The sequence below is a fragment of the Hymenobacter sp. YC55 genome, from assembly GCF_029433095.1.
Lineage (GTDB): Bacteria > Bacteroidota > Bacteroidia > Cytophagales > Hymenobacteraceae > Hymenobacter.
The window spans coordinates 2,131,630-2,362,315 of the sequence record NZ_JARNTX010000001.1 but is presented as its reverse complement, the minus strand read 5'-3'; the positions used below and the strand labels follow the sequence as shown (position 1 = coordinate 2,362,315).

General features: G+C 55.9%; 190 protein-coding genes and 1 tRNA gene (2 of these 191 running past the window's edge). 84 read left to right on the top strand and 107 right to left on the bottom strand.

The features are described 5' to 3' along the window. From P1X16_RS10050 to P1X16_RS10040, 3 genes are all read left to right on the top strand, one after another. Nucleotides 1-148, top strand: the final stretch of a protein-coding gene (locus P1X16_RS10050) for a RagB/SusD family nutrient uptake outer membrane protein (RefSeq protein WP_277228254.1). Its footprint begins 1,427 nt before the window's first position; the window shows 148 of its 1,575 coding nt (coding positions 1,428-1,575); its start codon lies off the left edge, out of view; the stop codon is at nt 146-148. 133 nt (nt 149-281) lie between these two features. After that, nucleotides 282-1,346, top strand: a complete 1,065-nt coding sequence (locus tag P1X16_RS10045; RefSeq protein ID WP_277228251.1) for a glycoside hydrolase family 43 protein — start codon at nt 282-284, stop codon at nt 1,344-1,346. Between the two features lie 119 nt (nt 1,347-1,465). Then, nucleotides 1,466-3,079 carry a family 43 glycosylhydrolase gene (locus tag P1X16_RS10040; RefSeq protein ID WP_277228248.1) on the top strand — a complete coding sequence of 538 codons (1,614 nt, stop codon included), beginning with the start codon at nt 1,466-1,468 and terminating at the stop codon, nt 3,077-3,079. A gap of 418 nt (nt 3,080-3,497) precedes the next feature. Here the strand turns inward: P1X16_RS10040 and P1X16_RS10035 are convergent, their stop codons facing one another. The 9 genes from P1X16_RS10035 to pxpB all read right to left on the bottom strand — a co-directional run bounded on the left by P1X16_RS10035 (nt 3,498) and on the right by pxpB (nt 14,199). Next, complete coding sequence (locus tag P1X16_RS10035) at nt 3,498-5,909, bottom strand: glycoside hydrolase family 2 TIM barrel-domain containing protein (RefSeq protein WP_277228247.1); 2,412 nt, start codon at nt 5,907-5,909, stop codon at nt 3,498-3,500. Nucleotides 5,910-6,149: 240 nt separating this feature from the next. Then, nucleotides 6,150-7,271: a VWA domain-containing protein gene (locus tag P1X16_RS10030; protein ID WP_277228244.1), complete on the bottom strand. Its 1,122-nt coding sequence runs from the start codon at nt 7,269-7,271 to the stop codon at nt 6,150-6,152. Between the two features lie 37 nt (nt 7,272-7,308). Beyond that, the gene (locus tag P1X16_RS10025) at nt 7,309-7,662 is read right to left on the bottom strand and encodes an Imm51 family immunity protein (RefSeq protein ID WP_277228241.1); all 354 of its coding nucleotides are present in this window, start codon (nt 7,660-7,662) and stop codon (nt 7,309-7,311) included. A gap of 245 nt (nt 7,663-7,907) precedes the next feature. After that, on the bottom strand, nt 7,908-8,447 hold the full coding sequence (locus P1X16_RS10020; protein WP_277228238.1) for a peptide deformylase: 540 nt from the start codon (nt 8,445-8,447) through the stop codon (nt 7,908-7,910). Between the two features lie 314 nt (nt 8,448-8,761). Beyond that, complete coding sequence (locus tag P1X16_RS10015; protein WP_277228236.1) at nt 8,762-10,198, bottom strand: amidohydrolase family protein; 1,437 nt, start codon at nt 10,196-10,198, stop codon at nt 8,762-8,764. A gap of 291 nt (nt 10,199-10,489) precedes the next feature. After that, nucleotides 10,490-11,632 carry an NRAMP family divalent metal transporter gene (locus tag P1X16_RS10010; protein WP_277228233.1) on the bottom strand — a complete coding sequence of 381 codons (1,143 nt, stop codon included), beginning with the start codon at nt 11,630-11,632 and terminating at the stop codon, nt 10,490-10,492. A gap of 44 nt (nt 11,633-11,676) precedes the next feature. Next, entirely contained in the window at nt 11,677-12,459 is a 783-nt protein-coding gene (locus tag P1X16_RS10005) for a 5-oxoprolinase subunit PxpA (RefSeq protein ID WP_277228231.1), read from the bottom strand. Then, nucleotides 12,456-13,466, bottom strand: coding sequence for a biotin-dependent carboxyltransferase family protein (locus P1X16_RS10000; RefSeq protein ID WP_277228228.1), 1,011 nt, complete (start codon nt 13,464-13,466; stop codon nt 12,456-12,458). The genes P1X16_RS10005 and P1X16_RS10000 overlap by 4 nt, the downstream gene beginning before the upstream one ends. Next, nucleotides 13,456-14,199 (bottom strand): 5-oxoprolinase subunit PxpB, encoded by a 744-nt coding sequence (gene pxpB, locus P1X16_RS09995; protein WP_277228226.1) that lies wholly within the window; start codon nt 14,197-14,199, stop codon nt 13,456-13,458. The genes P1X16_RS10000 and pxpB overlap by 11 nt, the downstream gene beginning before the upstream one ends. 440 nt (nt 14,200-14,639) lie before the next feature. On the opposite strand from pxpB, the gene P1X16_RS09990 reads away from it, so the two are divergent. Together P1X16_RS09990 and P1X16_RS09985 are read left to right on the top strand one after the other, a co-directional pair. Beyond that, a complete protein-coding gene (locus P1X16_RS09990; protein WP_277229523.1) occupies nt 14,640-17,129 on the top strand; it encodes a M1 family aminopeptidase in 2,490 nt (829 codons plus the stop codon). A gap of 266 nt (nt 17,130-17,395) precedes the next feature. Beyond that, nucleotides 17,396-20,059, top strand: a complete 2,664-nt coding sequence (locus P1X16_RS09985; protein WP_277228224.1) for a PAS domain S-box protein — start codon at nt 17,396-17,398, stop codon at nt 20,057-20,059. Nucleotides 20,060-20,199: 140 nt separating this feature from the next. Here the strand turns inward: P1X16_RS09985 and porV are convergent, their stop codons facing one another. The 9 genes from porV to P1X16_RS09940 all read right to left on the bottom strand — a co-directional run bounded on the left by porV (nt 20,200) and on the right by P1X16_RS09940 (nt 33,742). After that, on the bottom strand, nt 20,200-21,369 hold the full coding sequence (gene porV, locus P1X16_RS09980; RefSeq protein ID WP_277228221.1) for a type IX secretion system outer membrane channel protein PorV: 1,170 nt from the start codon (nt 21,367-21,369) through the stop codon (nt 20,200-20,202). Between the two features lie 218 nt (nt 21,370-21,587). Next, complete coding sequence (locus tag P1X16_RS09975) at nt 21,588-23,930, bottom strand: DUF5682 family protein (RefSeq protein WP_277228218.1); 2,343 nt, start codon at nt 23,928-23,930, stop codon at nt 21,588-21,590. 20 nt (nt 23,931-23,950) lie between these two features. After that, nucleotides 23,951-25,459: a caspase family protein gene (locus tag P1X16_RS09970; protein WP_277228216.1), complete on the bottom strand. Its 1,509-nt coding sequence runs from the start codon at nt 25,457-25,459 to the stop codon at nt 23,951-23,953. A 40-nt stretch (nt 25,460-25,499) separates the two neighbouring features. Beyond that, complete coding sequence (locus P1X16_RS09965; RefSeq protein ID WP_277228212.1) at nt 25,500-26,597, bottom strand: AAA family ATPase; 1,098 nt, start codon at nt 26,595-26,597, stop codon at nt 25,500-25,502. 348 nt (nt 26,598-26,945) lie between these two features. After that, on the bottom strand, nt 26,946-28,583 hold the full coding sequence (locus tag P1X16_RS09960; RefSeq protein WP_277228209.1) for a DUF5691 domain-containing protein: 1,638 nt from the start codon (nt 28,581-28,583) through the stop codon (nt 26,946-26,948). A gap of 27 nt (nt 28,584-28,610) precedes the next feature. Then, nucleotides 28,611-30,098, bottom strand: coding sequence for a hypothetical protein (locus P1X16_RS09955; RefSeq protein WP_277228207.1), 1,488 nt, complete (start codon nt 30,096-30,098; stop codon nt 28,611-28,613). After that, on the bottom strand, nt 30,065-30,415 hold the full coding sequence (locus tag P1X16_RS09950; protein ID WP_277228204.1) for a hypothetical protein: 351 nt from the start codon (nt 30,413-30,415) through the stop codon (nt 30,065-30,067). The genes P1X16_RS09955 and P1X16_RS09950 overlap by 34 nt, the downstream gene beginning before the upstream one ends. 323 nt (nt 30,416-30,738) lie before the next feature. Next, complete coding sequence (locus P1X16_RS09945; protein ID WP_277228201.1) at nt 30,739-31,314, bottom strand: hypothetical protein; 576 nt, start codon at nt 31,312-31,314, stop codon at nt 30,739-30,741. 127 nt (nt 31,315-31,441) lie between these two features. After that, on the bottom strand, nt 31,442-33,742 hold the full coding sequence (locus P1X16_RS09940) for an MMPL family transporter (RefSeq protein WP_277228198.1): 2,301 nt from the start codon (nt 33,740-33,742) through the stop codon (nt 31,442-31,444). A gap of 215 nt (nt 33,743-33,957) precedes the next feature. On the opposite strand from P1X16_RS09940, the gene P1X16_RS09935 reads away from it, so the two are divergent. The 3 genes from P1X16_RS09935 (at nt 33,958) to P1X16_RS09925 (ending at nt 37,530) form a co-directional block, all read left to right on the top strand. Beyond that, complete coding sequence (locus tag P1X16_RS09935) at nt 33,958-34,179, top strand: hypothetical protein (RefSeq protein WP_277228195.1); 222 nt, start codon at nt 33,958-33,960, stop codon at nt 34,177-34,179. Nucleotides 34,180-34,501: 322 nt separating this feature from the next. Next, nucleotides 34,502-36,001, top strand: coding sequence for a beta-lactamase family protein (locus P1X16_RS09930; protein WP_277228192.1), 1,500 nt, complete (start codon nt 34,502-34,504; stop codon nt 35,999-36,001). 734 nt (nt 36,002-36,735) lie between these two features. Then, nucleotides 36,736-37,530, top strand: a complete 795-nt coding sequence (locus tag P1X16_RS09925) for a thymidylate synthase (protein WP_277228188.1) — start codon at nt 36,736-36,738, stop codon at nt 37,528-37,530. Between the two features lie 422 nt (nt 37,531-37,952). Here P1X16_RS09925 and P1X16_RS09920 read toward each other — a convergent pair whose 3' ends face one another. The 5 genes from P1X16_RS09920 to P1X16_RS09900 all read right to left on the bottom strand — a co-directional run bounded on the left by P1X16_RS09920 (nt 37,953) and on the right by P1X16_RS09900 (nt 41,997). After that, a complete protein-coding gene (locus tag P1X16_RS09920) occupies nt 37,953-38,762 on the bottom strand; it encodes an aminotransferase class IV (RefSeq protein ID WP_277228184.1) in 810 nt (269 codons plus the stop codon). 112 nt (nt 38,763-38,874) lie between these two features. Beyond that, nucleotides 38,875-40,008, bottom strand: coding sequence for a DNA-processing protein DprA (dprA, locus tag P1X16_RS09915; RefSeq protein ID WP_277228180.1), 1,134 nt, complete (start codon nt 40,006-40,008; stop codon nt 38,875-38,877). Nucleotides 40,009-40,024: 16 nt separating this feature from the next. Next, nucleotides 40,025-40,339, bottom strand: a complete 315-nt coding sequence (locus P1X16_RS09910) for a hypothetical protein (protein WP_277228178.1) — start codon at nt 40,337-40,339, stop codon at nt 40,025-40,027. Nucleotides 40,340-40,434: 95 nt separating this feature from the next. Further along, nucleotides 40,435-40,794: a MerR family transcriptional regulator gene (locus P1X16_RS09905; protein WP_277228175.1), complete on the bottom strand. Its 360-nt coding sequence runs from the start codon at nt 40,792-40,794 to the stop codon at nt 40,435-40,437. A 99-nt stretch (nt 40,795-40,893) separates the two neighbouring features. Then, nucleotides 40,894-41,997 (bottom strand): glycosyl hydrolase 53 family protein, encoded by a 1,104-nt coding sequence (locus P1X16_RS09900; RefSeq protein WP_277228172.1) that lies wholly within the window; start codon nt 41,995-41,997, stop codon nt 40,894-40,896. A 174-nt stretch (nt 41,998-42,171) separates the two neighbouring features. Here P1X16_RS09900 and alaS point away from each other — a divergent pair, with 174 nt between their 5' ends. From alaS to P1X16_RS09875, 5 genes are all read left to right on the top strand, one after another. Next, nucleotides 42,172-44,853 carry an alanine--tRNA ligase gene (alaS, locus tag P1X16_RS09895; RefSeq protein ID WP_277228170.1) on the top strand — a complete coding sequence of 894 codons (2,682 nt, stop codon included), beginning with the start codon at nt 42,172-42,174 and terminating at the stop codon, nt 44,851-44,853. Nucleotides 44,854-45,593: 740 nt separating this feature from the next. Beyond that, nucleotides 45,594-46,337 (top strand): energy transducer TonB, encoded by a 744-nt coding sequence (locus tag P1X16_RS09890; protein ID WP_277228167.1) that lies wholly within the window; start codon nt 45,594-45,596, stop codon nt 46,335-46,337. Between the two features lie 22 nt (nt 46,338-46,359). After that, nucleotides 46,360-47,325 carry a hypothetical protein gene (locus tag P1X16_RS09885; RefSeq protein ID WP_277228164.1) on the top strand — a complete coding sequence of 322 codons (966 nt, stop codon included), beginning with the start codon at nt 46,360-46,362 and terminating at the stop codon, nt 47,323-47,325. A 194-nt stretch (nt 47,326-47,519) separates the two neighbouring features. Then, the gene (gene gatB / locus P1X16_RS09880) at nt 47,520-48,977 is read left to right on the top strand and encodes an Asp-tRNA(Asn)/Glu-tRNA(Gln) amidotransferase subunit GatB (protein WP_277228160.1); all 1,458 of its coding nucleotides are present in this window, start codon (nt 47,520-47,522) and stop codon (nt 48,975-48,977) included. Between the two features lie 323 nt (nt 48,978-49,300). Next, nucleotides 49,301-50,437 (top strand): TlpA disulfide reductase family protein, encoded by a 1,137-nt coding sequence (locus P1X16_RS09875; protein WP_277228157.1) that lies wholly within the window; start codon nt 49,301-49,303, stop codon nt 50,435-50,437. Nucleotides 50,438-50,559: 122 nt separating this feature from the next. Here P1X16_RS09875 and P1X16_RS09870 read toward each other — a convergent pair whose 3' ends face one another. Further along, a complete protein-coding gene (locus P1X16_RS09870) occupies nt 50,560-51,453 on the bottom strand; it encodes a hypothetical protein (RefSeq protein WP_277228154.1) in 894 nt (297 codons plus the stop codon). Nucleotides 51,454-51,634: 181 nt separating this feature from the next. On the opposite strand from P1X16_RS09870, the gene P1X16_RS09865 reads away from it, so the two are divergent. Beyond that, entirely contained in the window at nt 51,635-52,039 is a 405-nt protein-coding gene (locus tag P1X16_RS09865) for a hypothetical protein (protein WP_277228151.1), read from the top strand. A gap of 8 nt (nt 52,040-52,047) precedes the next feature. Here P1X16_RS09865 and P1X16_RS09860 read toward each other — a convergent pair whose 3' ends face one another. Both P1X16_RS09860 and P1X16_RS09855 read right to left on the bottom strand, forming a co-directional pair. Further along, a complete protein-coding gene (locus tag P1X16_RS09860) occupies nt 52,048-52,569 on the bottom strand; it encodes an acyl-CoA thioesterase (protein ID WP_277228147.1) in 522 nt (173 codons plus the stop codon). A 134-nt stretch (nt 52,570-52,703) separates the two neighbouring features. Beyond that, nucleotides 52,704-53,357, bottom strand: a complete 654-nt coding sequence (locus tag P1X16_RS09855; protein ID WP_277228144.1) for a protein-L-isoaspartate(D-aspartate) O-methyltransferase — start codon at nt 53,355-53,357, stop codon at nt 52,704-52,706. 203 nt (nt 53,358-53,560) lie between these two features. Here P1X16_RS09855 and P1X16_RS09850 point away from each other — a divergent pair, with 203 nt between their 5' ends. The 4 genes from P1X16_RS09850 (at nt 53,561) to P1X16_RS09835 (ending at nt 56,699) form a co-directional block, all read left to right on the top strand. Continuing rightward, nucleotides 53,561-54,979, top strand: a complete 1,419-nt coding sequence (locus tag P1X16_RS09850) for a sugar transferase (RefSeq protein ID WP_277228141.1) — start codon at nt 53,561-53,563, stop codon at nt 54,977-54,979. 117 nt (nt 54,980-55,096) lie between these two features. Continuing rightward, nucleotides 55,097-55,687 (top strand): riboflavin synthase, encoded by a 591-nt coding sequence (locus tag P1X16_RS09845; protein WP_277228138.1) that lies wholly within the window; start codon nt 55,097-55,099, stop codon nt 55,685-55,687. Nucleotides 55,688-55,697: 10 nt separating this feature from the next. Continuing rightward, nucleotides 55,698-56,423, top strand: a complete 726-nt coding sequence (locus P1X16_RS09840) for a phosphodiester glycosidase family protein (protein ID WP_277228136.1) — start codon at nt 55,698-55,700, stop codon at nt 56,421-56,423. Nucleotides 56,424-56,492: 69 nt separating this feature from the next. Then, nucleotides 56,493-56,699: a hypothetical protein gene (locus tag P1X16_RS09835; RefSeq protein WP_245118066.1), complete on the top strand. Its 207-nt coding sequence runs from the start codon at nt 56,493-56,495 to the stop codon at nt 56,697-56,699. A 70-nt stretch (nt 56,700-56,769) separates the two neighbouring features. Here P1X16_RS09835 and P1X16_RS09830 read toward each other — a convergent pair whose 3' ends face one another. Next, on the bottom strand, nt 56,770-57,372 hold the full coding sequence (locus P1X16_RS09830; RefSeq protein ID WP_277228132.1) for a phosphatase PAP2 family protein: 603 nt from the start codon (nt 57,370-57,372) through the stop codon (nt 56,770-56,772). Then, entirely contained in the window at nt 57,369-58,316 is a 948-nt protein-coding gene (hemF, locus tag P1X16_RS09825) for an oxygen-dependent coproporphyrinogen oxidase (protein ID WP_277228128.1), read from the bottom strand. The genes P1X16_RS09830 and hemF (P1X16_RS09825) overlap by 4 nt, the downstream gene beginning before the upstream one ends. 312 nt (nt 58,317-58,628) lie before the next feature. Between hemF (P1X16_RS09825) and P1X16_RS09820 the strand changes: the two genes are divergently transcribed. Beyond that, nucleotides 58,629-59,216 (top strand): CDP-alcohol phosphatidyltransferase family protein, encoded by a 588-nt coding sequence (locus tag P1X16_RS09820; RefSeq protein ID WP_277228125.1) that lies wholly within the window; start codon nt 58,629-58,631, stop codon nt 59,214-59,216. A gap of 8 nt (nt 59,217-59,224) precedes the next feature. Here the strand turns inward: P1X16_RS09820 and P1X16_RS09815 are convergent, their stop codons facing one another. Then, nucleotides 59,225-59,749, bottom strand: a complete 525-nt coding sequence (locus P1X16_RS09815) for a GNAT family N-acetyltransferase (RefSeq protein WP_277228122.1) — start codon at nt 59,747-59,749, stop codon at nt 59,225-59,227. Between the two features lie 162 nt (nt 59,750-59,911). On the opposite strand from P1X16_RS09815, the gene P1X16_RS09810 reads away from it, so the two are divergent. Beyond that, nucleotides 59,912-62,008: an alpha-ketoacid dehydrogenase subunit alpha/beta gene (locus P1X16_RS09810; RefSeq protein WP_277228119.1), complete on the top strand. Its 2,097-nt coding sequence runs from the start codon at nt 59,912-59,914 to the stop codon at nt 62,006-62,008. Between the two features lie 87 nt (nt 62,009-62,095). Here the strand turns inward: P1X16_RS09810 and P1X16_RS09805 are convergent, their stop codons facing one another. Next, nucleotides 62,096-64,609: a BamA/TamA family outer membrane protein gene (locus P1X16_RS09805; protein WP_277228117.1), complete on the bottom strand. Its 2,514-nt coding sequence runs from the start codon at nt 64,607-64,609 to the stop codon at nt 62,096-62,098. Nucleotides 64,610-64,644: 35 nt separating this feature from the next. Here P1X16_RS09805 and P1X16_RS09800 point away from each other — a divergent pair, with 35 nt between their 5' ends. Next, a complete protein-coding gene (locus tag P1X16_RS09800) occupies nt 64,645-65,394 on the top strand; it encodes an RNA methyltransferase (RefSeq protein WP_277228114.1) in 750 nt (249 codons plus the stop codon). A gap of 174 nt (nt 65,395-65,568) precedes the next feature. Here P1X16_RS09800 and P1X16_RS09795 read toward each other — a convergent pair whose 3' ends face one another. The 7 genes from P1X16_RS09795 to P1X16_RS09765 form a co-directional block, all read right to left on the bottom strand. Beyond that, nucleotides 65,569-66,714: an outer membrane beta-barrel protein gene (locus tag P1X16_RS09795; protein WP_277228111.1), complete on the bottom strand. Its 1,146-nt coding sequence runs from the start codon at nt 66,712-66,714 to the stop codon at nt 65,569-65,571. A 12-nt stretch (nt 66,715-66,726) separates the two neighbouring features. Continuing rightward, nucleotides 66,727-67,587: a hypothetical protein gene (locus P1X16_RS09790; protein ID WP_277228108.1), complete on the bottom strand. Its 861-nt coding sequence runs from the start codon at nt 67,585-67,587 to the stop codon at nt 66,727-66,729. Further along, on the bottom strand, nt 67,568-68,152 hold the full coding sequence (locus P1X16_RS09785; RefSeq protein ID WP_245118039.1) for a sigma-70 family RNA polymerase sigma factor: 585 nt from the start codon (nt 68,150-68,152) through the stop codon (nt 67,568-67,570). Before P1X16_RS09785 ends, P1X16_RS09790 begins: the two co-directional genes overlap by 20 nt. An 832-nt stretch (nt 68,153-68,984) precedes the next feature. Continuing rightward, on the bottom strand, nt 68,985-69,617 hold the full coding sequence (locus P1X16_RS09780) for an exopolysaccharide biosynthesis polyprenyl glycosylphosphotransferase (protein ID WP_277228101.1): 633 nt from the start codon (nt 69,615-69,617) through the stop codon (nt 68,985-68,987). A gap of 558 nt (nt 69,618-70,175) precedes the next feature. Then, on the bottom strand, nt 70,176-70,535 hold the full coding sequence (locus P1X16_RS09775) for a CoA-binding protein (protein WP_277228098.1): 360 nt from the start codon (nt 70,533-70,535) through the stop codon (nt 70,176-70,178). Nucleotides 70,536-70,648: 113 nt separating this feature from the next. Further along, nucleotides 70,649-72,220 (bottom strand): FAD-dependent oxidoreductase, encoded by a 1,572-nt coding sequence (locus P1X16_RS09770; protein WP_277228095.1) that lies wholly within the window; start codon nt 72,218-72,220, stop codon nt 70,649-70,651. Between the two features lie 144 nt (nt 72,221-72,364). Continuing rightward, entirely contained in the window at nt 72,365-72,682 is a 318-nt protein-coding gene (locus P1X16_RS09765; protein ID WP_277228092.1) for a hypothetical protein, read from the bottom strand. Between the two features lie 696 nt (nt 72,683-73,378). Between P1X16_RS09765 and P1X16_RS09760 the strand changes: the two genes are divergently transcribed. Next, a complete protein-coding gene (locus P1X16_RS09760; protein WP_277228089.1) occupies nt 73,379-73,903 on the top strand; it encodes a DUF2911 domain-containing protein in 525 nt (174 codons plus the stop codon). A 91-nt stretch (nt 73,904-73,994) separates the two neighbouring features. On the opposite strand, the gene P1X16_RS09755 is transcribed toward P1X16_RS09760, so the two are convergent. Next, a complete protein-coding gene (locus tag P1X16_RS09755; protein ID WP_277228088.1) occupies nt 73,995-75,194 on the bottom strand; it encodes an acyltransferase in 1,200 nt (399 codons plus the stop codon). A 20-nt stretch (nt 75,195-75,214) separates the two neighbouring features. Then, complete coding sequence (locus tag P1X16_RS09750) at nt 75,215-76,195, bottom strand: tryptophan 2,3-dioxygenase family protein (RefSeq protein ID WP_277228085.1); 981 nt, start codon at nt 76,193-76,195, stop codon at nt 75,215-75,217. A gap of 192 nt (nt 76,196-76,387) precedes the next feature. Between P1X16_RS09750 and sdaAB the strand changes: the two genes are divergently transcribed. From sdaAB to P1X16_RS09715, 7 genes are all read left to right on the top strand, one after another. Beyond that, on the top strand, nt 76,388-77,068 hold the full coding sequence (gene sdaAB / locus P1X16_RS09745) for an L-serine ammonia-lyase, iron-sulfur-dependent subunit beta (protein ID WP_277228081.1): 681 nt from the start codon (nt 76,388-76,390) through the stop codon (nt 77,066-77,068). Between the two features lie 21 nt (nt 77,069-77,089). After that, nucleotides 77,090-78,631 (top strand): TolC family protein, encoded by a 1,542-nt coding sequence (locus P1X16_RS09740; RefSeq protein ID WP_277228078.1) that lies wholly within the window; start codon nt 77,090-77,092, stop codon nt 78,629-78,631. Between the two features lie 101 nt (nt 78,632-78,732). Beyond that, entirely contained in the window at nt 78,733-80,130 is a 1,398-nt protein-coding gene (locus P1X16_RS09735) for an efflux RND transporter periplasmic adaptor subunit (RefSeq protein ID WP_277228074.1), read from the top strand. A 179-nt stretch (nt 80,131-80,309) separates the two neighbouring features. Next, nucleotides 80,310-81,299 carry an NAD(P)H-dependent glycerol-3-phosphate dehydrogenase gene (locus P1X16_RS09730; protein WP_277228071.1) on the top strand — a complete coding sequence of 330 codons (990 nt, stop codon included), beginning with the start codon at nt 80,310-80,312 and terminating at the stop codon, nt 81,297-81,299. Nucleotides 81,300-81,411: 112 nt separating this feature from the next. Then, nucleotides 81,412-81,759, top strand: a complete 348-nt coding sequence (locus tag P1X16_RS09725) for a hypothetical protein (RefSeq protein ID WP_277228069.1) — start codon at nt 81,412-81,414, stop codon at nt 81,757-81,759. Nucleotides 81,760-81,889: 130 nt separating this feature from the next. After that, a complete protein-coding gene (locus P1X16_RS09720; RefSeq protein ID WP_277228066.1) occupies nt 81,890-82,297 on the top strand; it encodes a DUF4259 domain-containing protein in 408 nt (135 codons plus the stop codon). Next, a complete protein-coding gene (locus P1X16_RS09715) occupies nt 82,294-82,728 on the top strand; it encodes an EamA family transporter (protein WP_277228063.1) in 435 nt (144 codons plus the stop codon). The genes P1X16_RS09720 and P1X16_RS09715 overlap by 4 nt, the downstream gene beginning before the upstream one ends. Nucleotides 82,729-82,785: 57 nt before the next feature. Here the strand turns inward: P1X16_RS09715 and P1X16_RS09710 are convergent, their stop codons facing one another. From P1X16_RS09710 to pdxH, 4 genes are all read right to left on the bottom strand, one after another. Continuing rightward, a complete protein-coding gene (locus P1X16_RS09710) occupies nt 82,786-84,219 on the bottom strand; it encodes a hypothetical protein (RefSeq protein ID WP_277228060.1) in 1,434 nt (477 codons plus the stop codon). Nucleotides 84,220-84,568: 349 nt separating this feature from the next. Then, on the bottom strand, nt 84,569-85,147 hold the full coding sequence (locus P1X16_RS09705) for a Maf-like protein (RefSeq protein WP_277228057.1): 579 nt from the start codon (nt 85,145-85,147) through the stop codon (nt 84,569-84,571). Between the two features lie 77 nt (nt 85,148-85,224). After that, complete coding sequence (locus P1X16_RS09700; protein WP_277228055.1) at nt 85,225-86,535, bottom strand: DUF1015 domain-containing protein; 1,311 nt, start codon at nt 86,533-86,535, stop codon at nt 85,225-85,227. A gap of 140 nt (nt 86,536-86,675) precedes the next feature. Then, nucleotides 86,676-87,326 (bottom strand): pyridoxamine 5'-phosphate oxidase, encoded by a 651-nt coding sequence (gene pdxH / locus P1X16_RS09695; RefSeq protein ID WP_277228052.1) that lies wholly within the window; start codon nt 87,324-87,326, stop codon nt 86,676-86,678. A gap of 246 nt (nt 87,327-87,572) precedes the next feature. Between pdxH and P1X16_RS09690 the strand changes: the two genes are divergently transcribed. From P1X16_RS09690 to P1X16_RS09675, 4 genes are all read left to right on the top strand, one after another. Then, the gene (locus P1X16_RS09690) at nt 87,573-88,139 is read left to right on the top strand and encodes a YqgE/AlgH family protein (protein ID WP_277228049.1); all 567 of its coding nucleotides are present in this window, start codon (nt 87,573-87,575) and stop codon (nt 88,137-88,139) included. Between the two features lie 65 nt (nt 88,140-88,204). After that, nucleotides 88,205-90,679 carry a DUF349 domain-containing protein gene (locus P1X16_RS09685; RefSeq protein ID WP_277228047.1) on the top strand — a complete coding sequence of 825 codons (2,475 nt, stop codon included), beginning with the start codon at nt 88,205-88,207 and terminating at the stop codon, nt 90,677-90,679. Between the two features lie 291 nt (nt 90,680-90,970). Then, the gene (locus P1X16_RS09680; RefSeq protein ID WP_277228043.1) at nt 90,971-91,372 is read left to right on the top strand and encodes a hypothetical protein; all 402 of its coding nucleotides are present in this window, start codon (nt 90,971-90,973) and stop codon (nt 91,370-91,372) included. 169 nt (nt 91,373-91,541) lie between these two features. Further along, a complete protein-coding gene (locus P1X16_RS09675) occupies nt 91,542-91,958 on the top strand; it encodes a hypothetical protein (RefSeq protein WP_277228040.1) in 417 nt (138 codons plus the stop codon). 48 nt (nt 91,959-92,006) lie between these two features. Here the strand turns inward: P1X16_RS09675 and P1X16_RS09670 are convergent, their stop codons facing one another. The 5 genes from P1X16_RS09670 to P1X16_RS09650 all read right to left on the bottom strand — a co-directional run bounded on the left by P1X16_RS09670 (nt 92,007) and on the right by P1X16_RS09650 (nt 100,240). Continuing rightward, nucleotides 92,007-94,742, bottom strand: a complete 2,736-nt coding sequence (locus tag P1X16_RS09670) for a DEAD/DEAH box helicase family protein (protein WP_277228037.1) — start codon at nt 94,740-94,742, stop codon at nt 92,007-92,009. Further along, a complete protein-coding gene (locus P1X16_RS09665) occupies nt 94,739-95,554 on the bottom strand; it encodes a hypothetical protein (RefSeq protein WP_277228034.1) in 816 nt (271 codons plus the stop codon). Before P1X16_RS09665 ends, P1X16_RS09670 begins: the two co-directional genes overlap by 4 nt. A gap of 18 nt (nt 95,555-95,572) precedes the next feature. Further along, nucleotides 95,573-97,495, bottom strand: coding sequence for a site-specific DNA-methyltransferase (locus P1X16_RS09660; protein ID WP_277228031.1), 1,923 nt, complete (start codon nt 97,493-97,495; stop codon nt 95,573-95,575). 176 nt (nt 97,496-97,671) lie between these two features. After that, nucleotides 97,672-98,841, bottom strand: a complete 1,170-nt coding sequence (locus P1X16_RS09655) for an LLM class flavin-dependent oxidoreductase (RefSeq protein WP_277228029.1) — start codon at nt 98,839-98,841, stop codon at nt 97,672-97,674. 91 nt (nt 98,842-98,932) lie between these two features. After that, a complete protein-coding gene (locus P1X16_RS09650) occupies nt 98,933-100,240 on the bottom strand; it encodes an amino acid permease (RefSeq protein WP_277228027.1) in 1,308 nt (435 codons plus the stop codon). A 599-nt stretch (nt 100,241-100,839) separates the two neighbouring features. Here P1X16_RS09650 and P1X16_RS09645 point away from each other — a divergent pair. From P1X16_RS09645 to P1X16_RS09635, 3 genes are all read left to right on the top strand, one after another. Further along, on the top strand, nt 100,840-101,724 hold the full coding sequence (locus P1X16_RS09645) for a DUF6565 domain-containing protein (protein WP_277228024.1): 885 nt from the start codon (nt 100,840-100,842) through the stop codon (nt 101,722-101,724). A gap of 323 nt (nt 101,725-102,047) precedes the next feature. Further along, complete coding sequence (locus P1X16_RS09640) at nt 102,048-103,487, top strand: PAS domain-containing sensor histidine kinase (protein WP_277228021.1); 1,440 nt, start codon at nt 102,048-102,050, stop codon at nt 103,485-103,487. Nucleotides 103,488-103,495: 8 nt separating this feature from the next. Beyond that, complete coding sequence (locus P1X16_RS09635; RefSeq protein ID WP_277228019.1) at nt 103,496-103,891, top strand: response regulator; 396 nt, start codon at nt 103,496-103,498, stop codon at nt 103,889-103,891. A 102-nt stretch (nt 103,892-103,993) separates the two neighbouring features. On the opposite strand, the gene P1X16_RS09630 is transcribed toward P1X16_RS09635, so the two are convergent. Next, nucleotides 103,994-104,173 carry a hypothetical protein gene (locus tag P1X16_RS09630; RefSeq protein ID WP_277228016.1) on the bottom strand — a complete coding sequence of 60 codons (180 nt, stop codon included), beginning with the start codon at nt 104,171-104,173 and terminating at the stop codon, nt 103,994-103,996. Nucleotides 104,174-104,621: 448 nt separating this feature from the next. After that, on the bottom strand, nt 104,622-105,998 hold the full coding sequence (locus tag P1X16_RS09625; RefSeq protein WP_277228014.1) for a sorbosone dehydrogenase family protein: 1,377 nt from the start codon (nt 105,996-105,998) through the stop codon (nt 104,622-104,624). A gap of 344 nt (nt 105,999-106,342) precedes the next feature. On the opposite strand from P1X16_RS09625, the gene P1X16_RS09620 reads away from it, so the two are divergent. Further along, nucleotides 106,343-108,079, top strand: a complete 1,737-nt coding sequence (locus P1X16_RS09620; RefSeq protein WP_277228011.1) for a thiamine pyrophosphate-dependent enzyme — start codon at nt 106,343-106,345, stop codon at nt 108,077-108,079. A gap of 122 nt (nt 108,080-108,201) precedes the next feature. On the opposite strand, the gene P1X16_RS09615 is transcribed toward P1X16_RS09620, so the two are convergent. Next, on the bottom strand, nt 108,202-108,357 hold the full coding sequence (locus tag P1X16_RS09615) for a hypothetical protein (RefSeq protein WP_277228008.1): 156 nt from the start codon (nt 108,355-108,357) through the stop codon (nt 108,202-108,204). 264 nt (nt 108,358-108,621) lie between these two features. Continuing rightward, entirely contained in the window at nt 108,622-109,248 is a 627-nt protein-coding gene (locus tag P1X16_RS09610) for a BLUF domain-containing protein (RefSeq protein ID WP_277228007.1), read from the bottom strand. A 394-nt stretch (nt 109,249-109,642) separates the two neighbouring features. Between P1X16_RS09610 and P1X16_RS09605 the strand changes: the two genes are divergently transcribed. The 3 genes from P1X16_RS09605 (at nt 109,643) to P1X16_RS09595 (ending at nt 112,813) form a co-directional block, all read left to right on the top strand. Further along, a complete protein-coding gene (locus P1X16_RS09605; RefSeq protein ID WP_277228004.1) occupies nt 109,643-109,936 on the top strand; it encodes a hypothetical protein in 294 nt (97 codons plus the stop codon). A 213-nt stretch (nt 109,937-110,149) separates the two neighbouring features. Continuing rightward, on the top strand, nt 110,150-111,253 hold the full coding sequence (locus P1X16_RS09600) for a serine hydrolase domain-containing protein (protein WP_277228001.1): 1,104 nt from the start codon (nt 110,150-110,152) through the stop codon (nt 111,251-111,253). A gap of 492 nt (nt 111,254-111,745) precedes the next feature. Continuing rightward, on the top strand, nt 111,746-112,813 hold the full coding sequence (locus P1X16_RS09595) for a glycoside hydrolase family 43 protein (RefSeq protein WP_277229521.1): 1,068 nt from the start codon (nt 111,746-111,748) through the stop codon (nt 112,811-112,813). 107 nt (nt 112,814-112,920) lie between these two features. Here P1X16_RS09595 and P1X16_RS09590 read toward each other — a convergent pair whose 3' ends face one another. Then, nucleotides 112,921-114,099 (bottom strand): substrate-binding domain-containing protein, encoded by a 1,179-nt coding sequence (locus tag P1X16_RS09590; protein ID WP_277227999.1) that lies wholly within the window; start codon nt 114,097-114,099, stop codon nt 112,921-112,923. Nucleotides 114,100-114,427: 328 nt separating this feature from the next. Here P1X16_RS09590 and uxuA point away from each other — a divergent pair, with 328 nt between their 5' ends. From uxuA to P1X16_RS09540, 10 genes are all read left to right on the top strand, one after another. Continuing rightward, complete coding sequence (gene uxuA / locus P1X16_RS09585; protein WP_277227996.1) at nt 114,428-115,690, top strand: mannonate dehydratase; 1,263 nt, start codon at nt 114,428-114,430, stop codon at nt 115,688-115,690. A 24-nt stretch (nt 115,691-115,714) separates the two neighbouring features. Further along, nucleotides 115,715-117,817, top strand: a complete 2,103-nt coding sequence (locus tag P1X16_RS09580; RefSeq protein WP_277227993.1) for an alpha-glucuronidase family glycosyl hydrolase — start codon at nt 115,715-115,717, stop codon at nt 117,815-117,817. 33 nt (nt 117,818-117,850) lie between these two features. Further along, entirely contained in the window at nt 117,851-118,663 is an 813-nt protein-coding gene (locus P1X16_RS09575) for an SDR family oxidoreductase (protein WP_277227991.1), read from the top strand. A gap of 32 nt (nt 118,664-118,695) precedes the next feature. After that, the gene (locus P1X16_RS09570) at nt 118,696-121,851 is read left to right on the top strand and encodes a TonB-dependent receptor (protein WP_277227988.1); all 3,156 of its coding nucleotides are present in this window, start codon (nt 118,696-118,698) and stop codon (nt 121,849-121,851) included. A 46-nt stretch (nt 121,852-121,897) separates the two neighbouring features. Beyond that, the gene (locus P1X16_RS09565; RefSeq protein WP_277227983.1) at nt 121,898-123,670 is read left to right on the top strand and encodes a RagB/SusD family nutrient uptake outer membrane protein; all 1,773 of its coding nucleotides are present in this window, start codon (nt 121,898-121,900) and stop codon (nt 123,668-123,670) included. Nucleotides 123,671-123,867: 197 nt separating this feature from the next. After that, nucleotides 123,868-125,823 carry a sialate O-acetylesterase gene (locus tag P1X16_RS09560; RefSeq protein ID WP_277227980.1) on the top strand — a complete coding sequence of 652 codons (1,956 nt, stop codon included), beginning with the start codon at nt 123,868-123,870 and terminating at the stop codon, nt 125,821-125,823. A gap of 195 nt (nt 125,824-126,018) precedes the next feature. Beyond that, entirely contained in the window at nt 126,019-127,350 is a 1,332-nt protein-coding gene (gene xylA, locus P1X16_RS09555) for a xylose isomerase (RefSeq protein WP_277227977.1), read from the top strand. Between the two features lie 181 nt (nt 127,351-127,531). After that, nucleotides 127,532-129,211 carry a sodium/solute symporter gene (locus P1X16_RS09550; protein WP_277227973.1) on the top strand — a complete coding sequence of 560 codons (1,680 nt, stop codon included), beginning with the start codon at nt 127,532-127,534 and terminating at the stop codon, nt 129,209-129,211. A gap of 274 nt (nt 129,212-129,485) precedes the next feature. After that, a complete protein-coding gene (locus tag P1X16_RS09545) occupies nt 129,486-130,577 on the top strand; it encodes an endo-1,4-beta-xylanase (protein ID WP_277227970.1) in 1,092 nt (363 codons plus the stop codon). Between the two features lie 386 nt (nt 130,578-130,963). After that, the gene (locus P1X16_RS09540) at nt 130,964-133,633 is read left to right on the top strand and encodes a glycosyl hydrolase 115 family protein (RefSeq protein ID WP_277227968.1); all 2,670 of its coding nucleotides are present in this window, start codon (nt 130,964-130,966) and stop codon (nt 133,631-133,633) included. A gap of 380 nt (nt 133,634-134,013) precedes the next feature. Here P1X16_RS09540 and P1X16_RS09535 read toward each other — a convergent pair whose 3' ends face one another. Then, nucleotides 134,014-135,894: an endo-1,4-beta-xylanase gene (locus P1X16_RS09535; RefSeq protein ID WP_277227965.1), complete on the bottom strand. Its 1,881-nt coding sequence runs from the start codon at nt 135,892-135,894 to the stop codon at nt 134,014-134,016. A gap of 346 nt (nt 135,895-136,240) precedes the next feature. Here P1X16_RS09535 and P1X16_RS09530 point away from each other — a divergent pair, with 346 nt between their 5' ends. Then, entirely contained in the window at nt 136,241-137,026 is a 786-nt protein-coding gene (locus P1X16_RS09530) for a PA2169 family four-helix-bundle protein (protein ID WP_277227962.1), read from the top strand. Between the two features lie 166 nt (nt 137,027-137,192). On the opposite strand, the gene P1X16_RS09525 is transcribed toward P1X16_RS09530, so the two are convergent. Continuing rightward, nucleotides 137,193-138,122 (bottom strand): DUF389 domain-containing protein, encoded by a 930-nt coding sequence (locus P1X16_RS09525; protein ID WP_277227958.1) that lies wholly within the window; start codon nt 138,120-138,122, stop codon nt 137,193-137,195. A 330-nt stretch (nt 138,123-138,452) separates the two neighbouring features. On the opposite strand from P1X16_RS09525, the gene P1X16_RS09520 reads away from it, so the two are divergent. The 4 genes from P1X16_RS09520 to P1X16_RS09505 are packed head-to-tail and all read left to right on the top strand — an operon-like array spanning nt 138,453 to nt 140,917. Next, nucleotides 138,453-138,803, top strand: a complete 351-nt coding sequence (locus P1X16_RS09520; RefSeq protein WP_277227955.1) for a metalloregulator ArsR/SmtB family transcription factor — start codon at nt 138,453-138,455, stop codon at nt 138,801-138,803. A gap of 30 nt (nt 138,804-138,833) precedes the next feature. Beyond that, the gene (locus P1X16_RS09515; protein ID WP_277227953.1) at nt 138,834-139,394 is read left to right on the top strand and encodes an ArsI/CadI family heavy metal resistance metalloenzyme; all 561 of its coding nucleotides are present in this window, start codon (nt 138,834-138,836) and stop codon (nt 139,392-139,394) included. Between the two features lie 23 nt (nt 139,395-139,417). Further along, entirely contained in the window at nt 139,418-139,852 is a 435-nt protein-coding gene (locus P1X16_RS09510) for an arsenate reductase ArsC (RefSeq protein ID WP_277227950.1), read from the top strand. Nucleotides 139,853-139,861: 9 nt separating this feature from the next. Next, nucleotides 139,862-140,917 carry an ArsO family NAD(P)H-dependent flavin-containing monooxygenase gene (locus P1X16_RS09505; protein WP_277227947.1) on the top strand — a complete coding sequence of 352 codons (1,056 nt, stop codon included), beginning with the start codon at nt 139,862-139,864 and terminating at the stop codon, nt 140,915-140,917. Nucleotides 140,918-141,096: 179 nt separating this feature from the next. Here the strand turns inward: P1X16_RS09505 and P1X16_RS09500 are convergent, their stop codons facing one another. Both P1X16_RS09500 and P1X16_RS09495 read right to left on the bottom strand, forming a co-directional pair. Then, nucleotides 141,097-141,321, bottom strand: coding sequence for a hypothetical protein (locus P1X16_RS09500; protein WP_277227944.1), 225 nt, complete (start codon nt 141,319-141,321; stop codon nt 141,097-141,099). 380 nt (nt 141,322-141,701) lie between these two features. Further along, complete coding sequence (locus P1X16_RS09495) at nt 141,702-142,427, bottom strand: GAF domain-containing protein (protein WP_277227941.1); 726 nt, start codon at nt 142,425-142,427, stop codon at nt 141,702-141,704. A gap of 249 nt (nt 142,428-142,676) precedes the next feature. On the opposite strand from P1X16_RS09495, the gene P1X16_RS09490 reads away from it, so the two are divergent. Further along, nucleotides 142,677-143,549, top strand: coding sequence for a DMT family transporter (locus P1X16_RS09490; protein WP_277227938.1), 873 nt, complete (start codon nt 142,677-142,679; stop codon nt 143,547-143,549). Nucleotides 143,550-143,750: 201 nt separating this feature from the next. Here the strand turns inward: P1X16_RS09490 and P1X16_RS09485 are convergent, their stop codons facing one another. Then, complete coding sequence (locus P1X16_RS09485; RefSeq protein WP_277227935.1) at nt 143,751-144,968, bottom strand: alpha/beta fold hydrolase; 1,218 nt, start codon at nt 144,966-144,968, stop codon at nt 143,751-143,753. 432 nt (nt 144,969-145,400) lie between these two features. Here P1X16_RS09485 and P1X16_RS09480 point away from each other — a divergent pair, with 432 nt between their 5' ends. Beyond that, complete coding sequence (locus tag P1X16_RS09480) at nt 145,401-147,164, top strand: thiamine pyrophosphate-requiring protein (RefSeq protein ID WP_277227932.1); 1,764 nt, start codon at nt 145,401-145,403, stop codon at nt 147,162-147,164. A 529-nt stretch (nt 147,165-147,693) separates the two neighbouring features. Beyond that, nucleotides 147,694-149,085 (top strand): serine hydrolase, encoded by a 1,392-nt coding sequence (locus P1X16_RS09475; RefSeq protein ID WP_277227929.1) that lies wholly within the window; start codon nt 147,694-147,696, stop codon nt 149,083-149,085. A 189-nt stretch (nt 149,086-149,274) separates the two neighbouring features. On the opposite strand, the gene P1X16_RS09470 is transcribed toward P1X16_RS09475, so the two are convergent. Both P1X16_RS09470 and P1X16_RS09465 read right to left on the bottom strand, forming a co-directional pair. Continuing rightward, nucleotides 149,275-149,706: an STAS/SEC14 domain-containing protein gene (locus tag P1X16_RS09470; protein WP_277227926.1), complete on the bottom strand. Its 432-nt coding sequence runs from the start codon at nt 149,704-149,706 to the stop codon at nt 149,275-149,277. A gap of 81 nt (nt 149,707-149,787) precedes the next feature. Next, nucleotides 149,788-150,063 (bottom strand): hypothetical protein, encoded by a 276-nt coding sequence (locus tag P1X16_RS09465; RefSeq protein WP_277227924.1) that lies wholly within the window; start codon nt 150,061-150,063, stop codon nt 149,788-149,790. A gap of 233 nt (nt 150,064-150,296) precedes the next feature. Here P1X16_RS09465 and P1X16_RS09460 point away from each other — a divergent pair, with 233 nt between their 5' ends. Together P1X16_RS09460 and P1X16_RS09455 are read left to right on the top strand one after the other, a co-directional pair. Continuing rightward, nucleotides 150,297-151,199, top strand: a complete 903-nt coding sequence (locus tag P1X16_RS09460) for a helix-turn-helix transcriptional regulator (RefSeq protein ID WP_277227921.1) — start codon at nt 150,297-150,299, stop codon at nt 151,197-151,199. 76 nt (nt 151,200-151,275) lie between these two features. Then, complete coding sequence (locus P1X16_RS09455) at nt 151,276-152,016, top strand: SDR family oxidoreductase (RefSeq protein WP_346771249.1); 741 nt, start codon at nt 151,276-151,278, stop codon at nt 152,014-152,016. Between the two features lie 115 nt (nt 152,017-152,131). Here P1X16_RS09455 and P1X16_RS09450 read toward each other — a convergent pair whose 3' ends face one another. The 8 genes from P1X16_RS09450 to P1X16_RS09415 form a co-directional block, all read right to left on the bottom strand. Further along, nucleotides 152,132-152,800, bottom strand: a complete 669-nt coding sequence (locus P1X16_RS09450; RefSeq protein ID WP_277227916.1) for a DUF3823 domain-containing protein — start codon at nt 152,798-152,800, stop codon at nt 152,132-152,134. A 9-nt stretch (nt 152,801-152,809) separates the two neighbouring features. Further along, nucleotides 152,810-154,684: a RagB/SusD family nutrient uptake outer membrane protein gene (locus P1X16_RS09445; protein ID WP_277227914.1), complete on the bottom strand. Its 1,875-nt coding sequence runs from the start codon at nt 154,682-154,684 to the stop codon at nt 152,810-152,812. Nucleotides 154,685-154,696: 12 nt separating this feature from the next. After that, a complete protein-coding gene (locus P1X16_RS09440; RefSeq protein ID WP_277227912.1) occupies nt 154,697-157,966 on the bottom strand; it encodes a TonB-dependent receptor in 3,270 nt (1,089 codons plus the stop codon). A gap of 674 nt (nt 157,967-158,640) precedes the next feature. After that, nucleotides 158,641-159,195: a GNAT family protein gene (locus P1X16_RS09435; protein ID WP_277227910.1), complete on the bottom strand. Its 555-nt coding sequence runs from the start codon at nt 159,193-159,195 to the stop codon at nt 158,641-158,643. A gap of 181 nt (nt 159,196-159,376) precedes the next feature. Then, nucleotides 159,377-159,862, bottom strand: a complete 486-nt coding sequence (locus P1X16_RS09430) for a RidA family protein (protein ID WP_277227907.1) — start codon at nt 159,860-159,862, stop codon at nt 159,377-159,379. Nucleotides 159,863-160,039: 177 nt separating this feature from the next. Next, the gene (locus P1X16_RS09425; protein WP_277227904.1) at nt 160,040-161,062 is read right to left on the bottom strand and encodes an EthD domain-containing protein; all 1,023 of its coding nucleotides are present in this window, start codon (nt 161,060-161,062) and stop codon (nt 160,040-160,042) included. Nucleotides 161,063-161,196: 134 nt separating this feature from the next. Continuing rightward, on the bottom strand, nt 161,197-162,264 hold the full coding sequence (locus P1X16_RS09420) for an SDR family oxidoreductase (protein WP_277227902.1): 1,068 nt from the start codon (nt 162,262-162,264) through the stop codon (nt 161,197-161,199). 128 nt (nt 162,265-162,392) lie between these two features. After that, nucleotides 162,393-163,289 (bottom strand): AraC family transcriptional regulator, encoded by an 897-nt coding sequence (locus P1X16_RS09415; protein WP_277227900.1) that lies wholly within the window; start codon nt 163,287-163,289, stop codon nt 162,393-162,395. 264 nt (nt 163,290-163,553) lie between these two features. Here P1X16_RS09415 and P1X16_RS09410 point away from each other — a divergent pair, with 264 nt between their 5' ends. Next, entirely contained in the window at nt 163,554-166,694 is a 3,141-nt protein-coding gene (locus P1X16_RS09410; RefSeq protein WP_277227897.1) for a T9SS type A sorting domain-containing protein, read from the top strand. A gap of 18 nt (nt 166,695-166,712) precedes the next feature. Here P1X16_RS09410 and P1X16_RS09405 read toward each other — a convergent pair whose 3' ends face one another. After that, nucleotides 166,713-168,266 (bottom strand): lipase maturation factor family protein, encoded by a 1,554-nt coding sequence (locus tag P1X16_RS09405; protein WP_277227894.1) that lies wholly within the window; start codon nt 168,264-168,266, stop codon nt 166,713-166,715. A 351-nt stretch (nt 168,267-168,617) separates the two neighbouring features. On the opposite strand from P1X16_RS09405, the gene P1X16_RS09400 reads away from it, so the two are divergent. Further along, nucleotides 168,618-169,484 carry a universal stress protein gene (locus P1X16_RS09400; RefSeq protein ID WP_277227891.1) on the top strand — a complete coding sequence of 289 codons (867 nt, stop codon included), beginning with the start codon at nt 168,618-168,620 and terminating at the stop codon, nt 169,482-169,484. Nucleotides 169,485-169,585: 101 nt separating this feature from the next. Here the strand turns inward: P1X16_RS09400 and hemF (P1X16_RS09395) are convergent, their stop codons facing one another. From hemF (P1X16_RS09395) to P1X16_RS09385, 3 genes are read right to left on the bottom strand one after another with little or no spacing between them, the layout of a single operon-like run. After that, nucleotides 169,586-170,524: an oxygen-dependent coproporphyrinogen oxidase gene (hemF, locus tag P1X16_RS09395; protein ID WP_277227888.1), complete on the bottom strand. Its 939-nt coding sequence runs from the start codon at nt 170,522-170,524 to the stop codon at nt 169,586-169,588. A gap of 29 nt (nt 170,525-170,553) precedes the next feature. Further along, nucleotides 170,554-171,471 (bottom strand): universal stress protein, encoded by a 918-nt coding sequence (locus P1X16_RS09390; RefSeq protein WP_277227885.1) that lies wholly within the window; start codon nt 171,469-171,471, stop codon nt 170,554-170,556. A gap of 31 nt (nt 171,472-171,502) precedes the next feature. Further along, complete coding sequence (locus tag P1X16_RS09385) at nt 171,503-172,231, bottom strand: sulfite exporter TauE/SafE family protein (RefSeq protein ID WP_277227882.1); 729 nt, start codon at nt 172,229-172,231, stop codon at nt 171,503-171,505. 262 nt (nt 172,232-172,493) lie between these two features. On the opposite strand from P1X16_RS09385, the gene P1X16_RS09380 reads away from it, so the two are divergent. After that, nucleotides 172,494-173,354: an NAD(P)-dependent oxidoreductase gene (locus P1X16_RS09380; protein WP_277227878.1), complete on the top strand. Its 861-nt coding sequence runs from the start codon at nt 172,494-172,496 to the stop codon at nt 173,352-173,354. Between the two features lie 225 nt (nt 173,355-173,579). Here the strand turns inward: P1X16_RS09380 and P1X16_RS09375 are convergent, their stop codons facing one another. From P1X16_RS09375 to P1X16_RS09340, 8 genes are all read right to left on the bottom strand, one after another. Continuing rightward, the gene (locus P1X16_RS09375; protein ID WP_277227875.1) at nt 173,580-174,314 is read right to left on the bottom strand and encodes a trypsin-like peptidase domain-containing protein; all 735 of its coding nucleotides are present in this window, start codon (nt 174,312-174,314) and stop codon (nt 173,580-173,582) included. Between the two features lie 204 nt (nt 174,315-174,518). Next, a complete protein-coding gene (locus tag P1X16_RS09370; protein ID WP_277227873.1) occupies nt 174,519-174,986 on the bottom strand; it encodes a FixH family protein in 468 nt (155 codons plus the stop codon). 103 nt (nt 174,987-175,089) lie between these two features. Further along, a complete protein-coding gene (gene ccoG, locus P1X16_RS09365; RefSeq protein ID WP_277227870.1) occupies nt 175,090-176,496 on the bottom strand; it encodes a cytochrome c oxidase accessory protein CcoG in 1,407 nt (468 codons plus the stop codon). Nucleotides 176,497-176,938: 442 nt separating this feature from the next. Continuing rightward, entirely contained in the window at nt 176,939-177,814 is an 876-nt protein-coding gene (locus P1X16_RS09360) for a cbb3-type cytochrome c oxidase N-terminal domain-containing protein (protein WP_277227867.1), read from the bottom strand. Next, nucleotides 177,811-178,119 carry a hypothetical protein gene (locus tag P1X16_RS09355; protein ID WP_277227864.1) on the bottom strand — a complete coding sequence of 103 codons (309 nt, stop codon included), beginning with the start codon at nt 178,117-178,119 and terminating at the stop codon, nt 177,811-177,813. Before P1X16_RS09355 ends, P1X16_RS09360 begins: the two co-directional genes overlap by 4 nt. Nucleotides 178,120-178,145: 26 nt before the next feature. After that, nucleotides 178,146-178,361: a hypothetical protein gene (locus tag P1X16_RS09350; protein ID WP_277227861.1), complete on the bottom strand. Its 216-nt coding sequence runs from the start codon at nt 178,359-178,361 to the stop codon at nt 178,146-178,148. Nucleotides 178,362-178,383: 22 nt separating this feature from the next. Further along, the gene (gene ccoN, locus P1X16_RS09345; RefSeq protein WP_277227858.1) at nt 178,384-180,594 is read right to left on the bottom strand and encodes a cytochrome-c oxidase, cbb3-type subunit I; all 2,211 of its coding nucleotides are present in this window, start codon (nt 180,592-180,594) and stop codon (nt 178,384-178,386) included. A 232-nt stretch (nt 180,595-180,826) separates the two neighbouring features. Beyond that, nucleotides 180,827-181,327, bottom strand: coding sequence for a DUF2199 domain-containing protein (locus P1X16_RS09340; RefSeq protein WP_277227856.1), 501 nt, complete (start codon nt 181,325-181,327; stop codon nt 180,827-180,829). Between the two features lie 146 nt (nt 181,328-181,473). Here P1X16_RS09340 and P1X16_RS09335 point away from each other — a divergent pair, with 146 nt between their 5' ends. After that, nucleotides 181,474-182,076 carry a TlpA disulfide reductase family protein gene (locus P1X16_RS09335; RefSeq protein WP_277227854.1) on the top strand — a complete coding sequence of 201 codons (603 nt, stop codon included), beginning with the start codon at nt 181,474-181,476 and terminating at the stop codon, nt 182,074-182,076. 39 nt (nt 182,077-182,115) lie between these two features. Here P1X16_RS09335 and ccoS read toward each other — a convergent pair whose 3' ends face one another. After that, nucleotides 182,116-182,271: a cbb3-type cytochrome oxidase assembly protein CcoS gene (ccoS, locus tag P1X16_RS09330; RefSeq protein ID WP_277227851.1), complete on the bottom strand. Its 156-nt coding sequence runs from the start codon at nt 182,269-182,271 to the stop codon at nt 182,116-182,118. A gap of 18 nt (nt 182,272-182,289) precedes the next feature. Continuing rightward, nucleotides 182,290-184,728 (bottom strand): heavy metal translocating P-type ATPase metal-binding domain-containing protein, encoded by a 2,439-nt coding sequence (locus P1X16_RS09325; protein ID WP_277227849.1) that lies wholly within the window; start codon nt 184,726-184,728, stop codon nt 182,290-182,292. Nucleotides 184,729-184,894: 166 nt separating this feature from the next. Here P1X16_RS09325 and P1X16_RS09320 point away from each other — a divergent pair, with 166 nt between their 5' ends. Next, nucleotides 184,895-185,389 carry a hypothetical protein gene (locus P1X16_RS09320; protein ID WP_277227847.1) on the top strand — a complete coding sequence of 165 codons (495 nt, stop codon included), beginning with the start codon at nt 184,895-184,897 and terminating at the stop codon, nt 185,387-185,389. A 28-nt stretch (nt 185,390-185,417) separates the two neighbouring features. Further along, the gene (locus P1X16_RS09315; protein WP_277227844.1) at nt 185,418-185,807 is read left to right on the top strand and encodes a group III truncated hemoglobin; all 390 of its coding nucleotides are present in this window, start codon (nt 185,418-185,420) and stop codon (nt 185,805-185,807) included. Between the two features lie 65 nt (nt 185,808-185,872). Here P1X16_RS09315 and P1X16_RS09310 read toward each other — a convergent pair whose 3' ends face one another. After that, nucleotides 185,873-186,925, bottom strand: a complete 1,053-nt coding sequence (locus tag P1X16_RS09310) for a response regulator (protein ID WP_277227842.1) — start codon at nt 186,923-186,925, stop codon at nt 185,873-185,875. Beyond that, on the bottom strand, nt 186,903-188,513 hold the full coding sequence (locus tag P1X16_RS09305; RefSeq protein WP_277227839.1) for a PAS domain-containing sensor histidine kinase: 1,611 nt from the start codon (nt 188,511-188,513) through the stop codon (nt 186,903-186,905). The genes P1X16_RS09310 and P1X16_RS09305 overlap by 23 nt, the downstream gene beginning before the upstream one ends. Before the next feature lie 146 nt (nt 188,514-188,659). On the opposite strand from P1X16_RS09305, the gene P1X16_RS09300 reads away from it, so the two are divergent. Continuing rightward, on the top strand, nt 188,660-188,992 hold the full coding sequence (locus P1X16_RS09300) for a thioredoxin (RefSeq protein WP_277227837.1): 333 nt from the start codon (nt 188,660-188,662) through the stop codon (nt 188,990-188,992). Between the two features lie 169 nt (nt 188,993-189,161). On the opposite strand, the gene P1X16_RS09295 is transcribed toward P1X16_RS09300, so the two are convergent. Continuing rightward, the gene (locus P1X16_RS09295) at nt 189,162-189,377 is read right to left on the bottom strand and encodes a hypothetical protein (protein ID WP_277227835.1); all 216 of its coding nucleotides are present in this window, start codon (nt 189,375-189,377) and stop codon (nt 189,162-189,164) included. 382 nt (nt 189,378-189,759) lie between these two features. Between P1X16_RS09295 and P1X16_RS09290 the strand changes: the two genes are divergently transcribed. Beyond that, on the top strand, nt 189,760-190,581 hold the full coding sequence (locus P1X16_RS09290; RefSeq protein WP_277227833.1) for a universal stress protein: 822 nt from the start codon (nt 189,760-189,762) through the stop codon (nt 190,579-190,581). A 135-nt stretch (nt 190,582-190,716) separates the two neighbouring features. Here the strand turns inward: P1X16_RS09290 and P1X16_RS09285 are convergent, their stop codons facing one another. The 4 genes from P1X16_RS09285 to P1X16_RS09270 all read right to left on the bottom strand — a co-directional run bounded on the left by P1X16_RS09285 (nt 190,717) and on the right by P1X16_RS09270 (nt 195,706). Beyond that, on the bottom strand, nt 190,717-191,499 hold the full coding sequence (locus P1X16_RS09285) for a cupin domain-containing protein (protein ID WP_277227830.1): 783 nt from the start codon (nt 191,497-191,499) through the stop codon (nt 190,717-190,719). A gap of 82 nt (nt 191,500-191,581) precedes the next feature. Next, nucleotides 191,582-192,967 (bottom strand): putative oxidoreductase C-terminal domain-containing protein, encoded by a 1,386-nt coding sequence (locus P1X16_RS09280; protein ID WP_277227828.1) that lies wholly within the window; start codon nt 192,965-192,967, stop codon nt 191,582-191,584. A gap of 62 nt (nt 192,968-193,029) precedes the next feature. After that, the gene (locus tag P1X16_RS09275; protein WP_277227825.1) at nt 193,030-194,424 is read right to left on the bottom strand and encodes a Gfo/Idh/MocA family oxidoreductase; all 1,395 of its coding nucleotides are present in this window, start codon (nt 194,422-194,424) and stop codon (nt 193,030-193,032) included. A gap of 34 nt (nt 194,425-194,458) precedes the next feature. Continuing rightward, entirely contained in the window at nt 194,459-195,706 is a 1,248-nt protein-coding gene (locus P1X16_RS09270) for a PmoA family protein (protein ID WP_277227824.1), read from the bottom strand. 400 nt (nt 195,707-196,106) lie between these two features. Here P1X16_RS09270 and P1X16_RS09265 point away from each other — a divergent pair, with 400 nt between their 5' ends. From P1X16_RS09265 to P1X16_RS09245, 5 genes are all read left to right on the top strand, one after another. Beyond that, nucleotides 196,107-196,556: a hypothetical protein gene (locus tag P1X16_RS09265; RefSeq protein WP_277227822.1), complete on the top strand. Its 450-nt coding sequence runs from the start codon at nt 196,107-196,109 to the stop codon at nt 196,554-196,556. Between the two features lie 929 nt (nt 196,557-197,485). Next, nucleotides 197,486-200,866, top strand: a complete 3,381-nt coding sequence (locus tag P1X16_RS09260) for a malectin domain-containing carbohydrate-binding protein (protein WP_277227820.1) — start codon at nt 197,486-197,488, stop codon at nt 200,864-200,866. Between the two features lie 170 nt (nt 200,867-201,036). Next, nucleotides 201,037-201,678 (top strand): TetR/AcrR family transcriptional regulator, encoded by a 642-nt coding sequence (locus P1X16_RS09255; RefSeq protein ID WP_277227817.1) that lies wholly within the window; start codon nt 201,037-201,039, stop codon nt 201,676-201,678. A 191-nt stretch (nt 201,679-201,869) separates the two neighbouring features. Then, nucleotides 201,870-202,301, top strand: coding sequence for a hypothetical protein (locus tag P1X16_RS09250; protein ID WP_277227814.1), 432 nt, complete (start codon nt 201,870-201,872; stop codon nt 202,299-202,301). A gap of 49 nt (nt 202,302-202,350) precedes the next feature. Then, nucleotides 202,351-202,896 (top strand): lipocalin family protein, encoded by a 546-nt coding sequence (locus tag P1X16_RS09245; RefSeq protein ID WP_277227811.1) that lies wholly within the window; start codon nt 202,351-202,353, stop codon nt 202,894-202,896. 142 nt (nt 202,897-203,038) lie between these two features. Here P1X16_RS09245 and P1X16_RS09240 read toward each other — a convergent pair whose 3' ends face one another. The 4 genes from P1X16_RS09240 to P1X16_RS09225 form a co-directional block, all read right to left on the bottom strand. Next, nucleotides 203,039-203,389 (bottom strand): hypothetical protein, encoded by a 351-nt coding sequence (locus P1X16_RS09240; RefSeq protein ID WP_277227808.1) that lies wholly within the window; start codon nt 203,387-203,389, stop codon nt 203,039-203,041. Nucleotides 203,390-204,090: 701 nt separating this feature from the next. Then, nucleotides 204,091-204,163: transfer RNA gene (locus P1X16_RS09235), tRNA-Thr, on the bottom strand. 188 nt (nt 204,164-204,351) lie between these two features. Then, a complete protein-coding gene (locus tag P1X16_RS09230) occupies nt 204,352-204,768 on the bottom strand; it encodes a hypothetical protein (protein ID WP_277227806.1) in 417 nt (138 codons plus the stop codon). A gap of 64 nt (nt 204,769-204,832) precedes the next feature. Then, nucleotides 204,833-205,357 (bottom strand): hypothetical protein, encoded by a 525-nt coding sequence (locus P1X16_RS09225; protein WP_277227803.1) that lies wholly within the window; start codon nt 205,355-205,357, stop codon nt 204,833-204,835. A 549-nt stretch (nt 205,358-205,906) separates the two neighbouring features. Here P1X16_RS09225 and P1X16_RS09220 point away from each other — a divergent pair. After that, entirely contained in the window at nt 205,907-206,179 is a 273-nt protein-coding gene (locus P1X16_RS09220; protein ID WP_277227800.1) for a hypothetical protein, read from the top strand. A 116-nt stretch (nt 206,180-206,295) separates the two neighbouring features. Here the strand turns inward: P1X16_RS09220 and P1X16_RS09215 are convergent, their stop codons facing one another. After that, nucleotides 206,296-206,811: a hypothetical protein gene (locus P1X16_RS09215; RefSeq protein ID WP_277227798.1), complete on the bottom strand. Its 516-nt coding sequence runs from the start codon at nt 206,809-206,811 to the stop codon at nt 206,296-206,298. 100 nt (nt 206,812-206,911) lie between these two features. On the opposite strand from P1X16_RS09215, the gene P1X16_RS09210 reads away from it, so the two are divergent. Next, nucleotides 206,912-207,475, top strand: coding sequence for an RNA 2'-phosphotransferase (locus P1X16_RS09210; protein WP_277227795.1), 564 nt, complete (start codon nt 206,912-206,914; stop codon nt 207,473-207,475). Nucleotides 207,476-207,559: 84 nt separating this feature from the next. Then, entirely contained in the window at nt 207,560-208,237 is a 678-nt protein-coding gene (locus tag P1X16_RS09205) for an HD domain-containing protein (RefSeq protein WP_277227791.1), read from the top strand. 60 nt (nt 208,238-208,297) lie between these two features. Here the strand turns inward: P1X16_RS09205 and P1X16_RS09200 are convergent, their stop codons facing one another. Next, nucleotides 208,298-209,893, bottom strand: coding sequence for an OmpA family protein (locus P1X16_RS09200; RefSeq protein ID WP_277227789.1), 1,596 nt, complete (start codon nt 209,891-209,893; stop codon nt 208,298-208,300). A 325-nt stretch (nt 209,894-210,218) separates the two neighbouring features. Between P1X16_RS09200 and P1X16_RS09195 the strand changes: the two genes are divergently transcribed. The 4 genes from P1X16_RS09195 to P1X16_RS09180 all read left to right on the top strand — a co-directional run bounded on the left by P1X16_RS09195 (nt 210,219) and on the right by P1X16_RS09180 (nt 216,572). Beyond that, a complete protein-coding gene (locus P1X16_RS09195) occupies nt 210,219-210,461 on the top strand; it encodes a hypothetical protein (RefSeq protein ID WP_277227786.1) in 243 nt (80 codons plus the stop codon). Between the two features lie 147 nt (nt 210,462-210,608). Continuing rightward, nucleotides 210,609-213,203 (top strand): DNA gyrase subunit A, encoded by a 2,595-nt coding sequence (gene gyrA / locus P1X16_RS09190; protein WP_277227783.1) that lies wholly within the window; start codon nt 210,609-210,611, stop codon nt 213,201-213,203. A 171-nt stretch (nt 213,204-213,374) separates the two neighbouring features. Then, nucleotides 213,375-214,517 carry a tetratricopeptide repeat protein gene (locus tag P1X16_RS09185; RefSeq protein ID WP_277227780.1) on the top strand — a complete coding sequence of 381 codons (1,143 nt, stop codon included), beginning with the start codon at nt 213,375-213,377 and terminating at the stop codon, nt 214,515-214,517. Nucleotides 214,518-215,828: 1,311 nt separating this feature from the next. After that, entirely contained in the window at nt 215,829-216,572 is a 744-nt protein-coding gene (locus P1X16_RS09180) for a hypothetical protein (RefSeq protein WP_277227777.1), read from the top strand. 71 nt (nt 216,573-216,643) lie between these two features. On the opposite strand, the gene hisIE is transcribed toward P1X16_RS09180, so the two are convergent. The 11 genes from hisIE to P1X16_RS09125 form a co-directional block, all read right to left on the bottom strand. Further along, nucleotides 216,644-217,342, bottom strand: a complete 699-nt coding sequence (gene hisIE / locus P1X16_RS09175) for a bifunctional phosphoribosyl-AMP cyclohydrolase/phosphoribosyl-ATP diphosphatase HisIE (RefSeq protein ID WP_277227775.1) — start codon at nt 217,340-217,342, stop codon at nt 216,644-216,646. A gap of 27 nt (nt 217,343-217,369) precedes the next feature. Further along, nucleotides 217,370-218,128, bottom strand: coding sequence for an imidazole glycerol phosphate synthase subunit HisF (gene hisF, locus P1X16_RS09170; protein WP_277227772.1), 759 nt, complete (start codon nt 218,126-218,128; stop codon nt 217,370-217,372). A 103-nt stretch (nt 218,129-218,231) separates the two neighbouring features. Continuing rightward, on the bottom strand, nt 218,232-218,948 hold the full coding sequence (gene hisA / locus P1X16_RS09165) for a 1-(5-phosphoribosyl)-5-[(5-phosphoribosylamino)methylideneamino]imidazole-4-carboxamide isomerase (protein ID WP_277227769.1): 717 nt from the start codon (nt 218,946-218,948) through the stop codon (nt 218,232-218,234). Nucleotides 218,949-219,036: 88 nt separating this feature from the next. After that, entirely contained in the window at nt 219,037-219,624 is a 588-nt protein-coding gene (gene hisH / locus P1X16_RS09160) for an imidazole glycerol phosphate synthase subunit HisH (protein WP_277227766.1), read from the bottom strand. Between the two features lie 153 nt (nt 219,625-219,777). Continuing rightward, complete coding sequence (hisB, locus tag P1X16_RS09155; protein WP_277227763.1) at nt 219,778-220,890, bottom strand: bifunctional histidinol-phosphatase/imidazoleglycerol-phosphate dehydratase HisB; 1,113 nt, start codon at nt 220,888-220,890, stop codon at nt 219,778-219,780. Between the two features lie 71 nt (nt 220,891-220,961). Beyond that, complete coding sequence (locus P1X16_RS09150) at nt 220,962-221,747, bottom strand: tRNA(His) guanylyltransferase Thg1 family protein (protein WP_277227760.1); 786 nt, start codon at nt 221,745-221,747, stop codon at nt 220,962-220,964. After that, nucleotides 221,713-222,165 (bottom strand): AAA family ATPase, encoded by a 453-nt coding sequence (locus P1X16_RS09145; protein ID WP_277227758.1) that lies wholly within the window; start codon nt 222,163-222,165, stop codon nt 221,713-221,715. Before P1X16_RS09145 ends, P1X16_RS09150 begins: the two co-directional genes overlap by 35 nt. 7 nt (nt 222,166-222,172) lie before the next feature. Next, nucleotides 222,173-223,231, bottom strand: a complete 1,059-nt coding sequence (gene hisC, locus P1X16_RS09140; RefSeq protein ID WP_277227755.1) for a histidinol-phosphate transaminase — start codon at nt 223,229-223,231, stop codon at nt 222,173-222,175. A gap of 91 nt (nt 223,232-223,322) precedes the next feature. After that, nucleotides 223,323-224,642, bottom strand: coding sequence for a histidinol dehydrogenase (hisD, locus tag P1X16_RS09135; protein WP_277227753.1), 1,320 nt, complete (start codon nt 224,640-224,642; stop codon nt 223,323-223,325). A gap of 137 nt (nt 224,643-224,779) precedes the next feature. Next, nucleotides 224,780-225,631, bottom strand: coding sequence for an ATP phosphoribosyltransferase (gene hisG, locus P1X16_RS09130; protein ID WP_277227750.1), 852 nt, complete (start codon nt 225,629-225,631; stop codon nt 224,780-224,782). 186 nt (nt 225,632-225,817) lie between these two features. Beyond that, nucleotides 225,818-225,961 carry a hypothetical protein gene (locus P1X16_RS09125; protein WP_277227746.1) on the bottom strand — a complete coding sequence of 48 codons (144 nt, stop codon included), beginning with the start codon at nt 225,959-225,961 and terminating at the stop codon, nt 225,818-225,820. Nucleotides 225,962-226,156: 195 nt separating this feature from the next. Here P1X16_RS09125 and P1X16_RS09120 point away from each other — a divergent pair, with 195 nt between their 5' ends. Together P1X16_RS09120 and P1X16_RS09115 are read left to right on the top strand one after the other, a co-directional pair. Continuing rightward, a complete protein-coding gene (locus tag P1X16_RS09120) occupies nt 226,157-227,122 on the top strand; it encodes a DUF2911 domain-containing protein (protein WP_277227743.1) in 966 nt (321 codons plus the stop codon). Nucleotides 227,123-227,413: 291 nt separating this feature from the next. Next, nucleotides 227,414-227,881 (top strand): MaoC family dehydratase, encoded by a 468-nt coding sequence (locus P1X16_RS09115; RefSeq protein ID WP_277227739.1) that lies wholly within the window; start codon nt 227,414-227,416, stop codon nt 227,879-227,881. A gap of 111 nt (nt 227,882-227,992) precedes the next feature. On the opposite strand, the gene P1X16_RS09110 is transcribed toward P1X16_RS09115, so the two are convergent. After that, nucleotides 227,993-228,700, bottom strand: a complete 708-nt coding sequence (locus tag P1X16_RS09110; RefSeq protein ID WP_277227737.1) for an arylesterase — start codon at nt 228,698-228,700, stop codon at nt 227,993-227,995. Nucleotides 228,701-228,872: 172 nt separating this feature from the next. Here P1X16_RS09110 and P1X16_RS09105 point away from each other — a divergent pair, with 172 nt between their 5' ends. Both P1X16_RS09105 and P1X16_RS09100 read left to right on the top strand, forming a co-directional pair. After that, entirely contained in the window at nt 228,873-229,580 is a 708-nt protein-coding gene (locus P1X16_RS09105) for an ABC transporter ATP-binding protein (RefSeq protein ID WP_277227734.1), read from the top strand. Then, on the top strand, nt 229,577-230,686 hold the beginning of the coding sequence (locus P1X16_RS09100; RefSeq protein WP_277227732.1) for an FtsX-like permease family protein. Its footprint extends 1,458 nt past the window's final position; 1,110 of the gene's 2,568 nt are visible here — the first part of the coding sequence; it begins with the start codon at nt 229,577-229,579; the stop codon falls past the right edge of the window. Before P1X16_RS09105 ends, P1X16_RS09100 begins: the two co-directional genes overlap by 4 nt.

Genomic DNA, 230,686 nt, shown 5'->3' with positions numbered 1-230,686 from the left:
GGGCTTGCTCGACAACCAAGCGACTGTGGACCAACTGAAAGCCCGCGACCCCGACTTCAATAATTTCCGGGTGGGCCGCTCGCGCTTGCTGCCGCTGCCACAGTCGGAAGTGGATTTGAACAAGCTCACGCAAAACGATAATTGGTAAGCTGCTTGCAGCTGACCGTTGGTAGCAGCCGCTCCGGCCCTGGTCGGGGCGGCTGTTTGTTTCGGTCGTAACCGGTTCGGCTCGTTGTTAAGCTTACTTTGTTGAAATTGCCTGCTCGCCTCTTCCTTCTGCCATGCTTCCCATCTCGCTTCACCGATTCCTGCCCGCGGCGCTGCTTGTTGCACTGCTGTCTTGCACCAAAGAATCCACCCCCTCCGCCACGACGCCAACCGGCCCCGTTACGGAAACAACCACGTACCGCAACCCAGTGCTTCCTTCCGGCCCCGACCCGTGGGTGATTGAAAAAGACGGTTTCTACTACTACATGCACACCACCGGCCGGAATCTGACGCTGTGGAAAACGGCAAAGATGTCGGAACTAGGTTCGGCGCCGAGCAAAGTCATCTGGACGCCGCAGGCGACGGGCGCGGCTTCGCGGGATATTTGGGCGCCGGAAATTCATTTCCTCGACGGTAAGTGGTACGTGTATTTCACGGCCGGGCCGGGCAACTGCTGCGGCGGCCAGCGCCTGTGGGTGCTGGAAAATTCGGCTGCCGACCCCACCACCGGTACTTGGGTGGAGAAGGGCCAGATTGCGGTGCCGGGTCAGGATTTGTGGGCCATTGATGCTACCATCCTAGAGCAGAACGGCAAACGGTATATGGTGTGGTCGGGGCAGGAGGCCGGTTCGGTGGAGCAGCGCCTCTATATCTGCCAGATGAGCAGCCCCTGGACCCTAACCGGGCCCCGCGCGCAGCTCAGCCGCCCCGAATTCAATTGGGAAACCCTCGGCGACCCGAAGGTGAACGAAGGACCCGAAGTGCTCAAGCACAACGACAAAACGTTTATTGTGTACTCGGCCAGCCACTGCAGCACCGACGATTACGCCCTCGGCTTGCTTTCCGCCTCCAGCACCGCCGACCCCATGAACCCCACGGCCTGGACCAAATCGAGCACGCCAGTCTTCACCAAGAGCACCACCGATAATGTGTACGGGCCGGGGCACAACACTTTTTTCAAGTCGAAGAACGGGCAGGAAGACTGGATACTGTACCACGCTAACGCCGCGCCCGGCAAAGGTTGCGGCGATGCCCGTAGCCCGCGCATGCAGAAGTTCACCTGGAACCCCGACGGTACGCCTAACTTTGGCACCCCCGTTCCCCTTGGGGTCGTCCTACCCGAGCCAGCCGGTGAGTAGCATGTAGCCGCTTAGGGTACAGCTAGAAATAGAAGTTGGTGATTCCCCTTCTTGAAAGAGGGAAACTGCCAGAATATACAAGAGTAGACTTACGTCACCCACAAAATCATAGCCTCTTCATGGCATTAAAAACGAAGATCAATCTAACGCTTGGCTTTGCCTGGTGCCTGCTGAGCGCCTGCCAGGAAACCAGAACCACCGCCGTTAGTACGCCCACTTCCAACACCGCCGAAGCCAAGGCAGAAGCCAATGTGCCGGCCATAAACATTGTCAATCCGGTCTTGGCCGGCGACTTTCCTGATCCCTCCATCACCAAAGTAGGCCACACCTACTGGGCCACGGCCACTTCCTCGAACTGGGGGCCGGTGTTTCCGCTGCTGAAGTCAACCAACCTCACCGATTGGGAACTGGCGGGCCACGTATTCCCCAATGAGCTGCCCACTTGGGCCGACTACTATTTCTGGGCACCCGAAATCAGCCAGGAAGGCGACAAAACCTACATCTACTACACCGCCCACAAAAAAGGCGGCAACCTAGCGGTAGGCGTGGCTGTGGCCGATAACCCTGCCGGTCCGTACCGCGACTTGGGCCCGCTGGTCGGGCAGGAGGTCGGCTCGATTGACGGCTTCCCGATGCGCGATGAGAAGGACGAGTTGTATCTGATTTGGAAGGAAGACGGCAACAGCCGCAACCTGCCCACACCCATCTGGGCGCAACGCCTCAACGAAGAGCATACCGCGCTGCTCGGCGAGAAAAAAGAGCTGTTTCGCAACACGGCACCCTGGGAAGGTAACCTTGTGGAAGGCGTATCCATGATCAAGCGCAACGACTATTTCTACGCTTTTTACGCTGCCAACGGCTGTTGCGGGCATACTTGCACCTATGGCACCGGTATTGCGCGGGCCAAAAGCCTACTTGGGCCCTGGGAGAAGTACGAGAAGAACCCGATTCTCACCAAAAACGACAAGTGGGCCTGCCCCGGTCATGGTACCGTGTTCAACCGTGGCGACCGGTGGTACATGCTGCACCACGCCTACGATACCCGCAGCTTCGAGTTTGTGGGCCGCCAAGGTGTACTCAGCGAATTCACCTGGACCGCCGACGGTTGGCCTGAGTTCCGTGGTGGCTCCGTACCCACCAACCCCGCTCCCGCAGCCGCTGCCCGCGACCTAAACGACGAATTCGATCAGCCCACGCTGTTGCCGTCGTGGCAGTGGCCGGTGGAAGAGCGGCCCACTGTAGCCGTGCGCGATGGTAAGCTGCAACTCACTGCCCGCCCACAACACAGCGGCGCGGTTCTGGGCCAGCATACTACTACCGCCGATTACACCGCTACTACTACGCTCCTAAACCCCGCCACCTTGCCCGCTGGCACTGTAGCCGGCATAGCCGCCCACGGCGACCCGGAAAACACGTTGGCCCTCACGGCCGGCGGCGGAAAGTTGCAACTTTGGCAACTAGAGAAAGGCAAGCAGAAAACCATTAGTGAAACCAAATTGCCCACCGGTTCGGCCCTAACCTTCCGCTTAAAAGCCGAAAACGGCAACCAGTTCCGCTTCGACTACAGCGCCGACAACGGCAAAACCTGGCAGGCTATGCCCGCCGCCGGGGCCGCGGCCATCAATGGCACTTACCTGCCGCCTTGGGACCGGGGTGTGCGCGTCGGCGTGCTAGCCCGTGGACCCGTCGCCGCCACTGCCACCTTCGAGCGTTTTCAGTTGGATAGTCAGTAGTAAGCCTCACATTCTCGTAATCCAGAGCTAAAAGCTAAAGCGCTAGTTCACTCAGCGGCTGCGCATCTAGCAAGGAGGAGCAAGGGGCAGTTAATTCCCAATTGAACGCCCCCGTCTGTCATGCTGAGCGCAGCCGGAGGCGAAGTCGAAGCATCTCGCTAGTGTGGTAAACTCATTTAGCACTGCAACATCAGCACGCGAGATGCTTCGGCTGCGCTCAGCATGACGGTCGAGGTAAACAACGATTATTCAACCATCCCTAGTCCCTCCTTGCTAAATGCGTAACCGCAGCTGAGGAAAACTAACTATCTAGCCTTCTCTAGCTGACACGTAGTATAAATTCTCTGATTCCTTCCAGAGCAAAAAGAGGAGCTTGGCACTTTTGCCAAGCTCCTCTTTTTGCTCTGGAAAAAGGTATTTACCGTGCCACAATTGTCACTTCTGCTGCTGGCAGGCCCTCCGCAGTAGCTCGGAGCGTCATCTTGCCGGCTTTCTCGCCGGACTTCACCACAACCAGCGCGCGGCCCTGCCAAGCATTGCGTTGGGGGCGTTGGTAGCTTTCGGTGCTGGTAGGATTGGCGTTGCCGACCCCAACGATGGTGCCGGGGCCGCTTAACTCGAACTTCAGAGCGCTTTCTGCTTTGGGGTGGCGGACGCCCTTGCTGTCAAGTAGTTCCACGGTGATATAGCTCAGGTCTTGGCTGTTGGCTTTAATGCTTGCACGGTCGGCGGTGAGGGCGAGGCGGGTGGGTTGGGCGGCGGTGCGCAGTTCGGCGGTGCCAACTTGCTTGTTGCCGTTGCGGCCAATGGCTTTTAACTCGCCGGGCTGGTAGGGCACGGTCCAGGTGGCGGTGTATTGGGTGGAGCGGTTGGTGGGCTTGGTGCCGAGGCTTTTGCCGTTTAGTTGTAGCTCCACTTGCTCGCACGACGAATACACTTCTACGGTCAGAGGCTTGTTTTCCTGACCCGGCCAATTCCAGTCGGCTAGCACGTCGCGCCATTCCCACTTGCTCCATTCTTCTTTGGTAAGGTTCAAGGGAAATGAGGGGGTGGGCGGCTTAACGAAAAGCGAAACTTGGTTTGGTTGCCAAAGCGCGTCGCGGTAGTAGGATTGGGGGCGTTTCCAGCCGCAAATGTCGATGTCGCCGCAGAAGGCTAGGTTCCAGGGGTAGAAGTTCTGGTACTGCCAGTAGCCAAGCCAGCCAATGCTAGCTTCGCCGATATAGTCGAAGGCCGTCCACACGAAGTCGCCGATTACGTACGGATGGTCCAGGGTTTTCATCCAGCTGTCAAACGCTTCGAGCGGGTAGGTTTCCGAGCCGTACATCACCCGATTGGGCAAGCGGGCGTGGTCTTGGGCGTAGATGTCTTTCTGGTGATGGTCGCCGCCGGCGGCGTAGTTGTAGCCAGCCACGTCGAGTTCGGCAAAGTAGGGGTCCTTGTCGGGGGCGAGGCCGTTAACGGCGGCGGTGATGGGCCGGCTCGTGTCGAGGGTGCGAATGAAGTCGGCCAGCTCGCGAGCGGTTTTGGCGCCTTCCGGCTTGCCTCGTTCCGGTATTTCATTGCCGAGGCTCCAGAGAATGATGCTCGGGTGGTTACGGTCGCGGAGTACCATGCTGGCCACGTCTTGCTGCCACCACCGATCGAAGTAGAGGTGGTAGTCGAAGGGGTTTTTGGCTTCCCGCCACTGGTCGAAGGCCTCGTCGATAACCAGCATGCCAAGTCGGTCGCAGGCGGCGAGCAGGGCTGGGGAAGGCGGATTGTGGGAGCAGCGGATGGCGTTGTAACCGCTAGCTTTCAGCAACTCGATTTTGCGCTCCTCGGCACGGTCGTAGGCTTTAGCGCCTAAGGGGCCGTTGTCGTGGTGGAAGCAGCCGCCTTTCAGCTTCATTGCCTGGCCATTCAGCCGGAAACCGTTCTGCGCGTCAAACGAAATGGTGCGGATGCCGAACGGTGTTTCCTGCTGATCGAGCAACTGCTGGCCCTGGTACACTTCCGTCAGGGCAGTATACAGCGCGGGCTTGTCGACCGACCACCGTTCCGGCGACTTCACCGCCAGCGTTTGCGCTACGGTGGCTGCAGCGCCAGCCGCTATGGTTTGCTTGGATTCGGTGCGCGCTACTTCCTTGCCTTTGGGGTTGCGGAGGCGGGTAACGAGCGTGAGCTGGGCGGGTTGCGCACTTTGGTTAAGCACCCGAGTTTCCGCTTTCACCTGCGCCGAAGTAGCGGTGATGTCCGGTGTGGTCAGGTAGGTGCCCCATTGCTCGATGTGCACGGGGCCCTGCACCGTGAGCCAGACGTGGCGGTAGATGCCCGAACCCGAGTACCAGCGGCTGTTGGCGCCTTCGTTTTTCACTTCCACGGCCACCACGTTGCTCTCCCCAAACTTCACTTTGTCGGTTACATCGTACCAGAAGCTGGTGTAGCCATACGGGTGCCGGCCCATGGATTGTCCGTTCAGCCACACTTCGGCGTTCATGTAGATGCCGTCGAACTGCAACTGCACGCGCTGGCCTTTTTGGGCGGCGGGCACCACAAAGGTTTTGCGGTACCAGCCGGTGCCGCCCGTGGTGAAGCCGCCGCTGGTTTGGCTGATGGCATCGGGGTGGAAAGGCGAGGAAGTACCCGGCAGGTCCTCAATGCTCCAGTCGTGGGGCAGATCAACGGGTTGCCACTTGGCATCATCGAACCCGGCTTTTTCCGCGCCCTGCGCTCCGCCGCGGTGGAAGCGCCAGCCAGCGTCGAAGAGAGTTGTTTTGCCAGGAGGGTTTTGCGCTTGCATGGCTAGGGAAAAGAGCAGCAAAAAGAGGAGCAGAGCAGTAGGTTTCATAAGAAGGTAGCAGCAGTGCGGCTGAATGGCGAATGTACAGCCTCCGGCCATACTGCCATGCGGCAGTACTTTATAGCGGCCTAAGATGGAGCACGAAACCTGCGCTTCGCGTGTCGTTGAACGATGTCGTTGCAACAGTGCAGTTCAGTCGCTCAATGGCTCATTAGGCGTGAGCTTGGCGTTAACTAGTTCAACCCTAGCAATGCGGCACGAAGCGCAGGCTTCGCGTTACAGGCTCTATTAAGCGGTAACTTTCAGCTCCCGGCCTTGGATAGCGGCGGCCATTAGCTCTGGAAACTGTGCCGGGGTGCAGGCAAAGCTCGGAATATCGAGAGTGGCTAGCTTTTCGGCTACGCGACGGTCGAAGCTGGGGGCGCCTTCGTCGGAAAGGGCAAGCAGGGCCACTACCGTGACACCCGCGGCTTTGAGGGCGGCGGCACGCTTGATCATTGCGGCTTCGTTGCCGCCTTCGTACAGGTCGCTGACGAGGACCAGAATGGTATCGGTGGGGCGGGTGATGAGCTGCTGGCAGTAGGTGAGGGCCAGGTTGATGTCGGTGCCGCCGCCCAGCTGCACGCCAAACAGCAAATCCACTGGGTCCTGGAGGTTTTCAGTGAGGTTGACCACTGCGGTGTCGAACACCACCATGTGCGTTTTCACCGCCTTGATGGACGCCAGCACCGCTCCAAACACGCCCGTATACACCACCGATGAGGCCATCGAGCCGCTTTGGTCTACGCACAGCACGATTTCCTTGAGGGCCTGCCCGCGCCGCCCAAAGCCCACCAACCGTTCGGGAATGATAGTGCGCTGCTCGGGCTGGTAATGCTTTAGGTTAACCCGAATAGTAGCGCCCCAATCTATTTCGCGGTAGCGGGGGCGCGGGTTGCGCACGGCCCGGCTCAGGGCGCCCTGCACCGCCTGCCGCAGCGGGTTCGAGAGTTTCTGTTCTAGCTCTTGCACCACTTTGCGCACCACTTCGCGGGCCGTGTGCTTCACTTTCTGCGGCATCACGCGGCTCAACGATAGAAGTGTGCCCACCAATTGTACGTCGGCCTGCACGGTGCGCAGGATTTCGGGTTCCATCAGGAGCTGCTGCAAGCCGAGGCGGTCCATGGCGTCGCGCTGCATGACGGCTACCACGTCGGAGGGGAAGTAGGTGCGGATGTCACCGAGCCAGCGGCTGACGCGCGGCGCTGAGCCGCCGAGGCCGGCTTTGCGCTCTTTGCCTTCCTGCTCGTCGTAGAGGGCGGTTAGCACCTGGTCCATGCCCTGGTAGTCGGGCGAGAGAGGCGTTTGGTTGTCGGCATCGGCGGCAGAGCCGAGCACCAGTTTCCAGCGGGCAGCAGCAGATTCAGGCATAACGTAGAAGAGAGTGGCGCAATCAACTGAAAGATTCTCACTCAAAAAAGTCGCCAGGGTCAGTTTGGCTGAGATACTTATTTAAACTGCCAAGGTCGCCAAAAATGGGGTGCACTAAGCGCAGGAATTGCTCGGCCGTGGCGCGGCTATCCGCATACGCGCGAAAGATTTCGCCTTCGCCGGCCAGTTCCACATGATCCAGCAGTTCAGGCGCGTGTTCTTCCAAGATGGTTTCGATGTGCTCGGCCCATGAGGCGCCGCTGCCGCTGTACCCATGCTTCTCAAACACGTTGTAGTAGTCGTCCATCTCCGACAAATCCACCACAATCCGGTACTTGCGCTCGGGGGTTGCGTTTTGCTGTAAATCGTAGACAACGAAGGGGGAATACATATTTGCCATTATCCGAAAGGTACTAGCCGGAGCCGGATTAGTCTTTTCTGGTACTAATAGATGCGCTTATAAATGAAGTCTGTCATCCTGAGGCAGTAGCCGAAGGACCTTCTCACGATTAAACGACAAACGTGCCCATGACTCGTTCAGCTGCCAGAAGGTCCTTCGGCTGCCGCCTCAGGATGACAGATGTATGACTGTGATGAATAGATGAGTGAGTAGTTCAGTGTAAAAAAGTGCCTCGCTTACGCCCTGCCATAGGGGCTGTCGGCGCGGTATTGGCGCTCGAATTCTTCGCGGGAGCAGAGGGTTTTGACGTCTACCATTCGGTCGAGGGAGAGGATGCCGTCGAGGTGGTCGATTTCGTGTTGGAGTAGTTCGGCGAGGTCGTCTTCGCGGCCGGCGTAAGTTTCGTGCCACTGGCCGGCTAGGTCCTGGTAGCGTACCGTAATCCACTCGTAGCGCTCCACTTGCATAAAGATGGACAGGAACGACAAGCAGGCATCCCACACCACCATCTTCTCGGGGCTATGGGCCACGATGCTCGGGTTGATGAACGGCCACACCGGCCGGCCCGGCAGACGCAGCAGAATCACGCGCTGCAACTCGCCAATCTGCGGAGCCGCAATAGCGCGGCCGTAGCCAGTAGTTTCGCGCCAGTGCGCCACGGTATCGGTCAGGTCCGTTACGAGGGCAGCCACGGCCGGTGTCGTAGGGTCCGGCACAGGTTGGGCTATTTGGCGCAGAGTAGGGTGGCCGAGTTGCAGGATGTCACGAACAGGCATAGGCGCTTCTTTCTTCTAAAAGTAGAGTTAATGACTAGAAGTTGGTTTCCTACTTGATTTGGCGTCCACTGGTAGAAGCATCTGGCGTGCTGACATTGCCAAAGTAACTGTCATGCTGAGCGGAGCCGAAGCATCTCGCTCGAATCGTTGAACTCATAAGAGGGTTTTACCACACTAGCGAGATGCTTCGACTCCGCTCAGCATGACGGGCTGGAGATGTCGTTCACTGCTAGGTCAACGACCCCTAGACCGCCCTTGCTAGATGTGCAACAGCAGCTGAGGGGAACTAGCCGTTTAGCTCTTATCTTTTTTGCCTAGTGTTTTACGGCTTGCAGCATCTGCCGGAGTTCGGTGGCGGTGTACACTTTGCCTTGCGTGATGACTGCGTTAACCTTGCGTAGGTTGGTGATGTTTGTTAAGGGATTTTGATCTAGTAGCACCAGGTCGGCGTCTTTGCCTTTCTGAATGGTGCCGGAGCGTTTGTCGGCTTTCATGAACCGGGCGCCGTTGATGGTGGCGGCTTGTAGCGCCTGCACCGGCGTGAGGCCAGCTTGTACCATCAATTCCAACTCGCCGAGCAAGGAGGTGCCGGGATACACATAGGAGTTGGACGCGCCGCTGTCGGAGCCAGCTAGCAGCGTTACGCCGGCTTTTTGCATGGCGGGCACTAGGGTTGTGAACTTAGCCCCGAGCTGCTTATTGAAGGCGCGGGTGGCGGCGGATTGCGCCCGGGCGCCAGCCAAGCGGCGGGCGTAGGTGGCCTGAATCTTGGGGTCGATGTAAGCGAGCAATGTGTCGCGGGCGTGGTCGGTTTCGGGGAGTTCGGCCAGCAGCTTCTGGATGTAGAGCGTGGGGACGACGGCCGTTTTGTTGGCTACCAAGGTGCGGTAGAGGCGGGTGGCCGTAACGGGGTCGTAGGTGCGGTAGATGGCGGGTAGCACGGCAAACAGGCCGAGTGGCTTGGGCGTGCTTAGGCTCGTTTGCACGGCCTTGGTGATGCTGTCTTCTTTGGCGGAACAGCCTTTAAATACGTAATAAAGGTGCTCCGAGGCGTCGAGGCCCCGTTCGGAAGCTTCGCGCAACGTAGCAGTGTAGGGCATGTGGCCGGTGGTGGTCAGGCCTCGTTTTTCGGCGGCGGTAATCGTGTTGAGGAAGGCCTCGCGGGAGATGGTGCTTTCGTAGAGCTTCACGTAATCTACCTTCAGGGCCTGCAAGGAATCCAGTGCCTTCTCGATTTGCGCGGGCGTCTCGACCTCCAGCGAACCGGCCCAAAATGCTTTGGGACCATCTATCTTGGGGCCGGAGGTGTAGATGGTAGGTCCGGCCAGTTGCCCGGCCCGGATTTGTTGACGCCAGGAGAAAACCGCCGGTGTCAGGTCGCCGCCAGCGTCGCGCACCGTGGTTATGCCGTGGGCCAGGTAAAGGGGCAGCAGGTTGCGGTTGGCCGTAATCAGCGAGTCGCCGCCCCGGAAGTGCACGTGCATGTCCCACAAACCCGGAATCAAGTACTTGCCGCGGGCATCCAGCGTTTTCTTGGCGACCAGCGGGGCGGCAGTCGACTTGCCTAGCTGTTGAATCAAACCACCGCTTACACCAAGCGTTTGGTCGGGCAGCACCCGGCCGGTTTCCACGTCCACCACATTGGCATGGGTGATGACGAGGTCGTACGGAGCTTGCGCGGGCTGTCGGCTGGCGTAACCTGCGGCAACGAGGGGTAATGTGGCGGCAAGCAGGCGGTAAACAAGTTTCATAGCAGAAGGGGAAAGGCAGAAAGAATTTGACTAAATGAGCCGATAAAGGCAGTCATGCTGAGCGCAGTCGAAGCATCTCACTAGTGTTTGGTACATCCTTTTGCCATTGCAATGAATCGAGCGAGATGCTTCGGCAAGCTCAGCATGACAATAGTATCACAATGTGAGCACGCGAGATGCTTCGACAAGCGCAGCATGACAGTTACTTTGACAACGAATTGAGAGCAAAGTTTCGACTAGCAGACAATGGCTTGAGCAGCGGAGCGTGAGATGACAAAGTGCGTCGTACTTCTACTTAAATAGCCCCGAGACCTGCTCCACCAGTACGGTGCCGCTCATGCCTGTCATCACCAAAACGACTGCCAGACCAAACACGGCCAGCCATAGCGGATGCCGGTAGGTGCCAATTACGTCGCGGCGGTAAGCGGCTACGAGCAGGGTGGCAAGGGTTATTGGCAGAATAAAGCCGTTTAGGGCTCCGGCCCACACTAGCAGGGCAACGGGCTTGCCGATGGTTACGAAAACTAGCGTCGATAAGACGATGAAGGCGATAATGAAGCGGTTTTCGTGGGTGGCCACGCTTGGCAGTAAGGACTTTAGGAAAGAAATCGAGGTGTAGGCCGAGCCGATGATGGACGTAATGGCCGCCGCAAACATCACCACGCCAAAGAGCTTGTAGCCCACCTGTCCGGCCGCCAGCTGAAACACCGACGCCGGCGGATTGCTGGCATCAATAGCCAGCCCGCGGCTCACTACCCCGAGCGTGGCCAGAAACAGGAATACCCGAATCAAGGAAGCCACCGACACACCCATGATGGCACTTTGCGTTACGTGCGGTAGGGCTGCCGGGCCTTTGATGCCCGCGTCGAGGAGGCGGTGGCCGCCGGAAAAGGTGATATAGCCGCCCACCGTGCCCCCAACCAAGGTGACGATAGAAGTAAGGTCGATGCGGGAAGGAGCCACCGTACGCAGGGCAGCTTCGGCCACCGGCGGGCTGGTGGTTACGGCTACGTAAATGATAATGAGAATCATCACCAGCCCCATGAGTTGGGCAAACCGGTCCATAACCGGCCCCGCCTCGCGCACCAGAAATACCGCCAAGGCCATAGCCGCCGCCAGCAGCGCGCAGGTCGTGACCGGAAGGCCCGTCAGTACCTGCAAGCCAAGGCCTGCGCCGCCCACGTTGCCGATGTTGAAGGCCAGACCGCCGAGCACAGTGAGGGCGGAAATAAAGCCGCCAAGGCCCGGCAGCACTCGATTGGCAATGTCCGGTGCCCGCATTTCTGATACCGCAATAACCCGCCAAATGGTGAGCTGCACACCGATATCGATGATAATAGAAGTCAGAATCACGAAGCCGAAGCTGGCGCCCAACGATTCGGTGAAGACCGTGGTTTGGGTAAGGAAGCCGGGGCCGACCGCCGAAGTAGCCATTAGGAAAGCGGCGCCTATCAGCACCCCCCACTTGCGCGGCGGCCTCATGCGGTGGCGTTCCGCAGGCCGGCCTGCACGCTAATGTTTTCTTCTTGCAGCCGGGCCCGAATCTGTTGGGCAAACTCTAGGGCGTGCGCTCCGTCGCCGTGGATGCACACCGTATCGGCCTGAATGGCTACGTCGTCGCCCGACAATGCCCGCACCCGGCCTTCTTTTACCATGCGCACCACTTGGTTGATGGCCGCGGTGGCATCGGTAATCAGGGCATCGGGCTGGCGGCGGGGGGTGAGGGTGCCGTTGGGCTGGTAGGTACGGTCGGCGAAAACCTCGTGGGCAGTGGTCAGGCCGAGCTTCTGGCCGGCGCTAATCAGGGCGCTGCCAGCCAGGCCGTAGAGGCAGGCGTCGGGCTGCACCCGGTACACGGCTTCGGCAATAGCTTCGGCCAGGGCGGGGTTCACGGCGGCCATGTTGTAGAGCGCGCCGTGCGGCTTTACGTGGTGCAGCGTGCCCCCCTCGGCCCGTACAAAGGCCTGTAAGGCACCAATCTGGTAGACCGTCATATTGTAGGCCTCTTCCGACGAAACGGCCATTTCGCGCCGCCCAAAGCCTACCAAGTCGGGGAGGCCGGGGTGGGCGCCGATGGCGACGTGGTGCTGCAAAGCCAAGCGGACGGTGCGTTTCATGATAGCGGGGTCAGCGGCGTGGAAGCCGCAGGCAATGTTGGCAGACGTGACGAAGGGGAGAATGGCTTCGTCGTGGCCCAGGGAATAGGCGCCGAAGCTTTCCCCCATGTCGCAGTTCAAATCGACGGAGTACGGTTGGGTCATTGGTGGCGGGCAGTGAGCTGGATAGCTCGGGCGAGTTGATGAAGGGTGCGTTCTTGGTGCAAGTAGGCGTGGTGCGCTTCAGCCAGCGTCACTTCCTGAAAGCGCAACTTGCCACCCATCGGCAGTTGGGCGAGCAGTGAAAAGTCAGTTGAAATTACCTGCACGATGCGTGGGTAGCCGCCGGTGGTTTGGTGGTCGGCCATCAAGATAATGGGAAGACCACCAGCTGGTACCTGCACCGTGCCGAAAGTAACGGCCGTGGACAGAATTTCCTGGTGGTTGTGGCGCCGCAACTCGGGTCCTTGGAGCCCGTAGCCCATCCGGTCGGAACTCGGCGTGACGGTGAATTCCTGCGTCCAAAAAGCCTGCTGGCTTGTTTGAGTGAACCGGTCGTACTCCGGCCCCCGAAGGGCACGTACGGTCGCCACGCTGGTAGGTGAGGCCTGCAACGATGGCGCAATACTCCAGCGTGTGGCCGCCCACGGCTGGTCGGGGTGGTGGCTTGTTAAACGCCGGTGCAAGTGGCTACCGAGTTCCGTAGGCCCGGCCACTGGTACTACGTCGCCAGCCTGTAAGGCACGGCCTTGGAAACCGCCGATGCCTGCCCGCAGATACGTGGCCCGGCTGCCAAGCACTTCCGGAACTGCTAATCCGCCTGCTATTGCCAGATAGGCCCGGCATCCGCTCCGGGCCGCGCCAAAAGCTAATTCGCAGCCGCGGGTCACGGCAACGGGCCGCCGCTGGAGCACCGGCTGGCCGTTCAGGGTAGGTGAAAGGTCGGCGCCAGTTAGCGCAATCAGGTGGTCGGCTTCAAACTGTATAGTGGGCCCACGGAGCGTAATTTCCAGACCTGCCGCCTCTTCCGGGTTGCCGACCAACACGTTGGCTTGCCACAGCGCTAGCCCATCCATGGGTCCGCTCACGATGACGCCGGCCTGCCGGTAGCCGAGGCGCCCCGCATCCTGAACGGTGGTCAGCATCCCCGGCCGAATGATGCTAAAGCTCATTTTCCTGCAATTGGTGGAACTCCTCTGCGCTGATGGGCACAAACCGCAGCCGCTGCCCCGCCCGCAACAAGCTCGGCGACGCGGCTTCGGGCGTGAATAGGCGCCGCGGTGTGCGGCCAATCAGCTGCCAGCCGCCCGGCGTAGGCAGCGAGTAGATACCGGTTTGCTTGCCGGCAATGCCCACTGAGCCAGCCGGCACCTCGGCGCGGGGCTGGTCTTTGCGCGGGGCGGCTAGTTGCTCGTTCATGCCCCCCAAATACGGAAATCCCGGTGCAAACCCTATCATGTACACCAGATACTCTGGCGCGGTATGCAAGGCAACCACCTGCTCCGGCGTCAGTCCCGTATGGCGGGCCACCACATCCAGATCGGGCCCGAAGCTCCCGCCGTAGCACACCGGAATTTCTACCACGGGCGAAGCAGTGGAATCAACTGGTACTTGCACCTGGCTCAGCAGCTCTTGTAGCTGGCGGGCTACCTCCGCGTATGGGTCGAGGCGCCCGGCCTGGCTGGCTAGCCAGGGATTATAATACACCGTGAGCGTCGTGAAGGCTGGCACGTGCTCCACGAAACCGGGAAACGGATGTTCCTCTAAGTATGCCGCCACAGCCTGAATAGCACGGTGAATTTCTTGGCTGATGGCGTCGCCGAACTGCAACACAATGGCCGAATCGCCTAGCGCGTAGAGCTGCACCGGATTTTCCGTAAGAGGGTGTCTAGGCGGAAGAGGCATCAAGTAGACTGGAGTTGGATTCGCTAAGAAAGGGTAAGAGCACGAATTCGTCTGTCATCCTGAGCTTGCGAAGGACCTTTTCCCGCGAGAACAAGTTGTTGTTTCGACAGTCGTTCGACAGGCATTAGGTCCTTCGCTCCGCTCAGGATGACAGGCGCGAGGAGTGATAGCTGATACGGTAGCACAGACGATTCTGCTGATAGTGGTTTTAGAACGACAAGTAAATAACGGCAAGGATGAAGGTACTTCTCTGTAGCTCTACAGAGTGGCGGACACGGAAACTGCTCTATCTTGGGTTTTCGACTTGATGGATTCCACTGATGAAGCTTCAGCATAGCACCACTATACACGGCGCGGCCTTTGCGCTGGCCTTTTGCATTACAAGCTGCGTGAAAAAACCAACTGTTTCCGACGTTAAGCCCGTGTCGGCTACGCCCGCTATGGCGGTGGTGCCGGGCGTAAGCCTGGAATTGGCGCAGGACCGCGCCCGCCGCATCTCCCGGCTCGGCTACAACCTGGCTCTTACTATTCCGGCCTCGAAAGACGAACCGATTGCCGCCTCGGAAACCGTTACGTTCCACCTCGCCGACGCTACTCAGCCGGTGCAGCTCGATTTCAAAGAGCAGAAAGAGAAGCTGCAATCAGTAGCCGTCAACGGCAAGCCCGTGGCTATCGACCACCACGACGAGCACCTGATTGTCCCGGCGGCCAGCCTCAAAACCGGTTTGAATGAGGTGCGTATAGAATTTGTTGCCGGCAACCAGAGCCTCAACCGCAACGAGGATTTCCTGTACACGCTGCTCGTGCCCGACCGCGCCCGCACGGTGTTTCCGGTTTTCGACCAGCCCAACCTCAAGGCCTCGTTCACGCTGGCCCTAACGGTGCCGAAAACCTGGCAGGCCATGGCCAACGGCCCGTTGCAGGATTCCACCGTAATGGCCGACAGCAAGACGTTCCGCTTCGCACCTTCCGACACCATCAGCACCTACCTGTTCTCTTTTGCGGCGGGCAAGTTCACACGTATTTCCCGCACCCTGGCGGGCCGCGAAATGCAGTTTCTGCACCGCGAAACCGATAAAGACAAGCTGAAGCTCAGCCTAGACCCCATTTTCCAGATTCACGCCGACGCGTTGAAGTTCTTGGAAGAATACACCGGCATTCCGTATCCGTTCCGCAAGTTCGATTTTGTGGCGCTGCCCGATTTCCAGTACGGTGGCATGGAGCATGTGGGCACCATTGACTACAAAGCCAGCACGCTGTTCCTGGACGAAGGCGCTACGCAAGACCAGAAAATCAGCCGCTCTAGTCTCATCAGCCACGAAACCGCCCACATGTGGTTCGGCGACCTGGTGACCATGCAGTGGTTCAACGACGTGTGGATGAAGGAGGTGTTTGCCAACTTCATGGCCGACAAAATCACCCAAATAGCTGTTGCCAACTCCAACTACGACCTTAAGTTCGTCATCGACCACTATCCGGCGGCCTACGGCGTAGACCGCACCACCGGCGCCAACCCCATCCGCCAGGACCTGGAAAATCTGAAGGACGCCGGCTCGCTCTACGGCAACATCATCTACCACAAAGCGCCCATTATGATGCGGCAGTTGGAGCGGCTGATGGGGGAGGAGCCGTTCCGCCAGGGCCTGCAAGAATACCTTAAGAAGTACGCCTTCAGCAACGCCACCTGGCCCGACCTTATCCAGATCCTCGACGCCCGCACCCCCGCCGACCTGCAAGCTTGGAACCAGGTGTGGGTGAACCTGCCCGGCCGTCCCATTTTCGATTACAACCTGCAAACTGCGAACGGCAAAATCACGGCGTTGCAGCTTACGCAGCAAGCTGAGGATAAGTCCGACCGGCTATGGCCGCAGCTGTTTGAGGTGCTGCTGGTATACCCCAACCGGGTGAAGGAACTGACCGTGAACATGAGCCAGCGCCAGGTGCTGTTGCCGGAGGCCGTAGGCGAGGCAGCGCCCACGTTCATCTTGTTCAACTCCACCGGCTTGGGCTACGGCGTCTTCCCCATCGACAAGCAACTCACCGCTAACCTAGCCAAGCTGCAAAACCCGGTGGGCCGCGCCACGGCCTACGTCAACTTCTACGAGAACATGCTCAACGGCCGCGCCATTGCGCCGCGGCAGCTGCTGGAAGTGTACCGCCAGGTGTTGCCGAAAGAGAAAGAAGAACTGAACATCAAACTGCTCACGGGCCAGGCCACCGACATCTTCTGGCGGCTGCTCAAGCCCGAGGAGCGCGTAACGCTGGCCCCGGTGCTGGAAAAAGAGCTGTGGCAAACCATGCAGCAAAACCCGGCCCCCAATTCCAAGAAGCTGCTTTTCAAAGCCTACCAGTCCGTAGCCTTAACCAAGGAGGCCCAAACCCGGCTCTACGACATCTGGAACAAGCAGCAGGCGCCCACCGGCATCAAACTCACCGAGGACGACTACACCGCCCTGGCCTTAGCCCTGGCCGTGCGCGACTACCCGGCCGCCACGCCCATTCTGCCCACGCAGCTCGCCCGCATCCAAAACCCCGACCGCCAAAAACGCATGCAGTTCCTGATGCCATCTCTGGCCCCCGAGGCGGCCACGCGCGACGCCTTCTTTGCTTCTCTGAAAGACGAAAAGAACCGCGAAAAGGAAGCGTGGGTGGTTTCGGCGCTTGGGTATCTGCACCACCCGTTGCGCGCTGCTACCTCCGAAAAGTACCTGCCCCAAAGCCTGGCGCTGCTCGAAGAAATTCAGCAGACCGGCGACATTTTCTTCCCGTATTCCTGGCTGCAAGCCACGCTCGGTTCCTACCAGACGCCCACCGCCGCCCGCACCGTCCGCGAGTTCTTGGCCGCGCACCCGCAGTACAACCCCAAGCTGCGCGCCAAGCTCCTGCAAGCCGCCGATGACGTATTCCGAGCCGAAAAGTTGGTGATGTGAACGAGGTAGCAAGCGGAGCGTGGAACAGGCTTCCCGTGGTTTCGCGCTACAGTGCGCAGCCGGTGTACGGCTGCTGTTCACTTAGCCGCGCTTTGAGAGAAAAACTATGAGGATAAGGCGCTTACCTCAACAATGACGCCCCCAGCCTGCAGCTGCTGGAACATGCTTAGTAGTAGAGCATTGCTCGTTGCTCAGCTAATCTCAACAGGAACTTTCCTCAACAGGACTAGTACTAAGAGCAACTAAAGGCATCTACGCTACCTTCTGTGCAAACCACTCTCTTCGTGGATTTTCAAGCAACTTTCGAGGCCTTGCCCGGCAACTTTCTGCTCTTACAGCCGAACGCGCCCGACTATACGGTGCTGGCTGTAAGTGAGGAGCTACTGCGCTCGGTGCATAAAGAAAGGCAGCAAGTGGTAGGCAGCAGTGTATTTGTCGCTTTTCCCGAAAATCCGGAAGCCCTTGCCGCCACCGGGGCCTCCGAGCTGCGAAAGTCCTTAAACCACGTCCGACAAGAGAAAGAGCTGTATGAACTGCCCGTTGTGCGCTACGATGTGCCCAATCCCGACGGCGTATTCGAAGAGCGGTATTGGTCGGCAAGTAGCAAGCCCGTGTTGAGCTCGGCTGGGGAGGTGCTCTACATCGTTCACACCACGACCGATATAACGGCGCAACAACAAGCCGAGAAAAGCACGCGGGCCTTGCGCCAGATCGAGAAAACGTACAGTCTGTTCATGCAGGCGCCGGTAGCAGTGTGCATAGTCACGGGGCCGGACAACATTGTGGAGCTGGCCAACGAGGAGCTTCACCAGTTTTTGGGTACCACCCCGGCTATCATCGGCCAGCCCTTGTTTGACGTGCTGCCCGAAGCCAAAACCCAAGGCTTTCCCGAACTGCTCGAGCAAGTGCGGACCACCGCTGAGCCGTATTGTGGCACCGAGTACCCAGTTACGCTCCACCTCAACGGCCAGAAGAAGCTTCGCTACTACAACTTTGTGTGCCACCCCTACTACGCCAACCCCACCGATACCCTTGCGGCCGGCGTATTCAGCGTGGCCCACAACGTAACGCAACAAGTGCTGGCCCGGCAACAGGCAGCGGAAAGTGAATCGCGCTTCCGCAGTTTGGTAGAGCAAATGCCGGTACCTATTGGCCTTACCCGCGGACAGGAAATGGTGTTCGACAGCATCAACGACCCCATGCTGCAGATGCTGGGCAAAAGCGGTAGCATGGTCTTGGGCAAACCTCTGCTGGAAGTACTGCCGGAACTTGGAAGCCAAGCCGTCATCGCCTTACTCGACCAAGTGCAGAAAACCGGAGAGCCTTTCCACGGCCACGAAGTACCGGTACTGCTGCAAATCAACAACGAGCCGAAACCAGGGTACTACAATCTTTCCTATACGCCGCTGCGGGAGCGGGGCCAGATTACGGGCGTCATTCATGTGGCTTTCGACGTGACCGAGCAGGTGCAGGCCCGCCAGAAGCTAGAAGAAAGCGAGCAGGAACTGAAGTGGTTCGAGTTCATGGCCGGCCAAGCCCTCGACCCATTCCTTCTCCTGCGCCAAGACGGCTCCTTTGCCTATCTAAATAAGCAAGCCCTGGAGGCCTGGGGCTACACCCAAGAAGAAGCCCGGCATCTGCGCATATTCGATATCGACCCGCTGTACCAGCAGGAAGCGTATGCCCAGATCTTCGCCCAGGCTCAGCAAGGCCCATACCCCCGGTTCGATACCCTGCACAAACGCAAGGACGGGCACGTGTACCCCGTAAATGTGAGCATGAGCGGGCTCGTGTTGGAAGGTCAGCCCTATCTGTTCGCCATCCCTCGCGACATAACCGAGCAAAAGCAATTCACCGACGCTCTGCGCGAAAGCGAGCAACGCTTCCGCACCATGGCCGATGCGGCCCCCAACATTGTGTGGGCCGTGAACCCAGACGTATCGGTGAAATATGTAAACAAGGCGTTCCTGGAGTTTCTTGGCGTTACGCTAGAGCACTTTATTGCCTCCAACTGGTTGCCCCATGTGCATCCCGAAGATTTGCAGCTCACGCGGCGCACGCTGATGGGGGCCGTCCAGGACCGTGCTATATTCTCGCTCGAGCACCGAATGCTCCGGCAGGATGGCGAGTATCGCTGGTTGTTGTCGCAGGGGGCGCCGAGCTATTATGCCAGCGGTGAGCTGTACGGCTACGTGGGTTCGGCCATCGACATCACCGAACTCAAAGAAGCCAACGAGCAGCTAACCCGCCTCAACATTGATCTGGACAACTTTATTTACACGGCTTCTCACGACTTAAAAGCGCCCATTTCCAACATCGAAGGGCTGCTCGATGCCCTGCTGCACACGCTGCCCCCCGAGACACTACAAATGGACCAAGTGCAGATTCTAATAGGCATGATGCAGGAATCGGCGGATCGTTTCTCGAAGACCATCGCCAACCTCACCGACGTAGTGAAGCTGCAGAAGGAGTACAACGGGGAAGCGGTTCTGGTGGACTTGGCCGGGATAGTGGAGGCGGTGCGCCTCGATCTGGAGTCGATGATCAAGGGTACGGGAGCCGTGGTAAAAGTGGACGTGGCGGCTTGCCCGGCTGTGCGGTTCTCGGAAAAGAACATGCGCTCCGTCGTTTACAACCTGTTCTCCAACGCCCTCAAGTATCGGGCTCCGGACCGAACGCCGCAGGTGCTGATCAGCTGCGAAAGCACGCCGCAATACCTCGTCCTGACCGTGCAAGACAATGGCTTAGGCATCGAGCCTCAGCGCCAAAAGCAACTCTTCACCATGTTCAAGCGCTTCCACGACCACGTAGAAGGCTCGGGTATTGGCCTCTATATGGTCAAGAAAATGGTGGAAAATGCCGGCGGCAAGATCGAGGTAGAGAGCCAGCCCGGCGTAGGGTCCACGTTCCGCATTTATTTCCGCCGCTAAGCCTGCCCACGAAGCTTTATCACCGTGGCGTTGCAACGTACGCTTCTTGTGTTCCTGGTTGCGCAGTGTCAGAAAGGGTAGGCTACACTCCCGATTGACACTGCCTGGCCTCGACAGACTTATATAGCTGAAGTGTTCTTCTAAGTACTTGAGGCTACGTCTCGCTTGCTAAGGGAAACGTGTAACGACACCCGCACGGTTTGCGCCAACGGATTATTCCTTGAATTGGGAACCAGGTAAGCTCCATCGAGCCCTAGGGCTCGGTACCGTCCTCCAACCCCGAAGCTCAAATAATTCCGGTCGCCTTTTACTGGACTTTCGTAAAAGTAGCCGGCGCGGGCAAAAACAGTGTTTTGGTAGGCGTATTCCAGTCCGGTAGACAAACGGATTTCGCGCAGCTCTTCCCGGAAGCCACCGGGAGCATCACTAAACGAGCTAAATGCGCCCGCAATAGTGCCTTTGGCGTGGCGTTTATCGTTTTCCTCTTTAGTGCGGGCGGCTCTGGCGGCTAGTGCAGCAGGAGTAGTATCGGTGCCCTCTTCGTAATAAGGGCTGGGTACCAAGAGCTTGTTGGCATCCACCACGAGCGTCAGCTTGTGAGAGGGGCCAAATGTCCGCGTGAGGGCCGTGCCAATCTTCAGGTTAGTGGGTAAAAAGTCAGCTTGCGAGGGATTAGAATAGGATATTTTGTTGCCAATGTTGGCAATAGAAGCGCCAAGTGCTAGGGTATAGGCATCGGCACCCGCCGGTATGTCTTTGGTGTAATAGACGCCCACATCCATAGCTGCCGCGTCAGCCGCTGCGCCGCCAGCTCCCAAAAAATAGGTGGAGAGGGTAGAACGGATGTAGCGCACCGAGGCGCCAACCCCAAAGTGCTCACCGAATGTATGGCCGTAGGAAACACTGTAAGCCGATTCGTTGCCGCGTACCGGAATAGCGCCGGTATATCCCAGACTGAAGTACATCACGCTAGCGCCCAAAGTGGAGCGCTGCCCTAGCCGGCCATAGCCCGACAGATACCACAGGCCTCCTTTATTCGTGGCAGAATTTAGCCACGGCGAATAGGAGGGCGAGATACTGAAGCGGTTTGGCGCGAACCCAAGCTTACCAGCGTTGAAGTAGGCGGCATTGGCATCGGGAGACGAAGCCACTCCAGCTTCGCCAAGCGCGGCCGAGCGCGCATCGGGGCTGAGGGTCAGAATTGGAACAGCCGTAGTGATAGTGTGAGGTGCTTGTTGAGCGACGGCCAACGAGGATGCGCCCAACATGCCAACCAACAGGGCCGAATTGGTCAGTTGCGAGTAAGTCATAGCTCTCAATAAATAGTATGCAGAATAGGAGGAAGCCGATAGTAGCCGGAGCGTGCCGGGTAGCAGGTATCTAACTATTCAAGTGCCTAAATATTGCGGCTCATATAGATTTTTTCGGGGAGGGCAACAAGCAAGAAGGAGTGAAAGAGCAGTAGAAAGTTGAGCCGGTCAAGTACACCTCGTAAGTGAAGTTATAGAGCATAAGCGTAGCCAGGGGTCTAAAACCCTAGCAACTCCCGCAGCATCGGCAACACCCGTTGCCCCCGTTCCAAGTCGAAATCTTCCGCTACAGCCAGCACCGCAGCCGGCTGGCCACCTTGCACGGCCAACTCCAGCAACTGGCGGCGCTCCGGGGTGCTGAAGTCGGTGAAGGCGCGGCGCAACAGGGGCACGATTTCGCGGAAGGTGTCTTCGTTCAGCTCCCCTAGCCACTGATCGAGCAGGGCGAAGAGGGGGCGGTGATGCAGCAAAAGTTGGCCGCTGCCACTCAGGAAGCCTTCAATCCAGGCAGTGGCGTAAGCGGTAGGCTGCGCGGGAGCCAAAGCCAGGCCAAGGGCGGTGCCGGCGTCTTCCGAAGAAAGCTGCTGTGCATCGAAAAGCAGGCGCCCGGCAGCCCCGGCCAGCAAGCCCGAACTGGCAGGATTGCGTAATACCACAGCCAGCGCTGCGTACCAATCCGCTTCCTGCGCAGTATTTTGAAGCAGCCGGATGGCTTGGTGCGTGCCTTCGATGCGGGGCAAGAGCTGGCGGGCGGCATCGTAGTCGAGGCCGGTGCAGGCTTGGGGCAGTCCAATGCAGAGGCGTGGCACCAGGTGGTGCACTACCTGGGCCACTTGCGCGGTTTCGGTGCGGCGCACGTTGCCGTAGCGCAGCACATTTACCAGGGGCGGCAGAGCGGCCAGCAGGTGCGTTACGTCGCGGGTGCCGGCCGAGAGGGTTTCCAGGCGGGCTACTAGGGTGCTTATGGCGGGGCCGAGGTCGGCTTGCAGGGCTTCTTCGAGTAGCTTGCTTACGGTTTCCAGGTCGGGAGCTTCGGTGGCGCGCTGGCGGGCGCGGCCCACGGCGGCATCGAGAATGGTATTGCCCCACCGGCCGGCGTCGAGCACGTGCAGGGCGTAATCGGGTTGCCATTGCAGGTCCCACAGCTCGTGGAAGGTGCCGGCTTTGCCCTGGGCGCGGCGCGGCTGGCCCCACGGCACGTCGAGCAGACGCAGGCGGTGCAGCAAGTGACTGCGGCTCAGATCCAGCTCTTTGCGCAAATCCAGGTCGAGGGTACGGGCGGCGGCTTCGGGCTTGAGGCGGGTGAGGCGCTGCTGCTGCGTGAGGTCCTGCTGCAAGGGTGTGGCGGGCAGCTCGGCGGGTACCTCGCCCATGCACACTCCAATCACCAGCTCCCGGTGCACTAAACTCAAGGCTTCCTCGTAGCCGCCGCCCAAAATAGCCACAGCCGCCTCTTGCAGTTCCTCGATGCCCGGCAACTCCCGGCCCCGCACAGCAGCTAGCGTTTCGGCCAGCCGCACCCCCTCAATGGCATGCGCCGATGAAGCATCCAGGTCCTGCCCGCGCAACAGCCGCGCCGCCCGCACCATCCAGTGCGTTACTACCTCGGTATGCGGCTCAGTGAACAGCAACTCGTACCAAGCCGGTGACAACACACCCGCCCCGTAACCCGAACTGTACGACAGCCGCTCATAGGTCCATGGAATCCAGGTGGCTTCGATGGGCACTTTCTTCAGGCCCTTGAGCAAAGCTTTGTCTTCCTTTTTAAGTAGGTCGGGGTGGAGCACCGGCGCGTGCCAGGCCCCGCACACCACCGCCACGCGCTGGTAGCCCTGCTTGAGGGTGTTGCGCAAGGTTTCGCGCATGAAGGCTTCGCGGAGCAAGGTTTCCCGGCTTTCCGGCAAGGCCAGCTCTTCCCGCAAGGCGGTCATCATGTTGAGCACCACGGCAAACGTATCGGCGTGGCCGGCGCTGTGCTCGAAGCGCAACTCCCACCACCGTTCCCCGTCGGAGTAGCCATCCAGCTCGGCGAGGTAGGAGATAGGGTCGCGGCGGACTATAGTTGCTTCCGTAGCCTCTGTGGCTGGCTCCTGTTCCATTGAAGCAGCAGATTCATCTTCTGGTCCTGCTGCTGCTAGTGGTGCTTGTTGCTGGTTTTCGGTGCCTGTTGGTTCTCGCTCTGCTGACGTAGCGTTTGGAGGTAAGGCTTCAGCGGGCACCTGCTCCACGGCATCGGGCAGGGCAAACCGCAACGCGGCCGGCAAGTCCATGCAGCGTAGGTGGGCGCCGTGTTCGTGGCAGTAGCGGAGCACCTGCGTTTCGGGCGAGAAGGCGGCAAAGGGCAGAAACGAGGCCTGCTGATACTGCTTGGGGTTATAGAGTAGCAGCGCCACCGGCATCCGCAGGTCGGGGCGCTGGATGATGGTTTGCACGGCCGCTTCGCCATCGGCGGGGCATTCCAGCAGCACAATGTCGGGCCGGAACTCGTCGAGGGCTTGGCGGAGGCTGGCGGCACTGCCGGGCCCGTGGTGGCGGATACCGAAAAGGCGGGGAATTGTCACTATTAAGTTAAGTAAATCAACTATTTATCAGAAGAAGTGTCGCTTGGCTTTTTTTGAGTTATCTTCTTTGGAGCTGACGCCTGAGTACTCTGAGTTGGTTCTAAGACCTGGTTTGTTTCAATTGATTGCTTGAATTTTTCTTGTAAGTCGTTTACAATCTTATTGTTGAATGTGTCGAAAATTATTTTAATATTTTTCTTAAATTTTTCGGTGTTTGGACCATTATGTTCTATTGTTCTTCCAACTACCTCTTTAAATGATAAGCTTCTGTTGTCCCATCCTTGTTCAGTATAATGATAGATAAAGAAAAATAATTTAATTGATTTTTTTGATAAAAGAAAACATATAGCTAGATTATAACTGGTTATATTGGGGTATTTTGCATTGGCATCAATAGATATTCCTTTCAATGGAGTGTCTACTGTGATTTCGTATCCATCTAATATGAATGTGAATTTACTGTCGTCTTCAATTTCAATTGTTCTTCTTATTGTTTGTGCAACAGTTAATGGTGTCGTTCTTACACGTCTGCGAGTTGATTTAGCAAAGAATAAATTAGGATTATTATCAAGCCATTTGCCGACTTCTATGCGGCATGGTATTTTATTATAGTCATCAATAATTCCTATGTTTAAATTATATAATTTTTCTGTACTTCGATCAAGTTTAAATTTCTTTGACTCTTCAACAAGTATTTCAATTAGCTGAATCGCTTCATCTCTAGATAAATAATCTTTTGCTTCATTTACTACTAAGTCATGTATGGATAATGTTTTGTCCTTAGCTGTTTCTTCACCACTTGCATGATTCATTCCCTCCAAATAGTTTTTTAAATCCTGAGTTTTTGTACAGAATTTTTCAGTGTAATCAGCCTGTATTACAAAAAAAGGAGTTTGGTTTCCAATGTTTTCGAATTCATCAGATATATAATCTATAATAGCCTTGTATCTAATGTCGTCTGTCTTTGAGTCTCTAAGTGACTCTGCAAAGCTTTTTGTAAAATAACTCATTTCCTCATTCTGGAATGAAGATTGAGTACTTAAAGAAGAATTTAAGAAATAACACTTATTGAATTTATTTTTAGCTTCTTCAAAATACTTTGTTACAACATCTCTCTCTTTTATGTATGCTGTTCCTGATTGACATGCATCTATTACCTTGATAACCAATTCGGGATTTAACGTTTTTAAGAGATTGTCAATTTCAATATTTTGTAAACTTGTTTGTTTTCTTTTTAATGGATTGTAGTCACTTAATAAATAGTGAAAGTCATTATTTATAAATTCGCCGTGTCCAGTATAATAGAAAAAAACTTCATTAATTTGATGATCTTTATGTTCGTCAATAAAATTTATTAAAACATTTTTAGCTTCGCTGCTAATTTCATTGTTATTAAGCAAAATTATATGATCGTACTTTTCTGATCTAGATATGATATTATATATTACATCAGTGTCTCTCTTACATCCAGGAAGATTGTTAGCTGCGTCTGCATATTCGCTAACACCAATGACGATTGCTAGATTCATGTTCTTCTTTTTTTAATTTATTTACTTAAATATATTCAGTCTACTCCACCACCTCTCGGCAGGCGCGGTACAGGTCTTTCCAGCCGTCGCGCTCTTTCACTACGGTTTCCAGGTATTCCAGCCAGACGGTGCGGTCCTGCACGGGGTCTTTCACCACGGCGCCGGTAAGGCCGGCGGCCAAGTCGTGGGCGCGGAGGCTGCCGTCGCCGAAGTAGGCGGCTAGGGCCAGGCCGCTGTTCATCACGGATATGGCTTCGCCGGTGCTCAAGGTGCCGCTCGGGCTTTTGAGCTTGGTTTTGCCGTTCTCGGTCACGCCGCTGCGCAGTTCCCGGAAGATGGTCACGAGGCGGTTGATTTGCTCGACGGCGGGCGCTTCTACGGGTAGTTGGAGTGCCTTGCCTTGTTTGGCTACCCGAGTCTGCACAATGCGTACTTCCTCGGTCAGGTCGGTGGGTAGGGGAAGTACCACGGTGTTGAAGCGGCGACGCAGGGCGCTGCTGAGCTCATTCACGCCCTTGTCCCGGTCGTTGGCGGTGGCAATGACGTTGAAGCCGCGCGCGGCCTGCACCTCGGTGGCGAGTTCGGGGATGGGCAGCACCTTTTCCGAGAGCATGGTAATGAGCGTGTCTTGCACGTCGGAGGGGATGCGGGTAAGTTCTTCGAGGCGCACGAGGCTGCCTTCCTGCATGCCCTTGAACAGCGGCGAAGGCACCAGCGCGCCCAATGAAGGCCCTTCGGCAATGAGGCGGGCGTAGTTCCAGGAGTAGCGGATGGCGTCTTCGGAGGTGCCCGCCGTGCCCTGCACCAACAGGTTGGAGTGCCCGCTGATGGCCGCCACCAGATGCTCGGAAACCCAACTTTTGGCTGTGCCCGGCACCCCAAGCAGCAGCAAGGCACGGTCGGTGGCGAGGGTGGCTACCGCAATTTCCATTAGCCGCCGCTGCCCGATGTACTTCGGCTCGATTTCAAACCCGTTGTCGAGCTTGCCGCCCAACAAGTACGTGACCACAGCCCACGGTGAGAGTTTCCAGTTGGTGGGTTTGGGCCGGTCATCAACAGCGGCCAGCGCGGCTAGTTCTTCGGCATATAGGACTTCGGCATGCGGACGGAGCAGGTTTTCAGTTGACGTGGCGGACATATAGGATAAGTTGAGGTAATGAAAGGAGAGAAGGTGAGAGGAGGATGGGAATCAAAGTCAAGAAAGCCAAAAGTTAATTTCCCTCAGAAGAGGAGCGGGATAAGGGTGGTTGATAGACCTTATTTATCTAGCACGTCATGCTGAGCGCAGCCAAAGCATCTCGCGTGCTGACGTTGCCATGCTAAATGATTTTACCACACTAGCGAGATGCTTCGACTTCGGCTGCGCCTCCGCTCAGCATGACAGTTACTTTGGCAATGTCAGCACGCGAGATGCTTTGGCTGCGCTCAGCATGACGGTTGCTTTTACAACATCAGCTACCACAACTCAACCGCCACTACATCCCGCTCATTTGAAATGTGTAGCTTCCTCTTCTAGCGAAGCGGCCAGTTCGGCGCGGAAGCGTAGGATTTCGAGCATGTTATGGACGCTGTTTTGGAAGGTGCTGTGCACTTCGGGCAGGGCGAGCAGGGTGGTTTCCACTAGGGGCGCGTCGGTGGGGTTGAGGGCCGGGGCGAGGTGCTGACTGATGAAGTAGCTGAGTTGGTAGAGGTCGGTGTGGAACCGTTCGAGGGTGGCCGAGTTTGCTAGTTTGGCACTCAGACTGTGCAGGACCTCGGTGGTTAGCTCACGGGGCCAGGGCGTGGGGAGTTGGAGCAGGTCGTCGGTCCAGTTGGGCTCCTGGCGCCGGACGCGCAGCAATATGGGCTTGAGTAGCAGTTCTTGCCGAGTGGCCACGGGTAGCAACTCGGTGAGGGCCGCCCAATCGATGTTGCGGTCGGCGTGGGCTTTTTGGAGCGTGGGCCGATGGTGCAGCCACAGTTTCAGGAAGGCGGCCGCAAAATCGAGGTCGTGGTGAGTGAGGGTGCTGATGGCCCAGCACGGCAACAGCGGCACCGCCCATTCCGAGGCCAAGGCAGCGGCCAACAACTCCTCGGCCGAAACGCCTAAATGAGCTGTCCAGCGGCTAGGGGGGAGCAGTGCCAGCATATTGCCCAGCCGGATGGCGCTCGGACCAAGCGGAGTGGCCCGGTTGCCGGTGCCCGAATAGTAGGCGTATTGATCGTTTTTCTCTTCGATGCCATCGGCCAGCCAGCTTTTGTCCCAGGTAGGCGGCAGCGTAACTTCCAGTGTGGTTTTGCCTAGGCCCAACAGGCCGCGCTTCACCGCAAGCAGCGGCGCGGACCGCGCCCACAGCCGCTCCACCAGCGCCGAGTTGGGCAGCCGCACCAGCAGCCCAGCGGCTTGGCGGCGCACTTCCTGGCCTCGGGCGCGGAGCAGGGTTTCCAGCACGGGTTCGGAGTCGGGGTGCAGGTAGTCGGCCAGGATTTCCAGAAACGCTTCCTGCGCTTTGGCAGGCTCAGTAGGCAGGGCAGCGAGCAATAAAGCGCGGGTCGTGTCGGCGTCTTGACGGAAGCGGGACCGCAGCCAGGCGCGCCGCTCCGATAAGGTACCGGTTTCCCAGCGCTGCAAGTCAGGGGCGTCGGCATCAGGCGGGGCCAGCAGGCTCTTCCACTCCGGATTGAGACTCGCCAACCAACGGCCCCGGGTGCCGGCCACTGGTTCCAGCACAGCCGCCGTTTCAACTGACTGCTTGGCGTGGCGCAACAGGTGCGCCAGAAACGAATCGGGTACCCGGCGCCCAACAGCCGCTACTTGACGTAGGTAGTCGGGCAGCAACTCCACAAACAGCTCATCCACCACTAGGCGTTGCAGGCAAGCCGTACCGAGTGGGCCAAGTGGTGGCAGCGGGTCGGGCGGGGCCGGTACGGGGGCGGCTACAGTTGCTGTGGGCAGCTGGTGGCCCGCGCGGCGCATCAGGGCCAATGCCCCGGCGGCCAGCAGCACCTGCTGTTCGCGGTCCTCGCTGGTGACGGTGTCGGCAGTGGCTAGCACGGCGGGCACTGGTTCACCACTCTGGCGAGTGCCTAGCAGCGCTACCCGGAGCAGTTGAGGCCACGAAGCCTGCGGGTGAGAAGTGGTCATAGAGCGGTGATTATTTCTGCTTCAAATTCAAGCTCCTAGCGGCTGGCCCGTCTCCTCGCTAACGAAATAAGTTAACAAGTGAAAGGTGCGGCCATTCCATTCGCCAAACACCTTCATAGGCTGGCCGCCGCTGTGCGCTAGCAGTTGCCAGCCGGTTTCTGCTTCCAGCCGCAGCGGGAGCGTTGTTGGTTCGGTGGCGTGGTGCAGCACCCACGCGTCGGCGGCGGGGAGGTAGGTGGGCAGCACTTCTTGTAAAGTGGTGGGCCACTGCCGCAGCCACGGATGCCGGGCCAACGCCGTGGCGTACTCGTCGAGGAGCTGCGTTAGGCTCTGGCCGGGCGGATCAACGTCGGGCGGGGCGGGGTTCACCACCGTAAGGGCAACGGGAATAGCGCGCAACGCAAGCAGCCCGGGGTAGAATACCAATTCGCCAGCATACACGACATTGGGGGCCAGAGAGGTAGCAAAACGCTGGCCGCCAAATGCGTATTCCAATACCAGGGCGTAGCGGCGCGTGTGGCGGCCCCACAGCCAGGCGCGCCGTACCGTTAGGCGTTCTTCCTCTTCGATGTGCAAACCCACTACCTGCCACTCGTCCGCCACGGCGGGTTGGCGAGTCAGCAGGTCTTCTTTCTTGGTGTTGACACCGACCTGCTGCAGAATTTCCTCGCGGGCGTCCGGCGTTTGGTGGTCGAGGCGCTGGAAAGCGCGCAGCAGCAAATACAGCTCGCCGAGGCGGGATAGCAGCCGCTCAGGCCAATCAGGGCCACTGTGGCAGAGGCCCGGCAACTCCCGCACGATGCTGGCCAACCCGGGCAGCTGATTGTCGACGAGGCGGGCCGCGGGAGCTTCCCAATAGCTGTGGGGCTGGCTTTTCGCAACGGCGGTGCCCGCCCGCACCAGGTCGAGCAGCCAGTCTTCTAGCTCGCTGGCACCTTGGGCCATGCGGGCTAGCCGCTTTTGCAGCGCCTGGTTGGTTTTAGCACTGGCGGGGCCTTCTGCTGCTTCGCTTTCTTCCGTAGCCAGCAGAGAGGGCATAGATTCTTCAGCGGCCTCAGTTGGCTTTGGGGCGGCTTTGGTGGTTTTCTTTTCTTGGGTTTGCTGGCGCTTTTCCAGCCATTCTTCCAGCCATGGAGGGGGAACCGTACTACCGAAAAGCTGTGGCTGGCGGGCTAGCAATAGCAGCAGGCCAGCGCCATGTTTGCACGGAAACACCCGGCTCGGGCAGGAGCACTTAAAGGCCGGTTCGGTCAGGTCGATGCTGGTTTGGTAGGGCTTGGAGCCACTGCCTTTGCATTCGCCCCAGGCGGCGGTAGCAGTTTGGCCTAGGTTGCTCCATTTGGCGGGGCCGGCTAGTTCGAGGCCCCGTTTCAGGGTGCCAGAGTCGGTTATCAGGGCGCGGGCCTGTTCTTCGGTCCAGGTCAAGGAGGCAGGAGTTATGCCCGCCGAAGCGGAGCGGTAGACCCCGGCAAAGTAGTGGTTCAGACCGGAAATTCCGCGCCGCAGTTCGGGCATTTGTGCAGGACGGTGCCCGCATAAAACAGCCGTTTCCACCACGCCGGATGCTCGCTGATGGGCGGATCAGGAGTGCCACACTTCGGGCAGCGCAAGGCCCGTAAGCTGAGGCGCTCAGCCTCAAATGCTTCCACCGTTTCCCGCGCCGCCTCGGCTTCCGTTTCCTCTATCCAAAGCTGGTAATACATGCCCTCACCATAAGGAAACGTAGGCGGCCCGGCTGATTTCACCAACGCTATGATGTCCACCTCCCGCAGGTCGTTGTAGAGCGCCACCGCCTCGGCGTAGGTTAGGTAGTCGGCAGCGGGGACGAGCATGGGTTGTGGTTTGCGTGGTGCTAGGTATACTTAACAAGCTTTTCGAAGCATCGCGCGTGCTGAGGTTGCCAAATTACTTCTCTGTCATCCTGAGCTTGCGAAGGACCTTCTCACGCGTGAACAAGTTGTTGTTTCGACAGTCGTTTTGTAGGCATAAGGTCCTTCGCAAGCTCAGGATGACAGGCGTGAGTTGTTGAACGAATGGTCAACCGTCCCTAACCTCTCCTCATCTGAGGGGAACTAGCTCCTTAGCTTTTCTAGACTTTTAGCTCTAGAGGTGTAGCACCTCTGGCCAGGTTACGTTGATCAGCAGAGGCGTTTGGCTACTTCCGGCGGCGTTTGGGAGCCAACTGTTGGCCGCGCAGCTTCACTACGTACCCTAGCAAGCCTAAGCTTACTACTGCTAAGCCGGCGGCTAGCAGGTCGCGGCTGGTGCGTTCTTCAATGGCTTCTTCGGCGGCGGCTTGTAGCTCTACTAGTTTCTTCTGGCGCTGTTTGTCGCGGAGCTGGAGGTTGGCAATCTGGTTTTCCAGTTCGTAGAAGCGTTGTCGGGTGCTGCTTTGGTCGCTGCGGGCTACGGTTACCTGCTGCTTCACCTGCTGGTTTTCGGCCAGGATGTTGGCGGTGCGGCGCAGAGTAGCGGCCTGCACGGCGCGCACTATTTCGGTGTCTTTGCGGATAATGCCTTTCAGGGCGGCTACCACTTCTTCAAGGTCTTTCTTGCTTGGCTTGTTGCCGAACAGGCTGTTGCGTTGGGCGTTGGCTTCTTCGTATTGCCGCACCATCTGCTCCCGCTCTTTAATTAGCGGCGTCAGCGGGTCAGTAGCCAGGGTGTCGGTGGGCGTTTGGGCGTGAGCGGCGAAAGAAATCAGGAAAAGGAAGGGGAGGAGACGTTTCATACCTGCAAATATGCGCGGACGTTATTTCCCGCCTAGCATGTGGCTTTTTTTGCAGGCTAACGCACAAAACCACTCTATGCGTGCGTCAGCACAATACGCTGTGCTCTGCCAGGAAGCCTCTAGTTACTCACCCGCCTAGTGCCGGGACGGGCTGCCGAATTTCTTTGGGCCGGTGCCGGTAGAAAGCCAGAATCAGAATTGGGAGCAACGTCAGCTCGGCTACTACCCCAAACAGCAGCGTGAGCCCAATCAGCAGACCCACGTAGAACGTGCCGTCAAACGACGAGAAGATTAGGGTGGAAAAGCCACCCACCAATATCAACGACGTGACAATGACGGCCTTGCCAGCCAGCAGGTACGTGTGTCGCACTGCCTTAAACAGGTTGGGTTCCTTGAGCAAGGTCAGCTTGAGCTTGCTGATGAAGTGAATAGTATCATCCACTGCAATGCCGAAGGCAATGGTGAAAATGATGCTGGTGCTCACCTTCATGCTGACGCCGGCCAAGCCCATAACGCCCGCCACAATGAGAATGGGCACCAGGTTCGGAATCAGCACCACCAGCGTCATGCGCAAGCTCCGGAACAAGGCCAGCACAATCAGCGTCACCATCACAATGTCGATGGTCATGCCAGTTATCATGTTCAGCGTCAGATTCTCGTTGTTTTTGTCGATGAGGTTAGCCGAACCCGTGAGGCGGGTTTGCAGGATGCTAGCATCAGTGTTCTGGCGCAGAAACGTGCGCAGATCGGCATTAAGCTTATCGGCCCGAATGCTGCCCACATCCGGCATACGGCCGGTCAGGCGGCCTTCGGTGCCATCGGGCAGCACCAGCGCCCGAAACTCGGGCTTCTTCCGAAACAGCTTGATCTTGCTGGTGATGCGCCGCAGCGCCGCTTCCGATTCGGGCAGGCGGTACTCGCTCAGTAAGCCGCCATTTAGCGCTTTGCGCACCGACTTTACCAGCGTAACCGGCGAGGCCACGAAGTTCAGCCCAAACTTTTCGGTCAGGTAGGTTTCTATTTCTTCGGTTTCGCGCAGCACTGCCAGGTCGTAGATGTTGCGGCCAGGTGCCGGCTTTAAATCCAGCTCGAAGGGCCGCACGCCCGCAAACTGCCGCTCGAAAAACTGGAAATCCAGCTTCACCGGGTCGTTCTTGGAAAGGTCGTCGAGCAGGGCCGAGTTGATGCGGATACGGGAGGCCGAGGCCACTGAGCCGATCAGCAGTAGTGCGCTAATGCCCACTACCCATTGCCGCCGCGCCAGCACCCGCCGAAACAGCTTGCCTAGCACGCCGTCCCAGCTGTGGCCTTCCGCGCGGGGTATGCGCAGTTGCGGCTTGCGCAAGAGCAGCAGCATGGCCGGTAGCAGCGTGAAGCTGAGCGCAAACGTGAGCAGCACGGCAATGCCCGTAAACAGCCCAAAGTTATAAATCGGCCGGATGGTGCTGGTCATCAGCGTGAAAAAGCCGATGCTGGTCGTCAGGGCCGAAAGCCCCGATCCAAACCCCGATTCCTTGAGCGCAATCCACAGCGAATCTTTCTTGGAGGCACCGTAGCCGAGCTCCGTGACGTAGCGCGTGATAATGTGAATGGTATCCGACATGCCCACCACGAACAGCATCACCGGCAGCAAGGCCGTCATCAAATCAATACTAACGCCGCAGGCACTCATCAGCCCCAAACCCCACAAGATGGCGCCTAGTACCACCACCAAGGGCAGCACCACGCCCCACCACGTCCGGAACGTGAGCCAGAGCAGACCCGTCACGAGCACCACCGAGAGGCTCATAAACACCATCAGCTCCATTTGCAGCCGGTCCACGAACACCGATTGGGCCACCATCTTGCCGGCCATGTGGTACTCGCTTTCCTGGAAGCCTTGGCGCTTCAGCTCGGTGCGCACCGCCGCCAAGAGCGAGTCGCCGGGCGGTTTGCTGAGGTTAGGCGAGGTTTGAAACAGGATTGTGACGGCCCGCGCATCACGCGAAATTAGGTTGCCCACTAGCCCCGGCGTGCGGTATACGAGCGTGGAGTCCTGCGCCCGGCGGCTCGGGTCGGTGGGGTTCAGGTACGGAATGTTGAACACGCCCAAGCCTTCCACTACCGGGTTGCTGGCCGTGGTAGGAGACGAAACCTGCGTCACGTGCCGCCGTTGCCCAATAAAGCGCGTCAGCGAATCAACCCGGGTAAGAAACTTGGGCTCGAATACGGTCTGGCCGGCCGGGGCTTCCAGACCGAGCAGTACGTAGTCATTGTCGTTGCCGAAGCGGGCCGAGTACTGCTGGTAGTAGTCCAGGTCCGGGTCGCCGGCGGGGTAGAAGTCGTTGAAGTTGTAGTTGAACCGCAGCTGCGCCACGAAAAACAACGCCAGCCCCGACACCAGCGCCAAGGCAAACAAAACACTATAACTGAGTTTACGAAGCGGCATAGAGAGTACCACCAAGCTCCAGCTCGGTGAATCAATGAACGGCGGAAAGCACGCCTTTGCAACAAACAACGTTCGGCGACGCGCGAAGCTGGAGCTAAACGCACCTTGGTAAGACCTTATTTGCTACCTTGGGTTCGGTGGCTGCCGAGTTTAAGGCACAGAGAAGCCAACCGTCATTTTCCTCGTTTTGTTTCCACTCTTATCGTAATATCCGTATGAAAAACGCCCTTCTCGCCCTTGCTCTGTTCGCCTTCGTTGGCACCGCCTCTGCCCACGGCGACAAAGACGCCAAGAAAGGCAAAAAAAGCGCCGCCAAAACCGAGTGCTCGGAAGCCCAGAAAACTGCCATGGGTGGTTCCTGCTGCATGAAGAAAGGCACCAAAACCGCCGCTGTTACGCCGGCTCCATCGGCAACTCCCGCTGCCAAGGCGCTGTAGCGAACTATTATTGCTTTAAACAGCAAAGCCGCTGTCCTTAATGGGATAGCGGCTTTGTCCTTTTAATGGTAGTCCACGTCAGTAGGCCCTGACGACGCAGTAGAGACGCGACACTTCGCGTCTCGGCGTTGCTGAGGTTGTTCAGCCTGATATGTTTGGGACGGGTCGTTCAACGCCGAGACGCGAAGTGTCGTGTCTCTACTGCGTTCGGGGTAGCCAAGCTATTAGAGTACAGCAATAGGCTATGCTGACAAGTAAATAGTAGTGCAGCATGTTGTAACCTTTTAGTAATCGAAAGGTGTCCCGCGAAAATTAAACCGCTATGACTGCAAACCGCTGCGCTATTCTCTCGTGTGTACTTGCCTTGACTTTTCACTTCGCCATTGGGCAATCCACGGTCCCGGCAGCAAATAGCTACTCCAAAAAGCAGCTAGACTTAGTTGTGCAGCGGGAGGGAGAGGCCTTTATCAAAGAACCAACCCGAGTAGGACTTTCGATAGGTATTATCAAAGACAAGCAAACCTATTTCTACAATTTTGGCACCACCGAAAAGGGAACGAGTAAGGCACCAACCCAAAACACCATCTACGAAATCGGCTCGGTTAGCAAAACGTTTGCTAGCCTGTTGCTGGCGCATGCGGTGACGGAAAAGCGGGTAAGCCTGGACGATGACGTGCGAAAGTATCTGAAAGAGGCTTATCCTAACCTGGCCTACGCCGGCAAGCCAATCAGGCTGGTGCATTTGGCCAACACCACTTCCGCCTTGCCCGACAACATACCCGACAGAACCACCATTCTGCAACAAGCCAACCCCGATTCAATACCGGCCCTTATTCTTAAAGCTTCTAGCACCTACACCAAGCAGGATTTCTACGCCGACTTACATGCCGTTAAACTCGATACTGTGCCCGGCCTGATTCCGCGGCATTCCAATGCGGGAGCGCAACTGCTGGCGTACATCCTCGAAAGCGTCTATCAGACGCCGTACGAGAAGCTGGTGGAAAACTACATTGAAAAGCCGCTGCAAATGCGGAGCACCACCAGTGTGAAAGCCGGCAACTTGCTGGCGGTTGGCCACAACGAAAAGGGCAGCCGCATGCCTTACCACTTCCTAGACAACTTGGAGCCCTCGGGTGGTTTGCGGTACAGCACGGCTGACATGGTGAAGTATCTGGCTTACCAGCTCGCAGAAACCGATAAAGCTGTAGCTCTGAGTCATCAGCCTACGTGGGGAAGCCTAGACGAAGAGGCCCTTGGCTTGAACTGGAGCATACGCAAGACCACAGACAACAAGCGTCAGCTTTTGCACACGGGCGGCACTTTTGGGTTTGCCAGCTACTGCAGCTTCTATCCGGAACTCGGCTTTGGCATTGTAGTACTGTCCAACGAATCGGACAGGGGCACACAAGGTCGGCTTTATGAAGTAGCCGACCAGATAGTAGCCGGTATCTACGGCGTGCCACCCGGCCTTCAAGCTTTCCAAAGCAGCTTGGCCACAAACGACTACACCCATGCCCTCGACGCATACAAAGCCGTTAAGAAAAAGCATCCGGAGCTGCACCTATCCGAAGAGTACGTAAATGAGTGGGGTTATAGGCTGGCCCGCGATGGCAAATCCAAACAGGCTATCGAGCTATTCAAATTGAATGTTAGCCTGCACCCCAACAGCTGGAATACCTATGACAGCTTAGCAGAAGCCTACGAAATGAATGGCAACAGCACGCTGGCTGTCACCAACTACAAGCAGTCGTTGGCCCTGAATCCAAAGAATGTTGGCGCGGTGGAGCACCTCAAGAAACTAGGTGCAATAGCTGGCAAGTAGATATTGCCGAGCGAGGGACGGTAGAAGACAAGTGTAAGTAAATAAAACGTCATGCTGAAATAGATAAATAGTACTATTCGAAAGGTGCTGCCTATAGACCCTAGTATAATCAACATTGGAGGTGCGGCCAGTTACTTTTAGAATACATGCAGTGAATCCAACGGATCTGAGGGAAGTTTTGCTAGCATTGCTTTCATCTATACATAGCAGTTTCTGAGAGTGCACTGAGTAAGCCTTTATAGTTAGTTTATGATAAATTTTAAGCGTAGTCTCGTGTATAAGCTGTTAGTTATTATTATAATACTGTCGTCGGGGTATTTCCTGATAAGTATTATAAATGTGATGGATAATGCAGCAGCACGGGCAGCATGTGAAGCAAAATCGGCTATAGTGATGCGAGCTATAGATTGGAAGGGACGAGTAGTTTTCAGTTCTGCGCTCAAAACTTATGTGGTTAGCTACTTTCACCCAGGTTCTATCGATGGTATAGATGAGGGTATTGTGTGTACCCTACCATCACATTTGCAACGACATGGCCAGTTGGTAACCTTTAGCGGCAACTATCGGACCTACACAGGTCTAGTCAAACCACTATTTGGTGGCCAAGGATATTATTATTTGGAACTGACCAACATTCAGGCTCGGTAGTAGGCAAAAAGACAACCAGTTGAATTATACTGTCGCTTAAACAGGTTTCTTTACTTTTGAGCCGTATCCCAATCAGCTCCCTGCTCATGCGCCAATATCTCGACCTCGTCCGCCACATCCTCGACCACGGCACCCCGAAAACCGACCGTACGGGTACGGGCACGCTCTCGGTATTTGGCCCGCAGATGCGGTTTGATCTGGCGCAGGGCTTCCCGTTGGTCACCACCAAAAAGGTGCACCTCAAGAGCATCATCCACGAGTTGCTGTGGTTTCTGCGCGGCGACACCAACAACAATTCGTTGGAGGAAGTAGGCGTGAAGATTTGGCGCGAATGGGCCGATGCCGATGGAAGCCTAGGTCCCATTTACGGCCAGCAGTGGCGCAGCTGGCAAGCCCCCGACGGCCGGAGCATCGACCAAATAGCCGAAATGGTGCGTCTGCTCCGTACGCAGCCTGATTCTCGGCGCATGGTGGTATCGGCCTGGAACGTGGCCGACCTCCCGCAAATGCGCCTCACGCCCTGCCATGCGCTGTTCCAGTTCTACGTGGCTGAGGGGCGGCTTTCGTGCCAGCTCTACCAGCGTTCCGCCGACGTGTTCCTGGGTGTGCCCTTCAATATTGCTTCCTACGCCTTGCTTACGCTGATGATGGCGCAGGTAACCGATCTGCAACCCGGCGAGTTTATCTGGACCGGCGGCGACACGCACCTTTACAGCAACCACCTCGAACAAGCCCGCCTTCAACTCACCCGGGAGCCGCATCCGTTACCCCAAATGCGCCTCAACCCCGAGGTGAGGGACATCTTCTCGTTTCAGTTTGAAGATTTTCAACTAGAAAACTACGAGTCGTGGCCAGCTATTAAAGCACCAGTAGCAGTTTAGTTGCATTAAAGCAAGATGGATATTTTCACTTGTTGGTGTGTTGCTTGTGGGTAGCAGCAGGCAGGGTATTGCTTTGACTTTTACTCACGCAGTAGACTGTTTTTATAAAATGCAGTCAATCAGTCAATTGTACAGCTAATAACTCGATTCTTGCCTTATTAGAAAAATTCAATCAAAGCGTAATAGTGCAAAATATGATTTGGGTCTGTACCTTACGGGTCATGAACTCAAAAGCTCTATCTTGCACAAACCCAAGTCCGCTTTCCCGTCGGCACCGGGCTTTGATTGCTCTTTATTCATTAGCTAGTAATGCGCAAGATCGACTTGAAATCTTGCGCCTTAATGAAGTAACCGAGGAAGATCTAAACGAATTCGAGGAGAGTTGGCGGGTGCTGTGTGGGCGTCCGCTGCACCCCAACTACCTATTGCCCCGCCTCCCAACCGCGGATAGAGACTAGGAGTGGGGACACCGTATCCCACTGAACCTCACCTATGCTGCTTAGCACCCGTATGCCGGCCACGTTAGCGGTAAACACAGTTTCCGCTCGCAATAGGGCCGCGGGCTGAAATAGTCCTTCGCGGTACTCCAATCCATGCTTTTCCGCTACTTGCAGCAAGTGTGCACGTCGTACTCCCGCTACGCATCCCGTAGTCAAGGTGGGAGTAAACAGGCAGTTGTCGGATATCCAGAAAATGGCTGCCGACACGGTTTCGGCCACGTGGCCGGCGGTATCCAGTAATATCAGTTCGTTGAGGCTGCGTTGGGTTCTTTCCCGAGCGGCTAGCACGTACGTCAAGCTTTCGGGGCCTTTGCAGAAAGAAACCAGCGAAAGCCGGGTTTGGACCGTTTCGGCAAAGCCAGCCGTAGCTAGCGGCGCATCGTTGGGCTGAAATGGCCGCACTGTGGCTAGCCAGCTACACTCAGTGGTTTCGGGAGCGTATAAGCCGCCGCCGCTGCGCCACATTTGCAACCGAAGACGGTGCACACTGCCGGTTGCCAATCTGCTTAAGGTGTGCGTCAGGCTTTCGGCCATGGCTAGCTCAGACGGTAATGTAAGGTCTAATGCAGCGGCGGCACGTTGCATCCGGGCCAGGTGGTACGGTAGGTACCGAATACCCCCGTCTGCCCACACGAGGGTTTCAAAGAACCCGTCATTAAAAAACAATCCCCGGTTTGGCAGGGTCAGCGCAAAATCTTCATCAAGTAGTAGCTGGCCGTTGTAGAGGAGCATTTCTTGGATCTATCAGGTATGAGTGCAGGTGCCCGTCAGCGGTTGCTCGTTGCTATTTTCCACTAGAAAGCGTGCTTAACCATTAATAGAGCCAACCAGCAACCGCAGCACCTTACAGCAAGGTGAATCGCTTACCAGGCAACGCCTTCACAACATTTTGAAATTCGAGGCCAAGGAGAAGAGAGGCTACTTGGTGCATAGGTAACTGCGTTTTCCATGCTAGGTTATCGATATGCTCCTCCTTTGTGGCTTGCAGCACCTCGATTACGCTAAACTCGGCTGGCGTGAAATCCGCTGAATTATGAATTGCCGGACCTTTGTGCTTGCCATGAAACTGCAAAGCCGAATCCCAATTAAGCTGCTGCTCTAGGTCCTGGGGCTCAGAGTAAAGAGCGGCTTTGTTTGCCTTGATGAGCTCGTGGCAGCCCTCCGAAGCCACCGAGCCGAGCGGGCCAGGCACGGCCAGCACGTCCCGGTTGTAGCCCATTGCCAAATCGGCGGTGATAAGCGCGCCTCCTTTCTTGGCCGCTTCCACTACCACCGTGCCATCCGACAGTCCGGCAATAATTCGATTTCTCGACGGAAAATTGTATTTGTCGGGCTGGGTGCCAAACGGAAATTCGGTAAGCAAACCGCCCTGGGTACGCATCTTTTCGGCAGTTTTGCGATGAGCCGGCGGGTAGATAATGTCCAATCCCGTAGCCATGACACCTACGGTCTCCAAGCCTTCCTGCAAGGCGGCACGGTGGGCCGCAATGTCGATGCCATAGGCCAGGCCACTTACCACCAGGGGGCGGTGCTGTACTAGGCCTTGCACCAGCCGCTCGGTTTGTTCGCGGCCATAGTCAGTAGCCTTGCGGGTGCCAACGAGGGCAATAATCTTTGGTTGGTTGAGGTCGGCAGTACCTTGGTAGTAGAGCAGCGCAGGAGCGTCAGGAATTTGCTTTAGCCGCCCTGGAAACTGCTTGGAGGTGTAAAAAAGCAACTGTGTGCCCTCTTTCTCCGCTTTGCGCAGAATGCTCTCAGCTTGATTCAGGGCCGCCGTGCGGTCGGCTCCCGTCAGGATCGCCACCGTAGCCGGCCCCACGCCCGGAATCTTGCGCAGCTTGCCGGGTGGCAGATGCAGCACATTCTTGGCCGAACCGCCGTAGCTCATTAGCTGCCGGGTCATCTGCGGCCCGATGTTAGGGAAAAGAGTAAGAGCGACTTCGTATAGTAGGGTATCGTCGGGAGTAGAAATAGGCATAAATTGAAATAGTGACTTATTCTAAATTATTGTACCAGCACCAATCCGGAGCTTCTTGCACTTTTTTCGCAAACTCATGCCCGGATACTAATGTGCCAAAATCATTGTCTATCAAATAGTCAGGAGAGTTAGCAATATGTACCAAAGCTTTCTTGATGAACTCAATTCCCCGATAGGTTAAGCTATACACATAGGGTGTTCGATGGAAGTACGCTTTGACGCGTTGCAGGTCCACCTCTTCCCAACCTATATCTTCTACAGCGCCAGCGTATTCAAAATATATTCGGTTCCCATTTGCCAATTCTGCACTAAAGTCTTCGGTGTCTGACATGAGCTGAAGTGCAGCATTAGGAAAATAATGACGTATTAGGCTCTGAAAGTGAGGTAGCAAAGCATCTGTGCCTGCAATCACCATTACTGATTCCATTACCCCTGCGCCTTTCCGATGGCATCCAGTTCTTTCTTCATTGTGATTAAGAACTTGCGCACTTTTTCCAGGCTCTGAATCACGTCGATTTTCTCTTTGAGCTGGGGGCCTTTCTGCTTGATCATGTCGCGGGCGCCGGGAATGGTGTAGCCGCGCTCCTTCACGAGGTGGTAGATGGTGCGGAAAATATCGATGTCCTGGGGCGTGTAGAGGCGGTTGCCCTTCTTGCTTTTGCGCGGGCGCAGTTCCTCGAATTCGGTTTCCCAGAAACGAATCAGCGACGGGGCCACATTGAATTGGGCTGCCACCTCACCGATGGTGAAATATTGTTTTTCGATGTCGCGCTCTTTGTATGGCATAAAAGGTAGGCGGAGCGCTAGGGTTAAGTAATGGCGCTGGAAAGACTGCCCGAAGATAAAGCGGAAGAAAATACCTCCTCCACTACGGCGCAAGCTAAATTACTTCAGCTTATACTTTTTACTTACTTCGTCATAAATCAGCAATAGGTCGTTGGCTTGGCCTTGCTTGTCGAAGATTTGCTCCCACGTGTTCAGCGGCTCCCAGATAAACGTGCCTTTGCCTTTGTTATTAGGCAGGTTAAAGGCGATTTCATTCACTTCGCGCTTGAGCTCCGAGTACTCCACTACTACCACGTCCTGCGGGTAGCGCCGAGTCAGGTCGGTCAGGTTTTGCTGCAACTCGGGAAGGGTGCGGTGCCACTTGGGGTAGTACGATTGGCCAATAACGTCGCAGGTCACGCCGCGGGCAAACATCTGATCCAGCCAGTACACCGATTGCTCGTTCTGGCCGCCCAGGGCAATGTGTAGCATGATAACACTCTTTGGCGCCACTTCGCGCACCGCTGAAACACCAGCCTTTAAAAGTCCGGCTAGGTTGTCGAGCTTCGCCACGCTGTCGGCGCTGTGCACGTCGCCATCGGGCCAGAGCAGGCCGTGGTTTATTTCGTTGCCTACCTGCACCATGTCGGGCGGGGTGCCTTGGGCGTTGAGGGCCAGCAGCACGTCGCGGGTGTAGTCGTGCATGGCTTGAGTGAGCTGGGCGCCGTGCAAGTTCTTCCAGGCTTCGGGCTTGAACTGCTTTTGCGGGTCGGCCCAGGTGTCGCTGTAGTGAAAGTCGAGCAGGAGCTTCAGCCCGGCCTTCTTGGTGCGGTAGGCCATTTCCAAGGTGTGGGCCAAGTCGCAGAAGCCTTTTTGGGGCGAGTAACCGCTATCGGCCGCTGGGTTGTTGAACAGGCGCAGCCGGATGTAATTGAAGCCGTGGTCTTTTAGAATCTGAATGGCGTCTTTCTGCTGGCCTTTGTCAGAGAACTTCACGCCCCTTGCTTCCAGCTGCGGCAAAAACGAAATATCAGCCCCGAGCATCTTGCCAATTTTCTTCCTGGGCCCACCCAGGCTGGTGGCTGATTTGGAAGGCGTCTGTGGCTTAATTGATTGTGCATCAGCTGTAAAAACAACATGTAGCAGCAAGAGCGCGCCCACTAGTTGCCGCAGGAAGGTAGCTGTTTGGTGAAAAGAGGGGAGAGGTAACGGGGAGATTTTCATAATCAAACGCAAAAAAGGAGCGTGAATACTCCGCAATACGCACTGCTTCGACTTCCGAGCGAAGTGGCTACATTTGCAGGAATTGCCTTTCAGCCCCATCATATGGGTTTCTGATGCGGCAAAGTAGCTAAAATTGCCGCTGCCGTAGTTGCGGCGCGCCCTACCTTCTTTCTCATGTCACTGCCCACCGCCAGTCACGTTCGCCAGCAATTCCTCGATTTCTTTGCTTCCAAAGGCCACCACATCGTGCCCTCGGCCCCTATTGTGGTGAAGGACGACCCGACGCTGCTCTTCATCAACTCGGGCATGGCCCCGTTCAAGGATTTCTTCCTCGGCAACAAGCCCGCGCCCTTCAAGCGCATTGCTGATACGCAAAAGTGCCTGCGCGTGTCGGGCAAGCACAACGACTTGGAAGAGGTCGGCTACGACACCTACCACCACACCATGTTCGAGATGCTCGGCAACTGGTCGTTCGGTGACTACTTTAAGAAGGACGCTATTGCCTGGGCCTGGGAATTGCTTACCGACGTGTTCAAGCTGCCCAAAGACCGCCTCTACGTCACCTATTTCGAGGGCGACAAAGGCGACGGCCTCGGCCCTGATACCGAAACCCAGGACCTGTGGCGCCAGTACGTGGCCGAGGAGCGCATCCTGCCCGGCAACAAAAAGGACAACTTCTGGGAGATGGGCGACACCGGCCCGTGCGGCCCCTGCACCGAAATCCACATCGACCTGCGCGACGAAGCCGAGGTAGCCGCCAAGTCGGGCCGGGAACTAGTAAACGCCGACCACCCCCAAGTGGTGGAAATCTGGAACAATGTGTTCATGGAGTTTGAGCGCCGTGCCGACAAGTCGCTGTTAAAGCTGCCGCAACAGAACGTGGATACCGGCATGGGCTTCGAGCGGTTGATGATGGCTGTGTCGGGCGTGAAGTCCAATTACGACACCGACGTTTTCCAGCCGCTCATTCAGTTCATTGCCAAAGAAGTCGGCCTGGAATATCACGGCACCTCGCCAGCCACGGTCAACGACCAGCCCGCTACCGAGAACGAAAAGACCGATATTGCTATCCGCGTCATTGCCGACCACATCCGGACGATCAGCTTCACGATTGCCGATGGGCAGCTGCCGAGCAACGTTAAGGCTGGCTATGTAATCCGCCGCATCCTGCGCCGGGCGGTGCGCTATGCCTTCTCGTCGCTGAACCAGAAGCAGCCCTTCCTATATAAGTTGGTGCCGGTGCTGGCCGACCAGATGGCTAACATCTTCCCCGAGCTGAAAGCACAGCAGCAATTCGTGCAGCGCGTAATCGAGGAAGAAGAAATTGCCTTCCTCAAAACGCTGGAAACTGGTTTGCGTCGCCTCGATGCCCTAGAGGAAACCGCCAAAGCCAACGGCAACCGCATCGACGGCAAAACGGCCTTCGAACTCTCTGATACCTTCGGTTTCCCGCTCGACCTCACTGCTCTTATAGCTCGTGAAAAAGGCTTGACAGTGGACGAGGAAGGCTTCAAGGTGGAGCTAGAAGCGCAGAAAAACCGCTCCCGCAATGCGCAGGAAGCCGAGCAGAGTGACTGGACCATTGTGACGCCATCGGACGAGCAGCCGGCTTTCGTCGGCTACGACCAGGACGAGGCTCCGGCCCGCATCCTGCGCTACCGCCGCACCGACCGCAAAGGCAAAACCGAATACCAGGTGGTGCTCGACCAAACGCCGTTTTACGCCGAGCAGGGCGGTCAGATTGGCGACACCGGCTACTTGGAGTCGGCGCTGAGCAAGGTGCGCGTGCTGGACACCAAAAAGGAAAACGACCTCATCGTGCACACGGTGTTGGATCTGCCGCAGGACCTGGACGCCGAGTTCACGGCCCGCTACGACCACGCCCGCCGCGCCCAGATCCAGCGCAACCACACTGCTACGCACCTGCTGCAAGCCGCCCTGCGCGACGTAGTAGGCACCCACGTAGCGCAGAAAGGCTCACTCGTGAACGAGAAGCTGCTCCGCTTCGACTTCTCGCACTTCACCAAAGTCACCGACGACCAGCTACGGCAGGTGGAAACCATCGTCAATGAGAAAATCCGCCAGCAAATCCCGCTCGATGAGCGCCGCAACGTGCCCATTGCCGATGCCAAAAACCTCGGCGCTACGGCGCTGTTCGGCGAGAAATACGGCGACTTCGTGCGCGTCATCACCTTCGACAAGGACTTCTCGGTGGAGCTTTGCGGCGGCACCCACGTGCGCACCACCGGCGACATCGGCTACTTCAAAATCACGGCGGAAAGCGCCGTGGGCGCTGGCGTGCGCCGCATCGAGGCCGTAACCGCGGAGGCTGCCGAAAGCTACGTGAACCAGCAACTCGACCTGCTGGCCCAGGTGCGCGAAGCCCTTGGTAACCCGCAGCAGCTGCTAACCAGCATCGAGAAGCTGAGCGAGGAAACGGCCAGCTTGCGTAAGCAAATCGAGCAGTTCGCTCAGCAAAGCATCAACCAGCAGAAAGAACAGCTAGTAGGTCAGGTGAAACCCCTCGGCGAAGTCAACTTCCTGGCGGCTCAGGTGCAGGTAACGTCGGCCGATGGCTTGAAAACGCTTGCCTTTAACCTGCGCCAAGCTGTTCCTAACCTGGTGGCCGTGCTCGGTGCCGAAATCGACGGCAAGCCCCAACTGGCTGTGATGCTGGATGATGAGCTAGCCAAAGGCGGGAAGCTGAATGCAGCAACGCTGGTGCGGGAACTGGCCAAGGAAATCCAGGGCGGCGGCGGCGGACAGCCGTTTTTCGCCACGGCCGGCGGCAAGAACGTGGCCGGTTTGGGCGCGGCCATCAGCAAAGCCGAGGAATTGGTTGCTAAGTCGTTGTAAGTGAATTTTAGATTGGTTTAAAGTATTGTCATGCTGAGCTTGCCGAAGCATCTGGCGTGCTGACGCAGGATTAGTAATCCAGCGTCAGCACGCCAGATGCTTCGGCAAGCTCAGCATGACGTTCTTGCTATATTGTGTATACTTTAGAGTAAAGCAAATAGAAAGGGCCCGGTTGTACTTTGGTGCGGCCGGGCCCTTTGTTGTTACCTCTTGAGTACCATAGGGTAGAGTTGGCCTAGCGCAGCTAAAACCGGTCTAGGGCTGTGCTTGCTAGTGTCAGGCGGTTGTTTTCTTGGTTTTGATGTAGTCGTTCAATATCTGTTCCAGCACGTCGAGTAGGAGCCGTTCTTCAACACGACATTGTGAAAATCAAGCAGGTCGAATTCTAATTCCAGGGTTTGCTTAGCCCGCACTTGCAACTCCAAAATTTTGAACAGCAGGCTTGGCTGGACATAACTATGTAGCGCTCCACTTCGGCCTCTACGTCTGATAAGGCCATGCCGGTAATGCGGCGCATGTAGTTGACGCCAAGAAGTATCTGTTACCTAAACTGTACCCATCACCTTCAGTATTAGATACTACCTCTAGTATAGGTATATAGAAGTGTTGCTTGGCAACCGAAGCGCTGCCTATCTTGCCAGGAAATATTGCCGGGCAATTCTATTATTATGATCGAAGAGATAGTAACCATAGCTAGACGCTAAACAGCTTGCTGTAGATTATCAGGTATTAGGTTTTACATGAATTACTATAGTCTTCTAATAGTGGGCTGTCTGCTGACAGTTAACACTAAAACTGCCGCTCAATCTATTAATGCGTATTTCAAGGCCCAGCCAGGCAGCCACAGTGATGTTGATTTTGGCAATGGGTTGAAGTCGCGCACTGATACGGTGCGCGGTACGAATGGGGCAGCGGCAATTATTCGGTATTACGCCAGTGGGCAGAAACAAGAGGAAATACCGTATCTGCTTTCGCGCAAAAACGAGCTGCACGGCACCCAAACCCGCTGGTTTGAAAATGGGCGAGTGCAGGCCACGGAACAGTATGCCAACAACCAGCGGCACGGCCAGTTGCTGACCTATTACCCTAACGGCACGCTACGGCGCCGGGAAGAGTACCAACAGGGCAAGCAAGTGAAAGCCGAGTGTTTTGCCGCCGATGGCAAACCCGTTCCCTATTTTGATTATCTACAATTCCCTGAATACCCCGGCGGACTGCTGAAACTGCTCGGAGCCATCCAGAGCAACACGAAGTATCCCGACGAGGCGCTACGCAATGAGGAGGAAGGAAAAGTGCTAGTTGATTTTGTGGTGAGCAGTAGGGGAGTGGTGCAGGATGCCCGCATCAGGAAAAGCGTCAGTCCCATACTCGACCAGGAGGCGTTGCGCGTGGTGAACAGCCTTAGAGGCTGGAAACCCGCTCGGCTTGATGGGGAGCTAACGAATGTATTATTCACGTTGCCAGTCACTTTTACAATCAACTAATTCCGTTTACTCACCTTTTTGTATGCGTTTTTTTACCCTTGCCACGGCCGTGTTGGCGGCCGGTTTATCTTTCACCGCTTCCGCCCAGGTGTTCACCGACCCCGGCGCTTACAACAATGCTATTATAGCCGAGCAGCGGGCCATGCTCAAGAAAAACCTGCGCTACATCAGCAAATCAGCCCACTCCGACAACGAGAAGAAGATTGATGCCAAGCGCCTCGACCTGATCAAGCAAACCGAGGCCTCGCTGAACAAAGTGGCCAAGATGCCCGCTTTCGAGGACGATAAAGGGTTCAAAGAGCAAGCCACCGAAGCCTTTTACCAACTGCTGAAAATTTACTCCGAGGACTATAAAGCCGTGGATATGCTGGCCGCTACCCGGACAGCAACCATCGAAAATATGGAGCAGTACTTCCGGCTTCAGGAAATTGCCGAAGCCAAGCTTCAGGTGGTCAACGACAGCGTGGATGCCGCCCAGCGCCGGTTTGCTAAGCGTCATAAAATGACCTTTTCTGAAGACCCGGAAGGCAAGCGCCTCGCCAACTATATGCGGCAGGTTTCGGAGGTGAATACTTATCAGCACAAAGTGTATTTGGCGCAGTTTCGGGTGGAAAAGGCCAATGCCCGCCTCACGGATGCCCTTAACTCGCAGAACGCGGAAGCCTTCGAGCAGGCGCGCTTGCAGTTGATAGAAGACACCAAAGCCGCAACGGCCGGACTGACAGCCATTACGCCTTTCCGCGGCAAAGACGCCCAATACCGCGACGCGGCCCGCAACTTGGTGAAATTCTACGCGGCCTTCGCGGCCAATCAAGCCGCCCAGATGAAAGTGCTAATGGAGCGCAAAGACAGCTTCACCAAAGCCGACGCCGACAAGTTCAACGGCTTCATCAGCCTCTATAACTCGCAAAATCAGAAGCTATCTACGGCTTACAACCAAGCCGGCAACAACTTCCAGGCTACCTACATTCCCGTGTTCAACGACTAGGTATCGGGCCATTGGTTGCTGATCGGGCTTAGCTGTTAAGCGTAGGAAAAGACTTTTTCAGGTTGGAACTAAGGGTGAAGCCACAGCCGGTTCCGATGTGAAAAGGTCTTTTTGCTGTTGTAATCGGGATACTTTTTCTCGGATAGATAGTTTTAACTTGCAGCCCGGCGGCCTACCCGCCCACATTACTACGTATGGACGAAAGCATCAAAGCGAAATACCAGCCCGTCATCGGCCTCGAAGTGCACGCGCAGCTGCTCACGCACAGCAAAATGTATTCTTCGGACGAGAATGAGTACGGCGCGCTGCCCAACAACAACTTGAGCGTTATTACCCTGGGCCACCCTGGCACGCTGCCCCGCGTGAACTACACGGCCGTGGAATACGCCATGAAAATGGGCTTGGCTACCAACTGCCACATCCGCCGCGACAATCTGTTTGCGCGCAAAAACTACTTCTACCCCGACCTTCCCAAGGGCTACCAAATCACCCAGGACAAAACGCCCATCTGCTATGAAGGGCACGTGGAAGTGCGCCTTTCCGACGGCTCCACCAAGCAAATTGGCGTGACGCGCATTCACATGGAGGAAGACGCTGGCAAGAGCATGCACTTGGCCGGCGAGGTGGAAACCCTTGTGGATTTGAACCGCGCGGGCGTGCCGCTGATTGAAATCGTGTCGGAGCCGGACATTCGGAATGCCGAGGAAGCGTATGCCTACCTCACCGAAATCAAAAAGCTGGTCGAATACCTCGAAATCTGCGACGGCAACATGGAAGAAGGCTCGCTGCGCTGCGACGCCAACATTTCCGTGATGCTTAAGGGGGCCGACAAGTTCGGGACCAAGGTGGAGGTGAAGAACATGAACTCGTTCCGCAACGTGCAGCGCGCCATCGACTACGAAATCGAGCGGCAAATCGAGATGCTGGAGCGGGGCGAGGTTATCGACAGCGAAACCCGCGGCTTCGATGCGGCCACCGGCACCACCGGCGGGCAGCGCAGCAAGGAAACCATGAACGACTACCGCTACTTCCCGGAGCCCGATTTGCCCCCGGTAGTCATTGATGATGAGTGGCTGCACCGCGTGCAGGCCGAACTGCCGGCCTTGCCGCAGCAGCTCTACACCCGTTTCACCGGTGAACTAGGCCTATCGGATTATGACGCCTCAGTACTGACAGTGGAGAAAGACGTGGCGTTGTTTTTTGACGAACTGACCCGCCTGACCCCAAACGCCAAAGCGGCGGCCAACTGGGTGCAAGGCCCCGTGAAGTCATTCCTGAACGAGCGGGCCCTCACCATGGCGGAGTTCCCGCTCACCACGCAGCACCTGGCTGACATCATCGAACTGATTGACGCCAACAAGGTCAGCCACTCGGTAGCCTCCAAGCAGCTTTTCCCCTACCTGCTCGACAATCCCACGCAAACTGCGGCCGCCGCGGCCGAAGCCCAGGGGCTATTACAGCAGTCAGACAGCGGGGCGCTGGAAGCTATGATTCAGCAGGTGCTGGACGCCAATCCGGCAAAAGTAGCCGAGTACCGCGCTGGTAAGAAGTCGTTGACCGGCATGTTCATGGGTGAACTGATGAAGCTGACCGGTGGCAAAGCCGATCCGAAGCTCGCTAACCAACTGCTACGCCAGAAGCTCGACGCTTAACTAGCAAGCCTGCCTCGATTGAAAAGCACAGATTACCAAGGTAGTCTGTGCTTTTATGCTTTATAAGTATGTGGGTAATCAAAATCCTGCCGATCAGAAAGGGAGGCAACCACAGCTTATTTGACACTGTCGCGGAGGCCGTTGCAGCTCACCTAGGAACTAAGGCGCAACTTTTCGGTTTTCAGTAGCAAGTACTAAGTAGGACGTGCGGCTAGTATTTTTGCATTCACGCTTAAATCGGCAACTTGCGGCCCCTACGCCTGATACTTGCTAACTAGTCCGCCGGCTTGGTACCGGCGCTTTCGTCTGAGATGAAACACAATATGAAAAGCATTCTGTTGATCGGGGCTGTGCTGGGCATGGCCAACGCCTGCAACAAAGCCACGCCGCCTACCACCGGCACGGCTGCCAATGGCACCGGCTACCAGATTACCGGCCAACTTACCAATGCTCCGGCCGGAGCCAAAGTATACCTCGCCGAACTCGGCGACACCCAGTTTATTTCGCGCGACACCGCTGCCGTCGACGACAAAGGGCAGTTTAAATTCACGGGTACAGTACCGGAAGCCGGTCTGTACCAAGTGAAAGTAAACGACCAAAACCAGGTGCTGGTAGCCCTGGCCAACGGCAGTAGCCTGTCTTTAAGTGGCGACGCCCAGAAGCTCAGCGACACGTACACTGTGCAAGGCTCAAAGGACTCAGAGGTGCTGCAGCAACTCAGCCGCACCATGTTGCAGTCGAAGACGCAAATGGGCCAGCTAGAGCAGCGCTACAACGTAAATGCTCAAGCCGGCCGCTCCGATTCGATGCAGCGCATAGAAAAGCAATTCTACGCCTTGCAAGCTCGCGGCACCGAAAGCATCAAAAAGTTGGTGCGCGAGAATCCTGCTTCGGTGGTTTCGGGCTTTGTGGTGGCCAACCTCATCAATCCCGACGAGCAGTTTGCTTTCGCGGATTCGATGACAACGGTATTTAAAACCTCTCAGCCGGAGTCGCGCTATACCAAGGCCCTGGTGGCCAAGTTGGAGCCGATGCGCTCTACCGCCGTGGGTGTGCAAGCTCCGGAAATCAATCTGGCGGCTCCCGATGGCAAGCCGGTAGCGCTAAGCAGCTTGCGTGGCAAATACGTGCTGATCGACTTCTGGGCCTCTTGGTGCGGACCCTGCCGCCGCGAAAACCCCAATGTGGTGAAGGCCTACAACAAGTACAAAGGCAAGGGCTTTGAAATCTACGGCGTGAGCTTCGATCAGGACCGGGAGAAGTGGCTGAAAGCAATTCAGGCGGATGGGCTCATCTGGAAGCACGTTTCCGACCTGAAAGGTTGGGAAAGTGCTGCCGGTCAAACGTATAGCATCAAATCAATTCCTGCCTCTATTCTGCTCGATCCGCAGGGCCGCATCATCGGCAAAAACTTGCGCGGTGAAGCACTGGAAGCAAAGCTGGCTTCGGTGCTGAAGTAGTGAAAGCTCCGTAGTTGAGTAGCTTAACTACACTGTAGATTAAGCTTTATAACGCAAAAGGCCCGTTTCCAAGGAAGCGGGCCTTTTGCGTTTGATAAGTGACAGGTTGAACACGCAACTATTTAAAGAAACATTCGCTGCATAGCGTGCCAGAGCTGCTTTTTGCGCCCCGCGTCGTATTCCAGCATTTTGATTTCACTGGCTCCGAGGAAGGCTGTGTCGCCGTAGAGCAATACCGGCTCGTAGGGTTGGGTGGTGTAGACGGCCACATCAAGCAAGTTTTTGCCGAAAGCCAGAAACTGCTTAGCCGCTAAGCTTTTGCGGAGCGAGCATAATGCCACCGGAAACTTTTCGTGCTCTACATTCACCAGCACCACGTCTTCCATCACGAGCCGGATGGCTTTCAGGATGTTGTTGAGGAATACGTTCCGGGGCAGCTTCCGGAACTCGTCGGGCGACACGCGCACCAAGATCAGCAGGCCGTTGGGGTTGCTGCCTAGCGTAGCAAACGGAATGTGCGCCACCGGCGACTGGGTGGGCGTCGGCTGAATCCGGCCTGGCTGCGAAGCTGGCGCAGTAGGGGCAGCCGGAAGCTCCGCCAGCGTTGGCACCGAGAACAATGGGCCAGGGTCTGGAGCGGCCGGTGCTGCGGGTGCAGGCGGCGGCACTGGCGCAGTTGGTGGCGGAGTCAGGGCAAGGCTGGCCAAAGAAGGCAGCTTGCCTGGCGTAGGACCAATAGGCGGTATGGCGGTCTTTGTGGGTGGTACGGCCGCTACCGTAGGCGCAGCCACGGGCTTCGGCTCCACGTGAGGCGCTACCACTGGAGCAGGCGAGGGAAGAACAGGTTGCGGAGGCGGGGCAGCAGCGGCCACGGGAGCCGCTATTGGGGCGACAACTGGTACCGCCGGAGCCGCCGTGGGCGAGGCCACTGGAGTAGCTGCCGGTTCGGCCACTACATACAGCGACACATCAGTGTAAAAGTTCTGAAAAAAGGCTAGTGAATCAGCGCTTGTCATGGAATCGGGTGGGAGCGGCTAAATGAACTAGAACAGGTGGGTGGTACAATTCATTCTGTTGTGGCATCAAAGTAAGTAGCCCACTACTTGTTCAGCTACTCAAGGAAATGAACTCAGCTAAAATACCAAGCCGAATCGATAGACGAAGAATGTAATTTGTCGTCTCAACCCGTGGCAACTTATGAAACGACTGCTCATTACAAGCTACCCTTGGCAGATAAAGATGGTCTTAATCATTTATACGGTGTGCTTTTTGGTGGGCACCTCTACCCATGCCGCGGGGTTGCTGCGCAAAGGCTTTCTGGCATTTCCGGTTCCCTTGCTGGTTGGGCTGTATTGGGACGCCCTCACGCTGATTGATCCGGTTACGGCTGCATTACTGTGGTGGCGACCGAAAGTGGGCCTCTGGTTAGCCGTGGGTGTTATGGCCTCCGACATTAGCATCAACACCTACGTGTATTTAAGTGGATACTTTGGCTCACCCGTTCCGAATATGGTTCCACTAAGCTTGTTTGACCAGGCCTTGTTTGGCCTATTCGTGTTTGTAACGGCCCCGTTGGTCTACCAGCATGTTAGGCGGCTGTAGTGCCGCAGTTATTCCAACTCAAATAAGGCCCGCAGTTCGGTGGCTTCGGCGGGCTTCATGCGGCCGCCAAGTACCAGGCGTAGCTGGCGCCGACGCAAGGCACCTTCGTACAGCTGAATTTCCTCTGGCGTTTCGGGCACGGCCTCCGGCACGTCAATCGGGCGGCCCGACTGGTCGACGGCTACGAAGGTGAAAAAGGCTTCGTTGGTTTTCATCTTGGTCCCGCTCGGAATATCCTCGGCCCACACATCAATGTGCACTTCCATGCTCGAGCTGAAAGCCCGCGTCACTTGGGCCTGCAACGTAACCACGCTGCCCAACCGGATAGCATCACGAAATGACACGTTATCAACGGATGCGGTGACTACAATGCGGTTGGAGTGTTTCTGAGCGGCAATAGCGGCAGCAATGTCCATGAGGTGCATCATGTGCCCACCCATCAAATTGTTGAGGGTATTGGTGTCGTTCGGTAGCACCAGCTCAGTCATTATAACGAACGAGTCCTTTACGGGCCTTTGTTTGCGCATCATGCAGTGTAATTCTCAGAGAAATGAATGTGCAAAGATAGGCTGTCGGGTTGTAGCACGAAGCTTCTGCTTCACGCATCGTCAAGACAATATAGTTTCAAAGCAGCGTTCGGCTAGAAACCAACTAGTAGCGGTAGTTATCCTTGCCAGCCCGCCTTTCCAAGCAAAGGCACAAAACGAAACTGCTCGAACTCTTCGCGCGTGAACTCTTCCTCGCTTACCCGCGTGACGCGCACCATGCGTTGCGTCTGCGCATCGCCGACCGGAATAACCAAACAGCCACCTACCCGCAACTGCCGGAGCAGGGGCCGGGGCAAGGTTGGCGACCCGGCCGTTACCAGAATCCGGTCGAAGGGCGCGTGGTCGGGCAAGCCCACCGAGCCGTCGCCGCAGAAGAGGTGGGCCGTTCGATGCAGATGAGCTAGTCGGCGGCGGGTGCGCTCGAAAAGCACTGGCTGGTATTCGATGCTAAAAACATGAGGTGTAAGCTCGAGCAGCACGCAGCACTGATAGCCCGAGCCAGTACCCACTTCCAGTACCCGATGATGCGGCTCGGGGTGCAAAAGTTCTGTTTGGTAGGCTACTGTATAAGGCTGCGAAATCGTTTGGCCTTCCCCAATCGGAAAGGCTTTGTCTTGGTAAGCGTGTGCCTGAAAAGCTGTTTCAAAAAACGCGTGGCGCGGCACGGCCAGTATGGCCGTCAGGACCCGTTCGTCGCGGATGCCTTTGCGGCGCAACTCGTCTACGAGGGTACGGCGTTGGCCGCGGTGTCGGTAGGTGTCGGCGTGCATGGAAGAGAAGCAGTCCTAAGAAGTGCGTGAGGACGAGCTATGGATTGGCACGGTTTTCCCGGTTTTCGGTTTATTGCCCTACCTTTGGCCCGCTCAAAACGGGCCTTCAGTGTCCGTTCAGGCATTTGTTTCGGTGCGAAGCTACCCATTCGCCCTCATAAAACCACCTGCCGGCTCTTGCCGCCGGCCCGACAGTACGGCCCTTGATTCGCACCTTGCAACGACTAAAGCTGATTGCCGCCGATTTTAGCGCGGCACTTCTGGCCTGGGTGTGCTTCTTTCTGCTGCGCAAGTATCTGCTAAGCGAAATCAACGAAGGCTACCGTTTCACCGAGGATGCGTTGTTCTACTTGTCTGGCTCCGCGTTCATGATTGCCTTCTTCTGGACGGCCCTCTACGCGCTGATTGGCGAGTACCGCGACATTTTCCGCAAGTCACGCCTTGGCGAAATCATCCGGCTAGGGCGCGTATCAGTGCTGGGCGCGCTTATCATCTTCTTTGCTTTTTTGCTTGATGACCAAGGCGTAAGCAAGTACCAGCTGTACTACAAAACCATTACGGCTTACTTCCTGCTGCACTTCACTATATCGGCTGTGTTCCGGACGATGGCCGTAAGCAGCGTGCAGCACCTGGTCCGCAATGGTACTATCTTCTTCAACACCTTGCTGGTAGGCTCCAACGCCCTGGCGCTCGACACCTATCACGAGTTGCGCCGCAACAGCCGCCACCTCGGGCTCAAGCTAGTTGGCTTTGCGCCCGTCGGCGAAACCGTGGACGCAGGCTTGGCTGCCGAATTGCCTGCTCGCGGGTCGTATCGGCGGCTGCCGGCCTTGGTGCGGGCGCTGAAAATCGAGCAGATTGTTATTGCTATCGAGCCTTCGGAGCACCGCTTGGTCGAGGAGATTCTGACGTTGCTCGAAGGCACACCTGCCCGCGTAAGTGTGCTGCCTGACCTCTACCAGATGTTGCTCGGCTCAGTGAAAGTGAGCCACATTTTTGGCACCCCACTCATCGAAATCAAGCAGGACTTGCTGCCGCTCTGGCAGCGGGTGCTGAAGCGGATGATTGACGTGGTAGCTTCCGCGTTGTTTCTGCTGCTGGCCTGGCCGGTGTATGCTTTCACGGCTGCCATGGTGAAGCTGTCGTCGCCGGGGCCAGTATTTTATTCGCAGGAGCGTATTGGTCGGCACGGGCACCCGTTCCGCATCTACAAGTTTCGCTCGATGTACACCAATGCCGAGCAACAGGGCCCGCTGCTTAGCTCCGACCACGACCCCCGCATTACGCCTTGGGGCCGCTTCATGCGCAAAGTACGCCTCGACGAATTGCCCCAATTCTGGAACGTCATCCGCGGCGATATGAGCATTGTCGGGCCACGCCCCGAGCGGCAGTACTTTATCGACCAGATTGTCAAGATTGCGCCTCACTACCGCCATTTGCACCGCGTTCGGCCGGGCCTGACTAGTTTAGGCCAAGTGAAATACGGCTATGCCGAAACCGTTTCTCAAATGGTTGAGCGCCTCAAATTCGATATTCTCTACATCGAAAACATGAGCCTCGCTATGGACTTCCGCGTTCTGCTCTACACCCTCAAGATCATTATTGAGGGACGCGGAAAATAAAGTCGCTTACCAAGTAGACTAGTTGACAGGCTGCGCCGGAATAAAGCGTACTGGTCGATTTATTGTTAATAGTATTTGTGATTGTTAACTGATTAGTGTCAACTGTTAATTGAAAGTATGTTCACTGGCATCATCGAAGCGCTTGGTACCATTCAAGATGTGCGCCGCGCAGGTACTAATATCCATTTCACCGTGCACTCGCCTTTCGCGGCCGAATTGCGCATCGACCAAAGCGTTGCCCACGACGGTGTCTGCTTAACGGTGGTGGCCGTAGACGGCGCTACTGGCACGCACGTAGTAACCGCTATTGACGAGACGTTGCAAAAAACCAACCTGGCGCACTGGCAGCCCGGTCGCCGGGTGAATCTGGAACGCTGCCTAGCCGCTAACGGCCGCTTCGACGGCCACATCGTGCAGGGCCACGTCGACCTCACAGCCGAATGCGAATCGGTGGAAGATCAGAACGGCTCTTGGGTTTATCGTTTCCGCCATGCGCCCGGCCCCGGCCGTGTAACCGTAGAAAAAGGCTCGATCTGCATTAATGGCACTAGCCTCACCTGCTTCAACTCCACTGATGACGGCTTCTCCGTGGCTATCATTCCATACACTTACGAGCACACCACTTTCCAAGACCTCCAGCCAGGTCACCAAGTAAATCTGGAGTTTGATATTGTGGGTAAATACGTGGCAAAACTGCTAGGAAAATAAATCTAGTAGTGTGGCCAAGCGACTGGTATTCTTGCTCCTCTTAGCTGGTGCCTTATTAGTGGGTTTCTTACCGTTTGTAAGGCACCAGTCTGCGGATTCGAAATACGTGAGCTACCGTGCCGACCTGAGGAAAGATGATTTGAAGCTATATTGGAAGGATGAGCATGGCCAATTGTTCAGGAGTTTAGGCAGCTTAGAAAGCTGGCTTAGTGCCAAAGGGAAGCAATTGAAGTTTGCTATGAATGGCGGCATGTATAAAGCCGGTAACATACCCGTAGGTCTGTTTATACAGGAGCAGCGAGTGCTGGCGCCTCTAAATACGGCTACTGGTACTGGCAATTTTTATCTAACGCCGAATGGCATTTTTTATGTTACCATCGATAACAAAGTGGCCATTTGTAGAACAGAGGCATTTCCTGGTACAGAAAAAATACGATTTGCCACGCAATCAGGGCCACTCTTGGTGATAGATGGGCGTATTCACCCTGCCTTCAACTCAGCTTCCCAAAACCTGAATATTCGCAATGGCATCGGTATTCTACCGGATGGCAGCTTGCTGCTGGTCATGTCGAGGGAGAAAGTAAACTTCTATGAGTTTGCAGCATACTTCCGAGCGCAGGGTTGCCGTAACGCGCTGTACTTAGATGGTTTTGTCTCTCGAGCTTATGCGCCGGAAAAAGAGTGGTTGCAGACCGATGGCGATTTTGGTGTTATCATCGGATTGACAGCCAGATAGGCAACTAGCTGAACTCACTTTTAATGGTTGCGTATCAAGTAGATCATCAACTTGTTATCAATCGTAGCCATGCCGAAGTCCAAGCGCGAACTAATCGAACCCACTCCCGGCGACAAGCGCTATGTGCGTCGCAACGCTAAAGGTCAATTCACTAGCGAAGTAGAATTGCATCGCTCTTTGTCGCAGGACGACCGGCATAATTCCAAAATCACGAGCAAGCCCGGCCAGGGCGACCGGGGTGATGGCCATACCGGCAACCGGAAACCAGCGAAATAACAACTTCCTCGAAACTAGAAAGCCCCTGCCAATTGATTAGCAGGGGCTTTCTAGTTTCGAGGAATTAAGCTTAGCGGTGATTGAACTGCTTGGTTTCGGAAATGGCAGCCAGCGACGTAGGAGTGGTCAGGCGCTTATAAATGGTGGCACTCAGCCAAGCCAACAAACTGCCTAATGTAGCCCCAGCCAGCACGTCGGAGGCGAAGTGAGCTGCCAGGTAAATGCGGCTGTAGCTTACCAGCACGGCCCATAGGAAAAGCAGCCATTTTGCTGCTCGGTATTGCCGCGGTAATACCAAGCTTACAAATACAGCAAAAGCAAAAGCATTGGCGGCGTGCGAAGACATAAAGCCAAATTGCCCTCCACAACCATGTATCAGGTTGAGCGTAGCCGAGAGCTTAGGGTCGTGGCAGGGGCGTAAGCGAGCGAAATAAGGTTTGAAGAAGCGGCTGGATATTAGGTCGGCTAAGCCAACGCTGGCGCCTAGCAGTGGCACCAGCAGAAACGCGCGGCGCTTGTAGATATAGATCAACAGCACTAACAGCACGAAATAAGCAGGAAACCATACCTCACGCTCCGTGAAGAATATCATCAGCGCGTCCAACTTGGGCGTACGGTGGCTGTTGGCGGCCACTACTAGCCAGCGGTCCAGGGCTTGTAACTGCTCGATCAAGCGGAAAGGGGAGTTTCAGTGAGCCAATCTACGCCTTTGCGCAGCCACTGCTGGGTAGCGGCTTCCGGCGAGTTTGGTTCAATGGCGAAATTATAGTGCCACTCGGCCTGGGGCGGCAAACTCATCAGGATGCTTTCAGTGCGGCCCCCGGTTTCCAGCCCGAAGCGCGTGCCCCGGTCGATGGCTAAGTTAAATTCGGCGTAGCGGCCCCGGCGTACTAGTTGCCACTGCTTCTGCTGCTCGGTATAAGGCCGGTCGGCATTCAAGCGCATCAACTCAGTGTAAGCACGACCAAAAACCTCGCCCACGGCCCGAATAAAAGCGAATAGCTTGTCTGCGTCACCGTCTTTACCGACGGTAAGGCGGTCGAAGAAGATACCGCCGATGCCGCGCGTTTCCTGGCGGTGGGGCAGATAGAAGTAGTCATCGGCCCACTGCTTGAAGCGGGGATAGTAGGTGGCATCGTGCTGCTGGCAGACCTGCTCGATCTGCTGGTGAAACCAACGAGCTTGGGCTTCATCTACGTAAATAGGCGTCAGGTCCAGGCCACCGCCAAACCAGGCTTCGCCGTTGCCGGCTTCGAAGTAGCGCACGTTCATGTGCGAGATGGGCACCAAGGGGCTGCGTGGGTGCTGCACCACCGAGACGCCCGTGGCGAAATATTCGGGATTAGGCATGAGTAGCACGCGTGCCGCTTGCTCGCTCATGGTACCCGAGACGGCCGAAAAATTCACGCCACCTTTCTCGATGATGCTCCCGCCAGTTAGGATGCGCGAGCGGCCCCCGCCACCGCTATGGTGTTGCCAGGCGTCTTCCTGAAAGCGGCCTGCGCCGTCGGTAGCTTCTAACTGTTGGCAAAGCCAATCCTGAAACGCACGTAGCCAGGCTTCCACGCTGGCGCGGAAAGTAGGAGCGGGGCTAACCGAAGGGAAGGAGTTCGACATGAAGTGTGATACGGCGGATTTTCAGCGACTTGAAAGCAAGTACAAGATAGCCACCACAAATTTTTCAGGCTGCGAAGGTAAGCGTTTGTAAGATTCAAAGTCTGCTAGCGTCAACAAGTGTATAACCAGCAGCTTAGATGCGTGCTTGCAAGGTGTGCTACGCGCCGAGGGATAAAAACCTAATAATCATAAGGGTATGCTTGAAAATGTTCGTGTTGTAAAGTCTAACGCAAGCAAAACATGGAAGCCTGCGGCTGATAAGAGAGGCTATACTTGTATGAGGAGCACTCATTTCCCGCTTTTAGTTATTCCATGCACTGTAAGATTCCTGTTATTCTTGTTTATGCACGTCTTGTCATGGGCTTGGGCGCGCTAGGAATTTGTCAACTACAGCCGACACCGGTCCTTTGCTTTGTACTGGTTGCATTGCTGCTGTCCGGTTTGATTACAGACATATTCGATGGCATCCTCGCCCGACGCTGGGGAGTAGCTACGCCCAAACTACGTCGTCTGGATTCAACCGTGGACTTGATATTTTGGCTTTGCCTGTTACTCGGGATAATCTCTTTACGACCAGCCTTCCTCGCGGCGAATGCATGGCCAATTGGGGTAGTAGTGGGCCTAGAGGCGCTGACCTATGCGGTAAGCTACGTGCGGTTTCGGAAGGAAATAGCGTTGCACACCTTTTTTGCCAAAGGGTGGACGCTGTTGCTGGCCGCTACCCTAGTGCAACTGTTTTTAAATGGAAAAGCGGGTTTGTTGTTTTGGGCGTGTGTATACGCAGGCATTCTGAGCCGGCTGGAAATCATAGCAATCCTATGTACGCTGCCTGCTTGGGCCACTGATATTCCATCTCTCTATCATGCGGTGCAGCTACGGCAACGCAAACGCCTCTCGTAGCGGAAATTCTACTCTAGCTCCTTTTCCATCACCAACAACTCCAGCGGCTGGCGCGGTATACCGAAGCGTATATCGGTGGGGAAGGGCTCGGTTCCGCCGGTTTGGCGGTAGCCGTGCCGCTCATACCAGGCAATCAGCTCGGTTCGTACCGAAATGACGGTAATGCGCATGCGCAAACAAGCGTGCTGGCGGGCGTGGGTTTCGGCCGCTTCAAGCAGCCGTTTGCCTATGCCCTGCGCCTGCCGGTTGGGGGCCACAGAAAGCATGCCCATGTACAGCGTTTCGCCTTGCAGCTGCAGGTAGACACTTCCGCAAAGCTGCCCGTCGGGGGTAATGCACAGGAGCATGGTCGCCTCGCTGGGTGCTAGCAGGTCGAGTAGGGCGGCTGCGTCGGTACGCTGGCCACCGAGCAGGTGCGCTTCGGTGGTCCAGCCTTGCATCGATTGTTCGCCTCGATAGGCGCTATTTACCAACGCCTCCAGCGCCAGAACATCGGCGGTAGAGGCGCGCTTTATCTGAAGTTCCTCAAGCATAGCACGAAGGTAGGAGAGTAACTACAATGAATAACGGAGTACTAGCGTACGCTGTTAAACGGTAGGAGACAATAGAACAACTTGCCGCCTGGGTCGGATGCCGCGCAACTCTGCGAAGTCTCCCACGAACCTGTAATTTCGCTTCCCCACCCATTCTTTTGCATGTACACCGAATCTGCCCCACCCCTGGAACCCGCCTTTACCACCCAACCCGACCGCGCCACCTGGCAGCGTGCTTACCGTTTGATGCACACAGCTGCCGAAATGGCTCGGCTGTTCGAAGAAAACAAAGCCGTAACGGCCAAATATGTACACGCCACTGCCCGTGGCCACGAAGCCGTGCAACTGGCAGCTGCTTTTCACCTTCGCCCCGTCGATTACGCCGCTCCGTATTACCGCGACGATGCATTTTTGATTGGCCTTGGCTTGCAACCATACGAGCTGATGTTGCAGCTCATGGCCAAGCGCGACGACCCCTTCAGCGGCGGACGGACCTATTACAGCCACCCTTCGTTGCGGCGGACCGGATTTCCTACCATTCCGCACCAAAGCTCGGCTACCGGCATGCAGGCCATTCCTGCTACCGGCATGGCACATGGCATCAAGTACTTAGAAAACAATGCGGAAGCCGCAAATCAGAGCTCCAGCGTGGTCCTTTGCTCGATTGGGGATGGCGCCATGACGGAAGGCGAGGTGAGCGAAGCGCTGCAAATGGCCGTGCTGCACCAGTTGCCCATCATCTACTTGGTGCAAGACAACGAGTGGGGTATTTCGGCTACGAGCCGCGAAATGCGCACCATGGATGCCTACGAGTTTGCGGCGGGCTTTAAAGGCTTGCACCGGTTGCAGGTCGACGGCGCCGATTTTCAGGCTAGCTACGCCGGTTTAGCTGCAGCTTTTGAGTATGCGCGGGCCCGGCGCGGCCCGGTATTGGTACATGCCAAATGCCCGCTCTTGGGCCACCACACCAGCGGGGTGCGGCGCGAGTGGTACCGCGGCGACAACCTAGCCGAGCATAACCTACTCGACCCGTTGCCGCGGCTGCACCAGCACTTACTGACGCTTGGCTTCACTGAAACGGCTCTGGCGCAGCTAGCCACCGAAGCTCGTACCACCGTGGCAGCCGATTACCAGCGTGCCTTAGCCGCACCTGCGCCTGACCCCGCCACCTTTGCCAACCACGAGTTTGCGCCGCCCGCTGTGACCGAGGAAGCCGGAGAACGTAGCCCCACCGGCGCCGAAAAAGCCCTAATGGTTGATGCTGCACTGCACACCATCGACGACATTCTGCGCGAGTTTCCCGAGGCCTTGTTCTACGGCCAGGATGTGGGTGGTGAGCTAGGGGGTGTGTTTCGGGAAGCGGCGTTGCTGGCCAAGAAATACGGCGATGCCCGCGTGTTTAATACACCTATCCAGGAAGCTTACATCGTGGGCAGTACTGCCGGCATGAGTGCGGTAGGAGCCAAGGCCATCGTTGAAATTCAGTTTGCTGATTATATCTGGCCGGGTCTCAACCAGTTGGTAGAAGAACTAAGCAAGTCGTGCTACCTATCCAACGGGCAGTTTCCGGTGCAAAGCTTAATTCGGGTGCCCATCGGGGCCTATGGTGGTGGCGGACCCTACCACTCGGGCTCTATCGAAAGCACCCTGCTTACCATCCGCGGTATCAAAGTAGTATATCCTAGCAACGCCGCCGACATGAAAGGCTTGATGCGCGCCGCATTCCTCGACCCAAACCCGGTGGTGATGCTGGAGCACAAAGGCTTGTACTGGAGCAAGGTACCGGGTACTGAAGACGCGAAAACCGTGGAGCCGGCCGCGGGCTATGTTATTCCGCTTGGGAAAGCCTCTGTAGCCCAGGCTGCCGACCCACAGAAGCTGCAGAGGGGCGAAACGTGCGTGGTTATCACCTATGGCATGGGTGTATATTGGGCGAAAACCGCCAGCCGCCAATTCCCTGGGCAGGTGGAAATCCTGGATTTGCGCACCCTAAATCCCCTCGACTACGAGGCAGTAGAAGCCGCCGTTCGTCGCCACGGGAAGGCATTGGTTCTCACGGAGGAGCCACTACTCAATTCCTTCGCCGAAAGCTTGGCTGGCCGCATTCAACGCACCTGCTTCCAACAACTCGACGCCCCAGTTTTCACGCTCGGCGCGGCCAATCTGCCCGCCATCGCACTCAACGTAGATCTAGAACGCCAGATGCTTCCCAATTCTGACAAGGTGGCAACAGCCTTAACAGAGCTGTTAGGCTGGTAAACAATGAAATGTTGGTTTACTAAAATGGGCCCTTTGACGTGTAGTTAGAACGTCAAAGGGCCCATTTTAGTAAAGCATACCTTGCCGTTAGAAGGGATACCCGATACCGAGGTTCAACGCTGTTTGATTGCGGTTGAAGGATTCGATGTTGCGAATAGCCCATTTACTGCCAGGCGCGGCAGGATCGTACACCTTCGTCGCTATATCTAGGCGCAGAATCAGAAATGTGAAGTCGAAGCGAAGGCCGAATCCTGAGCCTACCGCAAATTCGCGGTAGAAACGGTTTACATCAAATCGGGCTTCGGGTTGCCCTACTCGTTGCAGCGTCCACACATTACCAAAGTCCGTGAACAGCGCCCCGTTTATGAAGCTGAACAAGGGAAAGCGGTATTCTATATTTCCTTCCAGCAATAGCTCGCCAGGTTGTTCAATATTGTAGTTGCGTACTTGCTCACCGGCAACAGTATTAAAGACGGGAGCCGAGCCAGTACCAAGCCGACGCGGACCCCATGCTCGCACACTATTACTGCCTCCCGCAAAGAAGTATTTATCGTAAGGAATGGCACTAGCATCAGTGTCTTTGCTCTTGCGTAATGGCTGGATAACGCCGCCATTAAGACGATATACAAAGAATGATCGTGCCCCAAGCTTGTAATAGCGCCGAAAATCCGCGTTCAGCTTATAAAAGTCAAAGACTTGAATTTCTGTTGAATCGGGTTTATTAGGCTTATCAAAGACGTTCTGATATAGAGGCCGCGTGATGCCACCTACTTCTACAAACCAGCGAAAATAGATGGCATTTTTCGTTTCATTGAAGTCGTTGGAATTATAGAGTGAGGTAAAAGATAAGCTAGGGATAAATTGACTTCTGAAGGCAACCAGTATAGATGGGTTGTCAGGAAATTGCTTTCTGAGAGCATCTATAAAAGACTGTTGCCTTTTAGGTACGCTCACAAGACTTAGATCGACAGGGGTGAAGACGTATTGATGGTACGGATTTCGTTGCCAGATATAATCGAAAGTGCCTTCAAGATTAGTGCGTGTATACTCGGGGCGGTACACATAATTGTAACCAACATTGAAGCGGGTACGAGGATTATATTTCGTTAGAAAACGATTAGTGCGCCACAGCACTAAAAATTGCGGCAGAATAAGGTTTACGTTAACACCAAGTTGCGTAGTGAGAATAGGATCCAGGTTGTTGTCAGAATTGCTAGCTCGGTTGTATTGCCCTTCTAAGCCTGCCCGCAACCCTAGTTCCAGTACTTCGGCACCCCCAAACGGATTACGAGCTTTGATGCGCAAGTTGCCGAACGGCCCTGGCAGCCCCGCCACGTAAGTCCCGCCAAATTCAACGGTTTCTTGGTAGCGTTTAGCGGGTGAGGCGGCAATGTTGGCATCAAGCTGGCGGTGCAGACTGTCTTCCAGCGTAACCGGGCGCACTTTCTGGTAGTTTACGTTGGCAAAGCGGAACACGTCGAGCTGGCTCAGTTGACGCTGAGTGGTCTGCGTAGCCGTGAGGCTGTAGTAGTCGCCCGCGTCAATGGCCACTTTACGATTGAGCAGGCGGGGGCTGATTTGATGCTTGAAAGCCAGAAACAAAGTCGAGTCCTGTATCAGCGTGTCGCGCTTCTGTCCGAAACGGATTGTGCCCGCATCCGTGACGAAACGCACCCGCCGAATGGTGTAGCGCGGGTGCAGTAAACCTGGCCCAGGACTGGCTACTATAGTGCGCAGGCGGACGGTAGTAGGGGCAAAGCTGGTATCGGCTTCCAGGGTGATGTATTGCTGACGGAAATCGAAGTAGCCCTCGTTTTTGAGAAGCGTTTCAATCCGGGCGCGCTCTTGCCCAATCAGTTCTTCATCGTATTGCTCTCCCACGTGCAGCAACGAGGCAGACTGTGAAGCCAGCACCCGCTGGGCCACCACCGAATCAGCAATGTCGTAATCAAGCTGAGAGTAGCGGAAAGGGGCGTTTTCGGTGATGCGGTAGGTTACCACCACGCGGCGGCGGTGCAGGCTGTCGGGGCCGCCAAAGAGGCGACCTAGTGAAAAGCGCCGGTCGGCGAGGGTGTCGGAATAGCTAACCCGGCTGCGGAAAAAGCCTTTCGACCTCAGAAACGTAGCCAACTGCCCAGCGGTCTGGCGGGTAAGCGCCGTATCGTAGACTACGGGTGGCTCGCCCAAGCGCATAATGGCGTTGCCTTTATCTAGCACTAGCTGCAAGCGGCGCGTTTGTCGCTCGCGGCGGGTAAGAAGCCTACCTACCTTTGCAGAGTCGGGCCGGGCCGCCAGGATGCGGCGGCTGTACTCGGCCCGCGTCGAATCGAGCTTGCGTTCTATACGGCCAGAATTATAGAAGCTGTGACCTAGCTGATAGATTGCTAGTTTTGGCAGTGGAAAGCGGCTGTTAGGCTTCTGCCGGTACAAAGCCTGCAAGCGCTCGGTATCGGCTTGCTTTACGCCTTCTAGCTCGATATGGCTAAGCAACAACTGGTTGGGTCCTAGCAGGCGTAGAGGCGAACAGCCCACGGCTAGCAAGGCGAACAGCAGGAGCGTTAGGCATATAGGCCGAGCTGGGCCACTTTTCTTATCTATCATCCGAGGCCCGATTGGGCGTCTGTTTAGTGAAGCGTATGGTCTCAAAAGCAGTAGCAAAATACGTACACGCGCTGCACCTGAAAAAGTACCGGCTCCGGCACGGCGCCTTCTTGGTAGAAGGGGGCAAGAGTGTGCTGGAACTGCTAAGGTCCGGACTTCAAACGGAACGTGTGCTGGTAACGGCAGAATTTAAGCCAAAATTACCTGGCGCATTACCCAATATTCCCGTTGAGTTACTCACCGAACAGGAATTGACGGGCCTGGGCACCCTCGCCACCAATAATACGGCTATTGCCATTGCCCGGCTGCCCGAAGAGCCGCCCTTGCAGCCTGCTACCTCCGGACTGCTCCTCGCCCTCGACCAAGTGCGCGACCCCGGCAACTTAGGCACGCTCATTCGCCTCGCCGACTGGTACGGCTTAGCAGGCGTAGTGCTTAGTGAAACCTGCGCCGACCCCTGGGCGCCCAAAACTGTGGCGGCCACCATGGGCTCCTTCACCCGCGTGCCCGTCTGGCAGCGCGACTTGCCCACTTGGCTCGCCACGTTACCAACTGAGCTGCCCGTATTCGGAGCCGATTTACACGGAGATAATGTGCACCAGCTCACGCTCAAACCAACCGGCGTACTCGTAATGGGCAGCGAATCGCACGGGCTTACGCCGGAAGTGGAAGCGCGCCTCACGCAACGTCTGCACATCCCTGGCCGAGGCCAGGCCGAAAGCCTAAACGTGGCTATTTCGGCGGCCATTCTGCTGGATAATTTTTACCGAAATGAGCTTGGGTGAAGCAACTAAACGAGGTAGTCAACATTGCTTTCCATGCGAAGTAGAATTCTCCTTCTAAGCCCTAAAACGAAGCAAGCCCTTGACGACTGTGTGAGCGTCAAGGGCTTGTTTGGTAAGAGAGTGACTGTTCGAAGGGAAACGCTACTTCGCGCTACTTACCTCATTGGGTTATCTCTAGTGCAGCAGCGTGATACCGAAGCTTAGCGCTTGGGCTTGAATGCCGAGGTCGTTCTTGAACAGGTCGTTCAAGTTGTATTTGCCGAACAGTTCCAGACTACGAATCCCAATCAGGCCTTGCACGCCATATTGGAAGTCGGTGAGGTTGTAGCTGCCCCGGTCTTTGTCTTTGCGGGTGCGGCCGTCCTCGCTGTACTTGATTTTGGTGTGTGAGCCCAACCGGTAGCCAATAAATCCGCCCGCTCCAATGCGGAAACCGTCTTTGTCGTTGTTGCCCTTGAACTGAAGCGTTGCCATCAGTGGCAGGTTGAGCATAGTAACCGCTAGCTTGCTCTTATCTAAGCTCAAATCAGTTTCTGAAACTAGCGTCGTAACGCCGTTGGTATTGATAAACCGGGAGTTATCATCGAGCATGTAGTTGTTGAACGCCAGCTCAGGTCCAGTTAGCAGGTGAAAAGGCGAACCTGGCTTTCCAACGCGGATGTCATAGTGCCAATTGAGACTGAGGTAGCGAGAGCCGATGGGCTTCAGGTCAGGCTCGAGCTGATTTTGTGGCGCCTTTGCTCCAACCAGCGTGTTCAAGCCCAGGTCAATAGTGAAGTTGTTGTGCACGGCGCGGTTTTTATAAGCTTCCTTCTTGGCTTTGCGCTTGGCGGCGGCAACGGAATCATCTTTGGCGGTGCTGCCTAGGTGGATATCCACACGGTCGCCGCCTTTGCCATCCGCATTTTCTTCCACCTTCACCCCGAATACACGGCCCATGTTTACTTCCACCTTGTCGCCGTTACTACGGGTGCTTGCGTCGTTGCGCATCGTGATGCGGATTTGCTCAGGTACTTGTTTGCCGGGGCGGTCTTTGGCTGGGTAGAACTCCATGGTTACCTGCTCGGATTTCGAGTTTTTACCAGCAGCTTCCGCCTGACTGATATAGGTGTCCAGCAGCAGCATTAAAGAGTCGAGTTTGTAGGCTCGCAGTTCCCGTAGTTGCTGTTTGTTTTTCACGAACAGCGTCATGGTCGCTTGGTTCGGCAGTTTCACCACAATGGTGTCGTCGAGGTGGGCAGGGAAGGTAGTACGGGCAAAGCAAGGCGAGGCCAGGGCTAGCAGCACGAAGGCAGCCAGCAGAGCGGAGAGGCGTTTCATGACAAGGGATAATTAGAGTTGAATCACTTTGGTAAGTGTGCGGTTGCCCACGCGGGCTTGTACCGTCACGGTTTCGGGCAGGCCGGTTTCAGCTAGGCTAACTCGTTCGCCCTTAACAGCATTACGGGCTTGGCGAAGCAGAATACCACCTAGGCTGCGGCGCGAATTACCAGCTGCATCTGCAGTGGCTACCGCATCGTTGCTGCGGTGTACTTCCACCTCGATGGGTCCGGTAGGAGCCGACGGGGTGGCTGCTAAAGCCACAGCCGTTGGAGTCTGAGCTGGCACCAACGTTTCCACTGAAGGCAAAGAGCGCTCCGGTTGCGTCTTTGAAGTGGTAGCAGCTATAGCTTCAGGGGCCGGTTGTGGTTTCACGATTTCAGGAATTGGAGCAGGACGAAGGGTTTTAGTGCTGCGGGCAGGGCGAGAAGTTGAAGCGGTGAGTTGCTGCCGAGCTTCGGGGCGCGCACCCTCAGGCTGGCGAAGCGGAGCGGTCGGGGCTGCAGCAGCGGTCGCTTTCGGGAGGGTAGATGCAAGAGCCGGGGAGGGGGTTGCCCGAGATACAACAGCTTCCGCTGATTTTTTTTCGGGTTGCGCAGCAGGCTGTAGTTCTTGATTGGCGGAGCGCGTTGGCTTGGTATTAGTAGCCAGCGGAGCGGAGCCCACTCCCGCTGTGGGAGTAAGCTGCAGCCATAACAGGCCACTCACAAAGCAAAGCAATACAGCGGCGGCCGCAGCCCATAACCACAGAACGGGGCGCTTCTTGGTGGGCTGCAACTCTTCTTCGAGTTGGTCCCAGAGGTAGGCCGGCGGGACGGGAGCGTGCCCTTCAAGCCGGTCCCGGAACAGCTTATCAATATCTTCCGGTTGCATATAGTTCTTTCGGTGAAGCGTTAGAAGAAGGAGTAGCCGTTTGGTTAGCGGCTATCAGGCGGCGCTGAAGCATAGCCCGCGCCTTGCTGAGCTGCGACTTGCTGGTGCCCTCCGAAATACCGAGCAGCTCGCCGATTTCGGGGTGGGTATAGCCTTCCAGGGCATAGAGGTTGAACACAGTACGGTAGCCGGCGGGCAATTCTGCCAGCAAGCCCATGAGGTCGGCAGCATTGAGCTGGCTTTCCGCTTCGGCGGCGGTTGCGGGTACGTCGTACGTAAGGTCGTCGATGGCCATATGCAAAGGCTCTTTACGGCGAAGCATCCCGAGAGCCTCGTTTACCATAATACGACGAATCCAGCCCTCGAAGCTACCCTCGTGCCGATATTGGCTTAAGGCCCGAAACATCTTGGTAAACCCGCTTAGCAATGCTTCCTCGGCATCTTCGCGGCGACGCAGATAACGCAGACATACCCCCAGCATCATACCCGCAAACCGCTCGTAGAGCAGCTTCTGGGCGCGGCCACTGCCTTGGCAGCAGGCGGCAATGAGGTCAGCATCAGTCACAGTTGGTTGAGTAGAGTTCAGAACAAAAGCAGAGCGTTTGGGAGGGTAGATGGCTGTGTGCAGGCAACAGTTGCCTGCATTGTGAAAAATTTAGTGACTATTTACAAGCTATGTTTTAATCTAAAGCGGATGTAATCAAGCAACGCGAATCTTGTAACTGTAAAGCATAAGCTTTAGCATCTTCAACGTTAGTAATGCGGGGTGTATCCTCACAATGAGTCACACGGATTGATTTAGTGCTAGTACATAATAAAAACCGCAAAGGCAGCATTATCAGCCATTTGCTTGATAATGCTGCCTTTTAAAGAACAGGAAAAGTAAATGGTTGGCTAAGTGGCACAACTCAATAACACCGAGGAACTAGGGTAGTGTCTTAGGGCCGTAGTTGTGCAAGAAAAGATAAACGGCGTTGTACTATACTATGAAAGCGCTGAAAATGACAGTTTAGCGCACTTTACTTATTCACGTTTATAGATTAATGATTATCATGTGGCCTTCTATAACTGTAGAACTTGTTAAAGTAGGCCTGTGTTGATCTATAACCCTAGTTTCAGCAGGCCAACCCTCTGGCGCTGGAAACTGAGTTCGATTTGATATGGAACCCGAGGAAGAGTTTTTAGACAATGCCGTAACGATGACCTCCTTTGCTAGGCAGGAGATTCAGCAATTTCTTGCCTGGACTAATAGTAGTGGGCCATATGGTCAGGCAGCAGCAGCATTGTTGCTGAAACTAGATAGCCTAACTTCGGAGCTAAAGGCCCTAAAAAGGCAATACGAGGAAGAGTAGCAGCTTGCTATTCTTCCTCGTATTAAGTTTGTTATGCTTCCTTTTTTAGAAAGCGTTTTCGTTGCCTCTGATAGCTTGGCGAACCGTAAGGGCGACAATCTTCAAGTCTAGCAGGAAAGACCAGTTTCTGATGTAATGGATGTCGGCATTTACACGCTTCTCCATTGCTTCAGTTTCTTTGGTTTCGCCCCGGTGGCCTTCTACCTGCGCCCAACCTGTGATGCCAGGAGTTACTAGATGACGCTCCATAAAGTTGGCAATCACACGAGAGTAGTCTTCGGTATGACGCAGCATGTGAGGACGCGGACCTACTACTGACATTTCGCCCCGCAATACATTAATGAACTGTGGAAGCTCATCGATGCTAGTCTTGCGCATGAAGGCACCTAGCTTGGTGATGCGGTTATCGTCGCGGCTTGCCTGACGAGAGTCAGCATCCGCATTGATCCGCATGCTCCGGAACTTCAGGCAATAGAACGGCTTACCGCCCTTTCCAGTGCGAAGCTGTTTAAAGAAAACTGGGCCTTGAGAATCAAGCTTTATTAGCAGCGCAATCAGCGGCACTAACCAGCTGAGCAGTAGAATAACAACGAGGGTAGCAAAACACAGATCGAAAGCGCGCTTGACAACGTCATTGACGCTGCTCTTCACTTGATAGGACGTAGTGTGGTGTGACATACCTTTTCGCCTTTTGTGTTCATAGATGCTGGACATTTGGGCGGGTTCAGATGAGGAGCGGCGTTCGGAAATCTCTGAGGTAATCATGAGCAGAGACTATGACTAAATGGTGGCATAAAAGTACGAAGAAAATGAATGCTATAAAAAGCGGAATACATTGTCCTTCGATTTATTATAATTATAACCAGACCTTTATTGGAAAAGTCAAAGTTATTATTATATTAAGTAAATGTTGAGGGCTGTGTGATGAATCAGCACCCTAAACGTCGGCACCCTCTAATGGTTTCAAAAGTATGAAAAAAAACTACCTAACAAATTGGGCTAAATAGCACGAGTTAGGTGATTATTGCACTGCGCGTAGATGTAAATCGATTTCATAGCATTATTCATAGTCCAAAAAAATTTAGAATAATCAATAAAAATTTTTCTCCCTGAGGGGTATAGCTGCCTAGGTTCGCCTATCTGTTAACCTATAATTGCTCGCTCACTTAGCCCAATAAAAAACTGCCTCAAATCTTAAGTTATAGATTTGAGGCAGTTATATAATATAGGTTTAACTTAATATTGTCCTACCGACAACATCACTAACGTACAAGCTTCCTCTGTTTGGATGCCTCGCTCTTGCGCCATACGCTCCAACTCTGGGTTCTCTGTACCAGGGTTGAAGATGATGCGCTTGGGTTGCAGGTCAAGAATGTAGTCGTACCAAGTGGGCTGATTCTGTGGGCCTACATATAAGGTAACGGTATCAACAGCAGTGGCGGTGGGACGGTCTGTGTGGATGTCGTAACCAGCTACCTGGCCTTTCCGAATACCAACAGGCACCACTTCGTGCCCGTACTTCTTGAGTTGATGCACTGCTCGGAACGAATAACGGGCAGGATTGTCGCTTGCGCCGAGTACCAAAGTCTTTTTCATGGCAATTCAAGTTTCTTGTTGCTGAGTTTAGTAAGCAGCAACGTGATTGTAAGCAAACTAAGTAAGGAGTTAGCGGTATACGAAATACCGCTTGTAACAATCAAGAAAAGAGCTTAGAAGCTGTTAAAAGCAGCTTCGGCGCAGCGTTCCCCATCCATGGCCGCCGATACAATGCCACCTGCATAGCCCGCGCCTTCGCCACAAGGAAACAAGCCCTGAACCTGTGGGTGCTCTAAGGTGTCTCGGTCGCGAGGAATGCGCACGGGCGAGGAGGTACGACTTTCCACCCCTACAATCTGGGCCGCGTTGGTGGCGTAGCCCGGAATCTTCTGGCCGAAGTTGCGGAAGCCTTGACGCAGCCGTTCGGCTAAGCCGGCCCCTAGTACTTCGTCCATAGATAAAGCTACCAAGCCTGGCTGGTAGCTGGTTTCTAACAGCTCCGAAGACGTCTTTTTCTTTAGAAAATCGCCTAGCCGCTGAGCTGGAGCCAATTGGGTATTGCCAGCCAAGTGGCAGGCGCGTTGCTCTATTTGCTCCTGAAGACGCAAGCCGGCTAATGCTCCGTGTTGGCGTAGGTCCATATCTTCGAGCTCGATAGCAGCCACTATACCCGAATTTGCGAATCGCGAATCGCGACGGCTAGGGCTCATACCGTTCACTACCACTTCGCCCGGCGCCGTGGCAGCAGGCACAATGAAGCCGCCTGGGCACATACAGAAGGAAAATACGCCCCGTTGCCGACCTTGCCATTGCGTCTGGTGTACCAGTGAATAAGAGGCTGCGGGTAATTGGCCTCGGTCTGGCAAGCGGTACTGCGCTTGGTCGATCAATTGCTGCTGATGCTCTACGCGCACGCCTAGTGCAAATGGCTTTGCTTCGATAAGCACACCACGGCGGTCCAGCAACTCGTAAATGTCCCGAGCGGAATGGCCAGTAGCCAGAATAACGGCATCGGCTTCCAAGGCCTCGCCATTAGCCGTAACTACGCCGCGTAAACGACTTTTATCCAGTACCAAGTCCGTGACCCTGGTATCAAAACGTACTTCCCCGCCAGCCTGACGAATGCTTTCGCGTAGAGCTGCTACCACCAAAGGCAACTTGTTGGTACCAATATGAGGATGCGCGTCCACCAAGATATCGGGGGTGGCGCCGTGCTGTACCAGCAAGCGCAAAATACGGCCTACGTCGCCGCGCTTGGTAGCGCGGGTGTACAGCTTGCCATCGGAATAGGTGCCGGCGCCGCCTTCTCCAAAGCAATAATTGGAGTCGGGGTTAACAATATGGTCTTTGTTGAGAGCTGCCAAATCGCGGCGGCGGGTGCGTACGTCTTTGCCCCGCTCGAGTACTATTGGCCGAACGCCTAGCTCAATTGCCCGTAAGGCAGCGAACAAGCCGGCCGGTCCGGCCCCCACAATGATGACGGAGCGCTTGGCCTCGCGTACATCAGGATACTGATACCAGGGTCCGAATAGCCCAGCAGGAGGGGGGGTGTGGTAGATATCGGCGCGCAAACGCACCAGCGGCTGTCGGCCGCGAGCATCAATAGAACGTTTGCGAAGGTGCACGAAATTGGCTTCGCCGGGAGTTAAGCCTGCAGCCGAAAGGATAGCGCTATAGCGCTTGAATTCATCGTAGGCTACGGCTGGCGGCAGCAGTACCTCGATTTCTTGTTTGTTGTCAGACATGAAAATGGTGAAAGGTGGTTATCCTTTTGACCAGTATTGATAAGGGGGCCGCAAAGATACGGCTCAAACGACTTTGAAAGGCTACCTGCAGCTGCTCCTATTAGTATACGTGCTATTTACTGGAGTAATGCAGCTACGCCCACGTTATTCCGTCGGTTCGGTAAAGCTAGAACCATCAACTCGCTTGCGGGGCCAAAACTTCTCCATGGATTGGTTGAATGAATCCAGCACTTGAGCCCGGACTTCGCCAGAGCTACTGCGCAGCAGTTTGCCCAGCATGTGGCGGTACATCTCAGTGGTAACTTCAAGACCTTTGGCACTAACGAGACCGTGATGCAATAGGTCGCAATTAGTAGCCACCGCATTGGCCATGGATTCCGTCAGCATTTCCCGAGCCTTGTCGGCTTCTTCAAATGATTTTTCCAAACGTGCGCTTAAATCAGGATGGTACGGCTGGTTCATTTCTCAACAGGCAATGACAAGTAATGGAGTTGCTGGTTGGCAAAACAAACCATACGAGAAGCTGAAAAGGTTCAGTATATAGAAATACTCTATGTAACTAGCTGACGATACACGCAGTAGGGACACGAGGCTGCTAGATAAATGCATTATCCACCGCATTTCACATATCCATGCAGTAGTATACTCCGGCTGAGCCAAAACGGCTTTATAGCAATCCTAGAAGGACATTGCGCTTCACTACCAGATCAACGCGTACTTGCAGGCTGCCATCAAGAAGCAAGATGAGCGATACTTATCCTGTCTAAAGCACGGTAACTCTTTGTGGCAGATAAAGTAGGCAACCGTAATAAACACAGCTGCTTCTTGGTAGATTTCGGTCTTACTCGAAACCCTTTCACTGTCCGGATTGAGTCAAGAAAGAACAGAGGCAGCAACGTAGACTAGGGTGTAGGCTCAACTTTGCTAGCTATTTGTGCGTTGTTGAGCTATACTCCAAGGAGCAGCTGTTTAGGGCAGTGCGATTGTTTTGCACAATAATCTGCGGCTGCCCTTTCTAAGTAGTTAGATGAACCGTCGAAGCGTGGCAGGTTATTTGTCTAACTAGGAGCAAGCATACGTCTTTGTTGTAAAAACCGCGTCTATGCCTTGAACACACTGTATTTGCCAACTCCTAACCAATCCTTTTACATTACAACCATGCGTAACCAGTCTCTAAAATTCCTGCTGCTCTTTATGTGGGCTGTGCTTCTTTCTGGTGGGGCTTTTGCCCAAGCCAAAATGCCGGAAGACAAGTCAAAGCGGCCCAGCCCCCCGGCTACTGTTACGGCTCCCAACTTTACTATCGAGTACAGCAGGCCTTCCGTAAAGGGCCGAAAGATATTCGGGGAGTTAGAGCCCTATGGCAAAGTGTGGCGCGCTGGAGCCAACGAGGCTACCACTTTTGAAGCTAAGAAAGATCTCAAAATTAATGGACAGGCACTGCCTGCTGGTACATATGCACTGTTTGCCATTCCTGGCGAGCAGGAGTGGACCATTATTTTCAATAAGACCGCCAAGCAGTGGGGCGCTTTCAAATACGACGAAAAGCAGGATGCCTTGCGCGTGAAAGTGAAACCTAGCAAGACGCCTCAACTAGTTGAGCAGTTCACTATCACAGCCGACAAAGCTGGCACTGTTACTCTGGCTTGGGAAAACACACAAGCTGCCTTTGCAGTGAAGTAAGCTACTGCTAACAACAAAAAGGCCGGCTCACTTTGTGAGCCGGCCTTTTTGTTTCCGTGTAATTTCAATTCTCTTTAACTTACTACATGGATTAATTATCCTGCAGTTGCATTAGCGTAATTGCATTCCAATTCAGTTGATTTCTCAGCTTTATTAATATTGGTTCTTCAATAAATTTGAAAATAAATATTGATGCTGCATAATAAAAAGCTATTCTTATAATTGAGCTTTGGGATACAGCGTATGCAAAGAAATTATCAATAGGGCCTATATGGAGTAAGTATAAAACGTATGAGCTTTTGCCTAATAAAATAAATATATTGGTTTTTAATATGTTTGCAACCGAGGATTTCTCTGTTAAGATTCCGTAAAATAGTAGAGCCACAAATAATGGTAGAACGAAGTTCTGCACTAAAATAGACCATTCTGATGTTGGCCATGAAGTAGTGGGAATATGAGTAGATTTTATTATCGCTAAAGCAACAATACAGCAAATTACACCGGCTACCCCAATTATAGTGAATTGTAACCTGTTAGTTAATATTGGCTGATTTCTTACTATATAAACAGCCAGTCCCATGCCACACATAAACTCCACACACCTACCAAAAAAAGTGAAGCGTAGCATGAGATTCATTGATTTCATAAAGCCATAAAGGAAGTAAGGGCTTAGAGAGGCAAGAAAAACTAGGAGTGTCCCTGCAAGTAAGAAGACAACTGGGAAGATAATTATATATATCATATTCTGGCGCACCCTATTTAATAAGAGTGGAGCTAGAATATAGAAACTTTCTTCTACCGTTAAAGACCAAGCTGTAGGAATGCCTGAGGTAAGCAGGGTTTTGAAGAAGGCTTTCAGTAAGGTGATGTTCAGTAAAATAGTAACCGCCTTATCCTTCCATGAAAAATCAGTGGTTTGCCATGCGCCAGCGTTACCTGCCGGCATATATTCTAGCAGCAAAAATGTAATGGCGGTTAAAATAAAATACATAGGATAAATTCTTGTAAATCTATTCCATAAGTATTGCTTTATCCACCGTTCAGATAATTCAACAGTATTTATATAACGATACGTAATTAAGAAGCCACTTAAAACAAAGAAAATAGGTACACCTACGTGGAGTTGCTGAATAAAGTAATTAAGCCAACGAACCGCTATATTCTGTTGGTTTACATATACCAAAGGATTGAAGTGGAACAGTACTACCATAAAAGCAGCTACTGCCCGAATTCCAGTTAACGCAGGAAAATATTTTGTTGATGCAGGTAGAGCATGAGGAACGGAAGACATAAGGTAAGATCAATAATACCTTAAGTTCCTACTTCATTGCCGAGTACGCTTTCCACCCACCCTTTTCCCCAATCTTCTAGCTCCTGCGCGCTCCAGAGCTGAGGATAGAAGATGCGACGCTGAAACTTGGGAGGCAAATACTTCTTCCAGTTGGTGCCGCCTGTAGCTGCAATAGCCGTCGGGTCTCGTTCCAGGTAGCGCACGGCCGACTTGAAGTGCATCAGTGGCCAATTCACATTCACATTCACATCGAGTTGCCTAAGTTGGCGTAACAGGCGCGGGTGTTGCTGATCGGCTTCGGGGAGGCGCTGCACCACGCTCCATACATTTCGGTCGCGGTAGTGGGCGGCGTGTGCAGCTAACTGCTGCGTATATTTTTCTTCGAATTGGATGAGTGTTAAAGCTTTGGCGCCGCTCTCCTCAATTGTTGCTCCAGCCTTCCAATAGATGCAGCCTAGCAATTCATCGTGGGCGGCAGCTTCGCCTAGCAGGCGGCGTTTCTCTTTATCTACCAAGTTGTCGAGGGAGGTGCTGGCAATTTCTATCATGCGGTACTGCACCGATTGAAAGCCCGACGCTGGCATCAGGGACATGCGGAACTGAAGGAACTGCTGCTTGTCCATGCCGTCGACCATCACATCGAACGAGTCGATTAGGTTTTCGAAGTAGCGGTTGATGCGGCCTACGCGCAAGACTAGCTCCTGAAGCGTTGGCTGCTGCAACTCGCCAAGTTGCTCGTATTCGCAGAGGCAAAGCTTGAAGTAGAGCTCCGTAATCTGGTGGTACATGATAAAGATTCGCTCGTCGGGAATCTTGGTGAGCGGGCGTTGCAAACTCAGGAGCGTATCGAGGTTGATATAGTCCCAATAGTTGACGTAATCGGCGTAATACAGCCCTTCTAAGTAAGCAGCTAAATCTTGACCATCAGCAGCATACTTTTTCTGGAGCAGACGCAACTGGTTCCATACGGCGGGCGAAAACTCGTCCTCGGGAATAGGCATAAGAGGGGGTGGCAGAGTGTGAATCCAGCACAAAGAACGAAAAAGCAACGAATTGGCACCCGCCGGGCAACCCCTAGCGAATGGACTGCATCTATACGTTTAGTCGCACCTAAGGAGTGCGAAACAGTCGAAAAATCACTCGCTTTCTAACACTTGGTATCCCCGTCGAATCTGATACCTTTACCCCGTCTTATGGCTGAGAAAAGCAGTATTTTCGACATGATTGGGCCCGTTATGATTGGGCCTAGCTCCTCGCACACGGCGGGTGTGGTGCGTATTGCCCGAGCGGCTATCCGTATCCTCGGTGGTATTCCCACCCACGCTATTATTACGTTCTACAACTCGTTTGCCCGCACCTACGAAGGGCACGGTTCCGACCGCGCCATTATTGGCGGCCTGCTCGGCATGACTACCGACGACGTACGCATCCGTGAAGCCCTCAGCCATGCAAAGGAAGCAGGCCTGCAGTATACGTTTCAGAGCGTTGGCAATGCCTCCACCATGCATCCCAACACCATCCGGCTGCAGTTGCGCGACGAGCGGACCGGCCAAGCCGTGGAAGTTATTGGCCAGAGCCGGGGCGGGGGGGTAATTCGCATTGTAGAAGTAGATGGCTTTCCGGCCGACTTCTCGGGCAACTTGCACACGCTTATTGTTGATGCCGATGATGCCAAGGGCTCCATTGCCTTTATTGCCTCCGTCATTGCCCACGACGACTGCAATATTGCCACTATGTCGGTTTCGCGAAAAGGCAAAAACGACCTCGCACGGCATTTCATCGAGATGGACTCTGATTTGAAAGACATTACGCTGGAATACCTACGCCAGTTGCGCTGGGTACACCGCGTTACTTATATTCCCAATATCACCTAATCTTTTGCCTGTCTGGTGCTTATGAAACCACGCTTTACTTCTCGGTTACACCCTCTATGGGCGGCCGGCTGCGGCGCGCTGCTGCTGAGTAATGTAGCTACGGCTCAAACCACCACGCCCGCGCAGCCACCGGCGGGTACGGTAACAGCTCCCGCGGCGTCGCCCACGGCGCCCTGGACGCTGCAAAGCGCAATCGACTACGCGTTGCAAAACAACCTGACGGTGCGCCAAAGTCAGTTGTCATCGGATTTGAACGGGGCAACACTCCGCCAGAGTAAAGCTGCGCTTCTGCCCACCGCTAACTTGTCGGGTACGCAGGCGTGGAACTATGGCACGACGGTGAACCCGCTGACCAACGTGTTTCAGGACCAGACCACGCGCACCAACAACTTCTCCGGCAACACGCAGATAACGTTGTTTTCAGGGTTTCAGCTGCGCAACACGGTGAAGCGCAATGCCTTGGAGTTTGAAGCGGGAGTGTACGACGCCGACAAAGCACGCAACGATCTGGCCCTTAACGTAGCGTCGGCGTTTCTACAAACGGTGTTGGCTGCAGAGCTACTACGTTCCAACGAGGCGCGCGTAAATAGCTCGCAGCAGCAAGTAGACCGCACAAAGCTTCTGTTAAAAGCCGGAAGTGTAGCGGAAAGCAATTTGCTTGATAGCGAGGCGCAGCTTGCTACCGATCAGTACAACGTGGTTACGGCTCAAAACCAATTGACTATTGCGCGCTTGCAATTAGCTCAGCTTATGAACTTGGATGCGGCTGCTACCCGCGCTTTGCAAATATCGACGCCCCAACTGGCGGATCCAGATGAACGGTCGTTGGATGATACCGACCCGGAAGCAACCTATCAAACGGCACAGGCGCAGCAGCCCGATATTAAAGCGGCCGACCTGCGGGTGCGTTCGGCCCTACGCAACGTAGACGTAGCTCGTGGGGGCTATTATCCTCGCTTGTTTTTGAACGCAAGTATATTTACCGGCTACTCTTCGCTCTACACGCGGCCTATTATCACGGGTGATTCGGTGCAAGTGCCGCTGCCAGTCTTCCAGTTTGACCCCGCAACGGGCCAACCGCTACCCACTTCCTTTGTGGCGCTGTCGCCGAAGCAACCAGTGCGCAGTTCTACATCCAGCGACTTCCCCGACCAAATCAAAAACAATTTAGGGCGGTCGGTGCAATTTGCTTTGCAAATACCCATTCTCAATGGATTGCAGGTGCGCACCAATGTGCAACGTTCTCAGATTGCGGTAAAGCAGGCCGAGTTGCGGCTCGATCAAGCCCGGCTCACGCTGCGCCAAAATATTCAGCAGGCTTACGCCGACGCATTAGCCTCGCAACGGCAGTATATTTCCTCGCGGCAGCAGGTGCAGGCGCTGAGTGCTGCTTATCGCAATGCCGAGATTCGCTTCAACAACGGGCTGCTCAATGGTACCGAGTTCAATATTGCCAAGAACAACCTGACGGCTGCCGAGTCGAGTATGATTCAGGCCAAATACCAGTTTATCTTCCGTCGTAAAGTGCTGGATTTTTATCAGGGCAAACCTATTGCCTTATAAAGTAGCCGAGTAATTAAGCAGCTGAGTACTTTTGCCACAATAGGCCTTGGCTGCCTTTCTTTACAGCTTACTTCGCTACCCAGACACTCAGTTACCTTTTCATGAAGAACAACCGCTTATTATACAGTCTGCTGGCCATAATTGTGTTGCTGACAATTGGCTTTGTGATAGCTAAGAAGCAGGGGTGGGTAGGCAAACCGGCCGGCACAGAGGTAACGGCTGCTAAGGCGGCCACGGTCAATATAGTAGAGCAGGTAAGTGCTTCGGGCAAGGTGCAGCCAGAGACGGAAGTGAAAATCTCGCCCGACGTATCGGGGGAGATAATCGAGCTGTATGTGCACGAAGGCGACTCGGTGAAAAAGGGCCAGCTGCTGCTGCGCATCCGTCCCGACAACTACCAGGCTATGGTTAATCAGCAGTCGGCGGCCGTGAATTCGCAGCGGGCTAACGTGGGCCAGACGCAGGCTCGGTTGCAGCAACTCATTGCCAATGCCAAGCAAACCGAACTGACGTATCGGCGCAATGCTTCGCTCTACAAGCAGAAAGTGATTTCGCAGGCCGATTATGAGGCTGCCAAAGCCGCGTATGATGCCTCGCAGGAAGAACTGAACAGCGCCCGTCAGAGCATCCGAGCCGCGCAAAGCAACGTGGCCAGTGCACAGGCGGGATTAGAAGAAGCGCGTAAAAACCTCAACAAAACGACCATCTACGCTCCCGTGAGCGGCACCGTGAGCAAGTTAAACGTGGAGAAAGGTGAGCGGGTGGTAGGTACTTCGCAGATGGCAGGTACGGAAATCATGCGCATTGCCAACCTCAACTCCATGGAAGTGCGCGTGAACGTCAACGAAAACGACATTATCAACGTCCAGCTCGGTGACTCTGCCACAGTGGAAGTGGATTCGTATGCCAGCAAAGACGAGAAGTTTCGCGGCCTCGTGACCAGCATTGCCAACACCGCCAAGGACGCCTTGACGGCCGAAGCGGTAACCGAGTTTGAGGTGCGTATCCGGCTATTGCCCGAATCGTACCGTCACTTGCTGCGCAGCACCAACGGCCGCACGGTTGTGCCTTTCCGCCCCGGCATGACTGCCTCTGTCGACATCATCACCAACCGCAAAACGGGCGTACTAAGCGTGCCGCTAGCCGCCGTTACCACCCGCACCGACAGTGCCACTGCCACTGGGCAAGCACCCGCCGTGCAAGTAAACCGCAGAAGTGGCGGCTCGGATGAGGACGCACAAACTGCCAAAGCCACTGATGTGCAGGAGGTAGTTTTCGTGATTCGTGACGGCAAAGCTGTGATGACACCGGTTAAGACCGGCATCAGCGACTTCCAGAACATTGAAATTCTGAGCGGTTTGCAGGCAGGCACTCAAGTAGTGAGTGGGCCGTTCCGGGCTGTAGCCAAAACCCTGAAAGATGGGGCACTGGTAGTGGTGAAGGATGCCAAGAGCCTCAACAAAGAAGCGTTGAAGGAAGGCCCCGGCGACGACCAATAATATACTGTCGGCACGAGGCAATAACTTCCCTGGTGTCGTAAACCTGAAAACAGACAAGCCCTTGTTGCGCGAACCAGCGCAGCAAGGGCTTGTCTGTTAAAGAAACTTCGCACATTTGAACTTCCTATCGGCTTGGTTTCCCAGGCCGGCCACGTGTCACCTATCATCTAGTACCTAGATTGGAAAAAATAGCCATGCTTGGCGGCGGCTCCTGGGCCACTGCTCTCACCAAAATATTAGCAGAGAATGGAGCCCGGGTGGGTTGGTGGTTGCGTTCCAAGGACGACGTGCAGCACCTGCGCAGCACGCGCCACAATCCCCGTTACCTCTCGTCGGTGGCCCACGACCTGACTCGCGTGTTCCCTTCCACCGATCTAGAAGAAGTAGTGCGCGAAGCTGACTGGTTGGTGCTAGCCGTGCCCGCGGCATTTGTGCAAGCCGTGCTTGACAAGCTGGACCGCGATGCGCTGCGCAACAAGCGCGTCATTTCGGCTATCAAAGGGATGATACCGGGCAAGAACGTGCTGGTAACCGATTACGTAGCCGACCGGTTTCGTTTACCGCACGCGCAGGTAGGCGTGGTAGCGGGCCCGTGCCACGCCGAGGAAGTGGCCTTGGAAAAGCAGAGCTATCTTACCATTGGCTCGCCCGATTCGGTACTGGCCGAGGATTTCTGCCGCCTCCTACGTAACCGCTACGTGAAAGCCAACCCCGCTCAGGACCTTGATGGCATCGAGTATTTCTCGGTGATGAAGAATATCATTGCCTTAACTGCGGGCATCGCGCACGGGCTTGGCTACGGCGACAACTTTCAAGCAGTACTCGTAAGCAATGCCATCCAGGAAATGCGCCGCTTTGTGCACGCCCTCAACCCCCAGCCCCGCGACTTATCTGGCTCCGCCTACCTCGGCGACTTATTGGTAACGGCGTATTCACAGTTTTCGCGCAACCGATCTTTTGGCAACATGGTGGGCCGCGGCTACTCCGTGAAGTCGGCGCAGTTGGAAATGAACATGATAGCCGAAGGGTATTATGCTGTTAAAAGCATCTACGAATTGAACCGTAAGCTGATGGTGCCCATGCCCATTACGTCGGCTGCCTATCATATTCTCTACGAAAAGATTTCGCCGGCTGTGGAGATTGAGCTACTGCGCGAGAAGTTCAGGTAACATATCCAGAATCATGGAAAAGAAATGACGCACCACTTGGTTTTTTGCGTTGGGAGCGGGTTGGTCAGGAGTTCTCATACTTGTAACATCTCATCTATTCTTAGGTAAACCATTGTGGCTTGAAATAGTAGATGGGAGTTCAGGATTTACTTTATACCCGCCATTTTCGGCTTTACCTCAAGCTATTCCGGGAAGGCGAGAGGCGAGTGAGCATCTAATAAGTGCTACAGTATGCGGAGTAGTATTTTTTGGGTTCTGGTTGATTGCCTTGTTACAGCGTCGCCGTCAAAAAGACAAGGGTGCTCGGCTTTTGTTCTGGCTGTCTTTGTTCCTGATATTTCCATTAGGTATTCATATTGGCGGCACTGTCTATATGTATTATCTGGAGCATAGAGCCAGTGAAGATTTATACCAATATTATTTAGACCAGTCGCCGCAAAGCTTGAATGAAAATTTGTAAAAGAATTCCTCGAACAAATCTTCAGAATACAAGGAGTAATTACGGGTTTAACTGTCGTGATTAGAACAAATTGGTCATTCTCACGTCTGCTACTTAATATTCACTGTCATTCAGTTGATTTCTGACCTATATGAGCACTTGGGGCTACTACACATTCGACAACGACGCGGCAGCTGATTTTGCCGAAAGTTTCCTAGAACAGCCCAATGAGGCCGTGCTTTATGAGGCCCTAGCCACGGCGGCTGAGGAGGAAGGCCAACTAGAGCTTGCCGATGCTAGTGTTGCCTTAGCGGCTGCCGAAATTGTAGCGGGCATCTTGGGTAAGCCCGCTCAGGATCTGCCTCCCGGCTTAGTACAAGCTATTACGCACCTCGACGCGGACGGAGACGACCTACGTGAGCTAGCCGAACAGGCCGTAAAAGTGGTGTTGGAAAACTCGCAGCTCCAAGAAGTGCGGGCCAAAGGCGACGATTACGCCGCTTGGCAGCAGTTGCAACAAAACCTGCTGACGCGCCTCCAAGACAGCGAAGAAGAATGAATTGGTTGCAGTTAGCGGCTTGCGCTGCCCTGGGAATGGCCCTTTACAACCTGTTTATTAAGGCAGCAGCTGGGCACATCCATCAAATGGTGGGAGCTGTAGTGCTACAGGTGGTGGCCGCTCTGATTGGCGCAGGCTTGCTGCTAGCGCTGTACCTACGGGGAGGGTTGCCAATGCATTTGCTCAGCGCCCGGGGTATTACCCTGGCCGCGCTGGCTGGTGTGAGCATAGGGATAGCCGAAATCCTAACGTTTGTAGTGTATGGCAAAGGCGCCCCGGCTTCCGTGGGTACCCCGCTGATTGTAGGCGGCTCGGTACTGCTCACCGCTTTGCTTGGTGTGCTAGTACTGCGTGAAACCCTTGCTTGGTCTCAGGCCCTGGGGTTGCTGCTAGTGGTAGGTGGTATTGTGTTACTTGCTCGTGGCCACTAATGGAGGTAATAATTTAGCTGTTGGTAGGTTCGGTAGAGCATCCAACTGACCACGTACTCACTGCTTCAGCGTGCGCCCGTAGATGATTACGGATTCGTTTTCGTAGACAGAGGTGTAGAGGGGGGGCTTGACCCAGGTAGGCAACGGGTCGGAGCCGCGGGCTTGCACAACGTAGTCGTAGGTTTGGTTGGCTACTGGGGTAGAGTGTAGGAGTAGGGGCCGATGCTCCTGTTGCGCGTAATGGTGAAAGAACAATTCATAGGAGGGAGCTGCCAACAATATCCGCTGGCCTCCCCAGCTTGTCAGCCAAGTGTAAGCAGCTTCCATCTGTTTTTCCTCGCGCACCTCCACCTGATGCGGAGCTAATTGCCGATTGAACTGATAGCCACCATAGCCAGCTACTATCAGCAAGCTTAAAAGCGCTTGGTACGCGGTTGGTACTCGTAGGCGGGTAAGAAACCAGATGCCTAGTAAACTGCCAAGCACGCATCCTACGTAGCTGAGATAGAGCAACACTCGAGCCGGCACGAGCACCTGTTGCACTGCCATTATAATTAGCGGCACTACGAGTAGCACCCATGCCAGCGCGCCCACTACCTTAGCTAAACGGGGCAACAAACGCACTAGAAACGGTCCTAGTACCATGAGGCCACCGCCTGCCGCCATTCCCAAGTGTCCGTTGCCAGCCAGCATGTCGGCTAAGTGACGCAAATAGCCGAGGTAATTGCGCCAGAAAACAGTGGCCGCCATTTTGGCTACATAATGATTGCCCACCAGTTGCGTGAAGCCAGATACGCATATTACAGGCCAGTAAAGCAACGCGCTTACAGTCCCCACCATGCTCCCCGCCAGCACAAGTTGCCCCAGCTCGAGCCAACGCCGCTGCCACGCAAAGCCCACTAGCAGACTTAGGCTCAACGACGCGAACGGGTACAGAAACGTGGGAATAGTATAGAACCCCAAAATACTGGCACCAACGAAGAACAGCCACCCTAGCCTTCGATACGACGGTAGCTGCAACAGGGCTACTGTCGCTGAAAAAGCAAATAGCAACAGTGTGATTTGCAGGAAATAGCCCCGACCAGCTACCGCGTAGTATAAGCCTAGCGGCGACAAGCTAAACAAGCCCGTAGCCAATGTGGCAGCCCAGAAACCACCGCTACGCATCAGCAACAAGTAGCCCAGAAAAGTGCCTAAAGCAGCAGCTACAAAGGTGGGTATTCGCATTACTACTCGCACATTGTCGGATACTAGTGACAGAGGCCAGCAGACGAAATTGAACAGCAGATGGTTGTTGGGAATAGGGTAGAAGCTACTAATACCCACTGGTCCCTGCCGCACGAAGTAGTCGTAGGATGCCACCTCGTCGGTATTGAGTACGTAGGCCACCAGATACCACACCCGCACCGCCAGAATTAGGGCCAATAGCCCTATAAATATCCCGCGCTCTAGTTTCGACAAGCCGAGGGCAGTACGGGCAAGAACTGTCATAGCCCTTCGTAACTCGGTTCGCAGCTGGTGCAGGTCTGTCCGTAGTGCAGTTTTTCGAAGATAGTACAGGCCAAGCAGTAAGCTGGCACTCACGCCTGCCACTACAGCTAGCCCTATTTGGAGTAGCTGGTAAGTAGCGGGCGTTACCGCTAAGATTAGGTGCTTGTAGCCCCCTTCGTGGTAAGTAACCTTGCTCAGGCTATGCACCTGCTCGAAAGGGGTAAACCCGAAAACCAACAAGAGAAACCCACTGCTTACTAAAAAGCAAAACAGTCCCAGAGTTACAATAAATCGGGTAGAGACGGGAGCAGAATGGGCAGTGCGAAACACGGAGCCAGTGAAGGAAGACCTAAACGTTGAACGGGAAGCCTAGCTTCATCAACTCGTTCCAGACCCGGTGCACGGGTAACCCCATTACATTGAAGTAGGAGCCTTCGAGCCGAGTGACGGCCACCATGCCAATCCAGTCTTGTGCGCCGTAAGCGCCAGCTTTGTCGAGGGGTTGGTACTTGCGCACGTAGTACTCGATTTCGGCGGCCGAGAGGGTGCGGAATACCACTCGGGTTTGGTCGGAAAATACCACCTGCCGACCGTCGCCGCTGAGTAGGCACACACCCGTGAATACGTCGTGGGCGCGGCCTTGCAGGCGGGTAAGCATCTGGATGGCTTCGGCGTCGTCGGCGGGCTTGTTGAGCACGTCATCGTCGAGGCAGACTATCGTATCGGCCGTCAAGACTACCTCGTCGGGGGCTAGGCTGGTGCGGTAGGCAGCGGCTTTGTGAGCAGCCAGATACTCGGCTACTTCGGCGCGGTGCAGGTGCTCAGGAAAAGACTCGTCTACTTCCTGGAGGCGCACAGTATAGGGCACTCCCAAGTCGGTGAGCAACTGCCGACGCCGCGGCGAATTAGAAGCTAAAACTAATTTCATTGTAGATCAGTACAAGCTGATTTGTTGCTTATTGACTATAAGGGTTTCAACTACTAGATTAGCTAATTGAACAATCGTCAACCAACCAAAAATGGATGCGCAGTTTCTTCGGCCTGAATGCTGCTGAAGAGAAAACCGCCGATGGTTTTGGGGTAGAAAAACGTGGATTTAGGTGGCATGACAGCACCCGAATGACACACTCGCTCCACCTCATCCATCGTGACTTCGTTGGTGAAAAGGGCGGCGCGTGCTTCTCCGGCGTCTACACGCTTGAGGCATTCTGAAAAGCTGCGCACATACGCCACGCCCGGCCACTGCCGCTGCGCATCCGGGCCAACAATACCCAGCACTTTTTCCAGCACGAAAAAGTGTAGCACAGTCAGATCCAGGTTTTTAACTTCCTGCGTGGTGTCCCAACTGAGTTGGGCGTGTACTTCTGGCCGCAACCGCAGCTTGTATGCCTGCCCATCTTGCAGATACAACCCAAATGCCCACTGCTTGCCGGCAATCAACTCGGGCAAGTCGTAGGCGTCTTCCTTGGGCATTACCACAAAATAGGGTTCTAGCCGGGCCAGTAGCTCGGCATCGGTTAGGTTGCCAGGTAGATCCAAAAGCAGGCGGTGCGTGGGCAGAATGCGCAAGTCGTCGGCTGCCGAATTGGTGAGGTACATCAGATGGTAGTTCCAGCCCTCGTTGCCGGTAGCAGCGGGGTCGGCAGCCAGCCGGGCTTGCCGGTACGCCAAGGAGCCTTCGTAGCGGTGGTGCCCGTCGGCCAGAATTACTTGGCGCTGGGCTAGCACCGCCTGAAACCGGTCGATGATATGAGCATCCTGAATGACGGCCAGCACGTCGCGGGCGCCTTGGTAGTCTTCTTCGGTTTGGTAGAGCGGGTCTTGCATAGCCTCGTCCATCCAGCGTTCCAACTCAAACGCGTCGTCGCGGTAGAGGCCGTGGGTAGCGCTGGATTGAAATTCGGTGCGGGCCAATAACTCAGCTCGGTCGTTGACCGACGAAGGCAGCGTATTTTCGTGGCGCAGTACCACGTTGTCGGTCCAGGCGTAGGCCCGGATGTGGCACATAAAGCCTTTGCGGCAGAACTCGCGGGTACTGCCCGGCAGCCGGAAATACTGATAATACACGTAGATACCCGGCAATTCGTCTTGGCGCAATACACCCGTTTGCTGCCATTCATGCAGCCGCGCCAGCGCCTCCCCCGCGGCATCTTGGCCACGTGGCACCGAAAGATGAATGCTGTTGAACTGATTCCGATAAAGTGCCTCCCGCTGCTTTTGCGACACGACATCAAAGAGGGGCGAAACGTAGTCGTCGATGTGCTGGCTTAACACCGGGTTATACCGCCAGCCGCGTAAGGGTTGTATTTCAGCCAAAATCAGTTATTTAGCGAGTAACAGGAAGCATTTAACAGCCAACATTCAACAGGCCGCAACCGCATAGTTGGCGTCCCTCGCGGATGATGCCAGCATTTCAGTTGTTGATTGATGCCTTCTGAATGTTAGTTGTTCAATAATCAAGGGGCTAGGCGACTTAGGCGCCAAGTGTCGCCTTCCAGCTCGTACACAATTCGGTCGTGGAGGCGGCTTGGGCGGCCTTGCCAGAATTCGATGCGGTGCGGGCGTAGCAAATAGCCTCCCCAGTGTGGGGGGCGAGGCAGCAACTCCTGCCCATCAAAGTCGGCGGCTATGCTTCTCTCGCGCTCTTCCAGCTCTTCCCGGCTGGTTATCACTTGGCTCTGAGGCGAGGCCCAGGCCCCGATCTGGCTGCCACGGGGGCGGCTCTGGAAGTACTCGGTCGATAAGGCTTCGGGCGCTTTTTCCACCCGGCCTTCCACCCGTACTTGCCGTTCTAGGCCTGGCCAGAAAAAAGTCAGGGCTGCCAGCGGCCGTTCAACTAGGTCGCGGCCTTTGCGCGAGTCGTAGTTGGTATAGAAGAGAAAAGCCGCGTCGTCGGGCAAGCCTTTGAGCAGTACCACCCGGGCCGAGGGTTGGCCGTTGGCGGCCACCGTCGATAGGGTCATGGCTGTGGGTTCGTCGAGTTGGGCTTGCAGGGCCTCTTCCAACCAAACCCGAAATTGAGGAACAGCGGTGGGCAATACGTCCGCTTCCGAAAGGGTGCGCTGAGCGTAGGTTTTGCGCAGGTCGGCCAAGTGCGGGTCGAGCATAAGATAAGTGCTGAAGGGTAGTGGTTGAACAACCCTAAGAGTGGACTTTTGATAAGCCGCCCATTCGTATTTCAACCAGTCAACTGGGCGCAAGGTAGCACAATGCGGGCAGGCTGGGAACCTCCAGCGGCCCGTCTCACGTACTAAACTAGGGATGCTGTGTGGTAAGTGACAAAAAGCGCTGGCCCCGTTTTCCCCACATGCTTGTTATCCAGTGCTTAATTGCTAAAGCTTAACTTCAACGCTATGCCTCGTCTTCGTTCCAGCAGCCTGTTGATTTCACAGCCTTTTCTTGGTGATCCTAATTTTGAACGTTCCGTGGTGCTCTTGTGCCGCCACGACGAAACCGAAGGCTCGTTTGGGCTCGTGCTCAACCGTTCTTCCAACCTCCAGTTAGCCGACGTACTGCAACTTCCTATTCCCACCGATTCAGAAGTAGCGCAAATGCCGCTGTATCTGGGCGGCCCCGTGCAGCCCGATACCCTCCATTATCTCCACCAGCGCCCCGACGTGCCCGAATCCATTGCTTTGGGCCAAGATGTTTATTGGGGCGGCGACTTCGGCGTCTTGATGGGTTTGCTGCTCAGCGGCGACCTTTCGCCCGATGCGGTCCGCTTCTATGCTGGCTATTCGGGCTGGACGGCCGGGCAACTAGCCGACGAAATCGGGGACAATGTTTGGATTGTGCATCCGGATGCTGCCGGGAAAGTCTTTACTTTGGACAATGATGCTTTTTGGCAGGCTATTTTAAGGGAAAAAGGCGGGCGCTACCGTGCCTTGTCCAACTACCCTGTTGATCCGCGCCTAAATTAGATTCTTCCTCGTTGCCCACCACCTACGCCCACCTAGGTACCTAACGGGCCTTTTCTGCTGAACTCATGCTACCCGAAAACGACCAAGCCGCCCCCGCCAATTCCGACAATAATTCGGAGTCGCCGCTAAGCATCTTAGAGCGCCGTCTGGCGGAAATCCGCTCCAAGCAGGATTCTGCTTCTGCCGATGACATCACTGAACGTCCCGCCACGGAAGTGAATTCAAGTGCTGGGGAACCAGCCGGGGCTGGCACTGCTGAACTTCCCGCCGACGTGACAGCCAGCCCGGCCGCTACGCAAGTGCCTACGCACGACCCAGCCGTTTCTGACCCGCAGGCCCGCGCCGAGGATCATTATGGCGACCAGAACCCGGGAGTGCAAAGTGCTCACCAAGCCACCGACGAAAGCACCACCGATGCTGGAGTAGCCACCGATTCTGCTGCGCCCGTCACCAATGCAACGGTTGGTGCATCGGTAGCGGCCCCAACCGCAGCTGATTCAGATGCTACAAATGCCGAGTTTTCCGTTGTTTCTCCGTCGGGAGTGGCTGCTGAAGCCGACGCGCTGACTGTGGCGCCCGAGCAGGAAGTAACAGCCAGCGAAGAATCCGTTTCGAGTACGGAAACTCTGGTTGCTGCAACCCCCGATACTGAATTGCCAGTGGAAGAGCTGCACGCCGCCCCTGAAATCGAGGATTTCCCCGAAGGCATTGCCCATCTTACCACTTCCTCGCCAACGCCTGCAACTCCCGAAAACACGGCTTCGGAGGCAGAAGCGCATGCAGAAGAAGACGAGTTTGTGCCGGAAACGGCCATCCCAGATTTCGCTACACTCGACCTGTCTGCGCAAACCGCCCTGTTGCTAGCGTTGCTCCGTCGCCCCGACGCGCGCCAGAACCGCAAGCAAATCTCCGACCTTTATCGCCAGTACGAAACAGCCATTAATGCCGACCGCACCGCGGCCCGTCAGCGGTTCACCGAAGCCGGCAGTGAAGGCGATGACTTCCAGTACACGGGCCCAGACGGCTACGCCGACCTAAGCAAGCTGATGCAGGAGTTCCGCGACAGCCGGGTTCGGGATGCCAAAGCCGAAGACGACCAGCGCGCCCGCAACCTGCTGCACAAGCAACACTTGCTTTCCCAGTTGCGGGTACTTGTCGAGTCGGCCGAAACTAAGGATAGCTCGGCCCGCATCAAGGCCCTACAAAACGATTGGAAGGCTACCGGCCCGGTACCGCAGAAAGACACGCAGGAGCTGTGGAACAGCTACCACGCCCTGCTCGACATTTTCTACAACAACCGCGGCCTGTTCTTCGAAATGAAAGAGCTGGACCGTCGCCGCAACCTCGAAGCGAAAGAGGCGCTTATTGCACGGGCCGAAGCTTTAACTCAGCAGTCGAGCATTAATAAGGCGCTGAATGATTTGCGGCAGCTGCACGAGGAGTGGAAACACATCGGGCCAGTGCCCAATGAGCAGCGCGAGGCGCTTTGGCAGCGGTTCTTGCAGGCTTCTGAGCAGGTGCACAACCGGAAGAAGGAATTCTTGGATGTGCGCTCCACGCAGGAAAACGCCAATTTGGCTCGCAAGACAGCTTTGTTGGAGCAGCTATTGCCCTTCGGCGAATTCCACACCGAGCGTGTAAACGAGTGGCGTTCCAAAACCGACGAGCTGCAAAAGCTGAAAGAGGAGTGGGATGCTGCTGGCTTGGTGCCCCGCGACAAGGCCGACGCCATGAACAAGCAGTTCTGGGGCGCTTACAAAGGCTTTTTCCAGCACAAGAACCAGTTCTTCAAGGCCCTCGACGAAGAGAAAAACAGCAACCTCAAGCGCAAGCTCGAGTTGATTGACCAAGCCGAAGCCGCTTTAGCCAATCCTGACTGGGAGCAAGGGCGCGAAATTGTAATTCGCCTCCAGAAAGATTGGAAAACCATTGGCCGCGTGCCTGAGAAGCAGTCCGACAAAGTTTGGAACCGCTTCCGGACCGCTTGCGACGCGTTTTTCGACCGCAAAAACCAGGAAGTGAAGCAGCGCCAGGAGAAGGTACAGCAGGCTAGCCAAGCGCAAACCAGCTACCTCGACCAGCTGGCCGCTAGCGTGGCCGCTCTGTCGGCGGACACGCCCGGTACCCTCGAAGGCTTCCGCCAGCACGTGCAAGAATGGCGTGACTTTGGCAGTGCCGAAAGCAACCCGCGCGGCAACAACGAGCGGGCCGACGAGCGGTTCCAGAGCTTGATGGGCAAGTACCTCGACATGGTACCGAACCTGAGCTACGCCGAGCGTGCCGAATTGCTCTTCAACTTGCAAGTGGAACGTCTTAAGTCCAGCCCCGATTCGCAGCAGCAGCTCTACAAAAAAGAGCAGGCCCTGCGCCGCGAAATCAACGAGCTTGAAAACGACATCTCCACTCTGCAAACCAACCTCGAATTCTTTGCGCGTTCTAAGAATGCGGCCCAGCTCCGCCAAGAGTACCAAGGCCGCATTGATGAGGCACAAAACCGGATTGAAGCGTTGAAAAAGCAGTTACGCGTAATTCGAAGCTAAGCTGTAACTCAGCATGAAAGACAAGGAACCCTTGGCCAGTTGCCAGGGGTTCTTTGTTTTAAGAAATGCAGTAACTCCTAGTAGCCGAGAGCTGGAGCCAAGCTAATCAGTAACGATGGCAACGATATTTTACTAGTTAATAAAGCCGATTCACTATATAAGACCGTATATTCTTGTATCTATTGTTGTTAGAAGAGGGGTAAGGGAAAGGGAAGTTGGTGGCATTATTGGGCGCTCAGCGTTGATCTGTGCTTAATGCTGTATTAGTAGAACTCGAAACTTGATAGGGATATGCAAACCTTGTTCGATATTCCTGGCTTAACCATTGCGCACGACCCAATCAATAAATGGCTGTATGTAACGTGGCGTGGGGAGCACAGCGAAGAATCATCAATGGCAGGCTGCGCTATGATTCTAAATAAAGTGCGTCAAACAAAAAGCACGGCAATTCTGAACGACAGCAGCCAAGTGCTTGACGGATGGAGCGAAGTAGTACGGTGGATAGGACAAGAGTTTTTCCAAGCCCTTGCCGACAATGGTATTCAGGCAATTGCCTGGGTGGCTTCCCAAAATTGGCCGGCTCGTATTGACATTGAGCGAGTGCTAAGCTATGCGACCCGCCCCCTCGTCGACACCTTCGAGGAAGTGGAGTCTGCTTATTCCTGGTTGAAAACGAATAGGGTAATTAAATAGAAGGAAATCGGCCTGTTGTGTGTAGCTAAGTGCTTGTACGCTAGTAGGATTATAAATATTATTATTCATACGACTTTATTTAGTCTAGCTTTGCGCTAACATTTTAGTTTTCAATCCTATTGATCCTGTTTCATTAGGTTTTCTTGTACTCCTTTTACAAGCTATACTTTTGAACACTGGCTCTGTCTGTTTTAAGAACGAGGTTAGCTGCATCTCTAAAGTCCAAGAAGAGAGCTATCTACGCGTGACGTGGTTGGCAGGTGCAGAATCAAGTCCTGAAAACCGTGCTACCCTGGAGCACTTGTTGATTGAATTAGGCAAGTCGCGTTGGAACAAGACGCTTTCCGATCAACGAGTGTTAATGCCTTTATCCGAGGAAGATTCTGCTTGGCTTATCTTGGATTGGTTGCCCCGCGCTACTAAGTTAAATCTGTACCGGTACGTAGCTATTTTGTCCGCGAGAAATGTATTTGGCCGCTTAGACCTTCACTCCTTAGCGCAGCAGGCTCAAGCGCAATTTCCAGTTGTGTACCGGCATTTCGACGAAGAGGAAACCGCCTTGGCCTGGCTGCTCGCTCAGCCTTGAATCCGCAAAGAGCGCAGTAAAAGCAACAGAAGGTGTTGTGCAATTGGCTTAGCTACCTAGCGCTGTGCGGCTACGGGACTTAGCTATAGCAAGCATCTCTGGTACAGTGGTTACTACATCGTAATACACTGCTTCAGTGGCAAATAGGGCAAAGTGCTTTTGGCCGCATTGAATCTTCAGATTTTCGACCTCTCGCCGCGGTTGCTTGTCTAGAGTTGACTTGGTTTCGGCTACGAAATACACCGGGCCATCTGCTTCGAGTAGCACGGCCCAGTCGGGCACGTAGTAGCCAACGGGAGTAGGGACTTTGAAGCCGCGAGGAAGCTTGAAAAAGAACTTTACCGCTTCGTTGGCTTCCAGGTGGCGGGCAAAGGCACGCTCCGCGTCACTTTCCACGGGGACGTAGTTATAAAGTGTCTTTTCCGGGTGAACGTCCACGGCAAATAAATTGCTTCGGAAGGTTTCCCGCTCTTCGTTGGCGAAGACTAGCAGATCGTGCTCCTGAGCGGGTAGCCACTCGTACTGCACGCCCGCTACCAGCAGCTCGTTGAGTTTGCGCTGTAACACGCGGACTACCTGATCGAGGAAGAGCTGAGGATTAATTTCCAACTCGCCGTACCGTTCCGACTGTTTCAAGACTTCGAAAATAGTCTGCCGGGTCACGTCTACGCGCTGCTGAATGTAGGCGTACACATCCGGTATGGCAAAGTTGGTGGCAGTCGTTTGGCTTGCCGTGGCAACTTGTCGTGTGGCCTGCACCCCGGCTTTCGCGCCCATAGTTAGGTGAGCCGTTTCGCTTGTCAGCTTTGGTGGTACCGTCAGCGGAACCCGCGCAAAGTCCCGCAATTCCGCAACCGCCTCCCGTATCAAATCCGCTGAACTGTATTGCACCCGGTAGCGAGTTTTGTGTTGGATTCGTGACCAGAGGCTAAAGAAAGAGGGGCAGCCTGCTGGTGTCAGCTCTTTTGTAAGTTGGATAGAAGCTATTTCGCGGGCGTTCTTGATGCGACCTTCGAATTTGACGCCCGTTTCTTCCTCCAGTTCGGCCTGCAGCGCTCGGGCAAAGCTTTCGTAGCTTTCATTGGCAACCACCGTCAGCAGGTTCACGCTTTGGTCTTGTACGCGTTGGCCAGCGGCATCCACAGGTAGGCGTAGGCCGCGCCCAATTTCCTGGCGCTTACGCAGGGTGGTTTTTGCTTCGCTGAGCGTGCATATTTGAAACACATTGGGATTGTCCCAACCTTCGCGAAGGGCCGAGTGCGAGAAAATGAATTGCACCGGCTCGGCTTGGTTGAGCAGCCGCTCCTTGTCTTTCATAATCAGGTTGTAAGTGTCATCATCGGCTTTAGTGGTGCCGTTGGTGTCCTTCAAGCCCTTTTTGTCTTGTGAAAAATAGCCGGCGTGCACCTGCTCGGCCGTGTACGGAACCAGGCCTTGGTATTCGGGTTGGCTGGCGTACTGTTGAAAAGCTTCTTCAAACCATACGCCCAGCTTGCCCAGCATGGGTAAGCCAGCTTCGTTGGTACCCCGGTAATTGGCTACGCGGTCAATGAAAAACAACGACAGCACCTTGATGCCGCGCGGCTGCAATTGCTTGACGCGCCGAAAGTGATGCAGCACCGTTTGCATTACCTGAAATTTCATCACGTCCTCGGTTGGGCCACCTTGCGAGGTTCCAAGATGCACCACCAAGCCGCCGCTAAAGCGCACAAGCCCGGCGGCAGCATCTATTTCGTTGAGCACAAACCCCTCCCGATACGTATCTCGCCCATTGGAAAGCGCAAACAGGTCGTCGCCAGGCTTGAGGCGCTTTTCCACCTGCGTGACGCCGCTTTTGCCGTTTGCAAAAAACTGCAGCTTGGCAGCTAGGGTCTGCTTGCCGGGCGCAATGGCCCGAAGCTCCACGAAGGCTGCATTGTAGTTGGCGCCACCCGTAATGCCATCCACCACAATCTGCTTCACGAGGCCACGGTCGTAGGCTTGCACGGGGTTCAGGCTGTACACTAGGTTGTAGAGGTGCTTGTGCGTAGCTGAGTAGCGCAGCAAACACAGCGGATTCAGGTTGGCCAGGGCCGCCCGCCGCACGTCGGTTTCCATGTTTTGCGGCTCATCAACTATCACCACGGGCCGCACCCGCTGGAGATATTCTATTGGCCGGACACCCGTTTCGCGCTTGGTGTTGATGATGTTGCTGTCCTTGGTGAAGGCATCGATATTTATAACCAGTACCTGCAGCGCGTCGCTGGCAGCGTAGTTGCGCAAGGATCCGAGGCGGCTGCTATCGTAGGAGCTAAAATTGATGGGTACTTCGCCGTACAGCGTTTGGAAGTGCTCGTGGGTGATTTCCAGGTTTTTGAGTACGCCTTCCCGGATTGCTACGCTGGGTACTACCACCACAAACTTGCGAAACCCATAGTGCTGGTGCAGTTCATACAGGGTGCGCAGGTAGGTGTACGTTTTGCCGGTGCCTGTTTCCATTTCCACTGTCAGGTTCAGCGGAATCAAGCCCTGCTGGCTGTCCTTTCCGAAACTGGTGCGCGCTAAGGCTGCCGACTGATCTAGTTGCTGCCGGGCTTGTACTTCTCGCACGTTGGCAAGAAGTTGTTCCTCCGTAAGCACCAGTTGGTTGCCCACGCTGTGGTCGTTGAAGTCCAGGGAACTCCCTTCCTGCTGAAACAGCGTTTCTGCCCCAGCCGCCTGGAGCGGCTGCCCCCGAAATACATCCACCACCGCCCGCACGGCGTCGAGTTGGTAGTCTTGCGAGCTATCAAACTGTAGTTTCATTTCTGGCGTTTGTTGGTGCTGGTGTAGTAGCTAAGGCCGGAGAAATCGACGGAGAGCGGGTGCCTGACCACCACTTCTTTGTCGAGCAGTTGCACTTGGCCTCTGATGCATTCTTGAGCCTGCACATCTAGGTTGCGGTGCATGGCCACCACCGGGTCGCTGGCAGACTGGTACGCCAAGGTTATGGCTACACCGCCGTGGGCCCGGGCAATCTTGTTTAATGCCCCATAATTGCGGCTGTCGTCGACGTAGGGGCGCCAGGTTTGCAACGATTCCTTTACACGCTTCAACTCATAAAATACCGCCTGGTGCATATTGAAGGTGAAGGCATCAAGGTCGGCTACTACGCAAGACGACGACAAATACGTGCGGGTCCAGAAATGAAAAACATCGTTGGTGGTGCTATTGATGTCTTTTCTGGTGCCTGGTTTGGCAACGAAACTGCTGTTGTATTTGCCCACTAATTCGGCTAGGCCTTGAAAAGAAAGCTGCCTGAAACTTCCTCTACCCGGAAAAAACACGTCGAACTCTTCCTGATCATCGTGATAGAAAAGCTGGATGAGAGGTTGATACACCGACCGTAACCAGCCAAGCATGTTCGTTTCAAAGGCTTTCCAGTACACTTCCCGATAGTCGGGCTCGGGCGACCGGATAGTCAGGAAATAAAGCGCAGTACCATCCTTCAGCATCGCAAAACGAACTTCTGCTTTGCCTTTCAAGCCTAGAAATCTTTCGGTACTCGCATGGCCCGATACAAAACAGCCATTCGCGGCAAGGGCATCGTTCAGCCAATCCTGCTTTGTAGTGTGCATTGCGCGAAAGCAGAAAAGCTACAGAATAGACAAGGCAATTCCCGCTTCGCGCAAGTCAAGGCGGATATTGCTGAGGGCAGCATCGCCGGAAGGGGTGTTGTAGTCGCGGCTTAGCACCAGTAGTTCTTTGGGCTTCGCTTTGGTAAGCAGTTCAAGTGCTTCGGAGGTCAATGGCCCAAAGGCCAAACACAAGCTAGCGTCTAGTTGATAAACGTTTGGCCGGGAATGAATGATGCTGGGCTTGCTAGTGAGCGGCTTGCCAGCTTTCAAGTAAAGCTCAGTTAGCAGCGCTTCTTCATCGGGGTGCTCGTGTTGCAGAGAGTCGGTAAATAGCTCTAGCTGCTTGAGTAGGGCCTCCTTGCTTTCGTAACGCGGCTGCCAAACTTTAAAATTTGTGTCAACCAACCGATACGAGCGGAACCCCAGGCCTTTCCCGGCACCCGCCGGATGCAATACCGACTTCGCCGCGGCGCTTTGCAAAGCGGCGGCGGCTTTTTGGATGCGCGCTTTGCTTACGTCCGCAATATTGGTGTAGCCGAGCTTGGCCGCGCCACTGATTTCATCCACGGCTTCGGGTAGCTGAATGCAGATGAATTTGCGGTTGCCGCCATCTTCCAGATTTTTAGCCATAACGGCGTGCGCGGTAGTGGCGCTGCCCGCAAAAAAGTCGAGGACTAGGTGCTGCTCGTCGGGGCGGGTGCCTAGGTCGAGCATGCGCTTTAGCAGGCGGGTGGGCTTGGGCGTGTCGAAGGGCAGGCCATTGAATAGGTCGCGCACTTCTTTGGTGGCTTCCTGGTTGTCGCCTACTTCCGTCCGCAACCAGAGCGTAGAAGGCGTAACGCCCTGCTTCACTTCACTTAAGAAGCGTTTGACGGAAGGGATGTTGCTGCCGTCTTTGCCGAAAGAAATTCGGTTGTCGTCGACTAGCTTTTGGAAGTTGGTACGGGAGGTGCGCCAGCAACTGCCGCTCGGCGGACTCACTACCCGGCCCGAGGGCGTGGTGATAGGGTAGTCGTAGTCGGCCGAGTAGGTTTTCACCAGAAAGTCGCCCGACTTCCAGGGGCCGCGTGGGTCGTTGTCGGGGTTGGTGTAGCGGGCGTTCATCTCCTCGGTGCGTTCCAGCAGATAAGGGCGCCACAGTTCTTTGTTTTTAGCATACACCAGCACGTAGTCGTGCATGGCCGAAAACCACTTTGCGTCGTTTTGGGGGCTGTATTTCTTCTGCCAGATGATGCTGGCTACAAAATTTTCCTCCCCGTAAATTTCATCTAGCAAGTGACGAAGGTTAGTGACTTCGTTGTCGTCGATGGAAACGAAAATGACACCGTCTTCGCGCAGTAGATTGCGCGACAAGTACAGCCGCGGCATCATCATGCCAAGCCAAACCGAGTGGTACTGGCCGTTTTCGCGCGTGTTGGTGCGCCACAAGTCGCTTTTGTTGAGGTTGCCTGCGTTGTCGGTGATGCCCGCCCGCTTTTTGTAGGCCGCCTGCCGCTCACTGTAGTCGTCGGGGTACACAAACGAGTCGTTGCCGGTGTTGTAAGGCGGGTCGATGAAAATCATTTTCACCTGCCCGAAATACGATTTCTGCAGCACCCGCAGCACTTCCAGGTTTTCGCCTTCGATGAACACGTTTTCCGACGTGTCGAATTCCACGCTGCCGGCCCGGTCAGGGGCCAGGGTGGCGGTGGTGCGCTTCTGGATTTCCTTGTAGGCTTCGGCTTTACCGGGCCAGTTTAGGCCGTACCGCTCTTCCCCGGTGTGCACTGCCTCGCCGAGCACCAGCCGCAGTTTGTCTACGTCGAGTTTGCCTTCGCTGAAGGCATCGGGCAGCAGGGCACGAAGCTGCGCCAGCTTCTCTGTTGCTACGTCGAGGCTGCTGCCGTCAAGCAGTTCGGCCGCTTGCGCAACGGGTGGGATGGGAGAAGTAGAGAAGTCCATGCAGCGAAAAAAGTAAGCGGGAGCGGCGAAGTCAGCCCCTAAGTTGCATACGCCCGGCTTGCCTCGCAACTCCCTTCGCCAGCCCCAACTTCAGGTTTCATGCTATAAACCTGTCCGCTAATCTTTTCACTACCTCATAAAAGCGCGTGCGTCTCTACTTCATGCTGCCCAACTCCTTAGCGCAGTGGTGCTGTCGTGAGGGGCGTAACCGGCGTTTCGAGCGGAATGCGGCCTTGCACATGCGGCATGGAAACGTTGGGCAGGCGCGGCAGCACGTAGCGGGCGAAATAATCGGCTTCGTTGAGTAGGGGGTAGCCGGAGAAGATGAAAGCCCGGAAACCCATGTCCATGTAGCGGTTAATCTTGTCTACTATCTGGTCGGGGGTACCGACTAGCGCCCCGCCGGCTCCAGAGCGGGCCTTGCCGATGTCGGTCCAGAGCAGGGGCTCCACAAAGCCTTCCATGTCGGCGTACTCGCGGAGCTGGTTTTGGCGGTGCACGCCCAACGACCACGAATCCTGAGCCCGGCTCTTGATTTCGGCACCTTTCACTGGGTCAAACTTCGACATAAGCTTGCGGGCATAAGCCCGCGCCTCGTCCTCGGTTTCGCGCACAATCACGTGGATGCGCAGTCCAAAGTCGATTTCCCGGCCGTGAGCGGCGGCGCGGGCACTCATGTCCTGCATGGTTTCGTAGAGCATTTCCTCGGTTTCGGGCCACATCAGAAACATGTCGCAGTATTTGGCGCACACCGCGCGCGCACCCTCCGACGTGCCACCGAAGTAGAGCAGGGGGCCGCCATTTTGCTGGTAGGGCTTGGCCGGATCGGCAGGCATATCAAACTGATACAGCTCGCCTTTGTGCACGATGCGCTCCTGGGTCCAGGCCTGCTGTAGAATTTCGATGGTTTCGGCGCAGCGTTGGTAGCGCAGTTCCGGCACCTCGCGCAGACCCGGCAGATCGGAATTGATAATGTTGATGGTGAGGCGGCCGGCCAGCATGTGGTCGAGCGAGGCTAGGGCGCGCGCCAGCATGGGCGGGTGAATTTCGCCGGTCCGGATGGCAGTCAGGAGGTTGATGCGCGAGGTTTGCGGGGCCATGCCGGCGGCAAAGGTCATCACATCTTGGCCCACGGTGTAAGACGTAGGAAGCAGAATATTGGAGTAGCCCAGCTGCTCGGAGGCAAGCACAATGTCGCGGCAATGGGCCCAGGAGCTGCGGTAGGCGCCGTCGAGTACACTCAGATACTGCGTGTCGCCCCCGCACAGGTCATCAAACCAGGATATTTCGGCCACGCGCTGGGGCGTACGAATGGCAACGGAGGTAATGGGGGTGGAAAGAGACATGAACTAGGAGTAGACCGGAAACCAAGAATTAAGCAGCGCTGGGTTGAATAAGGTAGGAGTGAAGCTTTGCAAGAGCATTACTGAAACACAGTTATTTCAACTGAGTTGCTGGCCAGCGGTTCGAGACAAAATAAAGCACCAGCCCCGCGGCGGCGAACAGAGCCACGTCACGGGCTTCATTGCCTTTGCTGCTAGAGAGCAGCCATAGGCATAGCGCTACGCACAAAGCAGCCACCACCGCTCCACCCCAAACCCGAAAGGGTGCTGGCCGTTCGGGGTAGCGGCGGCGCAGCACCGGGAGGGCGGCGCAGGTAAGCGCGAAATACGTAAGCCGGATAATGGTGCTAAGCGTGAGAGCGTAAATGAAGGTGCCCGACACTGCCAGCACCAGCTTCAGCACCGCCGACACGAGCAGAGCCACGTGAGGCGTGCGGAACCGGGGGTGCGTAGCCTTGAAAAACGCCGGAATCTGGCCCTGCTCGGCCAAGGCAAACAGCAAGCGTGGCCCCGTCAGCATGAGAGCATTGAGGGTGCCGAGAGCCGTGACCATAGCGGCGCCGGCCACGAATGCTGCGCCAGCCGGACCTAAAAAGCGTTGGGTGGCGCTGGCCAGTGGCCGCTCGGCAGTAGCCAAATCGGGCAGCGTGCCAATGCACACCACCTGCACGAGCAAGAACAAAACGGCTACCGTGGCAATGGCCGTAAAGAGTGCAAAGGGCACGTTGCGCTGCGGCTGCTGAATCTCGCCGGCCGGAATAGCCGCCACATCGAACCCGGAAAAAGTGAAGATGAGCAGCAGCACGGCACCAGAAAAATTGGTGTACGTGGGCGCAACGGCAAACGAAAACGCCTGCCAATCCACGAAAAACAAGCCCACAGCCGTAAACAATACCAGCACCAGCAGCTTGCTCACCGTAAACAGGTTGTTGACCAGGGAAGCCGTGCGCACTCCCACTAGGTTGAGCAAAGTAAGACCGGCAATGAGAGCGGCCATCAGAACAGCGCGCCCCGTACCTGTGCCTACCGTCGGCCAGAAGTAGGCGGCGTAATCAACGAATAGGTTGCAAAGCGCCGCAAAGCTGGCTAGGCGCGAAATCCATAGCAGCCAGCCTACTTCGAACCCCACCAGCGGTCCGAAAGCCTCGCGGGCGTATAAGTAAGGCCCACCCGCCCCGCTAAACCGGCTGCTGACTTCTGCGAAGCACAGAATAATAAGCGTGACTACCCCCGCGCTAACCGCGTAGGCAACCAGACTATAAGCGCCGACTAAGGCGTAAATCTTGGCGGGCAAACCCAAAATACCAGCGCCGATGGTGATGTTGACAATAAGGGCCACAAAGTCCCAGCGGCGGATGCCGCGTACCAAATCAGGCTGTGGAGCAGCCGAGGAAGGAATCATGCGAAGTAGCGAAAGAAGTGGAGACAGAGCGGCTGAGGCCTCTCTAATGCCGGGTCAGATAGTTGCGGGGCAACAACAACAGGGGCAGTTTCCAACTAACTTTTCGAGCAGCATACTAAGCAAAACAAAGACAATATCGGCTTCAGCACCGCCCCACAACATGGCTGTGGGTTGGCAAATATAGGCAGCCAACGAAGCGGAGCAAGTTTTTACAGCCCTTCTAAGCACGTTGCAAAAGCATCAGTACATGTGCTAGCAACCCCATCACACTGCTAGTGCCTATTCTGTATTACGCTCGGAAACTCTCGATTCAGGTAACTAGGCTTTTGTGGGTTCTGCTGTGTTTTGCTCCATAAACCGTGGAAACTCGGGGTGTTTGTAAGACGCTGTCTATCATTGACAAGCATACGCTTGCTCAGCGGATGAATTCACTAAAGGATGTGGTTGAAATTTGGACAATCGCATTAAAAATCAACATTTAACCTAGGGGCGCGTAGGGCTATTGTCGCACTTGTTTTCCAACCTTGGGACGCATTGCCTCGTTTAAAAGCCAGACAGTCAACGCTGTCCAGTTCTCACTTGTGTTATTTTTCAAGGTCATGTTCCAACTTCGCTTCAACACCTTATTGCTAGCCACCTCCTTATTAGCCGGTGGCAGCACCCTGGCTTTATCCAGCTGTTCTTCGAATGATAAAAAAGAGGTTTCGCAAGAAGGCCAGCGAGCCTACGACAACTTGCAGACCTACGTAACCGAAGCCGAGACCACGCCCTCCACTACGGTGGCTGATACTTTTGCCGCCCGTCTGGCTGCAACACAGCGTTATTCGGCGGAATACGATACGGCTCAGCAAGCTGAAATACGGCGGCTGCAACAGCGTTACATGGCTGCCCAAAGCACGACTGCTACCAGCACCGCCACGGCCAGCACCGATACCACTGGCGCTATAGCCCCAGTAGCTACCACTGTAGCCACGCCTGCACCCGCTCCCGCCGGGGAAGCTCCCGCTAAGCTCTACAAAGCCACTAGCCCCGCTGCTGCTATGACGGCCGCCAATGCCCGCGCTACTTACGAGGCATTTGTGCAGCGGGTGAAAGCCAATGAAGACAAGTATGAGATTGGCGACTGGCGCGTCATCAACGCCGAATGGCGGGCCCTGGATCAGAAGTATGATCAAATCAAAGGCGATGTAAGCGGCAAAGACAAAACAGAAATTGCCAAAGAGAAACTGAAATACGCTGCCTTTAAATCTTTCGATAAAACCGAGTCTCGCGTGTCGCAAGGTGCTGATATTGTAACCGGCGACAAGGCCGAGGCCCAAGCCAAAGGCAAAGGCGTGCAAGTAGAACGCTCTGCCAAAAACACCGGTAGCGATGTGAAAGAGGCCGGTAAGGAAATAGGACAAGGCGCCGTGAAAGTTGGTAAAAAAGTAGGCGGCGCCGTGAAAGGTGTATTCGACGGCAAAGACGAAAAGAAAGCCGACTAATTGATGTAGTCAGTTAAGTGTAAAGCCGGCCCTTGCATGCAAGGGCCGGCTTTTTTGTGGCTAACTACTTGGATATAAAAGAGTACTGTTGCCTGTTTCGGCCGCACGTGGTAATTACTGGCCGGCTTGCTCCTAAAATAGTTGGGCTAATAATCCAAATCATATTAAATGCCCGTTGTTAAACTTCAATGAAATACCCTGTATTTAGCGTGTAACGCCGATCTACAAGCTGGCGTACTACAAAATAGAACAACGAAAGTCGATTTCCACACCTCGCTCTGGTGTGGCGGAATGCGGTTTCTCTATACATAAGTACCACCTACATGAGTGCGAGTGAGCAATTCGTTGATAGCGAGCAACGCTTTCGATCTTTGTTTGAGAATAACTCAGACCTATTGCTTTTTCAAGATGAAGACAGCATCATTCTTGATGCAAATGCGCCTTTTCTTACTTTGTTACACCTTGAGAAGGCCGAGGTATTAGGGCATCCGCTTGATGATTTCCTGCCAGAGAATCTTGTTTCATTTTTTAGGCAAAGGCTAAACGAAGCCTTTCAGGGAATACCCGTTCAGTTTACCGTAGCTGTGCAATTCAAGGGAGCCGAGCCGAAAGTGCTTAGCATCACCAAGGTGCCACTACTCGTCGATAATGCAGTGGTAGGCGTGCACATGGTTGGCCGTGATATAACGGAGCTGACTGCCTCCAATCAGCTGATCGAGCAGCAAGCTCGCAGGCTCAACACTCTTTTTGAAAGTATTACGGATGCACTCATTCTGCTGGATCGGGAATGGAATATAACTTTCCTCAACCAGGAAGCGCAGCAACTTTTGAAGGTGGAAAGCCAGCTCGCGGTTGGCCGAAACTTCTGGCAAATGTTTCCCGCCGAAGTAGGCAGCGTTTTTTATCAGGAATACCACGAAGCAATGGCTACGGGCCAGACCGTTCGTTTCGAGGCGTACTACACTACGGGTGGGCTATGGCTCGAAGCCAAATGTTATCCGTCAGAAGAGGGGTTGTCGGTGTATTTCTCTGACATAACGTATCGTAAGGATGCGGAGGCCAAGCAGGAAAGGCTAACAGCGGACCTGTACCGCCACAACCAGGATTTGCAGCAGTTCACCTACATCGTGTCGCATAACTTGCGGGCGCCTTTGGCTAATGCCTTAGGCCTGACTCAACTCCTGCAAACCGACGACCTCGAGCAAGCCCCGCTCTTAAACCACTTGCATACAAGTCTCGAGCAACTCGACTCTATATTGCAAGACCTGAACACCATACTGGCTGTTCGAGACAAGCAGGACGTAGCCGAAGCCGCGGAACCGGTGTTGCTGCTTGATGTGTTGCGGCAGGTAGTAGACAGCCTGCAGGAGCCACTCCAGCAATGTGGCGGCGAAATTGTACTGGCTGTGCCCAAAGATTTGCACGTACACGGCAAACGTGCCTACCTGTTCAGTATCTTTTTTAACTTGCTCTCCAATTCAATCAAATACCGGGCGGAGGAGCGCCCACTTCGGGTAACTATAACCGGAAATCTGGATCTAAATGGGGAGGTGCGCCTCAACATAGTAGATAATGGCTCGGGTTTTGATCGAGAAAAGGCGGGTGAAGACGTGTTCAAACTCTACAAACGGTTTCATTCGGTACCCGCTGGCCGCGGCCTAGGCTTGTATTTGGTCAATGCGCACGTCGAAGTGATGGGCGGCCGCATTGAAGTGCACAGTACGCCAGATGCCGGAACCGAATTTCAATTGCTCCTACATTAAAAGAATATATGCGAACCGTACTTGTAGACGACGATTATATCAGCGTGTTTCTTACCGAGAAAATATTGAAGAGAGAGGGCCTGTCAGAAGGTTTATGTTCGTTTCAATCGCCTGAGGAGGCTTTACGCCACGTTCAGCAAAGCATTCCAAACGAGGTGCCCGACGTAATTTTGTTGGACCTCAATATGCCGGTTATTAGCGGGTGGGATTTTCTGATGGCCCTACGGCCATACGAAGCACAATTGGTAGGCCGTTGCTTTATCTACGTTCTTACTTCCTCGCTTTCTCCTTCCGACACCGATCGGGTGCACGAGTTTCCGCTAGTAGCTGGCTTGATCCATAAGCCTCTGGACGATTTGCAAATTCAAACCATCCACGCGCAGGTAGCCGAAAACCGGAATTAACCTCAGGTGCTTTCTAATGCAACAATTACTGTAGTAGGTAAGCCATATGCTAAAGCTACCTTTCTATAGAATTAGTAAGCCTAATTACAGACTTGCGCCGTTTTAAAACGACGTAAATACGCCCACTAGCAAAGTGCCTACCAGCACAGCCTGCCCACTACGCAAGGCGGCTTCAGCTTCTTCGTGAGCGACGGGCAGGCCGTCAATGGTTTCAAAGTAAAGCGGTATGTCTAGATTCGGCGCGTCTAGAGCAGGTTCTGCAGCAAAAGGAGCGTAGTGCATGGCGCAAAGAAAGTATTTGCAGGAGTAGGCGTGTAGTGCATTATACCATCAAATTTTACGGAATTGTAAGTAAAGCAAAAGGTAAATGTTCCCAATTTTGGGACTAGTATTATGCCGATATTCTCTATTTGAAAAACAAGTCTATAATTGGGAAAGGCTTGTTGTGTGTAGTTACAGATTTTTGCAGGCTTACTAAAAAGCAAGAATGTGACTTGGTAATTAACCAAGATATTATTTCACCATTAATAGCTTAATAACTACGGTTCGTAAAGTGTCTTTTGCTTAACTATAAACTAAATGCAAGCAAATCTTAGCACTCCACACTGACCCCAATTCTCACACGCCGTCTTGCCCAGGCTGTTTCAAGCGAGTTAAAAATTAGTAACGACCACAAAGAAGCCTGAAGCCGTGTTTTTCGGCTCCAGGCAGCGAATTTTTAGCACAACACTTAGCGGCTTGCGACGCCTTTCTGTGCGCTTGGCGAGGCGCTAACTCGCCAGATTCTATTACCTGCATCGTCGGCGACCAGCAGCGAGCCGTCAGCGAGGGTGGTAACACCTACGGGGCGACCGTAGGCATTTTTAGTGCCGTCCCCGACCAGGAAACCAGTCAGGAAATCTTCTGGCGGACCAGCAGGGCGCCCGTTTTTGAAAGGCACGTACACCACCTTGTAGCCTGTGAATGACGCTCGGTTCCAGGAGCCGTGCTGCCCAACAAAGGCGCCGCCTTGGTAGCGGGCCGGGAATGCCTCCTTGTCGTAAAACGCCAGACCTAGAGAGGCAGAATGTGGGTCGAGCAGCACGTCAGGTACCAACGTTTTCTCCACTAAGTCGGGCCGCTCTCCTTTACGGCGTGGGTCTTCGTGCGGACCGAGGTAGGCGTAGGGCCAGCCGTAGAAACCACCCGGTTTAACGCTGGTCATGTAGTCGGGCACCAGGTCGTCGCCGAGCCCGTCGCGCTCATTTACGGCGGTCCAGAGTTGGTTGGTGCCGGGCTGCCAGGCCAGGCCTACCGGGTTGCGCAGGCCAGCAGCGTAAACTTTCTCGCCCGACCCATCAGGGTTGATTTGCAGAATATCGGCGCGGCGAACTTCGTTGTCTGCCCCGTGCTCCATGACGTTCGACCCCGAGCCTACCGACACAAAAATGGTTTTGCCGTCGAGGCTTGGTAGTAGATTGCGGGTCCAGTGGTTGTTGTAGCCGCCTTTCGGCAAATCCAGAATTTTCTGGCCGGCTGCCGTCATCTTGGTTTGGCCTGTTTGGTAAGGAAACCGCAGCACTCCATCGGTATTGGCAACATAGAAGTAATTGCCCATTACAAGCATACCGAACGGCTGGTTGAGCCCGGTTAAAAACACCTCGCGCACTTCCGGTTGACCGTCGCGGTTAGCGTCGCGCAGCAGCGTAATACGGTTGGCACTGGTCTCGCGCATGGCTTTCGACTGCTTGAGGCCCTGTTTCTTCTCGCCTTTGGCCGTGGAGGTTTGTGGGACTGTGTTGGATTCCGACACGAAGATGTCGCCATTAGGAGCCTGGTAGATCCACCTTGGGTTCTGGAAATTGCTGGCGTAAGTGGCTACCTCGAAGCCTTGTGGGGCCGTGGGGGATTTGCCTGCTGGCCAACCCACTACCTGACTGAAGTTTTTTACATCGTGCGTGGTATCTGGGGCCGGTAGGTGCTGGAGCTGCGCCGAGGCTAAGGAGGTGTCGGTAGCGGCTGCCGCACCTTGAGTTTCCTGTTGGGAAGCTTGTTTTTGTTGTGTTGAGTCACTGCAAGACGCCATCAACCCGAGCACGGGCAGCAGCCAAGAACGTTTATGCCACATAAAAGCACTAGTTGAGTGGAAAGTAAAGTGTTGGCAGAGAGTATTTGCCCTCGGTAGTCTACGCAGAGAAGTAAGTGGTGGTGTACCTCCTCAGCTATAGCATTCGGGCAAAATCGAGGTAATAGCCCTAACAGAGCAGAAACCGCTCAGCTTGAATGCCCGGCGTTCTGCGTTAGTAGCAGGGAAGCACTGCGGCATAGGCGAGATTGCCGACAGCAAATGGAAGCGCGCTGTACGTAGTAAGCTCTTAAAAATCAGTCTTTATTTTACCGCTTATCAGCAAGCCAAAGCGTATACTCAGGCACTTGGGGACCCTTCCCCGAGAGATATACTCTCATGTAGGCATGGCTAAAAAAGTAGCAGAACAACTCGTGGAGATGCTGGTCGAGGCCGGCGTAAAAAGAATTTATGCCGTGACCGGCGACAGTCTCAACGAAGTCAACGATGCGGTGCGGCGCAACGGGCAGATCGAGTGGATCCATGTGCGGCACGAGGAGGCGGGAGCCTTTGCCGCCGGAGCCGAGGCGCAGCTCAATGGCTTGGCGTGTTGCGCCGGCAGCAGCGGACCCGGCCACGTACACCTCATCAATGGCCTCTACGATGCCCACCGCTCCGGAGCCCCGGTTATTGCCATTGCGTCTACCGAGGCTAGTTTCGAGTTCGGCACCGAGCACTTCCAGGAAACCAATACCATCAAGCTCTTCGACGATTGTAGCTGCTACAACCAGATAGCCAGTACGCCGCAGCAGTTTGCGCGCATGTTTCAGGCAGGTATTCAGCACGCTATTAGCCGCAAAGGTGTGGCCGTGGTAGGTTTGCCCGGCGACGTAGCCGCTGCTCCAGCCGAAGAAAGCATGACGGCTATGCAGGTGTTTCAAACGAAAGCCGTTGTCCGGCCCTCCGACCACGAACTGCTGCTACTGGCGGACATGCTCAACAATCATCAGAAAATCACGCTCTACTGCGGTATTGGGGCGGCCGAGGCGCACGACGAGCTGATTCAGCTGGCGAGTCTATTGCACTCGCCCATCGGCTACACGTTTCGCGGCAAGCTAGAAATTCAGTACGCCAACCCCTACGAAGTGGGCATGACCGGCCTGCTCGGTATGCCCTCGGCCTACCACAGCATGCACGAGTCGGATTTGCTGGTGCTGCTTGGTACTGACTTCCCGTACACGGCCTTTATGCCGGTGAAGCCTAAAATCGTGCAAATCGACATCAAAGCCGAGCGCCTGGGCCGCCGCGCCAAGGTAGACTTGGGGCTGTGTGGTTCCATTAAAGACACACTACAGGCGCTGCTGCCGCGGGTGCGTCAGAAAACCGACGACAGCTTCCTGAAGGCGCAGTTGGAGCTATACCAGCACGTTCAGAAAAACATGCGCGCTTACGTGGAGGACACGGGCAAGCACGATGCCATTCACCCCGAATACGTAAGCACCGTTATCGATGAGCTGGCCGCCGATGATGCCATTTTCACCGTCGATACGGGCATGAGCTGCGTGTGGGGCGCCCGCTATATTCGGGCCACCGGCCGGCGCGTGATGATGGGTTCCTGGAACCACGGCTCGATGGCCAACGCCATGCCGCAAGCCATTGGGGCGGCGCTGGCCCGGCCCGGTCAGCAAGTAATTGCCATGTGCGGCGACGGGGGGCTCACCATGCTGCTCGGCGATTTGTCGACCATCGTGCAGTATAAACTGCCCATCAAGATTATCGTGTTCAACAACCGGGCTTTGGGTATGGTGAAGCTGGAAATGGAAGTAGCCGGCCTGCCCGACTGGCAAACCGACATGCCCAACACCGACTTTGCCGCCATTGCCCAGGCCATGGGTATTCCTGGCGTGACAGTGCACGAGCCGGGGCAAGTGCGCCAAGTGCTAGAGCATGCCATGACCTTCGATGGACCAATGCTGGTGAACGTGCTAACCGACCCCAACGCACTGGCCATGCCGCCCAAAGTGGAAATCGAGCAGATGGCCGGCTTTGCCGTGTCGATGAGCAAGCTCATGCTCAGCGGCCGCATGGACGATGTGCTTGACACCGTGAAAGCCAATTACAAACACCTGCGGGAGGTGCTTTAACCCGCACCATGCGAATGGTACACCAAGCGGAAGAGAGTGAAGAGAGGGTTGGAGCCCGCGCAAAACCATAATTAAAAAAAATATTCTGTGGCTGCGTAGGCGTTAGGCTTACTTTCAGGGCGTCAACCTTGCTGAGTCCGTTGTTCAGCCGCCTTTTCGGCCAGACCGTGACTACCACAAGCCAACACGAGGCGCACTTCCGGGAAGGCGGCATGTTCTGAATTATCGGCATTGCGCTGGCTGTTGTAGTTGCCTTTTTCCTGCGCGAAACGGGACAAGGTCAGCGGCCAGCAGCCCTTGCGTGAGTAGGTAACACTTGCACCTGATGCTTGCTTACTTGGAGTATGGCCGCTGAAAAATCTGAGGCTCAGCATAACTACAAACAGGACGAGCGTGAAAGTAGTAGTAGTTACTGTCCTCACGCTCGTCCTGTTTGCGGTGGTTGCGCCCCGTTGACGCTGGTAGGGTTGGCCGTCGGGGGCACCATATACTTGGCCGGTAGCGCTAGCGGCTGGTATCAAGGGGGTGTAAATGCATATGAACTAGCTGGAGGGGATGCCGTCCGGTAGTCTAGATGCTTGTTCCGGGACGGCATGGCTCCCAAATGCTTCGAGCAGGGCTTGCAGGTGCGGGTCATTTACTAGCAGTCCATTGGAAGGCGCTTGGTCCCTGATGGTGTCTAGTACTTGATCTGCCTGCGATACGGCTAGCTGTCCGAAACCCATGCGCCAGTCGGCGAAGCGGCGTTGGGGCTCTGGGCCTTCTAGCACCGTTACCACGTGCTCGTGGCGCGTATCCGCTTTGATTCGGCCGTACAAAGCGCGCACATCGGCCTCGGGTCCTTCTAGCACTTGCACGTACCGGCCCTCACTATACAGCAACAAGCCCGTAATCTGGTGTTCGGCGTTGAAGCGGCGCGAACTTTCCAGCAAGTCCACCAAATCTGCTTCGCTTGGTAGCGATGTGGCCCGGCTGTGATAAAGTACTTGGTACACGCTTAAGTCGAGTAGCTCCACAACTTCCTCAATCGTGAGGAAGCCTTGTTGGTAAAGGGACAGCAGGTGACGCTCGTAACGTTGGGGGGCTAATGCAGTGTCGGTGGTTAGGGCTACAGCCATTGCTACTGCTCGCCGACGCTGAGCAAGGCCATCAGAGTGAGGGTTTTGCATAGCTTTTTTACGTGCGCCCCCTAATGATAGGTATATTAATATTATTATAAATACCTCCCTTTTATCCGCTTACGAATAGGACTGCGAATTACAACGGCAGCTTACTGTTTAGAGAGCGACGCTCCGGAAAGATTTGTAGCAGGACTGTTAGTAGGCGGGCTTTTGTTCAGCTTTCCAGTGAAAAGTAACTCTTCTCTCACCTGCCGATTAGTGGGGCAGGGGTGTTGTAGCCCAGCCGTATGGAGTAAGTTGTGCTATAAGAAAAGTATCAGTAGTTAGCATGGCCGAGGTGGTTCTTTTGCACCCTCAATAGGTTGCTAATTCAAGAGATATTGCATTTTTCTTCCCAACGAAAAGCTACTTTCCCTAGCACTTACCGGCTACCTTTGCCGCTATGAAGCCGCCGCTTTTCCACCCCGGACAAGAAGTTATCTGCACCAACGATGACTTCACGCTCTTGCTCGTGCAGAACCCCAATATCCAGACGCCTAAGCGCGGCCCTATTTATACGGTGCGCGGCATTTACGACACGCACCGCGGCTACGGCATCACGCTGGTAGAAATCAACAATGCCGACGTAGCGCCAGGCTTTCCCGAAGCCAACTTTCATGAGTCTCGGTTTGCTCCCGTGCCGCCATTAGAAGAAATTGACATTGCGGAAGCAGTGGAGGAAAGCATAACGGTATAAACTCCCCCGGCTAATGGGCCAGGTAGCTACGGCGTCGGCATGAAGACTCGTGAAGAGCGACGAGCCCTCGTAGCTGCGCCCTTAGTGCTGAATTTTAGTTGCCTCTTGTAACGGATAGCCTATCTGTCCGGTACTCTCGCCGTCAATCACCCCGCCGCTTACGGGTAGGTGGAAGTTCCGGTACACTATCCTTTCCAAATCAGCTGTTTCCATATGATCAAGTACCTCGTGCGTCTGGTATTGCTTGCTTTTCTTGCCCAACCTTGCGCTGCCCAAACGCCCGAAGCCGTTAGTCGCTCAGTGGATGAATTTGTTGTCAGCAAGATGAAAGCACTTGGTATTCCGGGGCTGGCAGTGGCGGTTGTTAAGAAGGGAGAGAAGGTCAAGGTGGCTTCGTACGGGTTGGCTAATACCGAATGGAAGCGCGACGTAACCGAGCACACCAACTTTCAAATAGCGTCTTGCACCAAGCTGCTTACCTCCACGCTGGTTTTGAAAACAGTGTACGCCGGCAAACTGAACCTTAATGACCCAATTGGGAAGTACCTCGACTCGATTCCGGCCAGTTGGAAACCCATCAAAGTCAGACACCTTCTCAACCATTCGAGCGGCATCCGCGAATTCCGGGGCGATGCGTATGCCTCTACCGCCACAGTCGTAAGAGCCCTGATGGATTCCACGCTGGAATACACGCCGGGCACCAAGCAGCACTACGCACAAGCCGACTTTATGATAGCCGGCTACATCCTGGAGAAAATATACGGCAAGCCTTTCCCTCAACTTCTGAAAGACGAAGTAACCACCCCGCTGAACATGAAGGATGGCGCCTTCGATATGGAACAGCGCGTGGGCTCCTTTATGCGCACCGACCTGGTGCCGCAAAAAGCCACAACCTACTACGAACTCGATGGCCGACTGCGCGCCTACAAGTTTATCTACCCGCAATACACCTATACCGCCGGAGGCTACTTTGCTTCTCTCGACGATATGGTCAACTGGGCAATTGGGCTCGACAAGGAAGTGCTGTTCCCCGATGCCTTTGCCCGCCCCCTCCAGTATGGGCAAGACTCCGTGGGCAACCACCTTTCCGAATTCACGAGGGCCGGCTGGGCACTAGGAGAAGAAAAAAGCCTGCTATATGCGGGACACAGCGGCGGACCTGGCTTAGGGGATGTGTGGCGGTTTCCCGAAGAGGGCTACACCGTGATTGTGCTTTCCAACGACGGCGAATTACTACCGGATTTCGCGCGGGCCATTGCTTCTTTTTACATCCCAGGACTAGAGCGCAAAACTGAAATCAAGAAGTTTGAGCGGTAGGGCAGGAGAGGCCAAGTCAACTCACTTGAAGCACACTTTGAAGGTGGCGGCATAATGTCCGTAATGCAACCAAGGTGGTACTCTGTCTACACCGGGTATCTGGGGGCATGTGCTGCTACTAGCCAGCTTTGCTTAGTTGCAGCAAGACGGTTTGGCTTGTAGTGCATTGCATACCAACCCGCGGTCCTATCGGAATCGATTAGATACTTTATGTAGCTTGATTGTAGTCGGGATGTTAGTTTGCTCGTCAGGAGGAAAGCTATATTTGGCGGTAGAGGCAGGGCGGTTTCGTTTGCCTTTTGTCAGGCTAGGTGCAACTTTATAGTGGTTGAATACCGGCCTTGCTGCCCGCTTGCATCAATTTACTGTTTCCTTGTTACGCCGCTGCACACGTCGTCAGCAGGTAGTAGCAGTTATCTAACTTCTCGCCCGTTGTTGTTGAAAAACCACCCCACCTTCCTGTCGCCCACTTTGTCGGCACTAACTGTCTTGATGCCGCTGGCTTTGTTAACCGCCTGCCAAAGCAAGAGTGAGGAAACCAAAACCGCAGCAGACCAAGCCGCTGCCCCAGCTACCACTGCCAGCAGCCGCAAGTACTTGTCAGAGCCCCTGGTAAAGGACATTTACACCGCTGACCCCTCCGCGCACGTCTTCAACGGCAAAATCTACATCTACCCGTCGCACGACATTGAAACGGGGATGCCGGAAAACGACAACGGCGACCATTTCGCCATGCGCGACTACCACATCCTGTCCATGGACAGCATTGGAGGGAAAGTAACCGACCACGGCGTCGCGCTGGACGTGAAGGATATTCCGTGGGCTGGCCGCCAACTCTGGGCTCCGGATGCCGCCTTCAAAAACGGCACCTACTATCTGTACTTCCCCGTGAAGGACAAGCAGGACGTGTTTCGGATTGGCGTAGCCACGAGTGCTTCCCCAACGGGGCCGTTCAAAGCGCAGCCGCAGCCTATTCCCGGCAGCCTAAGCATCGACCCGGCCGTGTTTACCGACACCGATGGCAAGACTTATATGTATATGGGCGGTATTTGGGGCGGACAGCTCCAGCGGTGGCGCACCGGAAAATATGACGCCAGCAAGCCGAAAGAGCAGGAGCCCGGCCCCAAAGAGGAGGCGCTTGGTCCTAAAATGGCGCGCCTGAGCTCGGATATGTTGCGCTTCGACGAGCCCGTAAAGGAAGTGAAGATTGTTGGGCAGGACGGTAAGCCGTTTTTGTCTGGCGACAACAAGCACCGCTTCTTTGAAGGCGGCTGGATGCACAAGTACAACGGCAAATACTACTTCTCGTATTCCACCGGCGACACGCACTTGCTGGCCTATGCCACCGGTGATTCGCCCTACGGCCCGTTCACTTACCAGGGCGTTATTATGAACCCCGTGGAAGGCTGGACCACGCACCACTCCATTGTGGAAGTAAACGGCAAATGGTACATCTTCTACCACGACACCGAGCTATCGGGCAAAACGTGGCTCCGCAACGTGAAAGTTACCGAGCTGAAGCGCAAAGCCGATGGTAGCATCGAACTTATCAATCCCTAAGTAGCTCGCCGCTATAGCAGGCAAGTAAGCTTTTCAACCTAGAAAGGGGAGGGCGAGTAGCAAGACGACAGATACTTGTCATCTGCTACTCGCCCTCCCCTTTGGAATTAAATCTCGAGGTTGAAATACCCGCCAGTTCCTTTCAACGATGATTGGCGGATAACCAAATCCCCGGTAACAACAAAGGTCCGGGGCTTGAATTGATCTTTCTGGCGCACCTGTTCCAGAAACAAGCGGGCTGCATGCTGTCCTAAGCGGTAGGGGTGCAGGTTAACGGTCGTGAGGCCCGGTTCAACCAGAGCCGCCAGAAACTCGTCGCCGAAGCCTACTACGGCTATGTCTTGCGGAATGCGCAGGCCTCGCCGCTTCAACTCCAGTATAAGGTCGAAGGCGTTGCGGTAGTTGATGGCGAATATGGCATCGGGGGGCTCGGGCAAGGCTAACCAGGTATCGAGCGCCGCGAGGGCCGAATCAGATTGGAAGTCGGAATGTACTTCGTACTCCGGCCGGATGGGCAAGCGGTACCGCTTTAGTGCATTCTGATACCCACTAATCCGCTGCCGACTAATAAGCAACGACTCGGGGCCGGCTAGAATGGCAATGCGTTGGCAGCCTTCCTGAATGAGGTGCTCAGTTACGGCGTAGGCGCCGCCCCAGTCGTCGAGTACCACCTGGGCGCTGTTCACTTCGTTGCACACCCGGTCGAAATGCACGATGGGCGTGCCCCGGCTCGCGTGCTGCTGCACGTGCTCGAAATTTTCGGTGTCGCGGGAGTGACAAATCAGTAGGCCATCGACCCGGCTGGCAATCAGGGCCTGCACGTTGCTCACCTCCATGTCGTACGACTCCTTGGATTGGCAAATCATAACGCGGTAGCCGGCTTCGGCCGCCACCTGCTGAATGCCGCTAACAGCCGTAGCAAAGAATGGCCGCTCAATATCGGGAATGACCACGCCAATGGTATGAGTGGCGCTGCTTTTCAGGCTTTGGGCCAGTAAGTTAGGTTGGTAGTCTAGCTGCCGGGCCATGTCTACAATGGCCTGCCGGGTGTTGGAGTTGATATCGGAATGTCCATTCAGAGCCCGCGACACGGTGGAAGCCGCTACCCCAAGTACTTTGGCTACGTCGCTGATAGTAGTTTGGTGACGTTTACGCTCGGGAGCAGGTAGGGCGCGTGGATCGGTGAAGTGGCAGTTACAGGCTTTGCAGAAGAACCGTTGGCGGCCCCGAATAAAGCCCGCTCGCTTCACCTCATCAGCCGAGCTACACTTAATACATTTCATCATAGAACAAATGGTATTTTTATGGAATACCAGACCAAGGGTAGGATTGAGGTAGCTAAAAGTGCGTTTAATTATTTGAAGATAATCTACGAAAATTTTTCTGCATGCGCGTAATGAAAGAATAGCTATCGAAACCGTTTCCGGTAACGGTTTCGGCCTTTTTATTCGTAAAACAAGCTGTATAAGCGGTTTTTAGATAGGTGAAGATATAGGTAGTTGTTTTATATTCGAGAGTAAGTAGCCGGTTGGGGTACTTCACCGGTTATTCGGTAGGTAGCTATCACTTACTGAAACAACAAAAATACAATTGTAATTTTTCTATACGTTTCCCATGCTGCATACGATGCGCTGGTTCGGGCCGCAAGACCCTACATCCTTGTTTACACTCCGCCAGGCGGGTTGCGATGGCGTGGTAACTGCCCTGCACCAACTACCAGTAGGCACTGTATGGCCAGTGGCTGCAATCCAGGAGCGGCAGCAGCTCATTGAAGCCGATAACCAGCGCTACACGCCTCTGCACTGGGCCGTAGTAGAGAGCTTGCCGGTGCACGAAGACATCAAGAAGGGCTTGCCCACCCGCACGCAGTACATCAATAACTATAAGGAGTCGTTGCGCAACCTAGCCGCTTGCGGAATCAAGACGGTGTGCTACAACTTTATGCCCGTACTGGACTGGTCGCGCACCAACCTAAGCTACGAGATGCCCGATGGCTCACGGGCCTTGCGCTTTGTGTGGCAGGATTTCGCGGTGTTCGACTTGTGTATTTTGCGCCGGCCGCAGGCCGAAGCTGATTATGAGCCGGCCGTAGTAAAAGCCGCGCACGAGCAGTTCGACGCTATGTCGGCCACCGAGCGGGCAGAGCTAACCAACACGGTGCTGCTGGGTTTGCCCGGATCCGAAGAAGCTTTCGAGCTAAGCAACTTCCAAAACCTGCTTGATGAGTATGCCGCCATTGATGCGGCTGCGCTCCGCGAAAACCTCTACTACTTCTTGCGGGAAATAGGGCCGGTGGCCGAGGAAATGGGTGTCAACCTGTGCATTCACCCCGACGACCCACCGTACCCACTGCTTGGGTTGCCCCGCGTAGTAAGCACCGAAGCCGACCTGAACGGCCTATTTCAAGCCTACAACTCACCCGTTAATGGGTTGACGTTCTGCACTGGCTCGTTGGGCGTACGCCCCGACAACGACCTGGCCGGCATAGTGCAGCGCCTCGGACACCGCATTCACTTTGTGCACCTACGCGCCACCAAGCGCGAAGAAAACCCGCGCAACTTCCACGAAGCCGACCACCTAACGGGCGACGTGGACATGTACGCCGTGGTGCGGGCTCTGGTAGTAGAGGAACTGCGCCGGTCCACTACGGGGGAGGGGAACCCTGCTATCCCCATGCGCCCCGACCATGGCCACCAGATGCTCGACGACTTGACCAGCGGCAAAAGAACCTATCCCGGTTACTCAGCCATTGGACGGTTGCGCGGCCTCGCTGAGCTGCGTGGCCTTGAACTAGGAATTCGCCGCACGCTGCAAACCGAGAAGAAACGCCCAGCCGAGCCAGTTCGCGCTGAATCATCAGTACCCCGCTTCGTTTAACTACCCCGCCCTGTCTTCCCACCTATGCGCCTTCGCTTCCTGCTGCTTCTGATGTTTTGTATTGGTTCTCCCTGCTTAGGGTGGGCCGACGATGGCTACCGTTTGTGGCTGAAGTATGACCAGCTGCCCGAGGCTGGCCTACGCAAAGCCTGGCAGGCGCAGGCGCGGAGCATCGTCTTGGAGTCTCCTACTACACCCATCTTGCAAACCGCCGCCAGCGAGCTGCAGCTCGGGTTGCAAGGCTTGCTCGGGCAAACAGTGGCCGTAGGAAAGGGGAGTGGCAAGGGTGAAATTCATTTGCGCGTGGCGCCCGATCCGGCGCTGGGCCGGGAAGGCTACCGAATAAGTACGCAGAAAAATGGGTTGGAAATCACTGGTTCTTCCGATGCAGCTGTGCTCTACGGTTGCTTTGCCTTGCTTCGCCACGTGCAAACCGGGCAGCAGCCCAACCAACTGAAACTAAGCAGCCAGCCTCGTATTCAATATCGGTTGCTCAACCACTGGGACAACCCGAATGGCACCGTGGAGCGGGGCTATGCCGGCTCTTCTATCTGGAAGTGGTACGAGCTACCCGAGCGCATCGACCCGCGCTACCAGGACTACGCCCGCGCCAACGCCTCGATTGGCATCAATGGCGTGGCCATCAACAACGTGAATGCCAGTGCCCGCTACCTCACTCCCGAGTACTTGCAAAAGGTGAAGGCGCTAGCGGACGTATTTCGACCCTACGGTATCCGGGTGTACCTGTCGGTGCTGTGGGCCGCTCCCAAGGTGATAGGCGGCTTGCCGACGTCCGATCCGCTCGACCCTAAGGTGAAGCAGTGGTGGACCGCCCGCACCAATGAAATCTACAAGACCATTCCCGACTTCGGAGGCTTCCTAGTAAAGGCCAACTCGGAGGGCGAGCCGGGCCCGCAGGACTACGGCCGCAACCACGCCGATGGAGCCAACATGCTGGCCGAGGCGTTGGGGCAGCACGACGGCATTGTGATGTGGCGCGCTTTCGTGTACAAGGCCAATTCCAAGGGCGACAGGTTCAAGGAAGCCTACCAAGAGTTTCAGCCTCTCGACGGCAAATTCGCTCCCAAAGTGCTGGTGCAAGTGAAAAACGGACCGATTGACTTTCAGTCGCGAGAGCCGTTTCACCCGCTGTTTGGCGCCATGCCGCGCACCCCATTGGTGCTGGAAGTGCAACTCACCCAGGAGTATTTAGGCTTTGCAACCCACCTCGTGTATCTAGGCCCGCTCATCAAGGAGTGTCTGGAAGCGGATACGCACACGCAGGGCCCCGGCTCGACGGTAGCGAAGGTAGTAGATGGCAGCCTGGAAAAGCACACCATAAGCGGTATCGCCGGCGTAGCCAACATCGGCTCGGACCGCAACTGGACCGGCCACCCGGTAGGGCAAGCCAACTGGTACGCTTTCGGGCGCTTGGCTTGGGACCATACCCTGAGTTCGGCTGCTATCGGTGAAGAGTGGACTCGCATGACCCTGACCCGGCAACCAGCCGCTGTGGCTTCTATCACGCAGATGCTCAACCAGTCGCGCAACATCTATGTGCGCTTCACGACACCTCTAGGGCTGCACCACATCATGGGGCAGAGCATCCATTACGGCCCCGAGCCTTGGCTTTCGCAGAGTGCCCGCCCGGACTGGACGTCGGTGTACTACCACAAAGCTGATTCGGTGGGCCTGGGTTTCGACCGCACCGAGCGCGGCTCTAATGCACTGGCTTTGTACGCGCCCGGTGTGCGCAAGCTTTGGGGCAATCCCGCTACCTGCCCACCCGACTACCTGCTCTGGTTCCATCATGTGGGCTGGAAGCAGCAACTAAGCACTGGCCGCACTCTCTGGAACGAACTCTGCACCCGCTACTACACCGGCGCCGACTCGGTACTATGGATGCAGCGGCAGTGGGAGCAAGCCAAGCCTGCCGTCGATGCCGAACTATACACCGATGTAGCCGCCCGCCTGCGCATTCAGCACCGCGAGGCGCTGTGGTGGCGCGATGCCTGCGTGCTTTACTTCCAAACCTTTTCGCGGCAACCTATTCCGCCTGCGTTCCCACAACCTACTCGCCCTTTAGCTGAAATCAAAGAGCTAGTAGATATCTACCAACTGCGCTAATCTCCCTCCCGCGCCTTAGCCCTCCCTACATTTATGCAACGTATCGAGCCTCTTCTCTCTACCCACACCCAGTCCAGTGGGCAACACCAACTCAACCCGTTTTCCCTGGAAGGCAAGCTGGCCCTTGTCACCGGTGGTGGCAGCGGTATTGGCCTGGAAATAGCCCGCTGCATGGCCGTGGCCGGCGCTACGGTTATCATCACGGGTCGCCGCGAATCGGTACTGCAAGAGGCAGTAGCCGACCTTGGCGAATCAGTTCATTACCTCACCAACGACGTCTGCGAGCTTGACAAGCTAGACGGTTTGGTAGCCCACATTGAAGCCACCTATGGCCCCCTCGATATTTTGGTTAACAACGCGGGGGTAAACATGAAGAAGCCGGCCCTGGAGGTGACGGATGAGGAATTTAGCCGCATCATCCACACCAACCTCAACGCCGTGTTTGCTTTGACCCGGGCCTGCGCCCAGCGCATGGTGGCCCGCCGCAGCGGGGTAATTTTGATGATCTCCTCGATGGCTGCCTACTACGGCATCGACCGGGTAGTAGCTTATGCCGCCTCCAAGTCGGCGGTGGAAGGCATGGTGAAGGTGCTGGCCTCGGAGTTCTCGAAAGACAATGTGCGCGTTAATGCCATTGCTCCGGGCTTCATCGAAACCGAAATGAGCCGCACGGCCATGAACTCGGACCCCGAGCGGCGCGACCGGGCCATGCGGCGCACGCCGATGGGCAAGTTCGGCCAACCCGAGGACATTGGGCAGGCGGCCGTGTTCTTGGCCTCGGAAGCAGCGCGCTACATCACCGGCGCCTCGCTGCCCGTTGACGGCGGCAATTCTATTGGATTTTAAGATTGAAATTTTACCATAAACTCCCACAAACTATGTATTTCCCATTACGCAAGACGGCCTTAGGCCTGAGCTTACCGCTTTTTGCGGCCGTAGGACTGCCCATAGCCAGCCTACTATTACCCACTTCCCAGGTTTTCGCACAAGCTGCGCAAACGATTTCCGGTAAGGTTACCAGCGCAGAAGGCGGTGAGGGCTTGCCCGGTGTAACGGTGTTGCAGAAAGGCACCACCAACGGCGTCTCAACCAACAGTGACGGGGGATTTACGCTGTCGGCTCCTATTGGTAGCACGTTGGTCTTTAGTGCTATCGGTTTCGTTAGTCAGGAGGCAAACGTTTCCGGCACTACGGTCAACATTAAGTTGGCTACCAACACCAAGGCACTGGATGAAGTAGTGGTTGTTGGTTACGGAACTCAGCAAAAAAGTCAAGTAACGGGCGCCATTACGTCGGTGTCGGAGCAGCAGCTCCGTGATGTGCCGGTAGCCAACATTGGCCAGGCCTTGCAAGGCCGTGCTGCGGGTGTTAACATTTCGAGCGCCAGCAGCTCGCCCGGCCAGAACCCGGTTATCCGTATCCGCGGTAACCGCTCGTTTGCGGGCAGCAACGACCCGCTGCTGGTAGTAGACGGCGTGCCCTATGACGGTAGCCTGAACGACCTGAACCCCGACGATATCACTTCGTTGGAAGTACTGAAGGATGCTTCCTCTACGGCCATTTACGGTGCGCGTGGTGCTAATGGGGTTATTCTGATTACTACCAAGCGTGGTAAAAACGGCGCTCCAAAGGCCACGTACAACGCGTACTACGGTACCAAGAGAGCCTATGGCCTCTTCGATCTGCAAAACGGCGAAGAGTACTACAACTTCCGCTCAGAGGCGTATCGCGCTGCCGGGCAGAACCCCAACACCGCCGCCGGCTTCTTGACCGACGACGAAAAAGCTAACTACGCTGCCGGAAAAAGCTTCGATTACCAGGATCTGCTTTTCAAGAATGGCCGCATTCAGAACCACGCGCTAGGCGTGAGCGGCGGCACCGAGCAGACGCAATATTCGGCCTCGCTCGGTTATTACGATGAGACCGGAATCGTTCCCGTTCAAGGCATCAAGCGGTATTCGTTGCGCGGAACGCTGGATCAGCAGATCGGCAAGCGGGTCAAAGTGGGATTGAATACGCTTAATAGCTTCACCCAGCAAAACGACCCGAACATCAACATCCTGTACAACATCTTGACGACCAGCCCGCTGGCTTCGCCATTTGATGCCAACGGTAACCCGATCCTCTTCCCAAACAACGACCAGGCCACGGCCAACGCGTTGACGTATTATGTTCCGGACGCGCACTTGGACAGACGCCGGCGCATCCGCACCTTCAACAGCCTCTATGCGCAGGTGAACATCCTGCCCGGCCTGGATTACCGCCTCAATGTTGGCTTGGACGGCCGCTCGGAAAACAGCGAGTCGTTTAACGCCTCGAACACACCAGCCCGTAACGGTGGACAAAATGCGGCTTCTCGCTCGCAGAACCTCGCCTTCAACCTCCTGGCTGAAAACATCCTGACCTACAACCGCACGTTCGGTAAGCACGATGTAAACTTCACTGGCCTCTACAGCGCCCAGGAGTTCCGTACCGATGGGTTCAACGCCGGTTCGCAAAACCTGCCTACCAACTACCAGCTCTCTTCTAACCTAGGCGCGGGCACGCCTACGGCACCGGGTAGCTTCGAGAACCAGTGGGATATTATCTCCTATATGGGCCGCGTGAACTACGCTTACGATAATCGCTACTCGGCTACCGTAACAGTTCGGGCGGACGGTTCGTCGCGCTTGGCGCCCGGCAACAAGTACAAAGGCTTCCCCTCGGGCGCTCTGGCTTGGAACATCGTTAATGAGCAGTTCATGCAGAGCCAGGCTTGGGTGAACAACCTGAAGCTGCGCGCCAGCTACGGCCGCACGGGTAGCACCGCCGTAAACCCTTACCAAACGCTTGGTTCCTTGCAGTCGGGCCTAGGCAACGGCTACTACAACTTCGGGGGTACGGGTGCCATTGGGGTAGTTCCGGCCTCTATTCCTAACCCCAACCTGGGCTGGGAGTATACCGCTACCACCAACTTCGGCCTTGACTTTGGCTTCCTGCAAAACCGCATCAGCGGTTCGATAGAGGTGTACGAGCAGCGTACCAGCGACCTGCTGCTGCCCGATGCACTACCTACGGTAAGCGGCTACGGCTCTTTCACGCGTAACATCGGCAAAACGCAAAACCGCGGCTTGGAAATCGGCCTGTCGACGGTGAACGTACGCACCGCCAGCGGCTTTGAGTGGAGCTCTGACTGGAACTTCACTTTGAACCGCGAAAAGGTGCTCGACCTCGGCTTGGGCGACGACGAAAACGGCAACCCCCGCAGCGACATCAGCAACCAGCGCTTTATTGGCCAGCCGCTCTACGTTTTCTATGACTACAAGAAAGCGGGAATCTGGCAGCCCGGTGAAGAAGCCGCTATTGCGAAAGCCGCCAGCCGGATCGGACAGATCAGAATCGAGGACCTCAACAACAGCGGTACCGTAGACCCCGCTGACCGGCAAATCATTGGTTCGCGCCAGCCGAAGTTTGAAGCGGGCACTACGCAGCGTTTCCGCTTCAAGGGCTTCGACCTGACTGCGGTGGCCCTTACCCGCGTAGGCGCTACGGTTGTAGACCCATTGCTGTACCCCACTTCTTATTTCACCACGTTCGGCGGTCGTCGTAACCAAGTGAACCTGCCGTACTGGACGCCCGATACGCCTAACAACCCGTATCCACAGCCCAACCAGACCTACTTCAACGATTTCGTGCTCAACTCTTCGACGCTGTCGTACTTGAGTGGTACGTTTATCAAAGTGCGCAGCATCGACTTGGGGTATGCATTGCCAGCTAGCCTCGTTCAAAAAGCTAAGATGAGCACGGCCCGCATTTACTTGCAGGTACAAAACCCGCTCATCTGGTCGCCGGAGGATTTCTACAAGAAAAACAAAGCCATTGACCCGGATGCGCTGTCGTACTCGACCCGGTTCAGCGGTAGCTCCTCCAACAACAACGGTATTGCCTTTGCCGAAGGCGACCTGAACAGCGGCGTCAACAGCAGCACGGCTGGCCGCGGCGTGAACTACCCCGCTACCCGGGCATTTATTATCGGCGTGAACGTCGGCTTCTAATCTCTTCTCAACTTTTCTTAGCGCACTCGTGCGTCTCTTCCCATATATGAAAAAGATATTTCTTACTGGCTCGGCTCTTGCTCTGCTTCTAGCCGCCAGCAGTTGCGATAAAGACATTCTGGACGAAAACCCTCGCTCCATCTTAGTGCCAAGCTTCCTAGGCACGCCCGATGGTATACAAGCCGGCCTGACAGGCGTCTACTCGGGTTTGCGCAATGCTACTTCTGATCAGGGAGGTTCCAACTTCACCTCGCAGGGAACCGACGAATTTATGCGCGGTTTTGGGGCGAGTGACGGACTAGAAGATTACAACGGCGGCCTGCTCAACAACAACAACGGAACGGCTACCAACCAGTGGAGCACCTACTACCGCTACATCAATGACGCCAACGGTGTTATCCAGTACGCTGGTACGGTGCAAGGGCTGACGGCTCCTGTTCTCGCCCAGATTGTAGCAGAAGCTAAGGTGTTGCGGGCCTGGTATTACTTCCAGTTGGTGCAGGCCTACGGTGATGTGCCGTTGACGCTCGCCTTTGTGGATGCGCCCTCCAAAGACTTTACGCGTACTCCTACGGCCGAGGTGTACAACGCCATTGTTACGGACCTAAACGACGCGCTGAAGGATATTGCCAACACGGCGGCGCAGCCTGGCCGCGTGACGCGCGCTACGGCGCTGCACATGCTGGCTAAAGTGCACCTGACCCGAGCTACGTCCGTAGCCAAACAGGGCGACGACTATGCTAAAGCTGCTCAGTACGCCGGCGAACTCATTACCGACGCCAACAAGTATGGCAAAGGGCTGGAGGCTGACCCAGCCGACGTATTCAGAGAAGGCAACGAGAATGGCAAGGAAGTGCTCTTCAACGTGCAGTTCAACACCGACCCCACCTTCACCGGCATCTCCGACAACGGGGCAGGCGGCGCTGGTCAAAACCAAACCAACTTCTTGTTCCGTGGCCGCTACGACGAACTGCCCAACGTAGCGCGTAGCATTGTGTACGGCCGTCCGTTCGGTCGTCTCGCCTCGACGCCGTACTTGCTGAACTCGTACATACTGCCCACCGAAACCACCGACCGGCAGTGGCGCACTACCGATACCCGCTACAACAAGTGGTTCACGAGATTATGGCTCGTAAACTCGACTGGTACGGGCGCCGCCAACGGGGGCGTGGCCTTCAACCCTAAGGCAGTAATAGGAGATACTGCTGCGTGGTATGCTGGCCGCGAAATCACGGCGGCAGAGCAGGCCCGCATCAATGCTCGTCCTAACGGTCGGTACGTGGTAGGTACCCCTAGCACCTACACCACCAAGTACTCGCCCTACATCAACAAGTTCGATGACGTTACGCGTTCGGCCACAAACACCAGTTCCGACCGGCCCCTGATCCTGTATCGGTTGGCGGAGACGTATCTGATTGCGGCGGAAGCCAACATGTACCTCGGTAACCTCACCCAAGCCCGCGACTACATCAACGTAATTCGCCGCCGGGCCGCAGCACCTGGTAGAACTGCCCAAATGGAGATTACCACGGCCCAGCTCAACATCGATTTCATCCTCGATGAGCGTACCCGTGAGTTGTGCGGCGAGTTCACGCGCTGGTTTGACTTGGTGCGTACCGGCAAGCTGCTGGAGCGCGTGAAGAAATATGTGCCCCCATACGTAGCCTCGAAGCCATCGCCCATCCCCGGTGCCACCGACAACTATGGCTCGGACGCAGCCAAGAACATTCAGCCTTACCACGTACTGCGCCCAATTCCACAGCAGGAAATCGACCGTACGAATGGCAAGATCACGCAAAATCCTGGCTATCCGCAGTAAGTAGGGGAGCAGCTAGAAGTAGAAATGGCTGCTCTAAACCAGGCCCTTTTATAACTTCATGTAAGGGGTCCTGCTAAACCTAAGCACTCCGTTTTTGGCCTCTCATAAATAAGCCCCAGTTTCGTTTTGAAACTGGGGCTTATTTATGAGAGGCTACTGCTTTTGGGCTTCGTGGCTACAAAATGTGTTCCATTTATATGAAAATCAAACATATAGCATTGGGCTTGCTGCTGGGCTTGCCTGCCGTTCACCACGCCACTGCGCAAGTGCGGTTGCCGCGCTTGGTGAGCGACGGCATGGTACTACAGCGTGCGCAACCGGTGCGCATCTGGGGATGGGCCAAGCCGGGGGAGAGCGTCAGTGTGGCGTTTCAAGGCAAGACGTACCGCGCTACCACTGGGGCCGATAGTCACTGGCAGGTGACGCTTCCCGCCATGAAAGCTGGTGGTCCCTATGACATGAGCATCAAGGCCAGCAACGAGCTCAGCGTGAAGGACGTGCTGGTGGGTGATGTGTGGCTATGTTCAGGGCAGTCGAACATGGAAACGCCCATGAGCCGTTTGCGCGACAAGTTTCCCGAGGTGATTGCGCAGGCCGCTAACCCGCGCATCCGGCAGTTTGAGGTGCCCATGAGCTCCACCTTGCAACGCCCCCGCACCGACGTGGCCGGCGGCAAATGGATTGCGGCCGACCCGCAGACTGTACTTCAGTTCTCGGGGGTGGCTTACTTTTTCGCTAAGGAGATCAACGCCAAGTACCAGGTGCCGGTGGGCATTATCAAAGACGCCGTGGGTGGTTCACCTGCCGAGGCGTGGTTAAGCCCCGACGCGCTCCGGCAGTTTCCGACCTACGAGCAGCAGGCCGCCAAGTACCAAGATAGCACCATGGTAGCTGGCATCCGGCAGCGCGAAAGCGCCGCTGTGGCCGAATGGTACCAGCGCTTGCACCAAGCGGATCTGGGCGAGGCCCGGGGCCAACAGAAGTGGTCGGCGCCGGACTACAATGCCAGCAGCTGGGCCACCATGCAAGTGCCCGGCTACTGGGCCAACCAGACGCCACTCGGACCAGTGAACGGGGTGGTGTGGTTCCGCAAGGAAGTGGACGTGCCCGCCAGCATGGTTGGCCAAGCCGCACGCCTCGAACTCGGCACCCTGGTGGATGCCGACTCGACGTACATCAACGGCCAGTTGGTAGGCACGACGGGGTATCAGTATCCGCCCCGCAAGTACGAGGTGAAGCCGGGCGTGCTCAAGGCGGGCAAAAACGTGGTGGTGGTGCGCCTGATTAGCAACGGCGGCCGCGGCGGCTTTACGCCCGACAAAAACTACCAGCTCCGAGCAGGCGGCCAGACGCTCGACCTGCGCGGACCTTGGCAGTACCAGCTAGGGGCTACGCTGCCGCCCACGCCAGGCACAACTCCGTTTCAGTTTCAGCCCGGCGGGCTCTACAATGGCATGATTGCGCCGGTGCTGCCCTATGCCATTAAGGGAGTGCTCTGGTACCAGGGCGAAAGCAACGCGGGCCGTCCGCAAGACTATCAGGCCTTGATGACCAGCCTGATCAACGACTGGCGTCAGCACTATCAGCGGCCTGAGCTGCCTTTCCTGTACGTGCAGCTGGCCAACTTCATGGCGGTCAAACCCGAGCCTAGCGAAAGTGGCTGGGCAGCGGTGCGTGATGCGCAGCGCCGCACACTGGCAGTGCCGCACACCGCCATGGCCGTCATTACGGATGCCGGCGAGTGGAACGACATTCACCCCCTCGACAAACAGACAGTGGGCCACCGCTTAGCTCTGGCCGCCGAAAAGGTAGCGTATGGCAACAAGAAGGTGGTCGCTTCGGGCCCGCTCTATCAAGCGGCTCAACCCGCTGGCAACCGCATCACTCTGAAATTTACCGACGTGGGCAGTGGGCTGGTAGCCAAAGGCGGTGGTCCGCTAAAAGGCTTCGCAGTGGCGGGCGCCGACAAGAAATTTGTGTGGGCCCAAGCCAAGATTGAGGGCAATACGGTGGTGGTGTGGAACGACCAAGTGACAGCACCCGTGACGGTGCGCTACGCCTGGGCCGACAACCCCGAAGGGGCTAACCTCTACAACAAAGAAGGGCTGCCTGCTTCGCCTTTCGAGGCCGCTACTGCGCCGGTGGTGCCCTAAGCAGCATACGAACAACGAAACAGTAGTGCTAAGTGCTTGAGTCACCCTTCTCTACTACTTTCTTTCAGCTCCCCTTCACACTTTGGCTAGCTATTTTGTCTACCTTTCTCACTTAGCAGCCACTAAAAACCACCTCTCACAAGTCATCCATTTTCGAATCCCTTCCACTAATACTTCACTTTCAGTTCTTTTTCCATGTCAACCAACACCCTGTCGAAAACTGAATTTTTCACGGGCATAGAGCCCATCAAATACGAAGGGCGTGAGTCCGACAACCCGCTTGCCTTTAAGTGGTACGACGAGAACCGCGTAGTAGCGGGTAAGACCATGAAGGAGCATCTGCGCTTTGCCGTCTCCTACTGGCACACCTTCACCGGCACCGGCGGCGACCCGTTCGGCCCAGGCACCAAGCAGTTTGCCTGGGACGCGCACCACGAGGCTCTAGGCCGGGCCCACGACAAGATGGACGCAGCCTTCGAGTTCTTCACCAAGCTCGGTACGCCTTACTACTGCTTCCATGACATCGACTTGGTGGACGAAGGCAGCTCGTTGAGCGAGTACGAGCGCAACCTGAGTGCCATCGTTGACTATGCCAAGCAGCACCAGCAGCAAAGCGGCGTGAAGCTGCTCTGGGGCACGGCCAACGTCTTCTCCAACCCGCGCTACATGAACGGGGCCAGCACCAACCCCGACTTTCAGGTGTTGGCGCACGCTGGCACGCAGGTACTCAACGCCCTGGATGCCACTATCGCGCTGGGCGGTGAGAACTACGTGTTCTGGGGTGGCCGCGAAGGCTACATGACCTTGCTCAACACCAACATGAAGCGGGAACTCGAGCACATGGGCCGCTTCCTGACCATGGCCCGCGACTATGCTCGCAAGCAAGGCTTCACCGGCAAGTTCTTTATCGAGCCCAAGCCGGCCGAGCCCACCAAGCACCAGTACGACTTCGACGCGGCCACCGTTATTGGCTTCCTGAAAGAGTACGGCCTGCAAGACGACTTCATGCTCAACCTGGAAGTCAACCACGCTACGTTGGCGGGCCATACCTTCCAGCACGAACTCCAAGTAGCCGCCGACGCCAACATGCTGGGCTCGATGGACGCCAACCGCGGCGACTACCAGAACGGCTGGGACACCGACCAGTTCCCCAACAACCTCAACGAGTTGACCGAGTCCATGCTCATCATCCTCGAGCACGGGGGCATCACGCCGGGCGGCATCAACTTCGACGCCAAAACCCGCCGCAACTCCACCGATCTGGAGGACATCTTCATTGCCCACATCAGCGGCATGGACACCTTTGCCCGGGCCCTGGTAGTAGCCAACGACATCCTGGAGAAGTCGCCCTACCGCCGGTTCCGCACCGAGCGCTACGCCTCGTTCGACTCCGGCGACGGAGCCGCCTTCGAGAAAGGCCAACTCACGCTGGAAGATCTACGCACCATTGCCCACAAGTCGGGCGAGCCAACGCTGAAAAGCGGCAAGCAAGAGTGGCTTGAAGCAATTATCAACCAGTATATCTAGCACCTAAAAACCAACCTGACTGGCTTTTTGAAGGGAGTGGGAACTTGGAGAGAGGCCAGTTGGGGCGGTTTTGTTGCTGGCGCAAAGCCAGCGAAAAGCAGCTAGTTGCTGGAGCACCCGTGGGCGGTGCTTCAGCTTTTTGTCGTATTAGCCGCTCCTAGGGGTGGCTTGATTATTTCTCATGCAACATCAACTTGCCACCCTCGACTACATCGTATTTTTCTTTTACTTCCTGATTGTATCCGGCTACGGTATCTGGATTTATCGCCGCAAAACGGGCCACGATGGCACGATGGAAGGCGACTCCAAAGATTACTTTCTGGCGGAAGGCTCGCTCACGTGGTGGGCCATTGGCTCGTCGTTGATTGCCTCCAACATCTCGGCCGAGCAGATGGTTGCAATGGCCGGTTCGGGCTTCAAGCTTGGCTTGGCTATTGCTACCTATGAATGGATGGCGGCCCTGACCTTGGTTATTGTGGGGGTGTTCTTCATTCCGGTATACCTGAAGAACAAGATCTTCACCATGCCGCAGTTCTTGCACCAGCGCTACAACGGCACCGTGGCCATGATTATGGCTATCTTCTGGCTGATGCTGTACGTGGTGGTGAACCTCACCTCGATCCTGTACCTGGGGGCTGTTGCAATGAGCAGCGTGGCGGGTCTTAACCTGACTTTCTGTTTGTATGCCCTCGCCATCTTCGCCGTCATTATCACCTTGGGTGGTATGAAGGTTATCGGCTTCACCGACGTTATTCAGGTATTCTTCCTCATCCTGGGCGGTTTGGCTACTACCTACCTCGCGCTGAATCTGGTGTCGGAGCACTACGGTACGACGGGTGTCGTGAACGGCTTCCGCCTGCTAACGACGCAAGCCAACGACCACTTCCACATGATCTTCAACCGCGACAATCCTAACTACCTGGACCTACCCGGCCTGACGGTATTGCTCGGCGGTATGTGGATCGTGAACCTGAACTACTGGGGCTGTAACCAGTACATCACGCAGCGTGCTCTCGGTGCCGACCTACCAACGGCGCGGGGTGGTTTGTTGTTCGCTGCTTTCCTCAAACTCATGATGCCCATCATTGTGGTGTTGCCCGGTATTGCCGCTTACGTCCTGTTCAAGCAGAACGTATTCAGCACAGAAATGACCGTGAACGGCGTCGTGACGCCCGACCGTGCTTATCCGGTACTGCTCAACATCCTGCCGGTTGGTTTGAAAGGGTTGTCGTTTGCGGCGCTGGTTGCGGCAGTAGTAGCTTCGCTCGCTGGCAAGGCCAACAGTATCGCCACCATCTTCACCCTCGACATTTACAAGAAGGTGCTTAACCCTGAAGCCTCGGAGAAAAAGATGGTGAACGTAGGTAAGACGGCGGTGGTCGTAGCCATGTTCATTGGCGTGCTTATTTCGCCCCACTTGGGTATCGAGAAGGGTGGCTTCCAGTACATTCAGGAGTATACCGGCTTTGTGTCGCCGGGTATCTTCGCCATGTTCCTGTTGGGCTTCTTCTGGAAAAGGGCTACCTCTAGCGCAGCGCTGTTCGCAACCATTGGCGGCTTCCTGCTCTCGTGCTTGCTTAAGTTCCTCCCCGGCATGATGGATTTGTCCTTCCTCGCACCCATCGGTTTTGCCGTGCCAGTGAACGGCGTTTACGAAATTCCCTTCCTCGACCGTATGGGTATCGTGTTCATCTTCTGCATCATCGGAATGATACTTATCAGTGTCATCGAAACCAGCCGTGGCGTTAAAACTAATGGCTTGGAAGTGGACAGCAGCATGTTCCGGACCAACCGCAGCTTTGCAGTTGGTTCTATGGTTATTGCTGTATTGCTCACCGTACTCTACACGGTTTACTGGTAGAAAATGTATGAGTCACGAAATGGGCCAGCACCTGCAGTAGATGCTGGCCCATTTTTTTGATGCCTCAGCTATAGAAAAGTGCCACCAGGAAATACCGATCGGGTGGGCAAGTGTGTGAGCGGTGGCAGCACCGAACACAAAGAACTAGGGCGTTATATGCCCACTGCCAAGTGTCACAGGTGAAGCTGTCAAGCGTGAAATTCCCCGCATGCGGAAAGAGGAGGCGCGAGCATGACAGGTGCATGAGAGAGCAGAATTAACCTTAAAGCAAGAAATGAAAACGACTGTTTTTTTGCGCCAGCTCGCCACTACTGGTGTGCTGCTGGCGGGGCTCACTGTGTTCAGCAGTGACCGACTGGCCCCCGAAAAGGGCTTAAAAGACTACTACAAGGACTATTTCCTGGTGGGCGTGGCCGTGTCGCCGCAAGCACTGAAGGGGGCGGAAGCGGAGTTGATCAAGCAGCAATTCAACAGCATTACGCCGGAGAATGCCATGAAAATGGGTCCTATCCATCCCGATGAAAACCGCTACTTCTGGAAGGACGCCGACGAGATTGTGCAGTTCGCGCAAGACAACAAACTGCGCGTGCGGGGCCACAACCTGCTTTGGCACGAGCAGACTCCCAAGTGGCTGTTCAAGGACGCGGCCGGCAAGCAAGTATCCAAAGAAGTGTTGCTCAAGCGCCTCAAAGACCACATCGATACCGTGGTGAAGCGCTACAAAGGCAAGATCTACGCCTGGGACGTAGTCAACGAGGCTATTTCCGATAATCCGCAGGAGTATCTGCGCAATTCGGAATGGTACCAGATCTGCGGCGAGGACTTCATTGCCAAAGCCTTCGAGTACGCCCACGCCGCCGACCCGAAAGCGGTACTTTTCTACAACGACTACAACACCGAGCGGCCTGAAAAGCGCGAGCGGGTGTATAAGCTGCTTAAGAAGCTGAAAGACGCCAAGGTGCCGATTGATGCCGTGGGGCTGCAGGGGCACTGGTCGTTGCAGGAGCCCACGGAGGCCGAACTGCGCAAGGCCATCGAGCAGTATTCCTCGCTGGGGTTGAAGGTGCAAATCACCGAGCTAGACGTGTCCATTTATCCGTGGGAGAAAGACCGCCGCGAAAAGCGGCCCGGCGAGTCGGATGCCTACACGCCCGAGCTAGAGCAGAAGCAGACCGAGCAGTACAAGATGTTCTTCAAGGTGTTCCGCGACTACAAGAATGTGCTGACCGGCGTCACCTTCTGGAACATCTCCGACAAGTACACCTGGCTCGACACGTACCCCGTAGCCGGCCGCAAAAATTACCCGCTGCTTTTCGACCAAAACCAGAAGCCCAAAAAAGCTTATTGGGAAGTGGTGAAGTTTTAGATGCTAAACCTAGTCACTAGTTTCCCTCAGTTGATGTTGCGCATCTGACAAGGAGGGGCGAGGAGTAGCTGGTTCCCGTTACTTATGTCGCCAAACTGTCTGACTTCCTGCTGCAACACACCTAGCACGTCATGCTGAGCGGAGCCGAAGCATCTCGCTAGTGTGGTAAATGCCTTCTACCGCAACGATTCGAGCGAGATGCTTCGGCTGCGCTCAGCATGACAATAGCCTCACAACGTCAGCACGCCAGATGCTTCGGCTGCGCTCAGCATGACGGCTACATAAACATTGATGAGCCCATCGCCTCTAACCTTCAAGGAGAAATTAGTCTCTAAATCTCTTGCAACCCGACGTTTTCGCATTGCCGCGCTTTTTACCTAATGCCGATGAAAACTCCACCTTTTTCTACTATTAGCGTCCGCCGTTCCTGGGTGGTGCTACTCACATTGCTGCTAGCTACATTCGCAGCGCAGGCCCAAACACCCGCCGCTAAACTCACTGACACCTACGTGTCAAGCGAGAAAGGTAAAAACGGCTTTACGCTGGCTGCTTCGGGCAAAACGGCCGCACTGTATGCCAGCCAAACCGACTGGCCGGGCGTGCTGCGCGCCGCCAAAGACTTGCAGGCCGATATCAACCGCGTTACCAAGCTCACCCCCACTTTCACTACCGATAAAGCACCCGCCGGCAACGAAGTCGTGCTGATTGGCACCATCGGCAAAAGCCCCCTCATTGACGGGCTGATTGAACGCAAGAAACTGGATGTGTCGCAGGTAGCGGGCAAGTGGGAAACCTTTGTGCTGCAAGTGGTAGAGAGGCCCATGGCCGGCGTGGAGCGCGCCCTGGTGATAGCCGGCAGCGACAAGCGCGGCACCATTTATGGCATCTACGACCTGTCGCAGCAGATTGGCGTGTCGCCGTGGTATTGGTGGGCCGATGTGCCGACCAAGCCGCAAACGGCGCTGTACGTAACGCCAGGCCGCCATTCGCAGGGCACGCCGAAGGTGAAATACCGTGGCATTTTCATCAACGACGAAGCCCCGGCGCTGCAAAACTGGTCGAAAGAGAAATTTGGCGGCGTCAACTCCAAGATGTACGCGCACATGTTCGAGTTGATTTTGCGCTTGAAAGGTAACTACCTGTGGCCGGCCATGTGGGGCAACATGTTCAACGTGGACGACCCGCAAAACCCGGTGCTGGCCGATGAGTACGGCATTGTAATGGGCACCTCGCACCACGAGCCGCTCACGCGGGCCCACGAAGAGTGGAAGCACGCGGGCAAAGGCGCCTGGAACTACCAAACCAACGCCGCTACTTTGCAGGAGTTCTGGCGCGGGGGCATGAAGCGCATGGGCACGCGGGAGAATATCGTGAGCATCGGGATGCGGGGTGACGGCGACGAGCCGATGAGCCAGGAAAGCAACATTGCATTGCTGGAGCGCATTGTGGCCGACCAGCGCAAAATCATAGCCGAGGAAACCGGCAAGCCCGCCGAGCAGACGCCCCAGCTCTGGGCGCTCTACAAGGAGGTGCAGGACTACTATGATAAAGGTATGCGCGTGCCCGACGACGTAACGTTGCTGCTCTGCGACGATAACTGGGGCAACATCCGCAAGCTGCCCAAGCTGAGCGAAAAGCCGCGCAAAGGGGGCTACGGCATCTACTATCACTTCGACTACGTGGGTGGCCCGCGCAACTATAAGTGGCTCAACACCAACCCGCTGCCGCGCATATGGGAGCAAATGCACCTAGCCCACGAGTACGGCGCCAACCAAATCTGGATAGTAAACGTGGGCGACCTGAAACCCATGGAATTCCCGATCAGCTTCTTCCTAGACTACGCCTGGAACCCCGATAAAATAGGTGCCGACCAAGTCGACGACTACAGCCGCGAATGGGCCGCCAAGCAATTCGGATCCAAGCACGCCACCGGCATTGCCGACATCCTGGCCAAATACGCCAAGTACAACGCCCGCCGCAAGCCCGAGCTGCTCAACCAGAATACCTACAACCTAACCAACTACCGCGAATGGGAAACCGTGGTAGCCGACTACAACCGGCTCCTAACCCAAGCCGAAGTCATCAATCAGCAGCTACCCACCGAGTACCGCGACGCCTACTACGAGCTGGTGCTGCACCCGGTGCAAGCCTGCGCCAACCTCAACGAGCTGTACTACACCGTGGCGCAGAATCAGGAAGCCGCCAAAAATGGGCTGGCTACTACTAACGAACTGGCCGAGAAAGCGAAGGCGCTGTACGCCAAAGACGCTGAAATTACGAGCCGCTACCATGCCGTGGCCAATGGCAAGTGGAACCATATGATGGATCAAACCCACATCGGTTACACCTACTGGCAGCAACCCGAGAAAAACGCCATGCCCGCCGTGCAGACGATAACTCAACCCACTGCTACCGCTGCTCCAACTACCCCGGCGACGCCAGACCAAAAAACGCAGCCGAAAGCAGCTGCTGGCGCCGGTTTTGTGGAGGCTGATGGCTACGTAAGCATTGAAGCCGAGCATTACACCAAGGCCGTGAACGGCAGTGCGGTAAAATGGCAGACCATTCCAGACCTGGGCCGCACGCTTTCGGCCGTCACGACGCTGCCGACCACTGCGCCCAGCCAGCTACCCACTGCTACTACGCCACACCTGGAATACCGCGTGCAACTCACCAGCACCGGCCCCGTGACCGTTCAGGCCTATCTGGCCCCCACGCTGGATTTCGTGGGCAGTCAGGGCTTGCGCTACGCCGTGTCGATTGATGATGAAGCCCCGCAAATCATCAACCTGCACACAGGCATGGTGGCTGATAACGGCAACAGGCCTTGGGAAAAAGCTGTGGCCGAGAGTATCATCATCAAGGAGTCGAAGCATACCGTGGCCAAGCCCGGCGAGCATGTGCTTAAGTTCTGGCGCGTAGATCCGGGCGTGGTACTCGAAAAGCTGGTGGTTGACTTGGGCGGCGTGAAACCCAGCTACCTGGGGCCCCCGGAAAGCGCCTCGGGCACCTCGAAAGCCTCCAAGGAAGTGAAAGGCAGCGTGGGCCAGCGCTAGCACCAACTGCAACTTCCAACCCCATCGCACCGCCTGTCATCCTGAGCTTGCGAAGGACCTTATGCCTGCAGAACGATTATTGTTCAACGGCGAGAAGGTCCTTCGCAAGCTCAGGATGACAGGCGGTGTTGGTTCAAGTAGCGCTGTAAACCGCTGAGGCAAATTTCTCATCTTATGAAACCAGGAGACGATTAGCCTAGCTGACTAGAGTAAGAAATTAGAGCTGCGCGACAAGAATGCGGTATTTCTATAACTGCGTCTGTAAAGCAAAGGAGGTGGTTGTATTGTCGTTCAGCCGCCACAGGAAAGCAGATAAGACAAGAAGGGCCGCGTCAGTTGACGCGGCCCTTCTTGTCTTACTTACAGCTACGTGAGTTTGACTACTCCACTAACAGTTTGCGGGACGTCACGCCATACCCGTCGATGACTTGTACCACGTACAAACCGGGCGAGACTTGGAGGGCTACTTCGGTTGTGGCTTGGTTAACTGCTTTCACCTCTTTTACTAGGCGGCCATTCAAATCGAGCACCCGAATGGTTTGCGCTTTTTCCATGCCTTGCAGCACGAAGCGGCCATTGGCAGCGGGGTTAGGGGAGAGGGTAAGCGCGGCATTCTGGTTGGCTTTGGTGCTGAGCACGGTGGTGCGCACGTAGTTTTTCAGCCACACCAGCGCCGAACGCTCGGTATTGTCGGTGTTGACAAGGTAGGCACCCTGCGCACTGCGCCAGTGACCAGGCCGGTAGCCCCAAAGCGTGATGCCTCTCACCGCCGGGTGTTCCCACAAGGTTGGGAAGATGCGCTGGTATTCCGCTAACTGAATAGCGTCGTCGAGTTGAGGCGGGGTGGCGGAGTTTACCCCATCGATGTCCAGTTCCGTGATGTAGAGGGGCTTGCCGGCTGTTGCCAGCAGGGTCAGATTGGTAGCCAATGTAGTGGCGGGCGTGTTGCGCGTAGAAAAAGCGTGACCCTGAATACCAACGCCATCAACCAAGTTGCGGGCCACCAGTAAGTTGATGATACCTAGGTAGCGCTGGGCGTTGGAGGTGGTGTTTATTACGCTGTAGTCGTTGATCATCAACTGCGTATTCGGGAAGTACTGGCGGGCCAGCTCAAACGACTTAATTACCCAATCCCAACCCGTAGTGCCAGCACCTCCAAGCGCATTATAGTAGTTGCCGGCGCCGCTGCCCGGGGTGTTGGGCCCGTTGGGACCGGTCGAGCCATTGAGGGGCAGGTCGTTGGTTGCCTCGTTTACCACCTCAATCTGCGTGATATTGGGGTAGCGGGCGGCTACGGCTGCAAACCACTCGTTGATTTCCATGAGTTGTTCGGCCGGCGGAAGGTCTTCTATCCAAAGCGGCTGCTGCTGTCCCCAGATAAGGGTGTGCATCTTGAACGGATACCCTTTGGTACGCGCCAGGGCGTACGCTGAATCCAATTCGGTCCAGTTCATCACGTTGCGGGTGCTTTCCACACTGCCCCACTTCCCGGCATTTTCGGGCGTGACTTGGTTGAAATAGTTGTTGAAGAAAGGCTTCTGCGGCGTGCTGTACACCCCACCCAGAAACTTGGCTTTGCCCGTGGCCATGGGCGGACCGGAGGGCGTGAATACGGTAGGCGGCGTGGTAGAACCTTGCGCGCCCGCATCCAGATTGGCCACGGTGAAGTACAGCCCGGTAGTGCCAAACACAAACTTGTCGATGTCGAGGCCGTCTTCGCGGGCCCCAATCTGGAACGTTTGCGTGAGGTTGCCGGCCGTCACGGTGAAAGCTACGGGTGCCTCCCCGCCGTTGAAGGTCGAAAGATTAAGCCACTTCCACACCTGCTGCTGCCCGCCGCCGGCATTGCCCACCACTTCGGTGGGGCCGGTATAGCCCACGCCATTCAGCTGGTTGACGGTAATCCAGTTGGTGTCGTCGGTGGCGGATTTGGTGCCGAAGCCGTTGCCGTAGTAAAAACTGTCGTCGTTGGCTCCGGCGGTGCCTACCCGAACCCGGGCATACAAGTCGTAGCTGCCTGGGCCAGGAAACGTGACGGTGTACGTAATGATGCGGGCAGCCGTGCCGGGATTTTGGGGGTTGATGGTGGCAGTGGGTACTACGGTCACGTACTGCACCCCGGCTTGAGCGGCCGGAGTAGTCCAATCGGCGCCGAGCATGCCGGTTTCCGCTTGCTGAAGCACGGGCGCGTTCTGCGCCTGCACCGTGAAGGCAAGCAAGGAAAAAGGAAGAAATAAAAAGCGAAGTCTATGTCGAAGCATAGTGGAATGGGTTGTGGTGGGAAGGAAAAGGACAGTGAACAAGCAGCCGACAAACTGGCTGCCCTGCGCCCAAGATATTTCTTCCAGCTCGGCTATAATAGCCTGACAAGCATCGGGTTAAATGATAAGATATGCAACCGTTTGCGGTAGTATATCGGTATCGGTTGTGATAGGCAAGGGAGAAGGGAATTGCCTTAACTATGTACTGCCCGGATACAGGATGCCGGAAGCTAAGTTGCGCCACCTTTGCAGGTAGCCGCCAACATGAGTTATTGGCAAGCTCAACCTAACCCCAGCCGCCTGTGGCCGTAAGCCTCGTATTGTTCCTTTTATTCCTTCTTCTGCTATGAAGCAACCTCAGCAACCCAATTCGCCCGACGCACCTGATACTACAGGTTCTGATTCAACCGCCAACGACCAAACCGGCAGCACCTCCCTGGCCGACCAGGTACAGCCTCTAGTTGACAAAGTGCAGCCACTCGTAGACAAAGTACAACCCCTAGTAGACCAAGCCAAGCAAGCGCTTAGCAAAGAGGGCGTTACTGGCTTGCTCGATAAGCTGCCGCAACCCGTAAAACAAACCGGTACCAAAGTCGCTACTGGTTTCAACAAGCTGAGCACCACCGAGAAGGTACTCGGCGGCGCCCTGCTGTTGCTGGGCGTAGGGTATGTGGCCCGGGCCGGCAAAAGCCGCAACAAGCAGGCCGATACCCTGCACGAACTGCTGCACTTCGTCAACGACCGAGTGGAAGGATACCACAAGGCCGTCGAAGAAAGCCAGGATCAGCAGTTGCGTAACTACTATCAGCAGCTAGTCAGCCAAAGCCAGCGGTTTGCCGACGAACTCAACAACATCTTGGTGCGCATTGATGGCCAGCGGGAATCGAGCACTACGCTCAAAGGCAAACTCTACCGCCGCCTAATGGAAGCTACGGCCGCCGTTACGGGGCACGACGAGAAAGCCATCCTGGCTACCAATATCCACGGCGAGCAGTGGGCTATAGCCGCTTACGAGGAAGCCCTAGAAGACGAGTCGTTGACCGGTTCTATTCGCTCGATCATCAACAACCAGTACAAAAAGTCGCAGAAAACCTATCAAGAGCTGAAGCGGCTGGAGTCGCAGCAGCAATAAAGGGTAGGCAATCCTGTACCGCAACTATACTCTGTGCAGTCAGAACCACATGACTGCCGTGTACAACAAATAAGTATCTCCAAAAAAGCCTCGTCTTTCGACGAGGCTTTTTTCGTGAAATAAGGTGGCGGCTAGGGCCACCATCGAAGTCAACCTGCTTGCAGCACTAAACCAGGGGTTCGCGCTTGTGCAGAAAGTGTTGTTTCAGCCATAAGAAAGGTACGCCGAGCGCTACGATAAAGCCCCAATCCGCCAGAAACCGCTCTAGTCCCTCCCGCGCCAGATCCATTCGTCCCACGGCCAGTGCGGCACCTATTAAAGCGGCAGCCGGAATAAAGGCCATGGCAATGAGCGGCCCGGCTTGGAAGCTGCGTCGGAAAGCAGCCAGCATCACCACGCCAGCCAGTGCGCCAGCACCGGCCACCAGCAGCTCCGTCCATTTGGGGTGTTGCAGGTGTTCTACTTCCGGGTTGGTGGCCAAGGTGCTCGCGCTGGTTTCGCCCACTGCCACCAGTAGCCCCATCGTTAGGGCCGCCATGACAACCAAGATGGCATAGCCAGCCAAAGCCGAAACCAACCCCCGACCAACCAGCCGCCACCGTTGCAACACCAGCCCCAGCGGAACCTTGGTCATGGGGTCGAAGCCGGGCGCGATGATAGCCGAGGCCACGAAAGCCACCGCCTGCGGCACTGGCTCCGATACCAGTCCCACCGTCGCAATGATGCCGCCCAGGGCCATTAGCACCAAGTAGTTGGGGGTGATGCGTCCTTGGTGGCGCAACCCGCTTTCCATTTCTTCCCAAATGGCCTCGTCCCGGTCGTTATCAACGGTTTTGTAGGACTGCGGCGAAATAATACTGGCTACTTCGCTCGTGACGACACTCAGCGCTTTCTTGTCTGGTACGGCCGCGCCGACCCGGCGCAATACCTCGTCTGCGCCCCGGTTCAGTACATGAATGATCAATACGTCGCCGGGCGGCTTTCGCGAAGCACCCCGCTGCACACTCAACCCAATCACGGCGTCAAGATCAGTCAATTCGTGGCACAGCGCGTCGGTTGCGGCCGCGGGGACGGTGACTTCTAGGGTTCTATGCATGCAAAACGAAGAGGCAGATGACAGGCGCCGCACTCCACGGCGCCCTGTTGCATACGCACACCTTTGGTCCACGTTGGCTTGTCGTTGCTAGCACTCCAACTTATTGTGCTTCTTGTGTAGTGCTGTGAAGCAAAGGCCCCTCTTATCAAGCAGGGCAGTAGGTAGCGGGTAATAAGCCAGCAAATACACTTTTTGCGCTGCGTCAATTGCCTGTTGGCATCGAATAGAATTGCCTATTAGAATAGAAGGAAGTACGAATAAATTCTTTGCTATGTCGTAAACATGCGTCATAGTATGTCGTATATTTACGACATACTCCTTGCTTTCTCTATGACCTACGCTAAGACCGCAGCCTTTACCGACGAGCAGCAGCAACTTGCCCGGATCGCCAAGGCGCTGGCTCATCCGGCCCGAGTGGCCATTATTCAGCTTTTAGCCAGCAAACAAACCTGTATCTCCGGCGACATTGCGGCCGAGTTGCCCTTGTCTCGCACCACGGTTTTCCAGCATCTACAAGAGCTAAAGGCCCTCGACCTGATTCGCGGTGAGATTGACGGGCTCACCGTGTGCTACTGCCTGAACACGGACCTGCTCCGCCAAGTGCAGCAGCAATTCACCGCTTTCTTTCTCGAAGCCACCGCAAACCCTGCCTGTGGCCCGGATACTACTTGCGCCTGCTAACTACTTCTCCACCTTTTACCCGCTAGCATCATGAATACCCCTGTTTTCCCGCGGATGCACGTCTCGCTGTACGTGTCCGACCTTGCGGCCACCGTTAATTTCTATACCGCCTTCTTTGGGCAGCCAGCAACTAAAATTCGGCGCGGCTACGCCAAGTATGTGCTCGACAACCCTTCGTTGATTATCTCTTTTGTGGAGAACCCCGAGCGGGTAGCTTCCAACTTTGGTCACCTCGGCTTTCAGGTGGAGACTGTGGAAGAAATGGAGCAACGCTTGGCGGTGGCCCAAAAAGCTGGGTTGGTTGCTCGCGAAGAAATGGGTACCAACTGCTGCTATGCCAAGCAAGACAAGTTCTGGGTGAACGACCCGGACGGAGTGGAGTGGGAAGTGTATTACTTTCACGAAGACGCCGAGTTCAACGACCCGCGCTACCAAGCTGAGTACGACCAAGCCACCGGCAGCAACAGCCAGTGCTGCATTGCCCCTGCCGCCCAGCAGGTAGCCGTACCAACCGAGCAGCTGGAAACGGCGCCAATGGCCTTTACCTTGGCTGAAGGCCCTGCCTGCACCCCCGGCGGCGGATGCTGTTAACTGAACCTAGCTTACTTTTTTTCATGGACGCTGCAAAACCCAACATCCTGGTGCTGTGCACCGGCAATTCCTGCCGGAGTCAGCTGCTCCACGGCTACCTCCATCAACTACTCGACGGGCAGGCCACCGTCTACAGTGCGGGCGTGGAAACGCACGGCCTCAACCCGCGGGCTGTGCAGGTGATGGCCGAAGACGGCGTGGACATTGCGCACCACACCAGCAACCACGTAGACGAGTACGCCGCGGTGCCTTTCGCCTATGTGCTGACCGTGTGCGACCATGCCCAGGAAGTGTGCCCCGTGTTTCCGGCATCGGCCCAGAAACTGCATCATAATTTTCCGGATCCAGCCAAGGCCACCGGTACCGAAGAGCACATCATAGAGCAATTCCGGGCCGTGCGCGACCAAGTCAAAACCTACGCCCACGACTTCGTACGGGCGCAGTTTCAGCGCACTTAACATTAGAAAGTGGCAGACCAAACTATCGACGTGCTAGTTATTGGGGCCGGGCAAAGCGGGTTGGCTGTAGGCTACTACCTACGGCGGACCAGCCTATCCTTTGTACTACTCGACGACCAAGCGGCGCCGGGCGGGGCATGGCTTCAGGGTTGGGATTCGCTGCAATTGTTTTCACCCGCAACGGCTAGCTCCTTACCCGGCTGGCTGATGCCCCACCCAGAAGGCAATGGGTTGCCGACCCGGTATACGGTGGTAACCTACCTCTCGCAGTACGAGCAGCGCTACGCGTTGTCGGTGCAGCGCCCGGTGCGTGTAACCCAAGTGCAGCCAGGCGGGGCCGGGTTTGTCATACATACCGATCAGGGAACGTGGCAAGCCCGGGCCGTGGTGTGCGCTACCGGCAGTTGGCGCAACCCCTACGTGCCAGAATACCCGGGGCAAGCCACCTTTGAAGGGGTGCAGCTGCACTCCGCTTACTTCCGCAATGCGTTGCCCTTTGCCGGAAAGCGGGTGTTGGTGGTAGGCGGCGGCAACTCCGGGGCGCAGGTGCTGGCGGAAGTCTCGCGGGTGGCCCATACGCTTTGGGTGACGGAAAAAGAACCCCGGTTCCTGCCCGATGACGTAGATGGCCGGGTCCTGTTTGTTCAGGCCACCCAGCGCTACCACGCTCAAAACGGCGCGGTGCCCGCGCCTCCGCCAGCTTTAGGCGACATCGTAATGGTCGATTCCGTGAAGAACGCCCGGAACCGGGGCGTGCTGGGCAGCGTGCGGCCTTTTGCGCGGTTTACAGCTTCAGGCGTACGCTGGCCCGATGGGCGGGAAGAAGTAGTAGATGCGGTGATTTGGTGCACGGGTTTTCGGCCGGCGCTGTCGTTTCTGGCGGAATTGGGTGTGCTGCAACCTGATGGGCGAGTGGCTACCGTCGGCACACGGGCCACCGCGCAGCCAGGGCTGTGGCTGGTAGGCTACGGCAACTGGACTGGGTTTGCCTCCTCAACCCTCATTGGCGTCGGACGTTCGGCCCGTGCTACAGTCGAGGAAATCAAGGAGTTTCTAGCCAACTAATTTCTCTTAGCCGAGCGAGCAGTCGCCCACCTGCGCCAGTTCTACAACCCAGCGCAGCAAAGCCAACAGCTGGAATCCATTCTGGAATACCTATGTCCGCCGCAGGCGTGAGCAGATGAAAAACTGGTCGAAAACAAAAGAGGCCCTGGCGTAGCCAGGGCCTCTTTTGTTAGTGCTTATTAAAGATCATCATCGTCATCGTCGTCATCCAGGTAAAGCGGATCATCTCCTAAACCTTTGATGTCTTCGTCGTCATCGATGTCATCGATATCATCAATATCGTCCTCGTCGTCGATATCATCTGTAGCATCATCTTCAACGTCCTCATCGAAGTCATCGGAGTCGTCTAGCTGTTGCTTGTCGCGTGGCTCGTCGTCTACTTTTGATTGTTTGGCTGCTAGCATTGTGGTGAAGGATGAAAGTTTGCGGTGAAATATAAAAAACTCTGTAGCACCAAGCGGCTTTTCTAACTCAATTCAGTGAAGAATTTCTGTGTTTTTACGGAATAGTACTCTATCTGAGGTTGGGTTTACCAAAAATGTCCAATGCCATCATGATCTATCCTTATTCCGTGGTGTGTTACTGTTCAGTTACTAAAGGGTAGGCAGCGCAAGATAACCAGACAGCTTATTTTGCTACTATAGCTTGCCACTTAAAACACGAGCCATCTTGGCGGTTGGGGCGTGCGCCGGGGCATTGGCGTCGTACAGGCCGTTACTGCAGGGCTGCGCCGTGAGGTAGGGGGATTGGTAGCGGCGCTATGCGTGCAGGATACTAGTTGGTGCTATTGGCCCAGCGTGGCTAAGGCTACGTTGATTTGGCGGTCCAGCGCCTTTGTCACGATTTCCGCCTCCTCGTCCAGCGACTGCTGATACTGTATTGCGGCCGGAGTGTCAGGAGATTCTTCCCACCGGGCCAGCTCGGCCAGCGTATCGAGCCGAGTAAGCGACAAATCTAAGTGGTGATAGAGCTGCAACCACAGGCCGCTACTAGGCAGTGCCTGCTGTCGCAAAGCTAAGCGCAGGTCGAGCAGGCGCATCACTACGCCTGCCAGGGATTGCAAACGGGCTATTTCCGCGGCCGACAGCATGCGCGGCTGTCGGTCGATTACGCACAGCGAGCCAATGGCTTGCCCCGAGGAAGTGCGTAACGGATGCCCCGCGTAGAAGCGCAAATCCAGGGCTTCCACCACGCCCGGCTCGGTTAGTTGGCAAGGCTCGCGCTGTAGGTCGGCGTAGACGGTGGTTTCGTGCTGTAAGATGGCGACCGAACACATACTTTCGTTGCGGGCGACCCGCTCGGCGCCAGCCAAACCGAAATTGGCCTTGAACCAGACGCTACCTTCCTCCACCAACGAGACCAGGGCAATGGGCACGTTGAAGAGCTTGGCCGTCAGCCGTACCAGTTCATCGAACACCGCATCCGGCGCATTGCCTAGCACCAAATAGGGCGCCAGCGCTTCTTGGCGTTGCGTATCATTCGACGGTATAAGGGAATCAGGTAGCGACATCGTTTGGCAAGATAAGAACCTGCCCTGAATGCTGGTATTTTAAAATATACTATTCTAATTATACTACTGGTAGTGCAGGCAACAACCTCGGGTGTACCAGAATGAGGTGTAACTTCCATGTTGTACAATAGGTCTAGGCTGGCCCGTAGCCGTGTGGGCGAATAAGTTGGCTGGCACTAGTGATGCTACTTGATACTTGCCGAAGTTTGCGGCCGCTAGCGTCAAATGCACGCTGGTTGTCTACTCGCTATGGTAAATTCTTCGCGCTTTTCTCTGCCCGCGGTGCCCGCCGTGCTCCTCGCCATACTTAGCGTACAAGGTGGGGCCGCCATTGCCAAAGGCTTGTTTCCCGTACTCGGGGCTGCGGGTACCACCAGCCTCCGCATCGGCTTGTCGGCGCTGGTGCTGCTGGCGGTGGTACGACCCCGGCTTGGGCAACTGCAACCCGCGCAATGGCGGGCGGTGGTGCCCTACGGTTTGGCGCTGGGCGCCATGAACTTCCTGTTCTACTGCTCCCTGGCCCGCATACCGCTCGGCGTAGCCGTGACGCTGGAATTTGTGGGGCCGTTGGGACTGGCGCTGGTCGGTTCGCGCCGCCTGATCGACGTGGTGTGGGTGGCCCTGGCCGGAGCGGGTATCGCGCTGCTGGTGCCCTGGAGTGGCCACAACAACGATCTGCTCGGGCTTGGCTTTGCCTTGGCCGCCGGGGGCTGCTGGGCCGGGTACATTGTGCTGAGCCAGCGCACGGCAGCCCTGTTGCCGGGCCCGGTGGCCGTTACGGTGGGTATGCTGTTCGCTACCTTGCCGGTACTGCCTTTCGGCGTGGCCAGCGGCAGCTTATCAGTTCTGACTCCTCATCTGCTGCTACTGGGGGCATTGCTGGCGCTGTTCTCGAGTATTTTGCCTTTCTCGCTGGAGATGCAGGCACTCAGAACCATGCCCACGCGCACCTTCAGCATTTTGATGAGCCTAGAGCCAGTAGCCGCCGCGTTGTCGGGCTGGATGCTGCTGGGTGAGCAGCTAACGTTTGGGCAGTGGTTGGCGGTAGTCTTTATTGTGGTGGCGAGTGCGGGGGCCACGGCCACTAGCCCTCGTCCGCAGCCCGCCGTGGGCAGCGAGTAACGCTTGGATTGCGCGCTGGTAGCACGCTTAGCAGAATGATCATCAATCTAGCCGGCCTGCAGTAGTCACAAGTCACCCTCCTGAAAACAAAAAGCAATTGCGCGAAGCGCACCGAGGCAGCTCGTCAAGGCAGCTAAAATCATCGAGCAAGCGGCAGGTGGTTAGTAGCCTTAATCGGCAGCTAGCACATTCAGGAACATCTTACTTATCCAGCGACTGTAGCCAAGGCAGTGCGTTAGCCATCATGGGGGCGATGCTCGTTTGGTGCATGCCACCCGGAATCGGGAAAAACTCGACGTTGGTTGCGCCAGCGGCCTTAAAGCGAGCAAAAGTGGTTTCCGAGGTTTGGAAGAATACACTTTCGTCGTCGGTGCCGTGGTAAAGGCGCGTGGGGCTCTTGGGCACCCAATCCAGGAAACTGTTGGCGGTTAGTTGCTGCTTGAGCACTGGTTCGCCGCTTGGGTTGCTTAGGTTGGCGTAGAAAGTAGGGGTAAACAGCGCGGCGGGGCTGGTGGTGAGTTCCGCGTTGATTTCCTCGCGGGTCTTGGAGCCGTTGAGCAAGGCCGGTAGCTTGGCGGCGTACGGAGCTTGAAAAAAATCTCCTAACGGCCGGTTCCAAGCGTAGGTGATGTTGTAGGAATTAAGAAACAGCCCAAGAAAAGAGGGGTTGGCATAATTGGGTACCGTGGCAATACCCGTGAGCATGCCCGTCAGGTCGTAGCCCCCGGCGCCTTCGGCGGCGGCCGTCAGGGTGAGGTTGTGTTCGGGGTGGGTTTCGATTTCCTGCTGGGCCGCCATGGTCACGTAGCCGCCTTCGGAATAGCCTACCAGAAACAGCCGCGGATTTAGGGCCACTTGCTGTTGCTGCAGGTAGTATTGCGCCGCCTTAATCATATCCACCACCGTTGCTGCCGAAGTGGACTTGTCGTAGAAAGATTGCACCACCTGCTGCGACGCGCCCAGGCCGATGTAGTCGGGAATGACCGTGACGAAACCAGCCGAGGCAAACAGCTCGAAGCCGGTGAAGGTGGCCGGAAAGTTGGAGGGCGCATCGGCGTACCGAAACATGGTGCCGTGCTGGGCGCTAAGCAGGGCCGGTGGAGCAGGCGTGTTGAGCGGAACAGCCAACATGCCCGAAACTTGCAGCAACTGCCCCTGGTAGGTGGTCTTGTACAGGAATTTGTAGAACGTGACGTCGTACTTCAGTTGCGGGACGAAGGCACCGTAGCCCGCCAACGTTGCCAACGCTTGAAGCTGGACCTTGGTTAAGGTGGAAACCTGGTTGGCGGAGACAAAAAGCTGCTGGCCGGTGTAGATTACGGGGCCGGGATTCGAGTCGTCATCGTCGTGGCAGCTGTTGAGGCAACACACAAACAGCGCCAGCAGCAGCCAGCGCCAAGGGCGGAGAGCTTGTTTCATAGGAGTTGGAAGGAAGATCAGGTATAGTAAATGTAATATACTAACATCCACGGCATTACCGTCACCTCCTGGTTTAGCTACGTGGGCCAGAGGCAGCGCGGGAGAATACCAGTGGGCTACGGCTGTTGCCCATCTTCCGCACAAAAACCGTTTATTCTGGTGTTCCTAGAAGTTTGTAAATACTGCGCATGGTGGCGTATTCTGCCTTGAAAGCAGCTCATCAGGAAGCTAAACAGTAGCTGCGCCCGTGTCAAGATGATGCACAACGAAGCGTGCACCGGCTACGTCATACACAAGTAGCTTCTGCATACTGCTCGGCATTCCTAGGCGTGTTCAGCGGCTATTTCACCTAGGCGCACCGGGCTAAGCCTGTGGAGCGGCGGGTGGGTAAAACACTACCAGCAGTTGCTTTCCACTACCTGATTCACTTTTATGTCGCAGCTCGTAAGCGAATTTATAATCCAGCGTCTGTCTGATTGGGGCATCAAGCGCATTTTTGGCTACCCCGGCGATGGTATCAACGCCATTATGGGGGCCCTCAGCAAGGCCGAAGATAAGGTCTCCTTTGTGCAGGTGCGCCACGAGGAAATGGCCGCGCTTATGGCCTGTGCCCACGCCAAGTTCACCGGCGAAGTAGGGGTCTGCCTGGCTACTTCCGGGCCCGGTGCCATCCACTTGCTCAACGGACTCTACGACGCCAAGCTCGACCACCAGCCCGTAGTAGCCATTATCGGGCAGAAGGCGCGCACTTCGCTCGGCGGCAGCGACCAGCAGGAAGTGGACTTACTGTCTTTGTTCAAGGACGTAGCCAGCGCGTACGTGCAACAAGCCGCCGATGCCAGCCAGGTGCGCCACCTCATCGACCGCGCCGTCCGCATTGCCAAAGCCGAGCGCACCGTCACTTGCGTTATCGTGCCCAACGATTTGCAGGAGGAAACCTACCAAGACCCCAAGCACGAGCACCAAACCATTCACTCTGGTATCGGCTACGTGGCCCCGCGCGTGCTCCCGCAGGATGCCGAGCTGCAACGCGCCGCCGCTGTGCTGAATGCCGGCCAGAAGGTGGCCATGCTCATCGGGGCGGGCGCCCGGTTTGCGGCCGAGGAAGTGCAGCAAATAGCCGATGTGTTGGGTGCAGGCGTGGCTAAGGCCTTTTTGGGCAAAGCCGTGCTGCCCGACGACTTGCCATACGTAACCGGCGCCATTGGCTTGTTTGGCACCGATGCCTCACACCAGATGATGAGTGAGTGCGACACGCTGCTGATGGTGGGCTCGGGCTTTCCCTACGCCGAGTTTTTGCCCAAGGAAGGGAAGGCCCGCGGCGTGCAGATAGACCTGGAAGCCAGTATGCTCAGCTTGCGCTACCCCATGGAAGTGCCCCTCACCGGCGACAGCGCCGAAACCCTGCGGGCCCTGCTGCCGCTGCTTGAGCGCAAAACCGACCGGAGCTGGCGCACCCAGATCGAGCAAAGTGTGCAGGACTGGTGGCAGCAAGTAGCCGAGTTGGCAACTCAGGAAGCCGAGCCCGTAAACCCGCGGCTGGTATTTGAAAAACTTTCGCCCCGCCTGCCCGACAATCTTATTCTGGCCGCCGACTCGGGGTCGGCGTCGAGCTGGGTGGCGCAGCATCTGCGCTTGCGCGCAGGAATGCAGTTCTCGGTTTCGGGCACGCTGGCCACGATGGGCTGCGCAGTGCCGTACGCTATTGCTGCCAAATTTGCCCACCCCGAGCGGCCCGTTATTGCCTGCGTGGGCGATGGGGCCATGCAGATGAACGGCAACGAGGAACTGCTCACCATTCAGCGCTACTGGCGGCAGTGGAGCAACCCGCAGCTTATTATCCTGGTGCTCAACAACCGCGACCTGAACTTTGTGACCTGGGAGCAGCGCCTTATGCAGGGCAATGCGCGCTATGCCGAGTCGCAGGACGTGCCCGAATTCAACTACGCCCGCTACGCCGAAATGCTAGGGCTGGCCGGTATCCGCATCGAAGCCCCCGACCAGGTAGACGCCGCCTTGGACTACGCTTTTCAAGCCGACCGACCAGTGATAGTTGATGCCCTGGTAGACCCCAATATCCTCGTTTTCAATGCCAAAGTAGCAGTGCAGTATGCGCCCAAGCTAGCTATGGCTATTGCCAAAGGCGACACCGCCGCCGCCAGCAATCTGGGTGGCACCATCAAAGCCGCCTTGTAGCGCCACTACTTTATAGAGTCCTGCTATACACCCACATGCTAATCATTTAGCAAGCCATAATAACCAGCAAAACAGTCTTTGCACGCCTGAGAGACTGTTTTGCTGGTTATATTATTTGCATTTCAATCTACAGCGCCGGATAATGTGCTAAGCTGCCGCTTTATGAGGCCGCTGAAAAAGCTGTTTCTGTATATCAAGGCCCTAGTAGTTGCAATACAAACCAATTGTTAGCTAACAGCAAAAGGCCATCAGTAGCTGCAAAGCGGCTTTTACTGCCTTCTATCCGAGTGCTTTAGGTATTGTAGTTTCGGTGGAATTTCCGGTATTCCTCTTACCTTTCTGCACCTGCTTGTACCTCTTGAAGTAGCCACCTGTTGCAGCTAGTTAAGCCTGCTGCGCCGCTGTGCTACTTGAGTGTTGCAGTCGCCATACGGTGCCAATTCTAGCCCTTTGCGTGAGTTAAAGGGTTTGCAAGTAACACACGGCAAGTTCCTGCATCTAACCCATTGCATTACCTCATATTTTCCTTATGCTCAAAGCTTTCCGACTTCTATTGCTCTGTTTGTGCGGAATTTTCAGTGTGAACTTCAGTTATGGGCAAACTAGCTCTAAAGCAACGGAACTAGATAGCCTACTGCGGAAAGCACACCGGATAGGGGTTTTTAATGGAAATGTGCTGGTTGCTGAGCGAGGGAAAATCATTTATCGGCAAGCGTTTGGACAGGCCGATGCCCGCGCAGAAAACCGCCTGACCGAGGCCTACCGCTTTCATATTGGGTCCATAGCCAAAGAGTTTAATGCCATTGGCATTATGATGCTCAAAGAACAAGGTAAGCTGCGCCTCGAAGACCCTATTTCCCGCTTTTTGCCCGAACTGCCAGCCTGGGCCGGCCAGGTCCAGATTAGGCACTTGCTGCGCTACACCAGCGGCGTGCCGCAAAGCAAATGGCGAGAATTGAAAGGGGACGCCGACAATATGGAGCAGCTGAAAAAGGTGACTACCCTTGACTTCGCCCCGGGTACCAAATACGCCTACAACCTCAACGACGTATTTCTGCAACGGCAAATCATCGAGAAAATCACCGGCATGTCTTTCAATGACTTCGTGCAGAAGAAAATGCTGAAGCCCTGCGGAATAAAGAGCGGCATTGTAGACCCAACCGCCCAAGACAAGCTAGTTGCCAGGGCTTACAACAACCAAGGGGTGGTTGATGAATTGTTTTATCCCTTCAGTGGCTGGACGGCGCTCAACATCCAAGATTTTTACCGCTGGTCGGAGGGCATCAATTCATTTAAGCTGATCAGCCCGGCTTCCACGCGGGAGTTGTTGCAGCCTTTTGCCGTAGGTTCGCAGACTGGGCTCGGCGGCGGAAAGATGGAAGGAGAGCGAATCACAAAGCACGTCCACGACGGAACATCGAGTAATTACCAGGCCTTGCTGGTCAGCACGCCGCCTTCCGGCACCACTATTCTACTGCAAACCAACAACAAGCAAAACAACCTGTATCCTATTAGCGAATCAATTCAGGCGCTACTGGAAGGCAAACCATACCGGCCCATCACCAAGTCGTTTCTCGCTACTTTTCAGCGCGACTTCGGGAAAATGGACGGCCAGCAAGTACTAGCGCTGTACGAGAAAGTGAAAACCGAAACCCCCACTCTGTACGGGTTCGACAAAGAAGAGCTACTCAACGAAACGGGGTACTATTTGCTAGGGCAAAACCGCCCCGCCGATGCCGTCATGCTATTCGAATACAATGCCAAGCTTTTTCCAGCTTCAGGCAACGTCTTCGATAGCCTCGGGGAAGCCTACTACAAGCAAGGCAACAAAGAAAAAGCCCTGGAGAAATACACGCAGGCCCTTAAATTGTCCCCCGGCCTTGGTTCGGCCCAGAAAATGATAGCTGAGTTACAGAAGTGATTTTCTCGCTTAGTTCAATCAACCAGAAACGCAGAGAGCCCACGCGCATCGGTAGTAAAAAAGCGCGTGGTATAACGCACAAGGCGCGGCTGCCGTGGCAAACTCACACGAGCACCTTTTGCCTAAGTCGCGGGGCTGGTTTTCCCAAAGCGTTGTTTTGGAAGTGTACTACGAGCGAGGCCGAGCGCTTTAAGCAGCTGGGTTTGCCGTTTTGAGGCGTACGTTGTGCAGCCAAGCCTGCGCGGCCTCGATGTCGCTGAACATGCGTATTTGCAGACGGTCCCCAATACTGGTATGCATGGCCTCGGCAGAAAGAGCAGCCAACGACTCGGGACTGACTACCTGGGCAAAGTGGGTAAGACCTTGCGCGGCGGCCCGCGGCGCCCAGTCAGACGCAATCCACTGCACGGCGTGGCTCCAGCCGCCAATCACTTGGCGGTTATCGTTGAGCAGGTAGGGGCAGGCATGCTCCGCTAAGTGGTGCAGGCAGGCATCCGCGCCGGCAATAATACCTACGTACGTCTGCGAGCCGATCCACTGATTGTGGACCCAATGATTAGCGGCATCGTACTCGATGGTCAAATACACCTTGCCGAAGCCGTTGAGTAAAGAAGAGGACATAGAATGAAGAGGGTAGCAGAGCCGGAGAAGGAAGCCTCTGCAGGAACTTGTACTTGCTCAGGCAACCAGCCCGGCAATTAACTAAAGAAGCGGTGGTACGGTGTAGGTAACGGCAAAGTTGATGGCTGCGATGAGGGCGCTGTGTAAAAACTCCCAATTGGCGGGCACTTTCAAGTGGCGCGGATAGTCCAGCAGTGATTGTTGCTGCAAGTCTAGCACGGCGAGATGCTGCAAGAAGCTATACCGGTAGCCATCGGGTATGTGGTCGGGGTAGAGGCTGTGCAAATCTTCTAACGTGGCCACTAAAATATCGGCAAGGTGAAATTTGCCCGACACGGATGGCGAGTCGAAGCGCATAGTTTGCAGATGCTCAAGGTTTCGCCGTAAACGTGCGATTAACAGAAGCGCCATGATTGTGATTTCGCACAAGCATAAACGGTAGTCATATGCAGTATGGATTTTTGACAACCCTTTTCGTGCGCAATCAGCGCCGCAATAGTTATCCTGCGCGCCAAGGCTGTGCCTCCTGAGCGGCTTCCATTTCCATAGGCTTAGCAACAAGGCGTTATTTGATTTTCATATCTTGTGCTATGCTAGCAAACGAAAGCCTTGCGGAATATTACCAGCGCTACGAAAGGGGGCGGCCGCATACCAATCAGTTTACTGTTTATCGGATTGAGGACGTAGCCACACCCGTTGCGTTTCCGCACGTACGGCGGGATTTCTTTAAGATAAAGCTGCTGTGCAACGCGCAAGGCATTCTGTCTTACGCCGACCGCCAAGTAGCGGTGGAGCAGTGCGCTTTAGTGTTTGTTAATCCACTGATACCGTATTCCTGGGAGCGAACCTCGGGCCAAGAAACCGGCTTTGCGTGCTTGTTCACAGAGGATTTCGTTACGCAGCAGCTCAAAACCGCAAGCATAGCCCACTCGCCGTTGTTTCGCGTAGGGGGTACGCCCGTGCTGTTTCCACCACCAGAGTCGGTGCAGCAGCTAAAAGTTTTCTTCGAACAACTGATGAAGGAGATGCAGACCTCGTACGCCAACAAGTATGACGTGCTTCGCAATTATGTGCAGCTCCTTATTCATGAGGCGCTTAAACTAGCGCCTTCTGCCCCCGTCTACCCGCCGGTTACTTCCGCGGCCCGGCTCTGTTCGCTGTTTTTGGATCTGCTGGATAGGCAATTTCCCGTAGCCTCGCCGCAGCAGCCCCTGGCCCTCAAAAATGCAAACGAGTTTGCCGAGCAGTTAGCCGTGCACACCAATCACTTAAACAAGGCCTTAAGGGAAACAACGGGCAAAACCACGACCGAGCATATCACCGAGAAGTTGATTGACGAAGCCAAAGCGCTGCTACAACATAGCAACTGGAGCATCGCCGAAATAGGGTATTGCCTGGGCTTCGGGCATGCTTCCAATTTCAACGCTTTCTTTAAAAAACACACCACCCAGCCCCCACAGCAGTACCGGCGGCAACTGCTGGTGCTTTCATAAGTTATGGATTGATCGGCATACTTTTGGCCGACCTGCTGCCGCGACCTTTGTGTTATCACCAGTAAACGCTAACACGATGGAAAACGGATTGAAAAATAAGGTTGTGGCCATCACGGGCGCGAGCAGCGGCATTGGCGAGGCAACGGCGCTGCTACTTGCCGAGCGCGGAGCCAAGGTGGTTCTGGGCGCGCGCCGCCTCGACCGCCTGGCGGCGCTGGCCGACCGCATTGCGGCCACGGGCGGGGAGGTTGCCTATATCAGTACCGACGTTACGCGCCGCGCCGATGTGGCCAACCTGGTGCAGCTAGCCAAGGAGCGGTTCGGCCGGCTGGATGTACTAATCAATAATGCGGGCATTGGGCCGATTTCCTTGCTCGACGAGCTGCGCGTAGAGGATTGGGAGCAGATGGTTGACGTTAACCTCAAAGGGGTGCTGTATGGCATTGCGGCCGCGCTGCCCGTATTTCGCCAGCAAGAATTCGGGCATTTTGTGGCGGTGGCGTCTACGGCCGGCCTACGCGTTGTACCCACGATGGCCGTGTACGCCGGTACCAAGTTCGCGGTGCGGGCCGTAGTGGAGGGCTTGCGCCAAGAAGCCGGCGACAAGCTGCGCGTAACCCTGATTACGCCGGGCTTTGTGCACACGGATTTCGCAGAATCCATGACCAACCTGGAGGTGAAGGCCCAGATACTCAGTGCGCGCGACAAAATCGGTATTTCGGCAGCAGCTATTGCCCGGTCTATTGCCTTCGCACTCGAACAGCCCGCCGACGTAGACGTAGGCGAAATAATTATCCGCCCAACGGCTCAAGACTAGCACCATTCCCAAAAGCTAAAACCGCTTCTTTACAAACGAAGCCTGCCTATAGGAGATAGAGCAGGCTTCGTTTATGTAGAGAAGCGGTTTTAGTTAAAGCAGCTGTTGACGCGCGTTACAGCTCTATTTTCTGCACCGGCGAGTAAAACAGCTCCACTACTCCCTGGGTCTTAACCCCGATGCGGGCGTAGCAAAAGTTGCGCACCGTGGAGGGCAAGGTGAACGAGAAAGCAAGCGGCTGCGAGAGGTTGGCCAGGGCCGTGCCGTTCTTAACTGACTGACCAATCAGGTTGTTGTTGGTATCGACAAACTGTGTGGAGTTCAGAAAAAGCGTCACCGATTCAATGTTGCGGCCGGCTATGGCCTGGCTTACCTGACACGTGGCGTTGACAACACTTCCCGACTTAGTGAAGCTGGCATTGCGCACCACAAAGTAGGGCTGCACCGGCACATCAACTATTGTATTGCCCTTTACTTGCACGTCGATGCTGTCGGTGCTGTTCACCCAGGGGCCACTGTCGCGCAGGCGCACCAGCTTGTAGTTGCCGTCGAACAGGGTAGCTGAAAAAGTGCCGTCCTGGCCTACGTACACCGGAATCTTGGTGAAGAGCTGATACCCCCGCTGCCACAGCTCCAACTGTACGCCGTTGCTGCGCACGCCCACCGGCTGGTCCTGATAAACCACGCGTCCGCTCAGGGTCGAGCTAGGTGGGTCCACATTGTCGAGTTCACAACCGGTCAACAAGAAGGCGCCGACCAGCAAAAGGTTGAATAATGCTTTCATGAGGAGACCTTATTGGAAAGGATTGCGAACAATCTTGGGGTTGTTGTTGATGACGTTCTGGTCGATGAAGGAGTAGTAGTTGAGCACCTGGAAGTTGCGCGGCGTGCGGAAACGGGGGGCAACTTTGCGGTCGTACACGTACTTGCCATCGAGCGGGCTACCGGGGCGCACAACGCGGTAAGGAAACAGCACGTAGGCTACGGCGCTGTAGTTGTTGGCATTGCCGTTCCACACCTGGTGCGCGATGCGCCACCGTTTCAGGTCCCACACCCGGTGGTCTTCGAAGGCTAGCTCCACTCGGCGCTCGTTCTGGAGGCGAGCCAGCGTCAGCGTGCTTGCGGTGAGGCTGTTAGCCGGGAAGCCGGCCCGCTCCCGCACGCGGTTCACGTAGGTAAGCGCATCGTTCGTCTGGCCGAGCTCGAAGGCAGCTTCGGCGGCATTCAGGAGCACTTCGCCCAAGCGGAAACGCACCCACCATACGTCGCTCAGAATACCGCGGGTACTGGTCTTTGGCACCGGGTCAATGTACTTGCGGAGGTAGAAGCCCGTGTTGGAAACTTCCACTTGCGTGGCCTGCGGGCCCGAGCTACCCGTGAGCAGCTTGTTGTCGCCGGCGGGGAAGGTAGAGCCGCCGTACACGCTCGACAGGCCGCCTTCAACGGTTTGGTAGGAGTTATTGGCTGCGTTCCAGACTTTAACGCCCGCCTGAATCTGCACTTCCTGGCCGCGGAACGTAGTACCCGGATAAATGACCGTGCCGTACAGGCGAACATCCTTATTAGCAAACGGAGCGCTCAGGTTGTCGTAGTAGATGTAGTCGGTATTGGCTGCGTTGCGGGTTGCTATTTCGCCCGGTGTGCCGTCCAGGTATTCGTACGCTTCCACCAAGTTCAAGATCGGCGTGATAATAGACGACGAAAGGTTGTCTTCGCGGATACCACGCGGGATGTTGTCGTACGTGAAGCCGTGACGCCGGTTCTTGGCCGTAAGGAAGTCTTTCGCTAGAATAACTTCCGAGTTGGGCGACTTTTTGGTAATCGCATCATAGAAGTTTTCTCCTAAGTTGGGGTTGGTCCGGTACAAGGCATACGGACCGGCAATAACCTCTTTGGAAGCATCCAGCGACTTCTGGTAATACTCCGCGGCGCGCGATGCCGGAATGCCAACTTCGCCGCCCGCGGTCTGAATGTTGAGGCCCGACAAGGCATTGTATTTGGCAATAGAGCCTGCGTAGAGCATGGCGCGGCTCTTGAGCGCCATGGCCGTGTAGCGGTTGGCGCGGGTATTGCTGCCAGCATTGCCGAGCGTGCCTTTTATCTCGTCTAGTTCACTGGCAATGAAGTCGTATACTTCCGACTCTTTATTGCGTGGGCTTTGCAGGGGAGAAGCATCGCCGCTGAAGTCGTAGATAAGCTGGCTGGTGACGATAGGCACGCCACCCACCCGCTTTACCATTTCGAAGTACACGTAGGCCCGTAGGAAGCGCAATTCCGATTTGAACTGCGTTTTCTGCTCATCCGACAGCGCCGTGCTGAATTTGTCGATATTATCGAGCGCCAAGTTGACGTCTCTGATTAGGCCATAATCCCAATAGGTCCACCGGTTGGTACCGAACGTGAACAAGTCATTCGGACCGTTGCCGTTGCCCGACCACAGGGCCTCATCATAGGCGGCATACTGTTCCCAGCCGGCGTCAATCTGCGTGTGGACCGGCAGACGGTCGTAGTAGTTGGCCAGCAAACTGCTAATCAGGTTCGGGTCGTTCCAGATCTGGTCTTCCAGAACAATACTGGGCGATTGGCGGTCCAGGAAATCTTTCTCGCAAGCCGACAAGCCCAGTACAAGCCCTAGGCTTAGGGCAAAGGTTTTATAAGAGAACTTCATAGGGAGGCAGGATTAGAAGCTGAGCGCGAAACCGGCGTTGAACAGGCGCTGGGGTGGGTACACCAAGCCGCCGTTGGAAGAGATTTCGGGGTCGATGTCGAGGTCTTTGATGTTGGTGAGCAGGTACAGGTTGGTTCCGTTCACGTACACCCGACAGGCCGAAATGCCGACTTTGCTCAGGAAAGGTTTGGGCAGGTTGTAGCCGACCTCCAGGTTGCGCAGGCGGAGGTAACGGACGTTGGTAACCCAGAAATCATTGCGACGATTGTAGTTGGAGTGACCCGCATTGTCGCGGCGAATGGCGGGGTACTTGCCCGGTATCCAGGGGCTGTCTGCGTTGTAGGGGTCTTCGTGATGCCAGCGGTCCTCGAAAATGTAGTTGGGCGAGGTGCCATTGTTCTGGAACGGAATGCGCAGCTCCACCTCGCGGCGGAAAGTTTGCATGCCGGCCCCCACAATGTCAAAGCTCAGCGTGAAGCCTTTGTAGCCGAACGAGGTGTTCAGCGCGTAGTTGATCAAGGGTGGCGCCCCCTCCACGTAGCCAATCGGCCGCTCATCCAGGTCGGTGATCAGACCGTCGTTGTTGACATCCTTGTAGATGAAGTCGCCCGGTAGTTGCGTGCGGTTGCCCTGGCCGTCATTATTAACGGTGTAGTCCGCAATTTCCTGCTCCGACTGAAATTGCCCTACTACTTCGTAGCCCCAGCCGATGCTGCCCCATCTGTCGATAAAGGAGTTGCGGTACTCGTTGATGGAGTTGCCAAAGCGCGGCTTGTACTGCTGCAGGTCGCGGCGCCGAGATAGGGTGGCGTTTACGCCCACCGAGTAAGTGAAATCACCGGCTTGGCTGGCGTAGGTTAGCGCCCCTTCCACGCCGCGCGTGGCCTCCGAGTTGAGGTTGGCTAGTGGCAGCGAGTAGCCTACTTCGCTTGGTAGCAAAATGTCGTACTGCGCGGCCGGCAACCCTTTGCGGCGCCGCTCAAACAGGTCGAACTGGCCTGTTAGCTTGCCATTCAGGAAGCCAACATCCACCCCGATGTTCGAGGTGATGTTGGTTACCCACGAGAGGGTAGTGATGGGCAACCCACGGGGCTGTACGCCAAAGGTGTAGTTGCCATTGAAGATGGCGCTGCCCGCCGGGAAGTTGTAGCCCGGTACGTAGCTGTAAGGAGGAACTACGTAGTTGTTGTTGTCGGGGTCATCTAAGTCGTCGGCGCCGGTGCGCCCGTAGCTGCCACGCAGCTTCAGCTCACTCAGCACGTCGGTGCCGCGGTCCTTGAGGAAAGGCTCTTCGGTCAGGCGCCAGCCAACCGTGGCCGCGGGAAAGAAGCCATACCGGCGACCCGGCGCAAACAGCCAGGAGCCGTCGTAGCGTCCGAGCAATTCAACCAAGTATTTCTGCTTGTAGTTGTAGTTTACCCGGCCAATGTAGCCCGCTCTAGCCCGCTCGTTGCGCTCGTCGGCCAAGAAGTCCTGGCTGGCAAACAGCTGAATAGGAATGGTATTGTTAGGCGGTACGGTATGGATAACGCTGTAGCGGTTGTCGGTGTCGTACCGCTCGTAAGCGGCTACAGCGGCAATGCCATGGTCGCCGAGCTGCTTGTTGTAGCTAAGCTGTAGCTGCCCGAAACGGTCGATGATATTGCGGCGGCGCGTTTCGCGCCAGGGGTTTTGGTTGCCCCAGCCTGGCTGAGTGAAGTACGTATCGGTAGTCGGGTTGTACTGGTATGCGTTATACGTGTACTCGAAGCCGTCGAAATTGAAGTTGGTGAAGTTGTACGAACCCGTGGCGCGTGCCGTCAAGCCAAAGTCGAAGCTGTACTCGGCAAACAGGTTGGCTTTGGCCGCCCGCGTGTCTTCCTGAATAGTGCCCGTAATATCGGTGTCGTAGGTAGCGGGGTTGACGTTGACGTTGTGCGTCTGGTTGATGTAGTTGGGGTTGTCGTTGGCATACGGCCGCTCGGTGGGCCACATGCTAAAAATGCTCAGGAAGGGGTTGAAATAGTCATCCAGACCGGGTACGCCGGCCTGGAACCGGTCTTCGTAGCGGGCACTGAGCTGCGAGCCAATCTTGAGCTTAGGCGTTACTCGCGCTTCGATGTTGGCCTGCAAGTTGGTGCGCTTGAAGTGGTAGTCCTTGATGAGCGCCTCTTGGCTTAAGTGGGTGCCCGAGAGGTAGTACGTCACGTTGTCGCTGCCGCCCGAGAGGCTCCCGTTTACAAAGTACTGCGGCACGTTGGGCCGCATCACCATCTTGTAGTAGTCGTAGCTTTTGTAGCCCGGCTCGGTACCTTGGCGCCATTTTTCAAGCTCAGTAGCAGTCAACGGAATACCAGTTACCGGGTCGTTGACGGCGTTTGGGGCGCGGCGTTGTTGCTGGGCTAGATTTTGCTCTGATTCGACGAGGGCCCGCTGATGCTGGTAGGCATTAGCCGGATGCGGATACTTCGTAAAATTCTGCAAGCCATAGTACCCCGAGATGCTGATTGTTGGCTTCTGGTTGGCTCGGCCTCGTTTGGTGGTTACCAGCACAACGCCGTTGGCCGCCCGCAAACCATAAATGGCCGCCGAAGCATCCTTCAGGATCGAGATATTCTCGATGTCGCTGATGCCTATGTTGTTGAATTGGGTTACGTCCGATACCACACCGTCAATAACATACAGTGGGTCGCCCAGATTGCGAATCTGAATTGTGGAGCCGTTGCCGGGCCGAGCATCGGCCTGGCGAGCCGTAATACCAGGCACCCGACCTACCAGGGCACTAGTGGCCGCAACAGCGGGCGTGCGCAGAATTTCCTCGGATTTGACGCTGCTCACCGCCCCCGTTACCGTAGCGCGCGACTGCGTGCCGTAGCCTACCACCACTACTTCGTCGAGCGCCTTATCGTCGGAGGCGAGTTGGATGGTTAGGCGCGAGGCCGAACTAGCAGCCACTTCCTGTGGCTTGTAGCCGATAAACGAGAAAACCAGCTTAGCCCCTTCGGGCGCGGTGATGCTGAAACTGCCTTGGGCATCGGTTTGCGTTCCGTTGGTAGTGCCCTTGACCACCACGTTCACCCCCGGCAGGGGGTCGCCTTTCGTGTCGGTGACAGTGCCGCGGACTGGAACGTCGGGCGTACTCAGGTCGATAGCTGGCGAGACGGGAGGCAGCGAAGCTATGCTCCGCGGTGTGCTCTCGTCGGTGGCGCCCATGGCTACCTCGACGGAAGCGCACAGGACAGCTGACGCCAACGACCCCCGAATGATGCCATGTACTGACTTAGTTTGTACTCTGTTTTTCATACGCATGTGGGTATTTGATGAATGGACAGTACTGCAAAAGCAGTGGGCGGAACAGACTCCGAGCCCGAACCCGGACGGGTGTGGGGGCATGCAGACCAGTTAGGAGCTTGCTGTATGAGTTATGGGCTCATTGTAAGAAAGGGTAGGGTGTTACAAAGCCAATGGAGGTCTGATTACACAATGGATTGTGTAAAAAAGAAGGCCTCTCGCAATCGTTTGCGTAACATATAGAAAATATTGAACAATCTTCATGTGTTACTCATAAAATGTATAGCGTTTATAAGTTAAATTCAATATTTAGATAGGTTTTTGTCTTATTCAAATATTGTTTAGTAAAAAGACTTCTAGAAAATTTAGATTAATGTTTAGCTGAAAGCGCGCCAAGCGAGTTCTTGGAGGGCTAGTTCAACGGCATATTTAATGTCGTAAGAGAATTATTAAAGGATGTAGAACAGGCTAATCCAACCGTTCTATGCCGCTGAAAGGCCCGTAGAAGCATATTACATGATTGGTAGTATGCTGGAAGCTGAAAAGGAAAACCAAGCAGTAATTCGCAAACGTTTGTGTTAAACGTCTAGCGTTTTTCATTTACAACCCAACATTGACCACGTGGTAGTAAGAGCAAAGGAGTAGCATCCTGACAGCTCAAGTCAGTAGAAAAACTCTTTCTACGATTAGTAAATTATCTGCACCTGCGACTTGTCGTAGAGCTCCAGCCAATCGCGGCGCAGGATGGCGTACAGCATTTCGTCCTCGAACTCGCCTTGCTCGTTTACGCCCGACTCGCGCATAATGCCCTCGAATTGAAACCCCGGCGTTTTGGCAATGGAACGCTTCGACGACAGGTTAGACACTCGGTGGCCGGTGGCCACGCGGTTGAGGCCTAGCAGTTCGAACGCCAGGTAGAACAGGTGCGGCTTGCTGCCCGGCGTTATGCCCCGGCCGCGCATGTGCTCGAAGATGTCGGCTCCGGTCGAGCCGGCACGCTCTTCCCAGCTGTCGATGCTTAGTAAGGTCATACCGGCCAACTCGGAACCTAGCATCGAATAGAAGCCATAGTTTATGCGGCGGCCGCGGCGGTATTCAGGCAAATAATTTTCGTGGAGCTCAGCCAGCATGTCCGCTGAGTCGGCAAATCCCTGAAACAAGGAATCGACTTGCGCCAGGTTGTCCTCGTTGATGAGGTGCAGGGTGATAGAGTTGGAGTAAAGAGCTTTGAACGTATCCATACACAAGTCTATCGAACGCACCTGCGCGCCTTGGCCTTACATGAGTAGAAGCCGCGCTGCCAACGCTCAGGTAGCTAGAGAAGTGAATTGCAGCCGGAAAGCTGAAGATACTACACGCCTGCTTTAGTGCGAGCCACCCAAACTACTTTGCAAAACAGGCCGCGTATAGCTTGTGGAGCAGTTAACGGCTGCCTGGCTTTTTGGGTATAATGGCTGTGGCTTCAATCTCGATCAATAGATCTTCGCGGAAAAGCTTGCTGACCTGCACGGCCGTGCTGGCCGGTGGAGTGGCCGTGTTGATATACCGGTCCCGGGCGGTTCGTACGGCGGGCAACTGCGAAACATCAAGCAAAAAATACGAGAGTTTCACAACATCGCGCATGGTGCCGCCGGCGGCTTCCACAATGGCTTTCAGGTTGGCAAAAGCCTGCTCGGCCTGCTTCCCCATGTTGCCCGGCCCGACCACGACATCCTGCGCATCAAGAGCTACTTGGCCGGAGATGATCAGCATGGTAGAGGGCCCCAAATCCACCTGCGCCGCGTGCGAGTAGCCTTTGGCCGGAGCCACCGTTGCCGGATTAAGAAACGTGACGGGGGCCGGCCGGGTCTGGGCAGCCGCGGCGGTAGCTAACAGCCACAGGCCGCTGGAAAAAAGAAGCTTTATCATGGGCAGTTGAAGAGCAAAAGAAGCTTCAACTTACTTAAAATGCTCTGCCTTCCCGCTAGCTACCGCCTCGCTTAGTTGCTTACCGGCTGCTAGTTTAATAGCTGGTGCCGGCTGTACTGGGTGCTCGCTAGGTTCTGCTACATAGGCAAGACTGCTTGGCCGTTTCGCATGCTTGCTCTAGTACTTGGTGGCCAGTTCGGGCAAGAGCCGATTGATAACACTGTAGTTGAGGCCAGTCCAGTACTCTGACTGCGCCACGTCCGTGAAAGTGGCTTCGTGGGCGGCAATGGCGCGGTAATCGTCGCTCACCAAGTAGTCTTCCACGTCGTTGAGGGAAGCAAAGGCCAGCACCGAAATGGCATCCATCAGGCTGCCTTCCGGGTCGTGTTGGGTCGAGCCGATGTTGTGTAGCTGGGCGTAGCGGCGCACGTACTGGTGGGTGGCCGGCTGGGCGAGCACCAGCGGCGCATGCTGCCGGAGCAGTTGCTCCTGGAACGCCTCGCGGGTAAGCTCGGGGCGCCGGTAATGAATCTTAACCAAGCTGATTGGGTCGCGGTGCTGGGCGCTGGGCAGCAAAATGTACTCGCGAGTGATGGAGCGCGTAACCATCCGAAACGCTACTTGCTCGTCGGCGGCAATGCGCTTATCGTACTGCTCTTGCTTAAGCACCCGCTCGATGTCGGCCTGCGCGGCGTAGGCGATATACGCAAACCCATCCCAGCGCGGGCGCTCATAAGCCGGCACGTGGGCATGAGGATCGGCTACGAGCTTGCCGTTTGCCTGTGTCATGGCCTGGTAGGGAGGGTGGAAGTAAGACGAGGGCCCGCCTGCAATGCGGTGCACTTGGTCGTAGCGCAGCACGGGCTCCGAGGTGCTGCCCGGCTCTTCGTAGGCAAACTTGGGGCCGTGCACCTTGCGCCAGTATTCATCCCAATGCTCGAAGGCTAGATTGGGGTTGACTTCCAGAGCAATTTCAGCTGGCTCGGTATCGGGGTTTTCCAGCGCCTCGCCGGTACGGCTGGTGGTGAAGCCCTGGTCGAGGGGGCGCAGGGAGCGCGGCGTGGCATCGGCGCGCGTAAGAAAAGTTGGCGTGACGATAAGCGGCTCCGTGGTAGTGCGGTAGGACGTGCGCTCCGGCGGGCGGTGGCGGTTATCGGCCCGTGAATCGTTGTTGCTAAGATTGCCCGGCTGCGTAGACATAAGAAACAAACAAGAAAAATGCAAAGGCCCTAACCGGTAACAGTAAGGGCCTTTGCTGAAAGAGAAGTTGCGTTAGAAAAGAATAGGTCTTGCGGGGCCGCCTGTAGGTCAGTTGGCAGCCCCGCGGGAGCCGCTTACGGAATCAGCCGATCCGCCCGCAGCTGCGCAAACAGGTCGAAAAACGAATCTTCGGTGCGCTGATATACCATGAAGCCCAACTGGCGGCTTTTCGACATATCGGTCATTACTTCAATTGGGCGGCCCAGGTCCAGGTCGGTGTGCCAGGGCGAAGCCAACTTGTTTAGGTCAGTTACGGCTAGTTGGTGCCGGGTGGCTAGGTCGCGCCAGCGGTCGGCAGCGTCGGCTAGCTCTGCTTCCAGCGGGTGCACCGTGCCGTCGTAGCCTTCCCACTCAACACCAAACCAGTCGGCTAGCCGCGGCCACAGCCAGCTCCAGCGGAAATAGTCGCCGTTGGTGATGTTGAACGCCTGATTACGGGCTGCTTCCGTCGTGGCGGCCCAGGCCAGTTGCTTGGCAAGCACGCGGGCATCGGTTACGTCGGAAAGGCCGTTCCACTGCGCTTCCGAGCCCGGCCAGCGGAAAGGTTGGCCGGTTTCCTTGCAAAGGCTGGCGTACACGGCCAGCGTGGTGCCCATGTTCATGAGGTTGCCCACGGCCTGGCCGATAATGGTATGCGGGCGGTGAATGCTCCAGCTGAAGCCGTCGCGCGCGGCCGCGGCAAAAACTTCGTCTTCCTGGGCGTAATAGAAGTTTTCGAGGTCGAGGCGGGGCTGCTCTTCCCGCAATGGAGTAGCCGGCAAGGAGCCACCCCGGGCGTAGGAATCAAACGGCCCGAGGTAGTGCTTGAGGCCCGTGACCAGGGCTACGTGCTGCACCGAGTGCTTGGGCGACAGGGCCGCGAGCAGGTTGCGCACCATGGCACCGTTCACGCGAATGTTTTCGGCTTCGGTTTCTTGGCGCATCCAGCTGGTCAGGAAGATGTGGGTGGGCGCCACGTCGGCTAGGGCGGCAGCCAGGGTTTCGGGGTGAAGCAGGTCGGCAGCTACGGGGTGCAAGCCGGCTATATCGGTTTTGGGGTTGCGGGCCAGACCGTACGTGGTCCAGCCAGTGGCCAGCAGTTCTTTGGCCAAGTTGCTGCCAACAATACCGCTGGCACCAACAATTAAAGCAATTTTATCCATGAGGAGGTGTACGGGAAAGCAAAACCAGGGGTAGCATTTAGCCGCTACTTCCCAGTGACTCCCCTTGTGGGGAGCCTAGGGGCAAAGCTAGGTACCCGCCCACGCTGCGCTTTGTACAAATCGCCGAACTATTTGTACCCCGTAAACTGCGCCCGGTACGCCGAGGGCGTTTGGTTGACTTCCTGCTTGAACCAGCGCGAGAAGTGGGCCACATCATAAAATGCCAGCTGATAGGCAATGTCGCTGATGGGGAGCTGCGTGCCGGTCAGCAGCACTTTGGCTTCCGTGGTTACCTTTTCCTTGAGCAGGCGAGCCGCACTTTTGCCGGTGGCTTTGCGGCACAGCGCACTCAGGTACTTGGCATCGACGCAGAGCGCATCGGCGTAGGCATCCAGGGCTAGCGCGGGCTCGTGGGTTGCTAGGCGCACTTCGATGAGCTGCAAAAATTGCTGCACAACCGGCGCTGTGTGTGAAGCGGCAGCAGTGGGTTTTTCCCAGTTGCGAATATCGGTGAGCAGCAGGCGCAGGTAGAGGCGGGCTTTTTCGAGGTGCTGTTGCTGGGTGTAGAGCTGCTCGCCGCTGAGCTGAAGCGCAGCGTACTCGGTGGGGGTGCAGGCGTGGTATACGTAGGGCGCGCCACCCGCCAGCACCGCCTCAATCTGGTAGGCTGGTAGTAGGCCGGCATTGTAGAAATCGGGAGAGAAAAAGCCGTACAGGCCCGTCTGCGGGCCTCCGTGCAAGCGCCAGCTCAAGGCGGTGTTCGGCTTCACGAGCAGAATGGACCGTGGCGCGACCGTAATGACATCGTCGTCGAGGGTGAACGTGCCCCCGCCTTCCCCGAACAAGGAGAGCTTGTAGAACGCCCGGCGGTGCAACTCGATGTGCTGCCGACAAGTGGCAAACCGCTCCTCGCGCCGATACAATACAAGTTGTTCCAGGGCTTCCGTGGGCAGCTCGCGGACAGCGGGCTCCGTTGTTTGGGGGTAGGCATTGAAGCCGAAGGTGGGCAACTGCGGTGATTCCATGGTCTGCTAACCGAATAATCAGGCGTATGGTTGGGTGTAATGCTCTTGACCTGATGCAACGCAAGTTTTGTGTGGCCTAGGTCTTGCTTGGTACCATGTTTATTCACTACTTTCTATATTCTACTCAGCTGCTCAGCCCTGCCAGTGAAATCAGGTGCCTAGCGCGAAGCGCTGGCCGGCAGCACTCCCACGCGGAGTTTACTTCCTCGTTGTTTGCAGGTCCTGCCTGCCATCTGTTGCCGCTTTTTTCTAAGCTATTAGGCCATGAAACCAGCTTGCATGCGTTTGCTGCCTTTGGTAGCCAGCGTACTTCTTTGTCTGCCCTCCACCCAGGCGCAGAATTTCCCCCTTCAGGCTAAGGATAAAACTCGGCCCCCACAAACTTCTCTACTGCCAGATCTTCGCTTGCCCGCCGGAGCTCACGCATTGCACCACAGCCTGCCCGACCAGACCGCCGCGGACCCGAGAACCAGCCGAACACAAACGGGCAAACGACTTTCCAGCACGCCAGCCGAAGCCAATGGCCGCGCCCTGAGTTCCGGCCTCGTCAGTGAAGCGTGGCTAGCGCGCTATAATTGGGCAGAAAACAGCTACGATAAAGTAACGGCAACGGCAACCGATTCGGCGGGCAATGTGTACGTAACAGGCTATGCTTTCCGCTCTACCAGCTATACTTACGTCACCATTAAGTACGACGGTGGTAGCGGCCGCCAGCTGTGGGAAGCTGTCTACAGTGGTTTCAACGATAGGGTGCCGACGAGCTTGGCCGTGGACCGAGACGGTAACGTGGTGGTGACGGGTTCATCGTACGGCAGCACACTTTATGATTACCTGACCGTGAAATACTCGGCCCGCGGCCAGCAGCTGTGGGAAGCGCGCTACAACGGGCCTGATAATCAGGATGATTTGGCTAGTAGCGTGGCCGTAGATGCGGCAGGCAACGTAGTTGTGACCGGTACTTCCTACCAAGGCAGCAACCGCTACGATTACGCCACGGTCCGCTACTCGGCCAGCGGCCAATTGCTCTGGCAAGCGCAGTACAACGGCGCGACTAGCGGGGATGATTTGCCCACCAGTGTAGCCGTAGATGCCACCGGCCACGTGTACGTGACCGGCACAACCTACACCAGCACCCAAAGCGACTATGCCACGCTCAAATACGACGCCACAACCGGTCAGTTGCAGTGGGCTGCTTTCTACAACGCCCCCGCCAACAGCTACGACCTGGTGCGCGACTTGGCCGTGGATGCCACCGGCCACGTGACCGTGACAGGCACCTCCGACAACGGCCGCAGCTACGACTACGCCACCGTGCGCTACGCCTCCAGTGGGCAGCAGGAGTGGGTGCAGCATTTCGAGGGAGCCGCCGGCGGCTACGACGAAGCCACTGCCCTAACTCTGGACGCGGCAGGCAACGTGGTGGTGACCGGCTATGCTGAAACCACCCGCGGCAACTGGGATTATGTCACGTACAAATACGCTGCTGGCAGTGGGCAACCGCTCTGGCAAGCCCAGTACAACGGCCCGGACGGTGGCTACGAGGAAGCGCGGGATGTGGCCATTGATGGGGAAGGCAACGTGGCCGTAACGGGCCGCTCGTTTACGGGCCGCGGCCAGAGCGAGTATGCTACCGTGCTCTACTCCACCGCGGGGCAGGTGCGCTGGACCAGCCGTTACCACGGACCCGCCCCCGGCGACGAAGCGCCCACCCACCTGACGCTAGATGGCCTCGGCAACGTAGTCGTGGTTGGTGATGCAGCGGGCCGTAGCCCCAACGATTTCGACTATGCCGTGGGCAAGTACGCCGCTGCTACGGGCCAGGTACTTTGGCAGGCTACTTACTCCGGTATTCGCATGGGCTCGTATTTGCTAACCGACTTTGCCGTAGATGCGGCAGGCAACGTGTATGTGACGGGAACCAGCAATAACAGCCTATTTCTAGGAGGTGCCTTTCAAGTGCAAACGGCCTACCTCACCGTCAAATATTCGCCTAGCGGGCAGCTGCTTTGGGAGGCGCGCCGTCGTTTCCGTCCCAACGTGTTTCGGGTTGAGCGGTCCAGCCTGGCTGTGGACGCGGCGGGCAACGTTTATATCTGCGGCTCCGACTTCGGTAGCTCTTTTATCGTCAAGTACTCACCCAATGGGCAGCAGCTCTGGCAAGTGCCTACCGATCCACTAATGGCCGTTCCCGTAGTTGATATTGCGGCGGACGCGGCGGGCAACGTGTATGTTTCCGGCGCCGACTTCGATACTGGAAAATACGCAGCCGACGGAACGCTGCTGTGGGTAGCATCTTTTAATGGCCCCCCAAGCAGCGTAAACATAGCACTAAGCATGACTCTGGATGCGGCCGGCGACGTGCTGGTGGGTGGTTCTTCTGCCAGCAGTAGCAACTCCAGCTTCGGCTATGCCACCGTTAAGTACGCGGGCCGCAACGGCGGGCAACTCTGGAAAACCAGCTATACCGGAATGGCCACTTCCTCCGACGACCGACTTACGGCCCTAACCGTGGACGCTGCCAATCACGTGTACGTGACGGGCCGCTCCCTGACCGATACCAACGGCTACGACTATGTAACCATTAAGTACGACGGCGCCAGCGGCCAGCCGCAGTGGACGGCGCGCTACAACGGCGTTGACAGCCGCCGTGATGAACCGTCGGGAGTAGCCGTGGACGCCGCCGGCAGCGTGTACGTGACCGGTGCATCGTACAACGCCGATAACACCCGGGACTATGCCACGGTGAAATACACCGGCAGCAGCGGCCAGCAGGAGTGGGCAGCCCGCTACAACGGCCCCGCCAACCGCGACGACTATGCTACCGCCTTAGCCACGGATGCCACCGGCAACGTGTACGTGACGGGCGCCTCGACCGGCAGCGGTAGCAACACCGACTACGCTACGCTCAAGTACGCCGCCACTGGTGCGCAACTGTGGGAGGCGCGTTACAACGGCCCCGGTAACGGCATGGATCAGGCGCTCCACCTTAAGCTAGATGCGGCCGGCAACGTCCACGTAAGCGGCAACTCAACTGGCCACGCCCCAGTTTTCGACTTCGCCACCATCAAATACGCTCAAACCAGCAACGCCTTCCTGCGCCCACTGGACACTGCAACGCGGGTGGCCGTGAGCGAAGCAAGTAGTCGGCAGAAATTGACGGTCTACCCGAACCCGGCGGCAGCCACAGCCACAGTAAGCTTCCGGCCCGCGCTTGACGGAGCCGCCCAGGTGCAGGTCTACAATCAATTGGGCCAACAGGTGGCCATCCTGTACGACGGCACCGTGCGCAAAGGCCAGCACTACGCATTATCGCTTCACGGCCACAACCTACCCGCGGGTTTATATACCTGCTCGTTGCTCGTGGGCGGCCAGCGCGAGACAGTGCGGGTGCTTGTTTCGCGGTAGCACGTAGCAGCAGTCAACTTACGGAGCCCAGCCGGCGCTTTTCAGAAACTCTATCAGGCGCGGGTCGTTGGCCGACAGGGGCGGTAGCCAAAGGTCCACCCGCTGGCGCTGCCAATACAGACCTTGCGGAGTACCGGGCGGGGCAAACATGTATCGGTACCGCACGGCCCGGACGTAGCGCGGCGGCTGGTTGGGGAAGGGGTTGCGGGCAAACAAACTCACCGCCGCGGGGTCGTTGTGCAAAAGCTTTGAAACCAAGTTTATCGTCCAAGGATATTCAGCTGGTGTCGCCATGGCGGCAAACCACATTTGCCAGTCCAGGCGCAGCTGGTAGGGCGCTACTTGGGGCGGCCGCTGGTTAAGCAAGACCGGCAAGCCCTTGTAGATATACGGCTGCCAGTTGGCTTGATCGGTGGAATCTTCGTCCGCGGTGCCCTCGAAAACTACGTTCCACCGCTCTTTGCCCACGCTCCCGAAGGCGCCGTAGGTATTTACCAAGTCCAGCGGGTCGAATGAGGTATTCATGATTTGCCCCGGCGACACCATGTTGAGGGTAGGCTGAACGCTGAGCAGGCCGATGATGGCAGTGACAACCCAGGCCGTGGTCTGCATGGGTTTAGAGGTTTCGGCGCGGTCGGCGGCCGCCTGCGCCTTCCGCACGAGTTGGCGGGGGAGGAGCCTCACCCAGAAGTTGTCATCAAAACAAGCCAGCGCCGGCACGATGGTCAGCCAGTTCAAAAAGGAAAGATTGCCACTGAGAATAATGTTGAGTTGAAACAACACGATTATCACCCCGGCCAGGTGGCGGGCAAACCGGGGCCCAAACACAAAGAAGGGCGCTGCCAGCTCGGCCAGCCAGTTGAACCAGACGCCCACTTGCAGAACGGTGCGCGGTAGAAAATGAAACCACCGGCTCAAAGGCCCGGGAATAGGCTGCGTTTCGAAGTGATAGTAGAGGGCGGTGCTATTGCGCCATACCTCGTCCCCGCGGACCTTGATCAGGCCGGCCCCGAGCATAATGCGGAAAGTCAGCCACCGAAACAGCACGATGATGGGCATCGGGGGCGCATACTTAGGAAACGGCCGCCAGTCGAGCAGGGGGCAAAGGAAAACGGCCAGAAAGCCAGTTTCTGTAAGCTGAATCTCCCACCCGTACCCGTACCACTCTTGCCCAACGTGCACGATGGACATATACAAAAACCAAAGCACCGCCAGCAGCAGCGCGTTGGCATAACCCGCCACCACCACGCAGGAAAGCGCAAACCCCAGCCAGGCCACCGTGAGCAGGGCCGCGTCGGAATGCCCGAGCCAGAAAACCGACGGCAAACGCAGAAAACCAGCTCCCTCGGACCCCAAGGCTGCACTGATCTGCCGAAGGTAGCTGCCAACCGGTAGCAACCCATGCGAACCAATCAGCGGCACCAGCTGATTGATAGCGACCAGAAAGGCAATGGCGTAAAGCACCCCTAGCAGGCGCAGTAGTACAAAGCGGGTGAGCCAGTAGGTAGGCGAAGAACCAGGTGCACCGAGCACCTGTGAATACCCACTATCTATGTCGTTTGTCGCTTCCATTCGTTTGCCGTTGATGCAGGCTCATACGTCGTTGCTTGCCGGTTGGCGATGCGGGAAGACACCTTTCTGATGGCTATTTATGCCTCTGGTTGAGCTTAAACGCAACTTTTGCTTACAACTCGAACCCAAACTTTTGTGTACATTAGGTAGGCTTGGCGTGCTGCAGATCTGTGCACGCAACTTGGCTTTTTGCGAGCGGATGCGGCGAGATGGATGCTTGGATGGCAACAACCGTTGTGCAACGGGGGAAGAAGTGATTTAAATCAGGATTCGAGATGATCTGGCGCAGGAGACCTAAGAGAAGGAACGACCACATTTGCTTGTCTGCTAACTAGTTACTCCACCATGACTATGACTACTCTGCTGATCGTCTCTGATTTCGTTGCGGGTGCCGACCCAGCTCTGGACTTTGCTACGCTCCTGGCGCAAGCTCTCGGCGCCAAGCTCGTGCTTTTGCACGTGCAAGACGAAGATGCCCTAAAGGCAGAACCGTCCTCCGCGCAACTGCCGGCTGCCACCTCGGCCCCGCAAGCTCTCCAAGACCTAGCCCGGACGCTGCCCGTGCCCGCCGTAGCCGAAGTAGAAGCGGGCCAGATGGAAGATGCGCTGCCGGCTGCCATCAGCCGCCACCGCCCCGCCCTAATTGTGCTAAGCCGGCCATCGGCCGCCACCGCCGCCGACGTGCTGGTAACGACCACGGCCCTGAATGTGCTGCGCAGCCATGCCTGCGGCTTACTGGTAGTACCGGCAGAAGCGCCCCAAGCCAAGCTGCCACAGCGCGTGCTGCTGGCCGCCGACGGCGGCAAGTTCACGCTGGGACCTTGCGTAGAATCTATCCGGGCCATGCTGTTGGCCATGCGGGCGCAACTGATTGTGGGGCACGTAACGGAGTCTGCCACGCAGCATACGGCGCAGCAGGCGCTGGCATCGGTGGTACGGACGGGGCTTACACTCGATTTGCCCGCCGTAACAACCACGCACGTCTGCCACGCCGAGCCCACGGCGGGCATCCTACAGGCGGTGGCGGAGCAGCGCGCCGAACTGCTGGCCGTAGTGGCGCGCCCGCACACGCTCTTGTGGTCGCTCTTCCGGCAGACGGTAACGGCGCAGTTAGTATTGCAGAGCGCCGTGCCGGTGTTGGTGCTGCCGGCCCAGCCGCAGCCTACTAGTACCGGCTCGCAAGCCTCAGCTCGGCGCACAACGTCGGCTGTTCGCTAAGCGCCAGCCCTACAACACCGTGGCCGGTGCTACAACTTCAATCGGGAGGTTGTAGCACCGGCCTTGGTGTATTTTTCAACAAGTACTTGTAGTTCAGTTAGCTACTTGCCGGGGGCAGCTACCCAATCCACGCCTTTGCGCAGCCACTGCTGGGTGGCGTCTTCTGGCGAGTTTGGTTCAATGGCGAAATTATAGTGCCATTCCACCTGGGGCGGCAAACTCATGAGAATACTCTCGGTGCGGCCCCCGGTTTCGAGGCCAAAGCGCGTGCCTCGGTCCAGAGCCAAGTTGAATTCGGCGTAGCGGCCCCGGCGCACCAACTGCCACTGCTTTTGCCGGTCGGTGTAGGGCAGGTCACGGTTTTGGCGCATGATGGTGCTGTAGGCGCGGCCGTACACTTGACCTACATCCTGAATGAAGGCGAACAGCTCCTCGAACGAACCATCTTTACCGACGGTGAGGCGGTCGAAGAAGATACCACCGATGCCGCGCGTTTCCTGGCGATGAGGAATATAGAAGTACTCATCGGCCCACTGCTTGAAGCGGGGGTAGTAGCTGGCATCGTGCTGCTCACAAACGTGGGCAATTTGTTGGTGAAACCAGCGGGCCTGTGCCTCGTCCACGTAGATAGGGGTCAGGTCCAGGCCGCCGCCAAACCAGGCTTCGCCGTTGCCAGCCTCGAAGTAACGCACATTCATGTGGGAGATGGGCACGAGCGGGCTGCGCGGGTGTTGCACTACCGAGACGCCCGTGGCAAAGTACGCCTGGTCGGGCATGAGTAGCTGCTGGGCTGCTTTGTCGCTCATCTCGCCCCACACGGCCGAGAAGGCGACGCCTCCTTTTTCCAGTACCTGCCCTTGCTGTATGACCCGGGTGCAGCCACCCCCGCCGCCAGCGTGCTGCCAATTGTCGCGGCGGAAGCGAGTGCCGCTGCCGTCGGCCGTTTCCAGTTGGTAGCAAAGCCAGTCCTGAAAATGGTGCATCCATTCTTGCACCAAGGCGCGGGAAGTAGTGCGCGGAGAAGAAGTCAAGGTATCCATAATGTAGAAGCGTAAAGCAAACTCAATAATTAAGCGCGGGGCAAAGAGGCCAAACGAACCGTTGGTTGGTGACTCCGCCCTAATTCCTCCCGTTTGGCGCATTGCTCGCAGCACATCACGCGGGGTTGGCGCTCCGTCGAACGGAGCACCAGCATCGGAATCTGGGTGTGGTAGGCATGGGTGGTAGCATAGCACTGGTCGAAGTAGCGCAGCAATTGCGCCGATGTAGTAGGGGCTACCAACAGCAGTTGGGTTTGCGTGCGGGCGCAAAACTCACCAATGCCTTCCAGGGGCGCATCGTCTTCCAGCAAGTGCTGTTTGATGGTAGGCCAGGTGAGCTGCACGGCAGCTTGCTGCAATACTTGCTTGAGGCGCCGCCGTTGCGGCCGGTCGGCGGGCGAGTAGAACTGCACAATGTCCAGCGTGCCCGGAAAAGCGTCTTGTAGGGCCGACAGCCGAGGCAGCGTGTTCAGGTTTAGGGTCGGGAAATCAGCGAAGAAAGTTAAGCGGGAAGGCAGCGACCGGCGGCCGGGCGGCACTACCAACACCGGACACGTGACGAGCTCGGCAATGGCGGCGGCATGGTTGCCGGGAGCCATTTGGCGGCCACAGTCTATGTGTTCGAGCCCCATAACCATCAGGTCGGCGGCGCAGCGAACCGCTTCGGCCTGCACATGGTCGTGCAGGCAGCCGGCCAGCACCCGGTACTGGTACTGGATGCGGCGCCCATCTTGGCGGGTGAGCTGCTGGTAGCGTAGGCGCTCGACCAGGCTGCGGAGTCGCTGTTCCTGCCCAATTAAATTGATATCGGGCGCGCCAGCAAGGGGTTCGGGGTGGCAATAGAGCACCACCACTTCTGCCGGCCAGCGCACGGCCAGCTTGTTGGCGTAGGCTAGGGTGTATTCGGCAGCAGCCGTGTGGTCGAGCGGAACGAGAATGGTTTTCATGAAAAACGAAAAGCGGTTGAAGGCAAGAAGATTAGTGGCAGTAATGCACGGTGCGCGGCAGGGTAGTGGCGGCGCTTGGCGCGTGGTTGAGCTGAGGACTCAGATAAGGAATGCCGAGCCCGAGCCCTCGCACGATAAAGAGCAGCGCCAGCAGTGAGGCCGCGTAGGGCACCACCCGCCGCAGGCGAGTACGCCAAGGCCAGGGCACCATCTGGCCCGAGAGCGACAAGGCCAGCATCAGCGGCAGGGTGCCGAGGCCGAAGCACGCCATGTAGGCGGCCGCGCCTGCTACGCCCGGCGCGCTTAGCGCCCCGGCCAACGCTAGGTACACCAATCCGCAGGGCAGCAGCCCGTTGAGCACGCCCGTAGCGTACAACGCCCACCCAGTAGGTTGCTGAAACAAGCGGGCCAGCGTGGTTTTCACCCACCCCAGCGGGGTACTCAGCCCTAGCACGTTGGCCAGCCCCGCCGTGTAGCGTTCTGGCACGACCACCAGCAGCAGAATCAGCACGCCCGAGGCCACCGACAAGCTCTGTTGTACTCCGGCCAGCCGCAGGCCCTGACCTATCAGTCCGGCCCCGGCTCCCAGCGTGGTGTAGCTGGTGGTGCGGCCCAGGTTGTAGAGCAGCCGGCCGATCCCGTAGCTTCCGGCCAAACCAGTGGCCGCCCGCTGGCCGGGCAGCGCCAGCGCAATAGCGCCACACATGCCCACGCAGTGGAAACTACCCAGAAGACCAAAAAGAAAACCTGCCCAAAGCATCGGTGAGAAGCTGCTTGAATTGGGAAGCAAATACGGCCACCATCTAAAAAGCCCACATGACAAAAATCAGGTGGCCCGCATGACTTTCACCCAGGAAAAGGTAGGCGGCGCTGCTATACGCATCCTGAGGTAGGACCTTACACCAGCGGCATAGTGGCAAAAAGCAAGTCTTCTTGCTGCATTCCGGCCGCACCGGCCAACCAATTTCGGCCTTGGTGGTATAGCATACCGCGTTCATATCTACTTCACTCAACCACTGCACATGAGCTCACAACCCCAAGTAGGCTGGATAGGCCTCGGCAATATGGGCAATCCGATGTCGCGCCGACTGATCGAGGCGGGCTACCCGGTTGCCGTTTACAACCGCAGCAAAGACAAAGAAGAAGCCCTGCGCGCCAGCGGGGCCACCACCGCCGATTCGCCGGCTGCCTTAGTGCAGCAAGCCGACGTGGTGTTCCTGATGGTATCCGACGACCAAGCCGTGCGCGACTTGTTCACGGGTCCGCAAGGACTGCTGGAGGCCCAAGCGAGCGGCAAGCTGCTGGTCAACATGAGCACGGTGTCGCCGGGCATCAGCGAGGAAATGGCGAAACTCAGCCAAGAGAAGGGCCACACCTACCTCGATGCACCGGTTTCGGGCAGCGTCAAGCAGGCGGAAACTGGCCAGTTGGTCGTGATGGTGGGCGGCGACGAGCCAGCGTTTCAACAAGCCCAGCCGCTCTTTGAGCACCTTGGGAAGCTGGCGCTGCTCCTCGGCCCCATCGGCAGCGGCAACCGCGCCAAACTTGCCATCAACACCTTGTTGGGCTTCTACACGCAGGGCCTGGCCGAAACCTTGCTCTTTGCCCAGCAGCACGGCCTAAAACTCGAGGATATGCAGACCATTATTGCCAACGGCGCCATGGGCAATGTGTACTCCAAGATCAAGGGCGAAGCCATTATGGGCGAAAATTTCCAGGCCGCCTTTGCCCTAAAGCACCTAGCCAAAGACCTGCGCCTGGCGAAAGCCGAAGGGCTGAACACGCCCTTAGGCGCGGTAGTCCACGACACCTTCCAGCAAGCCGAACCCGCCCTAGGCGACGAAGACGTTATTGCCATCATCAAGCACCTGCACCGCGACTAAGGAAGCTAGTGTGTCGGTTGCCCATCAGCTAGGAGGGTCTGCGTGCTCGCGCCATTAGGAACAGACGAGGCGCGCGTAACCTATCCACCAGAAGCTGCCGCAACCTGTAGTAAGCAAATACAAAGAGCCGCCCCGCTGGCGCCTTCTCAACCAGAAGGCGCCAGCGGGGCGCTGTTGCGTTAGCAGCAATGGCTTTCGAGAAAGGCACGCTTGCGCGGGGCTTCTCTACTTCTTCTGGTACGTGTCGAGAAAGGATAGCAGCCCCGTGATGGCGCAAGGGGAGAAGTACTTTTTACCCGACGTCGGGTCGACGGTGCCGTTGGAGACAATGCCTACCACCTGGCCTTGTTCGTCGACCAGTGGGGCACCGCTCAGCCCGCCGAATTGCTCGGGTACCACCACGTCTTTTACGAGAATCCGATTATCTATCGTTTTGTAGTACTCGAACTCATATACGCGTTGCGGGCCGCTGTCCATGTGGCGGGTCCAGCCCACTACGTACAGCTTCTCGCCCGGCTGCAACGGCGTGGTGCGAGCCTCTAGCGGCTTGATGCGGGAGTGGTTCGACTGAATTGAGAACACCAGCCAATCTTGGTCGTAGGTGGCCTTGTCTTCTAATGACTCGGCTTTGTTCTCGTTCAATAAGCGGTTGGTAACCACCCTGCGCGCCTTATCCGGCAGCGGAAACAACAACCAGGATTTAACACTATTCCCGAACGAAAGCGCCTTCATGCCTTTGGGCTTAATCACCTTCAGAAGGTGTTTGGCGGTAACTGCCAACGTGTCGTTCTGGTGCTTGAGCAGAAAGCCACACGAAAAGCGGGGCTGATCATATTGCGGGTCCGCAAAGGCAATCTGGTTGGTCAGGGCTATTTCGGGAAAGGTCTTTTTCGAGACTTGTTCCTGCCCGAAGCATGCGGTGGTGAACAGCAGGAGTACCAACAACCAGCGGAATGTCATTTGCCTGATTTCGTTAACCTGGCCTCGGCGTTGAGGCTGAGCGCAAACTATTTTATTCCTGAGCCAGATACAAGAGGCGTCTGTCTGCTAGCTGCTTGAGGATAGGCACCAGCATCAGGTAGGAGTGGCCTACCACGTACGGCATGCATTCGACGCTTAGCTTATTTCACTTGCTTACAGATGCACAGCAACTACCACGACGCCCTAAATCGTCAAATCCTTCTCCACAAAATACGCCTGCCCATCCGCGGTGAAATCCACGCGGATGCGCCAGAAGCCGCGTGCCATTTTCTGGGTGCTGATGCGTTGGGTGAGGGCCGAGCTAGGTTGCAGCGGCAAGGTGAAATCGAGCTTCAAATCGGAAGGGCGGAAGAAGTGGAGCTGCCCTTCGATGCGCTTGCCGGCAAACGACGGCGGCAACTGCAAGTAAAGCTGCGAAACCGCCGCTTCGTGCGTTACAACCACGGATACGGGCAGCGCTGCCGTGCGGGCCACGGTTTCCATACGCTGCTGGTACGCTAGTTCCTGCTGGTAGTAGTCGGCACTTACTAGGTCTACGCTGGAGTGCATGGCCTGCTGCACCATGTAGCCGATGTAGGCAGCAAACAGCACGAACACGGCAATGATGGCATAAGGCCAGATAGTGCGCTTTTGAGGAGGGGACGTAACCATCGGAAAAGGGAAGTTTTGTGCTTGGCGACGGGCAGGTACGCCTGGTGAATAGGGTGCGCATTACAGGCAGGGTTTCGAGATACCTTACCAAGCCGTTGATGGCTTAGTACACCGGGCCCAGGAACTTGGTGCTGGTTTCAGCAATCTGCTGGCCATTGCTGAACAGCCCGATGCGGATTTTCTGGTTGGTGTGGTGCAGCGCAGTGCGGGGCAACTCGGCGAAAAACACCCCCTCGGCAATGCCCTGGGCCGGCAAGGTCAACTGGTGGGAGCCAACCAGCGAAATCTGGCCCTGAGTTGGTTCCAGCACCCGCAGCGTGATAGGGTAGGGCTGGTTGGTTTTGTTGATGACCGAGATATTGTAGAGGTTGGTGATGGTGCCGTGAGCGGTTTTCTGAAACAGCTGCCCCGGCGTGCGCAGCACCGTAGCCTGCACGTTGGCCCGCGACACCAGCAAGCCCGTTAGTACGGCTACCAACACCAGCAGCACCGCCGAGTAGGCTTTCACCCGGCCCGTTAGCTGGAATTTGGTGCCCTCGGCAATGTTGTTGACCGATGCGTACCGAATCAGGCCTTGGGGTTTGTTTACCAAGTCCATGATGGAGTTGCAGGCATCTATGCAGGCCGTGCAGTTGACGCATTCCAGCTGGGTGGCGCCGTTGCGGATGTCGATGCCGGTGGGGCACACCTGCACGCACTGGTGGCAGTCGATACAGTCGCCGGCGGTGCGCTGCTGGTTTTTGCGCAGCTTCGCCCGCGGCTCGCCCCGCTGATAGTCGTAGGCCACGGTCAGGCTGTCTTTGTCGAGCAATACGCCCTGCAAGCGGCCGTAGGGGCAGGCAATGGTGCACACCTGCTCCCGAAACTGAGCAAATACGGCGTAGAACACGCCCGTAAACAGCACCATAGCCGTGAGGCCGCCGAGGTGGTCGGCCGGCGAATCCGTCACGAGTTTCACCAGCGCATCGGACCCGATACTATAGGCCAGGAAGGTGTTAGCAATCAGAAAAGAAACGACCAGAAACAGGGCGTGCTTGGTGGTTTTGCGCCAGAGCTTGTCCCAATCCAGCTCGCGCCGGTCGAGGGCCTTCTGCTGCGGAGCGTCGCCTTCCAGCCAGTACTCGATGCGGCGAAACACCATTTCCAGAAAGATGGTCTGGGGGCACACCCACCCGCAGAAAACTCGGCCATACACCACCGTGAACAGAATAATGAACAGCAGAAACGTGAGCGTAGCCAATAGCAGGATAAAGAAATCCTGAGGCCAGAAAATCTGCCCGAAAATAATGAAGCGGCGTTCTGGCAAGTTCAGTAGCAGCACCGGCAGCCCGTTAATACGCAGCCAAGGCCCGGCAAACAACAATGTCAGCAACCCGTAGCTCAGCCACTTGCGGCGTTGGTACAGCCAGCCCAGCGGCTTCTTCGGATACAGCCACACCCGCTTGCCGGCAGCATCCACTGTGGCAATGGAGTCGCGGTAAGCGTCGTTAGGCTTGAATTGGGTAGCCATGGATATTCTGAAAAGCGAATAGAAAAGGCGGTTAAACCTGTTGAGACGGTCTGGTCTGTTAAGCATAGCCAGAGCACTTAGTGTGCTGGCTGGCGTTACCACAGTACTTGTCATGCTTGATCTGGAGTCCGCTTGTTGATGCAGCTCACGTGCTGACGTTGCCAAACTATATCGGTCATGCTGAGCGGAGTCGAAGCATCTCGCTAGTGTGGTAACCTTAGTTCGTGTTGCAACGATTCGAGCGAGATGCTTCGGCTTCGTTGCACTACGCTCAGCATGACAAGTAACATTGCAACGTCATCTGTACAACCTCAGCACACGAGCTGCTTCGGTCTCTTGCTTGATGCGCTACATGCTCAGCAGGACGTGCTTTTCCTTGGGTACTAGAGACTCCGACCAGTATGGCAGTCACTTGCTCGTCTAATAAGCTTCGCCAGAACAACTACCGACTTGCCAGGGGGCGGGCGAGGGTTTCTTTTTCTCCCTGCGGCTCTTTGGCGTTGGCGGGTTTCGTGCCCTGCAGACTCAGGATGTAGGAGCTGACTTGCAGGATTTGCTTGCCGGAAAGCTTGCCTTTCCAGGCAACCATGCCCTTGCCCTGCACCCCAAACTTGATGGTCTTGTAGACGTGGTTCACTTCGCCACCGTGCAGCCAGTACTCGTCGGTGAGGTTGGGGCCGACTTTGCCTTCCGCGCTGGCGCCGTGGCAGGGGGCGCAGTTGGTGGCGAACAGGGCTTTGCCGCTGCTTAGGTCGGCGGGCGTGGTCAGGGGCTGGTAGGTGGTGAGCTTGTTGGGGTCGTCGGCATCGGCCGAAACGAGCAGGGCCGCCTGTTGCATCTCGGTTTCGTACTCGGCTTGGCTGAGCTTGCCGGCCTGCGCCACGTGGTAGTAGCTCAGGTAGCCCACCGCAAACACGATGGTGAGGTAGAATCCGTACTTCCACCAAGGCGGCAAGTCGTTGTCGAACTCGTGGATGCCGTCGTAGTCGTGGTCCAGGATTTCGTCGCGCACTTCGCCCCGCACCAGCACCGGGTCGCCGACCAGCAGCCCTAGTACCTTGCCGCTCCAACTAGAGCGCACGGTGGGCAGGTTGTACACTTTGCGCAGGCGGGGCCGCAGTTGCACTATCACTGCTACCAGCAGCACTAGAAACAGCAATACTACAACGGCCAGTGTGCCGAGCAGCAACCAGAACAAGACCTGCCGAGTAGCAAAGGCGGCAGAGGCTGGTTCTGCTGTTGCCGTGGCTTGGGCCAGAACGGCGGCGGGAAATAGCACCGCCACAGTTCCAGCCAGAACAGAACGAAAGCGTATCATGCGGCTACGGGTTCGGTGGTGAGAACCGGGGCCGCGGTAAGAGCTGCCGGAGCCGGAGTGGAAACCTGAGGCTCGGGAGTTATGGCAGCTGCGGCCTGCGGGGCCTGCGCTTCGGTTGGGGGGGTAGTTTCCTCGGTCTGGATGCTGACAGCGGCCGCCTCGGCCAATGAAATGCCGCTTATCACGCCCATCAGTAGCACGGCCACGGCCACGAAACCCGCCAGCCAGCCTAGGATATCGATTGGTCCGGGTCCAGTAGCAGCAGTGGATTGGGCATTGGCAACAAAGCCAGTTAGCAGGCTCATAGCGGTTAGCAGAGAAGTGCGTGTGGTTAGCATATCACGTCGTGGTTAAGGTGGTACTGAATGGTTTCGTTAGTGCTTTCTTCGTCGTTGCGCAAGGGTAGTTGGCTCATGGCGTCGAGGTGGTGGCGCTTGGTAAGCACCACGTACACCAGCAGCCCGAGGAAGAAAAGCAGGAAGATGGCCAAGGAGACGAGCGGGTAGATTTCTATCCCGGCAATAGATTGCAAGACTTTCTTTTCCATGATACTAAGGCAATAGAGGCGGCTAATGGGCGGCGACGGCCGCTTGTTCGGGCTTCACTTTGATGTCGGTGCCCAGGCGCTGGAGGTAGGCAATCAGGGCCACAATTTCCTTGTCGGGCATCACCTCGATTTCCTCTTTCCGTAGTTCCTGCGCAATGCCCTGAGCTTGGCGGCGGGCATCCTCCACGGCCACCTGGTCGTAGTCGGCGGGGTAGGGCGTGCCGAGGTTGCGCAACACCTTGACTTTGGCGGGCAGAATGCGGTAGTCGATGTTCTGCTCGAACAGCCAGGGATAAGATGGCATAATCGAGCCCGGCGACATGCTAGTGGGGTCCAGCATGTGGTTGTAGTGCCAGGAGTGCGGGTACTTGCCGCCTAGGCGGTGCAGGTCGGGGCCGGTGCGCTTGGAGCCCCACAGGAAGGGCCGGTCGTACACGAATTCGCCAGCTTTGGAGTACTCGCCGTAGCGCTCGGTTTCGGAGCGGAACGGGCGCACCATTTGGGTGTGGCAGTTCGAGCAGCCTTCCCGGATGTACAAGTCGCGGCCTTGCAGCTCCAGCGCCGTGTATGGCTTCACGGCGGCAATAGTGGGCACATTGCTTTTTACCAGGAACGTAGGAACCATCTCGATGGCGCCCCCAATCAGGATGGCGATGGTGGCAAAGACACTCAGCTGCACGGGGCGCCGCTCGATCCAGCGGTGCCAGTGGCCGCCCTGGTGCTCTTCCACCAGATCGGCGGGCAGCAGGGCCGGGGCCTGCGCTTTCTCGTTGGCGAGTAGTGAGCCGGCTTTCGCAGTTTGGTAGAGGTTATATACCATGCAGAACACGCCGCTCAAATACAGCACCCCACCGATGCCGCGCAGGTAGTACATGGGCACTAGCTGCATCACCGTTTCCAGGAAGTTGGGGTATTGCAGCATGCCCTCGGCGTTGAACTGCTTCCACATCAAACCTTGCGTGAAACCCGCCCAGTACATAGGAATGGCGTAGAACAGGATACCGAGCGTGCCCAGCCAGAAGTGCGTATTCGCGAGTTTGCGGGAGTAAAGCGCCGTGCGGTAGAGGCGGGGCCACAGCCAGTACAGGATGGCAAACGTGAGGAAGCCGTTCCAGCCAAGCGCCCCCACGTGCACGTGGGCCACAATCCAGTCGGTGAAGTGGGCAATGGCATTCACGTTCTTGAGGCTCAGCATCGGCCCCTCGAAGGTGGCCATGCCGTAGGCCGTCACGGCCACCACCATAAACTTGAGCACCGGCTCCTCGCGCACTTTGTCCCAGGCGCCGCGCAAGGTGAGCAAACCGTTGATCATGCCGCCCCAGCTCGGGGCAATCAGCATCACCGAGAAAGCCACGCCTAGGCTCTGAGCCCAGTCGGGCAGGGCGGTGTAGAGCAAGTGGTGCGGACCGGCCCAGATATAAATGAAAATCAGGGACCAGAAGTGGATGATGCTGAGGCGGTACGAGTACACGGGCCGTTCGGCGGCTTTGGGCAGGAAGTAGTACATCATGCCCAGGTAGGGGGTGGTCAAGAAGAACGCCACCGCGTTGTGGCCGTACCACCACTGCACCAGCGCATCCTGCACCCCGGCGTACATGGAGTAGCTTTTCAGAAAGCTCACCGGCATAGCCATCGAGTTGACGATGTGCAGCACGGCTACCGTGAGGAAGGTGGCAATGTAAAACCAGATGCCCACGTACAGGTGCCGTTCGCGCCGCCTAGCAATGGTGCCGAACATGTTCCAGCCGAACACCACCCACACCAGTGTAATGGCAATATCAATCGGCCATTCCAGCTCGGCGTATTCTTTGGAGGTGGTGATGCCGAGCGGCAGCGTCGCCACTGCCGAAAGAATAATGAGCTGCCAGCCCCAGAAGTGCACTTTGCTTAGCACGTTCGAGAACATCCGGGCTTTGCACAGCCGCTGCAGCGAGTAGTACACGCCCGTGAAAATGCCGTTGCCGACGAAGGCGAAAATAACGGCGTTGGTGTGCAGCGGCCGGATGCGGCCGAAGGTGGTGGCGGCCGTGTTCATGTTCAGCTCGGGCCGGGCCAGCTGGAAAGCCGCCAGCACCCCCACCAGCATCCCGATGATACCCCACACGATGGTAGCAACCCCAAAGTCGCGGACGATCTTGTTGTCGTAGAAAAAAGTGTCAACTGACTGGGCGGGAGTACGCGGCCCCAAAGGGGCGTGAGGGGCAGCAGTTGGTAAGAAAGGTTCGACTTGCATAGCCGGAGAAGTGAGTGATTTACTTCCCCAAAGGTCTAGGCCGCTACTTTCCGAAAAGCTGACGAAAATCAGGTAGGCGTCTGATTGATGTCAGGCCGGCGGCTTGCTCATCTGTCCTAGAAAAATGGCCTACAGTACTATGCGGTCTAGTCTTCGACCCATCCGCATGGTACTGTAGGCGCATTTGGCCGCTATTCGGCACTTGTTTCGGGCTCTGAGGCTAAGAGTGGCCTTAGCTATGCATAGCAGCTTCGACCAACTCCTTTACGCGTTGCCACGTAATTCCTTCTTGCTGCTCAAGGGTCAGCGGGTGCTTTTCCTCAAAGACTTTAACCCTCGGAATCGTCCCAATCTGTTGGGTATGCACCGTTGTCTTAATATTGAGAGTGGCAGGATAGCCCGGCACGACGGTCTGCAGCCAGCCGAAATAAGGTGGCTCGTTTACCCGTTCTGGATTAGTCCAGACCTCGTGGGCGCGCAGGAAATTCTTCTCGCTTAAGCTGGTCCAAATGTTCCAGCAAAACACTTCTTCCGAATCAATAATCGGAATTTCAATGCGTGCCCGGACAAAGAAATGCGCTTCGTCCACCACGCACCAATCTCTGTTATATTCGATTCGGCTTTCCCTATCCTGAGGTGGCACGCCGAAGTAATAGTCGGGGTACTCCGCGCCGAAGCACAGCGGTAATAGCGCATGAAACTCGCCGCAACGGGAGCAGGTGAAGCCTTCCATAGGTTTGGTGAAGACCGATGTAAATCAGATGAGCTTCGAAGGTAAGGATAGCGGCCTATGTATGAAGCAGGAAATTGAAACGGCTGTACCTTCGCCGCTGTTAGCTAAGCAATTCTTTTGTTGCCGGCTGGCATCATCCCCTTCCTATGAATCGTAAGAACCTGTTGCAGTGGCTGCCTTGGGCTGTTTTGGCCGTAGTTATGTTCACCGACCTGCGCCCCGTGGTACTCGGGGGCTTGCAGCGTGGCCTGCTGGCCACGGGCCTGTGGCAGGCCGATGCGCCGCAGGTACCCGCTCCTGCGCCGGTGGTTACGACGGGGGCGGCAGCTTATCCGCATAATCTGCCGCTGCTGGGCCTGGATGGTCGGCAGGTGAATTTGAGTGCGTTGAAAGGCAAAGTGGTATTCGTCAACCTGTGGGCGAGCTGGTGCCCGCCTTGCGTGGCGGAAATGCCTGGCATCCAAGCGCTGTACCAAAAGCTGGACCCCGCCAAAGTCGCTTTTGTTATGATTTCCCTCGACCAGAATCCTGCGAAAGCCAGAAAAATGCTGGAGCGCAAAGGCTACACGTTTCCCGTGTACTTCCCCACTGGCCCGCTGGCGCCACCCTTCGATTCCAATTCCATTCCCTCTACCGTCATCCTGACGCCCGATGGCCAAGTAGCTGCCCGCCACGAGGGCATGGCCGACTACGATACGCCCGAATTCAAAGCCGCCCTGGAAAAGCTCGCCGCTGCTCCGCGCAGTTAGCTTGAAGGGCGGTGCTGCACTGAAAGGAATATTTCCGCGCTACAAAGGCTGTTCCGGCTCATCCTCGAACAACATCCGCACGGAGGGGGTGTAGTCGTCTTCGTACTGGCCGGAGCGTACGGCCCACAAAAAAGCGCCGAGAAAGGTGAGGGCCACCAGCAAGCTGATGCCGATAAGCAGAAAGATAATCGTCATAGCGACAAGGAAATAGGGTTAGAGCCCGCGGCGGTGGGCGGCGTAACGAACTAGCAGTGTGGCAAATACCATCACGCTCAAGGAACTGATGGGCATGAGAATAGCTGACACGATGGGCGTGAACTTGCCTTGCACCGCCAAACCGAGCCCGATACCGTTGTAGCAGAAGGATAGTACAAACGTGCCGAGCACCACTTGCAGGCAGTCTTGCGCAAAGTGCAGGATGCGCGGCAGCTGACCGAAGCTGCGCGCTTCGAGAATGGCGTCGCAGGCCGGGGAGAAGTTGGTGAGCGTATCGGTGAGGGCCACGCCGGCATTGGCTTGCTGCAAGGCCCCAGCATCGTTGAGCCCGTCGCCGACCATGATAACGGTGCGGCCCTGCTGCTTTAGCTCGGCAATGTAGGTTAGCTTGTCGTGAGGGGTTTGGCGGAAGCGCAACTCGGCCTGCGAGCCAAACAGCTCCCGCAATCGGTCTTTCTCGGTATCGTTGTCGCCGCTGAGCACCGCCAGGCGGTAGTGCTGACCGAGTGCGCTCAGCACCTCGCGCAGCTCGTCGCGGTACACGTTGCGGAAGACATAACACCCCCGCACGGCCCCGTCGAAGCTGACATATACCCTGGATTGCAGGTTGTCGGTGGTTTCGGTAACTTCTGTTGTGGGGCTTTGGCCCACCATTGTTGCCGAGCCCACCTTCACTTCCACGCCCGCCACCACGCCGCATAGGCCCTGGCCCGGCACTTCCGTGAATGTTGTGACCGCCAATGCGCTTGGCGGTAGCTCCGCGGCCAGCCGCCAGCTCAGCGGATGCGTGGACTGCTGCACCACGGCCGCCACGGCTTGCTGCTGCGCCGGGCTGAGGGGTTGCCCGCAGTAGTCCACCGCCGAGCGTTTGACGTCGGTAAGGGTGCCGGTTTTGTCGAACACAATGGTGTCGGCGCGGCCGAGCGTTTCCACCACGCCGGAATTTTTCAGGTAGAGCTGGTGGCGGCCCACTATTCGCAAGGCGGCGCCCAAAGCAAAGGGCGTGGCCAGCGACAGGGCGCAGGGGCAGGCAATCACCAGCACCGACGTGAAGGCGCGCAAAGCCATAGCGGGGTTGCCTTGGGCGTACCAGTATGCTACGGAGCCTAGCGCCAGCAGCAGCGTCACGGCCACAAAGTAGCGGCCCACCTTGTTGGCATAGGTTTCCAGGGTCTGTTTCTCTGCTTTCTCGAAAGCCGGGCTGTTCCAGAGTTGGGTGAGGTAGCCCTGCGATACTTCGCGGACCACTTCCAGTTCCACGGCTTCGCCCACCTGCCGCCCGCCAGCGTACACTATCTCGCCCGCCGTGCGGGCCACCGGCACGCTCTCCCCCGACACAAAGCTGTAGTCGATTTGGCCGGTGCCGCGCAGCAGCACCGCATCGGCGGGCACCACTTCCTGGTGGCGCACCCGTATGCGCTGGCCGGCCCGCAGCTCGCGCACTGGCACCGACACCTCACCGGTTTCCGTGAGCAGCGTCACGGCCACGGGAAAGTACGAAGTGAAGTCCCGGTCGAAGCGCAGGGCATCATAGGAGCGCTGCTGCACCCATTTGCCGATCAGCATGAAGAATACCAGCCCCGTAAACGAGTCGAAATAGCCCGGCCCGCGGTGAGTGGCCACCTCAACCACACTGGTTACAAATAGAGCCGTGAGACCGAGGCTAATAGGAAAGTCGAGGTTGATGTAGCGCTGGCGCAGCCCCTGCCAGGCCGAGCGGTAGAAGCCCCGCGCACTCACCAGCAGCACCGGCACCGACAGCAGCAAGCTCAACCAGCCAAAGAAGCGCCCAAACGTGGTCTGCAGCTGCTCGGTAAAGGAAAAATAGTCGGGAAAAGCGAGCAGCATCACGTTGCCGAAAGCGAAAGCCGCCATGCCCAATTGGTAGTATAGCGTGCGGTTGGCGTGGTGGGGCTGGGCACCAAGCTCGGCCAGCGTAATCTGGGGTTCGTAGCCCACGGAGGCCAGCAGCGTTACCACATCCTTCAGGGAGGTGGCGCCGGGGTTGTAGCGTACCGTTAGCTCTTTGCGCAGGAAGTTGACCCTTGAGGACGAGATGCCCGGATTCAACTTAAACAGGTTTTCCAGCAGCCAAATGCAGGATGCGCAGTGCATCTGCGGAATAGTAAATGTGAGCTGGGCGAGGGTAGAGGATTGAAACGCCAGCAGCTGGCTTTGCACTGATTCCAGGTCTAGGTAGTCGAAGCGGCCGGGCAACTCGACGGGCTTCAGCTTTTGGCCGGGGTGCGCGTCGAGCCGATAGTACGTGCACAGGTTGCTGGCGGCCAGCAACTCGTACACGGTTTGGCAACCCGCGCAGCAAAAGTGCAGTTCGGGCTGGTCGGCTAGCCGAAACGGCTGCTCGGGGCAGTCGTCGCCGCAGTGGGAGCAGGCAAGGTGGGTGAGGGGCAGGGTGGAAGCAGGCGCAGTAGGCACGGGCAGAGAAACGAATGACAACCCAAAGCTCCCCTGCGCGGCTAACTTAAAAGCTGACGAACGTCAGGTGCCTGTCTGATTTATTTCAACAAAGCCCTGCCCGGCGCGCCGCACTTTTGCAGCCTACTTTTGTTGAACAAACACGTGGCCCGCTGTCTGCTGCTTTATGTCTCGTTCTCTTGCCCTTGGTTCGCTGCTGCTGGTACTGGCCCTGTTCGTCTGGGCGGGCCTGGTGGCGGGCATTTCTTTTCTGGAAGCCCCACTCAAGTTCACGGCGCCTCATATCACGGTACCGCTGGGCTTGGGTATTGGCCGCATTGTGTTTGCGGTGCTCAACAAAGCGGAGTTGCTGCTAGCTACAGTGGCAGTAGCTAGCGCCGTTTACCTGCGGGTTCCGGCCCGCATGGGTGTGGCGCTAGGGCTGCTTGCGGGCATCTTGCTGCTGCAAACTTTCTGGCTACTGCCCGCTCTAGATGTGCGGGCTTTGGCTTTGCTGGCCGGGCACCCGGCCCCGCCTAACTCCCTGCACACCGTGTATATTGGGCTGGAAGTGGTGAAGCTACTGGCCTTGCTGCTAACCGGCAGCTGGGCGCATCGGTGGGCGCTGCAAGTGGCGCGTGGCCCCGAGGTAGCGGCTCGCCAAGCTCAGCCCGTGGCGTAAGGGCCTTTCTACTACTTGATTTCCTGTTATGACTGTTTCCACCCCCGATATTCAATCCGAAGCCGATATCAAGCTCCTCGTGGATACCTTCTACTCGAAAGTTAACCAGGACGCCCTGCTCGACCCCGTGTTTAACGGCTTTGCCAGTGTGGACTGGAGCCGGCACTTGCCCATCATGTACGACTTCTGGAGCAGCATTGTGCTTGGTACCTCGCGCTACCGCGGCCGCCCGTTTCCCAAGCACCTGCCCCTGCCAATTGATGCTACGCATTTTCAGCGCTGGCTGCAGTTGTTTTACGCCACAGTGGACGAGCTATTTGCCGGCCCCAAGGCGAACGAAGCGAAAATGCGGGCCCTCAATATTGCTACCGTCTTCGAATACCGGCTGCGCAAGCGCGACCCACTTTCGCTGCTCTAGAAACAGAACGTTACTCTCGCGGCCAACTCCGCCAGTACGGCCCACTACGCGTTGGCGCTACCGCGTTACCAGTGCGCCCGGCGTAGCTTCTCGGGCTGCAGCACCCGAATGTTTTTCGGGCTGATTTCAATCAGCCCTTCCTGCCGAAACTCACTCAGCGTCCGAATCAGCGACTCGGAGGCCGTGCCAACCAGGGCGGCCATATCGTCGCGGGAGAGTTGGATGGTGGCTTCGGCGGTGGCCCCGGCTTGCTCGTGCAAGTGTAGCAGCGTGTCGGCCACCCGGCGGCGGATCGAGTTGTAGGCCATGCCGAGCAGCTGCTTTTCCCGCTCACTCACCCGGCCCGCCAACAGCCGAATAAACTGCTCGCCCACCACCGGATTGCGCAGCAGCTGCGAAAAATCGTCTTTCGGAATGTAAACTAGCTCGCAGTCATCGACGGCTACGGCCGAGTCGGGGTGCGGGGTTTGCTCGAGCAGGGGCAGGTAGCCGAAAAACTCGCTAGCACCGTAGAGGCCCGTAATCAGTTCCTTGCCGCCGGCGGTGGCTTGCACGGTTTTCACCCGGCCCGCTTTCACAAAGTACAGCCGCGTTGGCTCGTCGCCTTCCCGGTAAATATCCTGCTTCTTGCGCACCGCGTACACTTTGCGGTCGGCGGACAAGGTTTCCAGATTGGCTACGGCGCGGGCATCGTCCAGAAACTCGTGCAGCCCGTCGGGCGCTTGCAGGTCATAGTCCGGCTTGAGGTGGCGGAAGCGGTTCAGGCGCCCGGTGATGGCGCTGAGCAACTCGGCTTCGTCAAATGGCTTGGTGAGGTAGTCGTCGGCGCCCAGCTCCATGCCGCGGCGCATGTCGGTGCGCTCGGTTTTGGCGGTCAGGAAGATGAAGGGCACCCCCGAGAGTTGGGGATTCTGGTTGAAAATCTGCAACACGCCGTAGCCGTCGAGCACGGGCATCATAATGTCGCACACCACGAGGTCGGGCTTGGTGGTCAGAGCCTGCTCCACCCCAATTTTGCCGTTCTCGGCCGTCAGCACGGCGTAACCGGCCAGTTCCAGAATCTCGGCGGTGTTTTCCCGAATCAGCTCGTTGTCTTCAATTAGCAGAATGGTTTTCATAGGGAATGGTGAGGGTGACGGTGGTGCCCACGCCTAACTCGCTGTGCAAGGCAATGCTGCCGCCCATGAGCTCGAGGTAGCTGGCAATAATATAGAGGCCGAGGCCGGTGCCGGGCACGTTGGTGACGTTGCGGGCCCGGAAAAACCGTTCGAACAGGTGCTCCTGGTCTTCCTTGGAAATGCCCACGCCCTGATCCTGCACCTGCACCGTGAGCTGGTTGGCTTGGCAGTGCGCGTGCAGCGTAACCACCGAGTTTTCGCCGGAATACTTGAGGGCGTTGGAAAGCAGATTGACTACGATTTTGCGCAGCAACGAGGGGTCCAGCCACACCAACGTGTTGCACTGTACCTGCTGGCTGATGGTCTGGCCGGTTTTCAGCAAACCTTGCACGTCGGCCACGGTGTCGTTGAAAAGAGTTACTACATCAAGTGCCACCGGGTGCGCCACCACCCGCCCTTCCTCGATCCGGCCCACCGACAAAAACTCTTCGAGAATGTCGTTGAGGTGGTTGACTGAGGTGCGAATGCGCTGCAAGTGCTTGACGCGTTTGTCTTGCTGATCGGCCCCGGGGTATTTCTCGATTAGAGCGGTGGAGGTGAGCACCGCCGTCAGGGGTGTGCGGAATTCGTGCGAGGCCATGCTCACAAAGCGGGATTTCAACTCGCCCAGCTCTTGCTCGGCCGCTAGTGCTTTGCCGAGTTCCTCGCTGCGCTTTTCCAGTTGGGCCAGGGTGGTGGTTAGCGCGTGGGTGCGGTCCGTCACTTTCTGTTCGAGTTCGGCATTGAGCTTTTCTACGCGCTGGCGCTGGTCGATCAGCTCCCGCTCGGTTTCTTTCTTGAAGGTGATGTCGATGATATACGCCACTACAAACAACTCTTCCTCAAGGTGAAAATAACTCAAGCTAATTTCCACCGGAAACACCGACCCATCGTGGCGGCGGGCCAGCAAGTCGCGGTTGTGGCCCATAGCGCGTACCTGCGGGTTAGCATTAAAGGAGGCGCGCAGGTGCTCGTGCCGGTGGCTAACGGCCTCGGGTACCAATACCTCGATGCGCTGCCCAGTGAGGGTGCCCGCCGGGTAATGAAAGAGCTGCTGCGCCTTCTCGTTGGCCAGCACAATGTCGCCTTGCCGGTTGCAAACGATGATGCCAATGGTAGCGTGCGCAAATACGGCCTCGAAGCGCCCCACGCTCTGGGTTAGGCTGCGCTCGGCCACCCGCAGGCGTTCGGCATCGGTCACGCGGACCAAGAAATAAAGGTGGTCTTCGAGGGTGAGGGTGTTTATATCCAGGGTGGCCCAGAAAGTGGTGCCATCTTGCCGGCGCAGCTCGGCTTCCATCTCGTAGTGCCCGGTTTGCAGCACTCGGTCGCGCAGCTGTACCCATTCGTCGGGCGTCAGTTGTTGCGAGCGTAAGCTGCGCACGGGGTCGTTGTAGAGGGCCTGCGCGGAAGGGTACCCCAACAGCTGATAACCGGCCGGGTTGACGTGGGTAAACCAGCCCAACGCCACGTCATACAGGCCCACGAAGTCCTTGGCCTGTTCGAACAGGATGTCGGTGAGGGGATTATGAGGGAGGTTGGCAGGCATAGGGGGAGTGTTGCAAATAGAAAAGCAGCGGCATCTTCTGCAAAAGTAAAGAGGATGACCAAGGTCAGGTTTTTACTTGACTGCTGTCATGGTGGACGGAAGTTGGGCAAGGTAGATTTGCCATACTACTTTACTTGCCTACTCGTATGCCTGTCATCAAGCCCGTAGATACGAAGCCGGTGCCGGAAGCCGCGGTGCTTTTGGTGCTCCTGCCTTCGCTGGCCCGTCATTCCGACGTCTTGTCGGTAGCTGAGGTAACCCAGCTGCAACGTCGTTTGGGGCCCGCCGTGCAGGTAATTCGGGTAGACGAGGGCACGTACCCGATGGTAGTACGCAGCTTCCTGCCGCTGCAACTACCCGCCTGCGTGCTCTTGCGGCAGGGCGTGGAGCTGTGGCGCCAAGAGCAAATAGCCAGCACCCGGCAACTAGTACCCACTATTCTACATAAAGCGGGTCTTCGTGATGGGGTGTTGCGCTAGCTGCCTCGACTTTGGCGCCAAGCGAAAGAGCAAGATGCAATTGTCATAAAAAGTAGTAGGACCATCTCATAACGGATGGTCCTACTACTTTTTATAAGTGCTAACGCATTAGCATATAAGGATTCTTCACGGATAATCGGGCATAGTTGAGCTTAATGGAGCTGAGCCATTAGTGGGCAGGTTCGGAGGCCAGTAAGTGAGGTGGCGCTACGTGCTGCACAGGAACTGGATGAAGTAGATAATCGCAGCCCCAGAAGTTGGGCGAAACGCGGGCGTCTGCTTGCTGGGCCGCCTGTAGCGTATGCTGGCTGACTGCTGCGCGGGCCAAGCCAGGCTTGCTGTGGCGGGCTGCGCTGGAAGGAATGTGGCGAGCTGCGGATTTCATGGATGCGTGGTTCTTACTTACAATTGACTTCAGGCCTCTTGTCGCAGACGTATTGAGGGCGGCAGGAAGTTTTAGAGAGCGGCTTTACGCCTTGAGCTTGTACCGCGCCGGTAAACGCTGGTCAGGGCTAGCGCGGCAAGCAGCAGAACCGGGAAGAAAAGGGAAAGGGGTAGCATGGCGACAGAATAGTGGAATACTTGGTATAGTCCGTGACTTGGAAAAGACCATGCAAACATCTGGCATTCAGGGTAGGCAGGCACTGATAGAAGTTAGCTTATTACCTGATTTTTATCAGGTCTGAACCTGATATCGGGCATGGGGAGGCGGCCGGCGGCCCGCTTACTTGCCGACAACTTCACTTCGGCTCCTCAATCCATCCGTCATGGCCCACTCACTGCTTATCCTTACCGACTTCTTCGAGGCCGCCAATCAGGCGCTCGACTACGCCACCAACCTGGCCGAGCCGCTCGGCGCCCGGCTGGTGCTGCTGCACGTGCGCCGCGACTCCGTGCTGGACCCGGAAATGTTTACCGGGGAACTCTCCAACCTAAGCCGGGAAGCCGTTGCCTTAGCCCTCAACAGCATGACGCGGCAGCTAAGCGTACCGGTGGTGGCCGAGGTCGGGCATGGCCGGGTGGCCTTCGCGGTGGCTGATGCTGTGAGCCGTCACCATCCCACACTGGTCGTGTTAGGCCGCCCCGACCACTCAGCTATTCCCGACGAGCTGGTGCAGACCACCTCGCTCGATGTGCTGCGCACCTCTCCGTACCCCATGCTGGTAGTGCCGCACCAAGTGGCTACCACGGCCCCGCCCCGGCGCGTGCTACTGGCCGTAGATGGAGAGGAATTTACTTTGGGCGAGCATAGCAGCGCCATCCGCGACCTGTTCACGGTGCTAGGGGCGGAGCTAACCGTGTTGCACGTCACCGCCAACGAGGCAGCCACTGTCGATGACGCAACCATTCTGGACTCTGTGACGCGCACTGGCCTCACCACCGACCTGCCGGGCGTGGTGCGCACCCGCGTCGTGACCGGCCAGAACCCCGTTGACGGCATTCTGGCCGCTGCACAAGCCCCAGAGTTCGATATGGTTGCACTGATTGGGCGCCAGCGCAGCGTGCTTGGGCAACTCTTCCACCGTAGCGTTACGGCGCAGGTGTTGTTGCACAGCCAATTGCCCGTGCTGGTGCTGCCCGCGCAGTAAGCTGCATGCCGCAGCCACTAACTAGCAGACAAGAATTGCCCTGCCTGTTGCCATTTCGAGGGTGCGTACTAAATTGGCTAAGGATTAAGCTACGCAGGCGCATTTCACTAGTCGTAGAAGAAAAGGAGCTACTGTTTATTCCGCATTGCTGTGCCATTGAATGGCGAAGTAGCCGCACTCAGCGCTGCCCGTGTTGGTAAACGCATGGGGTACATTCGCCCGAAGCAATACCACGTCGCCCGCAGCGGCTTTGTGTGCTTGCTTGTCGATCAGGATTTCGCCGCTGCCTTTCGTCATCAAGATGATTTCTTCGGCGCGGTGCGTGTGCGGCGCATGGCTGGAAATGCCCGGCTTGAGTACCGTAGCGTGCACATCAAAGCGCTTAAACACCGAAGACGGCCGGTCGAACACGGGGCGGGTTTCGCCTTTATCGGTTTTCACCACCTTAAACTGGCTCCAATCCTTCATGAAAGAGCCTCCGCCGGTTAGTGCCCGCTGCCTATCCACCGGGTCTTTGGCTTTGAACTTTAACACGTAGTACGTGGCCGGCGCATCGGACGCATTGCGGAAGCTTTGCTTGTCGCCTGCTACTATCAGCAGCAGACCACCGGGCCCCAGGGTTTTGGTGGAGTCTTGTACCGTGGCCGTAAGGCGGCCATCCTGCACGATTACCAGCTCTTCCGAATCGTTGTAAGCTTGCAGCGGATGGTTGGTTTGCCCAGGCTTAAGCGTAGAAGTATGGATGGACAGCTCCGCCAGATCAAGGGTGCTGCCCTTGGCAAATTCGCTGCTTTGCCTTCCCCCATCCTGTTTGGGTGCTTGCTTGGGCTTGCTATACACAGCGGAAGGCAAGGGCGCCATTTGGGTCTGGAGACTGGAAGTCAGCAGGACGCCAACGGCTAGCAGGGTGGTTTTCATCAGGAAGGGAATTGAACTTAAAGTAAAAGCGGGAAAATGAAAGGGGCGCAATAGCACCAAAGGACGAGCGGAGTTCAGGCCGCTACTGCTTGGGGCTTTCTGTAGCTATTTCCAGCGCCTTGGTGGTGGTGTAGTATTTGGCTAGCATGTTCGGTACCTCCCAGGAGGGCATGTTGCGCTTTTCGAGGTACTCCAGATAATGCTCGGTTACGCGGGCAAAGTGAGCCTCGTGTCCTTCGCGGTAGCTGTCGGGAATCAGTACTTCCCAGCCGTTGTCAACCTTCTTGAGTGCCACGCCGGGGTATTTCGCCTGGAGTTTCTTGATGTCTTGCTGCAATCCTTTTTCGTAGGCGGCATCACCGGCCCGGGGCTCGATATAGAGCGTTGGCTTGTACTGCTGAGTTGCTCCTTGGCGAATAATAAGGTTGGCTTTGGTGCCCCGCATCAGCGAATAATGCGTGTCGCCGGCACCATCCGGGGCTTTGTACGCCCACGTCACCGATACCTGGGCATGCACCCCGAGCAGCTTATAGGAAATAGTGCCGTTGCTGTACACCTTCAGCAGGCTGTCGTTGACGAGGTCTTTCTTTAGGTAGTCGGGAAAGCTGCTTTGTTTGGTAATGGCCTTGAATTGGCTAAGACTCATGGGCGTGGCCCAGCGCTTGGCGGAAAGCACCTGAATGTCTTTTTTGTAGTCCAGGGCCCGCCCCGGAAAGCATTCCCACTGCACCAAATCCACCAAGTGGGTGGTTACGTCCACCAAGCCCTCGCCCTCCTGCGTTACGTCCATAAACCAGGCGGGCCGGGTAAGCACGCTGCCCGAAACGTTCTTGTAAAAGCAGTGGGTGCTTTCTTTAATTACCGCCGGATTCTGTGGAGTTCCTTTCTCCAAGGTCCCAAATACCGTCGGCATTAGGGTCAGCTCTTTTTGCAGAATCGTGGGTATCTCAAACCGCTCGGTCATGATATCATACAGCAGCAAATCCTTTTTCTTGGCTGTCGCAAAGGCGCTTTCCAGGGTCTTGAACTCCTTGCTGTTGATGCACATGGGCTTGTCGGCTAGCACGTTGAAGCCAGCCTGCAAGGACTGCGCAATGTATTCCGTCTTCTTTTGATTGTTGCCGGCTACCACTACCACGTTGCCAGCCTTTTCGGCCAGCATCTTGGCAAAGAAATCCGGGCCGGTATACACCTGCTGCTGCCAGTGCGTGGGCGCCTCGGCGCGGGTGTTGTAGGCCGTTACTCTGGCCAAGTGCTGCTGCAGATCGCTGCCCCCGGGCGCGTACACGTGCACCGTCGGGTCGACATTCTTGTACATCGACTTCTGCACCAGTGCCGCGTGGAAATGCCCAGGGTCGAGGGTGATGAGTTGAACCGGGGCGCTGAGTTTGGGAGCGGCGGCGGTTTGTGCGAAACAGGGCAGCAGGGGCAAGAAAAAGAAGGGGCTAGCAACGAACAGGTTCTTCATCTTCTTCAACGAACAGTACAACAAAACGCCTCCCCACTACGCGGTAGCGCTGTTAAACTACATTAGCCGGGCAGCGTGTAGGGTTTGCGCTGGGGCCGGGAAAGCAGGCGGTTCGCCTCGGCATCGTTCACAAACTGCTCCTTGGCGGAGTCCCAGTACACTTTCCGATTCAATTTCATCACAATATGATGAATTAAACAGGTAGAGCAGGAGCGGTGGCCCACTTCAACGGGCGCAATGGGTTGCTTGCGCGACTTGATGCACTCCAGCCAGTTGCCGTGGTGCTCTTTGCTTTCGTAGAGGTGGATTTCGTTGGGCCCGATTACCGATTGGATGATCTTGGGGTCGCTGGCGTCTAGTGCTTTGGCGGCTTGCAAGCTAACCGGGTCACTGGAGGTAGCCTTGGCATCGCCGCGCGACACGAAGATCCAGCCCTCGGTGCCCTCAAACTTGATACCGTTGGGCAAACTGTCGCTGATAATCATGTGCACCCCGTTGGCGTAGCGCCCCTCCGTCTTGAACGGGCCGTGCACGTCCCACAAGCCTTTTTTAGGAAATTCGGCACTGCCCCATACTTCCACCGGGCCCGTGTGCTCGGTGTTCATGGCCCAGTGGGCGCAATCGACGTGGTGCGAGCCCCAACCCGTAATCATGCCCGCCCCAAACTGCTCGCAGCGCAACCAGCCGGGCCGGTCGTAGCCCTGCTGGGGGTGCACGCGTTTTTCGGTGTAATACACTTCGGGCGTCGAGCCCAGCCACCGGTCGTAGTTTAAGTTGGTAGGCACCGGCATGGCCACCTCTTCTTCGCCCGACGGGTCGCCCGGCAACCCAATAGACACGGTTTTTAAGGTGCCAATGCGGCCGTTGCGCACCAGTTCGGCCGCGTAGCGAAACTGGGTGGAACTCCGTTGCTGGCTGCCAATCTGGAAAATGCGCCCCGTGCTTTTCACCGCGTCGCTCAGGGCCCTGCCTTCGGCAATGGTCAAGGACGTGGGCTTTTGGCAGTACACATCCTTGCCGGCCCTTACGGCTGCCATCCCAATCAGCGCGTGCCAGTGGTCGGGCGTGCTAATCAAGACCCCGTCGATGTCTTTGTTTTGGAGTAGCGCCTGGTAGTCGTGGTACACCTTCACACCGTCGAAGGGCTTGCCGTTTTTCTTGGTGTAGTACTCGTTGACCAGCTGTTTCCCCTCTTCGGCACGCCGGGTGTCCACGTCGCAAACGGCCATGATCTGGGCTTGGTCGTACTGCCACACACCGGGCATATCGTGAATGCGGGAGATGCGCCCCGTGCCTATGGCCCCGATGTTGATGCGGTTGCTGGGCGCGTTTTTGCCGAAAACGCTGGCCGGCACAATGGTTGGGAAACCGCCGAACACCAAGGTGGCCGCCGCTACTTTGGTTGACGTTTCCAGAAAGCTTCTTCTACAAACGCCGGAGTTTTTTTCTTCACTCATGGGAAGGATTTTTTACACAGATCAGAAGAAAGTATCACTTGCGCTGCACCGTAACCTTGGGTTCGGCGCTGAAGGCCTGCCAACCACTCTCCGCTTTTTCTTTCGTGAAATGCCCGTTGTACACGATCAGGCGGTATTTGAGCGTATAGGTCTGACCAGGATCAAGCTGCCAGTTCTTGTTCTTGGTGGGCGAAAAATTGGCAAACATGTCGCCGCGGCCATTCTGCGTTTCGGGCCAGATGCGTAGCGGCTCGGGGTGGTTGTAGTTGGTTGGAAACGACATCATCACCACGCCGGCGTAGTCGTTGTCGATCTGGCCCTGCACGATGCACCAGCGCGCCGTAGAGCCGTCGGCCTCCTTGCGGGTTTTGCCTTCCGAGGTCAGCACCTCGCTGTTATCCTTGTTCCATTTTTCGGTGGTGCGCCAGCCAAACCCACCGTACCGGTACGCCAGCAGCAGTACTGGGCTGGCGCTGGCGCAATTCATGTTGATGGTGACGTCGGCTATGTAGTAGTCTTTTCCCTGGGGCTGATATACTCGTACCGCTTGCAGCTCGTTCAAAGCCACTTTTTCCTTGCCTCCTTTTTTGAATGCTATGTGCTCCTGCAGCACCTGGTACTCGCTGTACACGGGGCCTTCGGTGGTGGAAACTGCCTTGGCAAAGCGCACGGTGCCTTTCCGGTCCCGGATGTTCCAGAAATCAACGGTGTCTTTCTCAAACAGCACATGCGTCCACGGATTCCAGATGCCGTAGTGGTGGTAGTGGTCGGGCGCTTGAATCCGGGTTAGCTCCTGGCCGTGCGGCGACCACAACGGGTGAATAAAGCCGCTCCGCTTGTAGGCCGTGTCTATGCCGGTGGGCGGGTATACCGTTTTGTAGTTGTAGCGCAGCAGGTTGGTGCCTTTGCTTGTGAGGGTGAAGGAGCCTTGCCCATCTTGTACGCGCATCGGTACACTAGTCTTGTTGGCTTTGCCTTTCACCAGTTCATAGGCGCGCTTGCTGGTTTTGCTAGCGGCCGGGTCGAGTATCCAATGGAGGGTGCGCTCCGATCCGTGCTCGATCTGGAAGGGTACGCTGGTGCGCTTGGTGCCTTGCACTTCTACCAGCGTCAGCACAGAATCGGGGAGAAATGTAAGGGCGTCCAGGCTGGTTTTGATGGGCGTCTCTAAGCTGCTAGTAGTAGGAGGGACCACCACTTGTAGAGTGGCAATCGTTTGCGCATAGCCCTTCGTGCTTCCTACAGCAGCCAGCAAAAGCAGCCAGCAAGTGAACCGGTTCATGTCGTTGTGCCTAACGGTGCAAGCCTATCCATTCCGATGGAGCTTGGTAAAGCAAGGCTCTCTTTTCGCTGGAAGGCAATTCCAAGTAAGGAAATACTTTGGGCTAACGGATGACCCAAGACGACGAATACATGAATGAAAGTATCACAATCGTTACCGGATAGGTTTACGGTTGGCCACGACATTTCACTTTAGCAACCACGAACCCAAAATTAGATTTGTAATAGTTGGTTCTTAGGATCTTGCTATCAGCAGCTGCGCTGTCTTGCCAGCTTGCGGAAATCTAGGGCACACCTGCTGTAAAAGACTTGCTGTGAGCCTTTCTGCTGCACATGCAACTTTCTGCTACGCCAATTGCTCTTCCGGTTGTATTCTAGCTCTTGTCGTCTCTCATCTTCCCATGAAAAAGCTTCTATTCTCTGCCGCAATAGCCTTATTTGCCTTCACCACCGAATCGTGCACCAAAGAAACAGCAGAGCCAACTGACTCTGGGCTAGTAGGCGAATGGGAATGGGAGCAAACCAGCGGTGGGCTTGCGGGTGGGAAAAGCACGCCAGCCTCCACGGGCGTGCGCACCACCTTGGTCTTCAAGCAAGACAATACGTTTGAGCGATACCAGACGCAGCAAGGCCAGACTTCACTCGTCGAGACTACCACTTATTCGCTTGGCACCTTGCGTAGCATTCATAGTGGTCAGTCGGAGCCGGCCGTCACCATCAACTACCATTCGAGCGGGGCAACTACTGTGCAGCCGAAGACCCTTATCTATCAGGTCGACGAAGACGGCAAGCACCTGCACCTGAGCGACAATTACTACGATGGGTTCGGCTCCTCTTACCAACGAAAATAAAGGGTGCTATTGATTGGTTAGGCAAGAGTCTAGAGCAATACGGATTTACTGGGCTAATGAGCTGCCAAAGGCACTACAAAATCAGTGTTCTGTGCCTGCCGTTACTGTCCAGGTGCTGCCCCTAAACTCCTGCTTTCTGTCTTCACCTGCACCCTCGCCGAGCTAGTGATTAGGTTGCAACTTGGGTTAAGTTGGTATAACTACCGTTGCCACTAGCCAACTAGTTTACCCACAGCAATCTGCAATACTTACAGAGCAGCTTAATCGGCTTGTGCTACCTAGTATAGTATACTACCTAATTACGGCAAGAGGGGCTGGTTTATAGATGCATTTTACCGAGTGGCCTTATAAAAATAATTATATTTGATACAATTTAGTAAGTTGCATCCGTTCTATTTTTTGATAACTTTTTTATAAGCACCCTAAGCGGATTTTTTATGCAAAAACTAATTACAATCATCATATCTATTTAATACTTTACTAGAATAATTTAAACCATTTATTGTTAGATTATATTCCAAGCTCATTGCTATAAATTTTTGTTTTAACGAAACAGGTAGCCATTGTGCTCGTATAGCAAGCCTGCGCGTCGAGTTCGTTCTTGTTGTAATCCAGTTTAAGCGTCTCTTACCATGCTAGTGTGATAAGGCGGTTTATTTGGGAAAATCGAATAAGCGTCTACTAGCAAGTCGTAACCGGCGGCCTGCCTAACCGGCTTCTACTACCTACAAGGTCATACTTGTAGCCAAATCCCATCCTTCTTGAAATCGCTAAAAAGCGGACCCTTGTCTTAGCACCTTAATGGATGCTAGGTAAGGGCCCGCTTGTGCTTGTTGCTCTTTGCTTGTACTAGCAGGTAGCTCGAAGCCCTATGCCTGCTAAGTGAAAAAATATTGCCCAATACCTAGTACCCACTCTTTTCTCTCCGCATGAAACACAAACTTTTACTTGTACTCCTTTTATTTACTCTGACTTTAAAGCAAAAAGCACTTGCCCAGTCCCCGCCCCCCGGATTCACTTCCGTAACGGTTTCATCGGGTTGGGATGAGGCTGTGGGCCTCACATTCAACAAGGCCGGCAGCCACTTATTCGTTTGGGAAAGGCCCGGTAGAGTATGGACCTTGCAGAACGGCCAGAAAAGCTTGCTGCTCGACCTCAGCGAGGAAGTGGGCGCGTGGCGTGATTTCGGATTGCTTGGCTTTGCCTTGCATCCCGATTTCGACACCAACGGATATTTCTACCTGTTTTATACCGTTGACCGCCATCATCTGCTCTACTACGGTACGCCCAACTACAACCCTACGGCCAACGAATATTTCAACGCCACTATCAACCGGCTAACGCGTTACCAGGCCACAAAGACGGCAACCGGCTATAGCGTGGATCCCGCCAGCCGTACCATCTTGCTTGGCGCTACTCCGCAAACAGGCGTGCCGGTGACACATTTGAGCCACGGCCCTGGCAGCTTAGTGTTCGGCACTGATAATTCCCTGCTGGTTTCAGTCGGCGACGGGGCCAGTTACGACCGCGAAGACGTTGGTAGCTCTAGTGGTTCGTACTACGTCCAGGCCTTGGCCGACGGCATTATTACGCCGGAACAGAACGTGGGCGCCCTCCGAGCACAGCAGGTGCAAAGCTACAACGGCAAGGTTCTGCGCTTAAACCCTATGACCGGTGAAGGTGTAGCCAATAACCCGTTCTACCAAGCGTCGGCCCCAGGCTCGGTGCAATCCAAGGTGTGGGCGTTGGGGCTGCGAAATCCGTTTCGAATGACACTCAAACCCGGCTCAGGAAACGCCACAGAGCCCGGTGTGCTTTACATTGGGGATGTAGGCTTTGATACCTGGGAAGAAATTAATGCGGCCGTCCGGCCGGGCATGAACTTCGGCTGGCCCTTATTTGAAGGACTAACCCCTAATCCGGGCTACTGGAACAAAAAAACAGCTAATCCTTATGCGCCAACCGGTGCAGATGGCTGCGCCCAAGCGTTCTATAACTTTCAGGATTTAATCACGCAGGATACGCCTAGCGGAACAGCATCGTTTACGAACCCTTGTACTGGGCAAGCCACCGCCACTGCTATACCCACATTTGTGCATAGTCGCCCTTTATTCGACTGGAATCACGTGGGTAATGGTCCTTCCCGAACGGGCATATTCGAGGGGGGAGTAGCTAGTGAAATCAACATTGGGGCGCCGGGTTCGCCCATTTCAGGGCCTCAGTTTGGGGGAAGCTCCGCCATGGGGGGCGTCTTTTACCCGCATACCGACTTCCCCCCGGAATACCGCAACACCTGCTTTTTTGGAGACTATCCTGGGGGCTGGATTCGCAGTCTGAGCGTGGATAATGCCGATAAGCCGGTGGCCGTGCGCAATTTCATCGACAAAGGAGCCATTGTTGTGGCCATGGCCACGCATCCAACTCAGGGCGGCCTCTACTACGTGAATTTTTATCCGTCCGAAATCAGGAAGGTGTCTTACAATGCTTCGGGTGGGGGCACGGCTCCGGTCGCGGTAGCCAGCGCTGATAAGACCAGCGGCGCGAGCCCCTTGACGGTACAGTTCGTCGGGAGTGATTCGCACGACGCCGACGGGCATAGCATAACTTACTTATGGGATTTTGGCGACGGTACCACCAGCACGGCGGTCAATCCTACCCATGCTTTCCCGGCCGGAGCCCCCACCAACTACAAGGTCACACTGACCGTCAGCGACGATGTCAACACCGGGCAAACTTCGCTTGCCATATCTGCCAACAATACGCCTCCGCAAGTTAATATCCTTAGTCCAGCAGCCGGCACTAAGTATCCGCTCACTGGGCAGACCACCTATACTCTGGAGGCCGCCGTCACCGACCAAGAACACAGCAGTGGTCAGCTCTCGTATCAGTGGCAGACCGTTCTGCACCACGATGACCATCAGCATCCCGAGCCGATCAGTACGTCGCCCCGCGCGACGACCACCATTTCGCCCTTGGGCTGTGGTACCGAAGTATACTACTACACCGTTAGCCTCACAGTAACGGATGCTGGTGGGTTGTCAACTACCCAGGAAGTTACGCTGTATCCTGACTGTCCGGCGGCCACGTACTTGGTAAACGCGGGGGGCAATGCCCTAACCACCGCCCGTGGCTCTTTTGCAGCTGATCAGTACTACAGTCATGACAGCTACAACTACTCAGCCGCTGTGCCAATTGCGGGCACGACGGATGCAAGCCTCTACCAATCCGAGCGCTACAGCACCAACGGACAGTTGCGCTATGCCCTGCCGCTCAGCAACGGACAATACTCGGTGGTGCTGCACTTCGCCGAAATCTTCTGGGAGCAGGTGGGGCAGCGCGTGTTTGACGTGAGCTTAGAAGGCCTGAAGGTGCTCGATAACTACGATATTGTGCGCAAGGTGGGGCCGCGCACGGCGACGAGCGAAACCTTTCTAGTCACCGTCACGGATGGTGTGCTCAACCTAGACCTGAGTGCGCTAACCGAGGACGGCGGTGTCGACCAGGCTAAAATCTCCGCTATCGAAGTCGTGCCTGCTCCCGCTTTCCGTCTGAATGCCGGTGGGAGTACCTTGGCTACTGCGCTAGGGATTTTTGCAGCTGATCAGTACTACGGCCACGACAGTTACAACTACTCAGCCGCTGTGCCAATTGCGGGCACGACGGACGCGAGCCTCTACCAATCCGAGCGCTACAGCACCAACGGACAGTTGCGCTATGCCCTGCCGCTCAGCAACGGACAATACTCGGTGGTGCTGCACTTCGCCGAAATCTTCTGGGAGCAGGTGGGGCAGCGCGTGTTTGACGTGAGCTTAGAAGGCCTGAAGGTGCTCGATAACTACGATATTGTGCGCAAGGTGGGGCCGCGCACGGCGACGAGCGAAACCTTTCTAGTCACCGTCACGGATGGTGTGCTCAACCTAGACCTGAGTGCGCTAGCCGAGGACGGCGGTGTCGACCAGGCTAAACTATCGGCTTTGGAAATCATACCGAACACGGGTAACCGTGCAAGTGCCAGCAAGCAGGCTTTAGCGGCAAAGTCCGGTCTGAGCTCTGTTCGAGAGTTAAGCGTATACCCGAATCCTACGGTTGGGCACTTCACGTTGCGTTGCGCCGCCGATCGTGCGCAGACAGCTACACTGCTCTTAACCGACCGGCTCGGTCGGGTGGTGCAGCAACGACTCGTCTCGCTGCATACTGGTTTGAATCTGGTGCCCGTTGAAGCGCAGAATGTAAGCCAAGGGCTTTATCAGCTCAGCCTGCAACTCTCGGATGGCAAACGCCTTAATCAAAAGGTAATGATTCAGCCTTAACGGTTGCCACACCCAAAAGCAGTACCCCCTGGTGGACCACTATGGAGGCATAAATTAGGCACTATTGATTCATATAACTAATACAACAGCCGGGATGGGCCAAACAAGTATTTAAAGCACTTGTTTAGCCTGTCCCATCTGTCTACTTTTAAGTTGCAATACCACATTACATGAAAGAGCCAGCTGCCTCCGCTCAGTCAACGGAAGAACGTATTCGTCAAGCGGCTCGTCGGCTGTTCCTGGAGAAAGGCTACGACGGCACCACCTCGCGGGACCTGGCGGAGGCTTCCGGGCTGAATGTGTCAATGACCAATTATTACTTCCGGAGCAAGGAGAAGCTGTTTCAACTCACTTTTCAGGATTTGCATCGGATTCAGTTTGCCAAGCTCAACAGCCTGGTTAACCAAGACCTGCCCCTACGCGAAAAGATCCTGCAGCTGATTGAGGCCGAATACGAGTTGGTGGTGGAGAACCCGGATCTGCCGTTGTTCATCATGCACGAAATGCGCCGCCATCCCGACTTGTTCGTCGAGCAGACACCTGTGTCCTCTCCTTATCCGTCGCTCCAAGAGTCGGTGTTTGCCCGTCAAGTAGCAGAGGCCGTGGCCAGCAAAGAAATTAAGCCTGTAAGTGCGCTACAAATCATCATGATGATAGTGAGCAATGTGCATTATCCATTCGTAGGTAAGGCGGCCATCACCCATGCCTTGCGCATGACAAACGCGGAATTGATGGACGTGGTCAGCCAGCATCAGCAGGTGGTAAAAGACATGATTATCGGGTACCTATTTGGGGCAGAGCAGAAAATATGAGTTCTAATTTTGGTCTATATTCAAACAAATGTTTGAAATTGTTGTATGATCTTAAACTTCTGTAACGAAGAGCTTTAATTTTCCTAGCACCTGCCGTTGAGCTTATCATTTGGTTTATGCACATCGCACGCACTACTTCCAATCCCGGCTTAGATCGGCCGCCATGTGTTTCGATAGAAAACCCTATTTCTTTGCAAAAAGAACATACGGCGCCAACACAGAACTATTCGCCGTGGAGCGGCTGCGTTTCAAGCAACGTATTTCGGATAGTAGCCAGCGTTGCCGAACCCAGCGCAGCCAAGGCCACTCCGTTGGCTAACCGGCGGTGGACAACTGCTATACTTGACGCGGTAGGGAGGGAGTTATCAGAAATTGCTGCCTGGCTGGACTTATTACTGCACCCGGTAGCGTCTTTGCGCGAATTGTTGAGTGAGCCCCGTCCTCTAACAATTCAACCCCTTGAGAGTATTCCCATCCTAGCGTCGTCCCTACTCGATGACCACGCCCGCTGCTTGGCTATACTGAGCGCGGACGTAACCCAGCCCCTTTCAGATACACAGCGTGCCGAGTTGCGGGCCAATCATGAGCGTATGGCATGGGTGCTGCGCACTTACTTCGCTTGAAGTATTTGAAGGAGAATATTGCGCAGCTTTAGCAAATGAAACAAGCTGATTGTTACCTTTCGGCATCAGTTACTTTGTTGCCAGAACAGGTATGCAACCAGCAAAAAGCGAGCAGCAGATTCAGAAACGTAGGCCTAAGCGCCTGAGATTAAACGGCAGCCTCTTAGCAATTTGCGTTTTCTTAGTTGCATGTAGTGAACACAAAGAATTAAAACCGGCCAACAATCCGCTCGTTGGTACCTGGCAGCTAGTAAGAGCCACGACAATTGCAAAGGGAGATACAGCAGTTGTTGATCAGACGCGTAAGCAGTCGTTTATCAAGATTATCAACGATACGCATTTTGCCTTTTTGCAGCACGACCTGCAAAAAGGTAAGGATTCAGCTGTATTCGTGGCGGGCGGCGGTCGGTATTCCTTGCGCAACGATAAGTATACCGAACAACTAGACTATTGCAGTGCCCGTGAGTGGGAAGGAAATTCGTTTTCTTTTACTGTAACCATCAAGGGTGACACGCTCATCCAGCAAGGCCAAGAGCAAGTTGAGCAGGCCGGAGTGAACCGCATTATCATTGAGAAGTACGTTCGAGTAAAATAAATAATAGCTAGCCCGAAGTCTCTTCGAACTAGCTACCTAATAGAAGGTCCAATAAACGTTTCGCATGAATATTAACGCGGCACGAAAGCACGTGTCGGCTCCATCGTACTGCGCTTTAGCCTAACCCTGTTGTCGAGGCTGCTTAGTTCTTCTGGGCTGCTCGGGAGCCTCGAGGGAAACCCGGGTCTTCGGCAGCGCGAAGAGTGGTATCTGGGACTTGCAGATACTTTGTGTCAATAAAGCCTTTAGAGCTGTGCTTGGGGAACAGTTCGCCCCCCGGCTTAGGAGCGACGGTGTAGAGGCCATTGACGGCGCCAGCTTTCAGGTCCAGAGTGTCGCCGCGCTTTGCAAACATAATTCTGGTGTCTGCAGAGGTATCGGGTTGCGCATAAATTGCAGCTTTGTCGGCTGTTACCACCACTGGGTAGCGGAACTTTTCAGCCTGACCACAAGCCGCTACGGCCAGCCCTGATAGAATTATAAGTCGTTTCATAGCCGTTAAGCTACTGGAAAGAGCGTAGTCAACCAATCTTACCGCTCAAACAAGCGTATTTACCATCCTGCCAGCAACTCAGAAAGCATTGCCCACAACTCTTTCTGCATAGTTATGTGGTTCTTCTGGTGTTAATGTTTGACCTAATAAGTACACGCTAGTAGCAAGTAACCTTGGCTATGAGGGAGCTAGCACGGTTTTGTAGCAAGGCATCTTCAGGCTGCGCGTAGGCGAGGCCGCGGCCTGTACCCATCAATAGGGTCGTTGTGCCAGCCTTTGCAGTGTAGGCCGTTGAGCAAGGTTCCATTGAAGATATATCGATAAGCTGTCCTGCTCAAGCCGGTTTCTCTTACTTCGGCAATTGGTCTTGTCCCGGCATAGTGGGCCTGGTTGCTTCCGGCGGTCCGCTTCTTTTTTGCGCTGGCTGGCCCACAAAGAAATAAAGGTGGTCAGCAGGCCCAAGAAGACCGCGCCCAAGCTGAGCCAGATGGCAAGAGAGGGAGAGTGTTTCATGCGAGACAAATTAGAGCCTGGCAGTTATTTTACCAGAAGACGAGCAATTTGATTCGCGGATCAAATTTTCTTGTGTGTCAAGCCTTTAAAAGTAACTAGTATGTAGTACAACCTAGTTTAAGCTTTGAGTTACACCAACAAAAAACGCCCTGTAAATCAAAGACTTACAGGGCGTTTGCAAATTCAAGAGCCTCCTGCCGGGATCGAACCAGCGACCTACTGATTACAAGTCAGTTGCTCTACCAGCTGAGCTAAGGAGGCGTTGAAGTGGTGCAAAACTACGCGGGCAAATGGGTTTTTCAAATCGATTTGCAAACTTTTCTAGCCGCAAACCTGAAAGTGCCTAAGGTTCAGACTTAAAAATTGTGGTCTTCAAGGCAACGTCCGAGAGGATTAGGCCTCTCAGGGTTCCAGCTTGTAGCTTTTTACTAGAACTAGACTAGCATCAGCTAGTCTAGTTGGCGTAGCCAAGCTTCCGCCTCTTCTAATTCCTGGAATAATCGATACGTCATGGATGCAGCTTTAGCCTCTAGCATAATCTGGCTAACGGATAATCGGGCAAATACATCATCAGGCAAGAGAACTGCTCCGTAGAGTGGGTGCGCTTCCTTGTCCTTACGATCAAGCCAGTACTCCATAATCCAAGAGCGCTCAGTATCATTGAAAGGTGCCATCAGACGTTGATCACCTAAAAGCTTATGCCAACCGCGTAATTGCAACAGGCGCCCAGCATGCGTAAGAAAAGCCTGCAGATGATCTAGCTGACGAGGACCGGCTTTGTACTGGACCACGGCGTACCCATCAGGGTGCTCGAGAATACGACCTACGGGATTTTCAAAGTACAGGCGTAACGATAAAGTAAGCATTTGGGGAGTATGCGGCCTTGAAAATTATACCTTGGTTTATTGGTTTAGCTGCTGATGTACCCGCTTAGGTGCCCGCTGGAAAGGGGCGTGGCGTACGTAGTGCTTGTTTCAACTCTTGTTCTTTGAGTTTCTTACAAGTTATTAAAATAAGAGCATCAGAGCTCATGGCATTTTCATCGTAGCTCATGTGTACGCGCTTGCCATTCCAAGCGTAGCGTTGCATGTAAGGGCTCCGCCGAATGCCAGGACCAGCCTGTTGCTGGAGTTCGGCCAATACAGCACGGCTATTGCTGGCACCATTGGTCTGCAGCATAACCACAGCGAGTTTGCCTTTGTAGAAGCCATAGGTAATATCAGCAATTTGGCCACTACCCAGTTGTTTAGACTCTCCGGTGCGGCGATAATAACGAGTCTGACCCGCTTTCTCGGCCAAAGCTAAGTCGCGATAAGCAGACGTATCCGTCTCGAATCGGGCGCCTCGAAATCCGTAGGTTTCGTCTAATTTTTGAATGCTGGAGGCTTGATCTTGTGCGTACAGGTTGGCGGCGGGTAGAGCAAGGAGGCAGAGCAAGGTAGAAAAAAGCTTCATAGAAGACCAATTAGGGGCATAAGTACACGGTAGTGTTAGTGTGTCCAAGATAAATTATGTAAATTCAATAAGTGCAAAAACATAAATAAAGTACAAGTAATACCACTACCTGTGCAGGTAGAAGTAGAGAAGCAAGCCAAAAATCAGCAATAGGAGTAAGGCTATGCGTTGAAGCAGGCGCCGCCATTGTCGGAGTTGACGGCGTTTAGTGCGGTTGCGTTTCATCGCGAGGGGCTAGTTGGGGAGTGACAGAAATACAGAGAATTCTAGTTGCCGTCTCCTGGTTCTCTAAAGGTGCGGTATCTATGATGCTGGAGGCCACCTATTCTAGTAATGCACGAGAAGTAAGAGAGGCTTAGCAATCCTGCAATGTAGGCGGCACCGTGCCGAGCTACCAAGTAAATTCAGTAGTTGCACCGATTGTTAATCCGTACTTCAGCCCTTGCAACATGCTTTTTAACTGTTCACATTTGAATAGTCACTAGCCTATCCGGTGCGTAAAACGCAACAAGCTTCTGAAAAAGCTCTGATTTTGACGATGCAACAGGAATGGAAATACAGTCTAATACCCAATCCCCGCTGGCGGTTAAACTAGTAAACGCCAACGCAGACCCTCTTGTGTTTGAGTTTCGTCGGGGCTACTTCCAAGACGCCCCAGCGCATGTGTGCATCAGTCGGTTGGGATGGCACGCGCTAAATCCGTCGCAGGCCATTGGCTACGTAGTGGACCGCTACTTGCTGGAACACCCCGAGGAGGAGGAGCGTGTAGGACGAGGATTGGTGGCTGGTTGCGTGCAAAAAGCCTTGGATATACCTAGTTAGTCCCCATCTAGAGCCTCGTTAGTGACAAAGTTGAAAAGAGAGAAGAGGAATTCGCGCTGGCAGCTGCTCTGGCTAGCGCAAATTCCTCTTCTCTCTTTTCAGTGTAGTACGATAAGTTACGCCTGACTTTGCTCGGAGTCAGCGTCGAGTTGAGTTTGGTTGGGGGAGGCCGTTGGATTGTGGCTGTTCATGCCGATGTTCTGAACTTCATCTGGGCGGGGCTGGCTATAATCTCCGCCGCCGTAGCCGCCGCGAAAGGCATTGGTATCGGGGTTTACTTGGCGGTCAGAGAGGTCCTCGCGGCCACCACTGGTACCAAGGCCACCGCGGGTGCCGCTTTCGTCGTAGGCGCGGTCTTCGTCGCCGTTGAAATCGGCGCGGCCTGTACCGTAGCTTTGGCCAACCGAGCCGTAGGGCTCATTGGGGCTGGCGGCACTGTGGCGTCGCTGCTGATTATAGTCCGTGCCTTGGTCTTGGAAATCTGTATCACCCTGCAGTGCGTCGTCGTGGTCGGGAGGGAGGTTCTCGCCCCCAAACTGATTGTTGCCCGTAATATTGCCTCCGTTGGGCATGCCATTAAGGTCGTCTTCCAGTGGGTCTAAGCCGTTGTTAGGTTGATTATAGGTAGCCATGTAGTGCGGAAATAAGATCTGAAAAAAGAAAACAGGTTAGCTTTCAGTACTTCAGCCACCCTGGAATAGTTATGCCGAGCTTTAACTCAACCAATAGTTTATGGATTCTGCCCGCGCTACGCGCCTTAGTAAGTTTTTGAGTCTGCATCTGCGCCATCGCCCCGAAGCGCTTCATTTGACCTTGGCGGAGGGCGGTTGGGTAGGGGTAGAGGAACTGCTAGCTGCCGCCGCTCGTCACGGTCAACCCATCAGCCGCTCCGAACTAGACGAGCTGGTGACCAATAGTGACAAACAGCGCTTTGCTTTTGATGCCGATGGAACCCGTATTCGTGCCCAACAAGGCCACAGCGTGCCCGTCGACCTCGGACTGGTACCCGTAACGCCACCAGCCATACTCTACCATGGTACGGTGCCGGCAGCCTTGCCCGCTATTCTCCGCGACGGTCTTCAAAAGATGAAGCGCCACCACGTGCACCTCTCACCCGACCAAGAAACAGCCCGGCGAGTAGGCAACCGGCGGGGCCCCGCGGTTATATTGGCCGTTGATGCAGCGCGTCTGCAGGCTGCTGGCCATGTATTCTATGTGTCTGGCAATGGGGTTTGGCTTATCGACCATGTGCCTCCGCAGTACTTACGCGAGCTGGAGCACCCTAAACGAGGATAGGAAGAACGACCGTTTTTTCGCTGCAAAGCTGTTGCTTTGCAGGGCCGCCCCACGGTGGGGTGGCCGTATTTTTCTTTGCTGCTCTTGAACGATCAAGCTCTAATTACCTGTACCGCCGATTTCGTCCGCGAAAAATTTCTGCACGAAGGATCAGGCCATGATTGGGAACACATTCGGCGGGTATGGCAGGTTGCTCGTGCCCTCGCCCGCGACACGCCACATGCCAATCCGCTCGTTACCGAGCTTGGGGCTCTGCTTCACGACGTAGCCGATTGGAAGTTTCACGATGGGGATGAAGAAGCCGGGCCACGGGCTTCGCGAGCCTGGCTGGAAAGCCAGCAAGCCGAGGAAAGCGTTATCGAGGCCGTGGAGCGTATTATCCGTGAAATCAGTTTCAAGGGTCTTGGCGTAGCAACTCCTATGAGCTCTGTGGAAGGTGAACTGGTACAGGATGCCGACCGGCTCGATGCCATTGGCGCTATCGGGGTGGCACGAGCCTTTGCCTACGGGGGACACAAAGGCCGGCCGCTGCACGATCCGGCCGTACTGCCCGTGGTACACGACTCGTTCGAGAGCTACAAGAAAAACACTGCGCCTACGGTCAATCATTTCTATGAGAAACTGCTGCACCTGCGCGAACGGCTGCATACGCCCGCTGCTCGCAAAGTAGCCGAGGAGCGCCACGCTTTTATGGAGCAGTTTTTGGCGCAATTTCTACGCGAGTGGGATGGCAAGGACGTGAATGCCGAGCAACAAGCCTAGCGAATCTAGCCCATAAAAAACGCGCTGTTCCACAGAACAGCGCGTTTTTTATGGGCTAGGTCATCCCTGTTGGCGGTTACGTTTCGAGCGAAACTTCTGGCGGACGTTGTTGATCCAACGCCCTACTTTAGTGCGCTGCCGGGGCTTTTTCTGCCGGAACTGCTGCGAAGCAGTGGAACGAGTTGATTTTGCGCCTTGGGCAGCGGCGCCGGCCGCAAGAGCTGTATTGGCTTTCAGCGGCTCTGGTAGGAGAGGGCCTGACTTGGAAATCACCTTGATGCTGAGGCGGCGATTGAGGGCGCGGCCTATTGGGGCGGTATTGGACGCAACGGCGTAGGCTTCCCCATAGCCGGTAGCTTGCAGGCGGGCTTGCGAAATCCCTTTCGCGGCAAGGGCGCGCATAGCGGTCTGCGCCCGCGCATCGCTAAGGCGCAAGTTCTTTGCCGCATCCCCGATGCTGTCGCTGTAGCCGCCAAACAGAATTTTAGCACGGGGAAAGGTTTTCAGTATGGCCGCCAGATTTGTGAGCTGCTGCTGCGACTCAGGGGTAAGCGTTGCCTCGCCCGATTTAAAATACACTCGGTCGACGTTGATCCAGCCCGTGGCCGGGTTCAGGGAGTCGGCGCGGCGGTGAGCATCGGCCAGAAAGCGGTAGAGCTGATACTCGGTCGAGTTCATGCCTACCCGTTGCGTGCTGCCATCAGCCAGCGTAATAATGAGCGGTTGTCCTGTGTTATAGATGTAGGTATCGGTAGCGGCGTCATAGTGGCCAGGGGGTGTCTGCGCGCCGAGGCTGGCTGCCGTAGGGTCAGTTTCGGTGGTGCCGTAGTTAGTTGAGGAAGAGGTGCCCGTGGTATAGGACACGGGCGTATTCGGTCCGGCCAAAGCAGACTCGTCGGCCGCGGGAAGCCATTTCAACAAGCTATAGCCAACCGCTAGAACCGGTAACAGCAAAAGAGGCCATTTCCAGAAGGGCAACTGGCTTAGATACGAACCAACCAGGGTGCGTCGCTTTGGTATAAAGATGCTGCCCCCGCCTACGCTAGCCCAGTCTCCTGCTCCCGCTTCAAATGTAGGAGCCGGCTGCCGAGAACGGGGCGGAATAGAGCGGCGAGTTGTTGGATTGGGAGTTGGCGTTACCTGCTCGGTTGGCGTTGGTTGAGACTCGGATTCGGAGAGAGGTTGTTGCTGTAGCCGAGTGCGTAAGCCCATGGCATCAAGCTTGTGCTCGGCAGCGTAACGGCCGAGGCCACCTACTACAGCGGCTACAGCTACTTCAAGTAGCAGATTGAATGATGCCGGCGGCAGGCCCACCTTGATTGACATGCGGAACGTAGTGGAATCATAGGTGTCCTTGAGTAGGTCTTGCATAAGAGCCACACCCCGGCCTCCCCAGCTGGCAATGTCGAGCTTGTTGAACTGAGCTAGTACTTGAGGTTCCTGCGCCTGCTTTGCAAGGTGCCACACTGCTTCGGCTCCCTGTGGCCGCGCCATTCGCTCGGTAAGCAAGCGAATCACCCACGGAATTACCTGGGTCAATGCCTTTTCAACGACAGAGGTGCTCTTGCCGACTATGGTGCTCAGCTGATCGATATGCTCCGGGGCCAGGTAGCCGTTAACCACTTCAACCAGCGTCGCGTCTTGCTTGATGTCCATAGCCTTCTTAATCGAGTGTCACTGTAGCTATGTAATGCATTAATTATTTACAGAACGACCCTAAAATCGTACCAGATACTAACAAGTCTCCGCGCCAGCTGAAATTGCTGCTAGGCTTACGAAGTGCTACCAAGATTGGGCAGGCTTTACTCCGGTGCCAGCAGATGACCATACTTGCCAGCCCTAGTACGCGGTAGGCTGAAGAGTGTTTATGATCTGGTGCTTTAGAGAGAATGGATAGGGTTAAAACAATCTTTTGAGCGGGTGGGTCTGCTGGATTTTGGGAAGGGGTAGCTGACTACCGGCAACTGAATATCTTTACCCCATGAAATTATTTTTACTCTTCACTCGGCGATATTGGGTGCTGCTCCTACTGGTTGTTTTTGCCTCTTGCCGTTCCTGCCCAATTGTATCCTGCCATACTCGTAAGGTGCATTTCCATGATGGCGTCAAGTATCGGGGGCAGCCCATCTTCAAAAAACAAAACCCCGCTATTGGCGAAAAAATCAAAACGTATAACCCCAAAGCAGGCAAACACAAGTCCGATAAAAGCAAGTCTATCCACTAAGTTTAAGCGCAGCAATTAGCCTACCTAAATCGGGGCGGAAGCTGGGAAAAACGGGGTTTTTTGCGTATCTTGCGGACTAAACGCAACCATCATTCACGGTGCCGAAATTGCCTTTTAAAGCAGTGGTCGGCCGACTAAGTTCTCCCTATGGCGGAAGGCGAAAAAATCATTCCGATTAACATTGAAGACGAGATGCGCGGCGCCTACATCGATTACTCGATGTCGGTTATCATCTCCCGGGCTTTGCCCGACGTGCGCGACGGTCTCAAACCCGTGCACCGCCGCGTGCTTTATGGCATGAGCGAGCTAGGCGTCTCGTACAACAAGGCCTATAAAAAGAGCGCCCGTATTGTGGGCGAAGTATTGGGTAAGTATCACCCGCACGGCGACTCGTCCGTGTATGATACCATGGTGCGCATGGCTCAGGACTGGAGCCTGCGCTATCCGCTCGTCGACGGCCAAGGCAACTTCGGCTCTGTTGATGGCGACTCCCCAGCCGCTATGCGTTACACCGAAGCCCGCCTGAAGCGGCTGGCTGACGAGATGCTGGGCGACCTGGACAAGGAAACCGTTGACTTCCAGCCCAACTTCGACGACTCGCTGGAAGAGCCTAGCGTAATGCCCTCGAAGTTTCCAAATCTGTTGGTGAACGGTACGACGGGTATTGCCGTGGGTATGGCTACCAACATGCCGCCCCACAACCTGACGGAAGTGGTGAACGGTATTGTTGCCTACCTCGACAACTCTGATGTAACGATTGCCGAGCTTATGGAGCATATCACCGCGCCGGACTTTCCGACGGGTGGTACCATCTACGGCTACGAGGGCGTAAAGCAAGCTTTCGAAACCGGCCGGGGCCGGGTAGTTGTGCGGGCAAAGGCCCACGTTGAAACGCTGGACAGCGGCAAGGAGCAGATCGTCATCACCGAAATTCCCTACATGGTGAATAAGGCGTCGATGATCGAGAAAACCGCGGCCCTAATCAACGAGAAGCGCATTGAAGGCATAGCCGACTTGCGCGACGAGTCTGACCGGGACGGTATGCGCATTGTGTACGTGCTCAAGCGCGACGCCATGCCTAACGTGGTGCTCAACCAGCTCTACCGCTACACGCAGTTGCAGTCGTCTTTCGGCGTCAACAACGTGTGCTTGGTGAAAGGGCGCCCGATGACGCTCAATCTTAAGGAGCTCATTCATTACTTCGTTGAGCACCGCGCCGACGTGGTGGTGCGTCGTACCCGCTACGATTTGGCCGAAGCCCAAAAGCGGGCCCACATTCTGGAAGGCTTGCTTATTGCGCTCGACCACTTAGACGAGGTGATTGCCCTGATTCGGGGTTCGCGCGACGGCGAAGTGGCCCGTGCGCAACTCATCGAGCGGTTCTCGTTAAGTGAGGTACAAGCTCGCGCTATTCTGGATATGCGTCTGCAGCGCCTCACTGGCCTGGAGCGCGACAAGATTGTGCAAGAGTACGACGAGCTGATGAAGCTGATCGACTACCTGAAGTCGGTACTGGCCTCGGAAGATCTGCAGCGTCAGATCATCCGCGACGAGATGATCGACATCCGGGAGCGGTACGGCGACAAGCGGCGCACCATGATCGAGTACGCCGGTGGCGACTTCAGCATGGAAGATATGATAGCCGACGAGAGCATGGTGATTACCATCTCCAACGACGGCTACATTAAGCGCACCGCGTTGGCAGAGTACCGGACGCAGGGCCGGGGAGGAGTAGGCGCTCGGGGCGCGGCTTCCAAGCAAGACGACTTCACCGAGCACTTGTTTGTGGCTACCACCCACGAATACCTGCTGTTCTTCACCGAGCTTGGCCGGGTGTTCTGGCTGAAAGTGTACGAGGTGCCAGAAGCTGGTAAAGCCGCCAAAGGCCGGCCGATTCAGAATCTGATCGAGATTCCACGCGAAGACAGTGTCCGGTCGGTACTGAACGTACGTGGCCTCCGCGACCCGGATTATCTGGAGAACACCTATCTGATGTTCTGCACCGAACAGGGTACCGTGAAGAAAACGCCGCTCGAGGCGTACTCGCGTCCCCGCACCGCCGGTATCAACGCTATTACCATCAACGAAGGCGACCGTCTGCTCGATGTGCAGTTGACCAGCGGTAAGTCGGAAGTGGTGGTAGCGTTGCGCTCGGGTCGGGCCGTACGTTTCCCCGAAGAGAAAGTGCGCTCCATGGGCCGCACGGCCGCTGGGGTACGCGGTATCACGCTCTCCGACGAAAGCGACCGGGTAGTAGGTATGGTGTGTATCGCCAATGACAGCCAGGAAGAGTTGCTGGTAGTTTCCGAAAACGGCTACGGTAAGCGCAGCCCGCTCGAGGAGTACCGCATCACCAACCGGGGCGGCAAAGGTGTTCGGGCCATGAAAATCACCGACAAAACCGGTGCCTTAGTTGCTATCAAAGCCGTTTCGGATTCCGACGACTTGATGATCATCAACCGGTCGGGTATCACGCTTCGCATGAGTGTTGCCAAGGAACTGCGTTCCATCGGCCGTGCTACGCAGGGCGTACGCTTGATTCGTTTGAGCAATGGCGACGCTATTTCATCGGTGGCTAAAGTTGCAGCCGAAGACGAGAAAGAGTTAGACGGCGAATTACTAGCTGATGGCACGACCCTTGCCATTAGCGAGAACGGAGATGTTGCAACTTCTGCGGAGGTTGTGCCTGATTCCGATGATTTAGAATCTCTCACTGATACCGACACGCTCAGCGATAACTAAGCGTTGTTTTTCTAGAACTGTGGCAGGAGCGAGGCTGACCTGAAAGTAGCGCGTCGGCGTTTCTTCTGCCACTTCTAAAAGCTACCGTACCGGCAAGCTGAACTTCGTGCCGGTTCTTGTGGTTTGTTCAGCAATTCCTTTCCACATCCACTTTCTTCACGAAAAAACCCCATGAAGAAGATTATTCTGACGCTTGTTGCTGCGGCAGCTCTCACTTCCGCTTCGGCCCAGAATTCGGCGGTTACCAATGCCATTCTAAACCAGAAGAGCGGTCTTCTCGACAAAGCCCGCACCGAAATTGACAAAGCCATTGTGAACGAGAAAACCTCGACCAAGGCTAAAACCTGGTTTACGCGCGGCGAAATCTACGACGCCATGACCACCAACCCCATCTACGGCAAGGCATTGCAGCCCGGCGAAGGTACTAAGGTGGCGTACGAATCGTATAAGAAAGCCATAGAGCTCGATGGCAAAGACGGTGAGTTCGGCAAGCAAGCCACTGCTAAGCTCGACAATCTGTATGGGTTAGCCCTGAATGCTGGTGTAGAGAACTACAATGGCAAGAAGTACGATGAAGCGTTGGCTTCTTACAAAATGGCGCAGCAAATTCGTCCGCAAGACACCACGGCCTATTTGTATGCGGCTTTTGCAGCGGAAGCAAAAGAAGACTTTGCTAGCGCAAAACAGACCTATGCTCAATTGCAGAGCATGAACTACAAGTCGCCCCAGATGTACGGGCGGATGTTGCAGATTGCGCGTCAGGAGAAAAATGAGCAGGAAGCCATGAAGGTGGTTGAGCAAGCGTTAAAAGCATATCCCAACAACAAGAGCTTCATGCTCGAGGAGTTGAATATGTACTTGAGCGCTGGCCGCGGTAAGGAAGCAATTAGCAAAATTGAAAATGCTATTGCTGCCGATCCGAAGAACTCCAACTTGTACGCAGTTCTTGGTTCTATTTACGACCAAGATAAGCAGCCTGAGAAAGCGCTGGCTGCTTACCGTAAAGCCGTAGAGGTTGACCCAAACAACTTCGACGCCAACTTTAACCTCGGCGTTTACAACTACAACAAAGCGGCTGACTTATATACCAAGGCTAGTAAAATGGACTTGGCTACGTATCAGAAGAGCGGCAAGAAGTTCGAGACCGACGGTAAAAAGTTTTTCTCGGATTCAGTACCGTATTTCGAGAAGGCTCTTGCCATCCAGCCCGATGATCGTGCAACCATCACATCCTTGGGTAAAGTATATGCCAAGCTAGGTCGCACAGCGGATGCTGAGAAAATGAACGCCAAGCTTGACGGATTGAAAAAGTAGTTTCCTCTCAAAAGGGGAGAAACATAAAACTAGCCCGAGGTTAATAAAAAAGCTTCGGGCTAGTTTTTGAAAAGTCTACTTAACATAATATAAATTATAAGACAAACGGCTAGGTGCTTTAAGCGCAGGTCAGCATGAGCTACACTACTGTTTGTTATTGCTCATAAACTGACTTAAGACCATCTTAATCATAAGTAATGAATAAAGAACTAGCTTCTGTGTCTGTAGACAAATTAGATCAGATGCACGGGAATTACTGCAAGTAGCCAAGCTTAAATCTACAAGCGCCACATCCATCCGTATTCATTTCTGCAAACGCGCAAAGGTCATAGCTACATGCTTGTCAAATTCTGGTCGAAGTGCAACCAGAATAAAATCTGCAGAATGACTTGCGTGTGAGTCACTGAAGGTGCACCAATTGCTATAGGTGTTATTGTGTAATCTCGTATGCTTGAGCAGTTGGAATAACGCGTACTATTAGATGAGCGGACTATGAATAGCAGGCAAATTAGATAAACCAGTTTGTTGAAATTGGCCGCAACGATATTTTCTACACTTAGTCTTAATAAATAAGAATGCGGTAAGGTAAACTAGAAAATCAACTCCGCTCCTATTACAACCCTATAAACGCTTCTCTCGACTTATTAGGCTGTGCTAGTTAAATAAGGGTAGTTCATTCCAATAAAACCTAAAGGTCTGACCAAGCTTAAGTTTAGAGATCTGAAGAACATATAAATTAGTCTCCCCTAGCCCGCCGCCCCGGCATTAGTTTGGTATATAATTTATTACTGTTTGGTGAGGTGAATTGGCACTATTCTATTAGAGAAAAAAAATAATAGTATGACTCATTCAAGCATAAAATAGCATAAAAAGTATAATAAAGTACAACTTTTATAGGCTATTTTATGCTTTATGCTACTTTTACATACTTTTTATTCTTATACTTGCCACTCACCTTAACCTTATCTTTTTATGCCTAAGACCATAGACTACCCCCGGACTAGCTACCAGAGTGCATGGGAGGTATCAGAGGTAGTTGATGATACTGGCGGTAAGTGCTCCCTGGAGACTTGTGCCCGTAAGCTAAATCGTAAAGTCAGTGGCTCTTTCAAAGCCATACTTGGGTCAGCAGTTAAGTTTGGTTTATTAACTAGTAAACGAGAGCTGCTCACTACGACTAATCTCTTTCGTCGGATAAAGCATGCGTATGACAAGCAGGAAGAAACGCTTTATCACCGAGAGGCCTTCCTACATCCTCCACTGTTCACTCAGATATGCCGAAAGTTTCGTAACCGAGAGCTTCCGGTACATATGTTCGACATCATGCTCATCCGCGAGTTCGGTGTAGAGGAGATTAATGCGCAGAATGTAGCCAAAGCCTTTGTAGAAGGCGCCCGCATGACCGGCATTATGGACGAGCGAAACGTTATTGCCGATATAGATCAGCTAGCGGCTCAACAAGGCCCCCGGCGTGAACTGGCCAGTGGTGAAATGCCTTTGAACTTGTTTAAAGGCTCGGATAACACGAAAACAACTGCCGATTCTACCTCTACTCCTGTTGTTAATGCCGACTCCCCGGATATAGCACAACCTGCAGATGAGGATTTAGACTCTGAATTTGATACTAACGCAAGCCCTAGTAAATCTTCCGTCAGGCCTTTTGTGCCAGGCGCCCCAATAAACAGAGCCACTGAACCGGAGACCGACGACTCAGACCCCATATCCGCGCTATTTGGCCTACACCAGTCGCCTCAAACGCCTTCGGCTAGCCCAGCACCTACCAAGTCAGCTGAGACGGCACCAGAGGTATATAATAAATCATCTTCTAATACTCTTTCGACTCCGCCGCCTAGGGCTACGCCACCTTCGCCCGTGAAACCAGCACCCACCGTGGCGGCCTCGCCACCCGTGTCGATGATCAACTCGTCGGGGGCGCCAAGCTTCATGATTCATATCAGCGGCCCGGGCCTGGATACCCAACTTCATATTCAGGATACCGATGACCTTGAAATTGTTCGGATCCTCCTAGATAAGATTCGCAAACAACTGAGTTAATTAATGTACATACATAAAATAAAAAGGCCCACCATACGGTGGGCCTTTTTATTTTCGATACTGAGTCTTGTTTATTCCTCCCGGCGCACCCCCTGCGAAATGGTGCTGTGCCGTTGCCGCAGCACGTCTACCACATTTTCTAAAGAAAGGCCGGAGGCCGTAAGCAGTACCAACAAATGGTAAAGCAGATCGGCGGCTTCCCCTTGCAGTCCGTCGCGGTTACCGGCCACGGCATCGATAACCGTTTCTACGGCCTCCTCTCCTACTTTCTGCGCCATTTTGGGGATGCCTTTCCGAAAAAGCGAAGCCGTATAGGATTTGGGGTCTTCGTCGGGAAATTGATGCCGACGCTGCACCAGCTGCTCGAGTTCCGCAACGAAACTCACTGCCGGCGCAGGATACGCCTGCTGCTCGGGCTGCTCGAAACAGCTGGTGGTACCCCGGTGGCAGGTGGGACCATCGGGGGTGGCCAAAATCAGCAGGGCGTCCTGGTCGCAATCGGGGTGGATGCTGACCACCGTGAGGAAGTGGCCGCTGGTTTCGCCCTTGGTCCAAAGACGCTGCTTGGAGCGGGAAAAGAACGTAACCCGACCCTCCTGCCGCGTTTTAGCTAAGGCTTCCTCGTTCTGATAGCCGAGCATCAATACTTGCCCGGTCTGCGCGTCTTGAACGATGACCGGCACGAGGCCGTCGGGCATTTTGGCGAAATCCATATTTCGTTTTCGTTGATTTGTTGTTCGTTTCTCAAGCTGCTCATTGGGTTGAAACAACCCGTATCTAGCAACCAGGAAATGGAGCTATAGGCGTACCGGGATACCGTCCTGGCGAAGATGTTCCTTTAACTCGCGGATACCTATTTCACCGAAGTGAAAGATACTGGCAGCCAAACCAGCATCGGCGTGGGCTTGCTGAAAGACGTGGGTGAAGTCCTGCTTGGACCCCGCCCCACCCGAAGCCACCACCGGCACTGACACCGCCCGGCTAACAGCCCCCGTGATATCGAGCGCAAAGCCATCCTTGGTGCCGTCGTTGCTCATGCTGGTAAGCAAGATTTCGCCGGCTCCGCGGTCGGCCGCCTCCCGGCACCATGCTACGGCATCGAGGCCCGTGTTGTGCGTTCCGGCCCTCGTGTAGATCTGCCAGCCATCAGGCTCGTGGTAGCGGGCATCGGCCGCCACTACGATGCATTGCGACCCGAACCGACGCGCCAGCTCATCAATTAGCTCCGGGCGCGCCAGGGCGGCTGAATTGATGCTCACCTTATCGGCACCGTTCAGCAGCAAAGCCTCCACATCGCGCACCGTCCCGATACCACCACCCACCGTGAAAGGAATATCGAGTTCCCGCGCCACATCCCGCACCAAAGCCACCAGCGTGGCCCGTTTCTGGTTGGTGGCCGTAATGTCAAGAAACACTAGTTCATCGGCGCCTTCCCGGGCATAGCGGGAAGCCAAGGCCACTGGGTCGCCGGCATCGCGCAGTCCTTCAAAGCGCACCCCCTTTACGGTGCGGCCATCTTTCACGTCGAGGCAAGGAATAATACGTTTCGTCAGCATAAAATTCGTTTTTCATTGTTGGGAGACTCGTCTTTTGTTTGGTCTTATGCTTGAGCTTTTAAGAAGCAGGAGGCCGCAGGAAAACGAGTCTTTGACACGAGAGCTAAAGCCACGGCTGTAGCTCGGGCAACGTAATGGTCCCTTCGTAGATGGCCTTGCCGATAATGGCACCATACATGCCGATTTCGGCTAAGGCCGCCACATCCGCAATGGTCGTGACGCCGCCACTGGCAATAAGTTGGGCTTCGGGCAGGGCCTGACGCAGCGTGCGATAGGTGGCCAGCGCCGGGCCTTGCAACTTCCCATCCTTGCTTACATCCGTACAGATAAAGGTGGTAGCCCCAGCTGCTAGGTATTGCTGCAGAAACTCCTGCAGCGTCCGTTCACTTTGCTCGGCCCACGCATTGATGGAAATGTAGTTGTCGCGGAAGTCAGCCCCCACAATAATCTTTTCGGCCCCGAAAGACTGGAGCCACCCTCCTACCAACGCCGGTTCCCGCACAGCAATGCTGCCCGCCGTGACTTGTACAGCCCCGGCGTCAAAAGCCTGCCGCACGGCTTCCTCACTTTGGAGCCCCCCGCCATAGTCAATCACCAGCGAAGTGTTGGCCGCAATGCGCTCTAGCACGGGCAGATTCACCGGGCGCTTGGCCCGGGCTCCATCCAGGTCTACCAGGTGCAGGCGTTTCACTCCCTGCTGCTCGAAGCGCTGGGCCACCGCTACGGGGTCGGAATCATACGTTGTTTGTTGCGTGAAGTCGCCTTCGGTGAGGCGCACGCACTGCCCGTTGATGAGGTCTATGGCAGGAATTATCTCCATGGGGTACGATGTGCTTTGTGGATGCAGTTGTCACGACAGGCTGCTGCAGGACCCATCCCCGGGTACCATAGAAAGCAGCAGTCTTGCATTACATTCGGATAAAGTTTTCTAGGATACGGGTACCCACCGGGCCACTCTTTTCGGTGTGAAACTGGACGGCATAGAAGTTCTTGTGCTGAACAGCGGCACTGAAAGGCATAGGGTATGCAGCCTGCGCAATCGTATAATCACCTACCGGGGCGTAGTAGCTGTGCACGAAGTAGACGTAGTCTTCCTCGCGCAAGCCGGCAAAAAGCGGCGACCGTAGCTCCTGCAGCGTGTTCCACCCCATGTGGGGTACTTTGTAGTCGACGCTAGCCGGGAAACGCACTACGTCGAAAGGGAGGATACCAAGCAGGTCGGCGTTGTTTTCCTCGCTGTGTTGCCCAAGCAATTGCATGCCCAGGCAAATACCGAGGAAAGGCTGCGTAAGGGTGGGTAGCAGCTGATCGAGCCCCTGGGCCCGTAGTTCCTCCATAGCGGAAGCTGCCTCGCCTTCCCCCGGAAACAGGATCTTATCAGCCCGGCGAATGGCATCGTGGTTGGCTGTCAGCGTGGCTTCTACCCCTAGCCGATCGAGCGCAAACAGCACCGACTGGACGTTGCCCCCTTTGTAATCAATTACTGCTATTTCCATGACTTACTTGTGACTCTGAACAAGGTTTATCCATATGCATAAACAAATGAATAAACTCGCTTTGCCGCTTTTTGATGCCCTTAACTTCAAGGTATAACGCTTGTATTCAGCTACTCTACGGGCTTACCCATTTGTTTATACATATGGGTAAGCCTACAGAATGCCCTTCGTACTAGGAATTTCCATCTTGCTGGCATCGCGCACCAGAGCCATCTTTATAGCTTTGGCTACCGCCTTGAAAATGGCTTCAATCTTATGGTGTTCGTTGGCGCCTTCCGCTTTAATGTTGAGGTTGCAACGGGCCGCGTCGGAGAAGCTTTTAAAGAAATGGTAGAACATTTCGGTAGGCATGTCCCCTATCTTCTCCCGCTTAAACTCTGCCTCCCACACCAACCATGGACGCCCCGAAAAGTCGACCGCAGCTTGGGCCAGCACGTCGTCCATGGGGAGCAAGAATCCGTAACGGGCCAATCCCCGCTTATCGCCGAGAGCTTGGGTGAAGGCTTCGCCCAAGGCAATGGCGGTGTCCTCTATCGTGTGGTGCTCATCGATGTGCAAGTCGCCTTGCACCTGAATCTTCATGTCGACGCCAGAATGCTTACTCAACTGATCGAGCATATGGTCGAAGAAGCCTAAACCAGTATGCATCTGCGGCCGACCGTTGCCATCAAGATTTAGCTCAATAAAAATCTTGGTCTCGTTGGTATCTCTTTGTACTACGGCAGTACGAGCAGGCAAACGGAGGAATTGGTATATACTTTCCCAACTCATAGTAGTAAGTGCGGCCCGCTCATCACTCTCCGCCTCGGGCTTTAGTAGAATAGCCTGGCACCCCAGGTTCTGCGCTAGCTCGACGTCGGTTAAACGGTCACCCAAAACGAAAGAATTCGAAAGATCATACCCATTCGCCTGTTCCAAGTAATGTTGTAACATGCCGACACCGGGTTTGCGGGTATCCAAGTTTTCGTGGGGGAAACTCCGGTCAATGTGCTCCCGCGCAAACTCCACTCCTTCCGAGCGCAAGATATCGAGCATCATGTTGTGGGCCGGCCAGAACGTTTCTTCGGGAAAGCTGGCAGTACCGAGCCCATCCTGGTTGCTCACCAAGACCAACTCGTAGTCTAGTTCGCGGGCAATGCGCGAGAGACCGGTGATGGCACCTGGTACAAACTGAAACTTCTCTCTGCTCAGAGAATCAACTTGAAAATCGGTGGGCGGCTCAATCAGGATGGTCCCGTCCCGGTCAATGAAGAGAACTTTTTTCATGGAGTGAAAGATACCGCCGAGTTCAATGGTTACCCCGACGGATAGTATATAATATGGTAAAAGCTGACGGCCTACTCGGCCGCGGCCAGGAAAGCACCAACCCACTGCGCGTAGGCATCGCCCAACGGAAGCTCTAGGTTAGCAGCCAACCGCCGCCGGGTAGTTTCAATAGGCTGCTGGCTGAGTGGGTTTAGTCCGGGCTTGGCGTACTCTTCCCAATGCAGCCCCACTCCGCGCTTTTGCCAAGCTGGAAGCGTATCGTAATTAACGCCCGCTCCAAACAGCAAGTCGTGCTTGGCCGCGGTGCTCAACCCTTTGACTTGGCTGGTCGCCTCCCCCACCGTCCGGCCCTGCTTGCGCAGTAACCAGTAGCTATGAGCGTTCAACGAGTTACGGCCAGCATCTTCTTGGCGCCATCGGAAATAATCAAGCACGTCTTGTTGGCGGGGCAACTGGGAAATTCGACAGTCGAAAACGCCTACGGAGCCTAGCTGCAAAGAAAATTGGGCTGAGGCCTCACCCGCCAATACCGAGATGTATTTGCGCAGCTTGCGGCCGAAGGTATCCTCGGCAGGGTGCAGCAACAGCGAAATTTCGTCGCTTTGGGTATACCCGTACACCATCCGAAAACCGCAGTCCAATAAGTGGCGCGTGGTCTGCACCATATAGTCCCGCATCCGCTCGTCGAAGGGCGCCTCGAAGGGGTGGACTTCTTTGGTCAGACGGGTGAAGCCGCGTCCATCCAGGCGAGTCACCAAGTAGAGGCCGGGCAAGGCGCAATGGTCGTGGGCGGTTTCGAATACCCGCAGCCGCGCATCTAGCTCATTGAACTTCATCTTGCCAGTCGTTGATTTCAAATTCCTGATTGCCCAGGGCTCGCACGAAATAGAGTTGATCGAAGCCTTCGGTGCGGGTTGGGCGCTGCAAGCGGTTGCGGGTACCCCGGATTCCTCGGTCGGGAACTTGGCGCTCCGCCGGACGCTGCCGGTTCCGCTCGAGGGCTTCGGCGGCCACTGAATGGAAAAAGTAACCGACTACCTCGAAGCTTGCTGCGCGGGCCGACTCTATATAGGCAGCTCGTTCGGCGCGGGTTGGGTTGGTGTTGTCAATCACGCAGCGCATTTGGGTTTCCAGGCACAGCTGCAACAGCCGCCGCTCCCGGTTGCGCGTGCGCAGCAGGTCGAGGCTGATGCGCACGTGCGAATGGAAGAACCGCTGCATGTAGAAAGTCGACTTGCCCGTCGCCTGAATCCCGCAAAACAAAACGAGCTGCATAGGCTAGCTAGCGCGAGGACGAGAAGTTTTGCAGGGCCTGCACCAGTTGCTCGTTTTCTTCGGTGGTGCCTACCGTCAGGCGGAGCGTGCCGGCGCAGCCGGGCTGGGTGGTGCGGTTGCGCACCACAATGCCTTTGCCAAGCAGGTAGTCATAGACGGCGGTGGCGTCGGGCCGGAAACGAACCAGCAGGAAGTTGGCATCGGAAGGGAATACCTCCTCCACAATAGCGAGGGCAGGCAGTTGCTGGTTTAGCCAGTCGCGGCCGGTTAAGAGCTGCTCGCGCATCTGCCCGAAGTGCGGGGCGTCCTGCAGCGCGGCCAGGGCATGCTGCTGCGTGGCTTCCGATATATTATAAGGAGGCTTGATTTTGTTGAGGTAGTTGATGACTTCCGGCGAGGCGAAGGCCATCCCCAAACGCAAACCAGCCAGTCCCCACGCTTTCGAGAAAGTCTGGAGCACCACCAAGTTGGGAAACTCAGCTAAGCGCGTAGTCCAGCTAGGCGCCTCGGCAAAATCAGCGTAGGCCTCATCGACCACGACCAGCCCCCCGAAACCACGCAGGATTTCTTCGATATACTCGGCGTGCAGCAAGTTGCCGGTAGGGTTATTGGGTGAGCAGAGGAACACCAACTTCGCCGGCGAGGCGAGAACTTGCGAGACAATTTCGGGCGAGAGTTGGAAGTCGGCCGTGAGCGGTACCCGCTCGATGCGCACGTCGTTGAGGTTGGCGGCCACTTCGTACATGCCGTAGGTTGGCGGCAAGAGCAGGATGCTGTCTTGGCCTGGGGTGCAAGTGAGGCGCACCAGCAGGTCAATAGCTTCGTCGGAACCGTTGCCGAGGAAAATCTGGCTTGGGTCCACTCCTTTCAGCTTCGCCAAGGGGGCCTTCACGGCGCGCTGCTGAGGGTCGGGGTAGCGGTTGAACAGGTCGGGGCCGGCGCTACCGAGGCTGTTCTCGTTGGCGTCGAGCATCACCCGCGCTTCTCCCTGAAATTCGTCGCGGGCGGAAGAGTAAGGTTTCATGGCCCGGATATTGGGCCGAACCAGGTTATCTAGTGCAAACATCTTGTTGAGTTTTCAATGAATAGTAGCAAGCAAACAGACGGCGGGCAACCGGCTAGGCCCTACATGAGCGGAGCGCTGGCCGGGTGCCCCCTCAATGCTGCTGATTCATTGCGGATTGCTCGTTATGGATGGAATCCAGGCGCAGCGTCACGGCGCGGGCGTGGGCGTGCAGGCCTTCCGCTTCGGCCATAGTTTCCACTACCGGTCCTACCTGCAACAAGCCTTCGGTAGTAATGCGCTGGAAGGTAATTTTCTTGAGAAACGAATCCAGCGACACGCCACTGTAATTGCGGGCGTAGCCGTTGGTGGGCAGCGTGTGGTTGGTACCGGACGCATAGTCGCCGGCCGCTTCGGGCGTGAGGTGGCCCAGGAACACGGACCCGGCGCTGGTAACGCCTTCGGCCAGTTGCTCAGGATTGCGCACGGCCAGTATCAAGTGCTCGGGGGCGTATTGGTTGGAGAAGTATAGCATCTCCTCAGGCGTGCGCAGCAAAATAGCCCGGCTTTCTTCCAGCGCCTGGGCAGCCACCGCGGCCCGCGGTAGCTCGGCCAACTGCCGGGCTACTTCCGCTTGGGTTGCCTCGATAAGCTCCATCGAGTCCGAAAGCAAAATCACTTGCGAGTCGGGGCCGTGCTCGGCTTGACTAAGCAAGTCGGCCGCCACGAAGGCGGGGTTGGCGGAGGCATCGGCAATAACCAGCACTTCGGACGGACCAGCCGGCATGTCAATGGCCACTCCGTAGCGGGTAGCCAGTTGCTTAGCGGCCGTTACGTACCGATTTCCAGGCCCGAAAATCTTATCGACGCCCGGCACGCTTTCGGTACCGCCACTGAGGGCGGCCACAGCTTGCGCCCCACCGGCCTTGATGATGGTAGCAATACCAAGCAATTGAGCCGTGAACAGAATCACGGGGTTAATAGAACCATCTTTCTGGGGCGGAGTGCACAAGACTACTTCCGGGCAACCAGCTAGGCGGGCGGGTACGCCCAGCATTAATAAGGTACTAAACAACGGTGCCGTCCCGCCCGGAATATACAGTCCCACCCGCTGCACGGGCACGGCCCGCCGCCAGCAGCTCACGCCCGGCATGGTTTCCACCCGCTTTTCTTCTTCGCGCTGCGTGGCGTGGAATTTCCAGATGTTGGCGTGGGCTTGCCGAATAGCCGTTTGCAACTCCGACGGCACCTGCGCAACGCCCGCCAGGATTTCATCGGCCGTTACGCGCAAGCCGGCACTAACGTCGGCCCCGTCGAAGCGCTGCGCGTAATCTAGCAAAGCCGCGTCGCCGCGTTGGCGCACATCCTCGAAAATCTGCTGCACCCGCAACTCGATATCCTGGGCCTGCTGCGCGGCGGCCCGCTGCTGCAACGCGGCCCAATCGGGCTGGGCCGGGTATTGAAAGATCTGCATGGTTGGGTTGTTGATGGGTAGTTGTTAGTTGACTAAGGAGTTGGTTGAGATAGAGATAGATAATAGCTGCCGGTTGCTCCTTACTAACAAAGAGCGCATACCCTTCAACATTCAGTCAGTATCTGAACAACCAGCAATCAACTAATCATCTTCTCGATGGGCAGCACCAGAATACCCTCGGCGCCCACGGCTTTGAGCTGGCCGGTGATATGCCAAAAGTCGTCTTCGTTCACTACCGACTGCACCGACACCCAGCCTTCCTCGGCCAGCGCCGTAACGGTGGGAGACTTAATGCCGGGCAACAGCGCCTTCACGGCGGCTAGCGAAGCGGTGGGCGCGTTCAGCAATATGTATTTGTTGCGGCGGGCGCGGCGCACGGCCTGCATTCGGAACTGCAGCTGCTCCAGGATTTCCCGTTTTTCCTCGGTGAGGTTCTGGTTGGCAATAAGCACCGCCTCCGACCGAAATACGGTTTCCACTTCCCGCAGGCCATTCCCGAGTAGCGTAGAGCCGCTGCTCACGATGTCGCAGATAGCCTCGGCCAAACCGATACTCGGCGCAATTTCCACCGAGCCGCTGATGGTATGCAGGTTGGCTTGGACGCCATGCCCGGCGAGGTATTTGCCCAGAATAGCGGGGTACGAGGTAGCAATATTTTTGCCCTGCAAGTCGGCTACCGAGTCGTAGCCGGCGGCGCGGGGCACGGCCAAACTCAGGCGGCACTTGCTGAACCCCAGGGGCTCGATTTCCAGGCCGGGGTAGCCGGCTTCCACCAACACGTTTTGCCCCACAATGCCGAGGTCGGCCACCCCATCTTGCACGTAGCCAGGAATATCGTCGTCGCGCAGGTAGAGGATTTCGAGGGGGAAGTTGGTGGCTTCGGTTTTAAGCTTGTACGAGCTGGCAACGAAGTTAATACCGCACTCCCGAATCAAATTCAGCGAGTCTTCACTTAGGCGGCCCGACTTCTGGATGGCAAGACGAATCATAAGGGTTGGGGAAACAAAGGAGGAAGTGAAGAGTAACAACCCAGCGGTTGAAGTTGCACTTCCGAGACGTAAGAAATCGGGAACGAGCCGCGGGCTAACAAGCAACGACGACCGGGGCCACCTTTCTGGGGTGGCCGGGCGACCAAGACGGGTCGGCCCAACGGGACAATATGGTGCGTTATTCCTCTAAAAAGAGGAATGGTGCCCGTGCTGGTGATGATGCGCCGCGCGCAGCCCAACTGCTTCGCCAAGGGCGACAGCAGCCACGGGGCTGATAGAGCAAAATGAAGGCGCGGCAGTAGCGGGCATAAACGAGGATAGATGGCGCAAAAGTACAAGCTGAGTTGACAGAACAAAATATTTTCCAGGAAATCTTCTCTCAAACCCTGAACTTTAGCTACCGGTAGCGTTTCAACCTACTCTTGGCACTATTGTTTCTAGGCTTCATCTGTTGCTTAGACTCTGCTGGGTAGTTTGCGGCTGCCACAGTTCCTTTTCTGCTCTTCTATCTGCCTGTTGCTTGTTATGCGTTGTTTTCTTTCCCACGTTGTCTCTACGGTAGGTTGCGGTTTGCTCCTATCGTTGCTGCCACCAACTTCGGCTGCGCTGGCCCAAACAACTCCTCCTACCCAAACCCCACCAACTGCCGCTCCGGCTACCGCCAAAACCGCTCCCTCCGCGCCCCCGGAATCCTTGATTCCGCTGCCACAACCTAGTCCGCACGTGGTTTTGCAGCATGCTATTGGCCTTACCGATGTGGTAGTGGATTATCACGCGCCGAGCGTGAAAAACCGGGTTATCTGGCAAGGGTTGGTGCCGTACAACCAAATTTGGCGGGCGGGTGCCAACGAAAACACAGTGATAAGCTTCAGCGACACGGTCCGCATCAATGGTAAAAAGTTACCCGGGGGCAAGTACTCGTTCTATATAATGCCCCGCTCCGACCAGGATTGGGACTTGGTCTTTAACCGCGTAACCACGCACTGGGGCGCGGAAAGTTACAACGAGAAAGACGACGTGCTGCGCATTCCGGTGGTACCGGAAGCTTCTGCCCACCACGAAACGCTACTGTATTGGTTTTCGGAACTAACCACGGGCAGCGCCCACCTGAACCTGAGTTGGGAAAAGAAGACAGTGAGTTTCTTCATCGATACCAACGTGCAGGCCCGGGTAGTAGCCGGCATTGAGAAAGCGGTAGCCGCCCGCCCCAACGATTGGCAGCTGCTGGCACAGGCCGCTGAATACCTGGTGCAAAACAACCTAAACGGAGAACAGGCGCTCAATTATATCAACGAGTCCATTCGCCTGCAGGATGTTTACCTCAACAACTGGATTAAAGCCCGCCTGCTGGCTTCCAAGCAAGACTACGACACGGCCATCGTCTTCGGCCGCAAGGCTATTAAGCTTGGCGAAAAAGACGATACTACCTTCCAAAACCAATTGCCCAACATGCGCGTGGCGCTGATAGAGTGGCAGTCGAAGGCGTACTAAGTTGTTTAACCGAATAAAAAAGCCCTCTAGCTGTAGCTAGAGGGCTTTTTTATTCGGTTTGATGAGGCACATAGTAAGGCGAACTGCGCTCAACACCTGCGTGTACACTTCGTAGCTGAGCACGTTATTCAATTGACACACAATTTTCCTGCTATTTTTCAGCGCATTTCGTGCGTAAGCCCGATATACTCTCCCTTTGTATTTCTCTTAAGCTTAGTAGCTGCTTACGCAGCCGCGCGGCCTAATGGGCCGTATACGAACAACGCTCTGCTTCACTTACCAACCACCTTGATGAATAAGCTAACGATTGGCAGCCTGTCGGAACTAGAAGTACACATAGGACAGGAACTAGGCGTTTCTGAATACCACACCATCACGCAGGCCCAAATCAACAGCTTCGCCGCCGCGACGCTCGATTACCAGTGGATTCATGTGGATGCCGAAAGAGCCGCCACGGAGTCGCCCTTCCAGGCTACCATTGCTCACGGCTACCTTACGGTTTCGCTGTTGCCCTACTTGTGGCACCAGATTCTGACTATTGAGAATCTGAAAATGCAGGTGAACTATGAAATCGAGGCGCTGCGCTTCAACCAGGCCGTAACCGTAAACAGTCAGGTACGGCTGCGGGCCAAGCTGTTGTCGGTGAAAAACCTGCGCGGTATTGCCAAAGCCCGCTTAGAGGTAACGCTGGAAATCAAGGACCAGCCAAAACCCGCCTACACGGGAATAATTACGTTCCTCTACCATTTCGAAGGCTAGCTTCACAAGCTCCAACTGGGCTAGTCACACCAAGCGGCGCGAGCAATCTGGATTAAGCTAACAAAGGCTTTCGTTCAGGTTACTCGCGCCGCTTGGTGTGTATTTGCCTTGTTATCTACTAGCCTGCGTCGGCTGCTGAAGCAGCGGCTGCAAAATGGGCCAGATGGTACGGGCCACGAGGCGGTGGCCGGCTGCGGTGGGGTGAATGCCGTCCTGCTGATTGAGTTTGGCTACGCCGCCGACTCCTTCCAGTAGGAAGGGAATCAACACCAACTGGTTTTTGCGGGCTAGCTCGCCGTAGAGGGCTTTAAACTGGGTGGCATAGTCGGCGCCGAGGTTGGGCGGAATCTGCATGCCAGCCAACACAATGCGCGTTTGCGGACTACGGCGGCGCACCGTGTCGATTATGGCTTGCAGGTTTTTGCGCGTGTCGGTGAGGGGCAGGCCGCGCAGGCCGTCGTTGCCGCCTAACTCCAGCACGAATATCGAGACGGGCTGGCGCAACACCCACCCGACGCGGCTGCGCCCCCCGGCGGTGGTTTCGCCGCTTAAGCCGGCATTGACGACCGTATAGCCGAGGCCAGCCGAGTCAATCTTCTGCCCAATCAGGGCGGGGAAGGCTTCTTCGGGGTCTACGCCGTAGCCAGCGGTGAGGCTGTTGCCGAAAAACAAGATGGTTTGCTTGCCGGCTGGTGCGGGCGCAGCGGCCGTAGTGGGTGGCGTGGCCGCGCTGGCAGGGGCTTCGGCAGTTTTGGGCTCGGAGTTGCAGCCGGCTAGCAACAGCAGACAGCAACTAAACAAGGACAGGACAGGTTTCATGAGGGACGAAGCTACTTTGTTTGGTCTGTACGTAACAAGGGAAAGTATTGCACGAGTTAATTCGTCAATAGCCTTGTGAACGGAGTGTCTTACTAAAAAAGTAGTAGTTGTTCCCACATTCCTTCTATTCCTGATTCTTCATTCCCGCTGAAAACCGGCGGGCGCAACTTGCTTGTTTGTGCTTAAAGTAGAAAACCTAACCAAATCCTATACCAGCGGCGGCCGGACGCTGACCGTGCTTGAATCCGTGAGCTTCGAGCTGCAGGCGCAGGACACCTTCGCCATTGTGGGGCCTTCAGGCAGCGGCAAAACCACCTTATTGGGTTTGTGCGCGGGGCTAGACCGGGCTAGCTCGGGCAGCGTGTGGCTAAACAACATTCAACTCGACAACCTGAATGAAGACCAGCGGGCGGCCGTGCGCAACGAGCACGTCGGCTTCATCTTCCAAAACTTCCAGCTCCTACCCACCCTCACCGCCCTCGAAAACGTGCTGGTACCGCTGGAGCTTCGGGGCGTGCGCAACGGCACCAAAACCGCACAGGAACTTCTGGAGCGGGTGGGTTTGGGCGGGCGCGGCCACCACTACCCCACGCAGTTGTCGGGTGGGGAACAACAGCGCATTTCGCTGGCGCGGGCGTTTGTGAACCGCCCCAAGATTCTGTTTGCCGACGAACCCACCGGCAACCTCGATGCCGACACCAGTGCCCGGGTGGTTGAGCTGCTATTTGAACTCAACCGCGAAGCCGGCACCACGCTCGTCCTCGTCACCCACGACCTGGAGCTAGCGGCGCGTACGCAGCGCATTGTGCGCATCAAAGGCGGCGCCATGCTTTCGGATACGCGCACGGCCGCGGCTACTGTTTCTTCTTCGGCCCTATGAGTAATAGCCCACTTCCTTCTGCCCGGCCGGGCTTGGGCTGGCTGTGGCGCATGGCCTGGCGCGACAGCCGCCGCAGCCGTGGACGGTTGGTACTGTTTGTGTCGGCCATTGTGCTTGGCATTGCCGCGCTGGTGGGCATCCGGGGCTTCGGCGACAACCTCGCGCGCAGCATCGACGAGCAAGCCCGCGAGTTGGTCGGGGCCGACTTGGTGCTTTCCGGCAGCCAGCCCTTCGATTCGACACTGGCCCCTACCTTGCGCCAGCTCGGCCGCGACCGAAGCGACGAAGTAGCGTTTGCTTCGCTGATTCAGTTTCCGAAAGGCCAAGGCGTCCGCCTGGCGCAGATCAAAGGACTAACCGGCAGCTTTCCTTACTACGGGGAGTGGCTTACGGAGCCGACTACTGCGGTGGCCACCTTCCGTCAATCTATGACCTCGCGCGAGCGGGTAGCGCTGGTCGATGATGCGCTGCTGGTGCAGTTTGCGGCCAAGCCCGGCGACTCTATTCGGGTGGGGAAGCTCACGTTTCGGATTGCGGGGCGGGTGCGCAAAACGCCGGGCCAGTCGGGCTTTAGTGCGGCCGTGGCGCCTACGGTGTTTATTCCCGGCCAGTATCTACCCGAAACCGGTTTGCTACAACGGGGCAGCCGGGTGCAGTACCGTACCTATTATCAGTTTGCGCCCGGCACCGATGTTGATGCCATTGTCAAGACCCTGGAAAAGCGCCTTGACAAGGTGAATATCAACTCCGACACCGTGACGGAGCGCAAGCGCCAGACCGGCCGCTCGTTCACGGACCTTACCCGGTTTCTGAACTTGGTAGCGTTTGTGGCGCTGCTGTTGGGGTGCGTGGGCGTAGCCAGCGCCGTAAGCTTGTATGTGCGCGAGAAAGTGGCCTCGGTGGCCGTATTACGGTGTTTGGGAGCCAGCGGCAGCCAGGCCATGCTGATTTATCTGGTGCAGATTGCCGCCATGGGCTTGGTGGGCGCTTCAATAGGTGCTGCGTTGGGTACGGCCGTGCAACTACTGCTGCCCCGGCTGTTTGAAGGGTTTCTGCCCGTTACGGTGAACGTAGCCGTGTCGTGGCCGGCTGTGGCGCAGGGCCTT

Excerpts from the sequence above, each read along its gene's own strand:
- P1X16_RS10045 (WP_277228251.1), top strand. The coding sequence starts at position 282 with ATGCTTCCCATCTCGCTTCACCGATTCCTGCCCGCGGCGCTGCTTGTT.
- P1X16_RS10040 (WP_277228248.1), top strand. The coding sequence starts at position 1,466 with ATGGCATTAAAAACGAAGATCAATCTAACGCTTGGCTTTGCCTGGTGC.
- P1X16_RS10035 (WP_277228247.1), bottom strand. The coding sequence starts at position 5,909 with ATGAAACCTACTGCTCTGCTCCTCTTTTTGCTGCTCTTTTCCCTAGCC.
- P1X16_RS10030 (WP_277228244.1), bottom strand. The coding sequence starts at position 7,271 with ATGCCTGAATCTGCTGCTGCCCGCTGGAAACTGGTGCTCGGCTCTGCC.
- P1X16_RS10025 (WP_277228241.1), bottom strand. The coding sequence starts at position 7,662 with ATGTATTCCCCCTTCGTTGTCTACGATTTACAGCAAAACGCAACCCCC.
- P1X16_RS10020 (WP_277228238.1), bottom strand. The coding sequence starts at position 8,447 with ATGCCTGTTCGTGACATCCTGCAACTCGGCCACCCTACTCTGCGCCAA.
- P1X16_RS10015 (WP_277228236.1), bottom strand. The coding sequence starts at position 10,198 with ATGAAACTTGTTTACCGCCTGCTTGCCGCCACATTACCCCTCGTTGCC.
- P1X16_RS10010 (WP_277228233.1), bottom strand. The coding sequence starts at position 11,632 with ATGGCTACTTCGGCGGTCGGCCCCGGCTTCCTTACCCAAACCACGGTC.
- P1X16_RS10005 (WP_277228231.1), bottom strand. The coding sequence starts at position 12,459 with ATGACCCAACCGTACTCCGTCGATTTGAACTGCGACATGGGGGAAAGC.
- P1X16_RS10000 (WP_277228228.1), bottom strand. The coding sequence starts at position 13,466 with ATGAGCTTTAGCATCATTCGGCCGGGGATGCTGACCACCGTTCAGGAT.
- pxpB (WP_277228226.1), bottom strand. The coding sequence starts at position 14,199 with ATGCCTCTTCCGCCTAGACACCCTCTTACGGAAAATCCGGTGCAGCTC.
- P1X16_RS09990 (WP_277229523.1), top strand. The coding sequence starts at position 14,640 with ATGGCGGTGGTGCCGGGCGTAAGCCTGGAATTGGCGCAGGACCGCGCC.
- porV (WP_277228221.1), bottom strand. The coding sequence starts at position 21,369 with ATGACTTACTCGCAACTGACCAATTCGGCCCTGTTGGTTGGCATGTTG.
- P1X16_RS09970 (WP_277228216.1), bottom strand. The coding sequence starts at position 25,459 with ATGAATCTAGCAATCGTCATTGGTGTTAGCGAATATGCAGACGCAGCT.
- P1X16_RS09965 (WP_277228212.1), bottom strand. The coding sequence starts at position 26,597 with ATGTCCGCCACGTCAACTGAAAACCTGCTCCGTCCGCATGCCGAAGTC.
- P1X16_RS09960 (WP_277228209.1), bottom strand. The coding sequence starts at position 28,583 with ATGACCACTTCTCACCCGCAGGCTTCGTGGCCTCAACTGCTCCGGGTA.
- P1X16_RS09955 (WP_277228207.1), bottom strand. The coding sequence starts at position 30,098 with ATGCCCGAACTGCGGCGCGGAATTTCCGGTCTGAACCACTACTTTGCC.
- P1X16_RS09950 (WP_277228204.1), bottom strand. The coding sequence starts at position 30,415 with ATGCTCGTCCCCGCTGCCGACTACCTAACCTACGCCGAGGCGGTGGCG.
- P1X16_RS09945 (WP_277228201.1), bottom strand. The coding sequence starts at position 31,314 with ATGAAACGTCTCCTCCCCTTCCTTTTCCTGATTTCTTTCGCCGCTCAC.
- P1X16_RS09940 (WP_277228198.1), bottom strand. The coding sequence starts at position 33,742 with ATGCCGCTTCGTAAACTCAGTTATAGTGTTTTGTTTGCCTTGGCGCTG.
- P1X16_RS09935 (WP_277228195.1), top strand. The coding sequence starts at position 33,958 with ATGAAAAACGCCCTTCTCGCCCTTGCTCTGTTCGCCTTCGTTGGCACC.
- P1X16_RS09930 (WP_277228192.1), top strand. The coding sequence starts at position 34,502 with ATGACTGCAAACCGCTGCGCTATTCTCTCGTGTGTACTTGCCTTGACT.
- P1X16_RS09925 (WP_277228188.1), top strand. The coding sequence starts at position 36,736 with ATGCGCCAATATCTCGACCTCGTCCGCCACATCCTCGACCACGGCACC.
- P1X16_RS09920 (WP_277228184.1), bottom strand. The coding sequence starts at position 38,762 with ATGCTCCTCTACAACGGCCAGCTACTACTTGATGAAGATTTTGCGCTG.
- dprA (WP_277228180.1), bottom strand. The coding sequence starts at position 40,008 with ATGCCTATTTCTACTCCCGACGATACCCTACTATACGAAGTCGCTCTT.
- P1X16_RS09910 (WP_277228178.1), bottom strand. The coding sequence starts at position 40,339 with ATGTCAGACACCGAAGACTTTAGTGCAGAATTGGCAAATGGGAACCGA.
- P1X16_RS09905 (WP_277228175.1), bottom strand. The coding sequence starts at position 40,794 with ATGCCATACAAAGAGCGCGACATCGAAAAACAATATTTCACCATCGGT.
- P1X16_RS09900 (WP_277228172.1), bottom strand. The coding sequence starts at position 41,997 with ATGAAAATCTCCCCGTTACCTCTCCCCTCTTTTCACCAAACAGCTACC.
- alaS (WP_277228170.1), top strand. The coding sequence starts at position 42,172 with ATGTCACTGCCCACCGCCAGTCACGTTCGCCAGCAATTCCTCGATTTC.
- P1X16_RS09890 (WP_277228167.1), top strand. The coding sequence starts at position 45,594 with ATGAATTACTATAGTCTTCTAATAGTGGGCTGTCTGCTGACAGTTAAC.
- P1X16_RS09885 (WP_277228164.1), top strand. The coding sequence starts at position 46,360 with ATGCGTTTTTTTACCCTTGCCACGGCCGTGTTGGCGGCCGGTTTATCT.
- gatB (WP_277228160.1), top strand. The coding sequence starts at position 47,520 with ATGGACGAAAGCATCAAAGCGAAATACCAGCCCGTCATCGGCCTCGAA.
- P1X16_RS09875 (WP_277228157.1), top strand. The coding sequence starts at position 49,301 with ATGAAAAGCATTCTGTTGATCGGGGCTGTGCTGGGCATGGCCAACGCC.
- P1X16_RS09870 (WP_277228154.1), bottom strand. The coding sequence starts at position 51,453 with ATGACAAGCGCTGATTCACTAGCCTTTTTTCAGAACTTTTACACTGAT.
- P1X16_RS09865 (WP_277228151.1), top strand. The coding sequence starts at position 51,635 with ATGAAACGACTGCTCATTACAAGCTACCCTTGGCAGATAAAGATGGTC.
- P1X16_RS09860 (WP_277228147.1), bottom strand. The coding sequence starts at position 52,569 with ATGATGCGCAAACAAAGGCCCGTAAAGGACTCGTTCGTTATAATGACT.
- P1X16_RS09855 (WP_277228144.1), bottom strand. The coding sequence starts at position 53,357 with ATGCACGCCGACACCTACCGACACCGCGGCCAACGCCGTACCCTCGTA.
- P1X16_RS09845 (WP_277228138.1), top strand. The coding sequence starts at position 55,097 with ATGTTCACTGGCATCATCGAAGCGCTTGGTACCATTCAAGATGTGCGC.
- P1X16_RS09835 (WP_245118066.1), top strand. The coding sequence starts at position 56,493 with ATGCCGAAGTCCAAGCGCGAACTAATCGAACCCACTCCCGGCGACAAG.
- hemF (WP_277228128.1), bottom strand. The coding sequence starts at position 58,316 with ATGTCGAACTCCTTCCCTTCGGTTAGCCCCGCTCCTACTTTCCGCGCC.
- P1X16_RS09820 (WP_277228125.1), top strand. The coding sequence starts at position 58,629 with ATGCACTGTAAGATTCCTGTTATTCTTGTTTATGCACGTCTTGTCATG.
- P1X16_RS09815 (WP_277228122.1), bottom strand. The coding sequence starts at position 59,749 with ATGCTTGAGGAACTTCAGATAAAGCGCGCCTCTACCGCCGATGTTCTG.
- P1X16_RS09810 (WP_277228119.1), top strand. The coding sequence starts at position 59,912 with ATGTACACCGAATCTGCCCCACCCCTGGAACCCGCCTTTACCACCCAA.
- P1X16_RS09805 (WP_277228117.1), bottom strand. The coding sequence starts at position 64,609 with ATGATAGATAAGAAAAGTGGCCCAGCTCGGCCTATATGCCTAACGCTC.
- P1X16_RS09800 (WP_277228114.1), top strand. The coding sequence starts at position 64,645 with ATGGTCTCAAAAGCAGTAGCAAAATACGTACACGCGCTGCACCTGAAA.
- P1X16_RS09795 (WP_277228111.1), bottom strand. The coding sequence starts at position 66,714 with ATGAAACGCCTCTCCGCTCTGCTGGCTGCCTTCGTGCTGCTAGCCCTG.
- P1X16_RS09790 (WP_277228108.1), bottom strand. The coding sequence starts at position 67,587 with ATGCAACCGGAAGATATTGATAAGCTGTTCCGGGACCGGCTTGAAGGG.
- P1X16_RS09780 (WP_277228101.1), bottom strand. The coding sequence starts at position 69,617 with ATGTCACACCACACTACGTCCTATCAAGTGAAGAGCAGCGTCAATGAC.
- P1X16_RS09775 (WP_277228098.1), bottom strand. The coding sequence starts at position 70,535 with ATGAAAAAGACTTTGGTACTCGGCGCAAGCGACAATCCTGCCCGTTAT.
- P1X16_RS09770 (WP_277228095.1), bottom strand. The coding sequence starts at position 72,220 with ATGTCTGACAACAAACAAGAAATCGAGGTACTGCTGCCGCCAGCCGTA.
- P1X16_RS09765 (WP_277228092.1), bottom strand. The coding sequence starts at position 72,682 with ATGAACCAGCCGTACCATCCTGATTTAAGCGCACGTTTGGAAAAATCA.
- P1X16_RS09760 (WP_277228089.1), top strand. The coding sequence starts at position 73,379 with ATGCGTAACCAGTCTCTAAAATTCCTGCTGCTCTTTATGTGGGCTGTG.
- P1X16_RS09755 (WP_277228088.1), bottom strand. The coding sequence starts at position 75,194 with ATGTCTTCCGTTCCTCATGCTCTACCTGCATCAACAAAATATTTTCCT.
- P1X16_RS09750 (WP_277228085.1), bottom strand. The coding sequence starts at position 76,195 with ATGCCTATTCCCGAGGACGAGTTTTCGCCCGCCGTATGGAACCAGTTG.
- sdaAB (WP_277228081.1), top strand. The coding sequence starts at position 76,388 with ATGGCTGAGAAAAGCAGTATTTTCGACATGATTGGGCCCGTTATGATT.
- P1X16_RS09740 (WP_277228078.1), top strand. The coding sequence starts at position 77,090 with ATGAAACCACGCTTTACTTCTCGGTTACACCCTCTATGGGCGGCCGGC.
- P1X16_RS09735 (WP_277228074.1), top strand. The coding sequence starts at position 78,733 with ATGAAGAACAACCGCTTATTATACAGTCTGCTGGCCATAATTGTGTTG.
- P1X16_RS09720 (WP_277228066.1), top strand. The coding sequence starts at position 81,890 with ATGAGCACTTGGGGCTACTACACATTCGACAACGACGCGGCAGCTGAT.
- P1X16_RS09715 (WP_277228063.1), top strand. The coding sequence starts at position 82,294 with ATGAATTGGTTGCAGTTAGCGGCTTGCGCTGCCCTGGGAATGGCCCTT.
- P1X16_RS09710 (WP_277228060.1), bottom strand. The coding sequence starts at position 84,219 with ATGACAGTTCTTGCCCGTACTGCCCTCGGCTTGTCGAAACTAGAGCGC.
- P1X16_RS09705 (WP_277228057.1), bottom strand. The coding sequence starts at position 85,147 with ATGAAATTAGTTTTAGCTTCTAATTCGCCGCGGCGTCGGCAGTTGCTC.
- pdxH (WP_277228052.1), bottom strand. The coding sequence starts at position 87,326 with ATGCTCGACCCGCACTTGGCCGACCTGCGCAAAACCTACGCTCAGCGC.
- P1X16_RS09690 (WP_277228049.1), top strand. The coding sequence starts at position 87,573 with ATGCCTCGTCTTCGTTCCAGCAGCCTGTTGATTTCACAGCCTTTTCTT.
- P1X16_RS09685 (WP_277228047.1), top strand. The coding sequence starts at position 88,205 with ATGCTACCCGAAAACGACCAAGCCGCCCCCGCCAATTCCGACAATAAT.
- P1X16_RS09680 (WP_277228043.1), top strand. The coding sequence starts at position 90,971 with ATGCAAACCTTGTTCGATATTCCTGGCTTAACCATTGCGCACGACCCA.
- P1X16_RS09670 (WP_277228037.1), bottom strand. The coding sequence starts at position 94,742 with ATGAAACTACAGTTTGATAGCTCGCAAGACTACCAACTCGACGCCGTG.
- P1X16_RS09665 (WP_277228034.1), bottom strand. The coding sequence starts at position 95,554 with ATGCACACTACAAAGCAGGATTGGCTGAACGATGCCCTTGCCGCGAAT.
- P1X16_RS09660 (WP_277228031.1), bottom strand. The coding sequence starts at position 97,495 with ATGGACTTCTCTACTTCTCCCATCCCACCCGTTGCGCAAGCGGCCGAA.
- P1X16_RS09655 (WP_277228029.1), bottom strand. The coding sequence starts at position 98,841 with ATGTCTCTTTCCACCCCCATTACCTCCGTTGCCATTCGTACGCCCCAG.
- P1X16_RS09650 (WP_277228027.1), bottom strand. The coding sequence starts at position 100,240 with ATGATTCCTTCCTCGGCTGCTCCACAGCCTGATTTGGTACGCGGCATC.
- P1X16_RS09645 (WP_277228024.1), top strand. The coding sequence starts at position 100,840 with ATGTTCCAACTTCGCTTCAACACCTTATTGCTAGCCACCTCCTTATTA.
- P1X16_RS09640 (WP_277228021.1), top strand. The coding sequence starts at position 102,048 with ATGAGTGCGAGTGAGCAATTCGTTGATAGCGAGCAACGCTTTCGATCT.
- P1X16_RS09635 (WP_277228019.1), top strand. The coding sequence starts at position 103,496 with ATGCGAACCGTACTTGTAGACGACGATTATATCAGCGTGTTTCTTACC.
- P1X16_RS09630 (WP_277228016.1), bottom strand. The coding sequence starts at position 104,173 with ATGCACTACGCTCCTTTTGCTGCAGAACCTGCTCTAGACGCGCCGAAT.
- P1X16_RS09625 (WP_277228014.1), bottom strand. The coding sequence starts at position 105,998 with ATGTGGCATAAACGTTCTTGGCTGCTGCCCGTGCTCGGGTTGATGGCG.
- P1X16_RS09620 (WP_277228011.1), top strand. The coding sequence starts at position 106,343 with ATGGCTAAAAAAGTAGCAGAACAACTCGTGGAGATGCTGGTCGAGGCC.
- P1X16_RS09610 (WP_277228007.1), bottom strand. The coding sequence starts at position 109,248 with ATGCAAAACCCTCACTCTGATGGCCTTGCTCAGCGTCGGCGAGCAGTA.
- P1X16_RS09605 (WP_277228004.1), top strand. The coding sequence starts at position 109,643 with ATGAAGCCGCCGCTTTTCCACCCCGGACAAGAAGTTATCTGCACCAAC.
- P1X16_RS09600 (WP_277228001.1), top strand. The coding sequence starts at position 110,150 with ATGATCAAGTACCTCGTGCGTCTGGTATTGCTTGCTTTTCTTGCCCAA.
- P1X16_RS09595 (WP_277229521.1), top strand. The coding sequence starts at position 111,746 with ATGCCGCTGGCTTTGTTAACCGCCTGCCAAAGCAAGAGTGAGGAAACC.
- P1X16_RS09590 (WP_277227999.1), bottom strand. The coding sequence starts at position 114,099 with ATGATGAAATGTATTAAGTGTAGCTCGGCTGATGAGGTGAAGCGAGCG.
- uxuA (WP_277227996.1), top strand. The coding sequence starts at position 114,428 with ATGCTGCATACGATGCGCTGGTTCGGGCCGCAAGACCCTACATCCTTG.
- P1X16_RS09580 (WP_277227993.1), top strand. The coding sequence starts at position 115,715 with ATGCGCCTTCGCTTCCTGCTGCTTCTGATGTTTTGTATTGGTTCTCCC.
- P1X16_RS09575 (WP_277227991.1), top strand. The coding sequence starts at position 117,851 with ATGCAACGTATCGAGCCTCTTCTCTCTACCCACACCCAGTCCAGTGGG.
- P1X16_RS09570 (WP_277227988.1), top strand. The coding sequence starts at position 118,696 with ATGTATTTCCCATTACGCAAGACGGCCTTAGGCCTGAGCTTACCGCTT.
- P1X16_RS09565 (WP_277227983.1), top strand. The coding sequence starts at position 121,898 with ATGAAAAAGATATTTCTTACTGGCTCGGCTCTTGCTCTGCTTCTAGCC.
- P1X16_RS09560 (WP_277227980.1), top strand. The coding sequence starts at position 123,868 with ATGAAAATCAAACATATAGCATTGGGCTTGCTGCTGGGCTTGCCTGCC.
- xylA (WP_277227977.1), top strand. The coding sequence starts at position 126,019 with ATGTCAACCAACACCCTGTCGAAAACTGAATTTTTCACGGGCATAGAG.
- P1X16_RS09550 (WP_277227973.1), top strand. The coding sequence starts at position 127,532 with ATGCAACATCAACTTGCCACCCTCGACTACATCGTATTTTTCTTTTAC.
- P1X16_RS09545 (WP_277227970.1), top strand. The coding sequence starts at position 129,486 with ATGAAAACGACTGTTTTTTTGCGCCAGCTCGCCACTACTGGTGTGCTG.
- P1X16_RS09540 (WP_277227968.1), top strand. The coding sequence starts at position 130,964 with ATGAAAACTCCACCTTTTTCTACTATTAGCGTCCGCCGTTCCTGGGTG.
- P1X16_RS09535 (WP_277227965.1), bottom strand. The coding sequence starts at position 135,894 with ATGCTTCGACATAGACTTCGCTTTTTATTTCTTCCTTTTTCCTTGCTT.
- P1X16_RS09530 (WP_277227962.1), top strand. The coding sequence starts at position 136,241 with ATGAAGCAACCTCAGCAACCCAATTCGCCCGACGCACCTGATACTACA.
- P1X16_RS09525 (WP_277227958.1), bottom strand. The coding sequence starts at position 138,122 with ATGCATAGAACCCTAGAAGTCACCGTCCCCGCGGCCGCAACCGACGCG.
- P1X16_RS09520 (WP_277227955.1), top strand. The coding sequence starts at position 138,453 with ATGACCTACGCTAAGACCGCAGCCTTTACCGACGAGCAGCAGCAACTT.
- P1X16_RS09515 (WP_277227953.1), top strand. The coding sequence starts at position 138,834 with ATGAATACCCCTGTTTTCCCGCGGATGCACGTCTCGCTGTACGTGTCC.
- P1X16_RS09510 (WP_277227950.1), top strand. The coding sequence starts at position 139,418 with ATGGACGCTGCAAAACCCAACATCCTGGTGCTGTGCACCGGCAATTCC.
- P1X16_RS09500 (WP_277227944.1), bottom strand. The coding sequence starts at position 141,321 with ATGCTAGCAGCCAAACAATCAAAAGTAGACGACGAGCCACGCGACAAG.
- P1X16_RS09495 (WP_277227941.1), bottom strand. The coding sequence starts at position 142,427 with ATGTCGCTACCTGATTCCCTTATACCGTCGAATGATACGCAACGCCAA.
- P1X16_RS09490 (WP_277227938.1), top strand. The coding sequence starts at position 142,677 with ATGGTAAATTCTTCGCGCTTTTCTCTGCCCGCGGTGCCCGCCGTGCTC.
- P1X16_RS09485 (WP_277227935.1), bottom strand. The coding sequence starts at position 144,968 with ATGAAACAAGCTCTCCGCCCTTGGCGCTGGCTGCTGCTGGCGCTGTTT.
- P1X16_RS09480 (WP_277227932.1), top strand. The coding sequence starts at position 145,401 with ATGTCGCAGCTCGTAAGCGAATTTATAATCCAGCGTCTGTCTGATTGG.
- P1X16_RS09475 (WP_277227929.1), top strand. The coding sequence starts at position 147,694 with ATGCTCAAAGCTTTCCGACTTCTATTGCTCTGTTTGTGCGGAATTTTC.
- P1X16_RS09470 (WP_277227926.1), bottom strand. The coding sequence starts at position 149,706 with ATGTCCTCTTCTTTACTCAACGGCTTCGGCAAGGTGTATTTGACCATC.
- P1X16_RS09465 (WP_277227924.1), bottom strand. The coding sequence starts at position 150,063 with ATGCGCTTCGACTCGCCATCCGTGTCGGGCAAATTTCACCTTGCCGAT.
- P1X16_RS09460 (WP_277227921.1), top strand. The coding sequence starts at position 150,297 with ATGCTAGCAAACGAAAGCCTTGCGGAATATTACCAGCGCTACGAAAGG.
- P1X16_RS09455 (WP_346771249.1), top strand. The coding sequence starts at position 151,276 with ATGGAAAACGGATTGAAAAATAAGGTTGTGGCCATCACGGGCGCGAGC.
- P1X16_RS09450 (WP_277227916.1), bottom strand. The coding sequence starts at position 152,800 with ATGAAAGCATTATTCAACCTTTTGCTGGTCGGCGCCTTCTTGTTGACC.
- P1X16_RS09445 (WP_277227914.1), bottom strand. The coding sequence starts at position 154,684 with ATGAAGTTCTCTTATAAAACCTTTGCCCTAAGCCTAGGGCTTGTACTG.
- P1X16_RS09440 (WP_277227912.1), bottom strand. The coding sequence starts at position 157,966 with ATGAAAAACAGAGTACAAACTAAGTCAGTACATGGCATCATTCGGGGG.
- P1X16_RS09435 (WP_277227910.1), bottom strand. The coding sequence starts at position 159,195 with ATGGATACGTTCAAAGCTCTTTACTCCAACTCTATCACCCTGCACCTC.
- P1X16_RS09430 (WP_277227907.1), bottom strand. The coding sequence starts at position 159,862 with ATGATAAAGCTTCTTTTTTCCAGCGGCCTGTGGCTGTTAGCTACCGCC.
- P1X16_RS09425 (WP_277227904.1), bottom strand. The coding sequence starts at position 161,062 with ATGTCTACGCAGCCGGGCAATCTTAGCAACAACGATTCACGGGCCGAT.
- P1X16_RS09420 (WP_277227902.1), bottom strand. The coding sequence starts at position 162,264 with ATGGATAAAATTGCTTTAATTGTTGGTGCCAGCGGTATTGTTGGCAGC.
- P1X16_RS09415 (WP_277227900.1), bottom strand. The coding sequence starts at position 163,289 with ATGGAATCACCGCAGTTGCCCACCTTCGGCTTCAATGCCTACCCCCAA.
- P1X16_RS09410 (WP_277227897.1), top strand. The coding sequence starts at position 163,554 with ATGAAACCAGCTTGCATGCGTTTGCTGCCTTTGGTAGCCAGCGTACTT.
- P1X16_RS09405 (WP_277227894.1), bottom strand. The coding sequence starts at position 168,266 with ATGGAAGCGACAAACGACATAGATAGTGGGTATTCACAGGTGCTCGGT.
- P1X16_RS09400 (WP_277227891.1), top strand. The coding sequence starts at position 168,618 with ATGACTACTCTGCTGATCGTCTCTGATTTCGTTGCGGGTGCCGACCCA.
- hemF (WP_277227888.1), bottom strand. The coding sequence starts at position 170,524 with ATGGATACCTTGACTTCTTCTCCGCGCACTACTTCCCGCGCCTTGGTG.
- P1X16_RS09390 (WP_277227885.1), bottom strand. The coding sequence starts at position 171,471 with ATGAAAACCATTCTCGTTCCGCTCGACCACACGGCTGCTGCCGAATAC.
- P1X16_RS09385 (WP_277227882.1), bottom strand. The coding sequence starts at position 172,231 with ATGCTTTGGGCAGGTTTTCTTTTTGGTCTTCTGGGTAGTTTCCACTGC.
- P1X16_RS09380 (WP_277227878.1), top strand. The coding sequence starts at position 172,494 with ATGAGCTCACAACCCCAAGTAGGCTGGATAGGCCTCGGCAATATGGGC.
- P1X16_RS09375 (WP_277227875.1), bottom strand. The coding sequence starts at position 174,314 with ATGACATTCCGCTGGTTGTTGGTACTCCTGCTGTTCACCACCGCATGC.
- P1X16_RS09370 (WP_277227873.1), bottom strand. The coding sequence starts at position 174,986 with ATGGTTACGTCCCCTCCTCAAAAGCGCACTATCTGGCCTTATGCCATC.
- ccoG (WP_277227870.1), bottom strand. The coding sequence starts at position 176,496 with ATGGCTACCCAATTCAAGCCTAACGACGCTTACCGCGACTCCATTGCC.
- P1X16_RS09360 (WP_277227867.1), bottom strand. The coding sequence starts at position 177,814 with ATGATACGCTTTCGTTCTGTTCTGGCTGGAACTGTGGCGGTGCTATTT.
- P1X16_RS09355 (WP_277227864.1), bottom strand. The coding sequence starts at position 178,119 with ATGAGCCTGCTAACTGGCTTTGTTGCCAATGCCCAATCCACTGCTGCT.
- P1X16_RS09350 (WP_277227861.1), bottom strand. The coding sequence starts at position 178,361 with ATGGAAAAGAAAGTCTTGCAATCTATTGCCGGGATAGAAATCTACCCG.
- ccoN (WP_277227858.1), bottom strand. The coding sequence starts at position 180,594 with ATGCAAGTCGAACCTTTCTTACCAACTGCTGCCCCTCACGCCCCTTTG.
- P1X16_RS09340 (WP_277227856.1), bottom strand. The coding sequence starts at position 181,327 with ATGGAAGGCTTCACCTGCTCCCGTTGCGGCGAGTTTCATGCGCTATTA.
- P1X16_RS09335 (WP_277227854.1), top strand. The coding sequence starts at position 181,474 with ATGAATCGTAAGAACCTGTTGCAGTGGCTGCCTTGGGCTGTTTTGGCC.
- ccoS (WP_277227851.1), bottom strand. The coding sequence starts at position 182,271 with ATGACGATTATCTTTCTGCTTATCGGCATCAGCTTGCTGGTGGCCCTC.
- P1X16_RS09320 (WP_277227847.1), top strand. The coding sequence starts at position 184,895 with ATGTCTCGTTCTCTTGCCCTTGGTTCGCTGCTGCTGGTACTGGCCCTG.
- P1X16_RS09315 (WP_277227844.1), top strand. The coding sequence starts at position 185,418 with ATGACTGTTTCCACCCCCGATATTCAATCCGAAGCCGATATCAAGCTC.
- P1X16_RS09310 (WP_277227842.1), bottom strand. The coding sequence starts at position 186,925 with ATGAAAACCATTCTGCTAATTGAAGACAACGAGCTGATTCGGGAAAAC.
- P1X16_RS09305 (WP_277227839.1), bottom strand. The coding sequence starts at position 188,513 with ATGCCTGCCAACCTCCCTCATAATCCCCTCACCGACATCCTGTTCGAA.
- P1X16_RS09300 (WP_277227837.1), top strand. The coding sequence starts at position 188,660 with ATGCCTGTCATCAAGCCCGTAGATACGAAGCCGGTGCCGGAAGCCGCG.
- P1X16_RS09295 (WP_277227835.1), bottom strand. The coding sequence starts at position 189,377 with ATGAAATCCGCAGCTCGCCACATTCCTTCCAGCGCAGCCCGCCACAGC.
- P1X16_RS09290 (WP_277227833.1), top strand. The coding sequence starts at position 189,760 with ATGGCCCACTCACTGCTTATCCTTACCGACTTCTTCGAGGCCGCCAAT.
- P1X16_RS09285 (WP_277227830.1), bottom strand. The coding sequence starts at position 191,499 with ATGAAAACCACCCTGCTAGCCGTTGGCGTCCTGCTGACTTCCAGTCTC.
- P1X16_RS09280 (WP_277227828.1), bottom strand. The coding sequence starts at position 192,967 with ATGAAGAACCTGTTCGTTGCTAGCCCCTTCTTTTTCTTGCCCCTGCTG.
- P1X16_RS09275 (WP_277227825.1), bottom strand. The coding sequence starts at position 194,424 with ATGAGTGAAGAAAAAAACTCCGGCGTTTGTAGAAGAAGCTTTCTGGAA.
- P1X16_RS09270 (WP_277227824.1), bottom strand. The coding sequence starts at position 195,706 with ATGAACCGGTTCACTTGCTGGCTGCTTTTGCTGGCTGCTGTAGGAAGC.
- P1X16_RS09265 (WP_277227822.1), top strand. The coding sequence starts at position 196,107 with ATGAAAAAGCTTCTATTCTCTGCCGCAATAGCCTTATTTGCCTTCACC.
- P1X16_RS09260 (WP_277227820.1), top strand. The coding sequence starts at position 197,486 with ATGAAACACAAACTTTTACTTGTACTCCTTTTATTTACTCTGACTTTA.
- P1X16_RS09255 (WP_277227817.1), top strand. The coding sequence starts at position 201,037 with ATGAAAGAGCCAGCTGCCTCCGCTCAGTCAACGGAAGAACGTATTCGT.
- P1X16_RS09240 (WP_277227808.1), bottom strand. The coding sequence starts at position 203,389 with ATGAAACGACTTATAATTCTATCAGGGCTGGCCGTAGCGGCTTGTGGT.
- P1X16_RS09230 (WP_277227806.1), bottom strand. The coding sequence starts at position 204,768 with ATGCTTACTTTATCGTTACGCCTGTACTTTGAAAATCCCGTAGGTCGT.
- P1X16_RS09225 (WP_277227803.1), bottom strand. The coding sequence starts at position 205,357 with ATGAAGCTTTTTTCTACCTTGCTCTGCCTCCTTGCTCTACCCGCCGCC.
- P1X16_RS09220 (WP_277227800.1), top strand. The coding sequence starts at position 205,907 with ATGGAAATACAGTCTAATACCCAATCCCCGCTGGCGGTTAAACTAGTA.
- P1X16_RS09215 (WP_277227798.1), bottom strand. The coding sequence starts at position 206,811 with ATGGCTACCTATAATCAACCTAACAACGGCTTAGACCCACTGGAAGAC.
- P1X16_RS09210 (WP_277227795.1), top strand. The coding sequence starts at position 206,912 with ATGGATTCTGCCCGCGCTACGCGCCTTAGTAAGTTTTTGAGTCTGCAT.
- P1X16_RS09200 (WP_277227789.1), bottom strand. The coding sequence starts at position 209,893 with ATGGACATCAAGCAAGACGCGACGCTGGTTGAAGTGGTTAACGGCTAC.
- P1X16_RS09195 (WP_277227786.1), top strand. The coding sequence starts at position 210,219 with ATGAAATTATTTTTACTCTTCACTCGGCGATATTGGGTGCTGCTCCTA.
- gyrA (WP_277227783.1), top strand. The coding sequence starts at position 210,609 with ATGGCGGAAGGCGAAAAAATCATTCCGATTAACATTGAAGACGAGATG.
- P1X16_RS09185 (WP_277227780.1), top strand. The coding sequence starts at position 213,375 with ATGAAGAAGATTATTCTGACGCTTGTTGCTGCGGCAGCTCTCACTTCC.
- P1X16_RS09180 (WP_277227777.1), top strand. The coding sequence starts at position 215,829 with ATGTTCGACATCATGCTCATCCGCGAGTTCGGTGTAGAGGAGATTAAT.
- hisF (WP_277227772.1), bottom strand. The coding sequence starts at position 218,128 with ATGCTGACGAAACGTATTATTCCTTGCCTCGACGTGAAAGATGGCCGC.
- hisA (WP_277227769.1), bottom strand. The coding sequence starts at position 218,948 with ATGGAGATAATTCCTGCCATAGACCTCATCAACGGGCAGTGCGTGCGC.
- hisH (WP_277227766.1), bottom strand. The coding sequence starts at position 219,624 with ATGGAAATAGCAGTAATTGATTACAAAGGGGGCAACGTCCAGTCGGTG.
- hisB (WP_277227763.1), bottom strand. The coding sequence starts at position 220,890 with ATGAAAAAAGTTCTCTTCATTGACCGGGACGGGACCATCCTGATTGAG.
- P1X16_RS09145 (WP_277227758.1), bottom strand. The coding sequence starts at position 222,165 with ATGCAGCTCGTTTTGTTTTGCGGGATTCAGGCGACGGGCAAGTCGACT.
- hisC (WP_277227755.1), bottom strand. The coding sequence starts at position 223,231 with ATGTTTGCACTAGATAACCTGGTTCGGCCCAATATCCGGGCCATGAAA.
- hisD (WP_277227753.1), bottom strand. The coding sequence starts at position 224,642 with ATGCAGATCTTTCAATACCCGGCCCAGCCCGATTGGGCCGCGTTGCAG.
- hisG (WP_277227750.1), bottom strand. The coding sequence starts at position 225,631 with ATGATTCGTCTTGCCATCCAGAAGTCGGGCCGCCTAAGTGAAGACTCG.
- P1X16_RS09120 (WP_277227743.1), top strand. The coding sequence starts at position 226,157 with ATGCGTTGTTTTCTTTCCCACGTTGTCTCTACGGTAGGTTGCGGTTTG.
- P1X16_RS09115 (WP_277227739.1), top strand. The coding sequence starts at position 227,414 with ATGAATAAGCTAACGATTGGCAGCCTGTCGGAACTAGAAGTACACATA.
- P1X16_RS09110 (WP_277227737.1), bottom strand. The coding sequence starts at position 228,700 with ATGAAACCTGTCCTGTCCTTGTTTAGTTGCTGTCTGCTGTTGCTAGCC.